The organism is Pseudomonas gebzensis, from assembly GCF_034427815.1.
GTDB lineage: Bacteria > Pseudomonadota > Gammaproteobacteria > Pseudomonadales > Pseudomonadaceae > Aquipseudomonas.
The window spans coordinates 1-161,563 of the sequence record NZ_JAXQNS010000014.1; the positions used below are offsets into that span (position 1 = coordinate 1).

A 161,563-nucleotide genomic window follows, 5' to 3' on the forward strand; every position below is an offset into this window, starting at 1 on the left:
ATTGGACGCGTTGCGGTCGGCGTTGGCGGTGAAGTGCCCCCCCACCAGCTTGAGGGTGTCGATTTCGTCACTGACCAGCCACCAGCCGGTGAAGGTTTCCGGCAGCAGGCGGCTGTCAGAGGCGCTGAACACGGGCGTCTTGACCCGCTGTTCGCCGTAGGTCAGCACCGTGTTGGACACGCGCATTTTAACGGCGGCCCCGGCGCGGCCATAGTCGCGCTGGGGGTGCCCGTCGTTGTCCACGTTGAGCAGACGCGCCTTACCGGCGCGGCCACCGCCGCTGTCGAGCTTGACCCCGAGGTAGCCGTGGGCGTCGACGCCGAAACCGACCGTGCCCTGGGTGAAGCCCGAGGTGAACGTCCCCATCAGCCCATAGCCCCATTCTTCAGCCAGATCGCTGCGTTCGCTGCGCGGCTTGTAGGCGTTGCGCGCACTGCCGTTGAGCGAGCCGTGGTGGTAGTCGCGGCGGTCGTAGACGCTGCGGTTGAGCACGTTCCAGCGGCTGTCTTCGACAAAACCCTTGGCTGCGCCCTGGGCCGACTCAGCAGCCATGCCCATGGGGGCCGCCCCGAGCAAGGGCAGCAGTAATGCCGTGCGTTTCAGCGCGCTCATTGGCCGGCCTCCAGCGTGTTCAACTGCGCTGCGAAGCGCGCCTTGGCGCGAGCCGGCAGCGTATCGGGTAGCTGCACGGTCTTGAGGTCGGCATCGCCCACCTGAATCAGCATGACCATGCCCATGGCCACGTGCGGCAGGCACTGGATGCCGTACAGACCGGGCACGCTGAAGGTCTGCTCGGCCGGTTGATTGAGCTTGCTCTTGAACGCCTCGGCGCCAGTGGGCAACAGCCCAGGCACGCTGGCGGCATTGTGGCTGGCGTGGGTCGGCACGAAGCGCACGGTGTCGCCCGGTGCGATGCGCACGTGATCGGGCTCGTAGACCATGGCGCCGTCGGCACCGCGATTGAGCATCTTCACGTCGAAGGTGGCGGCCAGGGCCGGCGGCGCGGTCATCAGGCCGGCCAGCAGTACTGCAGCAGGTTTGAGGGTCATGCTTGGAACTTCCAGGTTCAGGGCGCGCGTACGCGCAGGATGCGTGTGCCGTCAAAGGGATCGGTGAGGTAATGGCCGTGCACGCCGAAGGTGCTCAGCAGGCGTTCGGGGGTCAGCACGTCGAGCGGCGCGCCGAGGGCGACCAACCGACCCTGGTCGAGCACCGCCAGGCGGTCACAGGTCAGCGCCTGGTTCAGGTCATGCAGTGCCACCACGCTGGTGATCGGCAGCGCCTGCACGCAGTGCAGCAGGCTCAGTTGGTGCTGGATGTCGAGGTGGTTGGTCGGCTCGTCCAGCAGCAGCACCTGCGGGCGCTGTGCCAGCGCGCGAGCAATGTGCACGCGCTGGCGTTCACCGCCAGACAGCGCGCCCCACAGGCGCCGTTGCAGGTGCACGGCGTCGACGTCGACCAGCGCCTGTTCGACGATGGCCCGGTCCGCCGCGCCGAACGGCGCCAGCGCCGAAAGCCAGGGCGTACGGCCCAGCGCCACGGCATCGAACACGCCGATGGCGTCATGGGTGTCGGCGTGCTGTTCGACCAGCGCCAGGGTCTGCGCCACACGACGTCGGGGCAGGCTGGCCAGCGCTTGGCCAAGCACGTGCACGCTGCCCTGGCTCGGCACGCGCAGCCCGGCCAGCAGCTTGAGCAGGGTCGACTTGCCCGAGCCATTGGGCCCGACCACACCCAGGGTTTCCCCGGCGATCAGTTGCAGGTCGATGCATTGCAGCAGGTCATGGCCGCGCATGCGCAAACCCAGGCCCGTGCAGCTCAGCGGCGCCCATCGGACAGCGGCAAGGTTGCTCATGGACGCCCCCGGCGGCTGACCAGAATCAGTGCGAACACCGGCGCGCCGATCAGCGCAGTGACCACGCCCACCGGAATCACCTGGCCGGTGATCAAGGTGCGCGAGAGGATGTCGGCGCAGATCAGGAACAACGCCCCACCCAAGGCACTGGCCGGCAGCAGCCGGCTGTGGCCCGGGCCGAACAGCAGGCGCAGGGCGTGCGGAATCACCAGGCCGACGAAACCGATGGCGCCGACGATCGAGACCATCACCGCCGTCACCAATGCTGCCGTACTGATCAGCAGCAACTGCGTACGGCGCACGGGCACGCCCAGTGACGCCGCCGAGTCTGCGCCGAAGGTGAAAGCATCCAGGCTGCGCCGGTGCCACAGGCAGACTATCAGCCCCGCCAGGGCCACCGGCAGTGCCAGCGTCACCGAGGGCCAGCGCACGCCGCTGAGGTTGCCCAGCAGCCAGAACAGGATGCCGCGTGCCTGCTCAGCGGTGGCCGACTTGGTAATGAGAAACGCGGTGATGGCATTGAACAGCTGCGAACCGGCGATGCCGGCCAGAATCACCTGCGCGTTGTTGTGCGCAGGCCCGGCGGCGCGCGCCAGCAGCAGCACCAGCGCGAACGCCGCCAGCGCGCCGATGAAGGCACCCGCCGACAACGACAGCGCTGCGCTGCCGATGCCCAGCAGGCCGACCGCCACCGCGCCGGTCGAGGCGCCGGCTGACAGGCCGAGCAGGTACGGCTCAGCCAAGGCATTGCGCAGCAGCGCCTGCAGGATCACCCCACAGGTCGCCAGGCCCGCGCCGCACGCGGCCGCCACCAGGGTGCGGGGGAGGCGGTAGTTCCACACGATGCCGGCATCGATCGGGTCGATCGGGTAACCGGCCTGCCACAGGTGATTGGCCAACACCTGGAACACCACCTGCGGCGCCACAGCGGTTTCGCCGATGCTGATCCCGGCCAGCACGGCCGCCATCAGCGCCAGGGCGGCGAGGGCGCAGGCGGGCAGTACGCGCATGCTCACTGCGCCGCTTTACCGCTGGCGAACGCAGCAGACAGCGTCTCCAGCCCACGGAACAGGCGGATGCCGGCCTGCATGGCGTCGGCGTCGAGAATGATGATGCGGTCGTTCTTCACAGCGTCGAGGTGCTTGGCCACCGGATCGGTACGCAGAAATTCGAGTTTTTTCTGGTAGTCGTCTGCCGGGAAGCGGCGGCGGTCCATGCGCGCGATGATCAGCCAGGTTGGGTTGGCCTTGGCCAGGGTTTCCCAACCGACGGTAGGCCATTCCTCGTGCGACTCGACCACGTTGCGCACTCCGAGGGTCTGCAGCATGAAGTCGGCCACGCCCTGCCGGCCTGCGACGTAGGGGTCGATGTCCAGGTCTGCGCTGGAGAACCAGAACAGTGCGCTGGTGTTGGACAGGTCTTTGTCGGCCAACCGAGCCTTGGCCTTCTGCAGCCGGCCACGCAGGTCGGCGTTGAGCGCTTCACCGCGCGCCTGCACGTCGAAGATCTCGGCCAGTTGGCTGACGCTCTTGTAGAGGGTGTCGATCTGGAACGGCTGGAGGCGCGTGCCGTCGGCACCGGTGAGGTTGTCCTTGCCCTCGCAGTCCGAAGGCAGCAGGTAGGTGGGAATGTTCAGCTCGTGGAACTGCTCGCGTGTGCCCACCACGCCGTGCTCACCGACCATCCACTCGAACTGCGCCGTGACCAGTTGCGGGCGCTTGCCGACCACGGCTTCGAAGCTTGGGTCGTTGTAGGCCAAGCGCTCGACCTTGTCGTTCTGCGCCTTGTATTCGGGCAGTACGTCGTTGAACCACAGCGAAGTGCCGGCCAGGCGCTCGCCCAGGCCCAAGGCATAGAGTATTTCGGTGCCGGCCTGGCCAATGGTCACGGCGCGTTGTGGCGCCTGGGCGAAGGTCTGCGGCTTGCCGCAATTGTCGACGGTCAGCGGATAGTGGGTGGCGGCGGCCTGGGCCAGGCCAGACAGGCCCAAGCCTGCAATGAGGGCGGCGAAACGAAGCATGAAGACGATCTCCTATCGTGGTGCAGCGGGCCGCGCGCACGGACAGGCATCGTCGGCACCCCTTGCATGAAGGCAAGCGGCGCCACCCTGAACAGGGTGCCGATGGCCGTCCCGGACACCCCGCCGGTCGGTGATTGTGTGCCGGCAGGTCTCCTGACTGGTGCGTCATGGCCTGGCTCCAGCCTTCCCGGATCAGGCTCTGTGCGAAAGCGATCTGCAGCTGCGCAGAAGCGTTCGACCAGCGCCAGGTATCCAGTGGCATCGATGGAGCAGGCTCGGCACCTACAGTTGCGGGGGCAGTTTCGTTTGGCCGCGCGATCGAGCGGGCCACGAATTCCCTATTAATTCCTGAGGGGAAACCGGCGGGCGGCATGGTAGACCATCACCCGCAGGCCAGGGAACCTTTTCACAGGTATTTGAGCCAGGCAATGTCGCGCCGGCGTGCCTTGAGGCGGGCGAAAGCACGCACTGGCAGATAAAGCGCGGCGGCCAGGAGCACCGCACACAGCCACACCGCACCCATGCTGTCGAAGCCGAAGTATTGCCCGTGATTGAGGCCGAACGCCGCCACGCACAGCACATAGGCGACCTTCAGCACATACAGGTGCAGCAGGTAGAAGAACATCGGGGCTGCGCCCATCACTGCCAGTACACCGATCCAGCGTGCCTGGCCGGCCCGCTCGAAACCGCGCAGCAGCAACAGGCCGCAACCGAGCGTCAGGCACAGGAACAACAGCGACGGTGGGTACTTGGTGATGTTCATCAGGCTCATGAAGGTCTGCAGCGCGCTGGGGTAGCTGCTCCACGGCGCCTCACCGTAGCCATTGAGCACGCGCAGGCCGATGAAGGCCAGCAGCGCCAGCACAGCGACGATCAGCAGTCGGCGCTGACGCACGCTGGCATCGGCAGCGCGGGCGAACCACGGCCCCAGTGCGTAGCCCAGGGCGATCACGCCAATCCACGGCAGCACCGGGTAGGAGGTGCGCAAGCGCATGTGCTCGGACACGTCCAGCCAGCCACGGTCATGCAGGATCGCCCACAGCACGTGCAGGGGCGAGCCCTGGGCGAAGTGCAGGTGGTCGAGCAGGTTGTGCCCGCCGATGATCACCACCCCGACCGCGATCAGTGCCGGGCGCGGCAGCCAGACCAGCGCGCCGAGGGCGATCATGCTGACGCCGATGGCCCAGATCACTTGCAGGTACACCACGCTTGGCGGCAGCTGGAAGGTCCAGGCGAAGTTGACCACGGTGAATTCCAGCACGACCAGGAACAGCCCACGTTTGAACAGGAAGGCCGACACATCGCCGCGGCCCTGGTATTTCTCGCCATACAGCCAGGCTGACAGGCCGGTGAGCAGCACGAACACCGGCGCGCAGAGGTGCGCCAGGGTGCGACTGAAGAACAGCGTGGGTTCGGTGGCGGACACATCCATCGGGTCACCGACCTGATGGTGCAGGAAAAAGGTTTCGCGGACATGGTCCAGCAGCATGAACAGGATCACCAGCCCGCGCAGGGCGTCGATGCTTTGCAGGCGTTGGGTGATCAGCGTAGGGAGGGGGGTGGCGTTAGCGCTTGTCATGAAAGATCGCAGGCAAGAGGGTGGGCTTTAAATGGAACGTTATCCTATAACATTTTTCATAAAAGCCACTACCTCTTTCATCTTCGGTCACGGATCTACCCACTCAGATCAACCCGTCACGCCATTGCCCATGTTACACGGGGGAACGCTATCCTAGGCGCAACACTCCATAGCTCACCTGATCGAATCGAACGGACGCCATGCTCACCAATCTCGCCATCTTTCTCACAACCCTGGCCGGCATGGAAGTCTTTGCCTGGGCCGCTCACAAGTACCTCATGCACGGCATCGGCTGGGGCTGGCACCGTTCGCACCACGAGCCGCGCACCGGCTGGTTCGAGAAGAACGACCTGTATGCCGTGGTGTTCGCTGGGTTGGCGATCATTCTGATCGCGCTGGGCAACGCCGGCTGGCATCCGCTGGAGTGGATCGGTGCCGGCATGACCGGTTACGGATTGCTGTACTTCATCGCGCACGATGGCCTGGTGCATCGCCGCTGGCCGTTCCGCTACGTGCCGCGCAACGGCTATCTCAAACGCCTGTACCAGGCGCACCTGATGCATCACGCGGTCGATGGCCGTGAGGGTTGTGTGTCCTTCGGCTTCGTCTATGCCCCGCCTGTGGATCGCCTCAAGGCGCAGCTACGCGCCCAGCACGCTGGGCCGTTGCGCTCGGCTGCGGCCCGCGCGTCCACAGCAGAGGGTCACGCGGCGGATAACGACGCAAGCGGCGTAACAGACTCGTCCACAACCCCCCGCTGAGTGCACCGAACTTCTCCAGCTTGCCGGTCGAGGTTCGCGTATCCCACGCTTGTGCGCCCGCCGCCCGTACCCGAATACCAATTTTCCGATACACCGCCCCGGCACTGGCCACCGCCCACGCCGAGCGCCAGGGCAGGGCGGCCAGGCCAGCCTCGGCGCTGGCGTAATAGGGTTCGGCGGCGTCGATCAAGCGTGTCGCGAGGCGCGCCACGGCTGCGCGATGCTGCGGCTCGCCAAGGGTCGCCGGCGTCATGCCCAATTCCTCCAGCCACTGCTGCGGCAGGTAACAGCGTCCTACCTTGGCATCATCGACGATGTCCCGGGCGATGTTGGTCAATTGCATGGCCAGGCCCAAGTCGCAGGCGCGATCGAGTATCTGCGGATCCTGGGTGCCCATGATCCGCGCCATCATCAGCCCGACGACACCGGCCACGTGGTAGCAGTATTGCAGGGTGTCGGCGAGGGTCTGGTACTGCCGCTCCTCGACATCCATGGCAAAACCCTGCAGCAGGTCCAGGGCCTCTTCGCGGGCGATGCCATGGCGCTGCACCACCGCCTGCAGGGCGGCGAATGCGGGGTCCTGGACCGGTGCGCCGAGGTAGGCGGTCTGGGTCAGGGCGCGCAGCTCAGCCAGGCGCAGTTGCGCCTGTGCCTGGCTCAACGGCACGGCGTTGTGGCCGGCCTCCTGGCCGTCGATGACGTCATCGCAATGCCGGCACCAGGCATACAGCAGCACCGCGCTGCGCCGGGTGGGCGGGTCGAACAGGCGCGAGGCGCTGGCGAAACTCTTCGAGCCCACGGCAATGCTGTTCAGCGCATGTTGCAGCAGCGGATCGGCAACGGCGTCGCTCATCCGTGCAGGTCCTCCAGCATCAGGCCGGCAGTGGCCTTGGCCGAGCCGATCACCCCCGGCACGCCCGCGCCTGGGTGGGTACCAGCGCCGACCAGGTACAGATTGCCGATCTGGCCATCGCGGTTGTGCGGGCGGAACCAGGCGCTTTGTTGCAGCACCGGTTCCAGCGAGAACGCCGAACCCAGGTGAGCGTTGAGCTGCTCCTTGAAATCCATGGGTGTAAAGGTGCGGCAGGTCACCAGGTCGTCGCGCAGGCCCGGCAGGTAGTGCTGCTCCAGGTAGCTGAAGATGCGATCGCGATAGCGCGGCGCCTCTTCACGCCAGTCGACGTCGACATTGCCCAGGTGCGGCACTGGCGCCAGCACGTAGTGACTGGAGCAGCCGGGCGGGGCCAGGCTCGGGTCGGTGGCGCACGGCGTGTGCAGGTACAGCGAGAAATCCTCGGGCAGGTGGGGGCCGGCGAAGATTTCCTTGATCAGCGGCTTGTAGCGCGCGCCAAAGCACACGGTGTGGTGGCGCAGTTGCGGTTGCTCGCGCTTGAGGCCGAAATGCACCACGAACAGCGAGTTGCTGAAGCGCTTGGTCTTGAGCCGTTCGCCCTCGCTGCGCCCGCGCGGGTGGGCGCCGAGCAGGTTGCTGTAGGTGTGCACCACATCGGCGTTGGAGGCGATCACGTCAGCCGGCCAGCGCTGGCCATCGGCGGTACGCGCTGCGGTGACGCGGTCACCCTCGGTGTCGAACCCGCTGACATCGGCATTGAGCACCAGGCGCCCACCGATGTCCTCGAACAACTTGGCCATGCCGGCCACCAGGGCGCCGGTGCCGCCACGCGGGAACCACACGCCCCACTCGCGCTCAAGGGCATGGATCAGGGTATAGATCGACGAGGTGGAAAACGGGTTGCCGCCCACCAGCAGCGCGTGGAACGAGAACGCTTGGCGCAGTTTGTCGTTGCGAATGAATTTCGCCACCATGCCGTACACGCTGCGCCAGGCTTGTAGCCGCGCCAACTGCGGACCGGCCGAGAGCATGTCGCGAAACGACAGAAACGGCACCGCGCCGAGCTTGATGTAGCCCTCGGCGAGCACCTCTTTGGAATAGGCCAGGAAGCGCCGATAGCCTTCGACGTCGGCCGGCTCCAGCGCATGGATCTGGCGCTCCAGATCGGCCTGATCATTGCCATAGTCGAACTGCGTGCCGTCTTCCCAGCACAAGCGGTAGAACGGCGTCACCGGTAGCAGCTCGACGTAGTCGCGCATGGATTTACCCGCCGCCTCGAACAAGGCTTCGATGGCCGACGGGTCGGTGATTACCGTCGGGCCGGCGTCGAAGGTGAAGCCTTCATCCTTGTACACATAGGCACGTCCACCTGGCAGGTCGCGGCGCTCCAGCAAGGTGGTGGCAACGCCGGCAGACTGCAGGCGGATGGCCAGGGCCAGGCCGCCAAGGCCGGCGCCGATGACGACAGCCGTTTTACCAGGGGTCATGAATGTTCCTCGAAATGGCGGGGGGAGTAACGCAGCGCGGCGCGCAGCGCTTGACCAACAGGCACCGGCGGTTTGCCGCTGAGCACACGCAGGCGGTCGGCCCACGTGCTCTGCCCGGCATAGAAGCGGGCGATCAGCGGCTCGGACAGCCGGTAGAAACGTTGCATGACCTGCCAGCGCTGGTGCGGTTTGCCAGCCAGGAACAGCATGCGGTTGAGCAATCGATAAAAGCCCTGCGCCTGCCAGCGCTGGCGCTGGTACTCGGCAAAGGCCGGGGCGAGGCTGGCGTGGTCCAGGCGCGGCTGGCGCGCCAGCCAATCGGCCAGGCGCACCGCTTCGGGCAGGGAGTAACCCGTGGTGCAGTGGAACAGCCCGGCGCGCAGACCAGACTGCAACTGGCCACCTTGCTCGACGCTCCAGGCGTCGAAGTCGCCGGCCAGGGTAATCGGCAGCACGCCATGCTCCTCACGCAGCACCTGTTCTGGGTGCCAGCCGTGCTGTCGCAGGTATTGGCCAATGTGTTCACGCAATTGCGCGGCGTCTGGCGCGCCACGTTCGACGTAATGGGTGTCTTCGATCAACAGCGTGTCGGGGCTGAACGGCAGCACGTAGACGAAACGGTAGCCGTCACCTTGCGGCACGCGCGCATCCATGACGATGGGCGCAGCCAGGCCGTGGGGTTGGCGCAGTTTCAGCACTTGGCCGAGAAAGGCTTGCTGGCCCAGGACTCTGTGCGGGCTGAGCTGTGGGCCGCGCCCGTCAATCACCGCACCGGCGAACAGGCGTTCGCCGTTGTCGAAGGTGACGCTGCTGGTGTCGAGCGCGTGAATGTGGCTGTTGCAGCGCAGCGACGTGCCCAGCGCGGCGCTCATCACCTCGGCGAAGCGTGCGCTGTCGATACTGGCGTAGCCGCTGCCCAGGTGCCGCGAGAGGTGCGGGAAATGCACCTGGTAGCTGGGCCAGGTGTGCGTCACCAGCGGCGTGATCCAGCGGCGCTGAGCGGGGCTCAGATCCGCTTCGTGGAACGACCAGGTATGGTTGCCGCCGGGCGCGGCGTCAGCCTCCAGGCACAGGACGTTCAGCTCGGGCCGGGTCTGGCGCAGACGCCAGGCGATGAGGCCATTGGCCAGGCCGCCGCCGGCCAGAATCAGGTCGATCGTCATGAAAAGTCGCTGCTCAGGACGGGCCGCCGGCTGTCGACGGCCCTTTGGATGATATCGGCGGCGCGTTGAGCGCCCCCGGCGTGGTTCAAGGCAGCGGTCAGCGCCGGGTGCTCGGCCAACGGCGCGGCCAGCAATCGCCCCAGGCTAGCGGCGATACGCCGCGCACCGGCCCAGCGTGGCAGCACCTCGCCCAGCCCATGGTAGGCAACGCGCGCGCCCACACCCGGCTGATCGAAAGCAATCGGCAGCACCAGCAGCGGAGTATGTGCTGCGACGGCGTCGAGCACGGTGTTCAGGCCGCCATGGCTGATCACCACGTGTGCGACGCGCACAGCCCATTGCTGCGGGGCGAAGTCGGTGACGATGGTGGCGCCACTGTGGCGCAGGCGCGCCTGCTGGTCGCTGTCGAGCCCACCGCAGTGCGCCAGTAACAGTTGCACGTTCAACGACCGACACGCCTGGGCGATGCGCAAGAACAGGTCGAAGCGATGGCCCTGCAGGGTACCGAGGCTGGCGAAGACCAGTGGGCGGTCGGGGTCGAGCAGCCAGTCGCCGACCGCCTCACTGCTGCGGCGCCACGGGCCGACGGCGTGAAAATGGTCGGGCAGAGCACGGCGCGGAAAATCAAAGGCTGCGAGGGTCTGGCTGATCTGTGCCAGCGGCGACAGGCAGCCCTGCAGCCCGTGGCGCGCCGGCAGCCCGTGGCGACGGCAGGTGTCGTCGATCACCGCCTGCAGGGGTTTCATCAGCCAGTCATGCACCTGCTCGGTGCCTTCATACAGCCGCGCATCACGGCCCGGCCCGAAGGGCATCACCGGCAGCGGCACGCCGGCCTCGCGGTTCACTGGCAGCGCACAGGCCATGGAGATGATCGGCAAACCCAGGGCTTCACCGATCAGGGCGCCGGCGGGCTCCATCTGATCGCACAGCACGGCGTCGACCTGCGCGGCGCGCAAGGCGTCAGGCAGCGCCTGGCAGAGCATCGCACTGGTGCCCGCCAATTGCCCGATCAAACGCCGCAGGCGCAGCGGGCCGTTGGGTGCGGCGGCAAGTTTCAGCGCCTCATTCAGGCTGCCCGGTGGATGGCTGGCCGCGCCGAGGGCGACAAAACCCAGGCGCGGATCATCGAGCCAGCGGGCGGCGTCGCCCTGCTGGAAAAAGGTCACCTGATGCCCGCGCGCCAGCAGCGCGCCGGCCACCGCCTGCAATGCCTGGAAATGGCTGGGGTAGGGCGGTGCAACGACCGCGAAGTGGGTCATCCGTGGGGCGCTTGCAGAGGCGCGCTGCGTAGCGCGTCAAGGTTGCGTGAGCCGGTGCAGAAGCAGGCGATGCGCAGTTGCCGCAACAGAATGTCGAAGTGCGCGAGCACCGCTTCGGTCGATTGCATGGCCGCCGGCAGCACCCGCGCAGCCTGGCCGACCAGTTGTGCGCCCAGACGAATCGCTTTGGCCGCTTCAACGCCATCATTGATGCCGCCCGAGGCAATCAGCGCCATGCCCGGCAACGCCCGGCGCACCTCATGCAGGCAGGCGGCGGTGGACATGCCCCAGTCGGCAAAGGCCATCGCCACCGCGCGGTCGGCAGGATCGCTGGCGCGCTCGGCCTCGACGGCCGCCCAGCTGGTGCCACCCGTGCCGGCAACATCGATCACCTGCACCCCTGCGTTGGCCAGGGCCATGGCCACCGGCGCACTGATGCCGGCGCCGACTTCCTTGGCGATCACCGGCACCTCAAGCTCGCGGCACAGCCGCTCGATCAGCAGCAGCACGCCACGCCAGTCGCGGTCCCCTTCAGGCTGCACCGCTTCCTGTAGCGGGTTGAGGTGCAGGATCAGGGCGTCGGCGTGTAGGCTATCGACCGCGCGGCGGGCCAGATCCAGGCCGTCGGCCTCGCGCAGTTGCACGGCGCCGAGGTTGGCCAGCAAGGTCACATCGGGGGCGCGTTGGCGCAGCGCGCGGGTCAGGCCCTGCTCGAAGCCTTCACGCAGGCTGACCCGCTGCGAGCCGACCCCCATGGCAATCCCCAGATGCTGGGCGGCTTCGGCCAGGTGAGCATTGATCGATTCGGCCCGCGCGGCACCGCCGGTCATGGAGCTGATCAGCAGCGGGGCGCGCAGTGTTTTGCCGAGAAAGCGGCTGCTCAGGTCGATGTCGTCCAGGGCCAGTTCGGGTAGCGCGCAGTGCTCCAAGCGCAGGCTCGACCAGCCGCCGTCGGTGTGTGTGATGGCCCGTGTGGGGTCCAGCACGATGTCTAGGTGGTCGTCCTTGCGTTGGCTCAGGGTGTTTTTCTTCATGCCGGGTTCCATGACCGGTGAATCATTTGTCTGGGTATGTGTCAGTGCTTGGTGTAAGAGTTGTACAACATAGTTTACGTTGTATAGCTAAGCTGTGAGTTATTGCATCAGGCAACGGCGTGTTCCAGTCGTTCCTTGCACCCGTAGCAAAGCCATCGCACAACGAATAAGAGGCCAGGATGACGACCACAGCAACCACGCCGGTGAGCGCCGAATGCGCCATGGCGGACGCCCTCGAGCCGCTGCGCGAGGCGTTCGAGGCCCGCCTTGATGCGGTGTTGCCAAGCCCCGGCAATGCCCGTGATCTGGTCGCTGCGGCCATGCGCGAATGCAGTCTGGCGCCCGGCAAGCGTCTGCGGCCCTTGTTGCTGGTGTTGACTGCCGAAGGCCTGGGCGCCTCGCGTGCAGCGGCCATGGATGTGGCGTGTGCGGTGGAACTGGTGCATGCCGCCTCGCTGGTACTCGATGACTTGCCGTGCATGGACAACGCCGAGCTGCGCCGCGGCCGCGCCACCCTGCACCTGGCCTTTGGCGAAGATGTCGCCGTGCTCACAGCCATTGCCTTGTTGAGCCATGCCTTCGGCTTGATGGCAGCCATCGATGGCGTGCGTCCCGAGGTGCGCAACCACCTGGTGACGACCCTCTCGCAGGCCATTGGCGTTCAAGGGCTGGTCAAAGGCCAACTGCAGGACCTGCGCGAAGGCAGCGGCACCCGCACCGTGGGCGAGATCGCGCAAACCAACCAGCTGAAAACCGGTGTACTGTTCACCGCGATCATGGACATGGCCTGCGACCTTGCCGATGCGCCGGTCAGCACGCGCACACCGTTGCACCGCTTTGCCGAAGAGCTGGGCCAAGCGTTTCAACTGCGCGACGATCTGCGCGACCGTGACCCAAGCAGTGGCAAGGACCAAGGCAAGGACGACGGCAAGTCGACGCTGGTTGCCTTGTGTGGTGAGCTCAAGGTTCGTCGCCGCCTGCAAGGGCATGTGGCGGCCGCACAAGGTCATCTTGAGCAGGCATCGCTGCGTGACCAGACGCTGGGTGTGTTGTTGGAGCGGTTGTTTGCATGAGCGGGGAGGTTGCATCGTCCATCGCAACCCCGGTCGCTCTCACAGCGGCTCTCTAAGCGATCGGGTTATGTTTTTTCCCGGTAGAGTGTTTCCAGCCAGCAGGCGCGGCAATGCTGCGCCAGTGCTCATCATCGCAAATCGGCCGAAACTGAGTAGTGGCGCCCTGGGCGCCGACCCTTGCGACTGAAGTCGCGTCTGACAGGCAGGTATGCGCTGCAGCCAGTGGCGGTACTTGCCCGGCCCGTGGCCACTCAGTTACCCCTTCTTCTGAATCTGCTTGCCCACCTGCTGCGCCACCTCCGGCGCCTGGCCGTCGCGCTGCTTGCCATGCCGCGCCTGCCCGACCAACTGCGGAATCAGCATCCCCTCGGGCAAATGTCGCCAGAACCGGCCAGGCATGTGCTGGCGCAGCGCATCCGGGTTGAGCCGGGCGGGGTTGAAGATGTGGCGGTAGTAGGTGCGCCACAGCTCGGCGCCTGGATCATCAGCATGCTGCGCCCACTGTTGCCATTCAGGCGGGCATACGCGGCGGTAGTCCATCTGCTTGCCGTCGTACATCACCCCATCGCGCTCGGTGGCGATCAGCCAGCGCTGGCGGCCCAGGCGCTCGGCAAAGTGTCCGCTGGCGCTCTCCAGAATGTCGTGGGCCGGGGCGTGCCAGGCCACCAGGTCGAGTTGCAGCCGCTCGGCCAGCGGCGCGGGTAAGGGCACGAAACGCGCGAAAGCATGCAGGTGGTGAGCCTCGCGGCTGACCTGCTTGATGCGCCGCTGCAGTTCACTGCCCAGCCGGTCGCCGGCCATCATCGCCGTGCGGTCACCATGGGCCACGCGCCAGAGCACCTCATACAGCAGGTTCCAGCGTTGCTCGCCGTGGTAGCGGGCGGCCTGCTGCAACTGCTCCAGCAACGCCGCCGGCACCGTGGCGCGAAAGGGGCCGGGGCCTTCTGGTAGCGGCATCGGTACGGCCAGCAGATCGTCCATCAGGCCCTGCTTCCACGTCACCTGGGACGGGTCGATACCATGGCCCAGTAAGGTCCTGGCCTGGCGGCGCCAGGTGCCGAACAGGTCATCGCAGTCGAGCGCGATCATCCCCACAGGCCCATCTGCACCGGCGCCTGCGGTTCACGCAAGCGCTCACGCAGCAAGCCGCTGCGCTGATCGGCATCGGAGGGGCGGTAGTCGCTGGTGATGATGAATGGCCGGGCTTTGTCGAGGACACAGCGCAGCTGGATTAGGTCGTCATAGCGAATGCGCCGTTCGCGCCGCAGCGCCACCAGGCGCTGCACGCTGCGCAGGCCGATACCCGGAATGCGCGCCAGCAGCGCAGGTTCGGCGCGGTTGACGTCCATCGGGAAGGACTCGCGATTGGCCAACGCCCAGGCCAGCTTCGGGTCGATGTCCAGCGCAAGGTTCGTGGATTTCTCGAACAGTTCGCCGGCGTTATAGCCGTAGCCGCGCATGAGGAAGTCTGCCTGGTACAGCCGGTGCTCGCGCAGCAGCGGCGGGGCGGCCAACGGCACACTGTCCGGGCTGTCGGGGATCGGGCTGAACGCCGAATAGTACACCCGCTTCAGGCCATAGCCCTGGTACAGCGATTCGGCGTTGCGCAGCAACGTGCTGTCATCGGTGGCATCGGCGCCGACGATGACTTGGGTACTTTGCCCCGCCGGGGTGAAGCGTGGCGCCCTTGGCTCGTTCGCCACCGCTTGCTGACCCTGGTGGATCACCCCCATCGCCTGGCGAATGGTGACGCCGCTCTTCTCGGGCGCCAGCAGTTGCAAGCTCTCGTCGGTGGGCAGCTCGATGTTGACGCTGAGCCGATCAGCCAGACGCCCGGCTTCGGCGATCAGCAGTGGATCGGCATCGGGAATCGTCTTGAGGTGGATGTAGCCGCGAAAGTTTTGCTCCTCGCGCAACAGCTTGGCCACACGAATCAACTGCTCCATGGTGTAGTCGGCTGAGCGAATGATGCCTGAGCTGAGAAACAACCCGCTGATGCAGTTGCGCCGGTAGAAATCCAGGGTCAGGCGCACCACTTCCTCAGGGCTGAAGCGTGCGCGCGGCACGTTACTGGAGCGGCGATTGACGCAGTATTGGCAGTCATACAGGCAGAAGTTGGTCAGCAGGATCTTCAGCAGGGAGACGCAGCGGCCATCGGGGGTATAGCTATGGCAGATGCCCATGCCATTGGTCGCGCCAAGTCCGTCGCGGCCTTTGGAGCTGCGCTTGGGCGCGCCGCTGCTGGCGCAGGACGCATCGTATTTTGCGGCATCGGCAAGGATGCCCAGTTTGGCGATCAATTGCATGGCAAGCACCTGGCACTGAATATTCATACAGTATTTGCAGATGCGTCTGCTGGCAAGTGCTGGTGGTCGGGTAATGGCCGATTTGCCCTCTATGGCCGATATCGCGGAACTACTGAGGGGGCGGGGCCTCAACAGCACACGCCGCAGGCCGGTGGGCGCTCGTCGCCACCCGCGTGCAGCCAACTGTTACGGCAGCGCGGCGTCATTGCCGTTGGCCTGGAAGGCCAGCGGCCACGTGAATGGGGTACATCAAGGCAATCGGGGCGCAGACGACCCCGAGGGAGAACACATGAAGGGCAACAACACGATGCACAAGGCTCTGACGGGCCTGGCAATCGCAGTCGCGCTGGGCAACGCACAGGCGGCTGAGACCAAGCAAGTGGATGTCATGCTGGTCGGCGGCGGCATCATGAGCTCGACCCTGGCGGTCTGGCTCAACGAACTGCAACCGGACTGGTCGATGGAGATGGTCGAGCGCCTGGACAAGGTCGCCGAGGAAAGCTCCAACGGTTGGAACAATGCCGGCACTGGCCACTCGGCGCTGGCCGAGCTGAACTACACGCCCGAGAAAGACGGCAAGATCGACATCACCAAAGCGGTGGAGATCAACGAATCGTTCCAGATCACCCGCCAGTTCCTCGCCTGGCAGGTGCAGCAAGGCGTGCTGAAGAACCCGCGCTCGTTCATCAATTCCACCCCGCACATGAGCTTCGTCTGGGGTGACGACAACATCCGTTTCCTGAAAAAACGTTACGAAGCCCTGCAAGCCAGCCCGCTGTTCCGCCCGATGCAGTACTCCGAAGACCCCGCGCAGATCGCCAAGTGGGTGCCGCTGATGATGCAAGGGCGTGACCCGAAGCAGAAGCTGGCCGCGACCTGGACGCCGATCGGCACTGACGTCAATTTCGGTGAAATCACCCGCCAATACGTCAGCTACCTGCAAAGCCGGCCGAACATCGATGTGAAAGTGTCCACCGAAGTGCAGGACATCACCCGCAACGATGACGGCACCTGGCATGTCGAGTACAAGAACCTCAAGGACGGCAGCAAAGGCGCGACCAACGCCAAGTACCTGTTCATCGGCGCCGGTGGCAAGGCGCTGACCTTGCTGCAGAAGTCGGGCATCCCAGAGGCCAAGGAGTACGCAGGCTTCCCCGTGGGCGGCTCGTTCCTGGTCACCGAGAACCAGGAGGTTGCCATGCGTCACATGGCCAAGGCCTACGGCATCGCCTCGACCGGCGCGCCGCCCATGTCCGTGCCGCACCTCGACACCCGCGTGCTCGACGGCAAGCGCGTGATCCTCTTTGGGCCATTCGCCACGTTCTCCACCAAGTTCCTCAAGGAAGGTTCGCTGCTCGATCTGTTCGGCAGCATGACCCTGCACAACACCTGGCCGATGGTGCGGGTGGGTGCGCGCGAGTTCGACCTGGTCAAGTACCTGGTCGGCCAGGTGATGCAGTCTGACGACGACCGCTTCGAGGCGCTGCAAACCTACTTCCCGCACGCCAAGAAAGAAGACTGGCGCCTGTGGCAAGCGGGCCAGCGCGTGCAGATCATCAAGAAGGACCCTGACCTGGGCGGGGTGCTGAAACTGGGCACCGAAGTGGTCACCTCCAAGGACGGCACCATCGCCGGCCTGTTGGGGGCCTCGCCAGGCGCCTCGACCGCACCGCCGATCATGCTCGATGTGCTCAACCGTATGTTCAAGGATCAGCTGGCAAGCCCGGCCTGGCAGGACAAGGTCAAGCAGATCGTGCCGTCGTATGGCACGCACCTCAATGACGATCCGGTCAAGGTCCAGGAAGAGTGGGACTACACCAACAAGATCCTGCAACTCACCCCCGCACCGGAGATCGACAAGCGTCAGGACCCGGCCAACCCCGAGCAGATCGATCCGCTGGGGCAGGATAACGTCGACAAGGATGCTGATCTGAATCTGTAAGGCTGTTGCACGCGATACAAAGCCCGGCCGCTGATGCGCCGGGTTTTTTATTTCACCATGACCCCAGCACCGAAATGCTCTGAACCAAGCCACAGCTCGATACGCAAGGTTCATCGATCACTCAGGCTCGATGACGGCATGGGGCTTGCTCCACTGCCATGGCCGCCGGTGATCGAACGGCGACGGAGGCAGCAGATCGCGGCAAGGGTGCGCGGCGGCGCGATGTCATGGAACTGGGCGATGACAAGGGTCGACAGTGACATGGAGCGCACCTGGGTCCTTCAGGTGCAGGCACCGCGTACCGTCGTTGTATAGCGACCGGAACTCACCTGAACTCAGCTCAGCGAACCAGCGCTGGCAAGTTGGCAGCGATACAACGACTGGCATTCAAACAGGCGCAAGACCGTCTTCCATCACCGGCTCGACCGGAAGACGATTTCGCATGCGCAGAGCCAATACTGTAGAGACACACAGCACAGCCAGTACGCAGGCCAATGTGAAGCGCAGACCACGGCTGTCCGACATCATTCCGAAAAGGGGCGAAACCAGGCCGCCAACGGACAGCGCGAGGCCCAGCGTGATGCCGCTGGCCATGGCAGGGTTGCGCGGCAGATAGTCTTGCGCCAGTGTCACCTGATTGGCGAAAGGAATGAACATGGCAACGCCTAACAGCGATGTGCAGATCAGCGCAGCCATGGCAGTGGGTGCTATCAGCAGCGCGCCCAACATCGGCACGGCTGCAAGATAACCCAGACGAATGGTGCGCATGCGCCCGAAGGCGTCGCCCAGCCAGCCGCCACACAAGGTTCCCAAGGCAGCCGACGCGGTGAACGCGGTCAACGCAGCGGCACCCTGGAACGCGGTGCCGCCCAGGTTGTGACCGATGTACATGGAGAGCATCGACAACACGGTGACGTACGGGATGGACCAGCCAACGATCACGGCCACAAGCAGGCCGAATGCCGGCCAGTCGTTGGGCGCTGTAGCCCGGGGCACGGCGCGCGCCGAATGCACTGTCTGCACCTGCCTGGCCCGTCGAAGCGCGGCCAGCCACCACACCAGTCCCATGGCCAAGGCGGGTACCGCCAGCCAATAGCTACGCGAGAGTGCGCCGCCACCGACAAGGCTTGTGGCCAGTAGCGGTGCGAAGGACGCGCCGAGGGTGCCCCCCACCGAAAAGATGCTCATGGCCTTGCCAGAACCGCCACCTGCCAATCGCGCCGCAACCGTGGCGGGCGGGTGATAGGCCGCGATGCCCAGTCCGCTCAGCGCGATGGCACACCAGGTCGCGATGTAGCTGGTACTCATTCCGGCCAAGGCAATGCCTATCGCTGCGACCAGAAAGCCCAGAGGAATCAGCCAGCCTCTCGGATGGCGATCCGCGTACAGACCGAACAGCGGCTGCACGACGCTAGACAAGCCGGTCGCGGCCAGCATCAGTCCGCTGATCGCGGTATAGCTATAACCACGCTCCAGCGCCATGAGTGGCAGCAGAGCAGGCACCAGTCCCTGATAAAGATCGTTGGTGGCATGCGTTCCTGTCAGCAGGGCAAGGCGACGATTCATCAGCACTGTTCTCCTCAAAAAACCTATCGTGGAATGTTGAGGGAAGTTAATCTCGCTACAAATCATCAAGCATCGTCGTGAAATGGACAGAACACTCAATTTGAAGCCACGCCATGGCGAGCAAACGCAGAGGCCTGTCACGGTGCTGGCCACAGACCCGGATGCCGACCAGTTGATTCCCCTGCATGCCCATTCGCGCGGGCAGTTGGTCCATGCCATCAGCGGCGTGATGATCGTGCGGGCCGCGGGCGGCGCCTGGGTAGTTCCACCGGGGCGAGCCCTCTGGGTGCCAGCGCAGGTTCAGCATGAAATTCAGACAGCTGGCAGCGTCGCGATGCGCACCGTCTTCGTCGAGCCGGGTTTGCGCCCAGGCTTGGGCGACAGTTGCCGCGTCATCCCTGTCGAGCCTCTGTTATGTCAGCTGATCCTGCGTGCCCTCGACTTTGCGATGGACTATCCCTTGGGCGGCCGTGAAGAACGCACGATGCAGCTGATTCTGGACGAAATCGAGAGTGCGCCGACGCTATCCCTGCACGTGCCCATGCCCAATCACGCGCGCTTGGGCCAGCTATGCAGGCAGTTCATCGCCGAGCCCGCGCAGGCTGCAACGCTGGACGGCTGGGCGATGCAGTTGCACATGAATCCGCGCACGCTGGCCCGGTTGTTCTTGCGCGAAACCGGCATGAACTTCGGTGCATGGTGCCGGCAGGTTCGGCTGTTGCTGAGTTTGCCTCGGCTGGTGGCCGGCGCATCGGTCCTGGAAGTGGCGCTGGACCATGGCTACAACAGCCCGAGCGCCTTCACCGCGATGTTCAGAAAGGAGCTCGGCGTGCCGCCGGTCACGTACATGCGCAAACAGCCGAAGCAGGCTCGCCCAGCCGCAGACTAAGCGGCCGATCTCGGTCCTGTTACCGTGGACTCGCAGCAGCCGGTCTTGCCCGTCTGTGCCACTGCGCAACGATCCAGGCTACGCCTTGCACAACGAGCGAGGCGTCAGCATTGCCCCGTAAGACCTTTCGCGCACCCCCACGCCCGCCTTTGAGGCTGGCCGCGCAAATGTGTATTGCCTCGCGTCAGGTGGTGGGCGCAGCACCCTGCATTTCGGTCGGTGAGGGAGTGGCCCTGTGCAAGCGCTGTGCTTAGAAAAAGCTCCGCTGCGCGCGCAACGTCACCATGCTGTCGCAGGTGCTGTTGATGCCCGAATAGGCATCACAGCCGCTGCCGGTCAGGTTGGAGTTACTGTAGGTGAAGTCCAGGTCCATGCCGCGCCAGGGGCGGGAGAGCTTGAGCGACCAGTCGTTGAAGCTGTCGATCGCGTCGCCGTCGACGCGGGTGAACGGCGTGCCGAACTGGTGGTGGGCGACTTTCAGGCTGAAGTCGACATCCAGCAACGGCAGCCGGCCGAGGTTGGCGAACAGGGTGCCGGTACGGTTGCTGGGGGTGTCGTTGAAGGCGCCGCCAAAACGGCTGCCGAGCAGCGACAGGCCGCCGTACAGGGCATAGCTGTTGGCATCGGTCTGGTTCGGGTAGCTGTAGTGGATCATGCCCACTTCATAGCCGAGGCTGTCGGTGAAGTGCTGCTTGTAGCCGACGTAATTGTCCAGCTTGAGGGTCGAAGCCTTGGTCAGGCCCATGCTTGGGGCGTACTGGCCGAAATACACACCGTTGGGATGGCTGAGGTCGACGCCGCCGTGGAACGAGCCCACCGCCGTGGGCGAGATCAGGCCCTCGGCCATGGTTCGCGACGGGGTCGTGGCCAGTTTGAAATCGAAGTCGCCGAGTTGACGCTGAATCTGCTGGGCCTGGATCGACGGGCTCAGCAGCAGCGCTAAGGTGAGCAGCCACAGAGGCCTGGGCAAGGTCATTGTCGAGGGGGCTCCTTTTGCGCGAGTGGGCCAGGATACCTGCCTGACGCGGCTGGGGCAAAGCCGCAGGCTTGAGCGCTTACCAACGGTAATCGATGAGAGGGGGCAGGCCAGGGCGATGTTCGAGGGCAGGTACAGAGCCGCGCAAGACGGCTCGTCCCGGGGTGTGGCGTGGGTCAGTCGATGCGCGGGTGCTGCTGGGCCAGGGTGGCGCGTTTGGCTTCCAGTTCAGCGATCTGCGAGTCGATGTCCTCGATCTTTTCCTCGATGTTGTCGTGGTGCTCTTGCAGCAGTTCACGGGCTTCGTGGATGTCAGACGCTGCTGGCGCTGCGCCGCGCAGCGGCTTGTTAGCGGTTTCCTTCATGGTCACGGCGGTGATGAAGCCGATGACCGCGACGATCATCAGGTAGTACGCCGGCATGAACAGATCGTTGGTGGTTTCAACCAGCCAGGCCGCCAGGGTGGGGGTCACGCCTGCAATCAACACCGAGATGTTGAAGGCGCTGGCCAGGGCGCTGTAGCGGATGTGCGTGGGGAACATCGCCGGCAGGGTCGAGGCCATCACGCCGATGAAGAAGTTCAGCAGAATCGCCAGCATCAGCAGACCGGAGAAGATGAACACCGTGTCGCCGCTGGTGATCAGCTTGAACGCCGGAATGGCCAGCAGGAACAAGCCGATGCTGCCCAGCAGGATGAAGGGGCGGCGGCCGAACTTGTCGCTGAGGAAACCGATCACCGGCTGCACGAAGAGCATGCCGACCATGATCGCGATGATGATCAGGACGCCGTTGCTTTCGCTGTACTGCAGGTTATGGGTCAGGTAGCTCGGCATGTAGGTGAGCAGCATGTAATAGGTGACGTTGGTCGCGATGACCACACCGATACACGTCAGCAGGCTGCGCCAGTGCTTGGTGGCGATTGCCTTGAACGACACTTTCGGGCCCGAGGCCAGGCCGTCGCGGTCGCCTTGCTCAAGGCTGTCGACGTGCTGCTGGAACGCTGGGGTTTCTTCAGCGGCATGGCGCAGGTACAGACCGATCACGCCCAGGGGCAGCGCCAGCAGGAACGGAATCCGCCAGCCCCAGTCCTGGAACTGCTCCTCGGTGACCATGCTCTGGATCAGCACCACCAGGCCCGCACCCATGACGAAGCCTGCGATGGAGCCGAAGTCCAGCCAGCTGCCGAGGAAGCCGCGGCGGCGGTCGGGGGCGTACTCGGCCACGAAGATCGATGCGCCGGTGTATTCACCGCCGACCGAGAAGCCTTGGGCCATCTTTGCCAGCAGCAGAAGGATTGGCGCCCAGATGCCGATGGCGGCATAGGACGGAATCACCCCGATGGCAAAGGTACTCAAGGACATGATGATGATCGTGGCCGCTAGCACTTTCTGTCGCCCGATGCGGTCACCAATGGCGCCGAACACCAGGCCACCGAGGGGCCGAATCAGGAACGGTACCGAGAACGTGGCGAGCGATGCGATCATCTGCACACTGGGGTCGGCATTGGGGAAGAAGACCTTGCCGAGCACGAAGGCGACGAAGCCATAGACGCCGAAGTCGAACCATTCCATGGCGTTGCCAAGCGCAGCGGCGGAAATCGCCTTGCGCATCTTGACGTCGTCAACGATGGTGATGTCCTTGAGCCCGATGGGGCTCACTTTTTTCTTGCGTAATTTCATTCTGATCTTTTCCTTTCACGTGCCAGGCACGACCAAGCGAATACGGTGGTAACGAGCCAGGTCTCAGGGGTGAGATACAAATGGACACTAAATAATTCAGCCCTTTGCCGGCTTTTTTTTCAACAACCACGGCCTCTGGCGCCTTACCCGAGCAAGTTCTGCCCCGCTATGAGAGGATGGCCGGCCACACCCACATGGCCGACCGGACAGGACCCAGACCAGAGCTGATGAAGACGCCAAAAAGAATCGAACCCCTGATCGAAGACGGCTTGGTCGACGAGGTCTTGCGCCCGTTGATGAGCGGTAAGGAAGCGGCGGTGTACGTGGTGCGCTGCGGCCAGCAGGTGCGCTGCGCCAAGGTCTATAAAGAGGCCAACAAGCGCAGCTTCCGCCAGGCCGCGCAGTACCAGGAAGGCCGCAAGGTGCGCAACAGCCGCCAGGCACGCGCCATGAACAACGGCTCCAAGTACGGCCGCAAGGAAACCGAGCAGGCCTGGCAGAACGCCGAAGTGGCTGCGCTGTTCCGCCTCGCCGGCGCCGGCGTGCGGGTGCCCAAGCCCTACGATTTCCTCGACGGCGTGCTGCTGATGGAGCTGGTCGTCGATGCCGACGGTAACGCCGCTCCGCGCCTGAATGACGTGCACCTTGAGCCGGATCAGGCGCGCGAGTACCACGCGTTCGTCATCCAGCAGATCGTGCTGATGCTCTGTGCAGGCCTGGTGCATGGCGACCTGTCCGAGTTCAACGTGCTGCTGGGCCCCGACGGCCCGGTGATCATCGACCTGCCTCAGGCGGTGGATGCCGCGGCCAACAACCACGCGCTGGACATGCTCGAGCGCGATGTGGCGAACATGAGCAGTTACTTCGGGCAGTTTGCGCCAGAGCTCATACACACCCGCTACGCGCGGGAGATGTGGGCCTTGTACGAGGCGGGCGAGTTGCTCCCGGACTCGGTACTGACCGGCGAATACGCCGATGACGAGCACGACGCCGATGTGCATGGCGTGTTGCGCGAAATCGACGCCGCCCGCGCTGAAGACGCCCGCCGCCGCGCGGGCCGCGAGGATGCCGAGCGCGGCCCGGTGAAGGACGAAGAGCCGCCGCCGCCGTGGCTGCAATGACCCTGGCCAGAGAACCTGCCCCCAACTGGCTGATGGCAGCCGGTTAGGTGTCCGGGGCCGCTTTGCGGCCCATCGCGGCGAACCGGGGCGCCTATCGGCCGGTCTGGCGCTCCGGTCGGTCGCCAAGCGCGGCGCGGCCTGCCCGGCACCAGCCCCGCGACGCCACTGAAGACACCCGCGTGCTGCCGCTGGCGCCCACACGCTGCCAAGCCGGCCAGGCGCCGCGCTTGAGCGTCTGCCTCATGCCATTCAACGCAAAAAGATGGAACCTGCGCCGCGCCCTGGCTGCCCACTCTTCACATCGATCGCGAATGAGGAGTACGCAATGCCCAGCCCTGACGGCAAGATCCGCTACGGCGTCGTTGGCGGAGGCGCCATATCACAAGGCGCGTTCATGCCCGGTGTCGGCCAGACCGACAATTCGGTGATCACAGCCCTGGTGACCGGCGATCCGGAAAAAGCCGAGCGTCTGGCCAAGCTCTACGGCATCAAGGCTTACGCCTATGAGGACTACGCGCAGCTGCTGGCGTCGGGCGAAGTCGACGCGGTATACGTCGCCACCCCCAATTTTCGTCATGTCGAATTCGTTGTCCCGGCCCTTGAGGCGGGTATCCATGTGTTGCTGGAAAAGCCCATGGCCAGCACCGAGGAAGACTGCCAGACCATCCTTGACGCCGAGCAGCGCTCAAGCGCCAAGCTGATGATCGCCTACCGCCTGCACAGCGAGCCGGGTACGCTGGACATGATCGAGCGGGTCCAGGCCGGCAACTTCGGCGACCCACGGCTGTTCACCTCGACCTTCACGCAGACCGTCAAGCCCAGCAACCATCGCGCCCAGGATGGCTTCGCCGCCGGCCCTGTGCTGGACATGGGCCCCTACCCACTGAACATGGTTCGTCAGCTGTTCAACGCAGAGCCCATCGAAGTGTCGGCCATGGGCGTAAAAAGCCCCGGCAGCGCGGTGAACACCTGGGACACCGTGACGGTGAACCTGCGTTTCGCCGAGGAACGCCTGGCGCAGTTCACCGTCAGCTACACCCTGCCTGATGCCGAGCGCTTCCTGCTGATCGGCAGTGAAGGGCTGATCGATGCTTCGCCATGCTTTGGCTATGGCGAGGGTGTGGCGATCAAGTATCACGCTGAAGTGGACGGGGACAACCGCGTGCACGTGAGCCCCGTGGTCGATCAGTTCGCCGGTGAAACCGCGTATTTTTCTGACTGCATCCTCAATGATCAGGCCCCGGAGCCAGACGGTGAAGAAGGCTGGCGCGATGTGCGCGTGATCATGGCCATCGAGCGGGCGTTGCAAACCGGCCAGGCGCAGACGCTTGACCCGCTGCCAGCCCGTCAGCATGCCCAACGTGGGCAGCGTCGGGCCTTGCCACTGGCCGAGGTGCCGGACTTCGTCAATACCGAGTCGCCTACCGAGTAATCGGGTAGGGGTTGCCTGGCGCGGCCCGTCCTTGCAGAAACGCCGCTGAGCCTTCCTGGGCTGGCGGCGTTTATCGTGGTGCCCGCAGCGCGCTGTTGTTGCTGCTAGGGGTGCCGGTAGGTGCTCAGACGCACCACGCTGCCCGGCCCCGCACGCAGTGTGCCGTTCAACTGCCCGACTGCATCGCTGCGCAGCGTGACTTCAACGCTGCGCTCCATAGTGGCTTCAGATGGAAAATGCAAAAGCAGCGCGTTGCCCTGGCGCAGACTCGATTGCGGTTCAGGGCTGATGCGCTCGACCCGTGACTGGCTCAACAGCGGCCCGATCAGCAGTAGCTTGACGGCCTTGCCAGGCTCACCGCGCACGCTGATGTGCAGCGTCTGTTCGGCGCCGCTGCGCACTAGCCGTGGATAATCGACCTGCACGCGGCGGTCATCGCTGATGACCTGGGCAGGTCCGAGCCAGGCCCGCCCGGCTGCGCTGACCACCAGCAGCAGCGCCAACAGCCCCCCGGCCACGGCATAGGGTCGGTAACCCCGGTTCGGGTGGGGCGCGCGGTGCTTGGACGATCGGGGAGTGGACAGCAGTGGACGGCTCATGGCGGCAGGCTCAGGGATTCGACGGCAGGGTAGAGGGTGCTCTGCGGCACCGATCCGCTTTCGACATCCCGCCTGTCCTAGAGGTGCCACAGCGGCTGAACTTTGTCTGGCCTGTTGCCTTCCTCTGTAGCAGTGGGGGTGAAAATGCCTTCGGATCAAGCCTGAGGAGGGCTGCACCATGAACGAGCTGAACACCTATATCTGGATCGGCGGCGTGGCGATTGTGCTGCTGCTGGACCTGTGGGCGATCGTCAGCGTGTTTCGCAGCGACAAGCGCGATGTCACGAAGATTCTCTGGGCCCTGTTGCTGGTGGCGCTGCCCGTTGTAGGGCTGGTCATCTGGGGCATTTGCGGCCCGCGCGGGATCAAACGCGGCACCGGTCCTTCGTCACCCGAACACAGCAAAGGATAGGAGTACCACCATGACCACTCGCAAAGCGCCTGATTCCGCCAACCCTGCCGGCCCCTCCAAGGGCGAACAGCAACGCGACAACGATGCCCACCGGCCAGACACGGCGCGTGAGGGCGAGGACGAATCCACCGCTCAGCGTACCGGACGCGAAGAAGGCAAGCCTCGGCCTGACTGAGCCCCGGTGAAGTCTGCCGCGGTCAGACAGGCACCGGTCTGGCGGGCGAGGGGAAGCGAGCTGAGACGGCCGACACCTGTTATGCGGTGTTCGCAACAGGCGGGCCTCTGCAGCTTTGTCACCCCTGGGGGCGCCAGCCGCAGACCAGGCTGTATGGATTCGAACAGGGTCTGGCAGCGGCCTGGAACCAGCGGCTCGGGCGGCCGAATGACGCACCTCTGATCGTTACCGGGCGGCCGGTGGTTCAAGACAACGCGCCCCCGAAGCGGGACCCACGCCTATCGACAGCAGGTCTGTTCACGACCGTTCGCATCAGCGGACTGAATTTTTCCTGACCACACGGTTCTATTTGGCTTCGCGAGTGCCTGCAGTGATCGCAGGTAGCCTTTTTACGCAGGCTGGAGCCTGCAGGAGCTGATTCATGCCCGTCATCATCACGCCCTCGACGCCCGAGCACGAGATCGAGGCGCACAACGCCATGGTCTTTGGCAATCTCAAAGAGCGTCTGGACTTCTACCGTAATGAAATCCAGTACGAGAGCACCATCCTCGCCAACCGCACCGACGCTTACCTTACCTCGCAGTCATTCCTGGTCATCGCCTTCGTTTCCGCCATGAGCAACCTCAACCCGGAGTGGGGCAAGATGTTCACCATTCTTGTCCCAGTCTTCCTGGCTTCACTGGGTGGGCTTACCACGCTGAACGCCTGGCCGGGTATTCGAGCGGCCTACAAGATCATCGATCACTGGCAGGTCAAGCAAAGCCACCTGCTGCGCAGTGAGCCGCTGATGAGCGCTGCCTACGATGAGTCGCCGCTGTTCAGCGAAACCGAAACCTCCCGTGAAGCGCATAAGAAGTCGCTGCTGTTCTCGCTACGCACGCCGTGGATTTTCCTTGGCTTCTGGGTATTGCTGGGCGTGTACGCGGTCTATATCCAAGTCACCTGAGCCGGTCGGTTGCAACGCCATGGCAGGTTTATTGAACGGGGCGGCACATCGCCGGCCTGAACCTACAGAGGGCGCGCATCGCCGCCCCGGTTCAGGAGAGCACCATGCAAAGACACGGTTATCTGGCGGCGGCAACCTTGCTCGGCCTGGCTGTCGCCATCGGCGGTTGCGCGCGTGACCCACAGAAGCGTTCGGTTTCCGAGCTGGCGGTAAGCGGCACCAAGAGCCTGTTGCGCACCGACGCCGACATGCAGACGGTGCTCAACAAGCTGGCCAGCCTCGATGGCAAGGCCATCGAAAAAACCACGGCACCCGAAGCACGTCAGCAGCCCACCGTGGCCGATGCCGTCAAGGCCGTGCTTAGCGATGAAAAGCGCAGCGCCGATCCACAGTCGCTGGTGCCCGGTGTGAGCAGCCGTGACGTGACCATTCCTGGGGCTAACGGCAACCTGCCGGCAACGGTCTATACCCCGGCAGGCCCTGGCCCGCATCCAGTGGTGCTGTACTTCCATGGCGGCGGCTGGGTGATCGCCGACCGCTCGGTGTACGACGCCGGCGCCCGAGGCCTGGCCAAACAGGCCGATGCGGTCGTGGTGTCGGTGGACTATCGCCGCGCGCCGGAACACAGGTTTCCCGCCGCTCACGACGACGCCTTGGCCACCTACAGATGGCTGACCACCCATGCCCAATCGCTTCAGGGTGACCCCAAGCGTCTGGCCTTGGCGGGCGAGAGCGCCGGCGGCAACCTGGCCGTGGCCACGGCCATTGCGGCCCGCGATGCCGGCCTGACCGCCCCGCGGCACATCCTCGCCGTGTACCCGGTGGCTCAGCCCGATACCCACACGGCGTCTTACGACAAGTACGCCGACGCCATGCCGCTGAACCGGCCAATGATGCTCTGGTTCGTTCAGCAGATCAGCCGCACCCCGAACGACGTGCAAGACCCGCGCATCAACCTGGTCAAGGCCAACCTGCGCGGCTTGGCGCCGGTCACGCTGGTCAATGCTGAAATCGACCCGCTGCGTGACGATGGTGCACAGCTGGAGCAGGCCCTGCGTGAGGCGGGTGTGAGCGTCGAGCGCAGACTGTATGACGGCGTTACCCACGAGTTCTTCGGCACCGCCGCAGTGGTGAAGAAAGCCGAACAGGCCCAGGCCTACGCCGGTCAGCGCCTGAAGGCGGATCTGGACAAGCAATAAATCCTGAACCCGGTGCTACCGCGCCGGGTCACACCTGATGTCACGTTCTTTCGACGACATTCGCCCAAGGAGTTACACATGAACCTCAAACTCAAAGCCGGTATCTGCGGCGTGCTGTTCGCCTTTGCCAGCCATGCAGCCCTCGCCGCCACCAGCCCGGCCAATTTTGTGGATGAAGCTTCTGCCAAGGGCATTGCAGAGGTGGAAGCGGGCAAGCTGGCGCTTGAAAAGAGCCAGTCGACCGACATCAAGGCCTTCGCTCAGATGATGATCGATGACCACACCAAGGCTAAGGAGCAGCTCAAGGCAATCGCCCAGCAGAAAGACCTCAAGGTCGCAACCGATGCCGAACTGCTGGACAAGGCCAAGAAGCTGATTCTGGACATTCGTGAGGATTCCTTCGACCGTTCTTACGCCAACAATCAGGTGAAAGCGCACGAAGACACCGTCAAGCTGTTCCAGGAAGAGATCAACGAAGGCAAGGACGCAGAACTCAAGGCCTTCGCTGGCCAGACTCTGCCTACGCTCAAGGAACACCTGGAAGAGGCCCGCAAGCTGGCCGCTGCTCACGGTGGTGATGCTGCCAAGCAGTGATCGCTGACGCTTGAAACAATCGGCGCTCACCAGCCGGTGCTAGTCAGTTAACCGATTGGGGCCGCTTTGCGGCCCATCGAGACTACGGTCGCTCCCGCAGGTTTCTGCATACCCTGTGGGAGTGGCTTAGCCTGATGGGTGGCAACGCAGCTCCGATGATCCTGAAACGGATTAGCTGACTGACATCACGTTCCGGGGGCGCCGATTTCTTTTGCCCGAAAGTCAGCGTTCACAGCCCAGTGCCGGCGTCCAACCTTCGAAAGTGAGGGTGCAAGTGATCGATCGCCCCCGGGTATCAGTGGCTCGATCAGGCTGGTGGCGCGAGGCAATGCGCCTGGCGCACAGCAGCACAGCAGCACAGCAGCACAGCAGGGCGAGGGTGCGCTAATTGGGCGTCTTCCCGCCGTCGCGAAGTGCCTTGAAAAAGGCATGCGGGTTGATCACAGAGGGCTTGAAATACGGCAGCTGCGCCGCCTTGCGCAAACCCGTGGAGCGCCGTACCGGCCGCTCCTGTCGATTTGCCTCAGCGCCGGTTACGGCTGATTGCGAAGCCGACGACCAGGCCGGCCGCGAAGGCGGCCGCGGTCGTGGCCATTAGATTGCTCGGTGAGCGGACCATCGGACACTCGCTGTCGACCGCATCGGTTGCAGCGCCAGCGGTGGAGTCGGCCTCCGTATTCGTGTCCGCCTCCGCCTCAGCATCCCCCTCGGCTAGGTCTTCGCCTCCCGGCTCCCCCTTGCGATCACTTTCCACGTGGGCTGCGTCATCGCCATCAAGCTCGGCGCCATCGGCGACCCCTTCAGCAGCCTCGTCCACCTGCACCGCCACCTCGATCGGCGTCAGCGCCAGCACCGGCCCGTCGGTCACTGTGAGGTTCAGCGCACTGATGTCCCCGGCATGCCGATCAGGGAACACCGGCTCGCCGGCACCGTTGAGCTGGTCATAGATGAAGCGTTGGCCTTCCAGCCAACCCACGGCGGTCAGCAGGTCGGCATCCAGGAAGTATTTGCCGTCGAGGAAAAAGCCTTCGAACGGCTGGCCGCCTTCGGCAGGTTCCACGCGGTAACGCTCACCTGGCTTCATGCCGGTGGCAGGATCGAGCAGGGGGGTGGCAGCGCTAGCGTTTTCAGGCGTGGACATGGTGGCCTCCCAAGGTGCCCGCGGCGGCGCCGGGTACCAGAATCACCTTGCGGCAATCGTCTTGTTTTTTGTCGAACAGTTGATAACCCATGGCAGCCTCTTCCAGCGCCAATGTATGCGTCACGATGTGCTCCGGTTGCAGGCGGCCTGCCTGAATGTGCTCCAGCAGCTCTGGCAAGTACCGCTGCACATGGGTCTGGCCCATCTTGAAGGTCAGGCCCTTGTCAAAGGCGTCGCCGAACAGGAAGCCATGAATGAACCCGGCATACACCCCTGGCACGCTGACCACCCCACCCCGGCGCACGGCCGCGATGCACTGGCGCAGTGCTTTGCCGCTGCTGCCTTCAAGCTTGAGGGCGGTGAGCACGGTTTCCGTAGTGCTGCCCTTGGCTTCGAAGCCCACTGCATCGATCACCGCCGCCACGCCGCGCATGCCCGTGGTCTGGCGGATGATGGTATCGGCCGGATCATCGTCATGGTCGAAGTTGATCGGAATCACGCCGTAGGCCTGCTGTGCGTAGTCCAACCGGTACTGATTGTGGTCGACCATGAAGATCTGCTCGGCACCGAGCATCCGTGCGCAGGCTGCCGCCAGCAAACCGACCGGGCCGGCCCCGTAGATGGCCAGGCTGGAGCCTCGCTCTACGCCGGCATTGAGCACGGCTTGCCAGGCGGTGGGGAGGATGTCGGAGAGGAACAGAACCTTGTCATCGGTGAGCGCTGCGGGCACCTTGAAGGGCCCGACGTTGCCATGGGGCACACGCACGTAATCGGCCTGGCCGCCAGGAATGCCACCGTACAGATGGCTGAAGCCGAACAGCGCCGCGCCAGGTGGAATGCTTTTCTTGTTGAGGATCGCTCCGCGCCCGGTATTGGAGGTCTCGCAGGCCGCGAACTGGTCCAGCTGACAGAAGAAACAGCTGCCGCAGGCGATCACGAACGGGATCACCACGCGGTCGCCGACGCTCACTGCAGTCACCGCAGGGCCCACTTCTTCAACCACACCCATGAACTCGTGGCCAAAGATATCGCCGTGTTCGGTCTGCGGGATCTTGCCGCGGTACAGGTGCAGGTCCGACCCGCAGATGGCGGTGGCGGTTACCTTCAGAATGATGTCATCGGGCTGTTCGAGAATCGGATCGGGGACGTTATCGACCCGGACGTCGTTGGCACCGTGGTACGTCAATGCTCGCATCGCGCTTAGCTCCTGCTGATTCACTCAGACGGTATGTCTATGCAGAGGAAGCCTTCGCGGTGGACAAAGTTCAGGCGGACAGGCCAGCGGTCGCCCGCGCTTACCGATAATTCGGTAGAGAAGCGTCGCGCAAGCCGCCGTTCAGGCGCCGCCCTTGCTGATCCAGACGCGATAATCGGCGACCAGCGCGGGCGGTAGCGCTGGCAGTTGCCGGTCGATGGCATCAGCTTCGGCATCGCTGTTGAGATGATCGGCCAGCCAGGTCACCAGTACCAGGCGCGAGGCGGGGCAGGGTGCGACGGTTTCCAGGGCGTCGGCCAGACGGCCGAGGCGTTCGATACTGTATTCCAGCTGGGTGATGGGGTTCATGGTACGGCTCTCTGGTCGTGCAAGGTCGATGGCGCAGCAGGCAGGCGCACCATGAACGTGGTGCCCTGCGCCTGGCTGGAATGAACGCGAATCTCCCCGCCATGGGCGGTGACGATCTCTCTGACGATAAACAACCCCAGGCCCACCGAGCGCCCGCCGGCGCTTCGCTCGCTAGCGCGGGTCATCGGCTCGAACAGCCGCTCGATCAGCGCCTGCTCGATGGCCGGGCCGTGGTTGTGCACGCTCAGGCTGACAGCGCCCTGGCACACGTCGCTGGTCAGGGTGATGGCATGCCGCAAGTCGCCGTAGGCCGCCGCATTGGCGACCAGGTTACCCAGGGTCTGGTACAGCCGATCGGGATCGAGCGCCACCTGGCCCCGCCCCTTGCTCAAGTGGCGGATACGCGCGTGAGGGAATGCCACCCGCAGTTCGTTGACACTGTCATCGACCAACGCGGGCAGGGCCACCACTTGGCGCTGGATGCTGATGCCCTGGCCCATGCGCGCGGAGGCGAGGTCGAGCAGGTCGGCGATCATCCGCTGGGCACGCTCGCATGACAGCCCAATGGTGCCGATCAACTGCTGCTGGCGAGGTTGCCAGTCACCGCGTGCGAGCAGCCCGGTGGCCATCTTGATGGCCGTGAGCGGGTTCTTCAGGTCATGGCTGGCGACCGCGACCATTTGTTCGGCCAACGTCGCACGGCGTTGGGCGTCGCGGTAGGCCAGGGCCAGCTCGGCCTTGGCCTCCTGCAATGCCTGCTCGGCAGTGCTGCGTTCGGCAAGCAGCTGCTCGGCACGCTTGCGCGCGCTGAGCAGCTCACGTTCATAGCGATCACGTTCGACCGTGCCGAACATGGCCAGCTCGTAGAACACGCCCTCGGCATGTTCGTGGCGTACGCCATTGAGCAGCATGGTGATGACGTGGCCATCGGCATGTTGCAGGTCGAGCTTCACCTCGGCCACCGACCCCTGGATCTTCATCAGCGGCGCCCAGTGGGTCTGGTGAAAAATGCGCCCGCCCATGGTCAGCAGGCTCTGGAAGCGCCTGCCGAGCAGGGCGGTCGGCTCGCTGCCCAGCCAGCGCGAGAAGGTCTGGTTGCTGCGCAGGATCGTGCCGTCCTCGGTGGTCACCACCAGCCCACAGGGCGCGCGCTCAAGCAGCGCGTCGGCCTCCGGCAGCAGGTACTCACCGACCAGCATGGGAGCCGAACCGTTGCGCCAGGAAAGCGTCCATCGCTTCACCACAGGCGCTGGGCGCGCTCATGTGTGGGCAGTGGCCGATGTTCGGTACCAGGGTCAGTTGGCTGTTGGGCAGTACTTGGTGCAGATAGCTGCCCACCGCCTGCGGGGCGATGAGGTCTTCGCTCGACTGCAGGATCAGGGTCGGCGTCGGTAGCCCGGCGACATCGTCGCGGTTGTCAGAGAGAAACGTGACCCGCGCGAAGTGGCGGGCGATGTCCGGATCGGTGCGGCAGAAGCTGTTGGTCAGTTCCTCGGCCAGCGCCGGCTCGCCAGGGGCGCCCATGATCACCGGGGCCATGGTGCTCGACCAGCCCAGGTAATTGCTGTCGAGGGTGTCGAGCAAGGAATCGATGTCGGCGCGGCTGAACCCGCCGACGTAGTCATCGACATCGATGTAGCACGGTGACGGGCCGATCATCACGTGCGCGGCGATCCGGCCGGGGTGCAGGCGGTCGGCGAGGGCACCGATCATCGCGCTGACCGAATGGCCCACCACAACCACCGGGCCTTCGGCAAAACGCTCGATAAGGTCATTGAGGTCAGCGGCATAGCCCCACAGCTCGGCGTACTTGACCGGGTCGTAGGCGCCCAGATCGGAGCCACCAGCGCCCACCAAGTCGTAGCTCACGGTACGAAAGCGCTCGGCGAAATGAGGAAGGAGAAAACGCCACATCGCCTGGTCGCAGCCAAAGCCATGGGAAAAGATCAATGTCACGTCGCCGCTGCCACTGACTTGCACATTGTTACGCCGTCGAAGATCCATGGGGATTCCAGAACGCTGAGCCATGAAAAGGGGCGCGAAGGTGCCCGCGCAAGCCATACAACAGAATCATCACCGGGCAGGGCGCCCAGCGCAATGAGCTCAGGCGGCAGGCCGCACAGCTGAGCAGCGTGCCAGCTGGCCCTCGATGACTTGGTAAAACTGATCGATCGACCAGGGTTTGGGCAAGAACACCGCACCCTCGGGCAGCGGCAGGGCGAAACCATCGTGATAGCCGCTCATTACCACCACCGCCAGCTCGGGCGCCTGGCTCTGGGCACGCCAGGCCAGCTGCATGCCGTCAAGCATGCCTGGGGTCTGGACGTCGGTCAGCAGCAGCGACCACGGCGCCTGTTCAAGCGCAGCCAGGCCCTCATCGGCGGTTTCGACAGCCTTGACGGTCGCCCCCAGGTCTTCCAGGGCGAACACGATCAGCTCGCGAATCATGCGTTCGTCTTCTACCAGGAGGATGCGAGGGGCAGGGGCCGACGGTAAGGGTTCGATCATAGCGGATGCTCTGTGTGCGGGTGCGAGAGTGTCAGGGCCTGGCGCGAAGCCAGGCGGATACCCGCTGATCTCGATATGACATCACGGTGTTGCAGGAATTCCACGATGACCCCGAACCCGCCGATTCACGCCGTATTGCAACGGCGGGTAGGGGCCTGACTCATTTCACCGCGTTGACGATGGCCTGGTTGAACGCAGGCAAATCGTCAGGGGTGCGCGAGGTGATCAGGTGCCAGCCATTGGCGTCGCATTCCTTGACCTCGGCATCGACCCACATGCCCTTGGCGTTGACCAGGTCGGTGCGCACGCTGGGGTAGGAGGTCAGGGTCTTGCCCTCGATCACGCCAGCATCGATCAGTGCCCATGGGCCGTGGCAGATGGCGGCGATGACCTTGCCCGCGCTGCTGAACGCCTTGATCAGGCGCAAAGCGTCTTTGTCCTGGCGCAGGTTGTCGGCATTGACGGTGCCGCCCGGGATGACCAGCGCGTGGAAGTCGTCGGCTTTGACCTCGGCGAGTTTGGCCTTGGCACTGACGACCTGGTCTTTTTCGGTGTCTTGCAGGAAGGTCTGCGTGTCGCCGCCCTTGATCGAGGCGTGAATCACCTCGGCACCTTCTTGCTGCAGGGCCTGCAGCGGTTTGAGCAGCTCGTCGCGTTCGATACCGGTGTCGGAAGTGATGATCAGAACGCGTTTGCCTGTCAGTTGTGAGCTCATGGTGTCTCCAGAAGTGCTGTGATCATGAAGCCGCCTATGCTCGGTGTTGCGTGAGGCAGGGGCAAAAACTGTTGCCCTTGGTTGATCAGCCCAGGCGGTGAAAGGTTTGATTTATTTGCCCGGCTCGTGCATCGGGCAGCCATTGTGCTGGCCGCGGAACGTTGCCGACATCTCGTACGAGGGCTTGCGCGTGCGCATGACCCCGCCCAGCGGACGGTGCGCCGCCAGGCCGTGCCAGGGGCTGAACGCCATGCCGTCGTCGATGGCGCGTACGTTCTCTGGCGACCAGGCCGGCTGGGCATCGACCTGCAGGCGGGCCACGGTGACATAGGGGCTGAGGTCTTCCGGCCACGCCTTGGAGGCATCCTCGATGGGCATGTGCTCAAGGTCGGTGGCCAACTGCACGCGGATTTCCCAGATGCCGCCCTGTTGCTCGAAGAACGCGCTCACGGCTGCGCGCAGGCCATCGGGGTTGCCGTGGAAATCCACGTGCTGGTCGGTCAACGCGGTGAGTGACGGCGCTACCGGTACCAGCGCCACCTTGGCGTAGTAGGGGCCATACAGCAGCGGTACGACGGTGGAGAAGCTTTCGCCGAGAATGTGCGTTTGCGGATGGCCGCCCAGGCTTTTCAGCGTGCCGCTTTCCCCGCCCACCGCCTCAAGGGTGGCTTCCACCCCGCGCAGCACGGCCGACATCACCTGCTTGGTGCGCGGCATCTTGTCGGTGGTCTTGGCCAGCAGCTTGAGGGTTTTCAGAAAATCCTTGGGCGTGGCGGCGGTGAAGGCTTTGGCGTTCTGCATGACGAAATCCTGGGTCACATCGCCTTCACTACCCGGCAGCCGCGCGCCCTCGACACCGACCATTTTTACCGCCAGGCCCCGCGGGGTGGACACCTTGTCATCGAGGATATCGCCAGGGTTGGTGGAGAAGCGCAGGTAGGCGGGGTAGGTGCCGGGCCGGGCGAAGGCGCCTTGGGCCAGGTGCGGCGGCAGGTTGTCCAGCACCGTGATCTCGCCCTGCAGCAGGCCGTGGGCCTTGGCGTGCACGCTGCGGTCGGCGTGGCCGCGGTGCTCGAAAGTGGTCTGCATGATCGTGCGCAGGGTGTCGGCCAGTTCCTGGCTGGTCTGCGCTTCGTCATCGGGGATCTGCTCGAAACCGGGCTGGAAAGCCAAGGGGGCGGTGGAGGCAGGGGTGGCGCGGTCGTTCATGGTGTTCTCCTCTTGGCTCAGGGCATCGCAAAGAGGGCGTTGTGCACGCTTCTACTCGCTGCGAGTTCTCAGATGAGCGATGCCCGTGTGCGGCGGTTCAGCAGGGATGCTGGCCATGCCGACCGACGGCTCAGCGCACGCGCCCTGAACTTTCGCCGAATCGGCGCCTTCAGAACTTGCACAACCCTGATTTTCTGTCCGAGGCGTCCCATGTCGCTCATTCACCCTACCGCCCACTTCAAGCCGTACCTGTCCGCCGCTGGTGGCTGGGGGTCGGCGCGTTCGGTCATGCAAGTGCTCTGGCGCGAGCAGGCCCTGGCCACCGCGCCGCTGGCGCTGTTCAAGCAGAACAAGCCCAAAGGCTTTGCCTGCGTCAGCTGTGCCTGGGGCAAGCCAGGCAACCCGCACGCACTGGAGTTCTGCGAGAACGGCGCCAAGGCCACGGCCTGGGAGCTGACGCGCCTGCGCACCGGGCCTGAGTTCTTCGAGCGCCATACCCTGAGCGAGCTGCGCACCTGGACCGACCATGCCCTGGAGCAGCACGGCCGTCTCACGCATCCCATGCGCTACGACCCGACCAGCGACCGTTATCGCACCACGACCTGGGCTGAGGCCTACGCCGCCATTGGCCAGCAGCTCAAGGGGCTGCCGCCCGAGCAGGTGGTGTTCTATGCCTCCGGGCGGGCCTCGCTGGAGGCCTCGTTCATGTACCAGCTGTTCGCCCGCGCCTACGGCAGCAACAACCTGCCGGACAGTTCGAACATGTGCCACGAAAGCACTTCGGTGGGCTTGCAGGAGAGCATCGGCGTGCCCGTCGGTACGGTGACGCTGGAAGATTTCGAACACACCGACTGCATCTTCTTCTTCGGCCAGAACGTGGGCAGCAACAGCCCGCGCATGCTGCATCCGCTGCAGGAAGCGCGCAAGCGCAAGGTGCCGATCATCACCTTCAACCCGCTGCGCGAGCGTGGGCTGGAGCGCTTCGTCAACCCGCAGTCGCCGATGGAGATGATCGGCCCCGAGTCGACGGTGATCAGCACGCAGTACCACCAGGTGAAGATTGGCGGCGACCTGGCCGCCGTGACCGGCATCATCAAAGCGGTGCTCGAGCTCGACCGCCAGGCCCGTGCGGCCGGGCAGCCTGCGGTGCTGGACGACGCCTTCATCGCCGAGCACACCGATGGCCTCGATGCCCTGCGCCAGTGGGTAGACGAGCATGACTGGACGTGCCTGGAACAGCACAGCGGCCTGACCCGCGGCGCGCTGGAAGCGGCCGCCACGGTGTACGCGCGCAGCAACCGAGTGATGGTCATCTGGGGCATGGGCATGACCCAGCACCGCAAGGGCGTGGACAACGTGCAGATGATGGTCAACCTGCTCTTGCTGCGCGGCAACATCGGCAAGCGCGGCGCCGGTGTGTGCCCGGTGCGTGGCCACTCCAACGTGCAGGGCCAGCGCACCGTGGGCATCACCGAAGACCCGCAGAAAGTCCCGGTGGACACGCTACAGGCGCTGTTCAACATCCGCGTGCCGGCGCAAAAGGGCCGGGCCACGGTAGAGACCTGCGAAGGCATCCTGGACGGCTCGGTCAAGGGCTTCATTGGCCTTGGCGGCAACTTTCTACGGGCGATTCCCGACACCGACCGCATGGAACCGGCCTGGGCGAGCCTTGAGCTCAGCGTGCAGGTGGCCACCAAACTCAACCGTACGCACTTGGTGCCCGGCGGCCAGACCTGGCTGTTGCCGTGTCTGGGCCATATCGAAATCGATCGCCAGGATGGCCGCGAGCAGGTCTACAGCACCGAAGACAGCACCGGCTGCCTGCGTGCCTGGCAGGGCACCACGGAGCCTGCTCACGACATGCTGCGCTCGGAGGTGGCGATTCTTGCCGGCCTGGCCGAGCACACCCTGGACGGCGATTGCAATGTTCCGTGGGATGCCTGGCGCCATGACTACGCCTTGGTGCGTCAGGCCATCAGCCAAACCTACCCAGAGATCTTCCACGACATGGAAACCCGCATGTGGCAGCCCGGCGGCTTCCACCGCCCCCTGGGCGCCTGCAAGCGGGAATGGCACACCGACACCGGTACCGCCCGCTTCATGACCCCCGCCAGCCTTGAAGAGAACCCGGATGTGACCTTCGATGGCGAGCGGCGCGAGGTGCTGCAACTGATGACGCTGCGTAGCAATGACCAGTTCAACACCACGGTGTATGGCTATGACGATCGCTTTCGCGGCGTCAAGGGCACGCGCAGCGTGCTGTTCATGAACCGCGACGATGTGGTACGGCTGGGCTATGCGCCGGGGGATTGGGTGACCGTGCGTACGGCCATCGAGCCTGAAGTGCGCCGCGAAGTGGGGCCGCTGCAGATCATTGCCTATGACATTCCGCAGGGCTGCGCGGCGGCCTACTACCCCGAATGCAACCCGCTGGTGCCGCTGTGGCACCACGCTGAACGCAGCAAAGTGCCGGCGTCCAAGTCGGTGCCGGTGACCTTGCAGCGCGCCCAGCCTAACCGTGCGGACCTGGCCCGCGCGGTGCCCGAGCACGATCAGGTGATGTAAGCGGACTGAAATTGGTGGCGGGCGGGGGGTTGGCGCATAGCGATCAACCCGCCGTCGCCGCCTGCTGGCGCTCGGTCAGGGTCTGCTCGATTTGCTGCATGCGCTGCGCGGCGGTCGCCTTGGCTTCGGGATCATTGGCGCTGTCATGCATCAGTCGGTTGAGTTTTTCCGCCAGTTGCCGGCCTTCCAGGCTCTGGCTGAGCGCCTTGGCTTTGGCTGGATCGGCAGTGGCGGCAATGACCATGTCGAGTTCGGCGTCATTGAAGTGATCTTCGCTGTAGAGCTTGAACAGGTCTCGACGCTGGTCTTGGACGGTGAGGTGTTCACGTAGCACCTGGTCGATCTGTGCCTGGGGCACCGCCGGAAAACGCGGTGCCAGCAGCTCGGCCATGCGCGTGATGTTGTGCTCGTAGGCATCCTGCATCGGCAGTTGCGCAACGATTTTCTGCTCACGTGGGGTGAGGTGCTCGGACGAAGACGGGTCGCAGCCGGCGAGGGCGGCGATCAGCACCGGGAGAATCAGCAAAGCGAAACGAGACATGAGCGGCAGCCTGGGTAGCATCGACGGGCCAGTGTACTGCACGCGTGGCGCGGGGCGCTGCGCCGATCGACTTGTTGCACGGCGCTATCTTCGGTAAAACGGCGGGCCCTGCACGATGCACCCGGAGCCCCCATGCCATCCTGGACCTTGCAACACGCCACCGCTGAGCACGTCGATGAAATCGTCCGCTTCGTCAATCAGGCCCGCGCAGCGCTGTTCCCCAAGCTCGCTGACACGCCCGAACCTGATGACCTGAGGGATTTCGAGCACACCTACCTGACCGGCCGGGGCTGCTTCCTGACCGCCCGCGACCACGGCCAGCTGGTCGCGGTGATCGGCTATGTGCCCTATGACCACCGTTTTGCGCAGTTCGATTACCGGGCGCTGAGGGTGGTGGAAGTGGTGCGCCTGTTCGTGCTGCCCGAGTACCGTCGCGAGGGCCTGGCAGCGGCTTTGTTCGGCGCATTGCGCGACGAGGCGGTCAAAGCGGGCGTGGAATGCTTGTACCTGCACACCCACCCGTTCCTGGCCGGGGCCATTGCGTTCTGGGAGCGCCAAGGATTCAGCTTGAAGCAGGTCGAGGACGATCCGGTATGGCAGACCACGCACATGGCCTTGTCGCTGGTCGACTGACGGTCACCGCCCAAGCGGCTGCGAGGCGACGAGCCAGCGCCGGACGCCGGACGTGACCCCTGAGCGAAAGTGGCGGAACTCGATCCGGGTGTGTTCAGGTGCAGCGCCGACGCAGCACGGGCGAAGCTCGGGTCGGCCGGGCCCGCTCACGGTGCCCGGCCATCCTTTCAGCGTGCGCTCAGTGGCGGGGTGCGCGGCGGCACGACTCGGCGCTGGCCAGTGGCTTCGAAGGCGCTGGCGTAGCGCAGCAAGGCCGAGTCGTCGTAGGCCTTACCGGCAAAGGTCAGGCCTACTGGCATGCCGATGTCGGCCATGATGCCCATCGGCACGGTCACGGTCGGCACACCCAGGTGACGGATCGCCAGGTTGCCGTTGGCCACCCACACGCCGTTGCTCCAGGCGATGTCGGCCGAGGTCGGGTTGGTGTCGGCATCGGCCGGGCCCACGTCGGCCACGGTGGGGAACAGCACGGCGTCGAGCTGCAGGTGCGCCATCCAGTCTTCCAGGTCCAACTTGCGGGTCTGCTCCAGGCCGCGCAGGCCGTCGGGCAGGGTCGGAATCTGCTCCCAGCTCGGCAGGCCCCGTTTGGCCATGTTGACGTATTCGTCCATGCCAGCGGCCAGGTCGTCTTCGCGGTTGGGCAGGGTGCCGGGGTCATGGGGGAAGATCTGCGGGCCGTCGACATCGGCCAGACGATTGAGCGCCGGGTCGTCGTTGGCCCGCAGGAAGTCGTCGAAGGCCCAGCCGGACAGTGTCCACAGCTCGTCATGGAGGAACTCGCGGCTGACGATGCCGCGGTTGTACACGGTCGGTGCGCCAGGGCGGTCGCCCTCGCAGTTGGACACCAGCGGGAAGTCCACCTCGATCACTTCAGCGCCGGCCGCTTCAAGGGCCTGGCGCGCCGCCTGCCACAGCTCGATGACGCTGGCGCGGGTGTGGATGCGCTGCCCGGTGGGCCCGCCGATACCCGGCTTGTCGGCGCTGCCGGCGGCCTCATCGGCATTGATGTACATGCGCGGCACGCCGAACCGTTTGCCGCGCAAGGCGCCGGGCTCGGCGGCGAGCGCCAGGTAGGACGCCGGCCGTACGCTGCTGGCCGCCGGGATTGGCACCCACGGTTGCAGGCGCCACAGGTCACCGCGTGGGTTGGGGTCGTCGGCCACGACCACATCCAGCACCTCCAGCAGGTCGTCCATGCTGCGTGCATAGGGCACAACGACGTCCATGGTCGGCGTCAGCGGCCAGTTGCCACGTACCGAAATCACCCCGCGAGACGGGGTGTAGGCGCACAAGCCATTGTTCGACGCCGGGCCGCGACCACTGGACCAGGTTTCTTCGGCCAGGCCGAAGGCACTGAAGCTGGCCGCCGTCGCGGTGCCGGCGCCGTTGGACGAGCCGGAGGCAAACGGGGCGGTGAGGAATGCGCGGTTGTAGGGGCTCTCGGCACGCCCATAGACACCCCGCTGCATGCCGCCGTTGGCCATGGGCGGCATGTTGGTCTTGCCCAGGCAGATAGCGCCAGCGGCGCGCAGGCGCTCGACCGTGAAGGCGTCGCGCTGGGCTACCAGGTCCTTGAACGCCGGGCTGCCGGACGCTGCGGTCAAGCCCTTGACCAGATAGCTGTCCTTGGCAGTGTAGGGAATGCCGTCGAGCGGCCCGCGCAGTTCCCCGCGTGCGCGGCGGGTGTCGGAGGCCTGGGCTTCGGCCAGCGCCTCGGGGTTGTGCACGACCACGGCGTTGAGCGCCGTGGCGGTATCGCGGCCATCGTAAGCGGCGATGCGGGCCCGGTAGGCTTCGACCAGCTCGACCGCCGTGGTACGGCCAGCGGCCAGCGCCTCGCGCAGGTCGGCAATGGACAGCTCGGTTACCTCGATCATGCGTTCACCAGAAAATGTGGGGGAGTGGGGGGCCCTGCGATCGCGTGCAGGTACAGCGCTGCACGGTGCTCGCCAGCGTGGCTGCACAAGCCTCGGGGGCGCCATGCCCGCGCGGTCGACAGGCGCCGGCTACGCTGCGTGAGGCCTGGAGACCCGCGGTGCGGAGTATCGAACCGCCGGTGTCGGCACGTTCGCAAAGGGACCGCTGAAAACCTCGCGCCAGTGTACTAGAAGCCCTGGCACCGCGCAGGCATGCGCCCCGGCAATTGCCGTTTGCAACGCAGCACGGCAGGCGAGATGGCCTGCCGTGCTGTCGAGGTGGCTGCAACGGTTTTACGGGCGCGCGGCGGTAGACGAATGACGTTGCTCGATCGCCCGGGTCAGGCTCTCCAGCAGGCCGTGTTCCACATCCCTGAGTTGCTGCAGGATGCGCTCGCTGGCCGCCTGGTACTGAGCGGAATTGACCGCGACCCGGCGCAACGTGCCGGCATCATCGAGCAGGGGCTGGCCCAGCGTCGCTTCGAGCAGGGTGCGTACCGAGGGAGGCAACTGCGTGAGAGCCTCGGCCTGCTCGTCCAGGCAATAATCGAGGTAGTCCAGGGCGCTGCGCCAGAAATCGGTCAGCGCCTCGAACTGCTCCAGGTAGTGTTGACGCACGGCTCGCTGCCACTGCGGCTGCTCCAGCACCCACTGGCGGCGAGCCTGGGCGTCCTGATCCAGTTGGCGCACGGCCGCGAGCACGTTGGCGCGCACACGTTCGTTGACCCGGGCAATCTGCTGGTAAAGCACGCCCACGCTCGGCTCGGGGTAATCGAGGTCTGCGGCCAGGGCCTGGCGCAAGGCCAGGCGGATCTCGATGTCATCGACCAGCCCGTCGATCAGCTCCAGATCGGGCATGACCGCGACATCGTCCAGCACATCGAGCGCCGGCAAGCTGGCTTCATCGCCGGTGATCTCGGCCTCCAGCAAGGCCGCCTGGCGCACGCTGCGGCGCCAGGCGATGCGCTCGGCTAGCAGATTGACCTGCTCGCGACGATACAGCTGGCCGAAGACGCGCCACTGCTCGCCCAACGGGTCTGCGCTGAGGCTGGCGTCCTGGATCAACAGGCGGATTTCCAGTGCGCTGAACGCGTCGGCCCCCGCGTCGCCGCAGGTGGCGGGGAAGGCGTGGGCGTCGTCGTTCAGGACTTGCAGCAAAGCGTCATCCTCGCTGGCCCGCTGCAGCATGATCCAGACCCGATGGCGCAGCCCGAGCCCACCGTTCTGCGCTTCAGCCGACATGGCCAGCCGCTCCAGCACGCCCTCCAGGGCCTGGTTCTGGCCGTGAGCGAACAGTGCCTCCCAGAGGGCGTTCTGCGCGGGCGCGGCATGGGCGCGCCACAAGAACTGCCAGCGGGGGATTTCGCCGACCTCTTCGAGTACGTTCGCGCCGGCGCTGAGCAGCCGTGCCCGCGCAGTGCGTTCAAGGCCGTTGTAGTTCATGCGCCAGCGGCGCTCAGGCAGGCGAGCGGCCAGGTCGCGCACAAACGGGCTGGCCATCAGCGCGTCGAGGTCTGGCAAGGCGTGGATGCGGTTTCTCGACAGGTCGATCAGGCGCAACTGGTACTGCGGCTGGTTCATCAGGGTGGTGAGGCCCTCAGGCCAGGTGTGCAGGTCACAGTTGGTCATGCTCAGCGTGTTGAGCCGGGCCATGAAGCGCAGGTCAGGTGCCACGCCCAGCGGGTTGAAATCCAGGCGCAGCTCTTGCGGATGGACCAGGCTCTGAAAGCCCAGGGCCTGAGCTTCATCGAGCACGATGCCGTTGCTGGACAGGTTCAGCCTGTCCAGGCGCAGCCTGGTCAGGGTCCCCAGGGTGGGCGCGTCCATGATCAGTCGATTGCGTCGCAGGATCAGTACGCGCAGTTGGCGCATGGCGCTCAGGGCCTGCTCGGCCGACTCGCCCAGGTGCACCAGGCCACTGCTCGACAGGTCCAGCTCGACCAGGTGGGGCGCGGCGCGCAGCGCCTGGAACAACGCCTCGGCATCGATCTCGACGTTCTGCGCGATGCGCAGTCGTTCCAGGTTCGGAAAACGCTCGAGGAACTGGCCGTCGATCTCGCGCAGCGCCAGGTTTTCCAGCACCAGCGCACGCACGTGGGGGAAGCGCGCGGTGATCGAGGGCAGGCGGCTGATGTGCAGGTGTTCGAGGGTCAGCGTGTCGCGCGGGATCGAGGCCAAGCGGCGCCAGCTGTTTCTGATCCGCTCGGTGCAGCGAAAGCGCTCGTCACGTTCGATGGCATCAGCGCCAGCCTGCGCCCATTCATGCAGATGATGGATCAGGGTGGCCTGCTCGCTTTCCAGCCCGCGCAAGGATTCGCCCAGATCGCCGGTACGGGCCAGCTGCGCCTGCAACTCGCCCAGCGTGGCGTCGTCCAGCGCCGGGTACAGCGCCTGCAGCCGGCGCAGGGCCGCTTCGCGCACGCGCCGGGGCACTGCGCGGCCGCTCAGGGGGTAGCCCAGTGGGCCATGATTCAGTCGCATCGGCGAGCGATAGCCGGGCTGAATCGGCTGCTGGCCGAGCGCCTCGGCACACAGCGCGCGCTGCTCGACGGCCAGTTCCCACAGCGCTTCGCCGCTGAGCCCGGGGTGGCGGGCTTGCAGCGCTTCGATGAGTACGCTGGTGTCGAGGTTGGCCAGCGCGGGGCGGTACAAGCCGAGCACGGCGCGGTCCAGGCGCACCTGCGCGAGCATTACGCGCGCCTCTTCCAGGACCCGCAATGGAATGTGCGCCGTTGGGTCCAGCAGGGCCTGACGTTCCAACCGACTGGCCTTGGCGACGATGGCTTGCACGGTGTCCGCCGGCAATCCGGGGAACTGCGCCGCCAGTCGGCTGCCGGCAGGTGAAAGCGCCGGCATGGCGGCATCGTACAGGCGCTGGACGAGCACGCTACGCTGGGCGAGCAGGTGCTCGGCCAGGCGCGTTTGCAACGCGCCGATGCGCGCGTCAGGGGGGGTGGTCGCCAGGTCGAGTACGGCGGGATCGTCCAGCTGCATCAGCACCCAGTGCGCCAGGCGGCCGCCTTCAAGTTCACTGCGGCTGATCTGCACCACCACGTCGCCGGCTTGGCGCGGCAGCCGTCCGTACAGGGTCGAGGCGCCAAAGCGCTCACTGCCGGAGAACGCCTCGATCAGGTGGTCCTGCGGCCAGCCCGGCAGCTCGACCAGCGCGGGCAGGGCGAAGTTGTCCGAAGCCGGCAGGGCGCCACCCTCGCGCACCTGCTCGATGATCCAGCTCACGCGCAAGTCAGCCCTGAGCCGGGCCAGCAGCGCCTTGAACCGGGCTGGCAGCGCCGTGGCGTCCAGGTGCATGGCCTGCAGCACTTCAGGGCCCAGGCCGGTAGTGCGCCAGGCGCAGTGCAGGTCGTGTTCGCTGAGGCTGTCATCGGCCTGGCCCAGGCGTCTGATCAGGGTGGCCATGTCCCATTCCAGGGGGGTGTCCAATGCCAGGCGCCAGGCCCCCTCACCGTTGTGGCTGAGCAGCGGGGCGTAAGCGCTGCTGTCGGAGGGATGGCGCACGCGCCAGGCACCCTGCGCATCGAGAAACTGCTCGTACAGGCTGGCGTCGATGCGCACATAGGTACGCCCCTCGACCGCGTACTGGCCCAGCGCATTGACGTGGGCCAGCAGCGGCAGCTCGACGTTGCTGGCATAGCCGCGCAGGCTCGGTTGCCAGAGGCGCTCGGCGACATCGGTCTTGACGCTGCACAGGGCATCCACGAAGCCTGAGGCCTGGAGCGTGACCCCGGCGCCAGCCACCGCAGCGCCCAAGGTAAGGTTGAGCGCAATCGACTCCAACTGCGCCAAGGCTTGCGCGTTGTCGCCGTCTTCCCAGGCGGCAATGCCCTCGAACACGCTGCCGGTGATCTGCGCGGCGCCGATGGCCAGCATCAAAGGGTTGAGCACCGGCACGCACATCGCTGCGACGTTGAGCACCGTCAGGCCGATGTCCAGCCAGTGCGCCAGCTGCTTGAGGCGCATCTCACGGTCAACGTCGGCGGTAGGTACGGCAATACGGCGCGCATCGCCTTTGAGACGGCTGATGTGCTGGGTTTCCAAGTGCGCCCACACGGCAGCGTCGAGTGGGTGTTCGGTCACCTCCAGGTGAACAGTGCGGCGCGGGACGCGCGGCGTATCGGCGTCGGCATCGCTGTTCTCGAACAGGGCATGCTCGAGCTTGCCGAGCAGTTCGGCCTGCAGGGCGTGCGGGGCCAGCGCGATGAAACGCTTGCGGGTGTCACGGTCGGTCAGGGCCGTGCGCAGGTAGCTGGAGGCTGCGGCCAGCGAGGCAAAGGCGTGCACCGGCTCAGGGCTGTGCGGCCAATACAGCACCACGCCGGGATCCTCGGCCGCCTCAGCGGCGCGGACCATGAACAGCTCATGGATCGGCACGCCGAACAGTGCCAGCTGCCAACAGTGCAGGGTGCGCGACGCGGGGGCGTTTGTGCACAGGCCTTGCAGGTGGGTCGACCAGCCGGCGCTGATCGTTCCTTTCATGGCGGCGATTCTGACCTGCACGCGAAAATCGTCCTGCCGTGCAGCGATGGCGGCGCTGCGAATCGCGGCTGCCGCCGCGCCGTCGTAGACCTCGCTGAGGTGGGCCTGGTAGCGCTGGCCCAGGTCCAGTGCGCGGCACTGTTCGATGAAACCCGCCACGCTCAAGCCCAACGGCGCAATAGGGTCGTTTACTGCGCGTTGCAGGCGGCTGAGGCGGGTGGTGTCGTGGGTGCCTTCAAAGTTGTGCAGGGCCGCTTCCAGCAGGGTGCGCACCTGCGGCTTGCCCTTGGCGACCACCGGCAGCCGTTCGTCCGGCACGTTGGGGCCGCTGGGCGGTGTGGTGGGTCTGTGCACTTCAGTGGGCTGGAACAGGTACTGCGCCTGTAGCACGGAGGTCTCAAGGCCCAGATGCGCTTGCAGCAGCGGCGTGCAGAACGCGCTGATGCCCTGGAGTGGGGCCAGTTGGCGTTGCAAGGTGGCGAGGCTGGCCTGGCGCTGGTCGAGGGCCCGCAGCAGGGCCTGTTGGTCGAGGATCGGCGCGTTGCCGTACCAGGGGTAGGGCGTACCGGCGGTGTCCAGATAGGGTTTGCGGGCGTGGCCGAGCACCTGACGCAGGGTGTCGGCCGGCAGTTGCTGGCACCAGTGCGGCAGGCTGCGCACGATCTGCGTGTGGTGGAGTGGACGAACGTGGTTCATGACGGACTCCTTGAACGGGGGAGCCCGATGAAACGTCATCCGCCGGTGCGCGTAGCGGTAGCCCGGCAATACCACGGCTTGACCTTGGGCAAAGGTACTGCCGGGTTTCGCGCTGCCGGGCTGTGCCTGGAAAGACTCGGGACGCGGTCAGGCTGGGTTAACAACCGCCTGACCGACGCTCAAGACCGTTCCACCACCCGCTGGCGCTGGGCGGCGTGCCAGACGGGCTGCAGCGCCGCGTCCAGCGCCCAGTGGGGCTGGCCCGGGTTCAGGCGCACGCCGCCCACCCAACGGGGCTCGTCGTGGCAGTCCAGACCATACGCCTGGCCGGCCAGTACCTGCTCGCCAAGGGCGGTGAGCTGCAGGGTTCGGCGTGGCCAGGGCAGTGCGGCGTCGTCTTCGTGCAGCAACGGGCGGCGCGCATCGATCAACGGGCGCAGCAGAGCGTGGAACATCAGGTCGCCGAGGCTCGGCAGCGGGTCGTGCTGCTCCATCAATTGCGCGTAGACATAGCCGAAGGGCAACGGGCCTGAGTGCTGCAGCACCTTCAAGGCCAGCCGCTCGCTGAGCGCCAGCCCGTCGTGCACTGACGGCAGCTCCTGCAACTGGCGCATCAACGCGGGGGCGAGCAGCGGCAGGGCAGGTTGCTCGGTGTGGGCCAGCTGCGCCCAGCGGGTGGGGTCCGGCGCCTGGTAGGCGGCCCAGGCATCGCGGGCCAGGCTGAGCATCGCCGGGGTCACCGGGCGACGCTGTGGCCACAGCCAGGCGAGCAGTTCAGGCGCCAGCTGGCCGATGCCGATGAAGCGCGCCACCCCAGGCACTCGGTCAATGGCAATCAGGCTGAGGGCACGTGGCAGCTCGGGCAAGCCTGCCAGGGCGCGCAGCAGGAACAGTTGATCGTAAGCATCGGCCTCGCACCACAGCACCGTAGGCTGTTCGTCTTGCAACTGCTGCAGCGCGGCGTACTCGCTTTCCAGCCGTTGGCGCGCCTGTGGCAGTTGCAGATTGAACGCGTGGCTGATGAACGCACTGCGCACGTTGACATAGTCGGCCGGCGCCAGCGCCGGCACCGGCCCCATGCACAGCGGGTCGGAGAGCATGCGGAACTGCCCTTTGAACCCTGCCAGTTGCAGGCTGTGCTGGATGTCGTTGCCGCAGCGCCAGTGGCGGGTCTGGGGGGTGTCATCAGCCATGAAGCCGGGATGCTCGCTGGCAAAACGCAAGGTGTCGCAGTGCGCTTTGAGCCTGGGCCAGCTGGAGAAGCCCAGCTCTTGGGCGATCAACCATTGCGCATCGGCCAGGCGTGGCGCACGGTCCAGTGCAGGCAGACGCTCGGGATCACCGGCGCGCCAGCGGCGCAGCAGGTCTTTGGCGCGCTTGCGCTGTTGATCGAGGTTGAGGCGGCCATCAGTGACGCGATAGGGCAGTGACATACGAGCTCCTGTGTACGCCTTGTCCGCAGTCAGGCTGGAGTCGTTGAGACGAAGACATCGAGGTAGGCACCGGGGCGCAGCCCTTTCCGCGGACGGGAGGCGTGGTGGACGCCGGCGCTGACTATAGGCGCTGACCGGGTGCGCTTCAAGCGCGGCGTGTGGCACAGGCAAACGCTAGCGTGCAGTGAGCAACCCTTCCAGGCGCTGGCGCTCCCAGAGGCTGAGAAAATCCGTGGGGCCGGTGCCGTAGCGCGGCCAGTCCGCCACGCTCGCCAGTCCGCCGGCGGCGCTGCGACAGGTGAGGCAGCCGGCCAGGCCGTCAGCGTCGAGCGTCAGGGTCAGCGACCAGCCATCGATGTCGACGCACACCTCACCGCCTGCGGTACGTGACACGATGTGCAACGAGCGTATGCCTTGCGCGACGTCGCGCAGGTGCTGGTACACCGCGCGGGCACTGGGTGGTAACGGACTCAGAAGTTGGCCGGGGTGTTGGCGCTGATGATCTCGGCCTCGTCGGGGCCGATGTTCTTGAAAGCATGGGGCAGGGTGGTGGGAATGTAGTAGCCATCACCGGTGTTCAGTACGCTGACCTGGCCATCGACCCACAGCTCGACGGTGCCGCGGGTGACCAGGCCGCATTCCTCGCCCTCGGCGTGGACGATCGGCTCGCCGGAATCGGCCCCGGGTGCGTACAACTCGCGCAGCATGCGCATCTGCCGGCCTTCGACGCTGGCGCCGACCAGCAGCATGCGCAGGCCATTGCGGCCCAAGTCCGGTTGCTCGCTGCCGCGGAACACGAAACGCTCTTCGCGCACTGGCTCATCGAAACTGAAGAATTCGGCGAGGGACATGGGGATGCCTTCGAGCAGCTTCTTCAGCGAGCTGACGGAAGGGCTGACACGGTTCTGTTCGATCTGCGAGATGGTGGAATTGGTCAGGCCGCTGCGGCGGGCCAGTTCACGTTGGGAAAGATTGTTGCGTTCGCGCACCAGCTTGAGTCGAGTCCCAGTGTCCATAGCCGCCTTGATATCAGAGGTGTCAATAATAATGAGCGAAACATTAAAACACACTCGGCCAGGCGGCGCGCTGCGCGTCTCAACGCGGCGTGGCAGCGGGTCGGGGCCACACACCGACCAGCAGCAGCAACAGCGCCACCAGCAGGTACGGCAAGCGCGGATCGAGCCCGTAGACCAGGGTTCCGGCCAGCGGCCCGACGACCGCGCCCAGACCGTGGGCCGCGCTGACCGAGCCGGCCGTAGCGCCTTGCTCCGAGGCTTGCATGGCGTTGGCCGCCAGTGCCGAGACGGCGGGAAACACAAAGCCCATGCCCGCTGCCGCGACGAAGAAGGCTGCGCACAGCTGGGGCGTGGTCATCGCCAGCGCGGCGCTGGCATAACCCAGCGCCGAGACGCAGGCGCCGACGCCGATCATGCGCAGGGGCGGCCAGTCAAGGCGGCGGATCAGCACCTGGCACAGAATCAGGGCCACACCCACGGTGGTCAGTGCCGCCCCGGCCGCCTGCGCGGCGTCTGCGGCCGGAAGACGCAGGCGGTCAAGGGCGTAGAAGCCGACGGTGATCTGCGACACGGTCACGCTGAGCATGGCGCTGAACGCGACCAGCAGTGGCCGTCGCAGCCGCGGGTCGCTCAGGCGCACCGCATTCGGCGCCTGGGCCTGATGCCGCGGCTCGGCCTTGAGGGCGCGCCACAGCACCACGAAGGCCAGCGCCGGCAACAAGGACAGCAGGTAGAACGGCAGGGTCAGGCTGTGCCGGGCCAGCAATCCGGCCAGCGCCGGACCCAGCACCAGGCCGACGGCGTTGGCAGCGCCCAACAGTGCCATGCTGCGCGCGCGCTGCTGCGGGGCGACATGGTCAGCGATCAAGGCGTTGCAGGCCACCGGCAGGGCGGCATAGAAGGCGCCGATCAAGCCGCGCACCAGCATCAGCCCGACGAATGCCACCCCTGCGCTGGGCAGCCAGCGCAACGCACCATCGATGAACAGGCACATGGCCCAATACGCCACGCTGAACCCGGCACTGCCCAGCAGCAAGACCCGGCGCCGGCCATAGCGGTCGGACAAGCGCCCCCAGGGCCGTGCCAGACCCACCCAGACCAGCCCTGAAACCGTGACCGCTGCGCCCGCTTGCCACGTGGCCATGCCCAACAGCCGCGCGATTGGCCCGATCAGGGCGACGAAGGCCATCATCGACAGGGTGCAGGTCATGTTGACCAGCAGCAGAGGTCGCAGGTCGAGCGTACTGGATGAAGCGGCAGGGGGCGGCGTAGACGTCATGAGGGGGTCCGAGTGGGGTGCGCCTCCATAGTAGTAATAATTATTTACATATGTCGACCCGCAGCGGTACTCGCGGGGGTGCCCGCGCTGCCGGGCATGCGTGACTCAGCGTGGCCCAGACAGGCTGTTCACCGCTCATCACGCCCCAGCACCCGCCGCCCCGGCCACATGCTGGCCAGCACGCCATCCCGACGCACCAGCGCATGCATCAATGCCGCCCCCAGATGAAGCAACACCACCGCAAACAGCGCATAACCGGCCCAGCCATGCGCCAGGCGCAGTGCGGCGTACAGTTGCAGGTCATGCGGCGCGATCGCCGGCAGGCCCAATGGGCGGGGATAGCCCCCGGCCGATAGCATCGCCCAGCCCAGCAGCGGCATTGCCAGCATCAGTGCGTACAACGCCAGGTGCGAGGCGCCCGCGGCCAGACGCTGCAGGCGCGGCAGGTCGGCGGGCAGCGGCGGTGGCGGCAGGCTCAGGCGCACGGCGATACGCACGATCAACAGGCCCAGCAAGGCCAGGCCGGTGGCCTTGTGCAGCTCGACCAGCAGCGGATGGCGCAGCGACAGGTCACTGACCATGCTCACACCGATGAACAGCATGGCCACGATCAACAGCGCCATGAGCCAGTGCAGCAGGCGCGCCAGTGGGTGGAAGGTGGTGGGACGCGTGGAGGATGGGCTCATGGACGGGCTCCGGTGCTCAGGGTTTCGCGGCTGCGTCGGTCGAACGACACCGCGTAGGCGGCCGAACGGGCAGCGAGGATCGGGTCGGCCGAGGCCTGGATGCCGCTGGGCAGGATCAACGGGTCGAAGTTCAGGTCGCGGCAGGCGCCCTGTTCAGGGCCATCGACCTGCTCCAGCACCAGGGTGCCGGCATCCACGCTGCGCCGCTCGGCAGGCCAGGGCTTGGCGGGGTCGTCGACGGCATCGCCGGGTTCGGCCAAGGTCAGGCGCAGGGTCCAGCGCAGCGGGCCCAGGGCCAGACGCTGTTGCAGGTCGTGCTGCAGAAACTGCGGATCGCTCACCTGGCCTGGCAGCGGCTGGAACGGCGTTTGCGGCACCAGTTGCCAGCGCACCGGCTGACGCTTGCCGTCGGCATTGACCAGCACAAACGCGTTGATGCTGTTGTAGGCCGTGTTGGCAAAACTGTTGCTGGCCTTGTAGCTGGCGGCCCACTGGCGCCAGGCAGCGCTTTCCGGATGCGCGGCGAAGAACGCCTGTTGACGGGCAGGGTCGGGTTTTCCGGTGGCCGGGTCCGGGGTGCCGGCCAGCACCTGATCGTAGAAGCCCTGCGCGGTGCTGACGGCCAGTACCGGCGGATTGTTCATGCCGGTGCGCCACACCTGGCCGTCATCGCTGCGCAGCTCCAGCGCCAGGCTGCGCGTGGGCACGGCGGTATCGGGGGCAAAGGGATTGGCGCCGCCGATGGCAAAGCGCCCGATCACCGGCACCCGCGCCTGGCTGAAGACCCGCGCCGTCGACAGCGTGGCAGCCTGGCCGTTGCCGAGGAACTGCCCGCTGACGCACAGCCCCTTGGCGTGGTTTTTGCGGTAGCCGGGGTGCTGCCCGGCCTGGGCCTCGAAGGTGTCGATGATGCGCTGTGGGGTCAGCGGCTGAGTGCCGATCCACCCGGCCGCGTAGGCAAACGTGCCGGCCAAGGCCGCCAGGCCGCCGCCGATGGCCGCCAGGCGCAGCCATTTGGCCGAACCGTGCAAGGGAGTGTTCATGGGGAGCATCCGAATCAGTCGATGAGCGAGTACGACGCGGGCGCTGCAGGTTTATTCCGTAAGGTTGGCTTTACGTGGCCATGGCACGCGGCTGGGAGTCCTGAGCGCTCTTTGCGTCGTTCAGGCTGCTTGAAGGAGTGCGGTGTGCCGGCTTCGCCTCGAGTGACATTGGCTCATGACGTGGCGGGCAGCACTTGGCGCGCGTGGTCGCGACGCTCAGGCGGGCACACCGTGGAGTGACCGTGGCCATCTGGCTCAATGACCTGCGCCGTGGTCGGTTGCGCGAAACTTGCTGCGGATTTTATGGGAATAGTTTCGCGCTTAGAGCGTCTGCTGTTTACATCGAACCTCGGCGCGGACCCGATCATGCATGAGCTGGACGACCACCAATGGCGTGACTTGCTGCACCGGCTACGGCGTTTCGCCCTGGGCCTGACCCGGCACGCTGCCAGCGCCGACGACCTGGTCCAGGCCACCGTGGAGCGCGCCTTGAGCCGGCGCAGCCAACAGCGCGACCCGCAACAGCTGCGGGCCTGGCTGTTTACGATCCTGTATCGGCTGTTTCTCGATGGCAAACGTCGCGAGCGCCTGCACGCACGTTGGTTGACCTGGTTCGGCCACGGTGAAGCAGAGGCGTACGCCTCTGCCGACGACCCACAGGCGACCCTGCTGGCCCAGGCCGACCTGCACGCCTTCGCCCGCCTGCCCAGCGAACAGCGCGCGCTGCTGTTGCTGGTCAGCGTCGAAGGCTTGAGCTACAAGGAGGCCGCCCAGGCCCTGGAGATTCCCATCGGCACGGTGATGTCGCGTCTGTCGCGGGCCCGCGCGGCCCTGCGTGCCTTGACTGAAGACACCCCTCGACCACCGGCATTGCGGAGACTGAAATGAGCCGTCTGACCCCCACCGAAGCCGAGCTGCACGCGTTTGTCGACGAGCGCCTCGAACCTGCCCGGCGCACGCAAGTGCAGGCCTGGCTCGCCGCCAACCCGCAGCAGGCGGCGCGTGTTCAGGCCTGGCAGGACGATGTCCGCCGCTTGCGTGCCGCTCTGGCCGGGCTGGCGGCACAGCCGGCGGCCGAGCCCCTGGACCTGCGCCAGCTGCAACGCGGTTTGCGCCAACGGCGCCAGCGGCGCTGGGCCAGTGCGGCGGTGCTGGTGCTGGCAGTCGGCCTGGGTGGTCTGGGCGGTTGGCAGGCGCGCACCGTCAGCCTGACGGCGCAGAACTTGCCCATGGCCGATGCATTGCAGGCCCATCGGCTGTTCGCGAGCAGCACCGCGCTGGATATCCAGGCCCACGATCCTGCGCGCCTGCAAACCTGGCTGGACCAGCATTTTGCCCGCGTCGGGCAATTGCCGGACCTGTCAGGCTATGGCTTGCTGCCGGTGGGCGCGCGTCTGCTCAGCAACGAGCAGGGCGCTGCAGCGTTGCTGGTGTTCGAGGATGGCAAGGGCCAGCGCGTCAGCCTGTTCCTGCGCTCGCCAGGCGGCCATTTCGCCCGCATGCCCAGTGGCGAGCGCACTGAGGGCGAGCTTGCAGCGCGCTACTGGTCCCACGGCGATTACAACTTTGCCTTGGTCAGTGCTGCCGATGATGCGCGTGGCGAACCCTTGCGCCAGGCGCTGGACCTCAGCTTGTAGCCGGCGCGGGGTGAAATCCTTCCTCGGGTCAGTTAGGGTCGGGGGCCACTGACAAGGAGAGCGACATGATTTCAACAGCGACGGTGCTCATCACAGGTGCCGCCCGCGGCCTCGGCTTTGCGGCGGCACGCGCCCTGGCCCAGGACGGGGCGCGGGTCATGCTCAGCGACCTGGGCACCGATAATCAGGGCCAGGGCCGTGACCCGTCAGTGGTTGCAGAGGCCGCCGAACGCCTGCGCGCCGAAGGCTTCGACGTTCAAGGTCATTGCACCGACCTCAGCGATGAAGCCGAGTGCCAGGCCTTGGTCGAGGCCTGCGTGGCGCATTTCGGCGGGCTCGACGCGCTGGTGCACAACGCCGGCTGGGTCGACTACCAGCCCATCGAGCAAAGCAGCGCCGATTTCTTCGAGCGCGCCCTGGCGATCAACGTCATGGCACCGGTGTGGCTGTGCAAGCACGCCTGGCCGCACCTGCAGGCCTCGCCCGCCCCGCGCATCGTGCTCAGCACCTCGGACCGCGCCCTGTACATCCCCCACGCCCGCGCAGGCCTGGCGGCCTATTCGGCGGGAAAGATGGCGCAAGTCGGCCTGATGAATGCCTTGGCGGCTGAAGGTGCGCCCCATGGCATCCAGGTCAACGCGCTGTCGCCGGTGGCGCGCACGCGCATGTGGGGCGAACAGGGTGAGCCTGACGACCTCAAGCCCGAATGGGTGGCGCCGGGCGTGGTGTTTCTCGCCAGTGCCCGCTGTCAGGTCAGCGGCTATGTACTGCGCGCCAGCAATGGGCAGTTCTGTGCTGAACGCTTCGAGGAACGCCAAGGCGTGGAGTACCCGCGAAACCTGCAGGCGGTCGCAGCCAGCTCGGCGCAGGAAATCGCCGAGCGCTGGGTAGAGGTCTGCGCGCGGCCATGAGGGCGGGTGGGGCCGGCCGTCCTTAGGTCGCCCTGCATGCTTAGGAGCACCCAGGCCATCGTACGAGACGCGACGGCGTGCGCGTCTCGATCCAGCCAGCGCCGGCGCGCTGGCCTTGCGTATTGAAGAAAAGGACTTTCAATGCTCGCTATCCGTCCCGCCACCCGCGCCGATGCACAGCGCACGCTCGACATCCGCCGCGCGGCCATTCACGCCCAGTGTATCGGCGCTTACTCAGCCCAGGACATGCACACCTGGACCCAGGCCGTGGTAACGCCACCTTACGCCGAGCTGGTGCAGCAGCACTTCTACCTGGGTCGCTGGCACGGTGAGGACGTGGCAACCATCATGCTCGGGCCCCAGGCGGGTGAGCTAGGCGCGCTGTTCGTTGCCCCGCAGGCCATGGGCCAGGGCATCGGCCGGCGCCTGGTCGAGTACCTCGAAGGGCTGGCGCGTAGCGCTGGCTGGACCCACCTGACCCTCGATGCCACCCTCAACGCTGCGCCGTTCTACCGGCGTTGCGGCTTCATCGGCGAGGCCGAATCGGTGTATGAGTCGCCCTCGGGTATCAGCCTGCGCTGCGTGCCCATGCGCAAGGCGCTATAGCGCCAATAGGCGCAACTCATCGGGCGAAACAAGAAAAGTGGCACGGTAGCAGGCATAATGCCAGCATTCTGAACATCAGGGATTTCCCGATACAGGTTCAGGTGCTTCCCTCGCTGATGCTCATAGGTTCGTTTCCATGCCGCTAGTTGCAAGCCCCGACGTCATGTACCGCTTGTTGATCCAGAGCGTGGTCGACTACGCCATCTACCTGCTCACGCCCGAGGGTGTGATCGCCAACTGGAACGCCGGGGCGCAGCGGGCCAAGGGCTATAGCGCCGATGAAGTGGTCGGCCGGCACTACTCGCTGTTCTACACCGACGCCGAACGGCTGGCCGGCTGTCCGGACCTGAACCTTGCCCAGGCGCGCCTGGCCGGGCGGTTCGAAGAGCATGGCTGGCGCTTGCGCAAGGATGGCTCGGCGTTTCGTGCCCATGTGGTGATCGATGCGGTGTATGACGACGACGGCAAGCTGGTGGGGTTTGCCAAGATCACCCGCGACTGCAGCGAGCAGTACCAGGCGCAGATGGCCCAGCGCGAGCAGGAGCGTAACTTCCGCCTGCTGGTACAGGGCGTCAGCGACTACGCCATCTATATGCTCGACCCTTGTGGCCGGGTGGCCAGCTGGAACGCCGGTGCCGAGCGTACCAAGGGCTATCGCGCCGAGGAAATCGTTGGCCAGCATTTCTCGGTGTTCTATACCGACAAAGACCGTTGCAGCGGGCTGCCCGACAAGGGCCTGGAAACCGCCCGCCGCCAGGGCCGCTTCCAGGCCGAGGGCCTGCGCCAGCGCAAGGACGGCTCGCATTTCTGGACCAGCGTGGTGATCGAAGCCATCCTCGATGAAGACAGCGGTGAGCTGGTCGGTTTCTCCAAGGTCACCCGCGACATGAGCGAGCAGCGCCGCTACGAACAGGCGCTGCTGCAAGCCAAGGAAGCCGCCGAGCAGCACAGCCAGGAGATGGCCGGGCTGTCGCAGTTTCTCGATTCGGTCATCGCCAACATTCCTGCCAGCGTGATCGTACAGGACGCCGGCAGCCGCAAGATTCTTCTGGCCAACCAGCAGGCCGAGCGGCTGTTCGGCGGGCAGGGCGCGAGCATGATCGGCCATTTGCCCGAGCGCTACCTGCCTTCGGCAACGGCCCAGTACCTGCACCAGCAATTGACCCGCGGCGCCCACAACGGACGGGCGTTCGCCGCCGAAACCCGGGTCGACACCGCCATCGGCATGCGCACCCTGCGCAGCCGCGTGGTGCGCTGCCAGAGCCCGGCCGGCCAGGCCGATTACGTGTTGTACGTGGGCGAAGACGCCACCGAGCAACTGGCCGCCCATGCGCAGATCCATCACATGGCGCACCACGATGCGCTGACCGGCCTGCCCAACCGCACGCTGTTCAGCGACCGGCTCACCCATGCGCTGCTGCGCGGCGAAGAACAGGGCAAGCTGACTGCGGCGCTGTGCCTGGACCTGGACAACTTCAAGAACATCAACGACAGCCTTGGCCACGCCTTCGGCGACAAGCTGCTGCGCGCGCTGGGCAAGCGCTTGCGCGCTGAGTTGCGCGAACACGACACCCTGGCACGCCTGGGCGGTGACGAATTCGCCGTGGTCCTGACCGGCCTGGACAGTCGCGAGGCGGCCGCCCACACCGCGCAGCGGCTGATCGCCGCCGTTGCCCCGGCCTTTCAGATCGAAGGCCACCAGTTCAGCGTCGGCGTCAGCATCGGCATTGCCGTGTCACCCGAGGACCACCAGCAGGCCGAGCAACTGTTGTGCTACGCCGACATGGCGCTGTACGAAGCCAAGCGCAACGGCCGCAACCGCTATGAATGCTTCCACATCGACCTCGACGTGGCCGCGCGTCAACGCCGCCTGGTCGAGACCGACCTGCGCACCGCGTTGCACCTGGGCCAACTGCAGCTGCACTACCAGCCGGTGGTGGATCACCGCAGCCACAGCGTCAGCGGCTACGAAGCGTTGCTGCGCTGGGAGCACCCCGAGCGTGGCATGATCATGCCGATGGATTTCATCCCCATCGCCGAGGAAACCGGGCTGATTCATGACATCGGTATCCGCGCGCTGAACCTTGCCTGCCAGGAAGCGGCACGATGGGAAGGCAGCCAGAGCGTGGCGGTGAACCTGTCGCCGGTGCAGTTCAAGGATGCCAACCTGCCGCACATCGTGGCCCTGGCGCTGGCCGATTCGGGGCTGGCGCCTGAGCGACTGGAACTGGAGATCACCGAATCGGTGCTGCTGGGCAACAGCGAGGAAAACGTCCAGACCTTGCGCGCGCTGAAGGCACTGGGCGTGTCGATCTCGCTGGACGACTTCGGCACGGGCTATTCATCACTGGGTTATCTGCGCTCGTTCCCGTTCGACCGGATCAAGATCGACAAGTCGTTCGTGCAGGACATGTGCGACAGCCGCGAGGCGATGTCGATCATCCGCGCCATCACCGAGCTGTCCAACAGCCTGATGATCAAGACCACGGCCGAAGGCGTGGAGTCGACCGAGCAGATGTACCGTCTGGCGGCCGAGGGCTGCTCGCACCTGCAGGGCTATCTGTATGGTCGACCGGTGCCGGCCAGCGAGCGCCTGACCCGGCTGCTGCCCTTGGCACCCTGATGAGCTTGGACGCCGACGTTTCAGGCGGCGCGCGCGTGCTCGCGAAGGCGACGCGGCCGCTCCGATTCAAGGGCTGGTCACTCAGCGCCGCAGCGGACCCGTCGTATGATCGGGCGTGCCGCGTCTGTCATGCGTCCCAGTCTGGAGCGAAGTCAGGGTTGACCACCCGCTGGTTTTTCGGCAACGCCGCAATCTGCCTGCGGTCTTCAGCGTCCAGCGGCACGTTCGCCGATTGCAGGTTCGCCAACTGATTCGCACGCCCAGCGGCCTTGGGAATCGCCGCCACCGCCTCCTGGTCCAGTAGCCACTTGAGCGCCACCTGGCTTGGCAGGACGCCGTGTTTGCGGGCGATGTCGACGATCACCGCCTGCTCGGCGGCGCGGCCGCGGGCCAGTGGGGTGTAGGCGGTGAGGACCAGGTCGTGCTGGCGGGCGTAGTGGAGCAACGGTTGCTGACCGAGTAGCACGTGGTACTCGACCTGGATCGCCGACAGCGGCGCGCCGTGCTGCTCGATCGCCTGGCGCAGCAGGCCCAGGGGGAAGTTGGCAACCCCGATGGCCCGCGCCTTGCCCTGCTGATGCAGTTCGGCCAGCGCGTCCAGGGTACGGCCAAGGTCCATGTCGGGCGTCGGCCAGTGCAGGTAGAACAGGTCGACATAGTCGGTCTGCAGGGCACGCAGGCTATCGTCGAACGACTGCCTTAGCGCGCTGGGCGCCAGGCGGTCGTGCCAGACCTTGGTGGTGAGGTGAATCTGTTCGCGCGGCACGCTGCTGGTGCGTAAGGCTTCACCGACCGCCGCTTCGTTGTTGTAGGCCGTGGCCGTGTCGATGTGCCGATACCCCAGATCCAGCGCTTGTTGCACCGCCTGGGTGCACTCGGTGCCGAGCATGGGCCAGGTGCCCAGGCCGAGGGCGGGCATGTTCAGGCCGTTGGACGTGGTCAGTCGGTGCATGAAAATCTCCCTGAGCGGTCATAGTCGAAGTTGGAACCGGCTTTCATCATCCCCTGTCTTGCGAGCCCATTGCCAAGGGCCATGGGCGAAACGGGTCGATTACCGCACACATCAAGGCGCTTCTGCTTTGGGCCGCCTTCTTCTAGAATTTGCCCACATTTTTCCAGACTGCGGAACTTTTCATGGCCGGCAGCCAGATCGAACGCGCCCTCAACCTGCTCGAGCACCTGACCCGGGATGCCAGCGGCTGCGCCTTGCAGAGCTTGGCCGACGACCTGCACATCCCGAAAAGCGCCGCCCACCGCATGCTCGCCGAGCTGATCCGCTTAGGCTACGTGCGACAGAACGCAGGCAGCAGCCACTACCAGCTCTCGACCCGCCTGGTGGCCCTGGCGTTCCGCTACCTGGCCAGTAGCGGCGCCGATATCGTCGAGCCGATTCTGGAACGTCTGGCCGCCGAGACGGGCGAGCTGGTGCGTCTGGGCGTGATCGAAGGTGAGCGCCTGACATGGATCGCCAAGGCGCAAGGCGCGCGTTCCGGCCTGCGCTACGACCCCGACATGGGCCGCGATGCGCCGCTGTTCTACACCGCTTCAGGGCACGCCTGGCTGGCCTGCCTGAGCGACGCCGAGGCGTTGGCGCTGGTGGCGCGCCAGGGCCTGAGCGCGCCAGCCGAGCTGGGCCCCAACGCGCCACGCAACACCAGCGAGCTGCTCGAACGCCTGCGCCTGGCCCGCGCGCTCGGTTACGCCTGGGTGATGCAAAGCTCGGCCGTCGGTACCGCGGCCCTGGCGGCAGTGGTGCGTGATCCGCGCAGCGGCAAGCCCAGCGGCGTGCTCAGCGTGGCCGGGCCCAGTGCAAGGCTGGCGCAGGCACGCATCGAAGCGCTGGCGCCGTTGCTCCTGGCCGCCGTTGAGGAACTGGCGCAGGCCAGCCAGGCCTCGGAGCTGTTCAGTTGATCGATGCCCCTTGCGCTGGCGTGCAGGCTGCTCCTAAATAGACCCAATTCAAAAAAGCGGAACGAGGTTCCGGTATCGCCAGGGCTGCACGTGCCGTTGGCCTAGGTGCTGGAACTGCCCCTGACCGGCATGATCGAAAGGGCGGCGCGTGCCAAGCCTGCCTCAGACACACACGAACGATGCTGCACCGGTAAGGCGATTGCGGCCTGGCCGGGCTGCTGGCCGGCCCACCTGCCGCTGAGCCCGCACAGGCCCATGCGGCAGTTGCTCGAGCCGGGCGTCAGCGCAGAGCACCGCGCACCGCGGGTCTTGCCCGAGGCCCAGAGCGTGCTGCCGCGCACGTGACCCGATGACCCACGACCCCGCCTGCCGCGGCGTCTTTTTCAGAGACCAGCATGAGTACCAGCACCCCACTTTCCGGCGTCAACCAACCCCTGCGTGGCATGGCCCTGTTGGTGAGCGCCACGTTCCTGTTCGCCAGCCACGACGCACTGTCCAAGTACCTGGGCGGCATCTATCCGATCATCATGGTGGTCTGGGCGCGCTACGTGGTGCACACCCTGCTGATGGCCGGGATTTTCCTGCCCAAATCCGGCATGGCGGTGCTGCGGACCCGCCGCCCGCTGTTGCAGACCTTGCGCGCGTTGAGCCTGCTCAGTACCAGCTTGCTGTTCACCAGCGGCCTGCATTACCTGCCGTTGGCCGAGGCCACTTCGGTCAATTTCCTGGCCCCGGTGCTGGTGACGGCGCTGTCGGTGCCACTGCTCAAGGAGCATGTCACCCGCGGCCAGTGGGTGGCGGTGGTGCTGGGGTTCATCGGGGTCATGGTGGTGGTGCACCCGGGCGGCGCGATGTTCACTCCGGCGATCCTCTTTCCGCTGGGCTCGGCGCTGGGCTTCTGCTTCTACCAGATCCTCACCCGCAAGCTCTCGACCATCGACAGCCCGACCACCAGCAACTTCTACGCAGGGCTGTGCAACACCTTGGTGATGAGTGCGCTGGTGCCGTTTTTCTGGCAGGTGCCGCGCTGGGATCACGCCCTGCTGATGCTTGCCCTGGGCGGCTTCGGCATGAGCGCGCACCTGTTGCTGACCCAGGCCTTCCGCTTTGCCGCGCCGGCACTGCTGGCGCCATTCAGCTACTGCCAGATCGTCTTTGCCGGCCTGTTGGGCCTGCTGTTCTTCGGCCAGATGCCAGACACCATCAGTCTGGTCGGGATCGCCATCATCTGCCTGAGCGGTCTGGGCGCGGCGTGGATGCAGCGGCGCAAGTGAGAGGCGCACCCGAAGGCTGGGAGGTGGAGACCAAAAAGGGGCGCGTTGCCAGCAACGCACCCCTTTTTTCATTGCAGCAGGAACATCAGTGGCTGACGGCTCGCAGGCTGTCCTGCCGGCTGGCTTCGTAGGCAGCTTTGCTCATGGGCTTGGCATCGGCCTTGCCCAGGTCTTCCATCGCCAGGCGGTGGGTTTCCGGGGCCAGGTAGGCCGCCAGGGCGCACACGCAGGTGATGAAGAAGGCAATGCCACCGACCACCATGGGGATGTTGTCCGAGCCCGGTGGCGCGACGGCGGCGAACAACGCCGGCAGCATGGCCGTCAGCATGGTGCCGATGTTCTGCGCAATGGCCATGGCTGACACGCGGTAGCGGGTCTGGAACAGCTCCGGGTAGAAGCTTGGGAACACCGCGTTGTAGCCCTGGTAGACCAAGCCCCACATCACGATCGAGGCGGCCACGGCCATCGGCACGTTATGGATGCTGATGGCGTACAGGTAGACGAACGCCAGCAGGCCCGAGCCCAGGCAGCCGGCGATCATGGTCGGGCGGCGACCGATCTTGTCCGACAGGTTGCCCACGAACGGAATCACCAGCACGGCAACGATGTTGCCGATCACCGGGATCCACAGGTACACGCTTTTATCGAAGCCCACGCCGTAGGCCGGCTGCACCGCATAGGCCGCACCGAACACGGTGGCCACGACCGGAATCACGTTCATCAGGGCCATGAACATCACCAGCACCATGTGCTTCCAGCTGTAACGGAACGCTTCGCTGATCGGCGACTTGGCCACGGCGTCTTTCTGCTCTTCCTGGACGAATGCCGGGGTCTCGTGGACCTCTTTGCGGATGATGAAGCCTGCCACCAGCACCAAGGCGCTGAGCAGGAACGGAATGCGCCAGCCCCAGTCATTGAACGCTTCGCTGGGCATGAAATAGGCCAGCGGCAGGAACACCGCAGCCGCCATGACCTGGCCAGCCTGCACGCCCTGCAAGGTATAGCTGGCGTAGTAGCCACGGCGGCCGAACGGGGCGTGCTCCATGATCATCGAGCTGGCACCGGAAATCTCGCCGGCCACCGCAAAGCCTTGCACCAGGCGCAGCAGCACGAGAATCAGCGGGGCAGCGATGCCGATGTCGTGGTAGGTGGGTAGCAGGCCCACCGCCATGGTCGACAGGCCCATGAGGAACATGCACAACAGCAGCACGTTCTTGCGCCCGCGAGTGTCGCCCCAGTGGCCGAGCACGAAGGCGCCGATGGGGCGCGCCAGGTAGCCCACGCCATAGGTTGCGAGCGAGGCGATGATGGCCATCTTCGGGTCCATCGACGGGAAGAAGATCTGCAGGAAAATCAATGCCGCAGCCTGGGCGTAGATGAAGAAGTCGTAGTATTCCAGCGCCGAGCCGATCCACCCGCTGGCGGTCGCCTTCTTGGCTTGGGAGCTTGATCTGACCATCGTGTTCTCCGTTGTTCTTGTTAGTCACCGCACAGCGCGGTGTAGGCAACGCATGGGTAAGGCACTTCAGGCAGGCAGAAACGAGCAGCGCCCAGGCATGGGTCTGGCCAGCGCAGTACAAAGGGCAGGGCGGCAGGTACGTGCTCGGTGCTTGCGGGCAGGTGCAAGGACATCGGAGGTGTGCATAGGTGTTTACCCGGTTTATTGAAATTATTGTCTGGTGACGCAACACGCGCCCTCGCAGTGTCCAACCCCTCGACGACAAAGCCGTGCGGGTCGAGGGCCTGGCCTGGGAGTGGCGTAATGGTTGTCCAGCGCTGTGAAGTGAATCAATTCGTATCATCCGGTTCTGTTCGGTAATCGAACGCAATACTAACCATTCCGTACAAAGCCCATTGTCGGCGCGACTTTACCTGCGAATAATCCATCCTGCCAAGAAACCCTTTGCGGGTCCGTCGTCCCGCGCCGATTGCGCTGCGCGCCACACAACAAGGAATTCCAGCATGAAACGTTCAATTGCCACCGTGTCCTTGAGCGGCACCTTGCCGGAAAAGCTCGAAGCGATTGCCGCAGCGGGGTTCGACGGTGTCGAGATCTTTGAAAACGACCTGCTTTATTACGCCGGCAGCCCGCGGGAAATCCGCCAGATGTGTGCCGACCTCGGCATCGCCATCACCTTGTTCCAGCCGTTCCGCGATTTCGAGGGCTGCCGCCGCGACCGCCTGCAGCGCAACCTTGACCGCGCCGAGCGCAAGTTCGACCTGATGCAGGAACTGGGCACCGATCTGGTGCTGGTGTGCAGCAACGTGCAGGCCGATGCCCTCGGCGATGAACAGGTGCTGGTCGACGATCTGCGCCTGCTCGCCGAGCACGCCAGCCAGCGCGGCCTGCGCATCGGCTATGAAGCGTTGGCCTGGGGCCGCCACGTCAACACCTATCAGCAGGCCTGGCACCTGGTGCGCCAGGCCGATCACGCTGCCCTTGGGATGGTGCTCGACAGCTTCCACACCCTCTCGCTCAAGGGCGACCCCGGCGCCATTCGCGATATTCCGGGCGAGAAGATTTTCTTCGTGCAAATGGCCGACGCGCCGATCCTGGCCATGGACGTCCTGGAGTGGAGCCGGCATTTCCGTTGCTTCCCAGGGCAGGGCGAAATGGACATGGCCGGCTTCCTGGCGCCGATTCTCGCCACCGGTTACCGAGGGCCGTTGTCACTGGAAATTTTCAACGATGGCTTTCGCGCAGCGCCGCCTCGGCAGAACGCGGTCGACGGCCTGCGCTCGTTGTTGTACCTGGAAGAAAAAACCCGCCTGCGTCTGCAGGCCGAGGCCACACCCATTGAACCCGGTGTGCTGTTTGCCCCGCCGGCCGCCAGCCGGTACCACGGCGTGGAGTTCCTTGAGTTTGCCGTCGATGAAGCGGTGGGCGCGCGGCTGGGCGGGTGGCTCAAGCGTCTGGGCTTCAGCGACGCGGGTGAGCACCGCAGCAAGGACGTGTGTCTGCTGCGCCAGGGCGATATCAACATCGTGCTCAACGCCGAGCCCTATTCCTTTGCCCACAACTTCTTTGAAGCCCATGGCCCGTCGCTGTGTGCCACCGCGCTGCGGGTCGATCAGGCCGGGCCTGCCTTGCAACGCGCCACCGCGTTTGGTGGCCAGCCGTATCGCGGCCTGGTCGGGCCAAACGAACGTGAAGTGCCGGCAGTACGAGCGCCCGACGGCAGCCTGATCTATCTGGTGGAGCAGGCCGGCAATGGCCAGAGCATCTACGACACCGATTTCAGCCTCGACACAGTCGATGCGGGCAGTGGCGGCCTGCTGCGCATCGACCACATGGCCCTGGCACTGCCGGCCGAAACGCTGGACACCTGGGTCCTGGTCTATAAAAGCCTGTTCGACTTCACCGCCGATGACGAAGTGGTTTTGCCCGACCCGTACGGCCTGGTCAAAAGCCGCGCCCTGCGCAGCCCGTGCGGCACCTTGCGCTTGCCGCTGAACATCTCCGAGAACCGCAACACCGCCATCGCCCATGCGCTGTCGAGCTATCGTGGTTCGGGCGTGCACCACATCGCCTTCGAATGCGCGGACATCTTTCGCGAAGTGGCGCGGGCCAAGGACGCCGGCGTGCCGCTGTTGGAAATCCCGCTCAACTACTACGACGATCTGGCCGCGCGCTTTGATTTCGACGACGAGTTCCTGAGCGAACTGGCCTACTTCAACGTGCTGTACGACCGCGATGCCCAGGGCGGCGAGCTGTTCCATGTGTACACCGAGGCCTTCGAGGACCGTTTCTTCTTCGAGATCCTGCAGCGCAAGGGCGGCTATGTGGGCTACGGCGCGGCCAACGTGGCAGTGCGCCTGGCGGCCATGGCCAAAGCGCGCAGCGGTGCGGCCCGCAAGCCGGTGCTGTAGGCAAGGCTGGATCGCGTCCAGGCCATGGCAACCGGAGCCGGCACTGCCTGCCCAGTACCGGCCTCGTCGCGCTTGAGCGCACGCAGTCGAGCGCTGGCCATTGGCCTGGGCCGAGTGTACGGCCGCGGTCGTGTTCAAGGCGTGGGCCTTGAACGCTGCTGCGCTAGCTGGCAGTGCGCCATCGCCTGTCGCCATTTCGCGCCTTCGGTGGTCTATTGCACGCTTCCCTGGGCTGGCTGGCTCGCGGATAATCAGCCGATTCCAACAAGAACCTGTGAGCCGGTATGAGTGATCTGCAAGTCAAGCCCGCCGCGTTGCGGGAGCGCAAGACGCGCAAGAACAACCCTGAAAAGACCCGTGAAGATATCCTTCAGGCCGCGATTCAGGAGTTTGTTCAGCAGGGCCTGGCCGGCGCTCGGGTCGACGCGATCGCCGAGCGCATGGCCACTTCCAAACGCATGATCTACTACTACTTCGGCAGCAAGGAGCAGCTGTACGTCGAGTGCCTGGTCAAGCTGTATGGCGACATTCGCAAGACCGAACACGGCCTTGACCTGGAGTCGCTGCCACCGGTGCAGGCGATCCGTCGTCTGGTGGAGTTCACCTTCGATCACCACGACCTCAACGTCGACTTCGTGCGCATCGTCAGCACCGAAAACATCCACTACGGCGAATACGTCAAACAGTCTCCGGAAATCCGCGAGATGAGCAGCTTGGTCGTGCAGATGCTCGGCAACACTCTGGCGCGCGGCGTGGAGGAGGGGGTGTTCCGCCCCGGCATCGAGGTCATCGACCTGCACATGCTGATGAGTTCGTTCTGCTTCTACCGCGTGTCCAACCGCCATACCTTCGGCGAGCTGTTCCAGATCGAGCTGTCTGATGAGCACGTCAAGCGGCGACAGAAGGACATGATCTGCGAGGTGGTACTGCGCTACCTGCAAGCGTAGCCGCAATGAACCTGACGCCGCGCCCAGGCACCCCCCGGCGCGGCGTCGGTCTGTCAGAGCCCGGCGAAATGCGCCTGCATGCGCGCCGCATCCGCAGCCCGGCCACTGAACAGCTCGAAGGCCTTCACGGCCTGGAACACGGCCATGGTGCCACCGTCGAGTGTTTGGCACCCCAGCGCACGGGCATGGCGCAGCAGCGCGGTTTCCAGCGGGAAGTAGATGATTTCGGCCACCCACAGCCCTGCATGCAGCAACGCCGGCGGCAGCGGCGTGCCGGGGAGCTTGGCCATGCCGACGGGCGTGGTGTTCACCAGCCCGTCGGCGACCTTGACGGCTTGGGCCAAGTCCTCGCCGAGCACCGCGCGGCCCGGGCCGAAGCGTACGCTGAGGTTATCGATCAGTGCCTGCGCACGCTGCGCATCGACTTCAAACAGCAGCAGTTGCTCGACGCCTTCGCCGAGCAAGGCATGGGCCACCGCCGAACCGGCACCGCCTGCGCCCAGCTGCACCACCTGGCGCCGCGACACGTTCGGCAGCCCGCGTCGGAAGCCTTCGGCAAAGCCCAGGCAATCGGTGTTGTGCCCCACCCGCTTGCCGTCACGCAGCACCACGGTATTGACCGCGCCAATGCCACGCGCCTCCTCCGACAACTCATCGAGCAGCGGCAGAATCGACTGCTTGAACGGGAAGGTGATGTTCAGCCCGGTAAATCCGGTGCGCTCGGCGGCTTCGAGCAACTGGGGCAGGGCGCTGTCCGGCACCTGCAATCGATCGGCATCGATCAGGCGGTACAGGTAGCGCAGCGACTGCGCGTCACCTTCGCGCTCGTGCAAGGCCGGGGTCCGCGAAGCCTGGATGCCACGGCCAATCAGGCCGGCCAGCACAGCATCTTGACGGGTGCTCATGCCGCAGGCTCCTTGAGCAGTTGGGCGAAATGGCCGAGGGCCAGGCGGTAGCCGTTGCTACCCAGGCCGCAGATCACGCCCACGGCAATGGACGAAACGAACGACAGGTGACGGAAGGGTTCTCGCGTGTGCACGTTGGACAGGTGCACCTCGATCACCGGCACTTCACTGGCCACCAACGCGTCGCGGAGGGCGACAGAGGTGTGGGTCCAGGCGGCGGGGTTGATCAGGATGCCGTGGCAGCGGCCGCGTGCCGCGTGGATCCAGTCGAGCAGTTCGCCTTCGTGGTTGGTCTGGCGAAACTCCAGGTCCAGACCGTGCTGGTCGGCACTGGCAGCGCACAGGTTACCCAGTTCGGCCAAGGTTTCAGCGCCGTAGTGGGCCGGCTCGCGGGTGCCCAGCAGGTTCAGGTTGGGGCCATTGAGCACCAGGATTCGAGGCTTCATGAACGTATCGCTTTTGTTGTTGTGGAATGACGCGATATTTGTACCATCCGGTTAATACGTCAATCGGACGATGGGAGGCCACGGCGAAAGTGGGCGGTAATCGCGCACGTGTGCGCAGTGATGGTCGGGCGCGCCGCCACCGCTGAGCGGTGCAGTTGGCTCGCTGGCAGGGGGCGGTCGTGTCGACTGCACCCTGCGCCTGCGTAAGGGCGCCTGCGCTGGAACGGGGCGCTGCCCACGAGCCGTTTACATCACCCACCGATGATCCAGCCGCAGGTGGCTGAGAAACACCTCATCGTGCGACACCACCAGCAAGCCCCCCTGGAACTGCGCGAGCATCTGCTCGACAGCCTCCAGTGACACCAGGTCAAGGTGGTTGCCGGGTTCATCGAGCAGCAGCAGGTCGATCGGTGTGTGCCGGTACAGCAACGCGATGAGCCCTGCCTTGACCCGCTCGCCGCCGCTGAGCAGGGCGCTGGGCAGCTCGATCCGCGCCGCATCCAGGGCCACATGGGCCAGGCGCGTGCGCAAGGTGCTGACGTCGAGTAGCGGGTTGGCCTGCTGCAGGTGGCCGAGCGCGCTCTGGTGGGGTGCCAGCTGGCTGGCGTGCTGATCCAGCAGACCCACCGTACCGCTGACCTGCACAGTGCCGGCACGAGGCGTCAGCTGGCCGCTGATCAGCTTGAGCAACGTCGATTTGCCGCTGCCATTGGCACCGGTAACTGCCATGCGCTCGCCTGCGCGCAGGTGCAGGTCGAGCGGTTTCTGGCTGCCGTGGGGCAACTGCACTCGATCCAGACACAACAGTGACCGCCCATTTGGCCGCTGCGCGGTGGGTGCCTGCAGCGTGATGCCCCGGGCACGTTCGACCCGCTGCGCCGCCTCGCTGACGCGCTGGTCGATGGCGTGCTGCGCGTGCTGTTGAAGGCGCTGCTGTTTGCCCGCCGTGGCCTGGCTGCGTTGCTGCTGGCGGCCGAGAAGGATCTTCGCCTGGTTGGCTTCGCGGGCCGTGCCGCGGCCGTGCGCCTGCTGACGTTCGAGTCGCTCGCGCTGGTGCTGCGCTTCAGCCTTTTCCCGCTGGCGCTGCAGCTTCAGGCGATCGAGCGTGTCCTGGGCGTGCGCCTGTTCGGCGGCCTTGGCGCGGCGGTAGGCACTGTAGCCGCCGCCATAGCTGCGCAAACCCAAGGTGCTGAGTTCCAGGATTCGCTGCATGGGTTCGAGCAGCGCGCGGTCATGGCTGATCAGCAGCAGGCCGCGCGGCCACTGGGCAATCAGCGCTTGCAGGTGCTCGCGGCCCTGGCGGTCGAGATGATTGCTCGGCTCGTCCAGAATCAGGTAGTCGGCGTCGGCGAGGAACGCGCCCACGATGGCCACGCGCATCGCCTGGCCGGGGCTCAGGATGCTGGCCGGGCTGAGCGGGTCGAGGCCGCCCAGCCCCTGCCGGGCAAGCTGGGCCTGCAACTGCTCGACCAGGGTCCAGCGCTCGCCCATGAGGTCGAAGTCGGCCTGTTCCACACTGCCTTCAGCGATACGCTGCAATGCCCTTAGCTGCGGGGCGATCTGCGCGAGGTCGGCCACGGTGCGGCTCTGGCACAGGGTCTGTTGGTCGAGCCGATGCACCTGGCCACGGCGCAGGCAACGTCCCTCGCTGGGCGCGCACTCACCGGCCAACAGCCGGCCGAGCACACTTTTGCCCACGCCGTTGGCGCCCACCAGCCCGGTGTGGCGGTGGTCAAGGGTGGCGTTGAGGTCGGTGAACAGCGCGCGGCCATCGGGCAGGGCGCAGGTGACGCGGTCGAGCGTCAGAATCGAAGTGTTCGTCATGGAGAAATCCATTCATGCCGCGACATCCCCAAAGCAAGGCTGGGGGGTGAAGGCTGGCCGTCAAGCAGACGGCGGCATCAATGACGCATCGGACGAACACCTCAGTGTGCAGGAAAGGTCGCCAGCGTAGCGTCGCATGGGGGCTACGTAAAGGGCGGGCTGATTCTACGGGTCTGCACCCGCTCAGGCTTGGCCACGCGTACCCTCTGAATCCGCCCACCCTGCAAGGCTTGCTGCACTGTGGCTCGCAGGCCTAGTCCATCTGCTCGCAGAAGCGCAGCAGGTTGCCGAACGGGTCGCGCACCTGCAGTTGCAAACCCCAGTCCACGGTCTCGATGGCCGGCCGGGCGTAGCCATACTGTTTGGCCAGCAGTGCTTGCTCCAAGGCCCGCAAGTCGGTAACGCGAGCGAACACCATGGAGCCGGGCGTGGCATCACCGTAGTGCTCGGACAGGTGCAGAATCAGGCCATCACGGTGCACTTGGGCGTAGAGGGGCAGTTCAGGTGTGAAGCGGTGTTCCCAATCCAGCGTGAAACCGAGGAAGTCGAGGTAGAAAGCCTTGGCCTTGTCGACGCAAAAGATGCGCAAAACCGGAATGGCGGGTTGAAAATGCATGGGCAGTCCTTGGGCGTGCAGCAGAGGGAAGGGCTGATCCTGAAGGGTCCGGGCGACCTTGCCAAGTGCCCTGAGCGGCGCCCCCGTGCACAACGCTTGGCGGGCCTGCGCCAAGCAATTAGAATCACTCGCATTTGCAGCTTCCTATCCCTCTAGCGTGCCTGTGTATGACCGACTCCACTGCGGCGCCTTCACCTTGCCTGAGCACCTTGTACCGCGAGCACAGCGGCTGGCTGGAAAGCTGGCTGCGCAGTCGCCTGGGCGACCGCTGGGCCGCCGCCGACCTGGCTCAGGACACCTTCGTCAGGGTGCTGGCCGCTGAGCGCAGCAACAGCCTGCCGAGCCTGCGCGAGCCGCGCGCCTACCTGCTGACTGTCGGCAAACGGCTACTGGTCAACCATTACAAGCGCCGTAGCCTGGAGCGCGCCTATCTCGATGCTCTTGCGCAACTGCCGCAAGCCCAGGTGCCGTCGGCCGAGCAGCGCTGGCTCATGTTCGAGGCGCTGCAGGCGCTGGACGAGTTGCTCGACGGGCTGCCGCCGGCGGTGCGTCGGGCGTTTCTCTGGGCGCAGCTCGAAGGGCTCGACTACGCCAGCATCGCCCAACGCCTGGCGGTGTCGCCGCGCACGGTCAAACGCTACATGGCCCAAGCCTATGAGCATTGCCTGCTGGTGGCGCTGTGAGCGCCGAGGTCAGCCCCCAGGCTCGGCAACTGGCGCGCGAGGCTGCGCAGTGGTTGGCCTTGCAGGATGCCGGTGAGCTGGACGGCGCCGGTGACCTGCGCCTGCAACGCTGGCGCGCGCGCAGCGCGGCCCACGAAGCGCTGTGGCAAAAGGCCCAGCAGTTGCGCCAGCGTTTCGCCCAGGTGCCGGCGCCAGTCGGTCTGAGCTGCCTGGATCGCCCCGACCCGCAGCGGCGCAAGCTGCTCGGCCAGGCGCTGACCGTGGCAGCGTGCGCGCCGGTGGCCTGGCTGGCCTACCGGCAACTGCCCATGGAGCGCTGGCGTGCCGACCTTGCGACCACCACCGGCCAGCGGCGCGCACAGATGCTGGTCGATGGCAGCCGCCTGCAGTTGAACACCGCCACAGCCGTCGACCTGGCGTGGGTCGACGGGCAGCTGCACCTGACACTGTTGCAAGGCGAAATCGCACTGGACAGCCGTAGCCCGCTGCACCTGCAGACCCGTTATGGTCGCATCGACGCTGCGCCGGCCGATTTCTGCGTGCGCGACGATGGCGACGGTTGTCTGGTCTCGGTGACGCGGGGTGAGTTACGGCTGGCACCCCAGCACGGTGGCGAGCAACGGCTGGTCGCAGGCCATCAGGCGCGCTTGAGCACAACCTCGGTGGCGCAGGTGCGGCGCTTCGATGCGCAGTTGCCCGGCTGGCGACAGGGGGTGCTGATCGTCGAAGACCAGCCGCTGGGCCAGTTCTTGCGTGAACTCGAGCGCTACCGCCCAGGCGTGCTGCGCTGGCAGCCTGGCCTGGAGCGGCTGCGGGTCACCGGCACTTTCGTGCTCGACGACACTGATCGCATCCTGGCCTTGCTCGCCGCCAGCCTGCCGCTGCAGGTGCAATACCGCACCCGCTATTGGGTATCGCTGAGCGCCCGCGAGCAGCCCGCATGAGTGCGCATCGGCAGGGAAGTATTTCAATCTGTGGCTGGATGGAATCGCCGCGTGCCGATGCAGTCCCATTTGACACGCAGGTGCTGCGCGGGCCTGTTGTACCGGGTACGACGCCCACCTTTTCCAACGCCAAGGAGACACCCCGATGAAGAAAGCACTGCTCATGACCGCACTACTGGCCAGCGCAGGCCTGGCCCAGGCGGCGCAGACGGTAGAGCTGAAGCTCGCTGGCACAGATGGCCCGGGCAAGTCGATCGGCACCATCACCATCGAGCAGAACAAATACGGCGCGTTGCTCACGCCCGATCTCAAAGACCTGCCACCGGGCGTGCACGGTTTCCACCTGCACCAGAACGCTTCGTGCGACCCGGCCCAGGACAACGGCAAAACCGTGCCGGCCGGCGGCGCGGGCGGTCACTGGGACCCCGACACCACCAATGCCCACAAAGGCCCCTATGACGACAGCGGCCACCGCGGCGACCTGCCAGCGCTGTACGTCGGCGCCGACGGCAAGGCGACGTACCCGGTGCTGGCTCCGCGCCTGAAAGCCGAAGACTTCAAAGGCCATGCGCTGATGGTGCATGCCGGCGGCGACAACCACAGTGACCATCCGGAGAAACTCGGTGGTGGCGGTGCGCGCATGGCCTGTGGCGTGGTCAAGTAAACCGCGTGTCATCGGCGAACGCCGTGCAGGGCCGCGTCAGCGGCCGATGCCAGTCAGTGGAGTGATCGGGGCTGCACCGCAGCCTCACACGGCTTGACTGACTGGCATTGCGCCTCGGCGGCCCTCTTGTTCATCCGCTCGGGGGTCAGCTCAGTTCCAACCAGATCGGCGCATGGTCCGACGGCTTCTCCATACCCCGCAGCTCGTAATCCACCCCAGCATCCTTGACCCGTGGCAAAAGCCCGTGTGAGGCCATGATGAGGTCGATGCGCAGGCCTCGCTTGGGCTCATCCTCGAAACCTCGGCTGCGGTAGTCGAACCAGCTGAAACGGTCGCTGACCTGCGGATGCAGGTAACGGAAGCTGTCGGTCAGCCCCCACCCCTTCAAGCGCGCCATCCATTCCCGTTCTTCGGGCAGGAAACTGCACTTGCCACTCTTCAGCCAGCGCTTGGCGTTGTCCGGGCCGATGCCGATGTCGGCGTCTTCCGGTGAGATGTTCACATCACCCATCACGATCACCGCCTGATCGTTGCTGAACTGACCTTCGAGCAACGCCTGCAGGTCGCTGTAGAAACGTTGCTTGGCCGGAAATTTGGTGGGGTGGTCACGGCTTTCGCCCTGGGGGAAGTAGCCGTTCATGATGGTGATCGGCGTGCCATTGGCATCGGCGAAGGTGCCCCAGATGAAGCGTCGCTGGGCGTCTTGCTCATCAGTGGCAAAGCCCTTGAACAGGCTCAGCGGCGCTTGGCGCGAAAGCAGCGCCACGCCGTAATGGCCCTTTTGCCCGTGGTAATGCACGTGATAACCCAGCGCCTCGATGTCGGCCAGGGGGAACTGCTCGTCACTGACTTTGGTTTCCTGCAGGCCGATGACGTCAGGTTGGTGCTTGTCGATCAATGCAGCCAGTTGATGCGGGCGCGCGCGCAGACCATTGATGTTGAAACAGACGATTTTCATGGGAAACGCTGACCCCTGGTAAAAGGCCGGATGCTAGCGGACTCAGCCCCCGATCACCAGCGCAGCGCCGCGCATCGAGCCGCCGCAGCGCGAGCGGGTGAACGAAGCGAAGCGGCACGCCTCCAAGGCTAAACGGCCATTCCAGGAGCTCCATCCGCCATGACGACGACGTCTGAAACCCAGGTTTGCATGCTCGACGGCGGCTTTGCCCGCGAAGTGCGTGCGTTGCTGCTCCAAGCCTATGCACCAGAGCCCACCTACACCTACCTGTTCGACGCCAAACGCGCCGGTTACCAGCGCCGCCTGAAGGCTGTGATCAAAGAATGGGTACGCCAGCATTTCAATTTCAACCTGCCGGCAATTGGCCTGCTTGTCGAAGACCGCCTGGTCGCCGTGGCGCTCATCGTGCCACCCCAGCGCCGGTTGGGCGTGGCGGACAGCTGGGCCTGGCGCCTGCGCATGATCCTCGGCGCGGGCCTGCGCAGCACGCGCCGTTATCTCGACTACCAGGGTGCGTTGTCGACCTGGTTGCCCAGCGACCAGGTGCATGTCCTGCCACTGTTGGGAATTCACCCTGACTTCCAGGGCGAGCACTACGCCAACCAGTTGCTGCAAGTGGTGCATAGCTGGTGCGCCGAAGACCCGCAAACCGAGGGCGTAGTGCTCAATACGAGCAACCCCCATGCCATGCTCTTCTTGCAGCGGCTGAACTACCAGATGCTTGGCGAAGTGCCCGTGGGGCCCGTCAGTGAGCAGGTGTTTTTCCACCCGGCACCGACCTCGTCACTCGCTGCACCGACATGAGCGTTGGCCAAAGCGCTTTCATCGACACACGCCTCTGGTAGCATGCCGCGCATGATTTATTCAGGAAGAGTTACCTGGGGCCTGGTCATCTGGGTCGCCAGTTTCAGTGCATGGGGCCAGAGCGAGTTGGTGGTCCGGGTAAAACCGGCCAACAAGGCGTTGAAGGCGAACATCGAGGGCTATGTGGGTAGCCTGGGTAATCGCGACGAAGACGCGCTGTTGCGTTTCAGTCGCGGGGCCGAGGAGCAGGCGCGCAAAGCCGCGCAGGCCCTGGGCTATTACCAGGCGCAGATTGCCTCAGAGGTGCAGCCTGCGAGCGCGGCCGACCCATCGCCGCGCCTGGTGCTGTCGATCCAGCCCGGTGAGCCCGTGCGCCTGCGCAACGTCACTGTGCGCATCGAAGGGCCGGCCAGCGAAATGGCCGCCTTTCGAGTGCCCGACAGCAAGCTGCTGCGCCCAGGCCAGCCGGTCAATCATGGCTATTACGAAGACGCCAAGAGCCTGATTCAGAACCAGGCCTCGCGCTACGGGTTCTTCAGCGGTCGCTTCAGCCGCCAGCGTCTGGCCGTCGATCCGCGTGCCGGCGTTGCCGATATCGAACTGGTCTATCAGAGCGGCCCGCGCTACCGCCTGGGCGCGGTCAGCTTCAATGGCGATACCGTGCTCGACAACGACCTGCTGCAGCGCATGGTCTCGTTCAAGCCCGGTACGCCGTATGATTCCCAGCTGGTCGCCGAACTTACCAACGACCTGCAATCGAGCGGTTACTTCGAAGGGGTCCGGGTCGATGCCGCGCCTACCGCAGCGGTCAACGATCAGGTGCCCGTGGCGGTCAACCTGGAAACCCGTAAGCCACGCACCCTGGGCCTGGGCCTGGGCTTTTCGACTGACGTAGGCCCGCGCGGCAAAGCCAACTGGACCCGCCACTGGGTCAACCCGCAGGGCCACAGCTACGGCTGGGAAGCCGAGCTGTCGGCGCCGCGACAGAACGTCGGCCTGTGGTACGACGTGCCGCTGGACCCGCCGCTCACCGATAAACTGCGCTTTGCCGGTGGCTATCAGAATGAAGAGCTGGCCGGCACCGACACCGTCAGCCAGTTGCTCACCGTCGGCCCCGAATGGCACAGCAAGTTGCCCAGCGGCTGGCAGCGGGTGATTTCCCTCAAGTATCAGCGTGAGGAATACAAGCTCGGCGACGATGCGGGCCTGAGCAACCTGCTGATGCCCGGCATCAGCTATGCCTACTTGCGCAGCGACAACCGCATCGACCCGCACAATGGCTACCGCGTGCAGTTCGACAGCAAGGTAGCCAAGGAGGGGCTGGGCTCGGATTCCAACCTGCTGTACGGCAACGTTACCCTCAAGGGCCTGACCACCGTCGCGCAGAATCACCGCTTGCTCGGCCGTGTGCAGTTCGGCGGCAGCGCCACCAACGACTACAAGAAGAACGTGCCGCCTTCCTTGCGCTTCTTCGCCGGTGGCGACCAGAGCGTGCGTGGCTACGACTACCAGACCTTGTCGCCGAAGAACGGCGACGGCGACCGCATTGGCGGGCGCTACATGGTGGCGGCCAGCGCCGAGTACCAGTATTCGCTGACGGAGAAATGGCGCGTGGCGACGTTCGTGGACCAGGGCAATGCCTTCAACGACCTCGACCTGGGCAGCCTCAAGACCGGCGTCGGCTTCGGGGTGCGTTGGGTGTCACCGATCGGCCCGCTGCGGCTTGATCTGGCCAAGGCGCTGGACGACGACGGCGGTATCCGCCTGCACTTCTCGATGGGGCCTGAACTGTGAGGGTAGGGGTGAAGATCGCGCTGAAAGTGGGCTCGCTGGTGCTGGTCGGGGTGATCGTGCTGGTGCTGGTTGCCCTGGCCGCGGTGCTGGGCAGCCAGGCCGGTAGCCGTTGGGCACTGGGCCTGGTGCCCGGCTTGCAGGTCAGTGAGTTCCAAGGCCAGCTCGGCGGGCACTGGCAGGCCAGTCAGCTGGTGTGGGACGACGGCAAGAACCGTGTCGTCGTACAGGCCCCGCGCCTGGACTGGACGCCGGCCTGCCTGCTGCGCTCTGCGCTGTGCATCGAGCGGCTGCAGGCTGAACGCATCGACCTGGCACTCGCGCCCAGCGAGCCCGACCCGGACAGCGGCCCGCTGCAACTGCCCAAGCTCGACCTGCCCCTGTCCATCGAAGTGGGTGAACTCAAGGTCGGCCAACTGCGCCTGGACGGCAACGAACTGCTCGGCGACCTGCAACTGGCCGCGCACTGGACCACTGAGGGCCTGCGCATCGATCGTCTGCAAGTGCAACGCGAAGACATGCGCGCCGAACTGCAAGGCCTGGTGCAACCCAGCGGCGACTGGCCCTTGCAACTGAGCGGCAGCGTGCAGTTGCCGCCGGTGGACGACAAGCCGCTGCAGCTCCAGTTGAACCTCACCGGCGACCTGCAGAAGACCCTGGCAATCAACGCCACCACCCAAGGCTATCTCGACGCCAGCCTGACCGGGCAGGTGCAGGCATTGGCCGAGAACCTCCCGGCCACGGTGCAGATTCGATCAAACGCATTCAAACCCAGTCAGAGCGTACCAGATACGTTGCAATTCAATGACTTGCAACTCAATGCTACAGGTGATTTGAAAGACGGCTTCGCGTTGAACGGCACGGCTCGGTTGCCGGCCGACAAAGGCCCCATCGCGTTGATGCTGACGGGCCGCGCCGACGCCAAGGGTGCGCAACTCAAGGGCCTGGATCTGACCGCCAACGACAAGCAACGCCTCACCCTGCAGGCCAATGCCGACTGGCAAGAGGGCCTGAAGGCTGACGCGAAGCTCGACTGGTTCGACTTCCCCTGGCTGCGCCTGTACCCAATGGAGCAGCCGCCGCAGGTCACGCTCAAGCGCCTCACGGCACAGGTCACCTACGTCGATGGCACCTACACCGGCCAGTTCAACGGTGACCTTGATGGCCCGGCCGGCGCGTTCAGCCTGGCCAGCCCGTTCGAGGGCGACCTCAAGCAGGTACGCCTGCCCAAGCTGCTGATGAACGCCGGGCAAGGCAAGGCGGCAGGTAGCGTCGCCCTGCAGTTCGCCGATGCCCTGGCCTGGGACGTCGACCTGCAATTGTCGGCGCTTGACCCGGCCTATTGGGTCGCGCAGCTGCCCGGCACCTTGGCAGGGCCGCTGCGCAGCAAAGGCCAGATCAGAGACGAGAAGCTCGACCTCACCGCACAGCTGGACCTCAAGGGCCGCCTGCGCGGGCAACCGGCCGTGCTCAAGGTGGACGCCAACGGCGCTGGCGAGCGCTGGACGCTTGGCGCCCTGGCCGTGCAACTGGGGGCCAACCGCATCAACGGCAGCGGCAGCCTGGAGCAGCGCCTGGCCGGGCGCATCGATATCGACATGCCGCGTCTGGGGCAACTGTGGCCGGGCCTGCAAGGCCAGATGAAAGGCCAACTGGATGTCGCCGGCACCCTGGATGCGCCGCAGGGCAAACTGACGCTGTTGGGACAGCACCTTGCCCAGGACACCAACCGGATCCAGCGCCTGGACCTCACCGCCAACCTCGACAACAACCAGCGCGCAGTGATTGACCTCAAAGCCACGGCCATCAATGCCGGCGATACCGCCTTGGGCACCCTGGTCGCCACTGGCAAGGGCACCCTCAGCCAGCAGGCGCTGACGCTCGGCCTCGCCGGGCCGCAGCTCACACTCGACCTGGCTTTGGATGGCACGCTGGCCAAGGGTGACTGGCGGGGCCGTCTGGCCACCGGCCGCATCCAGGCCGGCGGCCAGGACTGGCGCCTGCAGGCGCCAACCAGCCTGAAGCGCCTGGCCAGTGGTCAGCTCGATTTCGGCGCTCACTGCTGGCGCTCCGGCCAGGCCAGCCTGTGTGGGGATGACCAGCGCCTGGCGCCCGAACCACGGATTCGCTATCACCTCAAGCAGTTCCCGCTTGAGAGCCTGGCGCAGTGGATGCCCAAGGATTTCGCCTGGAAAGGCCTGCTCAATGCGGACGTCAACCTCGACGTGCCGGCCAGCGGCCCGAAAGGCACCGTGCGTGTCGATGCCAGCGGCGGCACCCTGAGCCTGCGCGACCAGGACCGTTGGATCGCCTTCCCGTACCAGGCCCTGCGCCTGGACAGCACCTTGGCGCCACGCCGGGTCGACACGCAACTGACCTTCCAGGGCAAGGGCCTGGGTGCCCTGAGCCTCAACGCCCGCATCGACCCGGTAGCCGCAGACAAACCGGTCTCCGGCGACTTCACTCTCAGCGGTTTGGATATCGCCGTCGCCCGGCCGTTCGCGCCGATGGTCGAGCGCCTGGCCGGGCAGCTCAATGGCAGTGGCCGTATTTCGGGCACCTTGCTGGCGCCGCAGGTGAACGGCAACCTGAACCTCACTGGCGGTGAGGTGAGCGGCGCCGAGTTGCCGATCAGCTTGCAGGACCTGTCGATCCAGGCCGCCATTGCCGGTGAGCAGGTGCGCTTGAGCGGCGGCTGGCGCAGCGGTGAGGCCGGGCGCGGACAGATCGGCGGGCAGATCAACTGGGGCCAGGCCCTGGGGGTCGATGTCCGCCTGCAAGGTCAGCAACTGCCGGTCACCGTCGAGCCCTATGCTCAGCTTGAGGTCTCACCTGATCTGAACATCCGGCTGATCGACGACAAGCTGGCGATTGTCGGCAAGGTGCAGGTGCCAAAGGGCAAGATCACCATTCGCCAACTGCCACCGTCCACGGTGAAGGTCTCGGACGACACGGTGATCGTTGGCCAGCAGACTGCAGAAGGCAAGCCGCCCATGGCCATGGCCATGGACATCGATGTGCAGGTCGGGCAGGAGAAACTCGCCTTCAGCGGCTTCGGCCTCACTGCCGATCTCAAAGGGCGCGTGCACATCGGTGACAACTTGGACACCCGCGGCGAGCTGAACCTGGCTGATGGTCGCTACCGCGCCTATGGCCAGCGCCTCACCATTCGACGCGCGCGGCTGCTGTTCGCCGGGCCGATTGCCCAGCCTTACCTGGACATCGAAGCGATTCGCCAGGTCGATGACGTGACCGCCGGCATTCGCCTCACTGGTAACGCCGAACAGCCGACCGCCACCGTGTTTGCCGAGCCGGCCATGAGCCAGGAACAGGCGTTGTCTTATCTGGTGCTGGGGCGCCCGCTGGGCAACACCGGCGAGGACAACAACATGCTGGCTCAAGCGGCCTTGGGCCTGGGGCTGGCGGGCAGTGCGGGGATGACCGGCAGCCTGGCGACACGCTTGGGCATCGAGGACTTCCAGCTCGACACCGAAGGCAGCGGTAACACTACCAGTGTGGTTGCCAGCGGTAACCTGACCGAACGCTTGAGCCTGCGTTATGGCGTGGGTGTGTTCGAGCCGGCCAATACCATCGCTCTGCGCTACAAGCTCAGCAAGAAGGTCTATGTGGAGGCAGCCAGTGGTGTGGCCAGTTCGCTGGATATCTTCTACAAACGGGACTTTTGACGGGCTGGCTCAGAGGCGCCAGAAGGGCAGGATTAACCAGTCGAAGGGCGGATCAGTCGGCAGACAGCGCCAGGATGCGAGTGATCGGAGATGCCGTATCCTGGCTGATTGCCTGTTTCATGTCTGGAGAGGTCCAGTGAGGGAGGGGTCAGTGCTGGCGGCGGATATTGCCGATCTGTCGCAGGCTCAGGCCGTATTTATCGGCAAGCAGGCTGCGTGAGCAGCCATTGGCGCTCTCTTCCTGTATCTGCAGATTGCGCAATTGCCGCTGAAAGTGATCGACTTTGGGAATCTCCAGCGCCATGCCGGAAAACCGTTTGATCAAGGCATCGAGCGCCTCGTCGGAAAGGATTTCGACCAGACGGGTGCGCTCGCGGTGCTTGGGAATGTATTTGGGTCTGCCACCATAGGCGCGGGTGAGGGTATAGGCATTCTCGATGCCGATGCACTCGATGAGCGATTGCAGTGATTCGGGAAGTTGCTGGGTGTCGATGCGGGAAAGATCTGGCATTTCCATGTTGATTTCCTCGGACGGGGGCTGGTTCGATGCCTGAACGGCCGGTACACACCTGCACGCAAGCGGCGGTCCGGATTCCCGGCAAATTGTCGAACAGCGTCTGAGGGGTCGCTAGGCGCCAAACGGGCCGCCTATTGTAGTAATAATGGGGTCATAGTCGCAGGCAGTGTGGCCTGTGCTCGTAGGAAGAGTCGCCTGGTAATCGCGGCACGCACCGGGTCATCTGTGCTGGTTTCTGCCTGGCAGTTACAAGGTCCAGCGACCCTCTCTACACCGCCGGTCCGCTCAGGACAGGCGCCAGCAACCGCCACATCGCGTTATGATGCGCGCCGCGCTTGACGAACATTCCGGTTTTCGATGCGGTAAGGACGTATTCAATGACACATGTGCAGCGGTTGAAGTATTCGATTCTGATCATCCTGGTGGTCATCGGCCTGATGCTGGGCCTCTCCCATCTGCAGAAACAGGGCACCATCAGCGAACAGACGTTCCAGTACCTGGCTATGGCCATTGCGGTCGTGGTGGTGGTGATCAACGCGATCCTGCGTCGCAAGGTCAAAAAGCCCTGACGCTTCACGGCCGGTTCCTGTGACCGGCCGTTCTCGTTGCAGCCCTCCGCCTGGCCCGCCTGACTCATTCGCCGTCCTGACAGGCCGTCCTGACAGGCCGTCCTGACAGGCCGTCCTGACAGGCCGTCACTTTCAACGTCGCTCCAGCGCCGCACGTGCCGGTGGATTGAGGCTGTAGCACTTGTCGCTGCCCAAGGCGATCACGCCCTCGGTGCACAGACGCTTGAGCACTTCGCGCACGCTGAGAAACGACAGTGGAATATCCAACTGCTCGAGTTGCGCATGCACGCCGCGTACGCCGATGCTACGACCGTCCCTGTCGGCCACGTGCAGGGCCTCGATCACTTTCAGCCGGATCAGGCTGGTGCGCAGGCCATAGACGCGCAGGAGTTCACGAATCTGATCATTGGCCAGTCGCTCCTGCGCGCCCTCCGAGGTGGCGGATGACACAGGGCTGCCCGGTTTGGGCCGCTGAGCATCTGCGGTCGGGTTGTGCATGGGAATACTCCTTGTGGTGAACGGTCCTGAATCGGTGTGTCTCAACTAAGTAAGACGAATGAAAACGAAAAAACTGCACCCGCAGCGAAAATAAATCCTGAATGCCGCTCGCCACGTCTCGCAAGTGAGAGGAGGTGGCTCGACGCGGCCGGGTAAATTTTCCGTACCGGCCATTCGTTTGATCGTGATGACCCTCGATCGATCAGGAGTGCCTGTGATTCCACGTTCGCGCCCGTTGGCGTGCCTCAGCCTGGCGGCCCTCGCCGCCGCCGCGTTCACCCCCCACGCCCAGGCGGCAAGCGATCACGCCAGCGCACAGATTCGCCGCACCAGCTTCGGCGTGCCGCACATTCTGGCCAAGGACGAGCGAGGCCTGGGCTATGGTATCGGCTACGCCTACGGGCAGGACAACCTCTGCCTGCTGGCCGATGAAGTGCTGACCGTCAACGGTGAGCGCTCGCGCCATTTCGGCAGCGAGGGCACGACCGTCGAACAGCGCAACAACCTCGACAGTGACCTGTTCTTCACCTGGCTCAACACGCCGACTGCGGTCAACGCGTTCTTGCAGGCACAGCCTGCCACGGTGCGCGCCTTGCTCGAAGGCTATGCCAGCGGCTACAACCGCGCCTTGGCCGAACGCAGCGCGCAGGGCCTGCCGGTGGAATGTGGCAGCGGCGAAGGGCTCAGGCCCATCACCAGCCTCGACCTGGTAAAGCTGACCCGCCGCCTGCTGGCAGAAGGGGGGATCGGGCAGTTCGCCGAAGCCCTGGTCGGTGCCACGCCACCAGGGGTGGCCACGGCGCAGGTCGATCCACGCTTCGCCAAGGCCCTGGCGCGCCAGCAGCACTTCGCGACAGAACGGGGCAGCAACGCGATTGCAGTTGGCTCGCAGCGCTCGGCCAATAGCCGCGGCCTGCTGCTGGGCAACCCGCATTTCCCCTGGGTCGGCGGCCTGCGCTTTTACCAGATGCACCTGACCATTGCGGGCAAGCTCGATGTCATGGGCGCTGCCTTGCCGGGCCTGCCGATGATCAACATCGGTTTCAACCAGAACCTGGCCTGGACCCATACGGTCGATGCTTCCAAGCATTTCACGCTGTACCGCCTGCAGCTCGACCCGAAAGACCCGACCCGTTACCTGCTCGATGGCCAGTCGCGCCCGCTGCAGCGCCAGACGCTGACGGTCACCGTCAAAGACCCGCAAGGTCAAACTCGGCAGGTACAGCGTGAGGTCTACAGCTCAGCCTTCGGCCCCGTCGTGCAATGGCCCGGCCGCCTGGACTGGGACAGCCGTCATGCCTACAGCCTGCGCGACGCCAATCTCGACAACACGCGCGTCCTGCAGCAGTGGTACCAGATCAACCGCGCCGACAGCCTGCAGGCGCTGAAACGCTCGATCGGCAAGACCCAGGGCATTCCGTGGGTCAACACCTTGGCGGTGGATGCCGGCGGCGAGGCGCTGTACCTGAATCAGTCGGTCGTGCCGTACGTTGACCAGTCGCTGCTGGCCAGCTGCAGCGATCCGGCTGCCAGCGACCAGCCGCTGGTCGTGCTCGATGGCTCGCGGCAGGCCTGCGCCTGGAAGGTCGACCCACAGGCGGCGCAGCCGGGAATCTTCCCCACCACGCAGTTGCCGAGCCTGCAACGTCGGGACTTCGTGCAGAACTCCAATGACTCGGCCTGGATGGTCAATCCGGCGCAGCCGCTGACCGGGTTTTCGCCGCTGGTGAGCCGCAGCGGTCAACCGTTGGGGCTGCGCAGCCGCTTTGCGCTCGACCGCCTGCAGGGACGGGCCAAGCTCGATGCAGCGGCGTTGCGCGACCTTGTGCTGAACGACGATGTGTACCTGGCCGAACTGTTCTTGCCGGACCTGCGTCAGTGGTGCAGCTCGGTACAGCCTGATCTGGCCGCGCTGTGCGCCAGTTTGCTGGCCTGGAATGGCAAGGCCGAGGTCCGTAGCGGCGTAGGCTTCGTGCATTTCCAGCACCTGTTCCAAGCGCTGGCCAGCCAGCCTGAGCTCTGGCGCGTTGCATTCGACCCGGCCGATCCTCAGCACACGCCACGCGGGCTGGCGGTGGAGCAGGCGGCGGTGAGGGCGAAGTTGCGGGAGGCGGCGCTGGCGTCTCTGGCGCAGGTGGAGGAGGAGGGGATCGGCAGCGATAGCCACTGGGGGCAGGTGCAGCAGTCAGCGGGCGGCACGCCGGTGGCCGGTGGCCCGCAGGCCTTGGGCGTGTACAACGCGATGGTCAGCGTGCCGGTAGCGGCGGGCAAGCGCCGGGTCGTCAGCGGCACCAGCTATCTGCAGGTGGTCAGCTTCACCGAGCACGGCCCAGAGGCCCAAGGGTTGTTGGCGTTCTCGCTGTCCAGCGAGTCGGGCTCGGCCCATGCCGAAGACCAGACCCGCGCCTTTGCCGCCCGCCAACTGGCGCCGCTGCCGTTTACCGACGCGCAGATCCAGGCTGATCCGCAGTATCGGGTGTACCGCATCAGCGAGGCGGACGGGACAGCTGGAGCCACTGCAACGATGGGGGGCGAGCACTAAGCGCAGGCAGTGCCCGCCTGGTCGAAGGCGAAATCGTACAAGTGCAGGCCGTGCTCATCGGCCTGTACTGCCCAGCCGCGTTGGTCCCAGTCGCCCAGCACGATTCGCCGGGCCGGCTGGCCATTGACCTGCAGCCGGTGAACCGCCGGGCGGTGCGTGTGGCCGTGAATCAGCGTGCACACGCCTTGGGCAGCCATTTGCCTGGGTACCTCATCAGCGGTGACGTCGACGATATCGCGGGCTTTCATGCGTGTTTGCGCGCGGCTTTCACTGCGCAGCTTGCGCGCCAGCTTCTGCCGGGTGGACAGCGGCAGGTGCCGCAACAGCCACAGGCTCAGCGGGTTGCGCAGGTAGCGGCGCAACTTCATGTAGCCCACGTCGCCCGTGCACAAGGTGTCGCCATGCATCAGCAGCACAGGCTCACCGCCGAGCTGGACCACGCAGGGGTCGGGCAGCAAGGTACAGCCCGCCGCCTTGCAGAACGCTTCGCCGATAAGGAAATCACGGTTGCCGTGCATCAGCAGCACCTGCGTGCCGCTGTCGCTGAGCTGTCGCAAGGCCTGGCAGATCGAGCCCTGGAACGGCGTCATGGCATCGTCGCCGATCCAGGCCTCGAAGAAGTCGCCAAGGATATACAGCGCCGTGGCTTGGCGGGCGCGACCTTCGAGCAGATCAAGAAACGCCCGGGTGATGTCCGGGCGTTCTTCTTGCAGGTGCAGATCGGAGATCAGCAGTATCACTCAATGATCTCGGCTTTCTCGATGACCACGGCCTCTGCCGGCACGTCCTGATGGCCGCCTTTGGAACCGGTAGCGACTTTCTCGATGGCGTCGACGATTTCACGGCCTTCGATCACTTCGCCGAACACCGCATAACCCCAGCCCTGCACGTTCTTGCCGCTGTGGTTGAGGAAATCGTTGTCCGAGGCGTTGATGAAGAACTGCGCAGAAGCCGAATGCGGCTCCATGGTACGCGCCATGGCAACGCTGTACTTGGCGTTTTTCAGGCCGTTGTCGGCTTCGTTCTGGATGGTCGCGCGGGTTTTCTTCTGGCTCATGTTGGCATCGAAACCGCCGCCCTGGATCATGAAGCCCTTGATCACGCGGTGGAAGATGGTGCCATCGAAGTGGCCGTCTTTGACGTACTGCACGAAGTTCTCAACGGTCTGCGGGGCTTTGTCGGCATTCAGTTGCAGAACGATGTCGCCGTGGTTGGTGCTCAGTTTGACTTTGGACATGCGGGAACTCGCTATTTCAAGGCATATAAGAACGTGGCTGCGCCGGGCGCTTGCCGTTACCTGACGCGTGCTCTGACCGGTACGACACATCAAAGGTGCCGCGCGGCGGTCAGGGCGGGACAAATCGCGGTAGATTGCGGTGTTCGGCTGTCAGCCACTTGACTGCATCGGCTATGATAGGCCCTTTGATTGAATCGGCCTACCCGGCCCGACACGTGCATTCAAGGATCCTATGAGCAAGCCCACTGCCGACACCGCGCCCAACGCCGCTGCCAAAGGCGCCCCCGCTGTTCCTGCAAACTTCCTGCGGCCCATCGTTCAAGCTGATCTGGACGCCGGCAAGCACGCCCGCATCGTCACCCGGTTCCCCCCAGAGCCCAACGGTTACCTGCACATCGGCCACGCCAAGTCGATCTGCGTGAACTTCGGCCTGGCCCAGGAATTCGGCGGCGACTGCCACCTGCGCTTCGATGACACCAACCCGGCCAAGGAAGACCAGGAATACATCGATGCCATCCAGCGCGATGTGAAGTGGCTGGGTTTCGAGTGGGCCGGCAAGGTGCGCTTCGCCTCAGACTATTTCGGCCAGTTGCACGAGTGGGCCATCGAGCTGATCAAGCAGGGCAAGGCGTATGTCTGCGACCTGACCCCGGATCAAGCCAAGGAATATCGCGGCAGCTTGTTCGAACCAGGCAAGGACAGCCCGTTCCGCGACCGTAGCGTGGAAGAGAACCTCGACCTGTTCGCCCGCATGAAAGCCGGTGAGTTCAAGGACGGTGAGCGCGTGTTGCGGGCCAGGATCGACATGGCCTCGCCGAACATGAACCTGCGCGACCCGATCCTGTACCGCATCCGCCACGCGCACCACCACCAGACCGGCAACGACTGGTGCATCTACCCCAACTATGACTTCACCCATGGCCAGTCCGACGCCATCGAAGGCATCACTCATTCGATCTGCACCCTGGAGTTCGAAGCCCATAGGCCGCTGTACGAGTGGTTCCTCGACAACCTGCCCGTACCGGCGCACCCACGTCAGTACGAGTTCAGCCGCCTGAACCTGAACTACACCATCACCTCCAAGCGCAAGCTCAAGCAGCTGGTCGATGAAAAGCACGTCGACTCCTGGGACGACCCGCGCATGTCGACGCTGTCGGGCTACCGCCGCCGTGGCTACACGCCGGCCTCGATCCGCAACTTCTGCGACATGGTCGGCACCAACCGTTCCGACGGCGTGGTCGACATGTCCATGCTCGAATTCAGCATCCGTGACGACCTCGACCGCACCGCGCCGCGCGCCATGTGCGTGTTGCGTCCGTTGAAAGTGGTCATCACCAACTACCCGCAAGGCCAGGTCGAACAGCTCCAACTGCCGCGCCACCCGAAAGAAGACATGGGCGTACGCGTGCTGCCGTTCGCTCGCGAGCTGTATATCGACCGTGACGACTACATGGAAGAGCCGCCCAAGGGCTACAAGCGTCTGGAACCTACCGGTGAAGTGCGCCTGCGCGGCAGCTATGTGATCCGTGCCGACGAAGCCATCAAGGACGCCGACGGCAACATCGTCGAGCTGCGTTGCTCGTATGACCCGGATACCCTCGGCAAGAACCCGGAAGGGCGCAAGGTCAAGGGCGTGATTCACTGGGTGCCGGCCGCCGACAGCGTGGAGTGCGAAGTGCGCCTCTACGACCGCCTGTTCCGCTCCGCCAACCCGGAAAAGACCGAAGACGGTGGCAGCTTCCTCGACAACATCAATCCCGACTCGCTGCAGGTGCTCAGTGGCTGCCGCGCTGAGCCGTCGCTGGCCCAGGCGCAGCCCGAAGACCGTTTCCAGTTCGAGCGTGAAGGCTATTTCTGCGTCGACCTGAAGGACAGCCAGCCCGGCCGTCCCGTGTTCAACCGCACTGTCACCCTGCGTGACTCCTGGGGCAGCTGAGGAATCGTCGTGCTTACCGTCTACAACACACTGAGCAAGCAGAAAGAAGTCTTCAAGCCGCTCGATGGCAACAACGTGCGCATGTACGTCTGCGGCATGACCGTGTACGACTACTGCCACCTGGGCCACGGTCGCAGCATGGTGGCCTTCGACCTGGTGACCCGCTGGCTGCGCAAGAGCGGCTACGCGCTGACCTACGTGCGCAACATCACCGACATCGACGACAAGATCATCAACCGCGCCAACCAGAACGGCGAGCGCTTCGATGAGCTGACCGCGCGCATGATCGATGCCATGCACGAAGACGAGCGCCGCCTCAATATCCTGCCACCGGATCAGGAACCGCGAGCCACCGACCATATTCCCGGCATGCACGCGATGATCCAGACCTTGATCGACAAGGGCTACGCCTATGCCCCGGGCAATGGCGACGTGTACTACCGCGTCGGCAAGTTCGTCGGCTACGGCAAGCTATCGCGCAAGAAGGTCGAAGACCTGCGCATCGGCGCGCGCATCGAAGTGGGCGAGTCCAAGCAGGACCCGCTCGATTTCGTGCTGTGGAAGGGCGTCAAGCCCGGCGAGCCCAGCTGGGAATCGCCGTGGGGTCCGGGCCGTCCGGGCTGGCACATCGAGTGCTCGGTGATGTCGACGTGCTGCCTGGGCGAGAGCTTCGACATTCACGGTGGCGGCAGTGACCTCGAATTCCCGCACCACGAGAACGAGATCGCGCAGAGCGAAGCGGCCACTGGCAAGCAGTACGCCAATGCCTGGATGCACTGCGGCATGATCCGTATCAATGGCGAGAAGATGTCCAAGTCGTTGAACAACTTCTTCACCCTTCGCGAGGTGCTGGAAAAGTACCACCCCGAAGTGGTGCGTTACCTGCTGGTGGCCAGCCATTACCGCAGCGCCATCAACTATTCCGAAGACAGCCTGCGCGATGCCAAGGCGGCGCTGGAGCGTTTCTACCATGCGCTGCGCGGTTTGCCGCGCGTTGCCCCGGCTGGCGGCGAGGCGTTCGTCGAGCGCTTCACCACGGCCATGAACGACGACTTCGGCACCCCCGAAGCCTGCGCCGTGCTGTTCGATCTGGTGCGCGAGATCAACCGCCTGCGCGACAGCGACCCTCAGGCCGCTGCCGGCCTGGCCGGACGCTTGCGCGAGCTGGGCGATGTGCTGGGTGTGCTGCAGCTCGAAGCCGATGACTTCCTGCGTGCAGGCGCTGAAGGCAAGGTCGATGCCGTTGAGGTCGAAGCGCTGATCCAGGCGCGTCTGCAAGCGCGCAGCGAGAAGCACTGGGCCGAGTCCGACCGGATTCGTGATCAGTTGACGGCGATGGGTGTGGTGTTGGAAGACAGCAAGGGCACGACTACCTGGCGCCTGGCTGACTGACACCGCCAAGCTTGGTCAAGAGATCGGGCCGCCAACCCGCTGTACCTGCGCATTGTGCAGGTACGCGGGTTGGCGGCCCGATTGACGTTTGAGGTCCCGCGCCCATCAGACGTACATGTCGAACGTGTGTAGGAAGCGAGCACCTGATAGCCCGATAACACAGGCTCGGTGTGTAGGGCCTTGACTGAAACTCGGGAGTGTTCGAACAACATCCAAGGTAGGCCCGTACTCACTGGGCCTTACCACCCTCAGCAGACCTGGACGAGTGCAGACGAACCTGAACTCGCCCTCGGCGACTACACCCGAAACTGGTCCATCAATCCCTGCTGCTGATTCGCCAGCTGGTTCAGCGACTGGCTCACCCGCGCCGACTCGTTCGCCTGCCCGGACAACGATTCGGTGACATCGCGAATGGTCGCGATGTTGCTGTTGATCTCTTCGGCCACCGCGCTCTGTTCCTCGGCGGCACTGGCGATCTGCAGGTTCATGTCGGTGATCACCGACACCGCATTGCCGATTCGCTGCAAGGCGGTGGCCGCTGCCGACACCTGCTCGACACCGCCCTGGGCCTGCCGATGGCTGCCCTGCATGGCGCCGACGACCTCCTGCGTTCCGGCCTGCAGCGCCTCGATCACCTGGCGGGTTTCCTCGACCGATTCTTGCGTGCGGCGAGCGAGGTTGCGTACTTCATCGGCCACCACGGCAAAGCCACGGCCCGCTTCCCCGGCGCGCGCGGCTTCGATGGCGGCGTTGAGTGCCAGCAGATTGGTCTGTTCGGCGATCGAGCGAATCACTTCCAGCACCGAACCGATCTTGTCGCTGTTCTGCGCAAGGCCTGCGACCTGATCCATGGCCGTGCTCATGTCCGCCGCCAGGGCGTCGATGCTCTGGGTGGTGCGCTCGATGACCGACAAGCCCTCGCGGGTCGCCTGGTCGGCATCGCGCGCAGCTTGCGCAGCCTGGGCAGCACTGCGGGCGACGTCCTGGGCAGTGGCGCTCATTTCGTGGGAGGCGGTAGCGGCCTGATCGACCTGGCGGTACTGCTGTTCCATGCCGGCGCTGGTCTGGCTGGCGATGGCGGCCGACTGGTCGGCGGTGCTGCGCGCAGCCTGCACCGACTGCTTCACCTCGGCGATGGTCGGCTGCAGCTTGTCGAGAAAGCGGTTGAACCAACCGGCCAGTTCGCCCAGCTCGTCGCGCTTGTCGTAGGTCAGGCGACGGGTGAGGTCGCCTTCGCCGCTGGCGATGTCCTTGAGCATGGCGGCCACGTTGAGGATCGGCCGGGTCACGCCGCGCGCCAACAGCCACACCAGCAGCAGCCCGGCCAGCGCGGCCGCGACGCCGAGCGCCAGTTGCAGCAGCATGCCCTGGGTATTGAGCGCGTCGAGTTCACCCTTGAGCGCTTCGGCGGGGGCGGTCAGGACGCTCTTGGGCAGGTCGAGCAACACGCCCCAGTGTTGACTGCCGGGAATCGGCTCGAAGCTGGTCAGCACCTTGAGCCGCGCGTCGTGCTCGACCACTTGCTGCGCCTGGCGCTGGCCGAGGTTGCGCACCAGTTCCGCGCCTTGGGCGGGGTCGACTTGCTCGTAGCGCTGCGACAGCTTGCTGGCATCGGCGCTGTAGCCTGCGAGCAGGCCAGCCGGGCTGAGGATGCCGACCGTGGTGCGGCCCTCGTACAGCCCAGCGCTGGCGCGCTCGCTGATGGCCTGCAGGCTGTTCAGATTGATGTCGGTGGACAGTGTACCGATCACCTTGCCGCCTTCGATCAGCGGGAAGACGATGCTGGTCATCAGCACCTGCTGGCCATCGATGGCATAGAAGTACGGTTCGCTGATGCACACCTTGGCCGTGGTGCGCGGGCACACCCACCAGGTGTTGGCCGGCTCGCCGCTGGGGCCGATGCTGGTGTCGGCCAGGTCTTTTTCGGGCAGGGCCATCGAGGTGAGCTGGCCTGGACGCGGCTGCGACCAGTACAGCGCAAAGCGGCCCTCGGCGTTGCTGCCCAACGCTTGCTGGCCGTTGAACTGGCTGTCGCGCTGATCGAGTGCATTGGGCTCGAACACCAGCGAGAAGCCGAGCAGATCGGGATTGCCCTGCAGCGCCTTGTGGACCTGATCGGTCATGTCCTGGCGTAGGTCACGGGCATCGAGTTGGCGCTTTTGCGCCTGCTCACGCACGAACATCAATTGCCGGGCAAGGCCACCGCCGTACTGGTAGGCATCCATGAACTGGCGGCGAACATTCAGGCCCTGGGCTTCGCTCTGCGCTTCGAGGCGCGCCTGGGCGACCTTGCTCAGCATCTGCACGCTGCTGGCTTCGACCAGCCCGGCGCTGGCGTTCATGCGGTAGAGGGACAGGCCGACCAGCAGGGTAACGATGCTGGCCAGGCACAGGCCGGCCAGCAGGGTGATCTTCCATTGAATGGACAGTTGGCGCAGCGGCATGGAGTGAGTTCTCTTGAAATCGATTCTGGGGTCGGTACGACATCGATCTGCGCAGGGCCAGGTGGTGTGGGTCCGCAGCACGTGACCGGCCACGGTCCCCGGTGCTGCTGTGCCTGGCGCATGGCGCTGACGCCTGCCGTACTGACCTGGGTCATGAAACTGTGTCGGCGATGCAGATTTTTTCTTTATTCCGGCATTCGATAAAAACCGCGCCCGGTGCTTGAACACGCGCACCCTGCGGCTTTGACAAGCGGGCGAGGGTGCTTCAGAGTGTGCGCCCTCAAATAACAACCACCCCTTCGGACCGGCCCTGCCACGCGCAGTCTGGCGCCGGTGCGCTCGCCTTTTGTCTGTCGTAACGAGGTACTTCACGAAATGAATGCAGTCATTGCCGCGGTCGGCGTCATGCTGGTCCTGAGCTTGTCCCGCGTGCACGTGGTCATCGCCTTGATCATTGGCGCCTTGGTGGGCGGCGTGGTCGGTGGCCTGGGCCTGGACGGCACCTTGCAGGCCTTCAATGCGGGCTTGGGCGGGGGCGCGACGGTGGCGTTGTCGTACGCGTTGCTCGGTGCCTTCGCCGTGGCCATCGCCAAGTCGGGCCTTGCCCATGCCCTGGCCGACCGCGCGCTGAGCATGATCGACCGCCAGGGCCATGCCGACGGTGGCAAGGTGAAATGGCTGATGATCGGCCTGATGCTGGTGGTAGCGGTGTCGTCGCAGAACATCCTGCCTATCCACATTGCCTTCATTCCGCTACTGGTGCCGCCGCTGCTGTACGTATTGACTCGCCTGCGCATCGACCGCCGGCTGATCGCCTGCGTCATCACCTTTGGCCTGATCACCCCGTATATCTTCCTGCCGGTGGGGTTTGGCAACATCTTCCTCAACCAGATCCTGCTGCCCAACGTCAGCCGCGCCGGGGTCGATGTCAGCGGCCTGAACGTCACCCACGCCATGGCCTTGCCCGCGACCGGCATGCTGGTCGGGTTGCTGGTGGCGGTGTTCTTCAGCTACCGGCGCAAGCGCGACTACGACCTGGCGCGCATCGAGCAGGTCGAGCAGGTCAGCGTGCAGTACAACCCACTGACGCTGCTGGTGGCCGGATTCGCCATTCTGGCGGCATTCGTGGTGCAGCTGTGGCTGGACTCGATGATCATCGGCGCGATGGTCGGTTTTCTGATCTTCTCGCTGTCGGGCATCGTGCGCTGGAAAGACACCGATGATCTGTTCACCGAAGGCATGAAGATGATGGCCATGATCGGCTTCATCATGATTACCGCCTCCGGTTTTGCGGAAGTGATGAAGGCCACGGGGGAGGTGAAGTCGCTGGTCGAGGCTGCCGCGCAGTGGATCGACCACAGCAAAGCCGTTGGCGCGCTCTTGATGCTGCTGGTGGGGCTGCTGGTGACCATGGGCATTGGCTCGTCGTTCTCGACGGTGCCGATCCTCGCGGCGATCTTCGTGCCGCTGTGTATTCAGCTGGGCTTCGACCCGCTGGCCACGGTGTGCATCGTCGGTACGGCCGGGGCGTTGGGCGATGCCGGTTCGCCGGCGTCGGATTCAACCCTGGGTCCGACCTCGGGGCTCAACGTCGATGGCCAGCATCACCATATCTGGGACACGGTGGTTCCGACCTTCATCCATTACAACCTGCCGCTGCTGGTGTTTGGCTGGGTGGCGGCCATGGTGCTGTGAGGACGCTCAGCCGCGCGGTGGCGGCGGGGCGATGCGGTTGAGCACGGTGCCGCCGTCCTTGCTGCGGGTCAGGTAGACCGGCAGCACCTTGGGCAGCGTGGCGACCAGCCGCGCGACCTCACGGGTGTTGTACACGCCGCTGATGCGAATCTTGCCGGTGCCCTCATCCGCCACACGCAGCGGCTTGTCGAGGTAGCGGTTGATGACCGGCAGGGCCTGTTGCAGGCTCAGGTTGTCCAGCACCAGCTTGCCGGTGCGCCAGGCCAGGCTGTTGTCGGCATCGGTGCTCTGCGCCAGCTTGGGCTCGAAGTCGCCCAGGCGGTAGCTGGCCTGCATGCCGGGGCCGAGCCGATAACCGGCGTCGCCAGCGCTGCTGACCAGCACTGAGCCTTCCACCAGCGTGACCTTGACCTGATCCTGGTACTTCCACACGTTGAACTGCGTTCCCGTGACCCGCGTCTGGCCCTGGGCGGCCTGGACAATGAACGGATGCTCGCTGTCGTGGCTGACCTTGAAGAAGGCTTCGCCCTCGACCAGGGTGATCCGGCGTTGATCCTTGAAGTTGAAATAGCGCAGCTCGGTGTTGAGATTCAGCTCGACCGTGCTGCCATCGCTGAGCTGCACGGTCTGCACCTGGTCACCCGTGCTCAGGTGCTGGTAATGGTTGGGTAACCAACCCTGTTCCCAGCCGATCCAGGCGGCGATGGGCAGGGCCAGCAGCGCGCAGGCGAAGGCGGGTGCAAAGCGCCGTAGACGGTAGCGCAGTGGCGGCGCGCGGTAGGGCGCGGCACCGGGCAAATGGGCCGCGGGCAACTGCCCGGCGCCTTCCCAGATGCTGTCGATGGCCTGGTACTCCTCGGCGTGCCGCGGGTCTGCCGTCAGCCACCGGGCGAAGGCCTGCCGCTCGGTGTCGGTGCAGTCATCGGCGTGCAGGCGCAGGCACCACTGCGCAGCGGCATCGGTGATCGCGTCGGGGTCGCTCGGGGGCAGGCGTTCGTGATTCATCAGCACTCCAGGTTTTGCGCATTCTAACCTTGCACACACCCGTCCGAGAACCGGGATAATGGCGAACCACTATCAGTTGCGCGTTTTCTGTGCAGATGCAACCCGATTGCGGTCTGTTGCAGCAACAACGCAAGTGCCAGAGCACTGGCATCGGTCGCCCATGAATCCACCAGGAACCCTGCCATGCTGCCTCTGCACACCGCTCGCCTGATCATCCGTCGTTTCGCTGCAGCCGATGCTGCGGCGTTGTTCGAATACCTGCACCAGCCCACGGCCAGCTGTTTTTTCTCCATGGCCGTGGCCGACCTTGACGCCGCTCGCGCCGAGGCGTGCAAGCGCGGCGAGGGCGAAGGCTACCTGGCTGTGTGCCTGGCCGATTGCGGGACACTGATCGGTGAGCTGTTTGCCGAACCCGAACGCGAACTGGAAAACGCCACGGTGTCCATCGGCTGGCAGTTGAACCCGCGCTTCGCCGGCCACGGGTATGCCTTCGAGGCGGCCGCCGCGCTGGTGGAGTACCTGTTCACGGCGCGCAACGCGCGCCGCCTGTATGCCTATGCCGAAGACACCAATCAGCCGTCGCGCCGCCTGTGCGAGAAGCTGGGCATGCGCCTGGAAGGGGTGTTCATGGAGTACGTCACGTTCTACAACGATGAGCAGGGCGAGCCGGTCTACGAAAACACGATGCAGTACGCGCTGCTGCGCCACGAATGGTTGGCGCAGCAGGCGCAGTAAGCACCCGGCCACCGGCTGGCCGGGCGCGAACACGGGGGATCAACGGGCGCTGGCGACCACGGTCGGCTGCCAGCCATCGCCAAGCGCCTTGTAGATCTCGACGATGCCCTGGTACAGCGCCACTTCGCCCTGAGCCTGGGCATCTTCGGCCGCCAGACGCTCACGTTCGGCGTCGAGCAGCACCAGATAATCCACGCTGCCTTCGCGGTAACGCACCGAGGCCAGCGCAGCGGCCTTGCGGCTCGCCTCGCTCTGGCGGATCAGCGCCTGTAGGCGCTGCTGACGCTTGCCGTAGTCACTGAAGGCATTGCTCGATTCTTCCAGCGCGAGCAATACCTGCTGTTCATAGTTGGCCAACGCACCCTCGGCATCGGCCTTGGCCCCGCGCAATCGCGCGCGCACGCTGCCCAGGTCGAACGCTGCCCATTGAATGCTCGGCCCCAGCGCCCAGGCACCGGCCGCCGCGCTGCCAATCTGCGAACCGCGCCCGGCCGTAAAGCCGAGGAAGCCGCTGAGGCTGACCCGTGGGAACAGGTCCGCAGTGGCGACGCCAACGTTGGCCGTGGCCGCCGCCAGACGCCGCTCGGCGCTGTGGATGTCCGGGCGCCGGCGCAGCAGCTCACCGGGGTCGCCCACCGGCAGCGCCTTGGCAATGGCGGGCAAGGCTTTGGGCGACAGATCCACGCTCAACGCATCGGCGCGCTGGCCGAGCAGGGTGGCGATACGATTACGCGCGCGCATTTGCTCGGCCTGCAACTGCGGCACCGTGGCCTCGACCCCAGCCAGCCGCGCTTGGGCACGCATCACATCGAGTTCGTCACCCACCCCGGCATCACGCAGCCGTTCGGTCAGCGAGCCCGACTGGCGTTGGTTGTCGAGGTTGTCAGCGGCAATTCGCTCACGCAACTGAGCGCCACGCAACTGCCCGTAGGCATCGACCAGTTCGGCGATCAGGCTCACCTGCAACTGCTGCAGATCAGCCGCGGCGGCATCTTCCTGGGCGCGGCTGGCCTCGATCTGGCGCTGGATGCGGCCGAACAGGTCTATCTCCCAGGCCATGTCCAGGCCCAGGTCATAGCGCTCGCTGTTCACGCGCTTGTCGCTCTGCCCTGGGATCTGGCCCTTGCCAATCTCGCTGCTGGCGCGGCTGGTGACGGTCGGCACCTGGTCCAGGCTGGCCTCTTCGCGCAACGAACGTGCGGCCTTGAGGCGGGCGAATGCCACCCGCAGGTCACGGTTACCGGCCAGCGACGCGCTGACCAACTGGTTCAGCACGGGGTCATCGAACTGCTGCCACCAGGCACTTTCAAAACGCGCCCGGTCCAGGAGCTGGCCTTGCAGCTGTGCGTCAAGCTGCGCCGGCACGGTGTCCGGCGCGTGATAGTCCGGGCCCACCGCGCAGGCCGCCAAGGCCAGCGCCAACAGGCTCGGGGACAGGGTTTTGAGCAGGTTCATGGGTGGCTCTCCAGCACAGCAGGGCGAACGGCGGCCTTGCGCGCTTCACGACGTTCGACGAAACGGCGGATCAGGAAGAAGAACACCGGGGTCAGGAACAGACCGAACACGGTCACGCCGATCATCCCCGAGAACACCGCCACGCCCATGGCATGACGCATCTCGGCCCCGGCACCGGACGACAGCACCAGCGGCACCACGCCCATGATGAAGGCGATGGAGGTCATCAGGATCGGCCGCAGACGAAGCCGGCAGGCTTCCAGCACGGCAGCCAGCGGGTCGAGGCCTTCAGCCTGTTTGTCCTTGGCGAACTCGACGATGAGAATGGCGTTCTTGCACGCCAGGCCCACCAGCACGATCAGGCCGATCTGGGTGAAGATGTTGTTGTCGCTGCCCGCCAGGATCACCCCGGTGATGGCTGACAACAGGGTCATCGGCACGATCAGGATCACCGCCAGCGGCAGACTCCAGCTCTCGTATTGCGCCGCCAGTACCAGGAACGCCAGCAGCACGCACAGCGGGAACACCAGCAGCGCCGTATTGCCGGAGAGGATCTGCTGGTAGGTCAGGTCGGTCCACTCGTACACCATGCCGTTGGGCAACTCCTGCTTGAGCAGCCGCTCGATGGCGGCCTCAGCCTGCCCGGAGCTGTAGCCGGGAGCGGCCGCGCCGTTGATTTCCGCGGTGATGAAACCGTTGTAATGCATCACCCGGTCCGGCCCCGAGGTGTCGCTGACCTTGAGGAAGGTCGCCAGCGGGACCATCTCCCCACGGTCGTTGCGCACCTTCAGTTGGCCGATCTGCTCGGCATCGAGGCGGAACTGCTGCTCGGCCTGCACGTTGACCTGATAGGTGCGGCCAAAACGGTTGAAGTCGTTGGCGTACAGCGAACCCAGGTAGATCTGCAGGGTGTCGAAGATGTCGCTGATGGCCACGCCGTGGGTCTTGGCCTTCTCCCGGTCGATGGCGGCATCGACCTGCGGCACGTTCACCTGGTAGCTGGTGAACAGCCCGGCCAGTTCCGGCACGTTATGGCTCTTGGCGATGATGTTCTGGGTCTCGCTGTACAGCGCCTCGTAACCCAGGTTGCCGCGGTCTTCGATCTGCAACCGGAAGCCGCCGATGGTACCCAGGCCCTGCACCGGGGGCGGCGGGAAGATGGCGATGTAGGCGTCTTCGATGTCGGCGAACTGCGCGTTCAGCGCGGCGGCGATGGCGGCGGCGGACTGGCTCGGGTCCGTACGTTCGTTGAACGGTTTCAGTGGGGTGAACACCACGCCGCTGTTCGGGGTGTTGGTGAAGCCGTTGATCGAAAGGCCCGGGAAGGCCACCGAGTCAGACACGCCCGGCTGTTTCAGGGCGATCTCGCTCATGCGCTTGATCACCGCCTCCGTGCGATCCAGGCTGGCTGCGTCGGGCAGTTGGGCGAAGGCCACCAGGTACTGTTTGTCCTGCGCCGGTACAAAGCCGGTCGGTGTCGAGGCGAAGCCCAGGTAGGTCAGGCCCATCAGTCCGGCGTAGAGGATCAGCGCAATACCACTGGAGCGGATCACCCGGGCCACGCCCGACACGTAGCGCATCGAGGCACGCTCGAAGAAGCGGTTGAACGGGGCGAACAACCAGCGACCGAACAGGCGTTCGAGCAGCCGCGAGAAGCGGTCTTTCGGCGCGTTGTGTTCCTTGAGCAGTACGGCGGCCAAGGCTGGCGACAAGGTCAGCGAGTTGAATGCCGAGATCACCGTGGAGATCGCGATGGTCAGTGCAAACTGTTTGTAAAACTGCCCGGTGAGCCCGGAAATGAACGCCGCCGGCACGAACACCGCACACAGCACCAGCGCCGTGGCGATGATCGGCCCGGTGACTTCGCTCATGGCCTTCTGCGTGGCCTCCAGGGGTTTCAAGCCCAGGCCGATGTTGCGCTCGACGTTTTCCACCACCACGATCGCGTCGTCGACCACGATGCCGATGGCCAGCACCAGGCCGAACAATGACAACGCGTTGAGCGAGAAACCGAACAGGTGCATCACCGCGAAGGTGCCGATCAGCGACACCGGCACGGCCAGCAGCGGGATGATCGAGGCACGCCAGGTCTGCAGGAACACGATCACCACCAGCACCACCAGAATCAGCGCTTCGAACAGCGTGTGCACCACCGCCTCGATGGAGCCGCGCACGAACACGGTGGGGTCATAGACGATGCTGTAGTCCATGCCCTCGGGGAAATCCTTCTTCAACTCGGCCATTTTCGCCCGCACGTCATCGGAGATGTCGATGGCGTTGGAGCCTGGACGCTGGAAGATCGGGATGGCCACGGCGGGCTGGTTGTTGAGCAGCGAGCGCAGGGCATATTGGCTGGACCCCAGCTCAACGCGGGCAACGTCCTTCAAGCGAGTGATCTCACCGTTGGCGCCGGCGCGCACGACGATGTTCTCGAACTCTTCCTCATTGACCAAACGGCCCTGAGTGTTGACCGACAGCTGGAAGCTGGTGGCACCCGGCGCAGGCGGTGCGCCCAACTGGCCGGCCGCGACCTGACGGTTCTGTTCGCGGATCGCGCTCACCACGTCACTGGCGGTGAGGTTGCGCGAGGCAGTCTTGTTCGGGTCGAGCCAGACGCGCAGGGAGTAGTCGCCCATGCCGAACAGCTGCACATCGCCAATGCCGTTCAGGCGCGCCAGCTCGTCCTTGACGTTGAGCAAGGCATAGTTGGACAGGTACAGCATGTCGTAGCGCTGATCCGGCGAGGTCAGGTGCACGACCATGGTCAGGTCGGGCGAGGCCTTGTCCACCGTGATGCCGATGCGCGTGACTTCTTCAGGCAGCTTGGGCTGGGTGCGGGTCACGCGGTTCTGCACCTGCACCTGGGCGTTGTCGAGGTCGGTGCCCAGGGCGAAGGTGATGGTCAGGTTCAGCTTGCCGTCAGCGGTCGATTGCGAGGACATGTACAGCATGTTCTCGACCCCGGTGATGGCTTGCTCCAAAGGCGCGGCGACGGTTTCGCCGATGACCTTGGGGTTGGCGCCGGGGAAGTTGGCGCGCACCACCACGGTAGGCGGTACGACCTCGGGGTATTCGCTGATGGGCAACTGGAACAGGGCGATGCTGCCGGCGATCAGCAGGATCAAGGACAGCACCGCAGCGAAGATCGGCCGGGTGATGAAGAAACGGGAGAAGTTCATGGGTCTGTGTCCTTAACCGCGAGGCGCGGAGGCGCTGGCCAGATTCGCCGCGTCTTTGCTCGGAGTGGCTGCCGGCTGGCTGGCCTGCAGGGCTTCGCGCTGGCGGGCAAGGTTGGCCAGGGTGGCGTCGCTGGCCATGGGCGCGTCTTGGGGTGTTACCTGCGAGCCAGGCCGTACGCGCTGCAGGCCCTTGATGACGATGCGATCGCCTTTGTGCAGGCCGCTGCGCACGATGCGCAGGCCTTCGAGTTTCGGGCCCAGCTCGACCGTGCGGTAGGCGGCAGTGTTGCCTTTATCCATCACCAGCACGAATTTCTTGCCCAGGTCCGTGCCTACCGCTTCGTCGTTGATCAGTACCGCGTCGTACTGGGCGCTGCCGACCAGCTTCAGCCGCGCATACAAGCCTGGGGTGAAGTCGCCGTCACGGTTGTCGAACACTGCGCGGCCGCGGATGGTGCCGGTGCGTGGGTTGACTTGGTTGTCGACGAAGTTCATCTGCCCCAGGTGCGGGGTGTCAGCCTCGTTGCTCAGGCCCAGGTACACCGGGGTGGCTTGGCCGCGCTGGCCTTGGCGGGCGAGCTGGGTGTACTTGAGGTAGACGCGCTCGTCGGCGTCGAAGTAGGCATACACCTTGTCGGTGGAGACCAGGCTGGTCAGCGCGGTCACGTCAGCGGTGACGATGTTGCCAGCGGTGAACTGCGCCCGCCCGACGCGGCCGCTGATGGGCGCGCTGACGCGGGTGAAGCTCAGGTTCAAGCGTGCGAGATCCAGCTGCGCCTGGATCGCGGCCACCCCAGCTTTGGCCTCGGCCGCTGCACTGGTGCGCGATTCGGCCAGTTCTGCCGAAATGGCGTTGCTGTCACGCAGGCGCGCGCCGCGCTGGGCTTCATTGTCGCTGCGAGTCGCGTTGGCGCGGGCCTGCTGCAACTGCGCTTCGAGGCGACGCACTTCGGCCTGGAACGGGCGTGGGTCGATCTGGAACAGCAGGTCGCCTTGCTTGACCTGTGCGCCTTCGGTGAAGGCCACACGGTCGATCTGCCCCGATACGCGCGGGCGCAGCTCGACCGTTTCCGGTGCCTCCAGGCGACCGGTGAATTCATCCCATTCATTGATCGGTTGCTCGATCACCTCGGCCACAGTGACTTTGGGCGCCGCTGGCGCCTGCGGCGCGTCAGGCGCGCGGCCGCAGGCGCTGATCACCACCACGGCCAGGGCCGCGAGGGGAAAGCGCAAGGGTTTGAGTGATCGTTGCATGGGGAATCCGCCAGTAACCGATAGAAAGTGGGCGGAGTGTGCGCGGGGCGGGTGAGGGCGGACGAATCGAACGGGGCGAAGGTTATTATCGATCTGAATGATGCAAGGTATGTCTGGACGGTGAGGGTGGTGCGGCAGTTCGATCAAGCCGCAAGCAAGACAGGTGCTTCCAGCCGACTGGGTTATTCAGCGACCACGACTTCGTCAGTCATCGCTTTGGGGGAGCCACCTGCTTTTCAGCGGACGCCGACAAGCGGTCGCGCCCGGTCCAAGCCGCCAGTCATGCTGCCTAGCGCTCAACGTCACCTCGTGAACAAACGCGGTCGTGTAGGCGCGGCCGGTCCGGCGCTCCGGATTGCCGCGATGGCCGCGATGGTCGGCGCAGCCGACCCCACCCCGCCACCTCGATTCACTTGCCAGTACGCGGTGGTTGAATCGGGCCGGCCACCGCGGCAGTAGCCGCTCTCACAGGGCGCGAGTAAGGCCGGCTTTGCCGGCCTGATTCCAGGCATTGCGCAGGTCAGGCGACATCCACCAACACGATCTCGCTGTCCTCGATCGCCGTTACCCGCAGCACCTGTTCCTGCTCGACGGCCACGCCATCGCGCGCATTGGCCCGCAGGCCATTGACCTCGATGACGCCGCGAGCCGGCACCAGATACCCACGGCGATCCTTGCCTAGCACGTACTCCGCCGTCTCGCCAGCGCGCAAGGTGGCCGCCGCCAGCCGCGCATCAGCCCGGATGCGCAGCGCATCTTCATCACCGTCACGGCCGCTGGCCAGGGTCACGAAGCCTTCGCCACGCTCGCCGCGAGGGAACGGGCGGGTGCCCCACGACGGCGCGTCGCCGCGGCGGTCCGGCATGATCCAGATCTGGAACAGGCGCACATCGACCGGCTCGCTGTTCCATTCGCTGTGTGTGATGCCGGTGCCGGCGCTCATCACTTGCACATCACCTGCTTCGGTACGGCCTTTGTTGCCCAGGCTGTCCTCGTGGCTGATGGCGCCTTCACGTACATACGTGATGATCTCCATGTCGCGGTGCGGGTGCGCCGGAAAGCCGCTGCCGGCGGCGATCAGGTCGTCGTTCCACACGCGCAGGTTGCCCCACTGCATGCGGGCCGCGTCGTAATACTCGGCGAAGGAGAAATGATGATGGGCATCGAGCCAGCCATGGTTGGCGTGGCCGAGGCTTTCAAACGGGCGAAGTTGCAGCATGGCTGGCTCCTGAACAGGTGGGAATGGCGCCATGATGCGGTGGGTATTGATCGGAAAAAAGCGTAAATTTTGGCTTTGAATGATCGCTTAATTCGATGGTTAGCTGAGCGAATTTACCTGCAATTCATCGGCTAATCCCCTGATCTACAAGCAATCACTGGCACTTTCCTACGGATGCGGCGAACATGCCGCGCTGATTCACAGATCAAGGAAACCCACGTGTCCGACGAGTTCCCCGAGGTAGCGCCTGAACTGGCCCCGCCGGCCCAACTACCCTGGCTGCGCCGCTTGACCGCTCGGCTGCTCGGCCGTGGCCTGAGCGGGCTCAAGGCGCAGCACCGCGACTCGTGGTTTCTGGGACATGCCAATGGTCAGCGCAGCGGTCATACCCAGGGCACCCGCGAAGGGTTCGAACAGGGCCGCGTTGAAGGCTTCGAGGCCGGTCGCCAGGTGCTGGTCATCCGCGATGAGCGCGACCCCAGCCCGGGTGTGCCAGGTCAGGACCTCAACCTGTTCGATGACTGGCGGCTGCCCCTCACGGCTGAACTGAAGAAACGCTTCAAGGCCGATGTCGCCGAGCGACTGCCTGGCACCGCCCAGCCAAGCGCGGCGCAATGGAAGCTGATTTTCAGCGATACGCCTTCAACGTGCGTGGTGGCCGGGGCCGGCGCGGGCAAGTCGACGTCCCTGGTGCTGCGCTTGTTGCTGCTGCACCGCTACCTGGGCTTCGAGCTCGATGCCATGACCGTGGTGACCTTTACCCGCGAGTCGCGCAAGGACTTCATCAAGCGCCTGCTGCAGGTGTTCGGCCTGTGGCAGATCGACCTCAATCAGGCGCAAGCGCGCGAGCTGGTGCGCACCTTTCACTCGCGCATCCTGCCGTGGGTGCGCAGCCTGCCGGGTTTTGGCCAGCTGCGCGCGTTTGAAACGCTGGGCAGCGACTTGGCCGAAGGTCGCGAGCAGGATGCCGACAGCAACCCCTTCGACCTGCGCCTGAACGACGCCCAGCGCCAGCAGATGAACCTTTGCTACCGCGACCTGCTGCACGGCAGCCCGCGCTTTGCCGAACTCATCGGCCAGATGCGCCGCGAGGCCTTGCAGCTCAAGCCGCTGGACCCCGATCACCCGGATGTGCAGAAGCGCGTGCAGGTGACGCAGCTGGCGGCCACGCGTGATGAAGAGCTGTGCGACGTGATCGAGGACCTGTGGTTCGCCGCCGGCGCCTGGCCGATCAAAGGCATTGAGCCGTGCCGCGACACCGTGGATATTCGTGGCAGCACCTTCCATGTGCATGGCCGGCTGGAGGGGCTCGATAGCTGGGTAATGCTGGGTTTCGACCCCACTGAAAGCGCGCAGTATCAACGCCCGGGGGCCAAGCTGGCCGTTCGCGCCGAGTGGGCAGTCAAGCGCACCTTGTTTCAAGCTTTCTGCGATAAGCCATTGATCTGGTTGGATAACTACGCCGCAGCCAAGCGTCTGGCAGCGTCTTTGGCGGGCGATGCGGTGGCGGGGCCCGGCTTCGAGTTCAAGGTCAAGGGCGAGCTGGCGGCAGCGCCTCTGCTCGATGCCTTCATTGGCGCCAGCAACTTCATCGAAAACCTGGGCCTTGAAGTGAACACCGCGGTCGCCGCCCTGCGCTTCCCGCCGGGCGACAGCGACGCGCTGTTCTTTGAGGCTCTGGCGCTTTACAGCCAGGCGCTGGAGGCCCATTTGCTGCAACAGTCGCCACCGGTGATGAGCTACAACCGCATGTTCGCGCTATTCAGCGAGCGCAACCCGGAAAATCTGCGTTTGCTGCCCGATGCGTTATTGCGCCCACTGGCGCACCTGATGATCGACGAGTTCCAGGATGTATCGCCGCAGATCGTCAGCTGGCTGCGCGCGAGCCTGGCGGAAATCCGACGCCGTGGGCCGCAGATGCACACCGGCCGAAACGCCCAGCATTCCTCGCTGATGTGCGTAGGCGATGACTGGCAATCGATTTACGGCTGGCGTGGCAGTTCACCGACCTTCTTCATGGCCTTCACCAAAACCTTCCTGTCGCCCAGCCATACCCGGGTGATGCTGGTAGAGAACTACCGCAGCCAGCAGGCGATCATCGATGCTGCTGAACACCTGGTGCGCGGCACGCCGGCCATCGCCGGCAAGAAAGCCACTGCCGGCGGCCCGGCTGCGGCGCTCGCGCTGGCGCCGGTGGTGGTGCTCGATCGCGACGAAGCCGCGCTGGGCGCAGCCCTGAGCCGACACTACGCAGCCGGTGACAGCGTGATGATGCTATTTCGAAGAGGTGTCGATAAGTCATTGATTTCAGAGCATATCAATGACGTGATCGAAGCCGACGCAGCGCTCGCGCCCGCGCAACGGCGGCTGCGCCAACTGACCTACCATAGCGCCAAAGGGCTACAGGCTGACGCTGTGTTCATGTTGGGCGATTGCGTGTATCCCACCAGCTCGCCCTACAAGAATCAGGTGTATCGCCTCGCTGGGCTGGGCCGCGCCGGCGATGCGCAGGCATTCGATACGGCGCAGAAGGATGAGGTCCAGCGCCTGGCCTATGTCGCCATCACCCGCGCGGTGCGCCAGTGCTATTGGCATGTCGAGAAACCTGCAACGGAGGCTGTGAAGGTGCCGCGGGCATCGAGCCAGGTGCAGGGTGAGCAGCCTTTCTTCGATGATCAACGCACGCTGTAGTGCGGTGTGGCTAGCCGGCAGCACACCGCACACTTGGTGGAAAGGCAGTCCGATACGCTCGGTTGCTCAGAAGTAGTAAGGCACTTTCAGGCTGAAGGTGAAGTCGGGCGCATCGTCGGTCAGGCCGATGGCGAGGTTGGGGACGACGGTCAGGCTGTCGCCGGCAGCCAGCGTCATGCCGACGTTGAAGTAGGCGGCGTTGGCGTCGCTGCTCTTGACGTCGGTCCACTCGCCGCCGTTCTCCTTGATGCGCGAGCGCCGGGCAATGAGGTCGGACACCGAGAACGACATCGACATCTTCTCGTTCAAGGCAAAGGCCACCCCCGCGCCGATCTGGAAGCTGTCGCCGATCTTCACCTTGCCCGGGGTTTTCTGGTTGACCGTCGAGCTGATGTCGTCGAAGGACTCTTCGAAGGTGTGGGTGTAGGCCAGGCTGCCGAAGATCACCGCTGGGTCGTAGGTCTTGACCAGGGAGATGCCCGGGGTGATCGACCACACGCCGTTGCCGGTGGGCAAGTCCTCGGGGTAAGTGAGGCTGTCGTTCTGCGTATCGCGCAGCAGCTTGATGCCGAACGGGTCTTTGCCGGTCGGCGCCTTGACGCGCAGACTGACCACCGCGTCCGGGCTGTTCTCGGACTCGTCGAGGAACTTGTAGGCCACCCCAGCGTTGACGTCGCCCAGGGTCGGGTCGCGGGTCACGGTTCGTTCTGACACGCCCTGGGCATTGCCGCCCACACCACCGGACTGGTACGTCGACTCGCGGTACACCACGGGCACGTTGACGTCGAATTGCCAGCGCTGGTCGAGGTTGTAGCGGCCGGTCAGGTCCAAGGTCCAGTTGTCGGCCTTGATACGGTCCAGGTTGATGTTGCCCAGGAAAATCGAGTCCAGGGCCAGGAAGCCGTTGAGGATCAGCTGGCGGGTGTCGTAGCGGGCGTAGGTCACGCCGGTTTCCAGGCTGAAGCGGCCGCCGCCGAAAAAGCCGCTGGCTTCGTCATAGAGGTTGGAGACGCTTTGCGCCGGTTGCGAATCGTCCTGCAGCGATTGGCCGTAAGAAGAGCCGCTGGTGCTCGGCGTGCCCCCGGCAGCGGCTGCGCCAGTGCTGGCCGCCACGGCTTGATTGCCGCGCGGTTGGGAGGCGGGTGAACGGGTCAGGCGCTTGGGTGCGGGAGCGGCCGGCTGCTCTTCGACCTGGCGGACCCGCTGTTCAAGCACCATCAGGGCTTGCTGTTGCGATTCATAACGCTGCTTGAGGGCCATCAACTCTGCTTTGAGCGCCTCCACCTGAGGATCGGTAGCAGCGTACAACAGCGTGGATGGCACCAGGGTTCCCAGGCAGACGACTGCCTTGAATGACAACGATCGGTGCATGGTTGGCCGTCCCTTCCTACTGCATGTGAATTGAGACGAAGCGTAGATCAATATCCTGAAATACGTAGGCCCTTGAGCGGGTCCAAATTACAGTTCAAAGCCCCGGCAGACGGCAGGTTGTCACGCAGCACCACATTGAGCTGGGTCATGTTGCTGACGGCATTGTTGCCACCGAGCAGGGTGGTGCTTTGGAGCAGGCCGCCATCGGCCAGCTGCTGCAGGCTGGCGCCCTGATTGTTGTTGGCCTGGATGGCCATCTGCAGGCCGTTGCCGCTGTTGCTGACGCTCAAGGTGCCGGCGTTGTTGCTGCCGCTGAGGGTAGCGCCGGCGGCCAGAACCTGACCTTGTGGCGTGGCCACGTCAGGGGCCTGGCTGGCTTCGCGCACGTTGATGGCCACATCGTTGTACGCGCTGTTGCTGTCGCCCGCCGCGCGCACCGACTGGGTCACGCCCTGCACGGCGCCAATGAGCCCAGCGCCGCCTTGAACGTGGCCGGTGCCGTGGCCTGGCGCCTGGCCAGCGCCGTTCTCGCCGTTGATCGACACATAGAACTGCGGCTTGATGACGTTCTGCTGCACCTGCAAGGTGGTGGTGGCGCCGATGCGGTCGCCGGCAGCGTTCTGCCAGGTGCTGCTCATGACCACTCCGAAGCTGATGATCCGCCCTGGCATGACGTATTTGCCGCGCAGCTGGGCCAGCTCCTGGTCCTTGATTTCCACAGGTTTGAACAGCTGTGCATGGGCGGGAAGGCTGGTCGCAAGGCAGGCTGCGACCAGCCAGATACGAGTGTTCATCGCTGTTCCCCGGGGTTCGGGCCCCTGTTTCATTAGAAGAAGTCGCTCTGGATGAAACCAAATTCCATCAACTGCGCATCCTCGACCGGGTAGAAACCGTCGACGCGGCTTTTGACCGTCAGGGGGGCAGGCGGATCGAGCAGGGCGTTGGCTTTGTCGTAGCCCGCCCCGATGACGGCGAAGATGATGCCGTTCCAGCCTTTGACGAAATCATCGAGCCGGTAGCGCTTGTGACCCAGTACGGGGTCGCCGACATACGCCCAGCCCTTGTCGACACGCTGCAGCACCACGAAGTGCTTGTAGCCCCGGATGTCCATGAGCACGACCACCGGAATGGTGACGCGCGCCAGGCTCTCGGGCTCGACCCGGTAACCGCGGGCGCGCATGCCGATGCCTTCGACGTAGCGCTTCATGTCGAGCATGGAGAAGCCTTGCACTTTGACCGAGTCCTGGTCCGATTCAGCCAGCATGCCCTCGATCACCTGATGCTCGGTGACGTCGAGCCAATAGGCTTGCTTGAGAACCGTCGCCAGGGCGGCGGCACCGCAACTGAAATCGGTTTTCTGTTGCACCAGGTCGGCGAAGCGCCGCTCGCGCACACTTTGCACAGGCTTGTACACCACAGCGCCGCCAGGCAAGGCCGCGATGGGCATCTGGGCGGCTTCGATGACCGCAGACAGGCACAGCAGAGCGGCCAGCAGGACTACGCGCATGAATACTTCTCCAGCGACCGCTGCAGACAGAAAAAAAGGCCCCGAAGGGCAGATACGAAACGGTAAGTCTGTGAAGCGTCGCGGTTCACTCCGCTCCCACCGCACTGCGCAGTGCTTGCCGGTGCGTTCGGCTTCTCTTGCAGGCCTTGCGCAGCCTGTGGGGCGGATGTGACCGCGATCGGTCTGGCGTCTTACATGCAGGCCTTGCAACCTGCAGCGATCGACAGCGAGTTGCTCTGCTGGTTGCCGGAGCCGGCCGAGACGTTGGCACCCACGTTGCCCGACACGCCGTTGAGCGAATTGCTCAGGGTGGCGGTGTTGGTGACCGGGTTACGCCAGCCGGTAGGGGTCAGCACCTGGTAGGAGCTTGAGCCTGCCAGGTCGATGGTGCCTTGCTCTTTCAGCTGGACGGGGAGTTTGTGATAGCCCGCGTCCACGTAGCCCGAAGACGTGCCTTTGTAGGTGCCGGTCGACGTGGAGGCGTTGCTGAGGGTCGTCACTTCCTGGCTGCGATCAGCACGATTTTCTACGTTCAGACCTTGTACGGTCTGGCTGGCGCCCGCGGCAGCCACTGCCACGCGACCACCGGACACGGCGATGGCGAGGTTGTTTTTCTGTTGGTTGAAGTCGCCGGCACTGACGTTAACGCCGATGTTGCCCGAGCTGCCGTTGGCCGAGTTCGACAGGCTGGCGTTGTTGGACGCCGAGTGGTTGATCACGTTGTTGCCGCTGTTGAGCTGGGTGGCGGTAGACAGGGCCACAGCGCTGCCGAAGATGAAGCTTTCATCTGCGGTGGCGATGGCGGCGACGTTGTCTTGCTGGTTGCCCGAGCCACCGGCGGTGTTGGCGCCCAGGTTGCCTTGCGAGCCGTTGGCCGAACTTTCCATGCGGGCGTCGTTGCGGGTGCCTTGGTTCAGGCTGGCGTTGCCACTGTTGCTCTGGGTGTCGGTCACGGTGGCGGCAGCGCCGGCGTTGACCAGCAGCTGCTGCACAGTGTCGTTGTTGTTATTGTTGTTGTTCGAGTTGCCAGTGCGGGTATCTGCCTGTGCAGCCACTGCCATGACCGCAGCCAGGGCGAATACCAGGGGCTTGAGTGCCAGTGTGGGTTTCATGGTGTTTCTCCGCTTGTTTGTCGTTAAGTGTGGTGTGTCGTGTTGTGGGTATGTGTGTCACTCGGGTCAGTCTGCGACCCGGACGCTCAGAGTGTTGGCCATGCGGTTGCCCACCCCGGCGCTCTGATTCAACTGAACCACCCCGCGACTGCCGGTGAAGGCCTGGTCACTGGTCGTAACCTGGCGGCTGCCCGGTACGTGGTCGGTTGTCTCGGAGCCGTTGGCCAGCGCTACGGCCTGCTGGCTGAGAATGCTGTCGTCGATGCTTTGCGCGATGGCGCTGATGCCGATCCTCACGCTGTTGGCTTGTTGAGTGGCGGCGCCGGCAGACTGGTTGATGCCGAGCATGCCGCTACCGTGGTTGAAGGCATTGCCGGTGATCGCAGCGCTGGCGTCGCGGGCCGGGTTGGCCTGCCAGTCGTTGCGCTGCTGTACCTCGGTCCGAGCGCTGGTGTTGTGGCCGATGGCCACGGCGCGGGCGTTGGCTTGCTGCACGGCGTCGCCGGCGGCCTGGTTGATGGTCAGGTTGCCTTGAAAGCCTTGGCCGCTGGCGTCGAGGCGGGCGGCGTCGACCACCGGTGAGGCGGCCAGGGCGTGGCCGGCGGCCAACGCCAGGCAGAGCAGGGGAAAACGATGGATGCGCATCTCATTGCCCCCGGGTCAGGATTTGCAGGGGCGCCAAACCACGCTGCACGCTCTGGTTGACGGTGTTGGCCACGCCGCCGCCGGTGCCAGCAGCCCCGGCACCGGCACCGGCGCCGCCGCCGACACCGGGCAACTGGCCGTGCACCGCGTTCATGCCGCGCAGGTTGCCGTTGGCGTCTGGGGTAAACACGCGGTTGACGGTCGAGCCGCTGGCGACCGAAGCGAAGTCGCCGTCGCTGAGCTCGTTGGTCTGCGCCAGCACCCGCTGCGAAGGGTTGGTGTTGACGGTGGTCGGGTAGGGGTCAGGGGCGCCGGTGCGGCGAATCGCCGGGCGGGCCTGCACGTCGCGGTTGATCACGATCACCCCGTTGCCTGCCGCCAGTGCTGGCAGTGGCAGTACGGTGCCCGTCACGCATCCGAGCAGGAGCAGAGCAGGCAATGTGCTGGTGGCGATCCTCACGGCGTTCTCCCGGTGCTGCAATGGCCTTGCGGCGTTGCCGGAGAGATAGCAGGAGCTGTGCCGCTTTTTGAAAACGGCGCTGAATCAAAGACTTGGGAGGCGTATGCAGGATTTTCCGAAGGAAGGTGTTTCATGGCTGATACAGCGGTGCGCTGTGCTGCCTTTGCAAGGCCTTGGCACGGGGCCTTCAGCGCGTTTCCAAGCAGGTTGTATCACGGCTGATACAGCCTTGAGCCACCCAGGGCCCGGCGAGCAACCGCGCGGCCTGTGGCCGTTCGATGTGTTTCACCGGCTTGACACTTCGCGGATTTAGCGCTCAGCGTCCAACAGACGTTGTACCGCCATGAAGACCGCCTCGCGCCGTTGCTCCCACGCGCCTTCAACGACTTGCACGGGGCGCTGGTGGGCTTGCAGCCAGTGCAGGCTGTGGTCAAAAAAACGCTGGCGCTCACTGAGCAGCGGTTGGCAGCGCATGCCGTCGCCGACCCAGTCCACCCCTTCGGGGCGCAACAGCAGGTGCAGGTCGTAGTGGCGAGCGAGCAAGGCATGTTCGAGCCACGCTGGACAATCTGCGAACAGGGTCCGGCTCCAGAGGATGTTGCTCAGCAGGTGGGTATCGAGCACCAACAGCTGCGGTGCTTGCTGGCGGGCGTGATCTTCCCAGTCAAGCTGGCCCTGGGCGATGGCGGGGATGTCGGCGTAGCAGGTGTCGCGTTGCGTCTGCTCGATGAAGTGGCGCACGTATTCACTCACCACCACGGCGCCAAAGCGCGTGCGCAGCTCGCCGCTGAGCCAGCTTTTACCGCTCGATTCCGGACCGCACAGCACCACGACCTTCATGCCGCCACCAGGGCAGGATCACGTCGCCACTCAAGGAAACCGCGTACGGCAATCAGGGTGAACAGCGCGTACAGCGCTGCGGTGAGGTACAGGCCCTTGTACAGGAACAGGCCGACGAAGATCACGTCCAGCACCACCCACAGCGCCCAGCATTGCAGGCGTTTGTGCGCCATCCACAGCTGCGCGACCAGGCTGAAGGCCGTCAGCGCCGCGTCCAGCCAGGGCTGCGCGGCGTCGGTCCAGTGCGCCATCGCGGCGCCCAGGCCCAGGCTTGCCAGCAGGCCGACACCCAACCCGGAGCAGATCGCCGGCCACGCCAACCGACTGACATGGCGCGCATCGGCGGGCCGGCCTGGGCGTGTCCACTGCCACCAGCCGTAGAGCTGCAGCACGGCGTAGACCAGTTGCAGGAGCATGTCCGAATACAGCTTCACTTCGTAGAAGATCCAGCTGTACAGCACCACCATCACCAGCCCGATGGGCCAGCACCAGGGGTTCTGTTTGACCGTGAGCCACACGGCAATGACGCCGAGCGCGGCGGCGAACAGTTCGAGGCCTGACATCGGCGTTCCTGTACCAGGGAAGAGGGGCGGCGATTGTAACCCGATGCACACACAATGCTACTGCCCGCGCAGGACGTCATACGCTGGTAGGAATTGGATGAAACCTTTGAGCGAGTGAACTTTTCTGCTGGCGTTGCAACCAACGGTCGCTGTAAAAAGGCGCGTTTTGACTGCAACGCTGCACTGTTGAATGAGTGATGGCCGCGCCGGCGGCTGCCTGGCAGCCTTTGCCGGGTAAGCCCGAGCGACTGCCAAGCGCGCTGCTTGGCGAGCGATCTGGCCGAACAGCCTGCCAGGCTCGACCAGTGCCCGACGAGCTGCAACCGCTGACACGTTTTTTTGGAGGATGGATGGATCTTTGGAGTGCCGCCCAGGCAATCATTCTGGGCATTGTCGAAGGGCTCACCGAGTTCCTGCCCATATCCAGCACCGGTCACCAGATCATCGTGGCCGACCTGATCGACTTTGGTGGTGAGCGCGCCATGGCGTTCAACATCATCATTCAGCTCGGCGCAATCCTGGCGGTGGTGTGGGAGTTTCGCCGCAAGATCCTCGACATCGTGGTGGGTCTGCCCACCCAGGCGCCGGCCCGCAAGTTCACCCTTAACCTGCTGATCGCCTTCCTGCCGGCGGTGGTGCTCGGGGTGATCTTTGCCGACTTGATTCACCACTACCTGTTCAACCCCATCACCGTGGCGGCAGCCTTGGTGCTGGGCGGCGTGATCATGCTCTGGGCCGAGCGGCGCGAGCACCCCATCGAGGTCGAGCATGTCGACCAGATGCGCTGGACGCACGCCCTGAAAATCGGCTTCGTGCAGTGCCTGGCGATGATTCCGGGCACCTCGCGCTCGGGTTCGACGATCATCGGCGGGCTGCTGTTTGGCCTGTCGCGCAAGGCCGCCACCGAGTTCTCGTTCTTCCTGGCCATGCCCACCATGGTCGGCGCGGCGGTGTACTCGGGCTACAAGTACCGTGACCTGTTCCAGCCCGCAGACCTGCCGGTGTTTGCCGTGGGTTTCGTGGTGTCGTTCGTCTTCGCCATGATTGCCGTGCGCGCCTTGCTCAAGTTTATCGCCAATCACAGCTACGCCGTGTTTGCCTGGTACCGGATCGTGTTTGGCTTGTTGATCCTGGCGACCTGGGAGTTCGGCTGGGTGGACTGGTCGACGGCGAGTGCCTGACATGGCGGCACGTCAGCACGTTCAGTATCTGCCCTTGAAACTCGCGCTATTGGCTGCGCTGTGCGTGATGCCAGGCCTGGGCGCGGTGCACATCGCTGCGAGCGGCGCGGGCTGGGCGAAGTGGGCGCTGCTGGTGTATCCGGTCGCCAGCCTGCTGAGCGTGCTGCTGTACTGGCGTGACAAGCATCAGGCGCGGGTGAACGGCCAGCGCATCCCGGAAAACGCGCTGCACCTGAGTGAGCTGTGCGGCGGCTGGCCGGGCGCCCTGGTGGCGCAACAACGGTTGCGGCACAAGACGCGCAAGGTGTCGTATCAGGTGGTGTTCTGGGTGATCGTGGCGTTGCATCAGGCGCTGTGGGCTGTGCCCTTTTGGGCCAGGGTCCATTGATTGCGTTCTATCCGGTACAACGCGGCGCTTGCATCAGGGCGGCATTGCCGCCCATCCGGGCAATAGCCGTTCAGGATCGCATGAATGTCGAGTTCCGCAGCTTGATCCACGCGGCGTCTACAGCAGCAATCCAGCCTGCTGACGCTTGGGTAACCTGCGTACCACCAACTGATGGGATCGCTTGAGCAGGTCTGTCAGTTCCTTGCGCCCCATGGCATAAGGCGGCGCGACGCTGATCCACTGCGCGCGTGCCAGATACGGCGCCGGCCGTACCCCGGGCCGATCGACGTAACCGAGAAACAGCTCAGCGTCGACCTTGAACGACAACCCCGCCCCGGCCAGGTCCTGCACCGCAAACATCTTGTTGCCGGGCAAGCAGAACACCCGTACGCCGCCCCATTTATAGTCCTCGGTAGCGCCCGGCAGGCTCAGGCAATACTGCGCTGCCTGTTCAGGCAGCAGCGGGGTGTCAGACATAACGCTCTCCACAGACCTCGAACGAGGCCGCCAAGTGATCGATCCAGGCCCTTACCGCCGGCAGCAACCCGCGGCGGTGCGGATACACCGCTTGCAGCCAGCCCTCGGGCAATGACCATTCCGGCAGCAGGCGCACCAGCTCGCCGCGCGCCAGCTCCTCTTCGCAGAACAGACTCGGTAGCGCGGTGAAGCCCAGGCCGGCCCGTACTGCGGCGTTACGCATGACGAAATCATCCACGGCCAGACGCGGCTCCAGCGCCAAATGGTGCTGGCGGCCGTCGCGGTGCAGCAGGCGCAGGTGCACCAACCGGTCGGCTTCAACCGCACCCAGCAGCGGCAGGCTGGCCAACTCTGAGGGCTCGGTGACCTGATCGGCAAAACCTGGCGCCGCCACCACTTGCATCTGCGCCTGGGCCAGCCGCCGGGTGACCAGCGCGGGGTCTTCATCACCCGGGTCGCGCACGCGCAGGGCCACATCAATGCCCTCGGAAATCAGGTCTACGCGCCGGTTGATCAGCACCATGTCCAGTTGCACCAGCGGGTACTGGGCTAAAAAGCGGCGGATGATGTCGGGCAGAAAGGCATGGGCCAGTGCCACCGGACACGACACCCGCAGCCGACCGCGAGGCTCGCTGCTCATGCTCGCCACCACCTCATCGGCCGCTTCGGCCTCCAGCAGCATGGCCTGGCAGTGGTGCAGGTAGCGCTCGCCCACGGCGGTCAGTTTCAACTGCCGGGTGGTGCGCTGCAGCAGACGCGTACCGAGGCGCTCCTCCAGCTCGGCAATGCGCCGAGAGAGCCGCGACTTGGGGATACCCAGCCGCCGGCCGGCAGCTGCGAAGCCACCAGCGGCCACCACTTCAGCGAAATAGAACAAGTCATTGAGGTCACGGGCGGCGGGCGGTGTACGCAGCGTGGTCATGGCGAAGGCCGGTTACCGGAGGGGTGGCCATGATAACGATCCTGAGCTCAATACGGAAAGAGTACAGATGTACTCCTCTCGGCTATAGCGTCTCTTGAGGTGCTAATTAGAACTTTTTCGTCTCACTGATAGAACGATGCAGTGCATTAACGCTGACTTATCAACGATTGATACCTTCAGTAGGATGCCCATCATCCTGATCGGCCTGCCGATCACCCGCCCTACAGGAGCCTCACCATGAAGTTGCTGCACATCGATTCGAGCATTCTTGGCGAACATTCCGCCTCCCGTCAGTTGACCCAGCAAGTGGTCCAAGCCTGGCAGGCCGCCGATCCAAGCGTCGAAGTGACGTACCGCGACCTGGCCGCCGATGCCATCAGCCACTTCTCTGCCGCCACCTTGCTGGCCGCCGGCACCGCTGAAGCGGCGCGCGACGCCGCTCAAGCCCATGAAGCCCAGCTCAGCGCCCAGACCCTGGCCGAATTTCTTGCGGCGGATGCCGTGGTCATCGGTGCGCCGATGTACAACTTCAGCGTGCCGACCCAGCTCAAGGCCTGGATCGACCGCATCGCCGTTGCCGGGCAGACCTTCCGCTACACCGATGCAGGTGCCGAAGGCCTGTGCGGCGGCAAGAGAGTCGTGCTGGTATCCACGGCAGGCGGCCTGCATGAAGGCCAGGCGAGCGGTGTCGGCCACGAAGACTTCCTCAAGGTGTTCCTCGGCTTCATCGGCATCACCAACGTGCAGATCGTGCGCGCCCAAGGCTTGGCATACGGTCCCGAGCACCGCGATGCAGCCCTGCAAGCGGCGCAGTCGCAGATCGCGGGCGAGCTGTTCGCCGCCTGATCGCCGTCTGACGCAACCCGACCGGCTGGCGCCCCGAGCGCCCGCCGGTTTTTTTTCATCCATATTTCATCCGTCGAGCGCGGGAGCGGCGATAGGCTGCGACTGAGGCAATGCGAAGCGGCGCGCCTGGTATCGGTGCGAATTCGGACGCGTCGGGCTACGACGCAGGCCCAACCGCTGCAGTCGTGCCTTACCGCGCGACCCGTGGCGTTTGAGCCAGGACGGCTCCCCGCCCATCGCGACTAACATCGCTCCTACCCGGCCGCGTGACGTTCAGATGCCTCACGTACCTGTAGCAGCGAGCCGTCCGGCGCTACGGTCACTGGCGAAGGACGGCGAGGCCGGGCCAGTAAGGGCGACACGGGTTCAGCTGACCGGACCCGCCTAAACAGCCCTTGGTTGGCGTTGAATGAAAGACAGTTGGCTGCGGCCCATGCATGCCAAGTCAACACGTTCCGTGCAGTTTTATGAGAGGAATCGCCCCATGCGTGCGCCTCGCAAAGTTGTTGCCATGCTGCTGATTACCTTGATGACGCCGGTGGTCCACGCCGCCTCCTGGAGCGCCGGGGAGCAGACGCTGCACCTGATCGACCCCGTCGACGATCAACCCATGCAGGCCCTGGCGTTCTACCCCTCCAGCGCGCCGCCCACGCAGATGCACTTGGGTGATTATCGGATCGACGCCGGCGAGCAGCTGCCAATTGCGGCGGGGCGTTTTCCGCTGCTGGTGATGTCCCACGGCAACACCGGCAGCCCGTTGGCCCTGCATGACCTGGCCACCTCACTGGCCCGACAAGGTTTCGTCGTCGTGGCCGTGACCCACCCTGGCGACAACACCCAGGACCACAGTCGCCTTGGCGCGCTGAGCAATCTGTATGGCCGGCCCTTGCAGGTCAGTGCCGCCATCAGTGCAGCGCGCGCCGACTCGCGTCTGGGCTCGGCAGTGAACCGTGGCAAGGTCGGGGTGATCGGTTATTCGGCCGGCGGCGAAACGGCACTGATTCTCGCCGGCGCCGAGCCTGACCCGGCGCGTCTGCGCCAGCACTGTTTGCAATTCCCCAGCGATGCCGATGCCTGCCACGCCCAAGGCGTGTTGCGCGCAGACCATGACGAGCTGGGCCCCGCTGCCGATCAGCGGGTCGGGGCGGTGCTGTTGCTGGCACCCTTGAGCCTGCTGTTCAGCCGTCACGCGCTGTCGGCGGTGCACGTGCCGGCATTGATCTACAGCGGCGACAGCGATCAGCTCCTGATGCTTGCGCGCAACGCCGAGGCGCTGGCGCGCAAACTGCCGCAGACACCGGACTACCGGTTGTTGGCGGGTGCAGGGCATTTCGTGTTCATGGCGCCCTGCGATGCGGAGCAGCTGCAACGTATGCCAGCGCTGTGCAAGGACGCCGAAGGCGTGGACCGGGAGGGCATTCACCAGACCCTACAGAGCGAGGCGGGGGTGTTCTTTGGCCAGGCGCTGGCGTTGCCGCATCTGCAGCGAGTCAGCGATCGGCATTGAGTGCAGCTCCCGCTCTGGCACGCCAGGCCCGACCCGCCTGGGGCGGGCCGGTCGGACAATGGCGGGGGTCAGGCTCGCTCAGCCGCCGGATTGATCTTCCGGCTTGACAGTGTCGTCCGGCCACTCTGGAGGTGGCGGTTGAGGATTGTCAGGGTCCAGCTCGGGGTGCTCCGGCTTGGCGGGCGGGGTGTCCTCCGACGGGTGCGCACGCCCCGGTGCTGGCTCGCCAGGGTTTTGCAGGACTTCGTCGATGTACGGATCGCGATTGGGCGGGATGGTCATGACCAGGTTCCTCTAAAGGTGTGCGGGGGCAACACAACGTTGGGCCTGCGCACAAACCCGAGGGTTCAGTCTTTCGCTTCCAGCAGCACTGCCGGCGTACCCACCGCCAGCTCGCCAAAGCGCTGCGCGGCGTCGATATAGCGCAACGCAGACTTGGCATCCTTCCAGCCCACATAGCTCATGAGCGATTTCAACTCCCAGCCATTGGCCGTGGCCCAGGTGGCAAAGCCGCGGCGCAGCGAGTGCCCGGTGTACAGCGCGGCCGGCACCTCGGCGCGCTCCAGCATGCGCCGCAGCAGGCCGATCAGGCTGTTGCTGTTGAGCGGCGCGTCGCTGAGGTTGCCCCAGCGATCGAGCTTGCGAAACACCGGGCCGCGGGCCAGGCCGGCGACTTCGATCCATTGCAGGTAGGCCGTGACCGGACACAGTGCCTTCAAGGCCGGCGTGCGGTGCTGCACGCCCTGCGCCTCACGGTCACCTTTGCTGCGCGGCAGGTACAGGCTGATGCCCACACCGGCCTGGGCCTGAATGTGTTCCACCTGCAGGCGCGCCAATTCATCGCCCCGAAAACCGCGCCAGAAGCCCAGCAACAGCAAGGCGCTGTCTCGGCGCGCGCGCAGCAGGCTGGGCAGGTCGTGCTCGGCCTGGGCCTGCGCAGCTTCGCGCTCGAAGCACGCCACGGCGCTGCTCAGATGCTGTAGCAGCAAGGGCGCGGCTTGGCGCGGCGGGGCTGGATGCAGGGTGCGGATGCCGCGCAGTACCTGGCGCACCAGCGGCGCCTTGGTCGGGTCGGGGAAACCCTGGCTGACATGCCACTGGCTGAGCGCCGCCAGGCGCTGGCGCAAGGTGCTGACGGCGTGCACGTTGGCGTGGTCAGCCAGGTAACGGGCGATGCTGTCGGCGGTGGCGGGCAGGAAACCGCCCCAGTGCACCTCGAAATGCTCGACCGCCGCTTGGTAGCTGCGCCGGGTGTTGTCGCGGGTCGCGGCGCGGACGTAGCGCTCGATGTCGGTCATGGTGAGGGTTTCAAGCGGGAAATGGCGCCACCATAAACCAGTGCCCGCTCACGGCCAAGGCTCGCATCAATGGGTGCAGGCTGCGTCCTCGACGCCCTTGAAAGGCGCATAGCCCCGCAACTGCTCGGCGCACAGTGGCCGGCTGAAATGGTAACCCTGGGCGATGTCGCAGCCGGCGAGCTTCAGGCACACCAGTTGCTCACGGGTTTCCACACCCTCGGCCACCACTTCCAGGCCCAAGCGCTTGGCCAGGATAATGGTCGAGGACACGATCGGGCTGTCGTCATAGCTGTTGCACAGCGGCGCGATCAGCGTGCGGTCGATTTTCAGCTTGCTCAGCGGCAACGACTGCAAATGCGCAAAGCCTGCGTAACCGCACCCGAAGTCGTCCAGGCTGACGCCCATACCCGCCGCGCGCAGCCGGCGCAGATGTTCCAGGGCCAGGCCTTCACCATCGAGCACGGTGGTTTCGGTGATTTCCAGTTCAAGCCGTGCTGGTGCCAGGCCGTGGTCCTGCAGCTCGCTCAGCAAGCGCTCGCTGAAATCGACCTGGCGCAACTGCAACGCCGACACGTTCACCGCCAGGCGCGCCGTGACCGCTTGCGCCGACCAACACACCAGTTCTTCACAGGCCAGGCGTAGCACCTCCCAGCCCAGCGCGACGATAAAGCCACTGCGCTCGGCCAAGCCGATGAAACGGTCGGGGTAAAGCAGGCCGAACGCCGGGTGCTGCCAGCGCACCAGCGCTTCATAGCCGCTGACTTGCAGCGTGTCGAGGCGGATCAGCGGTTGGTAATGCAGCACGAACTGACGCTCGGCCAGGGCATTGCCGAAGGCTTGCTCAAGGGTAAAGGCGTGGATGTCGGCCAGGTTCAGGGACGGGTCGAAGAAGCGGTATTGCCCGCGCCCAGCCTGCTTGGCCGAATACATGGCGGCATCGGCGCAGCGAATCAGGCCGTCGATGTCCTGGCCGTCACGCGGGCAGATGCTCACGCCGACGCTAGGGCTGGTGTTCACCTCCTGGCCGTCCAGGGCGTAGGTGGCCGACAGCTTGTCTACCAGCGTGCGGACCCAGGCATCGATCTGCTCCTCGCTGCGCTCACCGGCCAGTAGCACGAGGAATTCATCGCCACCAAACCGTGAGGCCTGGTCGGTACTGTCCAGCAGGCGCTGGATGCGCCCGGCCACGGCCTGCAACAACAGGTCACCGACCTTGTGCCCGAGCGAGTCGTTGATTGACTTGAAGCGGTCCATGTCGATGAACAGGATGGCCAGCAATTGCCGTCGGCCGCGCTGCACGGTCAGCACCTGGCTGGCCACCTCGACGAACTGGCGACGGTTGAGCAGGCCGCTGAGGTGGTCGGTGGAGGCGGCGTGGCTGCTCAGCCGGTGAGCGTCTTCCAGACGGCCGATCAGTTGCTGGTTGACCTGCTGCGACTGCTCCAGCGCGTTGAAGGCATCCTCGCGCTTCTGCAGCAAGCGCAGACCCCAGGCCATGCACGCCAGGATCAGCCCGGTCATGCACAGGTTCAGCCACAACTGACGCGCGGACGCCGCCGTGGCGCCGGCCAGAATCTCTTCTTGGCGCTGGCTGACCACCACGCTGAAGCCATGCTCGGCCACACGCCGGTACAGGCTTTGGTACACGCCCTGGGCACTGGACTGAGTGATCAGCCCGGCCTCACGGGCATTGGCCGGCAGGCTCGGAATCAGCGCCTGGCCACTGGCCGCGACGCCCTGACTGCGGATGCGCAGGCGCTCTTGGCCATCGTCTTGCAGCAGGCGCACCAGGCCGCTGTGGCCCAAGTCGATGTGTTGCAACAGCTCCGTCATGTAACCGACATCCAGCTCGACCCAGACAAGGCTGTCGAGGTCGGCGGCCACCGTCCCACTCACCGGCAGCATGAACATCAGGCGCGACGCCGGCCACGCACTGCCCGGGCCGCTGTCGAGCTGGATGAGCAGCGGTGTGACGCCCACGCGCTGGACATGCTGCGCCAGTTGCATCAGCCAGGCCGGGGGCAACTGCGCCAGAGCATCTGCGTGGCTGCCCGACAGCAGCCTGCCTTGGGCGTCGTACAGCGCCATGCGTGCAAACGCCGGGTCCTGGGTCAGTGCGTGGGCAAGGCTGAAGTCAGTGTGGGGCGTGGCGCTGAGGCTGTCATGGCTGACACGGCCCACGACCAGGGCGCGGTCGACCACTTGGCGCAGGCTCTGCGCAACCACGCTGGCGAGGTTCAGGTGCTCGGCGGCCTTGGCCTGCAATGCGCGCTCGCGAGTGGCCGCCTGCTGCGAGAAATGCAGCGCCCAGAGGAACACCAAGGTCATGGCGCAGAGCGTCAGCAGCAGCTGCGGCAGCTGTGGCAGCAGGCCTGCGCAAGAGAAAGTGCGGCGTGTCACGGCGGGGGCGTCTCGACCAAGGGGAGTGAAGGGAAATTACGACAGCGAGATGACAGCCGGATGACTGGTGGCGAAATGCCTTGACCCGACTGCGTGCCTGCCAACGCGTGCATGCGCCTCGGGTTCAGCGAGGCAGCTGTGGGTCTGTGTTTGCTCGGACGAGGCTGGCGAGGCGTTCTTTAGCGGTCTGCGGGCGACGGTGTGGAACTGGGGTTTCGTACTGCCTGCAACGGTCACGACCACAAAAGGCGATGGAAACCCTCATCAGATGCGATAAGCCGTGATTATTTAATGTCAGAATTCGTTTGATTAGGGCTTCCATTAACGGCATTATCAGTATGTAATTACATGGTACATAATACAGTACGAAATCGACGGAGTGCGCATGGCCAGAGGTGGCATAAACAAAGCGGTGGTGCAGCAGGCACGCCAGGCGCTAATGGCCCGCGGCGAAAACCCAAGCATCGATGCCGTACGGGTCGAGCTGGGCAACACGGGCTCGAAAACCACTATCCATCGCTACCTCAAGGAGCTCGAGGCCCGTGAACCGTCAGGGCTGAACGGCGCACCCTCGTTGAGCGATCAGCTCGGGCAAATGGTTCAGCAGCTGGCGGCCCAGCTTGAACACGAGGCGCAGGCGGAGCTGAATCGCGCGCAGGCCGCTTTCAACGAGCAGTCTGAGCAGTGGCAGGCCCAGCTCGATCTGGCTCAACAGGCGTTGGCAGCCGCCCACCAGCAGCACCAGGTCCACGCGGCGGCGCTGCAGGCCGAATCGGAACGTCTCGTTGCAACTGCGGCTTCGCTGCAAGCCGAGCAGTTGCGCAATGCCAGCCTCAACCAGGCGGTGGGCGAGCTTCAGCGTCGCGTCGCCGACAAGGACGAGCACCTGCGCTCGCTCGAAGAAAAGCACCGGCATGCCCGCGATGCCCTGGAGCACTACCGCGCCGCCAGCCGAGAGCAGCGCGAGCAGGATCAGCGCCGCCATGAAGGCCAGGTGCAGCAGTTGCAGGTCGAATTACGCCAGGTGCAGCAAAGCGTGATCGTCAAACAGGACGAACTGACGCGCTTGCACCGCGACAACGAGCGGCTGCTGGCCGAGCAACGCCAGGCGTCGGCGCAATTGCAGGTGCGTGACGAACACCTTGAGCAGCGCGATGCGCAGATCGATGGCTTGCGCTCGATGTTGGCGCAGGTACAGGGCGCCAGTGATGAGTTGCGCCGTCAGGTCAGCGGGCAGGCGCAGGCGCTCGAGCAGCGTCAGGGCATCTGCACCGAACAGGCGCGGCAACTGGAGCGACTGGGCGCTGAATTGAAGCGAGTGAGCGAGGGCTGGCAGGCGAGCAGGGAAGAGGTACGAGCGTTGACAGAAAAGGCGTCAGGCCAAGCGGCCCCTCACCACAGCGAGGGGCCAGCGGCTGATCACTGATCGGCAGGCTTTGCGGCTTCGGCACGTTTCGCGGCATCGACGCCGGAACTGGACAATTTGATCGGGTAGTTGACGCTTACCTGATGCTCATCGACCTCTACGCTGCCGTCGTGGATCAGGCCTTGGTCCTGCAGGGTCTTGAGCATCCCGGCGACGGCTTTTTCGCCGCGGTAATTGTCGAGAATTTCCTTGCCCAGCCCATGGGGGTGGGCGTGCAACAGACGCGTGAGCAGTTCGGATTGCAGTGCTGGGTTGCTCATGTAGTTACCTCTAGAGTGGGTTCATCAGAACAGCGATGGCCGCCATGTGCACTGCGGTTGAGCCTCTATAAATGCAAACGTTTGATTTTTTTCTGCCGGCGCGCTGCCGACTTCGGAAGGAACCGTGCCAATGAACCGCGGTTCCCATGCATCACAGCCGCTGCGCTGGCGCGCTGCCAGCGCTATAGTCAGGGCCGGAAAAGGCTCTAGGAACAGGGATTGCAATGCGTTCAGGCAAACAACAGGACGATGAAGGGCTACTCAGCGCGACGGGCGATGCGCGCGCGGTGCCGCTGTTCCGCCTGGTCGCCAGTTTCATGGTCGTGGTGATGCTGACGTTCGTTACGGTCGAGGGCTGGCGCATCTGGCGCGACTACCGCCATGCCTTGCTCAATGCCCAAGACGCTGTCAGCAACCTGGCGCGCGCCACCGCGCAACACGCCGATGACGCCATCCGCCAGGTCGATGCCATTACTGCAGCGCTGGCCGAGCGGGTCGAGGGCGATGGCCTGGCCCATCTTGACCGCAAGCGCCTGCACCGCTTGCTGCACCAGCAGGCTGAAATCATGCCGCAGCTGCATGGGTTGTTCATCTATGACGCCCAAGGCTACTGGCTGGTGACCGACAAGACGTCGGTGCCGCCCAACGCCAACAACGCCGACCGCGACTATTTCGTCTTCCACCGCACCCATCCCTCGCGCGAAGTACACATCGGCTCGGTGATCAAGAGCCGCTCCACCAACGACTTGATCATTCCCATCTCGCGCCGCCTCGACTATCCCGACGGCAGTTTTGCCGGGGTATTGCTGGGCACGATCAAGGTCGATTGGTTCGTCCGCTATTACGGCGACTTCAAGATCGACCAGCGCGGCGCCCTGGTGCTGGCCAAACGCGATGGCACGATTCTGGTTCGCCGGCCGTTCAGCGAAAAGGTGCTAGGCCGCAGCCTGGCGCAGAGCGACATTTTCCTCAACCACCTGCCCTATGCCGACCAGGGCGTGGCCGAGGCCAAGGCCGTGGTGGACGGTACCCAGCGCATCTATGGCTACAGAGCGCTGTCCACGTATCCGTTGGTGGCCGAGGCCGGGCTGTCACGCGACTCGGTCATCGAGCCGTGGCGCCACGACATGATCAAGAGCGTGCTGGTGCTGCTGTTGCTGCTGATCGGCCTCTCGGCGTTCGCTTGGATCGTGCTGCGTCAGCTGCGCGAGCGCATCGCCATCGAACGCGCGCTGTTGCAGGCGCACCAGACGCTCAGGGCACTGGCGCTCACCGACAGCCTGACAGGCCTGGGCAATCGCCGCCGGCTGGACAAGGTCATGGAATCGGAGCTGGGCCGGGCGCGACGTCAGGATTACCCGGTGGCGGTGGTGATGCTGGACCTCGACTATTTCAAACGCTACAACGACCGCTATGGTCACCCGGCCGGTGACCAGTGCCTGCAACGGGTGGGCGAAGTGCTGCAGGCCGCCATCAAGCGTCCGGGTGACCTGGCGGTGCGTTATGGCGGCGAAGAGTTCACCCTGCTACTGCCCGATACCACGGCGGAAGGGGCCTCGACGTTGGTGCAGGAAATTCTGCACACCCTGCGCCGGCTCGCCATCGAGCACGGCGCCAGCCCACTGGGCATTGTCTCGATCAGTGCAGGGATCGCAGTCGGGCAGCCGGCGCACCTGTCGCTCACCGCCGCGACGCTGATGGCGGCGGCGGATGCAGCGTTATATCAAGCCAAGGCGCAGGGGCGGGATCGGTCTTGCCTGACGCTGGAGGTTGCTGAAGGGGAGGCTTGAGCCTGCGGAGGGTCAGCAGCGAAAGGCAGCGCTTGCCTTGCGCTGGGCGCGTTTTTTTTGCGGGTAGGTCTGTGGCCATTCAGGGGCTGTCACGCGTCGCGGCGTTATTCGAGCCAAGCGTGCAGTGTCTATGGGTTTAGGCCTGGTGCTTGCCGCCACTCAACTCTGCGAAACGGCGCGCTCCCTCGTAAACGCGCCGTTTTTCCAGGCGTGCTCTGAGCAAGTGATCGGGCTGATCAGCCTCTGGCCCGAGCCCATGACCAGGCACCTCAGTCGGCTGGCGGCACCTGGGTCAGCACTTGCCAGCGTACCGACGTAACGCCTTTTTCCAGGCTGACCCGGCTGACCATGCGCTCCAGTTGCAGCGGCGCCTGGGCCCCACCCAGCAGTTGCGCACGCACTTCCAGACGTTCACTGGTCAGCAGGTCTTCGCTGTGCAGCGACTGCAAGCGCAGTTCAGGGTCGCTGAGGCTGTGCAGCATCAGGCTGCGCACCTGGATTTCATCTTCGGCGCGGCAAATCACCCGCACCTCGAACTGCTGCTCGACCTCGCTGGCCTGAACCACGTCCTGACGATCGAGGCGCTGCGCCACTTCACGCAACAGAATGTTGGCGCACAGCACCACCAGGCTGCCCAGCGCGGCTTCCAGCAACAGACCCAGGCTGCACAGCACACCGACGGCCGCCGTGCACCACAGGGTGGCGGCGGTGTTCAGGCCACGGACGTTGAGACCGTCGCGCATGATCACGCCGCCGCCGAGAAAACCGATGCCCGACACGACATAGGCCGCAACGCGTGAGGCGTCAGCCGCCTCCATGCCCGGTACGGCCTGGGTCATCAATACGAACAGACAGGCGCCGGTGCTGACCAGCGCGTTGGTGCGCAGGCCCGTGAGGCGTTGACGCAGTTGACGCTCTGCGCCGATCAGCGCGCCGAGAAACAGCGCGGTGGCCACGCGCAGCAGGAAGACATTCCATTCCATAGCAAACCTCTGAGCGGGCCATTGCCCGCGGTATCGCCGCAGATGGCGCGGCAAGGGGATTGAAGCCAGAGATGCGCAGGGCCCGAAGGGCACGAAAGGGAAACCAGGGCCTGAAGGCCAGGGAGACCAAGGTCGCAGGACGCCGACCCTGGCAGCAGTACTGCCGGACTAGCGCGCCCTGTGGGCCTGCCGCAAACGACTGGGGCTACTGTCCAATGCAGGACTCCTGTGTGGGGATGCAAATGTGCGAGGCGGACCTTACGGGTGCACGTTGAGGGGGTCAACGCCGGGTTTGCGCCCTTGAACAAATACAGAAAGTTCCTACACGACGAGCGCGTTGGCGGCGCCAGCCGCTGCGGTGTTAATCTTTGCGCCCCTCGCTTTTCCGCGGACCGTCACATGCTGTACAACCTCGCCGTTCTGTTCGGCACTCTGCTGGCCATGGAGGGTGTCGGCACCCTGGCCCACCAGTACGTCATGCACGGCTGGGGCTGGTGGCTGCACCGCTCGCACCATGAACCGCACCTGGGCATGCTCGAGCTCAACGATGTCTACCTGCTGGCTTTGGCGCTGATCGCCGCCGGGTTGGTGGCGCTGGGCAAAGCCGGGCATGCGCCGCTGCAGTGGGTAGGCGGCGGAGTGGCGGGGTACGGTGTGCTCTACGTGGTGCTGCACGACGGCCTGTTTCACCGGCATTGGCCGCGAGCGCCGCGGCCGCTGAACCGCTACCTCAAACGCCTGCACCGCGCGCATCGCCTGCACCATGCGCTGAAGGGGCGGACCAGCGTGTCGTTCGGCTTTTTCTATGCGCCGCCACTTGAGGTGCTGAAACGGCAGCTTCGGCAGCGGCGGGCGGTGTCTGGCCAGGCGCGAACCGCATCCGGCCCGCGTGGGGAGGCATAAGGGCAGCAGGCGCATCGCTCGACAGCATGATATTCCGAGCGTACTCGTTCACGCTGCGAGACATTCAGATACAGATGCACACTAGCATCGCCATTTCGACAGCTAGCCTTGGAAGTTTCCGCCTTGTCATTGGAGACATTCCATGTACGGACGCCGCGATATCCTGCGCGCCAGCGCTGCCCTCGGCCTGCTCGCCAGCAGCCCCTGGCTGAGCGCGGCATCCTCCAGCAGTGCGCTGCTCAGCCGCACCATCCCCGCCAGTGGGGAAACGCTGCCGGTCATCGGCGCTGGCACCTCGGGCAGTTTCGAGGTCGAGCCCGGCTCAGCGGCGTATCAGCAACTGCAGCGCGCGCTTGCCACCTTCTTCGCCGGTGGCGGTCGGGTGATCGACACCTCTCCCAACTACGGCGGCGCCGACGCCGTACTCGGCCAACTGCTGGAAGAGGGCGGCTGGCGCACGCAGTGCTTTTTGGCGACCAAGATCGCCGCCGACAGCCGTGAGGCCGCCGAGCGGCAGTGGGCCGGCACGCTGGAGAGCCTGCGTACCGACAAGGTCGAGCTGCTACAGATTCACAACCTGCGCGACTGGCAACGCCAGCTGGCCTACGCCCGCGAACTCAAGGCCCAAGGCAAGACGCGCTATGTCGGCATCACCCATTACCTCAACAGCGGCCATGCCGAGGTGGCCGAGATCGTCCGCCGGCAGCCTCTGGACTTCGTGCAGATCAATTACGCCGTCAACGCCCCGCAGGCGGCCGAGACACTGCTGCCGCTGTGCCAGGAAAAAGGCGTGGCGGTGCTGATCAACCGCGCTTTCGATGACGGTCGCCTGTTCGCCAAGGTCAAGGCTTGGCCATTGCCCGCGTGGGCCGTGCAGATGGGCATCGATAGCTGGGCGCAGCTGTTTTTGAAGTTCGCCATCAGCCATCCGGCGGTGACCGCGGTGATTCCCGCCACGGGTCGACCGGATCGCCAGCTCGACCAACTCAAGGCCGGCCAGGGGCCGTTGCTCGATGAGGCCCAGCGCCGCATGCTGGTCCAGCAGTTTGCCTGAGCCCATGCCAGAACTACGGCAACGCCTGCACCGCTGGCTGAACATCACGCCCGGCGAAGGCCCGGCGGTGATCGCCGGCCTGACCCTGTTCTACCTGCTGTTCTGCGGCTACTTCATGTTGCGCCCAGTGCGCGAAACCATGGGCGTGGCCGGAGGCGTCGACAACTTGCAATGGCTGTTCACTGGCACTTTCCTCGCCACCTTGGTTTGCCTGCCATTGTTCGGCTGGCTGGCCTCGAAGGTACGCCGCCAACGCATCTTGCCTTGGACCTATGGCGTGTTCGCCAGCCACCTGCTGCTGTTCGCCTGGTTGCTGGCCCGCGACCCGGATGGCCTGTGGCAAGCCCGGGCTTTTTACATCTGGCTGTCGGTGTTCAACCTGCTGGCGATTTCCCTGGCCTGGAGCGTGCTGGCGGACCTGTTTTCCAGCGAACAAGGCAAGCGCCTGTTCGGCCTGCTCGCCGCCGGCGCCAGCCTGGGCGGGCTTAGTGGCCCCATCCTCGGCACGTTGCTGGTGGCGCCGCTTGGCCATGCCGGGCTGGTGGTGCTGGCGGCGCTGTTTTTGCTCGGCAGCATGGCGGCGGCGCGTTACCTGCAAAGCTGGCGCGCGCATCAGCCATTGCCCGCGGACAGCGCACCGCCTCCCAGCAAGCCGTTGGGCGGCAACCCCTGGGCCGGTGCCACCGCCGTGCTGCGTTCGCGCTACCTGCTGGGCATCGCGCTGTTCGTGGTGTTACTGGCCAGCGTCAGTACGTTTCTGTATTTCGAGCAGGCGCGCATCGTCAGCGAGACGTTCGGCGATCGCACCCGGCAAACCCAGGTGTTCGGCATGATCGACATCGCCGTGCAGAGCCTGGCCATCCTCACCCAAGTGTTCTTCACCGGTCGGCTGGCCAAGCGCCTGGGTGTCGGGGTGCTGTTGATGGGGGTGCCGCTGCTGATGGCGGTCGGCTTCGTGGCGCTTGCATTGGTCCCGACGTTCACGCTGTTCGTGCTGGTGATGGTAGTGCGCCGCGCCGGCGAATACGCGCTGGTGCGGCCTGGGCGGGAAATGCTCTTCACCGTGCTGCCCGCCGAAGACAAATACAAGGCCAAGAACTTCATCGACACCGTGGTTTATCGCGGTGGCGATGCCCTGAGCGGCTGGCTGAAACGGGCATTGGACCTGCTGGGCGACCACCCGCAAGCCGCCATGCTGATTGGCGCGCTGCTGGCAGTGGGCTGGGGTGTGAGTGGGCGCTGGCTGGGGCGGCGTCAGGCGGCACTGGAAGAGGCCAGGCCCAGCATCGGTCTCGACCCCTGAGCGGGCACGGACCGGTGTGCTGCACAGCGTTGTTCAATCAAGCCCAATTGACATCATTGGGGACTGTGCTGCGGCCCATGGCGGTTGAAGCCCACACGCTTTGCAGCGATCCCCACGATGCAGCGCAGAACGCCCCCCGCTGCTTGGGTGAACGACATGACGGGGTGGTCTGGGCGCGTTCGATCCATGGCCCGACCAGGTGAAACCTGTGGCAAGACCCGCCAAGCGCAGGGGGTGAACCTGCGCCAGGCGGACGCTGCTCAATGCGGCGCGCGGTGAATGGTCTTGAGCAAGTCCTCCGGGCTGATGTGCCCGACCACCTGCGCCACCGCACTGCCCGGGGTCGGCAGGTCGATGATGTGGTGCTTCATTTTGCCGATCACGTGCATTTCGCACGGTTTGCAGTCGAACTTCAGGGTCAGCACTTCGTCACCTTGCACCAACTGCATCGGCGCCACCTTGGTGCGAACGCCAGTCACGCCCTTGGCCTGCTTGGGGCACAGGTTGAAGGAGAAACGCAGGCAATGCTTGGTGATCATCACCGGCACTTCACCGTGCTCCTCGTGCGCCTCGTAGGCGGCGTCGATCAGCTGCACGCCGTGGCGGTGATAGAAGTCCCGCGCCTTCTGGTTGTAGACGTTGGCCAGGAACGACAGGTGCGCCTCGGGGTAGACCGGCGGTGGCGTGGTCTCGGCCTTGCGTGCGCCGCGCGGATGGGCCAGTACACGCGCCTCGGTCAACGCCTCGACCGCCTCACGGCGCAGGGCCTTGAGCTGCGAGTTGGGAATGAAGAACGCCTCAGGTGCGTCCAGCTCGATGGCCGTGGCGTGGTACTGCGTGGTGCCCAGCTGACCGAGCAGGTCGTGCAGCTGGTCCAGCGCCTGCTGTGGCTTGTTGGCCGGCCCGAAGGGGCCGTCCAGGCGCGCTTGCACGCTCACGCCTTCTTCGCTGACCGCCGTGAGCAGCAGGTGCGAGGCGCGCAGTTGCGCTTCCCAGCGCACGCCCACGCGGCGTTCGGCCGAGGTGCGCTGTAGCGCTTGCTGCCAGTTGTGATCGAGGTTGCGTGACAGCGGGTGGTTCGGGCGCAATTGCTGGAGCCCGGCCGGCATCTCGTTCGGCTCGACGCGGTAGCGGTAACGGGGCTGGCCATCTTCCTCGGAGGTAGAACGCAGCTCGGCGATGTTGGCACGAAAGCCGATGACTTCGCGCTTGACCAGCACGTTGAGACCGTCGCCGTTGGACAGCGGCACGTCGGTGACCACCTGCAGGTCGCGTTTGCCGACCTTCTCGACCACGCCCACCGGCAGGCCGGTAAAGGTCGGGGAGTCGAATGCGCCGATGTCGATCTTGCGGTCGCTGACGAAATAATCGGTGCTGCCGCGGTGGAAGGTCTTGTCCGGGTCAGGCAGGAAGAAGTGCTCGGTGCGGCCACTGGAGGCGCGCGCCAGAGCGGGGCGGTCTTCGAGAATGGCGTCCAGCTCGCGGCGGTAGTGGGCGGTGATGTTCTTCACATAACCCATGTCCTTGTAGCGACCCTCGATCTTGAACGAGCGCACGCCGGCATCGACCAGGTCGCGCAGGTTGGCGGTCTGGTTGTTGTCCTTCATCGACAGCAGGTGCTTCTCGAACGCGACCACGCGGCCCTGGTCGTCCTTGAGGGTGTACGGCAGGCGGCAAGCTTGCGAGCAGTCGCCACGGTTGGCGCTGCGCCCGGTCTGCGCGTGGGAAATGTTGCATTGGCCGGAAAACGCCACGCACAACGCGCCATGGATGAAGAACTCAATGGCAGCATCGGTCTCGCTGGCGATCTTGCGGATCTCCTGCAGGTTCAGTTCCCGGGCCAGCACCAGTTGGGAGAACCCGGCCTGGTCGAGGAAGCGGGCACGTTCCAGCGTACGGATGTCGGTTTGCGTGCTGGCGTGCAGCTCGATGGGCGGGATGTCGAGCTCCATGACCCCCAGGTCCTGCACGATCAAGGCATCGACGCCGGCGTCGTAGAGCTGATGGATCAACGCACGGGCCGGTTCCAGCTCGTTGTCATGGAGAATGGTGTTGATCGTGGTGAAGATGCGCGCGTGGTAGCGACGGGCAAACGTCACCAGCTCTGCGATGTCCTTGACCTCGTTGCAGGCGTTGTGCCGCGCGCCGAAGCTTGGGCCACCGATGTAGATGGCGTCGGCGCCATGCAGGATCGCTTCACGCGCGATGGCCACATCACGGGCGGGGCTGAGCAGTTCGAGGTGGTGCTTGGGTAGAGACATATCGTTATAGGTTTGGGCTGGTCACGGTCGAGGCGGGGGATTGTAACGGCGAATTGCCTGGGCAGCACCCTCGGGCTGCCCAGCTGCAGGTTACTCGCGGCTGAAGCCGTTCGCGCAGATCAACTGCAGGGGGACGGATCGGCTTGTGGAGTAGGTGAGCGGGCGTTGTCTGTGCGGTCGTGTGTAGCACGCATTGCGCGCCCCTTGTGACACACGCCCTTCGCCCAAGCCACGTCCCGCGCGGAGCAGCTCAATCCCACACCGTCCCCGTAGGCGCGGCCGGTCCTGTGGAGCGGCTATTGCCGCGATGGGCGGCGCAGCCGCGCCAATGGCCGGGACTCCAAATCAACAGAACACTGGCTGGGCAACTTGCGCAGCCAACGGGTCGCCGTCCCGGGCCCACTCGTTCGGCTGGAAAACCCCAACCGCTAGAACTGATACTCCAACCCGGCGCCCGCGTACCAGGCCCGCCCCGGCGCAGCTTCATAGAAACGGCCGTTACGGTCCCCGACAATCACCGAGCCTACATATTGCCGGTCCAGCAGATTATCCAAGCGTACCATCTGGTTGAACGTCCACGGCCCGGCATGCTGCTCGAAGCGTGTTCGCCAGTTGAACACCGTGTAGCCCGGCGCAACGTGGGACTGGTTGCTGTCCTCCACATAGACTTTGCTGCGCACCTGGCCCTCCAGGCCCATGCTGATGCCCTCGCGCGGTTTCCAGACCAGCTCGGCGAACAGGTTGCTGCGCGGTACGCCTGGCAGTTGGTTGCCTTTATCGATGACCGTGCCGCTCTGCTCGAAGGCCTGGTCGTAGGTGGCGTCGAGGAAGGTGTAGGCAAGGTTGGCCTGCCACTGCTCGCTCAACTCGCGCTGCGCGCTCAGTTCGAACCCGCGGCGCAGGGTCTTGCCGGCGTTGTGGTAGCTGGTGCGCCCGTTGCTCGACGCATCGACCACGATCTCGTCCTGGGTACGGATCTCGAACACCGCCACGTTCACCCGTGTGTGCGCATCGGGCCGCACCTTCAGACCCACTTCATACTGTGTGCTGGTGGCCGGTTCCAGGCCGAAGTTGAAGGCCCCGGCCGCGCCGGGTGCGTAGGCCATTTCCGCCTGGGTCGGGGTTTCCACTGCCTTGCCAAGGCTCACATAGCCTTGCAGGTCCGGGGTAAAGGCGTACATCAGCGACACGCTGGGCAGGGTGCGCTGATACGTCTTCGAGCCACTGGAATCGCCATCGCTGAGGAAGCGGTCATCGACCTCCATGCGCATGCTGCTGCGCCGCAGGCCCGCGTCGAGGGTCCAGCGCTCCAGCGTCCAGTGCGCCTGGACATAGGGGTCGAGGCTGGTCGCAGTGTCGGTTTCCTTGCGCCGCAGTTCGCCTTTCACGCCCAGGGTGGTGCCGCTGAAGTTTTGAAATCCACGGCGATCATCGCGGCTACGGTCGTAGTCCAAGCCTGTGGTCACGCTCAGCTCACCAGGGGCGCTGGTGATCGGCTGGATCCAGCGCAGGGTGCCACCATGGAATTCGCGGTCGAAGTCGACCACACCGCCACCGCGCTCGTTGGCTGGCGTACCGCGGGGAATCGACAGGTACTGAATCACGCTGCGCTGCCCGCCATACAGGTTGAACTGCAAGGTGGCATCGCCAAACGCGCGCTCGTAGTTCATGCCCAGTTGCTGGTGATGAATGCTCTTGCGCGTGTTGTAGGCCTCGGCCACCGACGACACCGAGCGCGGGTCATGCTGGTATGCCTCCCAGGTCTGCCCGAGCGGGTCTTGTGTGCCGTTCTGCTCCAGGGTGCTGGCGATCAGGGCCAGACGGCTGTCCTCGTCTGGGTTGATGTGCAGCTTGGCGAAGGTCTGGTCACGGCGCGCGGCGCTGTGGTCACGGTAGCCGTCGGTGTCCATGCGCGAGGCGTCGACGATGAAGCCGGCCTGCTCGTTGCCGCCTTCGCTGTACACCCGGTTCTTGATGAAGCCGTCGCTGCCAACGGTGGTCGCCGCGCCCACCTTGGGCGGACCGCTGCCGTCGCGGGAGAACATCTGGATCACGCCCCCGGCATTGCTGCCATAAATCGCCGAGGCCGGGCCACGCAGCACTTCGATGCGATCAGCCACATCGAGATTGAGCGAGGCCGCCTGGCCCTGGCCGTCCGGAGTGCTGGCGGGAATGCCGTCGCTGATCAACTTCAGACCGCGTATACCGAAGGCCGAACGGGCGCCGTAACCGCGTGAGGAAATCTGCAGGTCCTGGGCGTAGTTCTGGCGGTTCTGCACCACCAGTCCCGGTACGCGATTGAGCGCCTCGGAAAGGTTGACGCCGAGCTGGCCATCGGCAAATTGCGCGCGCTCAACCGTATCGACCGAGAACGGCAGATTGAAACTGGCGCTGGGCGCATAGGTCCCGGTCACCACGATCGGTTCGAGCAACGTCAGGGTTCCGGGTGCATCCGCCCAGGCAACGCCGCACAGCCCAAGGCCGGGGAGCAAGGCGGTGAGCGGGCGACGCCAGGAAAAAGGAGGGGTCATGCGAAAAGTGTCCTGCAATGAAAAGGGGCGATTCGGCTTCATGCGTTTACGTTGTCGGTGTGAGCGGGCTCGCCAGAGCACCTCTGGCGAGGTGTCTGTTACGGATAACCGCAGTCGCCCGGAATGCTTCGCGAGCACGCTGGCGCCTGGACCCGACCGGGCGATCCAGGCGCCTTGCTGGTTGTGGCGCTACCTGATCTCTACAAGATCGTTCAAGCACAGCGCGCTACAGGCGGGGTGGCTTCAGGCCTTGGCGGCCATGGCAGTGACTTCCACGCGCATACCGTCGAAGGCCAGCGCCGCCACGCCAACGGCGGCACGCACCGGCCAGGGCGTGGCGAAGAAGCGCTGATACACCGCGTTGAAGGCGGCGCGATCGGCCATGTCGGTGAGGTAGATGGTCAGGTGGACCACGCGATCCATGCTGCTGCCAGCGCGCTCGAGGGCATCCTTGAGGGCCTGGAGGGTGCATTCGCACTGGCTGGTGATATCGCCCAGCTCCAGGCTGCCGTCGGCGCGGGTCGGGATCTGTGTGGTCACCAGCAGGCCGTTGAACTCCGCCACATCGGAAGAGATCGAGTCGGCGTCGCTGTCGGGGGTGAAGGTGATGTCATGCTGGGCCATGGGAAATCCTTACCGGCGTGAAGGGAAAGCTGCCAAGCGTACTGGAGCAGCCTGCCGCGGTCGAGGCTCGCATCCCGTCGTGCTTCGTAATCTGCACGCCAGACAGCCGGCCTCATGCCCACCCACGCGCCGGGAGTGAACGACACCGGTCGAGGCGGTCAAGTCGCGGCATTGTGATACGCATGCCCGATAGCCAACAGCATGGCCAAGCGCGATGCCAGGCAAACGGGCCAAGGCGTGGATGACACCGGTCGAGACGGTCAAGTCGCCGCATTGTGATACGCACAATAGACGCCAGCGTCGCGCCCACAACCGTGTGATGCCGAGCAGTGATCCCCAGCGGCTGGTTGCAGCGCTCGGGGCGAGGCCTGCGCCGCGCATTGAAATGCGTGCGCCAGACCGTCAGAATCGCGCCCCCACACGAGTCATGCCAAGCAAAGAGGCCAAGGGTTGAACGAACAGACACTGTCGCAGCGGCTGGAGCGCGTTGCTGCCCAGGTGCCACACGGCGCACGCCTGGCCGACATCGGCTCGGACCATGGTTACCTGCCGATTGCGTTGACACTGCGCGGCGTCATCGACTGCGCGGTCGCCGGTGAAGTGGCCCTCACGCCTTTCCACTCGGCGCAGCGCAAAGTGCGTAAAAACGCTCTGGAGGCGGTGATCGACGTGCGCCACGGCAGCGGCCTGACCGTGCTCAAGAGCAGCGATGCCATCAGCGTGGTGACGCTGTGTGGCATGGGCGGGGAAACCATCCGCGACATCCTCATCGAGGGTCAGCAGCACCTGACCGGCAACGAGCTGCTGGTGCTGCAGCCGAACGTGCGCGAGTGGGTGGCGCGCGGATGGTTGGCCGAGCATGGCTACCAGATCGTTCACGAAGAGCTGCTGGAAGAAAATGCCTTCACCTATGAAGTCATCGTCGCCCGGCGTGCCGAGGGGTCGCGCTACACCCCGCAACAATGCTACTTCGGCCCGCTGCTGATGGCTGAGCGCAGCGCGCTGTTTCTCGCCAAATGGCGACTGAACCTGCAACGCAAGCAGCGGGTCATGGCGCACTGGCCCAAGGCCAAGGACGTACCGGAGTCCAAACGTGAGGAAATCGGGCAGCAGGTGCGCTGGATCACCGAGATGCTGGGCTGAACTGGCTTCGCTACCGTCGATCAGCAGTGCCTGTGCCGGCCTTCGTGACGAGGTCGCTTCAACAGGGGTTACGATCTGATGGAAGAACCCTTCGCCGTAACTCCGTAAGTTTCAGGTCTCACACGGTCGTGTTGAACGACCGGACCGGCGCTCCGGCCAGTCGCGAAGGGCGGCAAAGCTGTCCTGACTCAAGCGACGCCTACCGCCCGATAGAGCGCGCTCGCAGCGCACGCGGTTAGGGCTGCTCAGGTTTCAGCCTGCTTGCGCAAGGCTTTGGCACGTTTCTCCAGGACCAGATAGGTCATCACCGCAATCACCAGCGGGATCAGGTAGTACAACGTGCGATAACCAAGCAGCGCCGCGACCAGGCTGCCTTGGTTGACCTGGCCTTGCAGCAGCGCGAGAAACACCGTTTCCAGCACACCCAGCCCAGCGGGGATGTGTGCCACCACACCCGCTACGCAGCTGATCATCAGCACGCCGAACACCGACGGGTAGAACACCTCCCCCGGCATCAGCCACCAGATCAATGCGGCCATCAGCGCCCAGTTGCTGCCGCCCACCAGCACCTGGCACAGCGCCAGACGCAGCGACGGCAACGTGATCTCGTGCCCACGCACCGACCACTCCCGGCGTTTGGACAACCCGCAGGCCAGCAGATAGCCCAGCGCCACCGCCAGCATCGCCAGACCGATCAATTGCAGGCCCGTTTCACCCACCGCCCAGGTGTCGGGCAGCTTCACCAGGCGCAAGGCAAACACGCTGCCGGCCACCAGCATGTAACCCATCCAGTTGGTCAGCAGGCCGAGGGTAAGGATGCGGGTAATGGTGGCGTTGTCCAGGCCCAACCGGCCATACAACCGATAACGCAACGCCACGCCGCCCACCCAGGTGGTGAAGTTGAGGTTGAACGCATAGCAGACGAACGCCACCGGCAGCACCTGCCGCGCGGGCAGGGTGTGCCCTGTGTAGGCGCGGGCCAGCAGGTCGTAGCTGGCAAATACCGCATAGCTGCACGCCGCGATGCCCAGGCCGATGGCCAGGGTGCTGGGCTTGTAGGCCTTGAGTGAGGCCATCACCTCGTTCCAGTCCAGGTTGCGCGCCAGGGAGTAGAGCAGGGCGGGGATCAGGATAATGAACAGCAGGGTCAGCACGCGCTTGCCCCAGGTCATCCAGGTTTGCTTGGCTGGCATCAGGCAGGCCCTTCATGCAGGTCAGTGGGGGCGGCAGCGTCAGGTTGCAGGGGCTTGAGGCGCTGGCGGTGGGCCGGCAACCAGCCGGCGACACGGGGGAAGAAGCGGGTCATGTGGAAACCCAGGAAGATCAGCGGCGCGCGCCACCAGTAGCCGCGGATCATGCGCTCCAGGGTCACGGTCTTGCAGTGCTGGCCCGCCAGCTCCATCAGGTGGTCGTGCAGGTGCTGGTTGAAGCCGCGGTCACGGATCAGCAGGTTGGCCTCCAGGTTCAGCGCCAGACTCAACGGGTCGAGGTTGCTCGAACCCACGGTCGACCACTCTTCATCGATCAGCGCGACCTTGCCGTGCAGTGGCCGCTGGCAGTATTCGAAAATGCGCACGTTGTCGCGCAGCAGGTAGTTGTAGAGCAGCCGTGACAGCGCCCGCACCCAGCGCATGTCGGGCTGCCCCTGGAGGATCAGGGTCACCTCGACGCCGCGCCGAGCCGCATTGCGCAGTTCGCGCAACAGGCGGTAACCGGGGAAGAAATAGGCATTGGCAATGACGATGCGCTGGCGGGCCATGCGAATGCCCTCCAGGTAATACGCTTCGATGTCGGTGGTGTGCCGGCCGTTGTCGCGCTCGGCCAGCACGGCCGTCATGGCGCCGGTAGCCTCCAGTTGCGGGTGCACTTCACTGGGCGGTCGCATCACCTGGCTCATCAGGCGCTTGCTCGAGGCATGCAGCTGGGTGACCACCGGGCCGGTGACTTGCACCGCGTAATCCTGCTTGGCCATCGGTCCGAAGTCGCCCAGGTGGTCGGCGCTGTAGTTGATGCCGCCGATGAACGCGCGTACCCCGTCGATCACCACGATCTTGCGGTGCAGGCGGCGGAACAGGTTAGTGCGCATACCGGCCAGGCGCGGCTGCGGGTCGAAGGCATGAAAGCCCACGCCCGCCTCGGTCAGGGAAGACACGAAGGCATCGCTCAGCGAGGCGGTGCCGTAACCGTCCACAGCTACCTCCACGCGCACACCGCGCTGGGCGGCTTCGATGAGGACCTGGCGTAGCTGCTGGCCGACCTTGTCGTCGTAGATGATGAAGGTTTCCAGCATCACCTCTTCACGTGCCTGAGCGATGGCCTCGAACACGCGCGGATAGTATTGCTCGCCGTTGATCAGCAACTCGACCTGGTTGCCTTCAGCCCACGGGCGCTTCACAGGTTCACCTGCGCGGCCAGGGGCGCATGGTCGGAGAGGTGCGACCACGGGTAGTTGGACAACACCTGCGCACCGCTGGGCATGGCGTTGCGCAGGTAGATACGGTCCAGGCGCAGCAACGGCAGGCGGGCCGGGAAGCTGCGCGCCGGGGTGCCGAAGCGCTCGCCGAACGCCTCGACCAGGCGCTCGGAGAGCACCGCGTCCGCCTTGAGGCGCCAATCGTTGAAGTCTCCGGCGATGATCACCGGCGCCTTGGGCGGCAAGCTGTCGAGCAGCTCCAGGAGCAACTCGACCTGGCGCTGGCGATGCGCTTCGCGCAGGCCCAGGTGAACACATACCGCGTGCACTTCGTCATGCCCGGGCACGTCCAGACGGCAATGCAGCAGGCCGCGTTGCTCGTTGCCTTGCACCGACACGTCAAGGTTGTCGTACGACACGATGGGGAATTTCGACAACAACGCATTGCCATGGTCGCCGTGCGGATACACCGCATTGCGGCCATAGGCGAACTGCGGCCACATGCTGTCGGCGAGGAATTCGTATTGCGGGGCATCGGGCCAGGTGGGGTGGCGCTCGGCATGCTCGCGGTGGCTGCCGTGCACCTCCTGGAGAAACACCAGATCGGCATCGGTCGCCCGCGCGGCGTCACGCAGCTCGGGCAGGATGAAGCGCCGGTTGAAGGGCGTGAAGCCCTTGTGCACGTTGAGGGTCAGCACGTTCAGGCGGTTCACTGCGGTGGCCGTGGCGAGGGCCCGGTTGGGTTGCGCGGAGCTGGCGGTCATGGCGCGGCTCCTGGGCTGCACAGGGGCAGGACAGGTCGGGCTGCAGAGCAGCCGCTGAGATCGAGGCAGGGTTCGCGCACGCGGGAAGTCTCCGAAAGTCGTTATGGAATCGACCTGCGGCGGGTGCACGAGGTTCAGCGGTGGGTCGAAACAGTCAGCGCCAAGTCGCTACCACGGGTGCGACGTGAAGGCCTCACGGCAGTGCGAAGGTCACTGATCATGATGCCTACAGGGGCTATCGGCAGGGGATCGACTGCGCCTGTGCACTGCCGCCACGGCGGCTGACGCCACCCCGGCCGCGGGCTGCGCGCCTGGCGGAACTTTGTCCCGTCTCGGCCATTCCACCGATAACTCGCTGCACGACTGCCCGCTCCAGCACCCGCCCTGACGGAGGCGTCATGACCAGACACATCATCCATTACACCGGCCCGATCAATTCATCGACCTGCGGCAACCTCATCAATACCTGCGCCAAGGCCATGCACCAGGGCGCCACGATCATTCAGGTGAACGTGGCCACCATGGGCGGGGAGTGCAGCTATGGCTTCACGCTCTACAATTTCCTGCGCTCGCTGCCCGTGCCGGTGCACACCCACAACCTGGGAACCGTCGAGTCGATGGGCAATATTCTGTTCCTTGCCGGCGAGCGGCGCACCGCGTGCACCTACAGCAAGTTTCTCTTCCATCCGTTTCACTGGACCTTGCACGGCGCAGTCGATCACGCGCGCATGGCCGAATACGCCATGAGCCTGGACTATGACCTGCGCCTGTACGCCGAGATTGTCGCCGAACGCACAGCCGGCGCCGCCGAACCGCTGGACATACAGCGCTACCTGATGGCCCAGCCAAGAATCCTCGACCCACATGAGGCCCTGGCCAGCGGGCTGTTGACCGCTCTTGACGATGTGCCCATCGACGCCGATGCGGTGCAGTGGAGCGTGCATGCCTGAAGCCCCGGGATCGCGCGTGCAGCCTGGGGCTACTGCGTTCAGTACGGGTGCGCGCCGCTCAATGCCTCGATGGTGTCGATCAGCTCGTCGTAACCCACAGGTTTGTTGAGGTGCCGGTCGAAACCCGATTGCCGTGACTTGTGCTGATCCGCGCTGGCGCCGTAACCGGTCAGCGCGATGGCCGGGGTGTGGCGCAAGTGCGCAAGGTTGCGCAGTGCCTTGATCAAGGCGTGCCCGTCCATGCCGGGCATACCGATGTCGGAAAGGATGATGTCATAACGCCCCGTCCCAGCCGCGGCCAAGGCCTGGCGCGGATCGCTGAACGCAGTCACCTCGGCGTTCTCCATCTCCAGCAACTGCTGCATCACATCGAGCACGTCAACCGAGTCATCCACCAGCAACACGTGAAGGCCACTCAGCCGGCCATCCTGTTGCTCCTCGGCCAGCGCGCTCGCAGGCTGCGAACGGCTGTCGCAGCACTGCAGGCGCACGGTAAAGGTGCTGCCTTGCCCCAGGCCGGGGGAGCTGGCCAGCACGCTGCCGCCATGCGCCTCGACCAGTTGGCGCACCAGTGACAAGCCGATGCCCAGGCCTTCACGCCCCGGCTGGGCGTTGTGCGGCTCGGCCTGGCTGAACAGCTCGAAGATGTTCTCCAGGCTGGCTTCGTCCAGGCCAATACCCTGGTCGACCACTTGGAGCTGGGCCCAGTCGTCGTCGCGAGACAGCACTATCCGGATCTCGCCATGGGCTGGGCTGAACTTCATGGCGTTGTTCAGCAGGTTCCAGATGATCTGCTCAAGCCGCGTATTGTCGCCGTCGATATACACCGCTGTGTCCTGGGCGGGCAGCTCCAGGCTCACGGTATACGGGTAATGCTCGCTCAGCACCACGCTGTGGATACCCCGCAGCGTCGCGCACAGATCGACCGGTTGGGTCTTGAGCTTGAGCTTGCCGGTGCGAATACGCGCCACATCGAGCAGGTCGTCGATGATGCGCGCCTGGCTGGTGACCGCTTCACAGATCACCCCCACCGCCTTGCTCGCAGTCCCGGAGCTCAGCAGTGCAGGCTGGCGGCGCAGAATCTCGGCGTTGAGCTGGATCAGGTTGAGTGGATGCTTGAGTTCATGGGACATGACGGCGAAGAACTCGTCCTTCAGGTGGCTGGAGCTCTGCGATTCGGCCAGGCGCTTGGTCTGCTCGTCGTGCAGGCGCTTGTGGCCGGTCAGGTCACGGGCGATCTTCACGTAGCCCAGTGGGTTGCCGGCCAGTTGCGTGACTTCGCCACTGCAGTAGAAGCGGCTGCCGTCCTTGCGCACATGCCAGCGTTCATCCTGGCAGCGGCCGTCACGCCTGGCATCGCGCAGATCGCGTCCGGGCACGCCGCTGCGGCGGTCATCCTGGGTGAAGATCAAGTCGTAGTGGCTACCGATGACATCGTTCCTGGCGTAACCGAAAATCAGTGCGGCGCCAGTGTTCCAGTCGGTGATCAGGCCGTCTTCGTCGAGCAAGATGATGGCGAACTCATGGGTGCTCTCCGCCACCAGACGCATGCGTTCCTCGCCTAGACGCAGGCTTTCTTCGGCCGCGCGGCTCTGGCTGATGTCGATGAAGGTCAACACCGTGCCGTCGATGTGCTGCTCACTGGAGCGATACGGCAGCAGGCGCGCCAGGTACCAGCGCTGATTGCGCCCAACCACTTCGCGTTCGATGGTGGTTTCCCGCTCGGCCACGGCACGGGCGTCTTCGGCCAGCTCCGGATAGTCGAGGCGGTGGGTGATGTCGAGCAGGGAGCGTCCGGTATCGACCGGCAGCATGCTGAAGATGTCGGTGGCGCGCGGAGTGAACCAGCGAATGTGCAGGTTGTGGTCGACGAACACCGTGGCGATGTCGGTCGAGGCAATCAAGTTGCTCAGATAATCGTTGACCTTGTCGGTTTCCTCGACCTTGGTCTTGAGCTCGTAATTGACCGTGAGCAACTCTTCGTTGATCGACTGCAGTTCCTCCTTGCTGGTTTCCAGCTCCTCGCTGGCCGAACGCAGCTCCTCGTTGATGGCCTGCATTTCCTGGTTGGAGGTGGTCAGCTCTTCGCTGGAGATCTCCGATTGCTCGATGGTTTCCTGCAACTGCAGGCGAGTGCGCTGCAATTCGCCTTCCAGGTTGGCCAGGATCATGTCGTCGGTCTGCTGGATGCCGGTGGCCACCGGCACCGGACGGTCCGGCTCGCGTTCCTCGAAGACGATCAGCAGGCACTCGCTGCCGCTCGGGTCATCGGCATGCGGCTGCACCAGGATGTCGACCTGGCTGCTGTCGAGCGTGACCGAGCGCGAGGTGACCGCCTGGCCGGTGTGCTGGGCGTGCAGCAGGGTACTGCGCAGGGTCGGGCGCAAAGGCGCCAGCACCAGGTTGAGCAGGTTGCGGCTGAGCTCGCCGCCCATGTGCCGCAGGAAGCGGCCAACGCCATCGCTCATGTGCAGGATGTTGCCATCCACATCGACGATCAGGCTCGGTGGCGTACGGCGGGCGAGGGCGCGGTGGTGGATCTCGGCATAAGACAGCTTGCGCCCGGCGGGGGTTTTGACCTTGGTCGGCTCCGCTGAACCCACGCTGTCGCTGGGCGCCTGCAACTGGGAGGCGCGGCGCCCGCCGTTGCTCACCTTGCGCGCACGGAAGATGCGGTTGCGCTTGTCGATGGGCGTGAACAGCTCGGCGGCCACATCGGCCGACTCCGAACTGCCCAGGAACAGATAGCCGCCCGGGCGCAGCGCGTAGTGGAACATGCGCAGGATGTCGCGCTGCACGTCACGGTCCAGGTAGATCAGCAAGTTGCGGCAGACCACCAGGTCGAGCTGCGAGAACGGCGGGTCGGAGAGCAGATTGTGGCGAGCGAACAAGACCTTTTCACGTACTTCCTTGCGCACCCGCAGGTGCTGGTCTTCCTTGACGAAGAACTGGCGGATGCGCGCCGTGGACACGTCGGTCGCGATCGACTCGGAGTACAAGCCGGCCCGACCCTGGGCGATGGCACGCTCATCGAGGTCGGTGGCGAACACCTGCACCTTGGCGGTGCGTTGCTCCACCGCGAGTTGCTCGATCATCATCATCGCCACGCTGTAGGCCTCTTCGCCCGATGAGCAGCCGGCCGACCAGATGCGCATCTCGCGGTGTTCGAGGGCGTCGTCGCGGTCGCTGACCAGCGCTGGCAACACGTGGCGCTCGAGCGCTTCGAACGCTTCACGGTCGCGGAAGAAGTTGGTCACGCCGATCAGCATGTCGGCCAGCAGCGCCTGCGACTCCTCGCTGTGCGCCTCGAGGTAGGCCAGGTAGCCGCGCAGGTCGGTCTGCCCGGTCAGGTGCAGGCGGCGCTCCAGGCGGCGCAACACCGTAGCGCGCTTGTAGTGATGAAAATCATGGCCGGTGCTGCTGTGCAACTGGCTGAGGATTTCATCGAGCAGCGGGTCGGCGCGCTCCGGGTCGGCCTGCTCGGTGCCCAGGGCGGGCGGGCGTTGGTCATCGTCGATTCTTGGCAAGTTCACCTGCCGCGCAGTGCGCCACAGCTCCATGAGTTTTTGAGGGATCTGCGCCACCGGCAGGACCACGTCGACCAGCCCGGTTTCCAGCGCGGCGCGCGGCATGCCATCGAATTCGGCATCGTCAGGGCTCTGGACCAGGCTCACGCCGCCTTGTTCCTTAATTCTCGAGAGGCCCGCGGCGCCATCCGAGCCGGTGCCCGACAACACCACGCAAAAGGCATGTTCCTGATGCACATCGGCCAGGTCGCGAAAGAACAGGTCAATCGCCGAGTGTGCCCCGCTGCGCCGATCGGCCGGACGCACGCGCAGGTAGCCGTCGTTGGTCGACAGGCGATTGGCTGGCGAGATCACGTAGACATGGTTGGCTTCAATGGGCACCGCTTCGGTGACCTGCCGCACCGGCATCGTGGTGCAGCGCTGGATGATGTGGTCGGCCTGGCTCTGGTGATCGGGCGACAGGTGCAGCACCACCACGAAGGCCATGCCAGTGTCGTCCGCCATGTGCTTGAAGAACGTACTCAGGGCGTCCAGGCCGCCGGCCGAGGCGCCAATACCGACTACCGGAAAGTCCAGGTGGCTGGCGCTCAGGTGCTTGTTCTTCGGGCCGGCAATGGAGGATTTGGAGGAAGAGGTCATCGACGGCGCCTTGCGCAAGCCAGTACGGCCCTGGACGTACATCACCAGGAAATGGGCTGCGATTATAGGCCTGCCGCGCGCTGGCGACGAGAGGCCGCAGAGGACGGCACGCGCACGCTTGTCGACCCAGGCGGGCAAGCCCGGACTCACCATGCCACCGGCCGTTTGTCAGCTCGGCCAGGGGGGCGTGGAGTCATCTGCGGCGTGCAACGCTCACACGCAGTGCAGGGCCTGTGCTGTCGGCCACTGTCGTCTACCTTCGAGCAAGCATGGAGAACCCTGATGGCGCGCAATCCTCAACAGCCCGGCCAGCGCGGCGGCACCAAGCAAACCAATGCTGGCAACTTCGCCAACGACCCAGACCGCGCTGCCCGCGCGGGGCAGAAAGGGGGCAAGGCCTCTGGTGGCAATTTTGCCAATGACCCCGAGCGGGCCTCGCGCGCCGGGCGCAAGGGTGGCCAGAACAGCCACCGCGCCAGTGACGCGCAGTAGCCGGCCACGCAATGCCCTAGCCTTTGCTAGGCTGGGTAGAGACCCCACGTGGATCTGGTTCCAGTGGGGTCTTTTCTTTTTCGCCTGAAGGAGAACCACGATGCTTGCATTGACGTACCAAGGCGCAGGTGAAGTGAAGCTGATGTCCGTGCCGGACCCAGTCCTGCTGCACGATGACGATGTTCTGGTGCGGGTGACGCTCACCGGCATCTGTGGCTCCGACTTGCACCTCTACCACGACAAGATTCCCAGCGTCGAGAAGGGCGACATCCTCGGCCACGAGTTCATGGGCACCGTGGTCAAGGTGGGCAGCGCCGTGACGGCGGTGGCCGAAGGCGACCGGGTGGTGGTGCCGTTCATCATTGCCTGCGGTGAATGCTATTTCTGCAAGCAACAGCTCTATGCGGCCTGCGAAGCGACCAACCCCAACCCGGCGATCATCTCAGGCGAACACCCCACCCACAGCGGCGCGGCACTGTTTGGCTATGGGCATTTGTATGGTGGCGTGGCCGGCGGGCAAGCCGAATACGTGCGGGTGCCCAAAGGCAACACCAATGCCTTCAAAGTGCCGGAGGGTATCAGCGATGAAGCCGCGCTGCTGTTGTCCGACACCCTGCCCACGGCCTGGCAGGCCGTGAAGAACGCCCAGATCGGCCCGGGCTCCTCGCTGGCGATCTTCGGCGCCGGTCCCGTCGGCCTGCTGGCCGCCGAGTGCGCCCGGCTGCTGGGCGCCGAGGATATCTACCTGGTCGATGAATACAGCTATCGGCTCAATTTCGCGGTCCAGGCGTACGGTGTGAAGCCGGTCAACTTCTACCACGACCACGACCCCGCCCAGACCATCCTCAAGCAGACCCGCGACATGCGCGGCGTCGATGCGGTGATCGACGCGGTTGGCTTTGAGGCCAGCGGTACCACGCTGGAAGCGGTCATGAACATATTCGGATTCGAGGGCAGTAGCGGCAAGGCGCTGCGCCAGTGCATCGAAACGGTCCGGCGCGGCGGGATCATCAGCGTGGCAGGCATGTATTCGGGCCTGATGCACAGCCTGCAACTGGGCGCTGCGTTCGACAAAGGCCTGTCGTTCCACATGGGCAAGACCCACGTTCACAAGTACCTGCCGGAGCTGTGTGAGCACTTGCTGGCGGGGAATCTGCACCCCGAGCGGCTGATCACCCACCGCTTACCGCTCAAGGATGCGGTATTGGGCTATGAGATGTACGACGAAAAACGCCCAGGCTGCTGCAAGGTGATCCTCAAACTCGATGCTTGACGCGGCGCAGATCACCAGCCGCCCATTGCCGACACCCGGCGGGAAAGCCATTGACGGTTCAGCGGAATAATTTTTTGAATTTCCTTGTTGGGCGCCGATCAACCCTATGTCATCCATGGAGAAGAGGAGGGCCCTTCGATGCCAGCTCCACAGCTTTACATCATCGATTACCGCCTGCACGACCAACAACGCAGCTTCATCATCCGCCTCGAACGCATGGACAACGCTGAGGCGTGGCACTGGGCCAGCTGTGACGCCGGGATCGGCATCATCCCCAAGTTCGGGCGCGAGAAGATTCGCAAGGTCAGCCGGCCCATGGCCGAACGTTATGGGATCACCGAGGTGCACTGGCGCTTGTCCGGGGCGCGCGAAACGCCACCAGGCGGGGCAGGGCGCACCGAGCAGAAACGTGCAGATGGTGAAGATGTGTCCAGCGCCGGGGAATCGGTGGTGTTGGCGTGACGGCACACGCGGTCAGCGCTTTCCACTCCATTGCCTGGTCGTTACACGCCGCTGTTACAGACGTTCTTCGAACTCATGCGTTGGCCTTGAACGGCGCGGCTTCATCGGCTCGATGAAGCGCGCCGTTTTCTGCTAAGAGTCAACGCCTGTGCCGGTCTGACGCACACCCTGGGTGGTAGAATCCACCCGCGCAACTTGCCCCCTCTGTTCTCGACAGCGCGTTTCAGCGCGCATTCGTGTGCGCGCTGATCCAGGGGCGCATCAGGCGGAGGTCACTTGAAGTGCGTGCCGATTGATAACTCCTATGCATCAATCGATGAGAACTTCGCACTAATCGTTTCAAGATGTGTCAGTCATACTCGGGTCTAAAGCGTAACAAGCATCTCAAGAATATCGCTGGAGACTCACCATGCAGGCCTCACCTCCCACCACGGGTAGCGCACGATCGCGCGCCGCCGCTGTGTTTCGCGTTACTTCCGGAAATTTCCTCGAACAATTCGATTTCTTCCTGTTCGGCTTCTACGCCACGCAGATCGCCAAGGCGTTCTTTCCGGCTTCCAGTGAATTTGCCTCATTGATGATGACGTTCGCCGTGTTCGGCGCAGGCTTCCTGATGCGTCCGCTGGGCGCCATCGTGCTGGGTGCTTACATCGATGATGTAGGGCGTCGCAAAGGGCTGATCGTCACGCTGTCGATCATGGCCAGCGGTACATTGCTTATCGTGCTGGTGCCCGGTTACGCCAGCATCGGGCTGTGGGCACCGGCGTTGGTGCTGCTGGGTCGGTTGCTGCAAGGGTTCTCGGCAGGTGCCGAGCTCGGCGGGGTGTCGGTGTATCTTTCCGAAATGGCGACCCCTGGGCGCAAAGGCTTCTATACCAGCTGGCAGTCTGGCAGCCAGCAGGTGGCGATCATCGTCGCGGCAGCCCTGGGTTATGGCCTGAATCAATCGCTGGCGCCCGAGCAGATCAGCGAATGGGGATGGCGCGTACCCTTCGCCGTGGGCTGCATGATCATTCCGTTCATCTTCTTGCTGCGGCGCAACCTTCAGGAAACCGAAACCTTCGCCAAACGCACTCACCGGCCGACCATGAAGCAGGTGCTCGCCACGTTGGCCAGCAACTGGGGTGTGGTCGTGGGCGGCATGTTGATGGTGGCGATGACCACTAGCGCGTTCTACCTGATTACCGTGTACGCGCCGACGTTCGGCAAGACCGTGCTCAACCTGAGCACCACCGATGCGCTGCTGGTCACGCTGCTGGTGGGGGTGTCGAACTTCTTCTGGCTGCCCATTGGCGGCATGCTCAGCGACCGCTTCGGGCGCAAGCCGATGCTGATGGCCATGACCGTACTGACTCTGTTCACCGCGTATCCCGCGCTGTCCTACCTGGCCCACGCCGCAAGCTTCGCGCACATGCTTGAAGTGCTGCTGTGGTTCTCGTTCCTCTATGCCCTTTACAACGGCGCCATGATTCCGGCACTGACCGAAATCATGCCGCCGGAGGTGAAGGTGGCCGGTTTCTCGCTCGCCTACAGCCTGGCCACGGCGCTGTTTGGCGGTTTCACGCCTGCGATGTCGACCTGGCTGATCCACCTGACCGGCGACAAGGCCGCACCGGCCTACTGGGTGACGTTCGCAGCCGGCTGCGCGCTGTGCGCCACGCTGGTGCTGTATCGTCAGTCGACGCTACGCGCCAAGCTTGCCGTCTGAAACATTCACCGCACGCGACCGGGGGTTGCGTGCGGTGGCTTTCATTGCCTAAGGAACTCATCCATGACTGTACGGGTAAAAATGCCACTTGCGGCGCTGTTGCTCAGCGCTTTGGCGCTGAGTAGCGCGGCCGAAGCTGAAACACTCAACGTCATGACCTCCGGCGGGTTCGCTGCAGCCTACGCGCAGCTAGGTCCTCGATTCGCCGCCAAATCTGGCGATACCCTCAACACCCTTTACGGTCCGTCCATGGGCAAGGCGCCGCAGGCTATTCCCAACCGTCTGGCCAACGGCGAGCACGCCGATGTCGTGATCATGGTCGGCTATGCCCTCGATGAGCTGATCAAGCAGGGCAAGGTCGATCCGGCCTCGCGGGTTGAACTGGCCGATTCACGTATCGGCATGTCAGTGAAAGCCGGCGCAGCCAAGCCGTCGATCGCTACCCAGGAGGAACTCAAAGCGGTGCTGTTGAAGGCCAGATCGGTCGCCTACTCCGACAGCGCCAGTGGCGTCTATGTGGAAAAGGAGCTGTTCAAAAAGCTCGGCATACAGGCGCAATTGGCGCCCAAGAGTTCGATGATCGAGCGCACACCCGTGGCTTCGTTGGTCGCCACGGGGGACTATGAACTGGGCTTGCAGCAGGTAGCTGAACTGCTACCCGTGAAAGGCGCAACGTTTGTCGGCAAGATTCCAGAAAATCTCCAGTCAGTGACCCGTTTTTCTGCGGGTATTCCGGTAAACGCTGATCACCCCAGAGAAGCCAAGGCCTTGCTGGACTACCTGTCTTCGCCTGAAGTACAGCCAGCAGTGCAAGCCACCGGCCTGGACTCAGTCTCGCGCTGAATCGGCGCCCATTGCCCTGACACGCGTTTCCAGCTCCAGCGCCGCGGGGGTGAGGGTCCGCCCGCGGCGCTTGATCAGGCCGACATCGCGAAACACCTCGGGCACTACCAGCGGTACGTTCATCAGCAACGGATGATCGCCGATCGGCATGGCAATCGACGGCACTGCCGCTACCCCCAGTCCTGCTTCTACCAGGCCCAGCATGGTCGTGACATGCCGGGTCATGCAGACGCTGGGGCGGGCAGGGCGCAACGTCGACAGCGCCTGGTCCAGCAACAGGCGATTGCCAGAGGTATTGTCCAGGCCGATGTAGTCGTGGGTGAACATCTCTTCCCAGGTCACCTGTTCGCGGCTTGCCAGCAGGTGGTCCTTGCGACAGGCCAGCACATAGCGTTCTCGCAGCAACCGTTCAAAGTCCAGCTCCGGGGCGAGGTTGCCACTGAAACTGAGCCCGAAGTCCGCCTCGCCACTGGCCACCGCCGCGCTGACGTCATTGGCACTGGCGTCGTGCACCTTGACGTTGATGTGCGGATACGCCCGGTGAAAGGCGCTGATTACCGTAGGCATGAAGTAGTAGGCGGTGGAGGGCACGCAGGCGATGGTCACCTTGCCGGTCATCACCGAACTGGTGTCGCCCAGGCTCATCAGCGCGGTATCGACTTCATCGAGGATGCGCTCGGCACGCGGCAGAAAGGCCCGGCCAACGCTGGTCAGATCGACCCGGCGCGTGGTGCGCACGAGCAGCTTCACATTCAGCGCCGTCTCCAGTTTATCGATGCGCCGGCTGAGTGCCGGCTGGGTGATGGAGATCGATTCAGCCGCTTTGCGAAAGCTGCCGTGCTCCACGACAGCGCGAAAGGCCAGCAGGTCGTTGAGGTCGAAGTTGAGGGACATGGAGAGGGCCGTGACAGAGGAGGGGGAAGAGGTCGAGGGCAGTACGTATGGGTGGCTACAGCCGAAGACAGCGGTCGCTGAGCGTTTAAATAGCAATAAATCCATGCATATCAATAAGTTAACTCAACTAAATAGTCATTTAGTCGAGTTGGCTCAGGAACTGGATCAAGGCAGTAGAATAGGGCATGCGGTGAACTGACGGCCAAACTCAGGCTCGTATCTTCCAACATCGTGCATTGGTTTTTCAACAGAGGACGTCAGCATGCCGATCTATTTGTCTGCCGAGGCACAACTCCTGCCTGGCACTGAACTGGTCACTGAAGCCCCAGCGGCACAAGGCCCCTATGCAGTGGTATTCGAAGACGACGGCGATACCGGCTTCTTCTACGCGCTCAATACCGCCAGCGGCGAACAGAACCCCATCCAGGATGCCTTGCACATCTATGATGTGGCACAGATTTCCGATCGCGACAAAGCCTCGCAACTCAAGGTGGGCTGGTCCCAGGACCACCTCAAGGCAGTGTTGCTGATCAACGATTACCCGCATGCCATCTTCGATTTCGAGGCCAAGCGCGGCTATTGCCGCAGCGGATTCCCGCACGCCAGCGGAAACGACTGGTCCAGCGATGGCCACGAATGGACCGATGAAGCACTGCAGTTGTTTGCGTGAGGTTGGCCGGTTGCCAACGCTGTCTACAGCGTTTGAGAAGGACATCAGGTTGATATGAGAAAGCATCTTCAGGCTACCGCCTTGCTGATGGCCGCCGTGTTGCTGCCCGTTGCCGCCGCCATGGCCAGTGACTCTTCAGCCAGCAACACTGGCGAGTGCTACAAAAAAAGGATCTCTACGGCGCCTGGCACACCCATGTAGATGACGCAGCGTCGAACGGGATGGCGTTGTTGGTCCTGGATCCGGCAGGTACGGCCACTGACGTGTTGATGCTCAAGAGTCAGGGCACGCTGGAGAAAATCGTTCAGAAGTCTTCCTGGTCGTACGACGCCGAGCGCAATCTTTTCGAGCAGACGGTCACTGAGATCTCAACCGAGAAAGCCACGTCGGTTGCGGTCGTCACGCATCCGCATGAAACCATCCGCGCATCGATCAGCCTGGTGAAGTTGGGCGATGATGTCATCGGTATCAAATTCACGAAAGATAACGGTGAGGTCATGGGTTATCGCAAAGTCGGTGATGCCATGCGCGAGGCGCTGCTTGGCAAGTAGCTTGGGCTGGGGCGTGTTGGGACGGCGCTGAATGTGCGTTGGAGTGTGGATCGTGAGTGTTGATGGCTGTGTGGGGTTTGTGGGGATGTGGGTGTCAGGGTCGGAAAAGGTTTTCGGTACTCAAGAATGAGGCTCCAAGCGCCTGCGCAGGGATTGGCTGGGATAATGCGCAGTGGCGCATAATGTGTATTATGTTAAATAAGGTGTTAGGTTAGATGGGTTCATAAGGAGCTTGAAGCGTTGACTAGGCTAAAACGCTTCTGGCGTCCACTCTCAACGGGCCATGTCCCTTAGTATTCGTGGCGCGTCATCGAATAGCGTATTCAACGGAAGCTAACCTATAAAGCCGCTGCGCCCAAAATCGTAGAGGTGAAATGATGCGTTAGCGTCGTCCAGGTGATGAGGTCAATAAAATCATGGCCTATCCCATTTCGATAAACCGGTGGCCGTCACACTAGCCATCACGAGCGACTGGCCATCACCCATTGCGAGCACCGTCCCTATAACCCTTGCATCCTCCAGTCTGACAGTCCTTGACCGCTTACCCTCGGTTTGTCAGTCGAGCTGCCCTGAGACGCTCGTCTAAACATCGATTTCCCGCAGCCCCACCATCCAGTGCCTCACGCACAGCCACACCGATCAAGCTTCGCGCATATGCCGCTCTTTGCTTTCCTGTCGCTCCTTCGCCTCGACGCTCAGCGTCGCCGTGGGCCGCAGCAGCAAACGCCGTAATCCAATCGGCTCCCCAGTCTCTGCGCACCAGCCATACTCGCCGCGCGAAATGCGCTCCAGCGCTTCATCGATCTTGTCCAGAAGCTTCTTCTCTCGTTCAAGCAAGCGCAATTGCCACTGGCGCTGCTCCTCGACGGTGCCCAAGTCAGAAGGATCGCTGCTGGGCTCGAACTCTCGCATCAGCTGGAACTCGCTAGATATCCGCTCTTGCAGCTCCGTACGCTGAGCCAACAGCAGGTCTCGGAAGAACCGCTGTTGCGCGGCATCCATGTAATCGTCAGCTGGCAGACTAAGCAGCTCTTGTTCGGTCATATCAATCACTCGCGTTTGAAAATTCTGGAAGGCTACGGGCAGGCGTTGGCAGTGCTCACTGCCACAGCCGTCATGCCAGGCCAGTTGGCCGGACACTTGCGTCGTGGTGGTTGGGCAGCGCAGATAGTGACCGGATCACGCTTGACCGCTTCTGGCTCATCAAGACGCTCCAAGAGCGCAAGGTCTGCCCAGTCTCCCTTTCGCAAATAGCCGCGCGCCTGGATCGACAACAGGTCTGCACCCGCATGACGGGTTCCTTGCACCCGCTGGGCAATGCGCCCTGCTCCACCAGCCCGAACACGCCCGGACATAGATGCCGAACCGGCGTTGACCTATCGAGTGCGGATGCACAAGACCGGTGTTTCTCTGCAAATGTGCGAAGGGATGATCAGGCCCGATCAGATCGATCCGCTCGCTTAACCAAGCCTGCCGCAGGGCATCACGATCCTCTTGTGCGTTGATGGCTGGATCGCATTGGATGAGATTGCCAAGGCTTGCGTAATCTGGCTCATCGATTGACCACGCCTGGGCTGCTTTTCACCACCACCTGGTCGCCCTCTATGACGTTGTAAAAGCAGCTACGCCGCCCGGTGTGGCATGCAGGGCCTACCTGGTCGACGAGCAGCAGCAGAGCATCGCCATCACAGTCCAATCGAATTTCCTTGACGTGCTGCACATTTCCCGAGGTCTCGCCTTTGCGCCAGAGCGCCTTCCGGGAGCGCGACCAGTAGCAGGCTCTGTGGGTGTCCAGGGTTTCCCGCAGAGCCTCTTCGTTCATCCAGGCGAGCATCAGCACTTCTGCGCTGCCGTGCTGCAGGGCGATTGCCGCGATCAGCCCCTGCGGACTCCATGGCACGTGACTGATTACATCATTGAGGGCAAAGCAGGCTCCCGCCTTTGCGCGCTCGAGCTTGAGGAACATGATCTGTGATCCGATACTTTATGACGATGTTATAACATAACACTTCTTTCGACGAGTAGCACTGTCCGGGCCCTATTGGGCCCGGCGCTCATTGAAGGTCAGGGCACAATGCCGTCAGGCTTGGGCAGAGGCGGTATGGCACGCACGAGTTGCCCGATGTGAATCAACGCCGCGCGGATCCTGGCCGGCTCGTTGATGGTGAGGAACTGCAGCATCAGGCCATCCAGGGCGGCAAAAATCGCTGTCGCAGCTTCATTGGCGGTATCCAGCCCCTGCTGCTTCAACGCGTGCTCGACCGTGTTCATGTAGCTCGAATACAGCTGTTCGACCAGCGCGCGCATGTCGGGGCTGCGACGTGAGGCCAGCAACATCTCGAACTGAAACAGGTGCAGCGCCGGGTCACGGGTGATCGACGCAATCAGCGAGTCAGCGAACGTTTCGTCAAAATCCGTGATGCGCTCCAGCCTGGACTCGCGGATCGAGCGCCCTACAGCCCACTCCATGGTGCAGGCCAACAGCCCTTCAATCGAGCCGAAGTGATGGGTGACCAGCGTGTGGTTCACGCCCGCGCGGCCGGCGATCGCGCGGTACGTCACGCCGCGCAAACCTTTTTCCGCGACAACATCAATCGTGGCAGCCATCAATGCTTCTCTGCCCTCGCCGTAAGGCAATCGACACAGTTGCTCCGTCATTTCAACACTCACTGCAGATCCTGAAATTCAAACCGCGCCAGGCACATCCTGAACACGGGTCGCTGGGTGGGTCGCGCCACGCGCAGCCGGGCGGATGGTCTCACAAACCTCTGGAACGAGCACGAAAGCCGCGCCGCGAGCCGGCCCAAGCTTGCAGATTTTCCCGACACGACAACACCCAAAAAGCGCGCACAAAGGCCATTGACGGCAAAACTATACAGACGTAGAGTTCCTCTCGTAATCGCGTTGCCCCACTCGGGTATGGAGCTACCGAAACTTCAGGCGATAGCCCAGACGTGCGGGCGTGCCAAGCCGCTACCCATAACAACCATCCATAACAACAAGGCATATAAATCATGGCTACAACGCTGACTTCTACCCAAGATTTCGTCCCAGAAAGCGAATGGCCTTCGGTCTCGGTGATGCTGGACGGCTTCGGCAAACAGACCCTTGCCAGCTCGCCAAAACTCGCTGGCACCACCCTCGCGGTGGCTGATGAGCACGGCAACTCCGTGGACTACACGTTCCACGATGAGGCCTCGCTGAGCTGGTCCCAAGGCGATGCGCACAAGCACCCCAATGGCTCAGCGGGCTACAAAGCCATTGAGGCACGCACCGGTATTTTCATCATCGACTTCGTGCGCGGCGCGGGCCATGCCTGCGAGAACGTCACGATCATTCTCGATCAGAACACCGGCGCGGTGACCACCGGTATTTCCCGCCTTATCGAGGTTGCCGGCGAAGTGCGCGGTACCACTGACTTCTCCTACGCCAACGTCAGTGGCCAACAGACCACCCACGCCCGTACGGACGAGCTGGTCGGCAAGCGGATCTTCTACCGCTACAGCGATATCGAAACCTATGAACACATTTACCTGAACCTCGGCACCTTCACCTGGCACTGCCTGCGCGGTGGCGAAGTGGGCCTGGCCGATACCGACCACTGCAAAGCCTGGAAAGTCGCCGAAGACCTCTACATCTTCTTCTGGACTGAGAAAGTCATGACCATCGAAGCGGTACTGCTGGTCGATCTCGAGCAGGAACGGTCGATCGGTCGGATGTTCGGTTGGGATGGCACGCTCTGCACCGAGCTCATCCTGCCCTTCAACTCGCGTCTGAGCGTATTGAACACCACCGTCTATCCCGGCGACGTGTCCAAAGCCTGACAGCCCTCGCCAACCCCTGAACAGTTGAACTGAAGCCCTTCCTGTATACCCATCGGCATATGGACCACTCTGCTGCCCACCGCTAATTTCTCCCCATCGTTCTTGCCCTGAACAACAAGGAGAAAAACCATGGGACGCCTTGCTGGAAAAGTTGCTCTGATCACTGGTGGCGCGGGCGGTTGTGGCCTGGCGGCATCGGAGTTGTTCGCGCGGGAAGGCGCCAAGGTCGCCATTCTCGACCTGCCCCACAGCGACGGCGCCAACGTTGCCGAGCGCATCAATGCCGAAGGCGGCAGCGCTGTATTCATCGCCACCGACGTCTCCAATGCCGCTCAGGTGCAGACTGCCGTTACCCAGGTACAGCAGCATTTCGGCCCCGTCACGGTGCTGCTGAACCACGCCGGCACCCTCCACGTCGGGCCCTTTCTGGACACCCGGGAAGATGACTGGGACCGGCTGATGTCGATCAACGTCAAAAGCATGTTCCTGGTCACCCGTGCGGTGTTGCCCGGCATGATCGCGGCCGGCGGCGGCAGTATTGTCTGCACCTCATCGATCTCCGGCGTAGTCGGCACTCCGATGGAAGTTCTGTACTGCACCAGCAAAGGCGCGTGCCACATGTTTGCACGCGCCATTTCGGTGGAATTCCGCGACCGCAATATCCGCAGCAACGCCATTTGCCCAGGCTTTATCGGCACCGCCCACGGCCGCCGTGAGCTGGAGTTGCTGCGCGAGCACGGCACTCATATTTCCGATGACATGCTACAGAGCATGCAAGGCCGACTGTGCGACCCGAGTGAAGTGGCGCGCACTGCGCTGTTCCTGGCCAGCGACGACTCAAGTTTCGTCAACGGTACGCACCTGTTCGTCGATAACGGCTACACCGCCGCCTGATCCGCACGAGCCCGCGCATGCGCTGATAAAAAAGCGCGGCTCCTCAATACCTGTACTGCCCAAAACAAAACCTACAACACGTCGGCAAGAAGGAACACTGTATGGAGATCGAAAGCAGAAGCGTCGAATTCATTCCCGGGAACGAACGCTATGGGTCCCCCGCGCGGCTCTTCACCATCTGGTGCAGTGCGAACATGCAGGTCACCACCATGGTGATCGGTGCTCTGGGCATCGTTGCGGGGCTGAACCTGGGCTGGACATTCATCGGCCTGATCCTGGGCAACCTGATCGGCTCGATTTTCATGGCGGCGCACTCGGCGCAAGGCCCGCACCTGGGCATTCCGCAAATGATCCAGAGCCGCGCGCAGTTCGGCGTGGTTGGCGCCGGGTTGCCGCTTGCCATTGTGGTGCTGGCCTACATCCTGTTCACGGCCGCCAACGGCGTCGTGATGCGGGACTCGATCAAGGCGGTGGTGCCCGTTTCGGACAACGACGCGATCATCCTGTTCGGGGTACTGACGCTGATCGTCGGCTACGTGGGGTACGAGTTGATCCACCGGATCGGCGTGTGGATGAGCATCCTCTCGGGGGTTATTTTCGCGTTGGCCGCCTTCATCGTGCTGCGTCATGGATTGCCGGAGGGGGTCTGGCAGGTGTCGGGTGGCACGTTCAAGTTCGCCACGTTCTGTTTGGTGGTCACCCAGGCCGCCTCCTGGACGCTGGGCGCCGGCCCTTATGTCGCGGATTATTCACGCTACCTGCCGACCAGCACCCCGACCCGCTCGACGTTCTGGTACAGCTACCTGGGCATCGTCGTCGGCTCTTCGGTGGTGATGCTGCTCGGCGCTGTGATGGCCAGCGCGGCCATGGATGTGATTGCCGACCCGGGCAGTGCCATTGCGCGGTTGTTCCCGGGGTACGAGACGTTGGCCTATTACGTCATCATCATCGGTGTGCTCGAGTGGAACGTGATGAACCTGTACAGCTCGTACATGTCGACCACCACCATCTTCACCGGCTTCAAAGGCACCGTACGCATCGGCAAGCTGGCCAAGTTCATCATCATGGCCATCGTGGCGGTGATCGTGACGTGGATCGCCATTGCCGCCCAATACAACTTCGGCGCGTATTTCAGCGATATCCTGATCGGCCAGGTGTATGTCCTGGTGCCGTGGAGCGCGATCAACCTGGCGGACTACTACTGGGTGCGCAAAGGCCGCTACAGCGTGGCCGCGATGTACGACGTCAATGGCATCTACGGCAAGATCAACTGGAACACGCTGATGATCTATGCGGTAGCCGTCCTGATTCAGATACCGTTCATGGAGCTGTCATTCTACAAAGGGCCGATTGCCCACATGATCGGCACAGACATCTCCTGGCTGCCCGGGCTGGTCATTCCTGGCGTGCTGTACTACGTCGTCAATCGCAAGAAGCAGCTGCACCTCACGGCGTTTGAAACCCCCTCCTCGTTTGCCGCCAACCTCTCCCCGCTCAAAGGGGCCTAAGCCAGACCTTGCCGACCGAGCGGCGCCCGCCGCTCGGTACCCAATGGCGTACGATGCCCGGTTCAGCGCCCGCATGCTCAAGTGCACCTGGATAAGCGCTGATCTGCGGGGGGCGCTGAACGGGGCGCGGCGAAAGACCTGGCGACAGGCCAGTGTCCGTTGCAAACGCTTCTGGTATGTTTTGCAGGCGCGTCATTTCGGCGGGCCGCGTACGGCACAAAGCAGCGAACGACATGAGCACTGAACGTCAAGACGTGTGGTCCACCGGAGAATCGAGATGAACAGCCAGGACGCCAATGTCGTGGCAAAGCTGATCGCCGCCATTGGTCACCCGCACCTGGGCAAGTGCCTCTGTGCGGTGCTCGATGGCACGGTCAGTTTCGACATGAGTTGCCTGTACCTGTTCCGCTTCGATCAACCTGCCGAGCTGCTGCATAACGGTTACAACGGCCAAGTGTCGGCACGTACGCTCGATGCCTACAGCCGAGGCGGCTATCTGCTCGATCCATTCTATGTGGCAAGTACCCACCGCCATCCGGGTGGCCTCTGGCGCATGAGCGATCTGGCGCCCGACAGTTTCTTTTATTCGGGTTTTGCAATTTCCCCGGACTTACACCCTTGCGTGTCATCTACCCACGGCACCTCGATCGATGAAATTGGCTATATCGTGCATCTGCAGGCCCGTGCAGCGCTGGTGTTCAGCGTGATGAAATCGCACAAGCGCGGAGCCTTCACTGACAGCGAGGTCGAGTACTTGCAGGCCGTGGCGCCGGTGATTCGTGCCGTGCTGGAGCACCATGGCCGGCAGTTGCCCCATCAACTGGACAGCACCGATGTGGACAGCAAGCTGGAAAGTGCGTTTGTCGGCGCTTTGGGCCAACTCACCGAAGCCCAGCGCTACATTGCCAAGCTGCTGTTGCAAGGTCACAGCAATGCCTCGATCGCACGTCAGCTGAGTATTTCCGAAGGCACAGTGAAGGTGCACAAGCACAACCTCTACCAGCGCTTGGAGATTTCCAGTCACGCCGAGCTGTTTCGTCTGTTCATTGGGTACATCGCGCAGACCGCCCGCTGAGGCGTCGGCGTTGCCGCCAGCGTTACTCCCCAGACGGTTCGTACAACCGCACATCCTCGGCATCCACCGCCCTGGGCAGCAGCCCTTCACGCCAGAACGCATCGGCAATGCGCTGCTGCTCGGCCAGGTTCTCGCGCTTGACCGGCTGCACGTCATAGCTGCGCCGGGCATTGGCCTGCTGAACCGTGGCACTGTCGAGATTGCCCCACAGGGGCCCGAGGATGCCCGCCGCGTCGGCCGGATTGGCCTTGGCCCAGGCTCCCGCTTCGCGCAACGCCAGGTAGACCTGCTGCAGCACCTGTGGATGAGCCTGGGCGTACTCGCTGCCGGCCAGGTAATAGCGCTGGTAGCTGGCAAGGCCGCTGCCATCGGCCAGAATCCGCGCGCCTTGCTGGCGCTGGGCACTGGCCACGTAGGGGTCCCAGGTCACCCAGGCATCGACCTTGTGGTTCTCGAACGCGGCCCGGCCGTCGGCGGGGATCAAGTAGGCCGGGGTGATGTCCTTGAAGGTCAACCCGGCCTTGGCCAACGCCTGAATCAGCAGGTAGTGGCTGCCGGCCGCTTTGGTCACGGCCACGCGCTTGCCTTTGAGGTCGGCGAGCGTCTTGAGTGGCGAGTCGGCGGACACCAGGATCGCCTGCGCCGTTGGCGAAGGTGCCTCACGGGCGAAATAGGTCAGCTTGGCCCCGGCCGCCTGAGTGAACACCGGCACGGTATCGGCCACATCGGCCGAGAGGTCGACATTGCCCAGGTTGAGCGCCTCCAGCAGCGGCAGCCCGCTGGGAAACTCGTGCCAGGAAATCCGAACGCCCTCAGCCTTGAGGCGTTGTTCGAGACTGCCCTGAGCCTTGAGCAGGGTCAGCAAGGTCGAGGACTTCTGATAACCGATGCGCAAGGTCTGTTCGGCGCTGGCCAGGCCGGGCAGCAAGGCACTGGTCAACAGCGCCAGGGCAAGGTGGCGCAGGGGTGTGAATGCCATTTCAGGGTCTCCGGGTTCAGGGTTGCACGGCCAGCTTGGCGTCGCTCGGCACGCTGAAGCCGCTGGCGAAGGTGGGCGCTACGTCGAGGCGTTGGTTGATCAAGCCGTGGGCTTGATAGAAGTCTGCCGTGGCCTGTTGTTCGGCCACCGTTTGCGGGTCGATGACCGCCCAGCGCAGTTGGCGGCGCTCGAACTGCAGACGGGCGGCGTCTTGCGGGAAGCCAATGATGGCGGCGAGGGTTTTCGAGTAGCTGTCCAGGTGCTGGTTGGCCCAACGCTGCGCGCCGGCCAGTCGCTTGAGGTAGTCCTGAAGCGCAGCGCGGCGTGCGGCATCGCCCAGGGCCTGATCGGTGGCCGCGAGAAAACTGTTGCCACTGGACAGCCCGCGGCCGTTGACCAGCACCCTGCCCTGGCCGCTCAGCTCGGCCAGCGCAGTGTAGGGCTCCCAGGTTGACCAGGCATCCACCGAGCCACTGGCCAGGGCGATCTTGGCGTCCACCGGGCCCAGAAACCGAAATTCGACGTCTTTCTCAGTGAGGCCGGCCTGGTCCAGCGCCTTGAGCGCCAGGTGGTGGCCAATCGAGCCGCGACCGGTGGCGATGCGCTTGCCCTTGAGGTCCGCTGCGCTGTGCAGGGGCGCATCGGGGCGCACCAGCAGCGCCGTGCCATAGGCATCGGACTTGTCCACGGCAATGGCCTTCACCGGCGCCCCCGAGGCCAGCACGAACAACAGCGGCGCATCGCCGATGATGCCGGCATCAATCGCGCCAGCGTTCAGGGCTTCGGCCAACGGCGCTGCGGCCGGAAATTCGGCCCAGTGGATGTCGTAAGGTAGATCGCGCAGGGCATCGGCAGCTTCAAGTTGCGCACGCATGTTGCCCTTCTGGTCACCGATACGCAGTGTCAGTCGCTCAGCGGCAGCCACTTGGCCTGCAAACAACAGCACCGCCGCCCAGAGCAGCACCTTGGAATGAACGGACATAACCTTCCTCGCGATGGCGGGCAGCCTCATGCAGCCCTGCGAGACGACTCTAACGGGTCGCTGTCTATAAATTAAATTCATTAAAGTAATAACCTAATATGCATTTATCGATTAGGTACATCATGAGGTGGCATCACCTGCCAACTGGATTATGCTGATCGCTTATTTTCCGTTATGGCCTCAAGAGCGCTGATGATGAAAATCGATGATATGGACGCGTTCGTCGCGGTCATCCGTTGCCAGTCCACCAACCTCGCAGCCGAAGCCCTGCACCTGACGCAACCGGCCATCAGCCGGCGGGTGCAGAACTTCGAGGACGACCTGGGTGCCACCCTCCTCGACCGCAACACCAAACCGCTCAAACCCACTGCCATGGGCCTGCGGGTCTACGCGCAGTGCAAGGCGATCCTGCGCGAGATCGACACGCTGCATGGGCTGGTCGCCAACGCGGGTGCGCCGTCGGGCACCTTGCGCCTGGGCGTGCCGCAGACACTCGGCGATGTGGTCCTGCTCGAGACCCTGGCGCAGATTCGCAGCACCTACCCGCAGTTGCGCACCCAGGTCAGCAATGGCTGGGGCAGTAGCCTGGTGGCGCGAATGGAAAACGCTGAGCTGGACGCTGCGGCCGCGCTGTTTCCACCGGGCAAGACCTTCCCCGAAGGCATTGCCAGCCAGGCGATTGCCCGCATGCCGCTCAAGGTGGTGGCGGCCAAGGGCAGCGTCGGCAAGCGCAGCGGCAAGCTCAGGGACTGCGCCCCTCTCGGCTGGGTGCTCAACCCCGATGGCTGCGGCTTTCGCGCCGGGCTGCAGCGGGCATTGAGCGAACAGGGGCTCGGCCTTTCGATCAACCTGGAAACCTTCGGCATCGAGCTGCAACTGGGGCTGGTCGCCGATGGCCAGGGCCTGGGCCTGGTGCCGGAACCGCTGTTGCAGAGCAGCCGCCATTTCGAGGCGCTGGACGTGATCGCCGTCAGTGACTTCAAGCCGCAGGTGGAACTGTGCGTGTTCCACCCCCGCTATCTGGGCAACCTGCAGGAGCCTGTAGCGCTGTTTGCCGAGGTGGTGCAGCGGCGTTTGCCAGGCTGAGCGGCAAGGCACGCTTTAAATGCATAGAGAGCATATTGGCAGTCGCTACGTATGCACACGGAAACTATTAGCTTAGAACCACAAAGCCTTTTACAGCCATCGTTCCTGCGCATACGGTCTTGAACCGCTTACCGTATTCCGGGATGAAATCCATGAGTCACCTTGCACACAGCACACGGCGCGCACAGGTCAGCCGCCAGGAGTGGGAGGTGCGCGTCAAGCTGGCGGCTGCCTACCGCTTGGCCGCCTTGCTGCGCTGGACCGACCACATCTACACGCACTTTTCGGCCCGCGTCCCTGGGCCGGACGAGCACTTTCTGATCAACGCCTACGGCCTGCTGTTCGACGAAATCAGCGCGTCGAACCTGGTCAAGGTGGATGTCGATGGCACGATCATCGACGATCCGCTCGGGCTTGGCATCAACCAGGCCGGCTATGTGATCCACAGCGCCATCCACCGCGCCCGCCCCGACCTGACCGCCGTTCTGCACACCCATACCCGCGACGGTGCGGCCGTTTCGGCGCAGCGCGAGGGCCTGCTGCCGATCTCGCAGCACGCGTTGGCTTATTACAGCCGGGTGGCGTACCACGACTACGAAGGCGTGGCGCTCGACCTGGATGAGCAGCAACGGTTGGTCGCCAACCTTGGCACTAGCAACATCCTCATCTTGCGCAATCACGGGTTGCTCACCGGCGGCGTCAGTGTGGAGCACGCCTTTCGCGAGCTGCACGGTCTTGAGCGTGCCTGCGCCATTCAGGTCGCGGCGCAGGCCGGCGGCAATGCCCAACTGCTGCACGCATCACCGGCTGCAATCGCCAAGGTGCATGAGCAGGCCCAGCACTTTTGCGCCGGTGACGGTGAGGGCGTGGCACGCCACTGGGCGGCGTTGATCCGCCAGCTGGACCGCGAAGGCCTGGATTATCAGCAGTGATGCGAAAAGCAGCGCGCCCTCCACCAGGCCCGCGCACACCACCACGGTGCCGTTCAGGCAGAAGGATTCAAGCATGAGCAAACGACAGATGCACTTCGGCGCGATGATCCATGGCGTCGGTCATGGCTGGGGGGAATGGCGTCATCCCGAGGCGCTGGCCGATGCCAGCGTCAACCTCGGCTTCTACCAGCAACAGGCGCAGTTGGCGGAAGCGGCGAAATTCGATTTCGCCTTCATTGCCGACAGCTTGCACATCCACACCCGCTCCAGCCCGCACTACCTCAACCGCTTCGAGCCGCTGACCCTGCTCTCGGCCCTGGCCGCCAGCACGCACCACATCGGGCTGGTGGCGACGGTGACGGTCAGCTATACCGAGCCCTTCCAGGTGGCGCGCCAGCTGGCCTCGCTGGACCTGATCAGCGGCGGGCGCGCGGGCTGGAATGTGGTCACCTCATGGCTGTCAGGCACTGCCGACAATTTCAGCAAGGCCGAGCACCCGCCACATCCGGTGCGTTACCGCATCGCCCGCGAGCATGTCGAGGTGGTGCAGGGTTTGTGGGATTCGTGGGAAGACGACGCCTTCACCCGCAACAAGCAGACCGGCGAGTTCTTCGACCCCGACAAGCTGCACACCCTTGGCCACCAAGGTGAATTCTTCAAGGTCAAGGGCCCGCTGAACATCCAGCGCTCGCCCCAAGGCCAACCGCTGATCTTCCAGGCCGGCGTATCCGAAGACGGGCGTCACTTCGCCGCACAGACGGCCGATGCGATCTTCCTGCTCCCCGAGACCTTCGAAGATGCCCACGCCTATTATCAAGACCTCAAGCAACGCGCCAAGCGACACGGGCGCAACCCGGACGCGCTGTTCATCCTCCCCGGCATTCGCCCCATCGTCGGCCGTGACGCGGCTGAGGTAGAGCGGCGCTACCAGCAGGCCGTCGAGCTGGTGAGCATCGAAGATGCCCTGGTGGCACTGGGGCGGCCGTTCAACGACTATGACTTCAGCGTACACGCGCTGGACGCCCCCTTCCCTGACCTCGGCAGCCTCGGCGACAACAGCCACAAAGGCACCGCCGACCAGCTCAAGCGGCTGGCGCGCGATGAGCAACTGACCTTGCGCCAGCTGGCGTTGCGCTTCTCCCAGCCGCGACGCGACTTTACCGGCACCCCAGCGCAGGTGGCCGACGCCCTGCAACACTGGTTCGAGCATGGCGCCGCCGATGGTTTCATCATCAATTCGCTGCTGCCCGACGGCCTGGCGTACTTCACCGAGCTGGTGGTGCCCGAGCTGCAGGCCCGGGGCCTGGCGCGCCGGGACTATCCGGGCAGGACCTTGCGCGACTCGTTCGGCCTGAGCGTGCCGGGCAATCGTCATACGCTGCGGCGGACCGAAGCCGGGGTGGCCTGAGTACGTCGATCGCCGCCCGGTTGGGCGGCGATCGCCCCATGCAGGCGTGGCCGACACACCCCGGCGG

General features: G+C 64.6%; 139 protein-coding genes, 2 pseudogenes and 1 riboswitch. Of the genes and pseudogenes, 60 read left to right on the top strand and 81 right to left on the bottom strand.

Going from position 1 to position 161,563, the window contains the following annotated elements:
* The 6 genes from SJI00_RS21425 to SJI00_RS21450 all read right to left on the bottom strand — a co-directional run.
* The coding region (locus tag SJI00_RS21425; protein WP_322463686.1) for an OprD family outer membrane porin at positions 1-612 on the bottom strand (612 nt) is incomplete at its 3' end.
* Complete coding sequence (locus tag SJI00_RS21430) at positions 609-1,049, bottom strand: pseudoazurin (protein ID WP_322463687.1); 441 nt, start codon at positions 1,047-1,049, stop codon at positions 609-611. The genes SJI00_RS21425 and SJI00_RS21430, both read right to left, overlap by 4 nt.
* A gap of 17 nt (positions 1,050-1,066) precedes the next feature.
* The gene (locus SJI00_RS21435; RefSeq protein WP_322463688.1) at positions 1,067-1,855 is read right to left on the bottom strand and encodes an ABC transporter ATP-binding protein; all 789 of its coding nucleotides are present in this window, start codon (positions 1,853-1,855) and stop codon (positions 1,067-1,069) included.
* Entirely contained in the window at positions 1,852-2,865 is a 1,014-nt protein-coding gene (locus SJI00_RS21440; RefSeq protein WP_322463689.1) for a FecCD family ABC transporter permease, read from the bottom strand. The genes SJI00_RS21435 and SJI00_RS21440 overlap by 4 nt, the downstream gene beginning before the upstream one ends.
* Before the next feature lie 2 nt (positions 2,866-2,867).
* Entirely contained in the window at positions 2,868-3,875 is a 1,008-nt protein-coding gene (locus SJI00_RS21445) for an ABC transporter substrate-binding protein (protein ID WP_322463690.1), read from the bottom strand.
* A 126-nt stretch (positions 3,876-4,001) separates the two neighbouring features.
* Positions 4,002-4,254, bottom strand: a riboswitch (cobalamin riboswitch).
* Positions 4,255-4,281: 27 nt separating this feature from the next.
* Positions 4,282-5,454: an acetyltransferase domain-containing protein gene (locus tag SJI00_RS21450; RefSeq protein WP_322463691.1), complete on the bottom strand. Its 1,173-nt coding sequence runs from the start codon at positions 5,452-5,454 to the stop codon at positions 4,282-4,284.
* 200 nt (positions 5,455-5,654) lie between these two features.
* On the opposite strand from SJI00_RS21450, the gene SJI00_RS21455 reads away from it, so the two are divergent.
* A complete protein-coding gene (locus SJI00_RS21455; RefSeq protein WP_322463692.1) occupies positions 5,655-6,215 on the top strand; it encodes a sterol desaturase family protein in 561 nt (186 codons plus the stop codon).
* Here SJI00_RS21455 and SJI00_RS21460 read toward each other — a convergent pair.
* From SJI00_RS21460 to fni, 5 genes and pseudogenes are all read right to left on the bottom strand, one after another.
* Positions 6,139-7,068 (bottom strand): annotated as a pseudogene (locus SJI00_RS21460) (phytoene/squalene synthase family protein); the annotation flags it as partial. The gene SJI00_RS21455 and the pseudogene SJI00_RS21460 sit on opposite strands and share 77 nt — an antisense overlap.
* A complete protein-coding gene (locus SJI00_RS21465; protein ID WP_322463693.1) occupies positions 7,065-8,555 on the bottom strand; it encodes a phytoene desaturase in 1,491 nt (496 codons plus the stop codon). The pseudogene SJI00_RS21460 and the gene SJI00_RS21465, both read right to left, overlap by 4 nt.
* Positions 8,552-9,718, bottom strand: a complete 1,167-nt coding sequence (gene crtY, locus SJI00_RS21470; protein WP_322463694.1) for a lycopene beta-cyclase CrtY — start codon at positions 9,716-9,718, stop codon at positions 8,552-8,554. The genes SJI00_RS21465 and crtY overlap by 4 nt, the downstream gene beginning before the upstream one ends.
* A complete protein-coding gene (locus SJI00_RS21475; RefSeq protein ID WP_322463695.1) occupies positions 9,715-10,977 on the bottom strand; it encodes a glycosyltransferase in 1,263 nt (420 codons plus the stop codon). Before SJI00_RS21475 ends, crtY begins: the two co-directional genes overlap by 4 nt.
* Entirely contained in the window at positions 10,974-12,011 is a 1,038-nt protein-coding gene (gene fni, locus SJI00_RS21480) for a type 2 isopentenyl-diphosphate Delta-isomerase (protein ID WP_322463696.1), read from the bottom strand. Before fni ends, SJI00_RS21475 begins: the two co-directional genes overlap by 4 nt.
* Positions 12,012-12,190: 179 nt before the next feature.
* Here fni and SJI00_RS21485 point away from each other — a divergent pair, with 179 nt between their 5' ends.
* Positions 12,191-13,084: a polyprenyl synthetase family protein gene (locus SJI00_RS21485; protein ID WP_322463697.1), complete on the top strand. Its 894-nt coding sequence runs from the start codon at positions 12,191-12,193 to the stop codon at positions 13,082-13,084.
* Positions 13,085-13,339: 255 nt separating this feature from the next.
* On the opposite strand, the gene SJI00_RS21490 is transcribed toward SJI00_RS21485, so the two are convergent.
* A complete protein-coding gene (locus SJI00_RS21490) occupies positions 13,340-14,179 on the bottom strand; it encodes a TIGR03915 family putative DNA repair protein (protein WP_322463698.1) in 840 nt (279 codons plus the stop codon).
* Complete coding sequence (locus SJI00_RS21495) at positions 14,170-15,390, bottom strand: putative DNA modification/repair radical SAM protein (RefSeq protein ID WP_322463699.1); 1,221 nt, start codon at positions 15,388-15,390, stop codon at positions 14,170-14,172. The genes SJI00_RS21490 and SJI00_RS21495 overlap by 10 nt, the downstream gene beginning before the upstream one ends.
* Before the next feature lie 289 nt (positions 15,391-15,679).
* Between SJI00_RS21495 and mqo the strand changes: the two genes are divergently transcribed.
* Positions 15,680-17,332, top strand: a complete 1,653-nt coding sequence (mqo, locus tag SJI00_RS21500; protein ID WP_322463700.1) for a malate dehydrogenase (quinone) — start codon at positions 15,680-15,682, stop codon at positions 17,330-17,332.
* 110 nt (positions 17,333-17,442) lie between these two features.
* On the opposite strand, the gene SJI00_RS22700 is transcribed toward mqo, so the two are convergent.
* Positions 17,443-17,595: a hypothetical protein gene (locus SJI00_RS22700; protein WP_416221073.1), complete on the bottom strand. Its 153-nt coding sequence runs from the start codon at positions 17,593-17,595 to the stop codon at positions 17,443-17,445.
* Between the two features lie 124 nt (positions 17,596-17,719).
* The gene (locus tag SJI00_RS21510) at positions 17,720-18,898 is read right to left on the bottom strand and encodes an MFS transporter (protein WP_322463701.1); all 1,179 of its coding nucleotides are present in this window, start codon (positions 18,896-18,898) and stop codon (positions 17,720-17,722) included.
* 82 nt (positions 18,899-18,980) lie between these two features.
* Here SJI00_RS21510 and SJI00_RS21515 point away from each other — a divergent pair, with 82 nt between their 5' ends.
* Positions 18,981-19,787 carry an AraC family transcriptional regulator gene (locus SJI00_RS21515; protein ID WP_322463702.1) on the top strand — a complete coding sequence of 269 codons (807 nt, stop codon included), beginning with the start codon at positions 18,981-18,983 and terminating at the stop codon, positions 19,785-19,787.
* Between the two features lie 250 nt (positions 19,788-20,037).
* Here the strand turns inward: SJI00_RS21515 and SJI00_RS21520 are convergent, their stop codons facing one another.
* A complete protein-coding gene (locus SJI00_RS21520) occupies positions 20,038-20,757 on the bottom strand; it encodes a TorF family putative porin (RefSeq protein WP_322463819.1) in 720 nt (239 codons plus the stop codon).
* A gap of 182 nt (positions 20,758-20,939) precedes the next feature.
* Positions 20,940-22,442, bottom strand: a complete 1,503-nt coding sequence (proP, locus tag SJI00_RS21525; protein WP_322463703.1) for a glycine betaine/L-proline transporter ProP — start codon at positions 22,440-22,442, stop codon at positions 20,940-20,942.
* A gap of 227 nt (positions 22,443-22,669) precedes the next feature.
* Here proP and SJI00_RS21530 point away from each other — a divergent pair, with 227 nt between their 5' ends.
* Entirely contained in the window at positions 22,670-23,563 is an 894-nt protein-coding gene (locus SJI00_RS21530) for a PA4780 family RIO1-like protein kinase (RefSeq protein ID WP_322463704.1), read from the top strand.
* A 325-nt stretch (positions 23,564-23,888) separates the two neighbouring features.
* Positions 23,889-24,995, top strand: coding sequence for a Gfo/Idh/MocA family protein (locus tag SJI00_RS21535; RefSeq protein ID WP_322463705.1), 1,107 nt, complete (start codon positions 23,889-23,891; stop codon positions 24,993-24,995).
* 104 nt (positions 24,996-25,099) lie between these two features.
* On the opposite strand, the gene SJI00_RS21540 is transcribed toward SJI00_RS21535, so the two are convergent.
* Positions 25,100-25,594, bottom strand: coding sequence for a hypothetical protein (locus SJI00_RS21540; protein ID WP_322463706.1), 495 nt, complete (start codon positions 25,592-25,594; stop codon positions 25,100-25,102).
* 178 nt (positions 25,595-25,772) lie between these two features.
* Between SJI00_RS21540 and SJI00_RS21545 the strand changes: the two genes are divergently transcribed.
* From SJI00_RS21545 to SJI00_RS21565, 5 genes are all read left to right on the top strand, one after another.
* Positions 25,773-26,006 (top strand): PLD nuclease N-terminal domain-containing protein, encoded by a 234-nt coding sequence (locus SJI00_RS21545; RefSeq protein ID WP_322463707.1) that lies wholly within the window; start codon positions 25,773-25,775, stop codon positions 26,004-26,006.
* Positions 26,007-26,016: 10 nt separating this feature from the next.
* Positions 26,017-26,181: a hypothetical protein gene (locus SJI00_RS21550; protein ID WP_322463708.1), complete on the top strand. Its 165-nt coding sequence runs from the start codon at positions 26,017-26,019 to the stop codon at positions 26,179-26,181.
* 421 nt (positions 26,182-26,602) lie between these two features.
* Positions 26,603-27,127, top strand: a complete 525-nt coding sequence (locus SJI00_RS21555; protein ID WP_312935037.1) for a hypothetical protein — start codon at positions 26,603-26,605, stop codon at positions 27,125-27,127.
* A 104-nt stretch (positions 27,128-27,231) separates the two neighbouring features.
* Entirely contained in the window at positions 27,232-28,326 is a 1,095-nt protein-coding gene (locus SJI00_RS21560; RefSeq protein WP_322463709.1) for an alpha/beta hydrolase, read from the top strand.
* Between the two features lie 78 nt (positions 28,327-28,404).
* A complete protein-coding gene (locus SJI00_RS21565) occupies positions 28,405-28,920 on the top strand; it encodes a DUF4142 domain-containing protein (RefSeq protein WP_322463710.1) in 516 nt (171 codons plus the stop codon).
* 523 nt (positions 28,921-29,443) lie between these two features.
* Here the strand turns inward: SJI00_RS21565 and SJI00_RS22705 are convergent.
* The 8 genes from SJI00_RS22705 to SJI00_RS21605 form a co-directional block, all read right to left on the bottom strand.
* The gene (locus SJI00_RS22705) at positions 29,444-30,061 is read right to left on the bottom strand and encodes a hypothetical protein (protein WP_416221074.1); all 618 of its coding nucleotides are present in this window, start codon (positions 30,059-30,061) and stop codon (positions 29,444-29,446) included.
* Positions 30,048-31,256 carry a zinc-dependent alcohol dehydrogenase gene (locus SJI00_RS21575; protein ID WP_322463711.1) on the bottom strand — a complete coding sequence of 403 codons (1,209 nt, stop codon included), beginning with the start codon at positions 31,254-31,256 and terminating at the stop codon, positions 30,048-30,050. The genes SJI00_RS22705 and SJI00_RS21575 overlap by 14 nt, the downstream gene beginning before the upstream one ends.
* A gap of 141 nt (positions 31,257-31,397) precedes the next feature.
* Positions 31,398-31,625 carry a hypothetical protein gene (locus tag SJI00_RS21580; RefSeq protein WP_322463712.1) on the bottom strand — a complete coding sequence of 76 codons (228 nt, stop codon included), beginning with the start codon at positions 31,623-31,625 and terminating at the stop codon, positions 31,398-31,400.
* Entirely contained in the window at positions 31,622-32,824 is a 1,203-nt protein-coding gene (locus tag SJI00_RS21585; protein ID WP_322463713.1) for a PAS domain-containing sensor histidine kinase, read from the bottom strand. The genes SJI00_RS21580 and SJI00_RS21585 overlap by 4 nt, the downstream gene beginning before the upstream one ends.
* Positions 32,811-33,629: an alpha/beta fold hydrolase gene (locus SJI00_RS21590; RefSeq protein ID WP_322463714.1), complete on the bottom strand. Its 819-nt coding sequence runs from the start codon at positions 33,627-33,629 to the stop codon at positions 32,811-32,813. The genes SJI00_RS21585 and SJI00_RS21590 overlap by 14 nt, the downstream gene beginning before the upstream one ends.
* A gap of 99 nt (positions 33,630-33,728) precedes the next feature.
* Positions 33,729-34,133: a response regulator gene (locus SJI00_RS21595; RefSeq protein ID WP_322463715.1), complete on the bottom strand. Its 405-nt coding sequence runs from the start codon at positions 34,131-34,133 to the stop codon at positions 33,729-33,731.
* 160 nt (positions 34,134-34,293) lie between these two features.
* Positions 34,294-34,848, bottom strand: coding sequence for a type 1 glutamine amidotransferase domain-containing protein (locus SJI00_RS21600; RefSeq protein WP_322463716.1), 555 nt, complete (start codon positions 34,846-34,848; stop codon positions 34,294-34,296).
* A 111-nt stretch (positions 34,849-34,959) separates the two neighbouring features.
* Positions 34,960-36,057: a catalase family protein gene (locus SJI00_RS21605; RefSeq protein WP_322463717.1), complete on the bottom strand. Its 1,098-nt coding sequence runs from the start codon at positions 36,055-36,057 to the stop codon at positions 34,960-34,962.
* Between the two features lie 210 nt (positions 36,058-36,267).
* Here SJI00_RS21605 and SJI00_RS21610 point away from each other — a divergent pair, with 210 nt between their 5' ends.
* Positions 36,268-38,622: an FdhF/YdeP family oxidoreductase gene (locus SJI00_RS21610; protein ID WP_322463718.1), complete on the top strand. Its 2,355-nt coding sequence runs from the start codon at positions 36,268-36,270 to the stop codon at positions 38,620-38,622.
* Positions 38,623-38,665: 43 nt separating this feature from the next.
* Here the strand turns inward: SJI00_RS21610 and SJI00_RS21615 are convergent, their stop codons facing one another.
* Positions 38,666-39,163: a hypothetical protein gene (locus tag SJI00_RS21615; protein WP_322463719.1), complete on the bottom strand. Its 498-nt coding sequence runs from the start codon at positions 39,161-39,163 to the stop codon at positions 38,666-38,668.
* Between the two features lie 132 nt (positions 39,164-39,295).
* Between SJI00_RS21615 and SJI00_RS21620 the strand changes: the two genes are divergently transcribed.
* Positions 39,296-39,796 carry a GNAT family N-acetyltransferase gene (locus tag SJI00_RS21620; RefSeq protein WP_322463720.1) on the top strand — a complete coding sequence of 167 codons (501 nt, stop codon included), beginning with the start codon at positions 39,296-39,298 and terminating at the stop codon, positions 39,794-39,796.
* 167 nt (positions 39,797-39,963) lie between these two features.
* Here the strand turns inward: SJI00_RS21620 and SJI00_RS21625 are convergent, their stop codons facing one another.
* From SJI00_RS21625 to SJI00_RS21660, 8 genes are all read right to left on the bottom strand, one after another.
* Positions 39,964-41,673, bottom strand: coding sequence for an amidase (locus SJI00_RS21625; protein WP_322463721.1), 1,710 nt, complete (start codon positions 41,671-41,673; stop codon positions 39,964-39,966).
* A 333-nt stretch (positions 41,674-42,006) separates the two neighbouring features.
* The gene (locus SJI00_RS21630; RefSeq protein ID WP_322463722.1) at positions 42,007-46,902 is read right to left on the bottom strand and encodes an NEL-type E3 ubiquitin ligase domain-containing protein; all 4,896 of its coding nucleotides are present in this window, start codon (positions 46,900-46,902) and stop codon (positions 42,007-42,009) included.
* Positions 46,903-47,081: 179 nt separating this feature from the next.
* Positions 47,082-48,335 carry a DUF1835 domain-containing protein gene (locus SJI00_RS21635; RefSeq protein ID WP_322463723.1) on the bottom strand — a complete coding sequence of 418 codons (1,254 nt, stop codon included), beginning with the start codon at positions 48,333-48,335 and terminating at the stop codon, positions 47,082-47,084.
* 174 nt (positions 48,336-48,509) lie between these two features.
* Positions 48,510-48,779 (bottom strand): DUF7693 family protein, encoded by a 270-nt coding sequence (locus SJI00_RS21640; RefSeq protein ID WP_491630672.1) that lies wholly within the window; start codon positions 48,777-48,779, stop codon positions 48,510-48,512.
* A gap of 26 nt (positions 48,780-48,805) precedes the next feature.
* The gene (locus tag SJI00_RS21645) at positions 48,806-49,351 is read right to left on the bottom strand and encodes a cupin domain-containing protein (RefSeq protein ID WP_322463725.1); all 546 of its coding nucleotides are present in this window, start codon (positions 49,349-49,351) and stop codon (positions 48,806-48,808) included.
* A gap of 79 nt (positions 49,352-49,430) precedes the next feature.
* Positions 49,431-50,630 carry an MFS transporter gene (locus tag SJI00_RS21650; RefSeq protein ID WP_322463726.1) on the bottom strand — a complete coding sequence of 400 codons (1,200 nt, stop codon included), beginning with the start codon at positions 50,628-50,630 and terminating at the stop codon, positions 49,431-49,433.
* Between the two features lie 128 nt (positions 50,631-50,758).
* Entirely contained in the window at positions 50,759-51,316 is a 558-nt protein-coding gene (locus SJI00_RS21655; RefSeq protein WP_322463727.1) for a cytochrome b, read from the bottom strand.
* Positions 51,313-52,359 (bottom strand): catalase family peroxidase, encoded by a 1,047-nt coding sequence (locus SJI00_RS21660; RefSeq protein WP_322463728.1) that lies wholly within the window; start codon positions 52,357-52,359, stop codon positions 51,313-51,315. Before SJI00_RS21660 ends, SJI00_RS21655 begins: the two co-directional genes overlap by 4 nt.
* Positions 52,360-52,725: 366 nt before the next feature.
* Between SJI00_RS21660 and SJI00_RS21665 the strand changes: the two genes are divergently transcribed.
* The 5 genes from SJI00_RS21665 to SJI00_RS21685 all read left to right on the top strand — a co-directional run bounded on the left by SJI00_RS21665 (position 52,726) and on the right by SJI00_RS21685 (position 58,136).
* A complete protein-coding gene (locus SJI00_RS21665) occupies positions 52,726-53,247 on the top strand; it encodes a sigma-70 family RNA polymerase sigma factor (protein ID WP_322463729.1) in 522 nt (173 codons plus the stop codon).
* Positions 53,244-53,996 carry an anti-sigma factor family protein gene (locus SJI00_RS21670; protein ID WP_322463730.1) on the top strand — a complete coding sequence of 251 codons (753 nt, stop codon included), beginning with the start codon at positions 53,244-53,246 and terminating at the stop codon, positions 53,994-53,996. The genes SJI00_RS21665 and SJI00_RS21670 overlap by 4 nt, the downstream gene beginning before the upstream one ends.
* 65 nt (positions 53,997-54,061) lie before the next feature.
* On the top strand, positions 54,062-54,907 hold the full coding sequence (locus SJI00_RS21675; protein ID WP_322463731.1) for an SDR family NAD(P)-dependent oxidoreductase: 846 nt from the start codon (positions 54,062-54,064) through the stop codon (positions 54,905-54,907).
* Positions 54,908-55,048: 141 nt separating this feature from the next.
* Complete coding sequence (locus SJI00_RS21680) at positions 55,049-55,513, top strand: GNAT family N-acetyltransferase (protein WP_322463732.1); 465 nt, start codon at positions 55,049-55,051, stop codon at positions 55,511-55,513.
* A gap of 136 nt (positions 55,514-55,649) precedes the next feature.
* Positions 55,650-58,136, top strand: coding sequence for a sensor domain-containing protein (locus SJI00_RS21685; protein ID WP_322463733.1), 2,487 nt, complete (start codon positions 55,650-55,652; stop codon positions 58,134-58,136).
* Between the two features lie 127 nt (positions 58,137-58,263).
* Here the strand turns inward: SJI00_RS21685 and SJI00_RS21690 are convergent, their stop codons facing one another.
* Positions 58,264-59,088, bottom strand: coding sequence for an aldo/keto reductase (locus SJI00_RS21690; RefSeq protein WP_322463734.1), 825 nt, complete (start codon positions 59,086-59,088; stop codon positions 58,264-58,266).
* A gap of 182 nt (positions 59,089-59,270) precedes the next feature.
* Between SJI00_RS21690 and SJI00_RS21695 the strand changes: the two genes are divergently transcribed.
* Together SJI00_RS21695 and SJI00_RS21700 are read left to right on the top strand one after the other, a co-directional pair.
* Positions 59,271-60,047: an IclR family transcriptional regulator gene (locus SJI00_RS21695; protein WP_322463735.1), complete on the top strand. Its 777-nt coding sequence runs from the start codon at positions 59,271-59,273 to the stop codon at positions 60,045-60,047.
* A 395-nt stretch (positions 60,048-60,442) separates the two neighbouring features.
* Positions 60,443-61,321 carry a DMT family transporter gene (locus SJI00_RS21700; RefSeq protein ID WP_322463736.1) on the top strand — a complete coding sequence of 293 codons (879 nt, stop codon included), beginning with the start codon at positions 60,443-60,445 and terminating at the stop codon, positions 61,319-61,321.
* An 85-nt stretch (positions 61,322-61,406) separates the two neighbouring features.
* Here SJI00_RS21700 and SJI00_RS21705 read toward each other — a convergent pair whose 3' ends face one another.
* Positions 61,407-62,780, bottom strand: a complete 1,374-nt coding sequence (locus SJI00_RS21705) for an MFS transporter (RefSeq protein ID WP_322463737.1) — start codon at positions 62,778-62,780, stop codon at positions 61,407-61,409.
* A 503-nt stretch (positions 62,781-63,283) separates the two neighbouring features.
* On the opposite strand from SJI00_RS21705, the gene quiC reads away from it, so the two are divergent.
* Together quiC and SJI00_RS21715 are read left to right on the top strand one after the other, a co-directional pair.
* Positions 63,284-65,191 carry a 3-dehydroshikimate dehydratase QuiC gene (gene quiC / locus SJI00_RS21710; protein WP_322463738.1) on the top strand — a complete coding sequence of 636 codons (1,908 nt, stop codon included), beginning with the start codon at positions 63,284-63,286 and terminating at the stop codon, positions 65,189-65,191.
* 284 nt (positions 65,192-65,475) lie between these two features.
* Complete coding sequence (locus tag SJI00_RS21715) at positions 65,476-66,138, top strand: TetR/AcrR family transcriptional regulator (RefSeq protein WP_322463739.1); 663 nt, start codon at positions 65,476-65,478, stop codon at positions 66,136-66,138.
* A gap of 53 nt (positions 66,139-66,191) precedes the next feature.
* Here the strand turns inward: SJI00_RS21715 and SJI00_RS21720 are convergent, their stop codons facing one another.
* The 4 genes from SJI00_RS21720 to SJI00_RS21735 form a co-directional block, all read right to left on the bottom strand.
* The gene (locus tag SJI00_RS21720) at positions 66,192-67,043 is read right to left on the bottom strand and encodes a shikimate dehydrogenase (protein ID WP_322463740.1); all 852 of its coding nucleotides are present in this window, start codon (positions 67,041-67,043) and stop codon (positions 66,192-66,194) included.
* Positions 67,040-67,489 (bottom strand): type II 3-dehydroquinate dehydratase, encoded by a 450-nt coding sequence (gene aroQ, locus SJI00_RS21725; protein ID WP_322463741.1) that lies wholly within the window; start codon positions 67,487-67,489, stop codon positions 67,040-67,042. Before aroQ ends, SJI00_RS21720 begins: the two co-directional genes overlap by 4 nt.
* A gap of 246 nt (positions 67,490-67,735) precedes the next feature.
* On the bottom strand, positions 67,736-69,313 hold the full coding sequence (locus tag SJI00_RS21730) for an ATP-binding cassette domain-containing protein (protein WP_322463742.1): 1,578 nt from the start codon (positions 69,311-69,313) through the stop codon (positions 67,736-67,738).
* Positions 69,314-69,566: 253 nt separating this feature from the next.
* Entirely contained in the window at positions 69,567-69,929 is a 363-nt protein-coding gene (locus SJI00_RS21735; RefSeq protein WP_322463743.1) for a glyoxalase superfamily protein, read from the bottom strand.
* A gap of 167 nt (positions 69,930-70,096) precedes the next feature.
* Here SJI00_RS21735 and SJI00_RS21740 point away from each other — a divergent pair, with 167 nt between their 5' ends.
* From SJI00_RS21740 to sodC, 3 genes are all read left to right on the top strand, one after another.
* The gene (locus SJI00_RS21740) at positions 70,097-70,612 is read left to right on the top strand and encodes a sigma-70 family RNA polymerase sigma factor (protein WP_322463744.1); all 516 of its coding nucleotides are present in this window, start codon (positions 70,097-70,099) and stop codon (positions 70,610-70,612) included.
* The gene (locus tag SJI00_RS21745) at positions 70,609-71,556 is read left to right on the top strand and encodes a FecR domain-containing protein (protein ID WP_322463745.1); all 948 of its coding nucleotides are present in this window, start codon (positions 70,609-70,611) and stop codon (positions 71,554-71,556) included. The genes SJI00_RS21740 and SJI00_RS21745 overlap by 4 nt, the downstream gene beginning before the upstream one ends.
* A gap of 145 nt (positions 71,557-71,701) precedes the next feature.
* Complete coding sequence (gene sodC / locus SJI00_RS21750; protein WP_322463746.1) at positions 71,702-72,220, top strand: superoxide dismutase [Cu-Zn] SodC; 519 nt, start codon at positions 71,702-71,704, stop codon at positions 72,218-72,220.
* A 145-nt stretch (positions 72,221-72,365) separates the two neighbouring features.
* Here sodC and xthA read toward each other — a convergent pair whose 3' ends face one another.
* Positions 72,366-73,178, bottom strand: a complete 813-nt coding sequence (xthA, locus tag SJI00_RS21755; protein ID WP_322463747.1) for an exodeoxyribonuclease III — start codon at positions 73,176-73,178, stop codon at positions 72,366-72,368.
* A gap of 159 nt (positions 73,179-73,337) precedes the next feature.
* Here xthA and SJI00_RS21760 point away from each other — a divergent pair, with 159 nt between their 5' ends.
* Genes SJI00_RS21760 through SJI00_RS21770 form a run of 3 tightly spaced genes read left to right on the top strand, consistent with a single transcriptional unit; the run spans position 73,338 to position 79,459 of the window.
* Entirely contained in the window at positions 73,338-73,982 is a 645-nt protein-coding gene (locus SJI00_RS21760; RefSeq protein WP_322463748.1) for an N-acetyltransferase, read from the top strand.
* 51 nt (positions 73,983-74,033) lie between these two features.
* The gene (locus SJI00_RS21765) at positions 74,034-75,776 is read left to right on the top strand and encodes an autotransporter assembly complex protein TamA (RefSeq protein ID WP_322463749.1); all 1,743 of its coding nucleotides are present in this window, start codon (positions 74,034-74,036) and stop codon (positions 75,774-75,776) included.
* A gap of 8 nt (positions 75,777-75,784) precedes the next feature.
* Positions 75,785-79,459, top strand: coding sequence for a translocation/assembly module TamB domain-containing protein (locus SJI00_RS21770; RefSeq protein WP_322463750.1), 3,675 nt, complete (start codon positions 75,785-75,787; stop codon positions 79,457-79,459).
* Between the two features lie 148 nt (positions 79,460-79,607).
* Here the strand turns inward: SJI00_RS21770 and SJI00_RS21775 are convergent, their stop codons facing one another.
* Positions 79,608-79,976, bottom strand: coding sequence for a Mor transcription activator family protein (locus SJI00_RS21775; RefSeq protein WP_322463751.1), 369 nt, complete (start codon positions 79,974-79,976; stop codon positions 79,608-79,610).
* A 377-nt stretch (positions 79,977-80,353) separates the two neighbouring features.
* Between SJI00_RS21775 and SJI00_RS21780 the strand changes: the two genes are divergently transcribed.
* Positions 80,354-80,545, top strand: coding sequence for a hypothetical protein (locus tag SJI00_RS21780; RefSeq protein ID WP_322463752.1), 192 nt, complete (start codon positions 80,354-80,356; stop codon positions 80,543-80,545).
* A 132-nt stretch (positions 80,546-80,677) separates the two neighbouring features.
* On the opposite strand, the gene SJI00_RS21785 is transcribed toward SJI00_RS21780, so the two are convergent.
* On the bottom strand, positions 80,678-81,043 hold the full coding sequence (locus tag SJI00_RS21785; RefSeq protein WP_322463753.1) for a fe2+ zn2+ uptake regulation protein: 366 nt from the start codon (positions 81,041-81,043) through the stop codon (positions 80,678-80,680).
* 214 nt (positions 81,044-81,257) lie between these two features.
* On the opposite strand from SJI00_RS21785, the gene pvdQ reads away from it, so the two are divergent.
* Positions 81,258-83,585: a bifunctional acylase PvdQ gene (gene pvdQ, locus SJI00_RS21790; protein ID WP_322463754.1), complete on the top strand. Its 2,328-nt coding sequence runs from the start codon at positions 81,258-81,260 to the stop codon at positions 83,583-83,585.
* On the opposite strand, the gene lpxH is transcribed toward pvdQ, so the two are convergent.
* Complete coding sequence (gene lpxH, locus SJI00_RS21795; RefSeq protein WP_322463755.1) at positions 83,582-84,325, bottom strand: UDP-2,3-diacylglucosamine diphosphatase; 744 nt, start codon at positions 84,323-84,325, stop codon at positions 83,582-83,584. The two genes, pvdQ and lpxH, sit on opposite strands and share 4 nt — an antisense overlap.
* Positions 84,322-84,822, bottom strand: a complete 501-nt coding sequence (locus tag SJI00_RS21800) for a peptidylprolyl isomerase (RefSeq protein WP_322463756.1) — start codon at positions 84,820-84,822, stop codon at positions 84,322-84,324. The genes lpxH and SJI00_RS21800 overlap by 4 nt, the downstream gene beginning before the upstream one ends.
* A gap of 232 nt (positions 84,823-85,054) precedes the next feature.
* Between SJI00_RS21800 and SJI00_RS21805 the strand changes: the two genes are divergently transcribed.
* Positions 85,055-86,758: a glutamine--tRNA ligase/YqeY domain fusion protein gene (locus SJI00_RS21805; protein ID WP_322463757.1), complete on the top strand. Its 1,704-nt coding sequence runs from the start codon at positions 85,055-85,057 to the stop codon at positions 86,756-86,758.
* A 9-nt stretch (positions 86,759-86,767) separates the two neighbouring features.
* Positions 86,768-88,150, top strand: a complete 1,383-nt coding sequence (gene cysS, locus SJI00_RS21810; protein WP_322463758.1) for a cysteine--tRNA ligase — start codon at positions 86,768-86,770, stop codon at positions 88,148-88,150.
* 296 nt (positions 88,151-88,446) lie between these two features.
* On the opposite strand, the gene SJI00_RS22710 is transcribed toward cysS, so the two are convergent.
* Together SJI00_RS22710 and SJI00_RS22715 are read right to left on the bottom strand one after the other, a co-directional pair.
* Positions 88,447-89,202, bottom strand: a complete 756-nt coding sequence (locus tag SJI00_RS22710) for a methyl-accepting chemotaxis protein (protein ID WP_416221077.1) — start codon at positions 89,200-89,202, stop codon at positions 88,447-88,449.
* A 102-nt stretch (positions 89,203-89,304) separates the two neighbouring features.
* Positions 89,305-90,594: pseudogene (locus SJI00_RS22715) on the bottom strand (methyl-accepting chemotaxis protein); the annotation flags it as partial.
* 375 nt (positions 90,595-90,969) lie between these two features.
* On the opposite strand from SJI00_RS22715, the gene SJI00_RS21820 reads away from it, so the two are divergent.
* On the top strand, positions 90,970-92,289 hold the full coding sequence (locus tag SJI00_RS21820; RefSeq protein ID WP_322463760.1) for a Na+/H+ antiporter family protein: 1,320 nt from the start codon (positions 90,970-90,972) through the stop codon (positions 92,287-92,289).
* 6 nt (positions 92,290-92,295) lie between these two features.
* Here SJI00_RS21820 and SJI00_RS21825 read toward each other — a convergent pair whose 3' ends face one another.
* Positions 92,296-93,294: a FecR family protein gene (locus tag SJI00_RS21825; protein WP_322463761.1), complete on the bottom strand. Its 999-nt coding sequence runs from the start codon at positions 93,292-93,294 to the stop codon at positions 92,296-92,298.
* Between the two features lie 183 nt (positions 93,295-93,477).
* Between SJI00_RS21825 and SJI00_RS21830 the strand changes: the two genes are divergently transcribed.
* Complete coding sequence (locus SJI00_RS21830; protein WP_322463762.1) at positions 93,478-94,029, top strand: GNAT family N-acetyltransferase; 552 nt, start codon at positions 93,478-93,480, stop codon at positions 94,027-94,029.
* Positions 94,030-94,068: 39 nt separating this feature from the next.
* On the opposite strand, the gene SJI00_RS21835 is transcribed toward SJI00_RS21830, so the two are convergent.
* From SJI00_RS21835 to SJI00_RS21850, 4 genes are all read right to left on the bottom strand, one after another.
* On the bottom strand, positions 94,069-95,484 hold the full coding sequence (locus tag SJI00_RS21835; protein WP_322463763.1) for a TolC family protein: 1,416 nt from the start codon (positions 95,482-95,484) through the stop codon (positions 94,069-94,071).
* Entirely contained in the window at positions 95,481-98,663 is a 3,183-nt protein-coding gene (locus tag SJI00_RS21840) for an efflux RND transporter permease subunit (protein ID WP_322463764.1), read from the bottom strand. Before SJI00_RS21840 ends, SJI00_RS21835 begins: the two co-directional genes overlap by 4 nt.
* A 12-nt stretch (positions 98,664-98,675) precedes the next feature.
* Complete coding sequence (gene mexE / locus SJI00_RS21845; RefSeq protein ID WP_322463765.1) at positions 98,676-99,917, bottom strand: multidrug efflux RND transporter periplasmic adaptor subunit MexE; 1,242 nt, start codon at positions 99,915-99,917, stop codon at positions 98,676-98,678.
* Positions 99,918-100,437: 520 nt separating this feature from the next.
* The gene (locus SJI00_RS21850; RefSeq protein ID WP_322463766.1) at positions 100,438-101,136 is read right to left on the bottom strand and encodes a pirin family protein; all 699 of its coding nucleotides are present in this window, start codon (positions 101,134-101,136) and stop codon (positions 100,438-100,440) included.
* A 174-nt stretch (positions 101,137-101,310) separates the two neighbouring features.
* Between SJI00_RS21850 and SJI00_RS21855 the strand changes: the two genes are divergently transcribed.
* A complete protein-coding gene (locus tag SJI00_RS21855; protein ID WP_322463767.1) occupies positions 101,311-103,827 on the top strand; it encodes a UvrD-helicase domain-containing protein in 2,517 nt (838 codons plus the stop codon).
* Between the two features lie 66 nt (positions 103,828-103,893).
* Here SJI00_RS21855 and fapF read toward each other — a convergent pair whose 3' ends face one another.
* The 8 genes from fapF to pnuC form a co-directional block, all read right to left on the bottom strand.
* Positions 103,894-105,198, bottom strand: coding sequence for a fibril amyloid transporter FapF (fapF, locus tag SJI00_RS21860; protein WP_322463768.1), 1,305 nt, complete (start codon positions 105,196-105,198; stop codon positions 103,894-103,896).
* 47 nt (positions 105,199-105,245) lie between these two features.
* On the bottom strand, positions 105,246-105,992 hold the full coding sequence (gene fapE / locus SJI00_RS21865) for a fibril amyloid subunit FapE (protein ID WP_322463769.1): 747 nt from the start codon (positions 105,990-105,992) through the stop codon (positions 105,246-105,248).
* Between the two features lie 32 nt (positions 105,993-106,024).
* Positions 106,025-106,705: a fibril amyloid maturation endopeptidase FapD gene (fapD, locus tag SJI00_RS21870; RefSeq protein WP_322463770.1), complete on the bottom strand. Its 681-nt coding sequence runs from the start codon at positions 106,703-106,705 to the stop codon at positions 106,025-106,027.
* A gap of 191 nt (positions 106,706-106,896) precedes the next feature.
* Positions 106,897-107,817: an amyloid-like fimbrin subunit FapC gene (gene fapC, locus SJI00_RS21875; RefSeq protein ID WP_322463771.1), complete on the bottom strand. Its 921-nt coding sequence runs from the start codon at positions 107,815-107,817 to the stop codon at positions 106,897-106,899.
* A gap of 66 nt (positions 107,818-107,883) precedes the next feature.
* Complete coding sequence (fapB, locus tag SJI00_RS21880; protein ID WP_416221078.1) at positions 107,884-108,456, bottom strand: fibril amyloid subunit FapB; 573 nt, start codon at positions 108,454-108,456, stop codon at positions 107,884-107,886.
* Positions 108,457-108,463: 7 nt separating this feature from the next.
* Entirely contained in the window at positions 108,464-108,922 is a 459-nt protein-coding gene (fapA, locus tag SJI00_RS21885; RefSeq protein ID WP_322463773.1) for a functional amyloid chaperone FapA, read from the bottom strand.
* Positions 108,923-109,231: 309 nt separating this feature from the next.
* Positions 109,232-109,762 carry an AAA family ATPase gene (locus SJI00_RS21890; RefSeq protein ID WP_322463774.1) on the bottom strand — a complete coding sequence of 177 codons (531 nt, stop codon included), beginning with the start codon at positions 109,760-109,762 and terminating at the stop codon, positions 109,232-109,234.
* Entirely contained in the window at positions 109,759-110,325 is a 567-nt protein-coding gene (gene pnuC, locus SJI00_RS21895) for a nicotinamide riboside transporter PnuC (protein ID WP_322463775.1), read from the bottom strand. The genes SJI00_RS21890 and pnuC overlap by 4 nt, the downstream gene beginning before the upstream one ends.
* Before the next feature lie 350 nt (positions 110,326-110,675).
* Between pnuC and SJI00_RS21900 the strand changes: the two genes are divergently transcribed.
* The gene (locus SJI00_RS21900) at positions 110,676-111,506 is read left to right on the top strand and encodes an undecaprenyl-diphosphate phosphatase (protein ID WP_322463776.1); all 831 of its coding nucleotides are present in this window, start codon (positions 110,676-110,678) and stop codon (positions 111,504-111,506) included.
* Position 111,507: 1 nt separating this feature from the next.
* Positions 111,508-111,894: a DUF1294 domain-containing protein gene (locus tag SJI00_RS21905; protein ID WP_322463777.1), complete on the top strand. Its 387-nt coding sequence runs from the start codon at positions 111,508-111,510 to the stop codon at positions 111,892-111,894.
* 117 nt (positions 111,895-112,011) lie between these two features.
* Here the strand turns inward: SJI00_RS21905 and SJI00_RS21910 are convergent, their stop codons facing one another.
* Together SJI00_RS21910 and SJI00_RS21915 are read right to left on the bottom strand one after the other, a co-directional pair.
* Positions 112,012-112,371 (bottom strand): MmcQ/YjbR family DNA-binding protein, encoded by a 360-nt coding sequence (locus SJI00_RS21910; RefSeq protein ID WP_322463778.1) that lies wholly within the window; start codon positions 112,369-112,371, stop codon positions 112,012-112,014.
* Positions 112,364-113,293: a LysR substrate-binding domain-containing protein gene (locus SJI00_RS21915; protein WP_322463779.1), complete on the bottom strand. Its 930-nt coding sequence runs from the start codon at positions 113,291-113,293 to the stop codon at positions 112,364-112,366. Before SJI00_RS21915 ends, SJI00_RS21910 begins: the two co-directional genes overlap by 8 nt.
* Before the next feature lie 237 nt (positions 113,294-113,530).
* Between SJI00_RS21915 and SJI00_RS21920 the strand changes: the two genes are divergently transcribed.
* Both SJI00_RS21920 and SJI00_RS21925 read left to right on the top strand, forming a co-directional pair.
* Entirely contained in the window at positions 113,531-114,139 is a 609-nt protein-coding gene (locus tag SJI00_RS21920) for an FMN-dependent NADH-azoreductase (protein ID WP_322463780.1), read from the top strand.
* Positions 114,140-114,623: 484 nt separating this feature from the next.
* Positions 114,624-115,646 (top strand): alpha/beta hydrolase family protein, encoded by a 1,023-nt coding sequence (locus tag SJI00_RS21925; protein WP_416221075.1) that lies wholly within the window; start codon positions 114,624-114,626, stop codon positions 115,644-115,646.
* 78 nt (positions 115,647-115,724) lie between these two features.
* Here the strand turns inward: SJI00_RS21925 and SJI00_RS21930 are convergent, their stop codons facing one another.
* The 3 genes from SJI00_RS21930 to SJI00_RS21940 form a co-directional block, all read right to left on the bottom strand.
* Positions 115,725-115,928, bottom strand: a complete 204-nt coding sequence (locus SJI00_RS21930) for a hypothetical protein (RefSeq protein ID WP_322463781.1) — start codon at positions 115,926-115,928, stop codon at positions 115,725-115,727.
* A 65-nt stretch (positions 115,929-115,993) separates the two neighbouring features.
* Positions 115,994-116,944 (bottom strand): site-specific integrase, encoded by a 951-nt coding sequence (locus tag SJI00_RS21935; RefSeq protein WP_322463782.1) that lies wholly within the window; start codon positions 116,942-116,944, stop codon positions 115,994-115,996.
* 66 nt (positions 116,945-117,010) lie between these two features.
* Complete coding sequence (locus SJI00_RS21940) at positions 117,011-119,344, bottom strand: putative bifunctional diguanylate cyclase/phosphodiesterase (RefSeq protein ID WP_416221076.1); 2,334 nt, start codon at positions 119,342-119,344, stop codon at positions 117,011-117,013.
* Between the two features lie 385 nt (positions 119,345-119,729).
* On the opposite strand from SJI00_RS21940, the gene SJI00_RS21945 reads away from it, so the two are divergent.
* Positions 119,730-120,770: a DNA-binding protein gene (locus SJI00_RS21945; protein WP_322463783.1), complete on the top strand. Its 1,041-nt coding sequence runs from the start codon at positions 119,730-119,732 to the stop codon at positions 120,768-120,770.
* Here the strand turns inward: SJI00_RS21945 and SJI00_RS21950 are convergent.
* Complete coding sequence (locus SJI00_RS21950; RefSeq protein WP_322463784.1) at positions 120,764-121,030, bottom strand: hypothetical protein; 267 nt, start codon at positions 121,028-121,030, stop codon at positions 120,764-120,766. The genes SJI00_RS21945 and SJI00_RS21950 overlap by 7 nt on opposite strands.
* A gap of 224 nt (positions 121,031-121,254) precedes the next feature.
* On the opposite strand from SJI00_RS21950, the gene SJI00_RS21955 reads away from it, so the two are divergent.
* Complete coding sequence (locus SJI00_RS21955) at positions 121,255-122,820, top strand: sensor domain-containing diguanylate cyclase (protein ID WP_322463785.1); 1,566 nt, start codon at positions 121,255-121,257, stop codon at positions 122,818-122,820.
* A 269-nt stretch (positions 122,821-123,089) separates the two neighbouring features.
* On the opposite strand, the gene SJI00_RS21960 is transcribed toward SJI00_RS21955, so the two are convergent.
* Complete coding sequence (locus SJI00_RS21960; protein ID WP_322463786.1) at positions 123,090-123,803, bottom strand: MgtC/SapB family protein; 714 nt, start codon at positions 123,801-123,803, stop codon at positions 123,090-123,092.
* A 399-nt stretch (positions 123,804-124,202) separates the two neighbouring features.
* On the opposite strand from SJI00_RS21960, the gene SJI00_RS21965 reads away from it, so the two are divergent.
* From SJI00_RS21965 to SJI00_RS21975, 3 genes are all read left to right on the top strand, one after another.
* Entirely contained in the window at positions 124,203-124,706 is a 504-nt protein-coding gene (locus SJI00_RS21965) for a sterol desaturase family protein (protein WP_322463787.1), read from the top strand.
* Between the two features lie 142 nt (positions 124,707-124,848).
* Positions 124,849-125,760 carry an aldo/keto reductase gene (locus tag SJI00_RS21970; protein ID WP_322463788.1) on the top strand — a complete coding sequence of 304 codons (912 nt, stop codon included), beginning with the start codon at positions 124,849-124,851 and terminating at the stop codon, positions 125,758-125,760.
* Positions 125,761-125,764: 4 nt separating this feature from the next.
* Positions 125,765-127,063, top strand: coding sequence for an NTP/NDP exchange transporter (locus SJI00_RS21975; RefSeq protein ID WP_322463789.1), 1,299 nt, complete (start codon positions 125,765-125,767; stop codon positions 127,061-127,063).
* A gap of 260 nt (positions 127,064-127,323) precedes the next feature.
* Here the strand turns inward: SJI00_RS21975 and SJI00_RS21980 are convergent, their stop codons facing one another.
* The 3 genes from SJI00_RS21980 to SJI00_RS21990 form a co-directional block, all read right to left on the bottom strand.
* Positions 127,324-129,324 (bottom strand): peptidase U32 family protein, encoded by a 2,001-nt coding sequence (locus SJI00_RS21980; protein ID WP_322463790.1) that lies wholly within the window; start codon positions 129,322-129,324, stop codon positions 127,324-127,326.
* 428 nt (positions 129,325-129,752) lie between these two features.
* Positions 129,753-131,855, bottom strand: coding sequence for a TonB-dependent receptor family protein (locus SJI00_RS21985; protein WP_322463791.1), 2,103 nt, complete (start codon positions 131,853-131,855; stop codon positions 129,753-129,755).
* A gap of 243 nt (positions 131,856-132,098) precedes the next feature.
* Positions 132,099-132,479 carry a RidA family protein gene (locus SJI00_RS21990; protein WP_322463792.1) on the bottom strand — a complete coding sequence of 127 codons (381 nt, stop codon included), beginning with the start codon at positions 132,477-132,479 and terminating at the stop codon, positions 132,099-132,101.
* 450 nt (positions 132,480-132,929) lie between these two features.
* Here SJI00_RS21990 and SJI00_RS21995 point away from each other — a divergent pair, with 450 nt between their 5' ends.
* Positions 132,930-133,622 carry a tRNA (adenine(22)-N(1))-methyltransferase gene (locus tag SJI00_RS21995; protein ID WP_322463793.1) on the top strand — a complete coding sequence of 231 codons (693 nt, stop codon included), beginning with the start codon at positions 132,930-132,932 and terminating at the stop codon, positions 133,620-133,622.
* A gap of 245 nt (positions 133,623-133,867) precedes the next feature.
* On the opposite strand, the gene SJI00_RS22000 is transcribed toward SJI00_RS21995, so the two are convergent.
* The 3 genes from SJI00_RS22000 to SJI00_RS22010 are packed head-to-tail and all read right to left on the bottom strand — an operon-like array spanning position 133,868 to position 136,799.
* Entirely contained in the window at positions 133,868-134,815 is a 948-nt protein-coding gene (locus SJI00_RS22000) for a putative bifunctional lysylphosphatidylglycerol flippase/synthetase (protein ID WP_322463794.1), read from the bottom strand.
* A complete protein-coding gene (gene clsB, locus SJI00_RS22005) occupies positions 134,815-136,017 on the bottom strand; it encodes a cardiolipin synthase ClsB (RefSeq protein WP_322463795.1) in 1,203 nt (400 codons plus the stop codon). Before clsB ends, SJI00_RS22000 begins: the two co-directional genes overlap by 1 nt.
* Positions 136,014-136,799 (bottom strand): endonuclease/exonuclease/phosphatase family protein, encoded by a 786-nt coding sequence (locus SJI00_RS22010; RefSeq protein WP_322463796.1) that lies wholly within the window; start codon positions 136,797-136,799, stop codon positions 136,014-136,016. Before SJI00_RS22010 ends, clsB begins: the two co-directional genes overlap by 4 nt.
* 398 nt (positions 136,800-137,197) lie before the next feature.
* On the opposite strand from SJI00_RS22010, the gene SJI00_RS22015 reads away from it, so the two are divergent.
* Entirely contained in the window at positions 137,198-137,749 is a 552-nt protein-coding gene (locus SJI00_RS22015) for an ATP-dependent Clp protease proteolytic subunit (RefSeq protein WP_322463797.1), read from the top strand.
* A gap of 38 nt (positions 137,750-137,787) precedes the next feature.
* On the opposite strand, the gene SJI00_RS22020 is transcribed toward SJI00_RS22015, so the two are convergent.
* The gene (locus SJI00_RS22020; protein ID WP_322463798.1) at positions 137,788-141,915 is read right to left on the bottom strand and encodes a CheR family methyltransferase; all 4,128 of its coding nucleotides are present in this window, start codon (positions 141,913-141,915) and stop codon (positions 137,788-137,790) included.
* 282 nt (positions 141,916-142,197) lie between these two features.
* On the opposite strand from SJI00_RS22020, the gene SJI00_RS22025 reads away from it, so the two are divergent.
* From SJI00_RS22025 to SJI00_RS22045, 5 genes are all read left to right on the top strand, one after another.
* The gene (locus SJI00_RS22025; RefSeq protein ID WP_322463799.1) at positions 142,198-142,407 is read left to right on the top strand and encodes a con-10 family general stress protein; all 210 of its coding nucleotides are present in this window, start codon (positions 142,198-142,200) and stop codon (positions 142,405-142,407) included.
* A gap of 100 nt (positions 142,408-142,507) precedes the next feature.
* The gene (locus SJI00_RS22030; RefSeq protein WP_322463800.1) at positions 142,508-143,680 is read left to right on the top strand and encodes a zinc-dependent alcohol dehydrogenase; all 1,173 of its coding nucleotides are present in this window, start codon (positions 142,508-142,510) and stop codon (positions 143,678-143,680) included.
* Positions 143,681-143,818: 138 nt separating this feature from the next.
* Positions 143,819-144,142: a DUF6555 family protein gene (locus tag SJI00_RS22035; protein ID WP_322463801.1), complete on the top strand. Its 324-nt coding sequence runs from the start codon at positions 143,819-143,821 to the stop codon at positions 144,140-144,142.
* A 409-nt stretch (positions 144,143-144,551) separates the two neighbouring features.
* Positions 144,552-145,850 (top strand): MFS transporter, encoded by a 1,299-nt coding sequence (locus SJI00_RS22040; RefSeq protein WP_322463802.1) that lies wholly within the window; start codon positions 144,552-144,554, stop codon positions 145,848-145,850.
* A gap of 63 nt (positions 145,851-145,913) precedes the next feature.
* Complete coding sequence (locus SJI00_RS22045; RefSeq protein WP_322463803.1) at positions 145,914-146,693, top strand: substrate-binding domain-containing protein; 780 nt, start codon at positions 145,914-145,916, stop codon at positions 146,691-146,693.
* Here SJI00_RS22045 and SJI00_RS22050 read toward each other — a convergent pair.
* Positions 146,679-147,587, bottom strand: a complete 909-nt coding sequence (locus SJI00_RS22050) for a LysR family transcriptional regulator (RefSeq protein ID WP_322463804.1) — start codon at positions 147,585-147,587, stop codon at positions 146,679-146,681. The two genes, SJI00_RS22045 and SJI00_RS22050, sit on opposite strands and share 15 nt — an antisense overlap.
* A gap of 262 nt (positions 147,588-147,849) precedes the next feature.
* Here SJI00_RS22050 and SJI00_RS22055 point away from each other — a divergent pair, with 262 nt between their 5' ends.
* Together SJI00_RS22055 and SJI00_RS22060 are read left to right on the top strand one after the other, a co-directional pair.
* Complete coding sequence (locus SJI00_RS22055) at positions 147,850-148,257, top strand: DUF2251 domain-containing protein (protein ID WP_322463805.1); 408 nt, start codon at positions 147,850-147,852, stop codon at positions 148,255-148,257.
* 221 nt (positions 148,258-148,478) lie between these two features.
* On the top strand, positions 148,479-148,808 hold the full coding sequence (locus tag SJI00_RS22060) for a hypothetical protein (protein ID WP_322463806.1): 330 nt from the start codon (positions 148,479-148,481) through the stop codon (positions 148,806-148,808).
* A 639-nt stretch (positions 148,809-149,447) separates the two neighbouring features.
* Here SJI00_RS22060 and dksA read toward each other — a convergent pair.
* The 3 genes from dksA to SJI00_RS22075 all read right to left on the bottom strand — a co-directional run bounded on the left by dksA (position 149,448) and on the right by SJI00_RS22075 (position 151,478).
* The gene (gene dksA, locus SJI00_RS22065) at positions 149,448-149,852 is read right to left on the bottom strand and encodes an RNA polymerase-binding protein DksA (RefSeq protein WP_322463807.1); all 405 of its coding nucleotides are present in this window, start codon (positions 149,850-149,852) and stop codon (positions 149,448-149,450) included.
* 508 nt (positions 149,853-150,360) lie between these two features.
* Positions 150,361-150,774, bottom strand: coding sequence for a phosphoribosyl-AMP cyclohydrolase (gene hisI, locus SJI00_RS22070; protein ID WP_322463808.1), 414 nt, complete (start codon positions 150,772-150,774; stop codon positions 150,361-150,363).
* Between the two features lie 98 nt (positions 150,775-150,872).
* Entirely contained in the window at positions 150,873-151,478 is a 606-nt protein-coding gene (locus SJI00_RS22075; RefSeq protein ID WP_322463809.1) for a TetR/AcrR family transcriptional regulator, read from the bottom strand.
* A gap of 344 nt (positions 151,479-151,822) precedes the next feature.
* On the opposite strand from SJI00_RS22075, the gene SJI00_RS22080 reads away from it, so the two are divergent.
* The 4 genes from SJI00_RS22080 to SJI00_RS22095 all read left to right on the top strand — a co-directional run bounded on the left by SJI00_RS22080 (position 151,823) and on the right by SJI00_RS22095 (position 156,109).
* Complete coding sequence (locus tag SJI00_RS22080) at positions 151,823-152,632, top strand: MoaF C-terminal domain-containing protein (protein WP_322463810.1); 810 nt, start codon at positions 151,823-151,825, stop codon at positions 152,630-152,632.
* Between the two features lie 129 nt (positions 152,633-152,761).
* Positions 152,762-153,526, top strand: a complete 765-nt coding sequence (locus SJI00_RS22085; protein WP_322463811.1) for an SDR family NAD(P)-dependent oxidoreductase — start codon at positions 152,762-152,764, stop codon at positions 153,524-153,526.
* 101 nt (positions 153,527-153,627) lie between these two features.
* A complete protein-coding gene (locus SJI00_RS22090) occupies positions 153,628-155,034 on the top strand; it encodes a purine-cytosine permease family protein (protein WP_322463812.1) in 1,407 nt (468 codons plus the stop codon).
* A gap of 277 nt (positions 155,035-155,311) precedes the next feature.
* Positions 155,312-156,109: a helix-turn-helix transcriptional regulator gene (locus SJI00_RS22095; protein ID WP_322463813.1), complete on the top strand. Its 798-nt coding sequence runs from the start codon at positions 155,312-155,314 to the stop codon at positions 156,107-156,109.
* A 22-nt stretch (positions 156,110-156,131) separates the two neighbouring features.
* Here SJI00_RS22095 and SJI00_RS22100 read toward each other — a convergent pair whose 3' ends face one another.
* Together SJI00_RS22100 and SJI00_RS22105 are read right to left on the bottom strand one after the other, a co-directional pair.
* Positions 156,132-157,088, bottom strand: coding sequence for an aliphatic sulfonate ABC transporter substrate-binding protein (locus SJI00_RS22100; RefSeq protein WP_322463814.1), 957 nt, complete (start codon positions 157,086-157,088; stop codon positions 156,132-156,134).
* Between the two features lie 16 nt (positions 157,089-157,104).
* Positions 157,105-158,070, bottom strand: a complete 966-nt coding sequence (locus tag SJI00_RS22105; RefSeq protein ID WP_322463815.1) for an ABC transporter substrate-binding protein — start codon at positions 158,068-158,070, stop codon at positions 157,105-157,107.
* Positions 158,071-158,265: 195 nt separating this feature from the next.
* On the opposite strand from SJI00_RS22105, the gene SJI00_RS22110 reads away from it, so the two are divergent.
* The 3 genes from SJI00_RS22110 to SJI00_RS22120 all read left to right on the top strand — a co-directional run bounded on the left by SJI00_RS22110 (position 158,266) and on the right by SJI00_RS22120 (position 161,496).
* Positions 158,266-159,156 (top strand): LysR family transcriptional regulator, encoded by an 891-nt coding sequence (locus SJI00_RS22110; RefSeq protein ID WP_322463816.1) that lies wholly within the window; start codon positions 158,266-158,268, stop codon positions 159,154-159,156.
* 143 nt (positions 159,157-159,299) lie between these two features.
* Entirely contained in the window at positions 159,300-160,088 is a 789-nt protein-coding gene (locus SJI00_RS22115) for a class II aldolase/adducin family protein (protein ID WP_322463817.1), read from the top strand.
* 73 nt (positions 160,089-160,161) lie between these two features.
* Positions 160,162-161,496 (top strand): LLM class flavin-dependent oxidoreductase, encoded by a 1,335-nt coding sequence (locus SJI00_RS22120; RefSeq protein WP_322463818.1) that lies wholly within the window; start codon positions 160,162-160,164, stop codon positions 161,494-161,496.
* The last annotated feature ends 67 nt before the right edge of the window (positions 161,497-161,563 follow it).

What these genes read in the sequence shown, in the direction of transcription:
- SJI00_RS21430 (WP_322463687.1), bottom strand. Translation starts at nt 1,049, where the DNA reads ATGACCCTCAAACCTGCTGCAGTACTGCTGGCCGGCCTGATGACCGCG.
- SJI00_RS21435 (WP_322463688.1), bottom strand. Translation starts at nt 1,855, where the DNA reads ATGAGCAACCTTGCCGCTGTCCGATGGGCGCCGCTGAGCTGCACGGGC.
- SJI00_RS21440 (WP_322463689.1), bottom strand. Translation starts at nt 2,865, where the DNA reads ATGCGCGTACTGCCCGCCTGCGCCCTCGCCGCCCTGGCGCTGATGGCG.
- SJI00_RS21445 (WP_322463690.1), bottom strand. Translation starts at nt 3,875, where the DNA reads ATGCTTCGTTTCGCCGCCCTCATTGCAGGCTTGGGCCTGTCTGGCCTG.
- SJI00_RS21450 (WP_322463691.1), bottom strand. Translation starts at nt 5,454, where the DNA reads ATGACAAGCGCTAACGCCACCCCCCTCCCTACGCTGATCACCCAACGC.
- SJI00_RS21455 (WP_322463692.1), top strand. Translation starts at nt 5,655, where the DNA reads ATGCTCACCAATCTCGCCATCTTTCTCACAACCCTGGCCGGCATGGAA.
- SJI00_RS21465 (WP_322463693.1), bottom strand. Translation starts at nt 8,555, where the DNA reads ATGACCCCTGGTAAAACGGCTGTCGTCATCGGCGCCGGCCTTGGCGGC.
- crtY (WP_322463694.1), bottom strand. Translation starts at nt 9,718, where the DNA reads ATGACGATCGACCTGATTCTGGCCGGCGGCGGCCTGGCCAATGGCCTC.
- SJI00_RS21475 (WP_322463695.1), bottom strand. Translation starts at nt 10,977, where the DNA reads ATGACCCACTTCGCGGTCGTTGCACCGCCCTACCCCAGCCATTTCCAG.
- fni (WP_322463696.1), bottom strand. Translation starts at nt 12,011, where the DNA reads ATGAAGAAAAACACCCTGAGCCAACGCAAGGACGACCACCTAGACATC.
- SJI00_RS21485 (WP_322463697.1), top strand. Translation starts at nt 12,191, where the DNA reads ATGACGACCACAGCAACCACGCCGGTGAGCGCCGAATGCGCCATGGCG.
- SJI00_RS21495 (WP_322463699.1), bottom strand. Translation starts at nt 15,390, where the DNA reads ATGCAATTGATCGCCAAACTGGGCATCCTTGCCGATGCCGCAAAATAC.
- mqo (WP_322463700.1), top strand. Translation starts at nt 15,680, where the DNA reads ATGAAGGGCAACAACACGATGCACAAGGCTCTGACGGGCCTGGCAATC.
- SJI00_RS22700 (WP_416221073.1), bottom strand. Translation starts at nt 17,595, where the DNA reads ATGTCACTGTCGACCCTTGTCATCGCCCAGTTCCATGACATCGCGCCG.
- SJI00_RS21510 (WP_322463701.1), bottom strand. Translation starts at nt 18,898, where the DNA reads ATGAATCGTCGCCTTGCCCTGCTGACAGGAACGCATGCCACCAACGAT.
- SJI00_RS21515 (WP_322463702.1), top strand. Translation starts at nt 18,981, where the DNA reads ATGGACAGAACACTCAATTTGAAGCCACGCCATGGCGAGCAAACGCAG.
- proP (WP_322463703.1), bottom strand. Translation starts at nt 22,442, where the DNA reads ATGAAATTACGCAAGAAAAAAGTGAGCCCCATCGGGCTCAAGGACATC.
- SJI00_RS21530 (WP_322463704.1), top strand. Translation starts at nt 22,670, where the DNA reads ATGAAGACGCCAAAAAGAATCGAACCCCTGATCGAAGACGGCTTGGTC.
- SJI00_RS21535 (WP_322463705.1), top strand. Translation starts at nt 23,889, where the DNA reads ATGCCCAGCCCTGACGGCAAGATCCGCTACGGCGTCGTTGGCGGAGGC.
- SJI00_RS21540 (WP_322463706.1), bottom strand. Translation starts at nt 25,594, where the DNA reads ATGAGCCGTCCACTGCTGTCCACTCCCCGATCGTCCAAGCACCGCGCG.
- SJI00_RS21545 (WP_322463707.1), top strand. Translation starts at nt 25,773, where the DNA reads ATGAACGAGCTGAACACCTATATCTGGATCGGCGGCGTGGCGATTGTG.
- SJI00_RS21550 (WP_322463708.1), top strand. Translation starts at nt 26,017, where the DNA reads ATGACCACTCGCAAAGCGCCTGATTCCGCCAACCCTGCCGGCCCCTCC.
- SJI00_RS21555 (WP_312935037.1), top strand. Translation starts at nt 26,603, where the DNA reads ATGCCCGTCATCATCACGCCCTCGACGCCCGAGCACGAGATCGAGGCG.
- SJI00_RS21560 (WP_322463709.1), top strand. Translation starts at nt 27,232, where the DNA reads ATGCAAAGACACGGTTATCTGGCGGCGGCAACCTTGCTCGGCCTGGCT.
- SJI00_RS21565 (WP_322463710.1), top strand. Translation starts at nt 28,405, where the DNA reads ATGAACCTCAAACTCAAAGCCGGTATCTGCGGCGTGCTGTTCGCCTTT.
- SJI00_RS22705 (WP_416221074.1), bottom strand. Translation starts at nt 30,061, where the DNA reads ATGTCCACGCCTGAAAACGCTAGCGCTGCCACCCCCCTGCTCGATCCT.
- SJI00_RS21575 (WP_322463711.1), bottom strand. Translation starts at nt 31,256, where the DNA reads ATGCGAGCATTGACGTACCACGGTGCCAACGACGTCCGGGTCGATAAC.
- SJI00_RS21580 (WP_322463712.1), bottom strand. Translation starts at nt 31,625, where the DNA reads ATGAACCCCATCACCCAGCTGGAATACAGTATCGAACGCCTCGGCCGT.
- SJI00_RS21585 (WP_322463713.1), bottom strand. Translation starts at nt 32,824, where the DNA reads ATGCTGGTCGGTGAGTACCTGCTGCCGGAGGCCGACGCGCTGCTTGAG.
- SJI00_RS21590 (WP_322463714.1), bottom strand. Translation starts at nt 33,629, where the DNA reads ATGGATCTTCGACGGCGTAACAATGTGCAAGTCAGTGGCAGCGGCGAC.
- SJI00_RS21595 (WP_322463715.1), bottom strand. Translation starts at nt 34,133, where the DNA reads ATGATCGAACCCTTACCGTCGGCCCCTGCCCCTCGCATCCTCCTGGTA.
- SJI00_RS21600 (WP_322463716.1), bottom strand. Translation starts at nt 34,848, where the DNA reads ATGAGCTCACAACTGACAGGCAAACGCGTTCTGATCATCACTTCCGAC.
- SJI00_RS21605 (WP_322463717.1), bottom strand. Translation starts at nt 36,057, where the DNA reads ATGAACGACCGCGCCACCCCTGCCTCCACCGCCCCCTTGGCTTTCCAG.
- SJI00_RS21610 (WP_322463718.1), top strand. Translation starts at nt 36,268, where the DNA reads ATGTCGCTCATTCACCCTACCGCCCACTTCAAGCCGTACCTGTCCGCC.
- SJI00_RS21615 (WP_322463719.1), bottom strand. Translation starts at nt 39,163, where the DNA reads ATGTCTCGTTTCGCTTTGCTGATTCTCCCGGTGCTGATCGCCGCCCTC.
- SJI00_RS21620 (WP_322463720.1), top strand. Translation starts at nt 39,296, where the DNA reads ATGCCATCCTGGACCTTGCAACACGCCACCGCTGAGCACGTCGATGAA.
- SJI00_RS21625 (WP_322463721.1), bottom strand. Translation starts at nt 41,673, where the DNA reads ATGATCGAGGTAACCGAGCTGTCCATTGCCGACCTGCGCGAGGCGCTG.
- SJI00_RS21630 (WP_322463722.1), bottom strand. Translation starts at nt 46,902, where the DNA reads ATGAACCACGTTCGTCCACTCCACCACACGCAGATCGTGCGCAGCCTG.
- SJI00_RS21635 (WP_322463723.1), bottom strand. Translation starts at nt 48,335, where the DNA reads ATGTCACTGCCCTATCGCGTCACTGATGGCCGCCTCAACCTCGATCAA.
- SJI00_RS21645 (WP_322463725.1), bottom strand. Translation starts at nt 49,351, where the DNA reads ATGGACACTGGGACTCGACTCAAGCTGGTGCGCGAACGCAACAATCTT.
- SJI00_RS21650 (WP_322463726.1), bottom strand. Translation starts at nt 50,630, where the DNA reads ATGACGTCTACGCCGCCCCCTGCCGCTTCATCCAGTACGCTCGACCTG.
- SJI00_RS21655 (WP_322463727.1), bottom strand. Translation starts at nt 51,316, where the DNA reads ATGAGCCCATCCTCCACGCGTCCCACCACCTTCCACCCACTGGCGCGC.
- SJI00_RS21660 (WP_322463728.1), bottom strand. Translation starts at nt 52,359, where the DNA reads ATGAACACTCCCTTGCACGGTTCGGCCAAATGGCTGCGCCTGGCGGCC.
- SJI00_RS21665 (WP_322463729.1), top strand. Translation starts at nt 52,726, where the DNA reads ATGCATGAGCTGGACGACCACCAATGGCGTGACTTGCTGCACCGGCTA.
- SJI00_RS21670 (WP_322463730.1), top strand. Translation starts at nt 53,244, where the DNA reads ATGAGCCGTCTGACCCCCACCGAAGCCGAGCTGCACGCGTTTGTCGAC.
- SJI00_RS21675 (WP_322463731.1), top strand. Translation starts at nt 54,062, where the DNA reads ATGATTTCAACAGCGACGGTGCTCATCACAGGTGCCGCCCGCGGCCTC.
- SJI00_RS21680 (WP_322463732.1), top strand. Translation starts at nt 55,049, where the DNA reads ATGCTCGCTATCCGTCCCGCCACCCGCGCCGATGCACAGCGCACGCTC.
- SJI00_RS21685 (WP_322463733.1), top strand. Translation starts at nt 55,650, where the DNA reads ATGCCGCTAGTTGCAAGCCCCGACGTCATGTACCGCTTGTTGATCCAG.
- SJI00_RS21690 (WP_322463734.1), bottom strand. Translation starts at nt 59,088, where the DNA reads ATGCACCGACTGACCACGTCCAACGGCCTGAACATGCCCGCCCTCGGC.
- SJI00_RS21695 (WP_322463735.1), top strand. Translation starts at nt 59,271, where the DNA reads ATGGCCGGCAGCCAGATCGAACGCGCCCTCAACCTGCTCGAGCACCTG.
- SJI00_RS21700 (WP_322463736.1), top strand. Translation starts at nt 60,443, where the DNA reads ATGAGTACCAGCACCCCACTTTCCGGCGTCAACCAACCCCTGCGTGGC.
- SJI00_RS21705 (WP_322463737.1), bottom strand. Translation starts at nt 62,780, where the DNA reads ATGGTCAGATCAAGCTCCCAAGCCAAGAAGGCGACCGCCAGCGGGTGG.
- quiC (WP_322463738.1), top strand. Translation starts at nt 63,284, where the DNA reads ATGAAACGTTCAATTGCCACCGTGTCCTTGAGCGGCACCTTGCCGGAA.
- SJI00_RS21715 (WP_322463739.1), top strand. Translation starts at nt 65,476, where the DNA reads ATGAGTGATCTGCAAGTCAAGCCCGCCGCGTTGCGGGAGCGCAAGACG.
- SJI00_RS21720 (WP_322463740.1), bottom strand. Translation starts at nt 67,043, where the DNA reads ATGAGCACCCGTCAAGATGCTGTGCTGGCCGGCCTGATTGGCCGTGGC.
- aroQ (WP_322463741.1), bottom strand. Translation starts at nt 67,489, where the DNA reads ATGAAGCCTCGAATCCTGGTGCTCAATGGCCCCAACCTGAACCTGCTG.
- SJI00_RS21730 (WP_322463742.1), bottom strand. Translation starts at nt 69,313, where the DNA reads ATGACGAACACTTCGATTCTGACGCTCGACCGCGTCACCTGCGCCCTG.
- SJI00_RS21735 (WP_322463743.1), bottom strand. Translation starts at nt 69,929, where the DNA reads ATGCATTTTCAACCCGCCATTCCGGTTTTGCGCATCTTTTGCGTCGAC.
- SJI00_RS21740 (WP_322463744.1), top strand. Translation starts at nt 70,097, where the DNA reads ATGACCGACTCCACTGCGGCGCCTTCACCTTGCCTGAGCACCTTGTAC.
- sodC (WP_322463746.1), top strand. Translation starts at nt 71,702, where the DNA reads ATGAAGAAAGCACTGCTCATGACCGCACTACTGGCCAGCGCAGGCCTG.
- xthA (WP_322463747.1), bottom strand. Translation starts at nt 73,178, where the DNA reads ATGAAAATCGTCTGTTTCAACATCAATGGTCTGCGCGCGCGCCCGCAT.
- SJI00_RS21760 (WP_322463748.1), top strand. Translation starts at nt 73,338, where the DNA reads ATGACGACGACGTCTGAAACCCAGGTTTGCATGCTCGACGGCGGCTTT.
- SJI00_RS21765 (WP_322463749.1), top strand. Translation starts at nt 74,034, where the DNA reads ATGATTTATTCAGGAAGAGTTACCTGGGGCCTGGTCATCTGGGTCGCC.
- SJI00_RS21775 (WP_322463751.1), bottom strand. Translation starts at nt 79,976, where the DNA reads ATGGAAATGCCAGATCTTTCCCGCATCGACACCCAGCAACTTCCCGAA.
- SJI00_RS21780 (WP_322463752.1), top strand. Translation starts at nt 80,354, where the DNA reads ATGACACATGTGCAGCGGTTGAAGTATTCGATTCTGATCATCCTGGTG.
- SJI00_RS21785 (WP_322463753.1), bottom strand. Translation starts at nt 81,043, where the DNA reads ATGCACAACCCGACCGCAGATGCTCAGCGGCCCAAACCGGGCAGCCCT.
- SJI00_RS21800 (WP_322463756.1), bottom strand. Translation starts at nt 84,822, where the DNA reads ATGTCCAAAGTCAAACTGAGCACCAACCACGGCGACATCGTTCTGCAA.
- SJI00_RS21805 (WP_322463757.1), top strand. Translation starts at nt 85,055, where the DNA reads ATGAGCAAGCCCACTGCCGACACCGCGCCCAACGCCGCTGCCAAAGGC.
- SJI00_RS22710 (WP_416221077.1), bottom strand. Translation starts at nt 89,202, where the DNA reads ATGGAACAGCAGTACCGCCAGGTCGATCAGGCCGCTACCGCCTCCCAC.
- SJI00_RS21820 (WP_322463760.1), top strand. Translation starts at nt 90,970, where the DNA reads ATGAATGCAGTCATTGCCGCGGTCGGCGTCATGCTGGTCCTGAGCTTG.
- SJI00_RS21825 (WP_322463761.1), bottom strand. Translation starts at nt 93,294, where the DNA reads ATGAATCACGAACGCCTGCCCCCGAGCGACCCCGACGCGATCACCGAT.
- SJI00_RS21830 (WP_322463762.1), top strand. Translation starts at nt 93,478, where the DNA reads ATGCTGCCTCTGCACACCGCTCGCCTGATCATCCGTCGTTTCGCTGCA.
- SJI00_RS21835 (WP_322463763.1), bottom strand. Translation starts at nt 95,484, where the DNA reads ATGAACCTGCTCAAAACCCTGTCCCCGAGCCTGTTGGCGCTGGCCTTG.
- SJI00_RS21840 (WP_322463764.1), bottom strand. Translation starts at nt 98,663, where the DNA reads ATGAACTTCTCCCGTTTCTTCATCACCCGGCCGATCTTCGCTGCGGTG.
- mexE (WP_322463765.1), bottom strand. Translation starts at nt 99,917, where the DNA reads ATGCAACGATCACTCAAACCCTTGCGCTTTCCCCTCGCGGCCCTGGCC.
- SJI00_RS21850 (WP_322463766.1), bottom strand. Translation starts at nt 101,136, where the DNA reads ATGCTGCAACTTCGCCCGTTTGAAAGCCTCGGCCACGCCAACCATGGC.
- SJI00_RS21855 (WP_322463767.1), top strand. Translation starts at nt 101,311, where the DNA reads ATGCGGCGAACATGCCGCGCTGATTCACAGATCAAGGAAACCCACGTG.
- fapF (WP_322463768.1), bottom strand. Translation starts at nt 105,198, where the DNA reads ATGCACCGATCGTTGTCATTCAAGGCAGTCGTCTGCCTGGGAACCCTG.
- fapE (WP_322463769.1), bottom strand. Translation starts at nt 105,992, where the DNA reads ATGAACACTCGTATCTGGCTGGTCGCAGCCTGCCTTGCGACCAGCCTT.
- fapD (WP_322463770.1), bottom strand. Translation starts at nt 106,705, where the DNA reads ATGCGCGTAGTCCTGCTGGCCGCTCTGCTGTGCCTGTCTGCGGTCATC.
- fapC (WP_322463771.1), bottom strand. Translation starts at nt 107,817, where the DNA reads ATGAAACCCACACTGGCACTCAAGCCCCTGGTATTCGCCCTGGCTGCG.
- SJI00_RS21890 (WP_322463774.1), bottom strand. Translation starts at nt 109,762, where the DNA reads ATGAAGGTCGTGGTGCTGTGCGGTCCGGAATCGAGCGGTAAAAGCTGG.
- pnuC (WP_322463775.1), bottom strand. Translation starts at nt 110,325, where the DNA reads ATGTCAGGCCTCGAACTGTTCGCCGCCGCGCTCGGCGTCATTGCCGTG.
- SJI00_RS21900 (WP_322463776.1), top strand. Translation starts at nt 110,676, where the DNA reads ATGGATCTTTGGAGTGCCGCCCAGGCAATCATTCTGGGCATTGTCGAA.
- SJI00_RS21905 (WP_322463777.1), top strand. Translation starts at nt 111,508, where the DNA reads ATGGCGGCACGTCAGCACGTTCAGTATCTGCCCTTGAAACTCGCGCTA.
- SJI00_RS21910 (WP_322463778.1), bottom strand. Translation starts at nt 112,371, where the DNA reads ATGTCTGACACCCCGCTGCTGCCTGAACAGGCAGCGCAGTATTGCCTG.
- SJI00_RS21915 (WP_322463779.1), bottom strand. Translation starts at nt 113,293, where the DNA reads ATGACCACGCTGCGTACACCGCCCGCCGCCCGTGACCTCAATGACTTG.
- SJI00_RS21920 (WP_322463780.1), top strand. Translation starts at nt 113,531, where the DNA reads ATGAAGTTGCTGCACATCGATTCGAGCATTCTTGGCGAACATTCCGCC.
- SJI00_RS21925 (WP_416221075.1), top strand. Translation starts at nt 114,624, where the DNA reads ATGCGTGCGCCTCGCAAAGTTGTTGCCATGCTGCTGATTACCTTGATG.
- SJI00_RS21930 (WP_322463781.1), bottom strand. Translation starts at nt 115,928, where the DNA reads ATGACCATCCCGCCCAATCGCGATCCGTACATCGACGAAGTCCTGCAA.
- SJI00_RS21935 (WP_322463782.1), bottom strand. Translation starts at nt 116,944, where the DNA reads ATGACCGACATCGAGCGCTACGTCCGCGCCGCGACCCGCGACAACACC.
- SJI00_RS21945 (WP_322463783.1), top strand. Translation starts at nt 119,730, where the DNA reads ATGGCCAGAGGTGGCATAAACAAAGCGGTGGTGCAGCAGGCACGCCAG.
- SJI00_RS21950 (WP_322463784.1), bottom strand. Translation starts at nt 121,030, where the DNA reads ATGAGCAACCCAGCACTGCAATCCGAACTGCTCACGCGTCTGTTGCAC.
- SJI00_RS21955 (WP_322463785.1), top strand. Translation starts at nt 121,255, where the DNA reads ATGCGTTCAGGCAAACAACAGGACGATGAAGGGCTACTCAGCGCGACG.
- SJI00_RS21960 (WP_322463786.1), bottom strand. Translation starts at nt 123,803, where the DNA reads ATGGAATGGAATGTCTTCCTGCTGCGCGTGGCCACCGCGCTGTTTCTC.
- SJI00_RS21965 (WP_322463787.1), top strand. Translation starts at nt 124,203, where the DNA reads ATGCTGTACAACCTCGCCGTTCTGTTCGGCACTCTGCTGGCCATGGAG.
- SJI00_RS21970 (WP_322463788.1), top strand. Translation starts at nt 124,849, where the DNA reads ATGTACGGACGCCGCGATATCCTGCGCGCCAGCGCTGCCCTCGGCCTG.
- SJI00_RS21975 (WP_322463789.1), top strand. Translation starts at nt 125,765, where the DNA reads ATGCCAGAACTACGGCAACGCCTGCACCGCTGGCTGAACATCACGCCC.
- SJI00_RS21980 (WP_322463790.1), bottom strand. Translation starts at nt 129,324, where the DNA reads ATGTCTCTACCCAAGCACCACCTCGAACTGCTCAGCCCCGCCCGTGAT.
- SJI00_RS21985 (WP_322463791.1), bottom strand. Translation starts at nt 131,855, where the DNA reads ATGACCCCTCCTTTTTCCTGGCGTCGCCCGCTCACCGCCTTGCTCCCC.
- SJI00_RS21990 (WP_322463792.1), bottom strand. Translation starts at nt 132,479, where the DNA reads ATGGCCCAGCATGACATCACCTTCACCCCCGACAGCGACGCCGACTCG.
- SJI00_RS22000 (WP_322463794.1), bottom strand. Translation starts at nt 134,815, where the DNA reads ATGCCAGCCAAGCAAACCTGGATGACCTGGGGCAAGCGCGTGCTGACC.
- SJI00_RS22010 (WP_322463796.1), bottom strand. Translation starts at nt 136,799, where the DNA reads ATGACCGCCAGCTCCGCGCAACCCAACCGGGCCCTCGCCACGGCCACC.
- SJI00_RS22015 (WP_322463797.1), top strand. Translation starts at nt 137,198, where the DNA reads ATGACCAGACACATCATCCATTACACCGGCCCGATCAATTCATCGACC.
- SJI00_RS22020 (WP_322463798.1), bottom strand. Translation starts at nt 141,915, where the DNA reads ATGACCTCTTCCTCCAAATCCTCCATTGCCGGCCCGAAGAACAAGCAC.
- SJI00_RS22025 (WP_322463799.1), top strand. Translation starts at nt 142,198, where the DNA reads ATGGCGCGCAATCCTCAACAGCCCGGCCAGCGCGGCGGCACCAAGCAA.
- SJI00_RS22030 (WP_322463800.1), top strand. Translation starts at nt 142,508, where the DNA reads ATGCTTGCATTGACGTACCAAGGCGCAGGTGAAGTGAAGCTGATGTCC.
- SJI00_RS22035 (WP_322463801.1), top strand. Translation starts at nt 143,819, where the DNA reads ATGCCAGCTCCACAGCTTTACATCATCGATTACCGCCTGCACGACCAA.
- SJI00_RS22040 (WP_322463802.1), top strand. Translation starts at nt 144,552, where the DNA reads ATGCAGGCCTCACCTCCCACCACGGGTAGCGCACGATCGCGCGCCGCC.
- SJI00_RS22045 (WP_322463803.1), top strand. Translation starts at nt 145,914, where the DNA reads ATGACTGTACGGGTAAAAATGCCACTTGCGGCGCTGTTGCTCAGCGCT.
- SJI00_RS22050 (WP_322463804.1), bottom strand. Translation starts at nt 147,587, where the DNA reads ATGTCCCTCAACTTCGACCTCAACGACCTGCTGGCCTTTCGCGCTGTC.
- SJI00_RS22055 (WP_322463805.1), top strand. Translation starts at nt 147,850, where the DNA reads ATGCCGATCTATTTGTCTGCCGAGGCACAACTCCTGCCTGGCACTGAA.
- SJI00_RS22060 (WP_322463806.1), top strand. Translation starts at nt 148,479, where the DNA reads ATGGCGTTGTTGGTCCTGGATCCGGCAGGTACGGCCACTGACGTGTTG.
- dksA (WP_322463807.1), bottom strand. Translation starts at nt 149,852, where the DNA reads ATGACCGAACAAGAGCTGCTTAGTCTGCCAGCTGACGATTACATGGAT.
- hisI (WP_322463808.1), bottom strand. Translation starts at nt 150,774, where the DNA reads ATGTTCCTCAAGCTCGAGCGCGCAAAGGCGGGAGCCTGCTTTGCCCTC.
- SJI00_RS22080 (WP_322463810.1), top strand. Translation starts at nt 151,823, where the DNA reads ATGGCTACAACGCTGACTTCTACCCAAGATTTCGTCCCAGAAAGCGAA.
- SJI00_RS22085 (WP_322463811.1), top strand. Translation starts at nt 152,762, where the DNA reads ATGGGACGCCTTGCTGGAAAAGTTGCTCTGATCACTGGTGGCGCGGGC.
- SJI00_RS22090 (WP_322463812.1), top strand. Translation starts at nt 153,628, where the DNA reads ATGGAGATCGAAAGCAGAAGCGTCGAATTCATTCCCGGGAACGAACGC.
- SJI00_RS22095 (WP_322463813.1), top strand. Translation starts at nt 155,312, where the DNA reads ATGAACAGCCAGGACGCCAATGTCGTGGCAAAGCTGATCGCCGCCATT.
- SJI00_RS22100 (WP_322463814.1), bottom strand. Translation starts at nt 157,088, where the DNA reads ATGGCATTCACACCCCTGCGCCACCTTGCCCTGGCGCTGTTGACCAGT.
- SJI00_RS22105 (WP_322463815.1), bottom strand. Translation starts at nt 158,070, where the DNA reads ATGTCCGTTCATTCCAAGGTGCTGCTCTGGGCGGCGGTGCTGTTGTTT.
- SJI00_RS22110 (WP_322463816.1), top strand. Translation starts at nt 158,266, where the DNA reads ATGAAAATCGATGATATGGACGCGTTCGTCGCGGTCATCCGTTGCCAG.
- SJI00_RS22115 (WP_322463817.1), top strand. Translation starts at nt 159,300, where the DNA reads ATGAAATCCATGAGTCACCTTGCACACAGCACACGGCGCGCACAGGTC.
- SJI00_RS22120 (WP_322463818.1), top strand. Translation starts at nt 160,162, where the DNA reads ATGAGCAAACGACAGATGCACTTCGGCGCGATGATCCATGGCGTCGGT.